Source organism: Nocardiopsis alba (assembly GCF_000710955.1).
GTDB classification, from domain to species: domain Bacteria; phylum Actinomycetota; class Actinomycetes; order Streptosporangiales; family Streptosporangiaceae; genus Nocardiopsis; species Nocardiopsis alba.
Genome location: NZ_BAZE01000004.1, coordinates 172106 through 402791 on the forward strand (window position 1 = coordinate 172106; position 230686 = coordinate 402791).

Annotated in this window: 193 protein-coding genes and 4 tRNA genes (2 of these 197 cut by a window edge); 65 read left to right on the plus strand and 132 right to left on the minus strand. The window is 69.6% G+C overall.

Annotated features, from left to right (window positions below; all coding sequences use genetic code 11):
• From TR33_RS09560 to TR33_RS09655, 20 genes are all read right to left on the minus strand, one after another.
• Positions 1-2384, minus strand: partial view of a lantibiotic dehydratase gene (locus TR33_RS09560; protein WP_017535512.1) — the 5' portion only. It extends 133 nt beyond the left edge of the window; the window shows 2384 of its 2517 coding nt (coding positions 1-2384); its start codon is at positions 2382-2384; the stop codon falls past the left edge of the window.
• Positions 2381-4039: a nitroreductase family protein gene (locus TR33_RS09565; protein WP_017535511.1), complete on the minus strand. Its 1659-nt coding sequence runs from the start codon at positions 4037-4039 to the stop codon at positions 2381-2383. The genes TR33_RS09560 and TR33_RS09565 overlap by 4 nt, the downstream gene beginning before the upstream one ends.
• On the minus strand, positions 4036-5907 hold the full coding sequence (locus TR33_RS09570; protein ID WP_017535510.1) for a TOMM precursor leader peptide-binding protein: 1872 nt from the start codon (positions 5905-5907) through the stop codon (positions 4036-4038). Before TR33_RS09570 ends, TR33_RS09565 begins: the two co-directional genes overlap by 4 nt.
• Positions 5904-7712: an NAD(P)-dependent oxidoreductase gene (locus tag TR33_RS09575; RefSeq protein ID WP_017535509.1), complete on the minus strand. Its 1809-nt coding sequence runs from the start codon at positions 7710-7712 to the stop codon at positions 5904-5906. The genes TR33_RS09570 and TR33_RS09575 overlap by 4 nt, the downstream gene beginning before the upstream one ends.
• A gap of 72 nt (positions 7713-7784) precedes the next feature.
• Entirely contained in the window at positions 7785-7997 is a 213-nt protein-coding gene (locus TR33_RS09580; RefSeq protein WP_014909974.1) for a hypothetical protein, read from the minus strand.
• A 258-nt stretch (positions 7998-8255) separates the two neighbouring features.
• Positions 8256-8471: a hypothetical protein gene (locus TR33_RS09585; RefSeq protein WP_017535508.1), complete on the minus strand. Its 216-nt coding sequence runs from the start codon at positions 8469-8471 to the stop codon at positions 8256-8258.
• 225 nt (positions 8472-8696) lie between these two features.
• Complete coding sequence (locus tag TR33_RS09590) at positions 8697-8912, minus strand: hypothetical protein (RefSeq protein WP_017535507.1); 216 nt, start codon at positions 8910-8912, stop codon at positions 8697-8699.
• 208 nt (positions 8913-9120) lie between these two features.
• Positions 9121-9453 (minus strand): DUF2469 domain-containing protein, encoded by a 333-nt coding sequence (locus TR33_RS09595; protein ID WP_014908883.1) that lies wholly within the window; start codon positions 9451-9453, stop codon positions 9121-9123.
• Between the two features lie 247 nt (positions 9454-9700).
• Positions 9701-10570 (minus strand): signal peptidase I, encoded by an 870-nt coding sequence (lepB, locus tag TR33_RS09600; protein WP_017535506.1) that lies wholly within the window; start codon positions 10568-10570, stop codon positions 9701-9703.
• 71 nt (positions 10571-10641) lie between these two features.
• Positions 10642-11001, minus strand: a complete 360-nt coding sequence (gene rplS, locus TR33_RS09605; protein WP_014908393.1) for a 50S ribosomal protein L19 — start codon at positions 10999-11001, stop codon at positions 10642-10644.
• Positions 11002-11238: 237 nt separating this feature from the next.
• Positions 11239-12030, minus strand: coding sequence for a tRNA (guanosine(37)-N1)-methyltransferase TrmD (gene trmD / locus TR33_RS09610; protein WP_042282767.1), 792 nt, complete (start codon positions 12028-12030; stop codon positions 11239-11241).
• A gap of 15 nt (positions 12031-12045) precedes the next feature.
• Positions 12046-12564 carry a ribosome maturation factor RimM gene (rimM, locus tag TR33_RS09615; protein ID WP_014912623.1) on the minus strand — a complete coding sequence of 173 codons (519 nt, stop codon included), beginning with the start codon at positions 12562-12564 and terminating at the stop codon, positions 12046-12048.
• 125 nt (positions 12565-12689) lie between these two features.
• Positions 12690-12932, minus strand: coding sequence for an RNA-binding protein (locus tag TR33_RS09620; protein ID WP_014910206.1), 243 nt, complete (start codon positions 12930-12932; stop codon positions 12690-12692).
• A gap of 2 nt (positions 12933-12934) precedes the next feature.
• The gene (gene rpsP, locus TR33_RS09625; RefSeq protein ID WP_014912015.1) at positions 12935-13390 is read right to left on the minus strand and encodes a 30S ribosomal protein S16; all 456 of its coding nucleotides are present in this window, start codon (positions 13388-13390) and stop codon (positions 12935-12937) included.
• A gap of 277 nt (positions 13391-13667) precedes the next feature.
• A complete protein-coding gene (gene ffh / locus TR33_RS09630) occupies positions 13668-15257 on the minus strand; it encodes a signal recognition particle protein (RefSeq protein ID WP_014908911.1) in 1590 nt (529 codons plus the stop codon).
• 156 nt (positions 15258-15413) lie between these two features.
• Positions 15414-16661 carry a LolA-like protein gene (locus TR33_RS09635; protein ID WP_042282770.1) on the minus strand — a complete coding sequence of 416 codons (1248 nt, stop codon included), beginning with the start codon at positions 16659-16661 and terminating at the stop codon, positions 15414-15416.
• A gap of 426 nt (positions 16662-17087) precedes the next feature.
• Complete coding sequence (locus TR33_RS09640) at positions 17088-18464, minus strand: ammonium transporter (RefSeq protein ID WP_017535503.1); 1377 nt, start codon at positions 18462-18464, stop codon at positions 17088-17090.
• Positions 18465-18708: 244 nt separating this feature from the next.
• A complete protein-coding gene (gene ftsY / locus TR33_RS09645) occupies positions 18709-19899 on the minus strand; it encodes a signal recognition particle-docking protein FtsY (RefSeq protein ID WP_014911541.1) in 1191 nt (396 codons plus the stop codon).
• Between the two features lie 86 nt (positions 19900-19985).
• Complete coding sequence (locus TR33_RS09650; protein ID WP_014911109.1) at positions 19986-21020, minus strand: FecCD family ABC transporter permease; 1035 nt, start codon at positions 21018-21020, stop codon at positions 19986-19988.
• Positions 21021-21053: 33 nt separating this feature from the next.
• Complete coding sequence (locus TR33_RS09655) at positions 21054-22091, minus strand: ABC transporter substrate-binding protein (RefSeq protein ID WP_378761406.1); 1038 nt, start codon at positions 22089-22091, stop codon at positions 21054-21056.
• Positions 22092-22763: 672 nt separating this feature from the next.
• On the opposite strand from TR33_RS09655, the gene TR33_RS09660 reads away from it, so the two are divergent.
• Positions 22764-25424 (plus strand): S8 family serine peptidase, encoded by a 2661-nt coding sequence (locus TR33_RS09660; RefSeq protein WP_042282774.1) that lies wholly within the window; start codon positions 22764-22766, stop codon positions 25422-25424.
• A 142-nt stretch (positions 25425-25566) separates the two neighbouring features.
• A complete protein-coding gene (locus tag TR33_RS09665; protein WP_042282776.1) occupies positions 25567-25920 on the plus strand; it encodes a ribosomal protein L7/L12 in 354 nt (117 codons plus the stop codon).
• Positions 25921-25927: 7 nt separating this feature from the next.
• Here the strand turns inward: TR33_RS09665 and TR33_RS09670 are convergent, their stop codons facing one another.
• From TR33_RS09670 to recG, 13 genes are all read right to left on the minus strand, one after another.
• The gene (locus TR33_RS09670; protein WP_014908723.1) at positions 25928-26314 is read right to left on the minus strand and encodes a hypothetical protein; all 387 of its coding nucleotides are present in this window, start codon (positions 26312-26314) and stop codon (positions 25928-25930) included.
• Between the two features lie 129 nt (positions 26315-26443).
• Positions 26444-26860, minus strand: coding sequence for a hypothetical protein (locus tag TR33_RS09675; RefSeq protein WP_042282777.1), 417 nt, complete (start codon positions 26858-26860; stop codon positions 26444-26446).
• Positions 26861-26920: 60 nt separating this feature from the next.
• On the minus strand, positions 26921-30469 hold the full coding sequence (gene smc / locus TR33_RS09680; protein ID WP_042282906.1) for a chromosome segregation protein SMC: 3549 nt from the start codon (positions 30467-30469) through the stop codon (positions 26921-26923).
• 427 nt (positions 30470-30896) lie between these two features.
• The gene (locus TR33_RS09685; RefSeq protein ID WP_014910437.1) at positions 30897-31088 is read right to left on the minus strand and encodes a hypothetical protein; all 192 of its coding nucleotides are present in this window, start codon (positions 31086-31088) and stop codon (positions 30897-30899) included.
• A 402-nt stretch (positions 31089-31490) separates the two neighbouring features.
• Complete coding sequence (locus TR33_RS09690; protein ID WP_014913201.1) at positions 31491-31778, minus strand: acylphosphatase; 288 nt, start codon at positions 31776-31778, stop codon at positions 31491-31493.
• 212 nt (positions 31779-31990) lie between these two features.
• Entirely contained in the window at positions 31991-32581 is a 591-nt protein-coding gene (locus tag TR33_RS09695) for a DUF1349 domain-containing protein (protein ID WP_017535497.1), read from the minus strand.
• Entirely contained in the window at positions 32578-33438 is an 861-nt protein-coding gene (gene mutM / locus TR33_RS09700) for a bifunctional DNA-formamidopyrimidine glycosylase/DNA-(apurinic or apyrimidinic site) lyase (RefSeq protein WP_042282779.1), read from the minus strand. The genes TR33_RS09695 and mutM overlap by 4 nt, the downstream gene beginning before the upstream one ends.
• 3 nt (positions 33439-33441) lie before the next feature.
• Complete coding sequence (gene rnc, locus TR33_RS09705) at positions 33442-34245, minus strand: ribonuclease III (RefSeq protein ID WP_014913219.1); 804 nt, start codon at positions 34243-34245, stop codon at positions 33442-33444.
• Between the two features lie 355 nt (positions 34246-34600).
• Positions 34601-34777 (minus strand): 50S ribosomal protein L32, encoded by a 177-nt coding sequence (gene rpmF / locus TR33_RS09710; RefSeq protein ID WP_013151268.1) that lies wholly within the window; start codon positions 34775-34777, stop codon positions 34601-34603.
• Positions 34778-34907: 130 nt separating this feature from the next.
• Positions 34908-35456, minus strand: coding sequence for a YceD family protein (locus tag TR33_RS09715; protein WP_042282783.1), 549 nt, complete (start codon positions 35454-35456; stop codon positions 34908-34910).
• A 309-nt stretch (positions 35457-35765) separates the two neighbouring features.
• Entirely contained in the window at positions 35766-36239 is a 474-nt protein-coding gene (gene coaD, locus TR33_RS09720) for a pantetheine-phosphate adenylyltransferase (protein ID WP_014911546.1), read from the minus strand.
• Positions 36240-36437: 198 nt separating this feature from the next.
• Positions 36438-37004, minus strand: coding sequence for a 16S rRNA (guanine(966)-N(2))-methyltransferase RsmD (gene rsmD, locus TR33_RS09725; RefSeq protein WP_042282908.1), 567 nt, complete (start codon positions 37002-37004; stop codon positions 36438-36440).
• 75 nt (positions 37005-37079) lie between these two features.
• Positions 37080-39299 (minus strand): ATP-dependent DNA helicase RecG, encoded by a 2220-nt coding sequence (gene recG / locus TR33_RS09730; RefSeq protein WP_042282785.1) that lies wholly within the window; start codon positions 39297-39299, stop codon positions 37080-37082.
• A gap of 425 nt (positions 39300-39724) precedes the next feature.
• Here recG and rpmB point away from each other — a divergent pair, with 425 nt between their 5' ends.
• On the plus strand, positions 39725-39910 hold the full coding sequence (rpmB, locus tag TR33_RS25950) for a 50S ribosomal protein L28 (RefSeq protein WP_013151263.1): 186 nt from the start codon (positions 39725-39727) through the stop codon (positions 39908-39910).
• A gap of 108 nt (positions 39911-40018) precedes the next feature.
• On the opposite strand, the gene TR33_RS09735 is transcribed toward rpmB, so the two are convergent.
• Positions 40019-40669 (minus strand): cellulose binding domain-containing protein, encoded by a 651-nt coding sequence (locus tag TR33_RS09735; RefSeq protein WP_014909995.1) that lies wholly within the window; start codon positions 40667-40669, stop codon positions 40019-40021.
• Positions 40670-40846: 177 nt separating this feature from the next.
• Entirely contained in the window at positions 40847-41839 is a 993-nt protein-coding gene (locus TR33_RS09740; RefSeq protein WP_085994778.1) for a thiamine-phosphate kinase, read from the minus strand.
• Between the two features lie 159 nt (positions 41840-41998).
• On the opposite strand from TR33_RS09740, the gene TR33_RS09745 reads away from it, so the two are divergent.
• Both TR33_RS09745 and TR33_RS09750 read left to right on the plus strand, forming a co-directional pair.
• Positions 41999-42232: an Lrp/AsnC family transcriptional regulator gene (locus tag TR33_RS09745; RefSeq protein WP_014911356.1), complete on the plus strand. Its 234-nt coding sequence runs from the start codon at positions 41999-42001 to the stop codon at positions 42230-42232.
• 32 nt (positions 42233-42264) lie between these two features.
• Positions 42265-42723, plus strand: a complete 459-nt coding sequence (locus TR33_RS09750; RefSeq protein WP_014909726.1) for a DUF3515 domain-containing protein — start codon at positions 42265-42267, stop codon at positions 42721-42723.
• An 81-nt stretch (positions 42724-42804) separates the two neighbouring features.
• Here the strand turns inward: TR33_RS09750 and TR33_RS09755 are convergent, their stop codons facing one another.
• The gene (locus tag TR33_RS09755; RefSeq protein WP_017535489.1) at positions 42805-43587 is read right to left on the minus strand and encodes a thioredoxin-like domain-containing protein; all 783 of its coding nucleotides are present in this window, start codon (positions 43585-43587) and stop codon (positions 42805-42807) included.
• A 90-nt stretch (positions 43588-43677) separates the two neighbouring features.
• Between TR33_RS09755 and TR33_RS09760 the strand changes: the two genes are divergently transcribed.
• The 6 genes from TR33_RS09760 (at position 43678) to TR33_RS09785 (ending at position 51789) form a co-directional block, all read left to right on the plus strand.
• Entirely contained in the window at positions 43678-44388 is a 711-nt protein-coding gene (locus TR33_RS09760) for a DUF305 domain-containing protein (protein ID WP_042282787.1), read from the plus strand.
• 266 nt (positions 44389-44654) lie between these two features.
• Positions 44655-46100, plus strand: coding sequence for a cytochrome ubiquinol oxidase subunit I (locus TR33_RS09765; RefSeq protein WP_017535487.1), 1446 nt, complete (start codon positions 44655-44657; stop codon positions 46098-46100).
• Positions 46101-46109: 9 nt separating this feature from the next.
• Complete coding sequence (gene cydB, locus TR33_RS09770; RefSeq protein WP_017535486.1) at positions 46110-47153, plus strand: cytochrome d ubiquinol oxidase subunit II; 1044 nt, start codon at positions 46110-46112, stop codon at positions 47151-47153.
• A gap of 170 nt (positions 47154-47323) precedes the next feature.
• Positions 47324-49051, plus strand: a complete 1728-nt coding sequence (gene cydD, locus TR33_RS09775; protein ID WP_017535485.1) for a thiol reductant ABC exporter subunit CydD — start codon at positions 47324-47326, stop codon at positions 49049-49051.
• Positions 49048-50835: a thiol reductant ABC exporter subunit CydC gene (gene cydC / locus TR33_RS09780; protein WP_042282789.1), complete on the plus strand. Its 1788-nt coding sequence runs from the start codon at positions 49048-49050 to the stop codon at positions 50833-50835. The genes cydD and cydC overlap by 4 nt, the downstream gene beginning before the upstream one ends.
• Before the next feature lie 153 nt (positions 50836-50988).
• Positions 50989-51789 (plus strand): EI24 domain-containing protein, encoded by an 801-nt coding sequence (locus TR33_RS09785; RefSeq protein WP_017535483.1) that lies wholly within the window; start codon positions 50989-50991, stop codon positions 51787-51789.
• A gap of 61 nt (positions 51790-51850) precedes the next feature.
• Here the strand turns inward: TR33_RS09785 and TR33_RS09790 are convergent, their stop codons facing one another.
• From TR33_RS09790 to TR33_RS09805, 4 genes are read right to left on the minus strand one after another with little or no spacing between them, the layout of a single operon-like run.
• The gene (locus tag TR33_RS09790) at positions 51851-52975 is read right to left on the minus strand and encodes a D-alanine--D-alanine ligase family protein (RefSeq protein ID WP_017535482.1); all 1125 of its coding nucleotides are present in this window, start codon (positions 52973-52975) and stop codon (positions 51851-51853) included.
• A gap of 58 nt (positions 52976-53033) precedes the next feature.
• Positions 53034-54254, minus strand: coding sequence for a trans-sulfuration enzyme family protein (locus TR33_RS09795; protein ID WP_042282792.1), 1221 nt, complete (start codon positions 54252-54254; stop codon positions 53034-53036).
• A gap of 11 nt (positions 54255-54265) precedes the next feature.
• Positions 54266-55348, minus strand: coding sequence for an NAD(P)H-dependent glycerol-3-phosphate dehydrogenase (locus tag TR33_RS09800; protein WP_017535480.1), 1083 nt, complete (start codon positions 55346-55348; stop codon positions 54266-54268).
• Entirely contained in the window at positions 55345-56175 is an 831-nt protein-coding gene (locus tag TR33_RS09805; RefSeq protein ID WP_017535479.1) for a lysophospholipid acyltransferase family protein, read from the minus strand. The genes TR33_RS09800 and TR33_RS09805 overlap by 4 nt, the downstream gene beginning before the upstream one ends.
• A 236-nt stretch (positions 56176-56411) precedes the next feature.
• On the opposite strand from TR33_RS09805, the gene cofC reads away from it, so the two are divergent.
• Entirely contained in the window at positions 56412-57059 is a 648-nt protein-coding gene (gene cofC, locus TR33_RS09810; protein ID WP_014911355.1) for a 2-phospho-L-lactate guanylyltransferase, read from the plus strand.
• Between the two features lie 138 nt (positions 57060-57197).
• Here cofC and TR33_RS09815 read toward each other — a convergent pair whose 3' ends face one another.
• The 3 genes from TR33_RS09815 to leuC form a co-directional block, all read right to left on the minus strand.
• Positions 57198-57479, minus strand: a complete 282-nt coding sequence (locus tag TR33_RS09815; RefSeq protein ID WP_014910144.1) for an HU family DNA-binding protein — start codon at positions 57477-57479, stop codon at positions 57198-57200.
• 353 nt (positions 57480-57832) lie between these two features.
• Positions 57833-58435, minus strand: coding sequence for a 3-isopropylmalate dehydratase small subunit (gene leuD, locus TR33_RS09820; protein WP_017535477.1), 603 nt, complete (start codon positions 58433-58435; stop codon positions 57833-57835).
• Positions 58436-58465: 30 nt separating this feature from the next.
• On the minus strand, positions 58466-59872 hold the full coding sequence (leuC, locus tag TR33_RS09825; RefSeq protein ID WP_014909429.1) for a 3-isopropylmalate dehydratase large subunit: 1407 nt from the start codon (positions 59870-59872) through the stop codon (positions 58466-58468).
• A gap of 178 nt (positions 59873-60050) precedes the next feature.
• Here leuC and TR33_RS09830 point away from each other — a divergent pair, with 178 nt between their 5' ends.
• From TR33_RS09830 to TR33_RS09860, 7 genes are all read left to right on the plus strand, one after another.
• The gene (locus tag TR33_RS09830) at positions 60051-60737 is read left to right on the plus strand and encodes an IclR family transcriptional regulator (RefSeq protein ID WP_014909127.1); all 687 of its coding nucleotides are present in this window, start codon (positions 60051-60053) and stop codon (positions 60735-60737) included.
• A 129-nt stretch (positions 60738-60866) separates the two neighbouring features.
• Positions 60867-61718, plus strand: a complete 852-nt coding sequence (locus TR33_RS09835; protein ID WP_042282793.1) for a M24 family metallopeptidase — start codon at positions 60867-60869, stop codon at positions 61716-61718.
• Between the two features lie 68 nt (positions 61719-61786).
• Positions 61787-63520, plus strand: coding sequence for an SDR family oxidoreductase (locus tag TR33_RS09840; protein WP_042282795.1), 1734 nt, complete (start codon positions 61787-61789; stop codon positions 63518-63520).
• Between the two features lie 43 nt (positions 63521-63563).
• Positions 63564-64487: a metal-dependent hydrolase gene (locus TR33_RS09845; protein WP_042282797.1), complete on the plus strand. Its 924-nt coding sequence runs from the start codon at positions 63564-63566 to the stop codon at positions 64485-64487.
• Positions 64484-65572, plus strand: a complete 1089-nt coding sequence (locus TR33_RS09850; RefSeq protein ID WP_042282798.1) for a PDR/VanB family oxidoreductase — start codon at positions 64484-64486, stop codon at positions 65570-65572. The genes TR33_RS09845 and TR33_RS09850 overlap by 4 nt, the downstream gene beginning before the upstream one ends.
• 154 nt (positions 65573-65726) lie before the next feature.
• Positions 65727-66341, plus strand: coding sequence for a TetR/AcrR family transcriptional regulator (locus TR33_RS09855; RefSeq protein WP_042282801.1), 615 nt, complete (start codon positions 65727-65729; stop codon positions 66339-66341).
• A gap of 70 nt (positions 66342-66411) precedes the next feature.
• Entirely contained in the window at positions 66412-67392 is a 981-nt protein-coding gene (locus TR33_RS09860; protein ID WP_042282803.1) for a DUF4073 domain-containing protein, read from the plus strand.
• 106 nt (positions 67393-67498) lie between these two features.
• Here TR33_RS09860 and TR33_RS09865 read toward each other — a convergent pair.
• From TR33_RS09865 to TR33_RS09890, 6 genes are all read right to left on the minus strand, one after another.
• Positions 67499-67574 (minus strand) — tRNA-Glu (locus TR33_RS09865).
• Between the two features lie 103 nt (positions 67575-67677).
• Positions 67678-67750, minus strand: a tRNA-Glu gene (locus TR33_RS09870).
• Between the two features lie 51 nt (positions 67751-67801).
• Positions 67802-67873 (minus strand) — tRNA-Gln (locus TR33_RS09875).
• 133 nt (positions 67874-68006) lie between these two features.
• On the minus strand, positions 68007-69455 hold the full coding sequence (gltX, locus tag TR33_RS09880; RefSeq protein ID WP_081536516.1) for a glutamate--tRNA ligase: 1449 nt from the start codon (positions 69453-69455) through the stop codon (positions 68007-68009).
• Between the two features lie 52 nt (positions 69456-69507).
• Positions 69508-70440, minus strand: a complete 933-nt coding sequence (locus TR33_RS09885) for a GDSL-type esterase/lipase family protein (RefSeq protein ID WP_014910205.1) — start codon at positions 70438-70440, stop codon at positions 69508-69510.
• 90 nt (positions 70441-70530) lie between these two features.
• A complete protein-coding gene (locus TR33_RS09890; RefSeq protein ID WP_042282806.1) occupies positions 70531-71331 on the minus strand; it encodes a fumarylacetoacetate hydrolase family protein in 801 nt (266 codons plus the stop codon).
• Positions 71332-71573: 242 nt separating this feature from the next.
• Here TR33_RS09890 and TR33_RS09895 point away from each other — a divergent pair, with 242 nt between their 5' ends.
• On the plus strand, positions 71574-72344 hold the full coding sequence (locus tag TR33_RS09895) for a DUF3152 domain-containing protein (protein ID WP_014910727.1): 771 nt from the start codon (positions 71574-71576) through the stop codon (positions 72342-72344).
• A gap of 82 nt (positions 72345-72426) precedes the next feature.
• On the opposite strand, the gene TR33_RS09900 is transcribed toward TR33_RS09895, so the two are convergent.
• From TR33_RS09900 to gatB, 16 genes are all read right to left on the minus strand, one after another.
• The gene (locus TR33_RS09900; RefSeq protein ID WP_041561861.1) at positions 72427-73827 is read right to left on the minus strand and encodes an ABC transporter substrate-binding protein; all 1401 of its coding nucleotides are present in this window, start codon (positions 73825-73827) and stop codon (positions 72427-72429) included.
• Positions 73828-73857: 30 nt separating this feature from the next.
• A complete protein-coding gene (locus TR33_RS09905; protein ID WP_014912483.1) occupies positions 73858-74736 on the minus strand; it encodes a carbohydrate ABC transporter permease in 879 nt (292 codons plus the stop codon).
• Positions 74733-75680 (minus strand): carbohydrate ABC transporter permease, encoded by a 948-nt coding sequence (locus tag TR33_RS09910; RefSeq protein ID WP_042282808.1) that lies wholly within the window; start codon positions 75678-75680, stop codon positions 74733-74735. The genes TR33_RS09905 and TR33_RS09910 overlap by 4 nt, the downstream gene beginning before the upstream one ends.
• Positions 75681-76026: 346 nt before the next feature.
• The gene (cimA, locus tag TR33_RS09915) at positions 76027-77637 is read right to left on the minus strand and encodes a citramalate synthase (RefSeq protein ID WP_042282810.1); all 1611 of its coding nucleotides are present in this window, start codon (positions 77635-77637) and stop codon (positions 76027-76029) included.
• 377 nt (positions 77638-78014) lie between these two features.
• Positions 78015-79130, minus strand: a complete 1116-nt coding sequence (locus tag TR33_RS09920) for a branched-chain amino acid aminotransferase (RefSeq protein ID WP_017535466.1) — start codon at positions 79128-79130, stop codon at positions 78015-78017.
• Between the two features lie 215 nt (positions 79131-79345).
• Complete coding sequence (locus tag TR33_RS09925; protein ID WP_017535465.1) at positions 79346-80410, minus strand: 3-isopropylmalate dehydrogenase; 1065 nt, start codon at positions 80408-80410, stop codon at positions 79346-79348.
• Between the two features lie 564 nt (positions 80411-80974).
• Positions 80975-82060: a hypothetical protein gene (locus TR33_RS09930; protein ID WP_041562199.1), complete on the minus strand. Its 1086-nt coding sequence runs from the start codon at positions 82058-82060 to the stop codon at positions 80975-80977.
• Positions 82061-82076: 16 nt separating this feature from the next.
• Positions 82077-83639 carry a glycosyltransferase family A protein gene (locus TR33_RS09935; protein ID WP_042282813.1) on the minus strand — a complete coding sequence of 521 codons (1563 nt, stop codon included), beginning with the start codon at positions 83637-83639 and terminating at the stop codon, positions 82077-82079.
• Entirely contained in the window at positions 83636-85576 is a 1941-nt protein-coding gene (locus TR33_RS09940; RefSeq protein WP_042282815.1) for a glycosyltransferase family 2 protein, read from the minus strand. The genes TR33_RS09935 and TR33_RS09940 overlap by 4 nt, the downstream gene beginning before the upstream one ends.
• Complete coding sequence (locus TR33_RS09945) at positions 85573-85995, minus strand: hypothetical protein (RefSeq protein WP_042282910.1); 423 nt, start codon at positions 85993-85995, stop codon at positions 85573-85575. Before TR33_RS09945 ends, TR33_RS09940 begins: the two co-directional genes overlap by 4 nt.
• A gap of 215 nt (positions 85996-86210) precedes the next feature.
• On the minus strand, positions 86211-87800 hold the full coding sequence (serA, locus tag TR33_RS09950; protein ID WP_042282817.1) for a phosphoglycerate dehydrogenase: 1590 nt from the start codon (positions 87798-87800) through the stop codon (positions 86211-86213).
• Between the two features lie 215 nt (positions 87801-88015).
• Entirely contained in the window at positions 88016-89011 is a 996-nt protein-coding gene (ilvC, locus tag TR33_RS09955) for a ketol-acid reductoisomerase (RefSeq protein ID WP_014913623.1), read from the minus strand.
• Between the two features lie 79 nt (positions 89012-89090).
• Entirely contained in the window at positions 89091-89615 is a 525-nt protein-coding gene (gene ilvN / locus TR33_RS09960) for an acetolactate synthase small subunit (RefSeq protein WP_014910534.1), read from the minus strand.
• A 17-nt stretch (positions 89616-89632) separates the two neighbouring features.
• Positions 89633-91408 carry an acetolactate synthase large subunit gene (locus tag TR33_RS09965; RefSeq protein WP_267880654.1) on the minus strand — a complete coding sequence of 592 codons (1776 nt, stop codon included), beginning with the start codon at positions 91406-91408 and terminating at the stop codon, positions 89633-89635.
• A gap of 472 nt (positions 91409-91880) precedes the next feature.
• Entirely contained in the window at positions 91881-94586 is a 2706-nt protein-coding gene (locus TR33_RS09970) for a GGDEF domain-containing phosphodiesterase (protein ID WP_014912931.1), read from the minus strand.
• Positions 94587-95050: 464 nt separating this feature from the next.
• Positions 95051-96544, minus strand: a complete 1494-nt coding sequence (gene gatB, locus TR33_RS09975) for an Asp-tRNA(Asn)/Glu-tRNA(Gln) amidotransferase subunit GatB (RefSeq protein WP_042282819.1) — start codon at positions 96542-96544, stop codon at positions 95051-95053.
• A 301-nt stretch (positions 96545-96845) separates the two neighbouring features.
• On the opposite strand from gatB, the gene TR33_RS09980 reads away from it, so the two are divergent.
• The 4 genes from TR33_RS09980 (at position 96846) to TR33_RS09995 (ending at position 102169) form a co-directional block, all read left to right on the plus strand.
• Positions 96846-98030, plus strand: a complete 1185-nt coding sequence (locus TR33_RS09980; RefSeq protein ID WP_026125161.1) for a thioester domain-containing protein — start codon at positions 96846-96848, stop codon at positions 98028-98030.
• Between the two features lie 409 nt (positions 98031-98439).
• Entirely contained in the window at positions 98440-99654 is a 1215-nt protein-coding gene (locus TR33_RS09985) for a thioester domain-containing protein (protein WP_042282821.1), read from the plus strand.
• 276 nt (positions 99655-99930) lie between these two features.
• The gene (locus TR33_RS09990) at positions 99931-101148 is read left to right on the plus strand and encodes a thioester domain-containing protein (protein ID WP_042282823.1); all 1218 of its coding nucleotides are present in this window, start codon (positions 99931-99933) and stop codon (positions 101146-101148) included.
• A 199-nt stretch (positions 101149-101347) separates the two neighbouring features.
• Positions 101348-102169: a DNA polymerase subunit beta gene (locus TR33_RS09995; RefSeq protein ID WP_017535775.1), complete on the plus strand. Its 822-nt coding sequence runs from the start codon at positions 101348-101350 to the stop codon at positions 102167-102169.
• A gap of 64 nt (positions 102170-102233) precedes the next feature.
• Here TR33_RS09995 and gatA read toward each other — a convergent pair whose 3' ends face one another.
• Genes gatA through TR33_RS10010 form a run of 3 tightly spaced genes read right to left on the minus strand, consistent with a single transcriptional unit; the run spans position 102234 to position 104456 of the window.
• Complete coding sequence (gene gatA, locus TR33_RS10000; protein WP_017535776.1) at positions 102234-103730, minus strand: Asp-tRNA(Asn)/Glu-tRNA(Gln) amidotransferase subunit GatA; 1497 nt, start codon at positions 103728-103730, stop codon at positions 102234-102236.
• Positions 103731-104030, minus strand: a complete 300-nt coding sequence (gene gatC / locus TR33_RS10005; RefSeq protein ID WP_014911146.1) for an Asp-tRNA(Asn)/Glu-tRNA(Gln) amidotransferase subunit GatC — start codon at positions 104028-104030, stop codon at positions 103731-103733. It abuts the gene before it with no gap.
• A 33-nt stretch (positions 104031-104063) separates the two neighbouring features.
• Positions 104064-104456 (minus strand): response regulator transcription factor, encoded by a 393-nt coding sequence (locus tag TR33_RS10010; protein WP_042282826.1) that lies wholly within the window; start codon positions 104454-104456, stop codon positions 104064-104066.
• Positions 104457-105404: 948 nt separating this feature from the next.
• On the opposite strand from TR33_RS10010, the gene TR33_RS25955 reads away from it, so the two are divergent.
• Positions 105405-105569, plus strand: coding sequence for a hypothetical protein (locus TR33_RS25955; protein WP_017535778.1), 165 nt, complete (start codon positions 105405-105407; stop codon positions 105567-105569).
• 241 nt (positions 105570-105810) lie between these two features.
• Here TR33_RS25955 and TR33_RS10015 read toward each other — a convergent pair whose 3' ends face one another.
• The 6 genes from TR33_RS10015 to mnmA all read right to left on the minus strand — a co-directional run bounded on the left by TR33_RS10015 (position 105811) and on the right by mnmA (position 113805).
• Positions 105811-107865 carry a putative bifunctional diguanylate cyclase/phosphodiesterase gene (locus TR33_RS10015; protein ID WP_017535779.1) on the minus strand — a complete coding sequence of 685 codons (2055 nt, stop codon included), beginning with the start codon at positions 107863-107865 and terminating at the stop codon, positions 105811-105813.
• A 196-nt stretch (positions 107866-108061) separates the two neighbouring features.
• The gene (gene ligA, locus TR33_RS10020; protein ID WP_017535780.1) at positions 108062-110275 is read right to left on the minus strand and encodes an NAD-dependent DNA ligase LigA; all 2214 of its coding nucleotides are present in this window, start codon (positions 110273-110275) and stop codon (positions 108062-108064) included.
• A gap of 66 nt (positions 110276-110341) precedes the next feature.
• Positions 110342-111376 carry a methionine synthase gene (locus tag TR33_RS10025; protein ID WP_017535781.1) on the minus strand — a complete coding sequence of 345 codons (1035 nt, stop codon included), beginning with the start codon at positions 111374-111376 and terminating at the stop codon, positions 110342-110344.
• Between the two features lie 20 nt (positions 111377-111396).
• Positions 111397-112047, minus strand: a complete 651-nt coding sequence (locus tag TR33_RS10030; RefSeq protein WP_017535782.1) for an HAD family hydrolase — start codon at positions 112045-112047, stop codon at positions 111397-111399.
• A 16-nt stretch (positions 112048-112063) separates the two neighbouring features.
• Positions 112064-112594: a DedA family protein gene (locus tag TR33_RS10035; protein ID WP_042282829.1), complete on the minus strand. Its 531-nt coding sequence runs from the start codon at positions 112592-112594 to the stop codon at positions 112064-112066.
• Positions 112595-112704: 110 nt separating this feature from the next.
• Entirely contained in the window at positions 112705-113805 is a 1101-nt protein-coding gene (gene mnmA / locus TR33_RS10040) for a tRNA 2-thiouridine(34) synthase MnmA (protein ID WP_234305807.1), read from the minus strand.
• Positions 113806-113930: 125 nt separating this feature from the next.
• Here mnmA and TR33_RS10045 point away from each other — a divergent pair, with 125 nt between their 5' ends.
• Positions 113931-115118: a DUF695 domain-containing protein gene (locus TR33_RS10045; protein WP_017535784.1), complete on the plus strand. Its 1188-nt coding sequence runs from the start codon at positions 113931-113933 to the stop codon at positions 115116-115118.
• A gap of 206 nt (positions 115119-115324) precedes the next feature.
• On the plus strand, positions 115325-117007 hold the full coding sequence (locus TR33_RS10050) for a hypothetical protein (protein WP_042282831.1): 1683 nt from the start codon (positions 115325-115327) through the stop codon (positions 117005-117007).
• Positions 117008-117031: 24 nt separating this feature from the next.
• Here TR33_RS10050 and TR33_RS10055 read toward each other — a convergent pair whose 3' ends face one another.
• Positions 117032-119155 carry a tetratricopeptide repeat protein gene (locus TR33_RS10055; RefSeq protein ID WP_042282833.1) on the minus strand — a complete coding sequence of 708 codons (2124 nt, stop codon included), beginning with the start codon at positions 119153-119155 and terminating at the stop codon, positions 117032-117034.
• A 445-nt stretch (positions 119156-119600) separates the two neighbouring features.
• Between TR33_RS10055 and TR33_RS10060 the strand changes: the two genes are divergently transcribed.
• Positions 119601-121754 carry a tetratricopeptide repeat protein gene (locus tag TR33_RS10060; RefSeq protein WP_234305808.1) on the plus strand — a complete coding sequence of 718 codons (2154 nt, stop codon included), beginning with the start codon at positions 119601-119603 and terminating at the stop codon, positions 121752-121754.
• 6 nt (positions 121755-121760) lie between these two features.
• Here the strand turns inward: TR33_RS10060 and TR33_RS10065 are convergent, their stop codons facing one another.
• Together TR33_RS10065 and TR33_RS10070 are read right to left on the minus strand one after the other, a co-directional pair.
• The gene (locus TR33_RS10065; RefSeq protein ID WP_042282912.1) at positions 121761-122666 is read right to left on the minus strand and encodes a dihydrodipicolinate synthase family protein; all 906 of its coding nucleotides are present in this window, start codon (positions 122664-122666) and stop codon (positions 121761-121763) included.
• Between the two features lie 55 nt (positions 122667-122721).
• Positions 122722-123501, minus strand: coding sequence for an SDR family NAD(P)-dependent oxidoreductase (locus TR33_RS10070; RefSeq protein ID WP_017535789.1), 780 nt, complete (start codon positions 123499-123501; stop codon positions 122722-122724).
• Positions 123502-123729: 228 nt separating this feature from the next.
• Here TR33_RS10070 and TR33_RS10075 point away from each other — a divergent pair, with 228 nt between their 5' ends.
• Positions 123730-124956, plus strand: a complete 1227-nt coding sequence (locus TR33_RS10075) for a DNA sulfur modification protein DndB (RefSeq protein WP_234305809.1) — start codon at positions 123730-123732, stop codon at positions 124954-124956.
• A gap of 105 nt (positions 124957-125061) precedes the next feature.
• Here the strand turns inward: TR33_RS10075 and TR33_RS10080 are convergent, their stop codons facing one another.
• From TR33_RS10080 to TR33_RS27235, 9 genes are all read right to left on the minus strand, one after another.
• The gene (locus TR33_RS10080; RefSeq protein ID WP_234305810.1) at positions 125062-125895 is read right to left on the minus strand and encodes a toxin-antitoxin system YwqK family antitoxin; all 834 of its coding nucleotides are present in this window, start codon (positions 125893-125895) and stop codon (positions 125062-125064) included.
• Positions 125896-126063: 168 nt separating this feature from the next.
• On the minus strand, positions 126064-127239 hold the full coding sequence (locus tag TR33_RS10085) for a Cmx/CmrA family chloramphenicol efflux MFS transporter (RefSeq protein ID WP_042282914.1): 1176 nt from the start codon (positions 127237-127239) through the stop codon (positions 126064-126066).
• Between the two features lie 479 nt (positions 127240-127718).
• Complete coding sequence (locus TR33_RS10090; protein WP_234305812.1) at positions 127719-128747, minus strand: hypothetical protein; 1029 nt, start codon at positions 128745-128747, stop codon at positions 127719-127721.
• A gap of 179 nt (positions 128748-128926) precedes the next feature.
• Positions 128927-130321, minus strand: a complete 1395-nt coding sequence (locus tag TR33_RS10095) for a type IV secretory system conjugative DNA transfer family protein (protein WP_042282840.1) — start codon at positions 130319-130321, stop codon at positions 128927-128929.
• Between the two features lie 5 nt (positions 130322-130326).
• On the minus strand, positions 130327-131436 hold the full coding sequence (locus tag TR33_RS10100; RefSeq protein WP_042282842.1) for a M48 family metalloprotease: 1110 nt from the start codon (positions 131434-131436) through the stop codon (positions 130327-130329).
• 306 nt (positions 131437-131742) lie between these two features.
• Positions 131743-132255, minus strand: a complete 513-nt coding sequence (locus TR33_RS10105; protein ID WP_042282843.1) for a hypothetical protein — start codon at positions 132253-132255, stop codon at positions 131743-131745.
• On the minus strand, positions 132252-133712 hold the full coding sequence (locus TR33_RS25960; protein ID WP_234305813.1) for a zeta toxin family protein: 1461 nt from the start codon (positions 133710-133712) through the stop codon (positions 132252-132254). Before TR33_RS25960 ends, TR33_RS10105 begins: the two co-directional genes overlap by 4 nt.
• The gene (locus TR33_RS25965; protein WP_081616103.1) at positions 133709-133993 is read right to left on the minus strand and encodes a hypothetical protein; all 285 of its coding nucleotides are present in this window, start codon (positions 133991-133993) and stop codon (positions 133709-133711) included. The genes TR33_RS25960 and TR33_RS25965 overlap by 4 nt, the downstream gene beginning before the upstream one ends.
• 909 nt (positions 133994-134902) lie before the next feature.
• The gene (locus TR33_RS27235) at positions 134903-135103 is read right to left on the minus strand and encodes a hypothetical protein (protein ID WP_042282851.1); all 201 of its coding nucleotides are present in this window, start codon (positions 135101-135103) and stop codon (positions 134903-134905) included.
• 164 nt (positions 135104-135267) lie between these two features.
• On the opposite strand from TR33_RS27235, the gene TR33_RS10130 reads away from it, so the two are divergent.
• The gene (locus TR33_RS10130; RefSeq protein ID WP_199806122.1) at positions 135268-135543 is read left to right on the plus strand and encodes a GntR family transcriptional regulator; all 276 of its coding nucleotides are present in this window, start codon (positions 135268-135270) and stop codon (positions 135541-135543) included.
• A 270-nt stretch (positions 135544-135813) separates the two neighbouring features.
• On the opposite strand, the gene TR33_RS10135 is transcribed toward TR33_RS10130, so the two are convergent.
• Entirely contained in the window at positions 135814-136677 is an 864-nt protein-coding gene (locus TR33_RS10135) for an ion transporter (protein ID WP_042282854.1), read from the minus strand.
• A gap of 481 nt (positions 136678-137158) precedes the next feature.
• On the opposite strand from TR33_RS10135, the gene TR33_RS10140 reads away from it, so the two are divergent.
• Complete coding sequence (locus tag TR33_RS10140) at positions 137159-137710, plus strand: thymidine kinase (RefSeq protein WP_014910724.1); 552 nt, start codon at positions 137159-137161, stop codon at positions 137708-137710.
• A 23-nt stretch (positions 137711-137733) separates the two neighbouring features.
• Here the strand turns inward: TR33_RS10140 and TR33_RS26580 are convergent, their stop codons facing one another.
• From TR33_RS26580 to TR33_RS10165, 6 genes are all read right to left on the minus strand, one after another.
• On the minus strand, positions 137734-138495 hold the full coding sequence (locus tag TR33_RS26580; protein ID WP_234305814.1) for a hypothetical protein: 762 nt from the start codon (positions 138493-138495) through the stop codon (positions 137734-137736).
• 2 nt (positions 138496-138497) lie between these two features.
• Positions 138498-139670 carry a C40 family peptidase gene (locus TR33_RS10145; protein ID WP_017535801.1) on the minus strand — a complete coding sequence of 391 codons (1173 nt, stop codon included), beginning with the start codon at positions 139668-139670 and terminating at the stop codon, positions 138498-138500.
• Between the two features lie 4 nt (positions 139671-139674).
• Positions 139675-140343, minus strand: coding sequence for a hypothetical protein (locus tag TR33_RS10150; RefSeq protein WP_199806123.1), 669 nt, complete (start codon positions 140341-140343; stop codon positions 139675-139677).
• Between the two features lie 35 nt (positions 140344-140378).
• Complete coding sequence (locus TR33_RS26365) at positions 140379-142709, minus strand: TrbL/VirB6 family protein (protein ID WP_042282858.1); 2331 nt, start codon at positions 142707-142709, stop codon at positions 140379-140381.
• Between the two features lie 574 nt (positions 142710-143283).
• Positions 143284-143958, minus strand: coding sequence for an NAD(P)H-dependent oxidoreductase (locus TR33_RS10160; protein WP_042282859.1), 675 nt, complete (start codon positions 143956-143958; stop codon positions 143284-143286).
• A 34-nt stretch (positions 143959-143992) separates the two neighbouring features.
• Positions 143993-144325 (minus strand): ArsR/SmtB family transcription factor, encoded by a 333-nt coding sequence (locus TR33_RS10165; protein ID WP_017535804.1) that lies wholly within the window; start codon positions 144323-144325, stop codon positions 143993-143995.
• 559 nt (positions 144326-144884) lie between these two features.
• On the opposite strand from TR33_RS10165, the gene TR33_RS10170 reads away from it, so the two are divergent.
• From TR33_RS10170 to TR33_RS27410, 3 genes are all read left to right on the plus strand, one after another.
• Complete coding sequence (locus TR33_RS10170) at positions 144885-145460, plus strand: TetR/AcrR family transcriptional regulator (protein ID WP_234305815.1); 576 nt, start codon at positions 144885-144887, stop codon at positions 145458-145460.
• Positions 145461-145559: 99 nt separating this feature from the next.
• Entirely contained in the window at positions 145560-146699 is a 1140-nt protein-coding gene (locus TR33_RS10175) for a hypothetical protein (RefSeq protein ID WP_042282863.1), read from the plus strand.
• Between the two features lie 297 nt (positions 146700-146996).
• On the plus strand, positions 146997-148727 hold the full coding sequence (locus TR33_RS27410) for a serine/threonine-protein kinase (RefSeq protein WP_052358146.1): 1731 nt from the start codon (positions 146997-146999) through the stop codon (positions 148725-148727).
• A gap of 82 nt (positions 148728-148809) precedes the next feature.
• On the opposite strand, the gene TR33_RS10185 is transcribed toward TR33_RS27410, so the two are convergent.
• The 3 genes from TR33_RS10185 to TR33_RS10195 all read right to left on the minus strand — a co-directional run bounded on the left by TR33_RS10185 (position 148810) and on the right by TR33_RS10195 (position 153284).
• Positions 148810-149886, minus strand: coding sequence for a hypothetical protein (locus TR33_RS10185; RefSeq protein WP_042282865.1), 1077 nt, complete (start codon positions 149884-149886; stop codon positions 148810-148812).
• 108 nt (positions 149887-149994) lie between these two features.
• Complete coding sequence (locus TR33_RS10190) at positions 149995-152451, minus strand: ATP-binding protein (RefSeq protein ID WP_014909395.1); 2457 nt, start codon at positions 152449-152451, stop codon at positions 149995-149997.
• A 173-nt stretch (positions 152452-152624) separates the two neighbouring features.
• Positions 152625-153284 (minus strand): HNH endonuclease family protein, encoded by a 660-nt coding sequence (locus TR33_RS10195; RefSeq protein WP_014912833.1) that lies wholly within the window; start codon positions 153282-153284, stop codon positions 152625-152627.
• A 523-nt stretch (positions 153285-153807) separates the two neighbouring features.
• Between TR33_RS10195 and thpD the strand changes: the two genes are divergently transcribed.
• Positions 153808-154713, plus strand: a complete 906-nt coding sequence (thpD, locus tag TR33_RS10200) for an ectoine hydroxylase (RefSeq protein WP_234305816.1) — start codon at positions 153808-153810, stop codon at positions 154711-154713.
• Positions 154714-154938: 225 nt separating this feature from the next.
• Here the strand turns inward: thpD and TR33_RS10205 are convergent, their stop codons facing one another.
• The 3 genes from TR33_RS10205 to TR33_RS10215 form a co-directional block, all read right to left on the minus strand.
• A complete protein-coding gene (locus TR33_RS10205; RefSeq protein WP_042282867.1) occupies positions 154939-158925 on the minus strand; it encodes a conjugal transfer protein in 3987 nt (1328 codons plus the stop codon).
• Between the two features lie 19 nt (positions 158926-158944).
• The gene (locus TR33_RS10210; protein WP_014910103.1) at positions 158945-159274 is read right to left on the minus strand and encodes a hypothetical protein; all 330 of its coding nucleotides are present in this window, start codon (positions 159272-159274) and stop codon (positions 158945-158947) included.
• Positions 159275-159346: 72 nt separating this feature from the next.
• Positions 159347-160315, minus strand: coding sequence for a conjugal transfer protein (locus TR33_RS10215; RefSeq protein WP_042282869.1), 969 nt, complete (start codon positions 160313-160315; stop codon positions 159347-159349).
• 480 nt (positions 160316-160795) lie between these two features.
• Between TR33_RS10215 and TR33_RS10220 the strand changes: the two genes are divergently transcribed.
• Positions 160796-161485, plus strand: coding sequence for a lysoplasmalogenase (locus tag TR33_RS10220; protein ID WP_042282871.1), 690 nt, complete (start codon positions 160796-160798; stop codon positions 161483-161485).
• Between the two features lie 62 nt (positions 161486-161547).
• Here TR33_RS10220 and TR33_RS10225 read toward each other — a convergent pair whose 3' ends face one another.
• On the minus strand, positions 161548-161943 hold the full coding sequence (locus tag TR33_RS10225; RefSeq protein WP_014911631.1) for a RidA family protein: 396 nt from the start codon (positions 161941-161943) through the stop codon (positions 161548-161550).
• Between the two features lie 81 nt (positions 161944-162024).
• Between TR33_RS10225 and TR33_RS10230 the strand changes: the two genes are divergently transcribed.
• The 4 genes from TR33_RS10230 (at position 162025) to TR33_RS10245 (ending at position 165459) form a co-directional block, all read left to right on the plus strand.
• The gene (locus tag TR33_RS10230; protein WP_042282873.1) at positions 162025-162399 is read left to right on the plus strand and encodes a winged helix-turn-helix transcriptional regulator; all 375 of its coding nucleotides are present in this window, start codon (positions 162025-162027) and stop codon (positions 162397-162399) included.
• 290 nt (positions 162400-162689) lie between these two features.
• Positions 162690-163538 (plus strand): DUF8832 domain-containing protein, encoded by an 849-nt coding sequence (locus TR33_RS10235; RefSeq protein ID WP_017535814.1) that lies wholly within the window; start codon positions 162690-162692, stop codon positions 163536-163538.
• A 32-nt stretch (positions 163539-163570) separates the two neighbouring features.
• Positions 163571-164101, plus strand: a complete 531-nt coding sequence (locus TR33_RS10240; RefSeq protein ID WP_017535815.1) for a carboxymuconolactone decarboxylase family protein — start codon at positions 163571-163573, stop codon at positions 164099-164101.
• An 80-nt stretch (positions 164102-164181) separates the two neighbouring features.
• The gene (locus TR33_RS10245; protein WP_042282876.1) at positions 164182-165459 is read left to right on the plus strand and encodes an MFS transporter; all 1278 of its coding nucleotides are present in this window, start codon (positions 164182-164184) and stop codon (positions 165457-165459) included.
• Between the two features lie 92 nt (positions 165460-165551).
• Here the strand turns inward: TR33_RS10245 and TR33_RS10250 are convergent, their stop codons facing one another.
• Complete coding sequence (locus TR33_RS10250) at positions 165552-166058, minus strand: DUF6506 family protein (protein ID WP_017535817.1); 507 nt, start codon at positions 166056-166058, stop codon at positions 165552-165554.
• A 360-nt stretch (positions 166059-166418) separates the two neighbouring features.
• Here TR33_RS10250 and TR33_RS10255 point away from each other — a divergent pair, with 360 nt between their 5' ends.
• A complete protein-coding gene (locus tag TR33_RS10255; RefSeq protein ID WP_017535818.1) occupies positions 166419-167492 on the plus strand; it encodes a hypothetical protein in 1074 nt (357 codons plus the stop codon).
• A 99-nt stretch (positions 167493-167591) separates the two neighbouring features.
• Here the strand turns inward: TR33_RS10255 and TR33_RS10260 are convergent, their stop codons facing one another.
• From TR33_RS10260 to ychF, 3 genes are all read right to left on the minus strand, one after another.
• On the minus strand, positions 167592-168980 hold the full coding sequence (locus TR33_RS10260) for a trimethylamine monooxygenase (protein ID WP_084570237.1): 1389 nt from the start codon (positions 168978-168980) through the stop codon (positions 167592-167594).
• A 406-nt stretch (positions 168981-169386) separates the two neighbouring features.
• Positions 169387-169830 carry a hypothetical protein gene (locus tag TR33_RS10265; protein ID WP_017535820.1) on the minus strand — a complete coding sequence of 148 codons (444 nt, stop codon included), beginning with the start codon at positions 169828-169830 and terminating at the stop codon, positions 169387-169389.
• Between the two features lie 169 nt (positions 169831-169999).
• Positions 170000-171085, minus strand: a complete 1086-nt coding sequence (ychF, locus tag TR33_RS10270) for a redox-regulated ATPase YchF (protein ID WP_042282880.1) — start codon at positions 171083-171085, stop codon at positions 170000-170002.
• A gap of 264 nt (positions 171086-171349) precedes the next feature.
• On the opposite strand from ychF, the gene TR33_RS10275 reads away from it, so the two are divergent.
• The 3 genes from TR33_RS10275 to TR33_RS10285 all read left to right on the plus strand — a co-directional run bounded on the left by TR33_RS10275 (position 171350) and on the right by TR33_RS10285 (position 174578).
• Positions 171350-172321 (plus strand): FkbM family methyltransferase, encoded by a 972-nt coding sequence (locus tag TR33_RS10275; protein ID WP_017535823.1) that lies wholly within the window; start codon positions 171350-171352, stop codon positions 172319-172321.
• Positions 172322-172481: 160 nt separating this feature from the next.
• Positions 172482-173717 carry a DNA recombination protein RmuC gene (locus TR33_RS10280; protein WP_017535824.1) on the plus strand — a complete coding sequence of 412 codons (1236 nt, stop codon included), beginning with the start codon at positions 172482-172484 and terminating at the stop codon, positions 173715-173717.
• A 300-nt stretch (positions 173718-174017) separates the two neighbouring features.
• The gene (locus TR33_RS10285; protein WP_017535825.1) at positions 174018-174578 is read left to right on the plus strand and encodes a DUF6542 domain-containing protein; all 561 of its coding nucleotides are present in this window, start codon (positions 174018-174020) and stop codon (positions 174576-174578) included.
• 19 nt (positions 174579-174597) lie between these two features.
• Here TR33_RS10285 and TR33_RS10290 read toward each other — a convergent pair whose 3' ends face one another.
• The 3 genes from TR33_RS10290 to TR33_RS10300 form a co-directional block, all read right to left on the minus strand.
• Entirely contained in the window at positions 174598-174846 is a 249-nt protein-coding gene (locus TR33_RS10290; RefSeq protein WP_014909480.1) for an exodeoxyribonuclease VII small subunit, read from the minus strand.
• Positions 174847-174848: 2 nt separating this feature from the next.
• Positions 174849-176276 carry an exodeoxyribonuclease VII large subunit gene (gene xseA / locus TR33_RS10295; RefSeq protein ID WP_081616106.1) on the minus strand — a complete coding sequence of 476 codons (1428 nt, stop codon included), beginning with the start codon at positions 176274-176276 and terminating at the stop codon, positions 174849-174851.
• Positions 176277-176536: 260 nt separating this feature from the next.
• On the minus strand, positions 176537-177193 hold the full coding sequence (locus tag TR33_RS10300; protein WP_020379968.1) for a DUF8129 domain-containing protein: 657 nt from the start codon (positions 177191-177193) through the stop codon (positions 176537-176539).
• A gap of 295 nt (positions 177194-177488) precedes the next feature.
• Between TR33_RS10300 and TR33_RS10305 the strand changes: the two genes are divergently transcribed.
• Positions 177489-178460, plus strand: coding sequence for a 4-hydroxy-3-methylbut-2-enyl diphosphate reductase (locus TR33_RS10305; RefSeq protein WP_187294454.1), 972 nt, complete (start codon positions 177489-177491; stop codon positions 178458-178460).
• 72 nt (positions 178461-178532) lie between these two features.
• Here TR33_RS10305 and TR33_RS10310 read toward each other — a convergent pair whose 3' ends face one another.
• Positions 178533-179102 carry a DUF4245 domain-containing protein gene (locus TR33_RS10310; protein ID WP_036568433.1) on the minus strand — a complete coding sequence of 190 codons (570 nt, stop codon included), beginning with the start codon at positions 179100-179102 and terminating at the stop codon, positions 178533-178535.
• A 221-nt stretch (positions 179103-179323) separates the two neighbouring features.
• On the minus strand, positions 179324-179938 hold the full coding sequence (locus TR33_RS10315) for a TetR/AcrR family transcriptional regulator (RefSeq protein WP_014911597.1): 615 nt from the start codon (positions 179936-179938) through the stop codon (positions 179324-179326).
• 171 nt (positions 179939-180109) lie between these two features.
• Here TR33_RS10315 and glpX point away from each other — a divergent pair, with 171 nt between their 5' ends.
• The 7 genes from glpX to TR33_RS10350 all read left to right on the plus strand — a co-directional run bounded on the left by glpX (position 180110) and on the right by TR33_RS10350 (position 189233).
• On the plus strand, positions 180110-181135 hold the full coding sequence (glpX, locus tag TR33_RS10320; RefSeq protein ID WP_014912764.1) for a class II fructose-bisphosphatase: 1026 nt from the start codon (positions 180110-180112) through the stop codon (positions 181133-181135).
• Positions 181136-181605: 470 nt separating this feature from the next.
• Positions 181606-183120 (plus strand): hypothetical protein, encoded by a 1515-nt coding sequence (locus TR33_RS27415; RefSeq protein WP_017535828.1) that lies wholly within the window; start codon positions 181606-181608, stop codon positions 183118-183120.
• 539 nt (positions 183121-183659) lie between these two features.
• On the plus strand, positions 183660-184583 hold the full coding sequence (locus tag TR33_RS10330; RefSeq protein ID WP_017535829.1) for a lytic polysaccharide monooxygenase auxiliary activity family 9 protein: 924 nt from the start codon (positions 183660-183662) through the stop codon (positions 184581-184583).
• 320 nt (positions 184584-184903) lie between these two features.
• On the plus strand, positions 184904-185269 hold the full coding sequence (locus TR33_RS10335; protein ID WP_014912565.1) for an RNHCP domain-containing protein: 366 nt from the start codon (positions 184904-184906) through the stop codon (positions 185267-185269).
• Between the two features lie 2 nt (positions 185270-185271).
• A complete protein-coding gene (locus TR33_RS10340; RefSeq protein ID WP_017535830.1) occupies positions 185272-185703 on the plus strand; it encodes an RNHCP domain-containing protein in 432 nt (143 codons plus the stop codon).
• Positions 185704-185925: 222 nt separating this feature from the next.
• Positions 185926-187314, plus strand: coding sequence for a class II fumarate hydratase (locus TR33_RS10345; protein WP_014913620.1), 1389 nt, complete (start codon positions 185926-185928; stop codon positions 187312-187314).
• Between the two features lie 164 nt (positions 187315-187478).
• The gene (locus TR33_RS10350; protein WP_026125234.1) at positions 187479-189233 is read left to right on the plus strand and encodes a serine/threonine-protein kinase; all 1755 of its coding nucleotides are present in this window, start codon (positions 187479-187481) and stop codon (positions 189231-189233) included.
• Positions 189234-189565: 332 nt separating this feature from the next.
• Here TR33_RS10350 and TR33_RS10355 read toward each other — a convergent pair whose 3' ends face one another.
• Both TR33_RS10355 and TR33_RS10360 read right to left on the minus strand, forming a co-directional pair.
• Complete coding sequence (locus TR33_RS10355) at positions 189566-190252, minus strand: aggregation-promoting factor C-terminal-like domain-containing protein (protein ID WP_014913563.1); 687 nt, start codon at positions 190250-190252, stop codon at positions 189566-189568.
• A gap of 43 nt (positions 190253-190295) precedes the next feature.
• Complete coding sequence (locus TR33_RS10360; protein WP_042282883.1) at positions 190296-191024, minus strand: aggregation-promoting factor C-terminal-like domain-containing protein; 729 nt, start codon at positions 191022-191024, stop codon at positions 190296-190298.
• A gap of 414 nt (positions 191025-191438) precedes the next feature.
• On the opposite strand from TR33_RS10360, the gene TR33_RS10365 reads away from it, so the two are divergent.
• Entirely contained in the window at positions 191439-194672 is a 3234-nt protein-coding gene (locus TR33_RS10365; RefSeq protein WP_042282884.1) for an SCO7613 C-terminal domain-containing membrane protein, read from the plus strand.
• 93 nt (positions 194673-194765) lie between these two features.
• Here the strand turns inward: TR33_RS10365 and TR33_RS10370 are convergent, their stop codons facing one another.
• From TR33_RS10370 to TR33_RS10380, 3 genes are all read right to left on the minus strand, one after another.
• The gene (locus tag TR33_RS10370) at positions 194766-196118 is read right to left on the minus strand and encodes an RNA 5'-3' helicase PhoH2 (RefSeq protein ID WP_014910017.1); all 1353 of its coding nucleotides are present in this window, start codon (positions 196116-196118) and stop codon (positions 194766-194768) included.
• A 306-nt stretch (positions 196119-196424) separates the two neighbouring features.
• Positions 196425-197186 (minus strand): isoprenyl transferase, encoded by a 762-nt coding sequence (locus tag TR33_RS10375; RefSeq protein WP_014910910.1) that lies wholly within the window; start codon positions 197184-197186, stop codon positions 196425-196427.
• Positions 197187-197279: 93 nt separating this feature from the next.
• Positions 197280-197894: an RNA polymerase sigma factor gene (locus TR33_RS10380; protein WP_014908249.1), complete on the minus strand. Its 615-nt coding sequence runs from the start codon at positions 197892-197894 to the stop codon at positions 197280-197282.
• Between the two features lie 311 nt (positions 197895-198205).
• Between TR33_RS10380 and TR33_RS10385 the strand changes: the two genes are divergently transcribed.
• Positions 198206-199570, plus strand: a complete 1365-nt coding sequence (locus tag TR33_RS10385) for a serine/threonine-protein kinase (protein ID WP_017535834.1) — start codon at positions 198206-198208, stop codon at positions 199568-199570.
• A gap of 16 nt (positions 199571-199586) precedes the next feature.
• Here the strand turns inward: TR33_RS10385 and aztD are convergent, their stop codons facing one another.
• The 4 genes from aztD to aztB form a co-directional block, all read right to left on the minus strand.
• Positions 199587-200762, minus strand: a complete 1176-nt coding sequence (gene aztD, locus TR33_RS10390) for a zinc metallochaperone AztD (RefSeq protein WP_017535835.1) — start codon at positions 200760-200762, stop codon at positions 199587-199589.
• A 73-nt stretch (positions 200763-200835) separates the two neighbouring features.
• The gene (aztC, locus tag TR33_RS10395; RefSeq protein WP_017535836.1) at positions 200836-201780 is read right to left on the minus strand and encodes a zinc ABC transporter substrate-binding protein AztC; all 945 of its coding nucleotides are present in this window, start codon (positions 201778-201780) and stop codon (positions 200836-200838) included.
• The gene (locus tag TR33_RS10400; protein WP_017535837.1) at positions 201774-202958 is read right to left on the minus strand and encodes a hypothetical protein; all 1185 of its coding nucleotides are present in this window, start codon (positions 202956-202958) and stop codon (positions 201774-201776) included. The genes aztC and TR33_RS10400 overlap by 7 nt, the downstream gene beginning before the upstream one ends.
• On the minus strand, positions 202955-203839 hold the full coding sequence (gene aztB / locus TR33_RS10405; protein ID WP_014908196.1) for a zinc ABC transporter permease AztB: 885 nt from the start codon (positions 203837-203839) through the stop codon (positions 202955-202957). The genes TR33_RS10400 and aztB overlap by 4 nt, the downstream gene beginning before the upstream one ends.
• Before the next feature lie 73 nt (positions 203840-203912).
• Here aztB and aztA point away from each other — a divergent pair, with 73 nt between their 5' ends.
• Positions 203913-204590 carry a zinc ABC transporter ATP-binding protein AztA gene (gene aztA, locus TR33_RS10410; protein ID WP_051067481.1) on the plus strand — a complete coding sequence of 226 codons (678 nt, stop codon included), beginning with the start codon at positions 203913-203915 and terminating at the stop codon, positions 204588-204590.
• Between the two features lie 52 nt (positions 204591-204642).
• Here the strand turns inward: aztA and TR33_RS10415 are convergent, their stop codons facing one another.
• The 3 genes from TR33_RS10415 to mca form a co-directional block, all read right to left on the minus strand.
• The gene (locus TR33_RS10415; protein ID WP_017535839.1) at positions 204643-206676 is read right to left on the minus strand and encodes a thioredoxin domain-containing protein; all 2034 of its coding nucleotides are present in this window, start codon (positions 206674-206676) and stop codon (positions 204643-204645) included.
• Positions 206677-206789: 113 nt separating this feature from the next.
• Positions 206790-207056, minus strand: a complete 267-nt coding sequence (locus tag TR33_RS10420) for a hypothetical protein (protein ID WP_036568452.1) — start codon at positions 207054-207056, stop codon at positions 206790-206792.
• A 5-nt stretch (positions 207057-207061) separates the two neighbouring features.
• Complete coding sequence (gene mca, locus TR33_RS10425; protein WP_042282887.1) at positions 207062-207940, minus strand: mycothiol conjugate amidase Mca; 879 nt, start codon at positions 207938-207940, stop codon at positions 207062-207064.
• Between the two features lie 158 nt (positions 207941-208098).
• Between mca and TR33_RS10430 the strand changes: the two genes are divergently transcribed.
• The 3 genes from TR33_RS10430 to TR33_RS10440 all read left to right on the plus strand — a co-directional run bounded on the left by TR33_RS10430 (position 208099) and on the right by TR33_RS10440 (position 209915).
• Positions 208099-208515, plus strand: coding sequence for a DUF4307 domain-containing protein (locus TR33_RS10430; protein WP_026125238.1), 417 nt, complete (start codon positions 208099-208101; stop codon positions 208513-208515).
• A 154-nt stretch (positions 208516-208669) separates the two neighbouring features.
• A complete protein-coding gene (gene greA, locus TR33_RS10435; RefSeq protein ID WP_014913051.1) occupies positions 208670-209170 on the plus strand; it encodes a transcription elongation factor GreA in 501 nt (166 codons plus the stop codon).
• Positions 209171-209378: 208 nt separating this feature from the next.
• Complete coding sequence (locus TR33_RS10440; protein WP_017535845.1) at positions 209379-209915, plus strand: RDD family protein; 537 nt, start codon at positions 209379-209381, stop codon at positions 209913-209915.
• A gap of 389 nt (positions 209916-210304) precedes the next feature.
• On the opposite strand, the gene TR33_RS10445 is transcribed toward TR33_RS10440, so the two are convergent.
• Together TR33_RS10445 and TR33_RS10450 are read right to left on the minus strand one after the other, a co-directional pair.
• A complete protein-coding gene (locus tag TR33_RS10445) occupies positions 210305-211642 on the minus strand; it encodes a DUF8814 domain-containing protein (protein ID WP_042282889.1) in 1338 nt (445 codons plus the stop codon).
• Between the two features lie 142 nt (positions 211643-211784).
• Complete coding sequence (locus TR33_RS10450) at positions 211785-212939, minus strand: FIST signal transduction protein (protein WP_042282891.1); 1155 nt, start codon at positions 212937-212939, stop codon at positions 211785-211787.
• A 133-nt stretch (positions 212940-213072) separates the two neighbouring features.
• Between TR33_RS10450 and TR33_RS10455 the strand changes: the two genes are divergently transcribed.
• Positions 213073-214494, plus strand: coding sequence for a sigma 54-interacting transcriptional regulator (locus TR33_RS10455; protein WP_014912276.1), 1422 nt, complete (start codon positions 213073-213075; stop codon positions 214492-214494).
• Positions 214478-215584 carry a vWA domain-containing protein gene (locus tag TR33_RS10460; protein ID WP_159068781.1) on the plus strand — a complete coding sequence of 369 codons (1107 nt, stop codon included), beginning with the start codon at positions 214478-214480 and terminating at the stop codon, positions 215582-215584. The genes TR33_RS10455 and TR33_RS10460 overlap by 17 nt, the downstream gene beginning before the upstream one ends.
• A gap of 1 nt (position 215585) precedes the next feature.
• On the opposite strand, the gene TR33_RS10465 is transcribed toward TR33_RS10460, so the two are convergent.
• The gene (locus TR33_RS10465) at positions 215586-216380 is read right to left on the minus strand and encodes a GntR family transcriptional regulator (RefSeq protein ID WP_017535849.1); all 795 of its coding nucleotides are present in this window, start codon (positions 216378-216380) and stop codon (positions 215586-215588) included.
• A gap of 8 nt (positions 216381-216388) precedes the next feature.
• On the minus strand, positions 216389-217120 hold the full coding sequence (locus TR33_RS10470) for a GntR family transcriptional regulator (RefSeq protein ID WP_017535850.1): 732 nt from the start codon (positions 217118-217120) through the stop codon (positions 216389-216391).
• Between the two features lie 301 nt (positions 217121-217421).
• Between TR33_RS10470 and TR33_RS10475 the strand changes: the two genes are divergently transcribed.
• On the plus strand, positions 217422-217679 hold the full coding sequence (locus TR33_RS10475) for a hypothetical protein (RefSeq protein WP_017535851.1): 258 nt from the start codon (positions 217422-217424) through the stop codon (positions 217677-217679).
• 132 nt (positions 217680-217811) lie between these two features.
• Here TR33_RS10475 and TR33_RS10480 read toward each other — a convergent pair whose 3' ends face one another.
• The 3 genes from TR33_RS10480 to TR33_RS10490 all read right to left on the minus strand — a co-directional run bounded on the left by TR33_RS10480 (position 217812) and on the right by TR33_RS10490 (position 221380).
• Positions 217812-218957: a cystathionine gamma-synthase gene (locus tag TR33_RS10480; RefSeq protein WP_017535852.1), complete on the minus strand. Its 1146-nt coding sequence runs from the start codon at positions 218955-218957 to the stop codon at positions 217812-217814.
• Between the two features lie 144 nt (positions 218958-219101).
• Positions 219102-219830 (minus strand): acyltransferase, encoded by a 729-nt coding sequence (locus TR33_RS10485; protein ID WP_017535853.1) that lies wholly within the window; start codon positions 219828-219830, stop codon positions 219102-219104.
• Between the two features lie 182 nt (positions 219831-220012).
• Positions 220013-221380, minus strand: coding sequence for a cystathionine beta-synthase (locus TR33_RS10490; protein WP_017535854.1), 1368 nt, complete (start codon positions 221378-221380; stop codon positions 220013-220015).
• A 305-nt stretch (positions 221381-221685) separates the two neighbouring features.
• Between TR33_RS10490 and TR33_RS10495 the strand changes: the two genes are divergently transcribed.
• From TR33_RS10495 to TR33_RS10505, 3 genes are all read left to right on the plus strand, one after another.
• Positions 221686-222747 (plus strand): SGNH/GDSL hydrolase family protein, encoded by a 1062-nt coding sequence (locus TR33_RS10495; RefSeq protein WP_199806124.1) that lies wholly within the window; start codon positions 221686-221688, stop codon positions 222745-222747.
• 46 nt (positions 222748-222793) lie between these two features.
• The gene (locus tag TR33_RS10500) at positions 222794-224014 is read left to right on the plus strand and encodes an acetyl-CoA C-acetyltransferase (RefSeq protein WP_017535855.1); all 1221 of its coding nucleotides are present in this window, start codon (positions 222794-222796) and stop codon (positions 224012-224014) included.
• A gap of 247 nt (positions 224015-224261) precedes the next feature.
• Complete coding sequence (locus TR33_RS10505) at positions 224262-224513, plus strand: DUF4287 domain-containing protein (protein WP_014911938.1); 252 nt, start codon at positions 224262-224264, stop codon at positions 224511-224513.
• A gap of 72 nt (positions 224514-224585) precedes the next feature.
• Here the strand turns inward: TR33_RS10505 and TR33_RS10510 are convergent, their stop codons facing one another.
• From TR33_RS10510 to pruA, 3 genes are all read right to left on the minus strand, one after another.
• Positions 224586-225521 (minus strand): Bax inhibitor-1/YccA family membrane protein, encoded by a 936-nt coding sequence (locus TR33_RS10510; RefSeq protein ID WP_042282895.1) that lies wholly within the window; start codon positions 225519-225521, stop codon positions 224586-224588.
• 156 nt (positions 225522-225677) lie between these two features.
• Positions 225678-226604 carry a proline dehydrogenase family protein gene (locus TR33_RS10515; RefSeq protein ID WP_042282897.1) on the minus strand — a complete coding sequence of 309 codons (927 nt, stop codon included), beginning with the start codon at positions 226602-226604 and terminating at the stop codon, positions 225678-225680.
• A 192-nt stretch (positions 226605-226796) separates the two neighbouring features.
• On the minus strand, positions 226797-228422 hold the full coding sequence (pruA, locus tag TR33_RS10520; protein WP_017535858.1) for an L-glutamate gamma-semialdehyde dehydrogenase: 1626 nt from the start codon (positions 228420-228422) through the stop codon (positions 226797-226799).
• A gap of 221 nt (positions 228423-228643) precedes the next feature.
• Between pruA and TR33_RS10525 the strand changes: the two genes are divergently transcribed.
• On the plus strand, positions 228644-230425 hold the full coding sequence (locus TR33_RS10525; protein ID WP_014912592.1) for a PucR family transcriptional regulator: 1782 nt from the start codon (positions 228644-228646) through the stop codon (positions 230423-230425).
• A 219-nt stretch (positions 230426-230644) separates the two neighbouring features.
• Here the strand turns inward: TR33_RS10525 and TR33_RS10530 are convergent.
• A tRNA-Leu gene (locus tag TR33_RS10530) sits at positions 230645-230686 on the minus strand (it continues 32 nt past the right edge of the window).

The following is a 230686-nucleotide window of genomic DNA, read 5'->3' on the forward strand; positions in this document are numbered from 1 at the left end:
CACGAGCACAGGTCCAACGGGCGCGGCTTACGGTCCTTGGCCTTGGCCATGACCTGCTCCTCCGCCGACCCGCCCGGGTCGGCGGCCCGGGCGAAGACCACCTCCGGCAGTCCGAGTTCCTCGGCCCGTTCCCGTACCTCGAAGAACCGGTCGAAATCGTCGCCTCCGGCTCCGTCGAACTCCCGACACGGCACGATCCAGGTCCGACGCTCCAAGAGGACCCGACCCACCCGCAGTCGAGGCAGGATCGAGATCTCGGAGGGCTTCGGGTCCACGTACAGCTCCCTGGACCGTCCGACCAGGGCCCAGGCCTCCGACAGCGGCGTCGTCAGGTCCAACAGGAACCGCAGCGCCGGCGGAAGCCAGCAGCGGGCCATGGTGCCCCGGTGGATCAGCCGTACCGGCCGGTCCTCGACCCGCCACCACAGTGTCGGGAGCCCGCTGTCCGGGTTCACGCGGATCTCGAGGTCGGCGGGGCGCACCCGCCGTTCCGGAGGCAGTGTGGGGACGCAGCCCGGCCACTCCAGCTCGTGTGAGGCCAAGGGGGCCACCCGGTTGAGGGAGGAGCGGAACAGCCCCATCACCTCGACCCGCAGCGGACCCTCCCACGTCTCCTCCCGCGCCGGACGACCCACCCTGCGGCTCACCCGGGCCGCCGAGGCCCCGTGCCCCGGGGCGGCCGCGTTGAAGACCACGGTGCCGTCGGGCAGGGGTTGGAGGAAGAGCGTGGTGGGGTGGTCGTGGGGCAGCCACGGGGGCAGGTCGGAGAGCGACCGGTCGAGGGCCTCGGTGTCGGCGTGGACGGTGTCGCCGTCGTGGTCCTCGGGGAAGAGCACGTCGAGCAGGCCGGCCTGGATTCGACGCAGTTCCTCCACGCGAGGCAGCCCGGTCTCCCCCAGGTGGAAGGGGTTCTCACGCAACTCTCGAAGCTCTCCGCCGCCCCCGCCCGCGGCCATGGTGCCGCCCGGGGAGGCGACCGCCTCGCCCCAGGCCATCCAGGCCTCCACCGGTCCGACCGGGGTGCCCGCGCCGAACCGGCGTTCGATCAGGTCGGCCATGGCCAGCCGGCCCGGAAGGGCGCCGTCGAACACCGCCACCAACCGGCGGACGCGGTGCAGGTCCTCCTCCATCCCCTTCAGGTCCGGCGCCCGGGGCGGGGTGTTCCAGTCCGGAACGGCGTCCTCGTAGCAGAGGTACTTGCCGGGGATCAGTGTCGCGTCCCCGCCCGCCGCCGACAGAGCCCGTTCCGTGGCCGAACGCAGGAGCCCCAGGGACATCCACCGGCCCGTGGGTTCGTCGGCCTTCTCGACGTCGCGCACCGCCTCGGCGAGTCTCCGAACCGGGTCTCCGGCGGGCGACTCCAACCGGTCGGCGATGGCGGACGGACGATCCGAGATCTGGTCGGGCACGTCGAGGTCGGCTTGGAGCACACCGGCCGTGACCAACCGGTCCAGAGACGTCGAGGCCTCCTCCTCGCCCGCTCCGAACTCCCCGGTGAGCAGCTCGACGAGTTCGGTCGGTGCGGCGCCTCGGCCCGCCCTCTCGACGAGACGGAGCACCCAGGGCAGGGCGGGGACCCCGAGGAAGCGACCGTCCGGGTGCACGACGAGGAGCCGTTCTCCGGAGACGGTCAGCGTCGGGTTGGCGCGCAGGATCCTCGGCCCGTGCGCGGCCACCAGCAGACGTTCCAGCCGGGACTCGATCTCGGCGTTGAGTTCCAGATGCCGTGACAACCGGTCCGGCGCGGGGAGCCCGGATCCGAGGGACGACACCTCCGCGCTTTCTCCATCGACGGTCCCGCCGATGAGGCCCGCCGTGGTCAGGGTGGAGAAGGGGCTGGTCTTCAGCGCGGTGCGCAGGACGTACGAGAGGACCCGCCGCCGGGTATTGAGGTGCTCGGCGGCGTCCGGAGGTCCGGCGAGCCACGCCTCCACGTCCGGGAACAGCGCGTCGCTGGCCATCGCCAGGGCTCGTAGGAAGTCCTCGTCCCGCACCAGCGCGGCGAGACGGTGCGAGGCCTCCGTCCTCTCGGTCCGGAACGCCTCCTTCGCCCGCGTCAGGTCGCGTTCCCACCTCTCGTGGTCGGAGCGCAGCCGATCGAGGAGCTCTCGCCCCTCCTCCGTCAGTCGGGCGAGCGCGCCCTCCGACAACGGCAGGGGCGCCCGACCGTTGTGCACCGCCCGACGGCAGGCCAGGAGAGCCCGTCGGACATCACGGTCCTCACAGCCGCCGATCGCCGGATAGAGCAGGTCCGCCGCCCGATCGCCGCGGTCGCGCATCCCGCGCCGCAGCTCCCGAAGGTCGCGGAGGCGGCGCACGGTCTCGGGCAGCCGCCCGACCCGGGCGCTCTCACCGGGCAGCCCCGCGACACGTACCACCGTCATGGTCTCAACCTCGTCGCCAGATGCCAGGGCGCGTTGGGGCGCCCCAGCACCAGTAGGAACACCGGGATCTCCCGTTCACCGTCGAGCCCCAACAAGGAGGCGAACTCCTCGGCGTCGTAGCTGTTGGTGACACGGGCGGACAGTCCATGGGCCGCCGCGGCCAACGAGATCCGCTGCGTGACCACACCGGTCGACAACTGCGTGGCGCGGAACGCTCGTCCGGGGTGGTGCTCCAGCAGCCCTTCCGTGTACGCGGTGACCGCGACCAGCAACGGGGAGGTACGCGCGTTGATCTCCGTCCGCCAGACGTTCATCGCCTGTAGACGGGACCGCAGGTCATCCCTCCCCACCGGCCGCAGCGCCCCGTCCACGAGCCGGTAGTGCCCCCGCGGCAGATCGTCCACGGCGCCGACGAGGGCGTGGACCCCGACCTCGGGCGGCGCGGTCTCGTGCCACAGGTCGTCTCCGAGCGGCCGGACCGCGTCGAGCAGGAGGTCGGAGACGGTCCCCAACGGCAGCGGCTCCGCCGTCGGAAGGAAGACGTCGGGCCCGGAGTCACGACGGACCACGGCCGTGGCCGTGTCCATGGCGCTCTCACCGCGTACGGGCGCCAACGGCACGTCGAACGCGGTCGCCTCCGCGGGCTCCGGCTTCCCCGGCCGGACGCGCGCGTCCGGCCGGACCGGGGCCAGCTCCTCCGGGTCCCGCAGCCACGAGGCGCGTTCGACCGCCAGCATCCGCGCGCTCAGCACCGGGTCGATCCCGGAACCGCCCGCGACCGGGACCACGATCCGCTCCGGCGGCGGTGACGGGACCGGAGCCGGACGGTACCCGGGCTCCTTCGGGGCCTCGAAGGCGTCCCACAGCGGAAGTACCGCCAGGACCGACTCGGAGTCGTCGTCGGGAAGGGCCAGCAGTCGGGCGACCTCCTCGTCGAGGAAACGCGTCCGCATCTGACCGCGCATTCCCAGGGCCGAGGCGACGACCAGCAGGTTGCCGGCGACCAGACCGGCCTCCTGGGCCGCCAGACGGTAGGAGTAGTTCCGGTAGCGAAAGGCCGTCTTCCCGAGTCGCGCGGTGACGACGAGGACGTTCCTCGCGCCGTCGAAGTCCGCGGCGGCGGCCGCCGCCAACTCCTTCGCCCCGACGTCGTCGCGCAGTTCGGAGAGCTCGTGATGGGCCGGATCGTAACGGTGGACCCCCTCGGGGGCGTCCGCCGACCACAAGGCGAGTTCGACCGGGTAGAAGCAGCGCGCGGAGGCCACCGTCCGGTGCCACGGCCACTCCACCTGAGGTCCGGCGTCCATGCGGGAGAAGCCGTACCCGTAGAACAGCAGGGCGCTCAGCCGTTCCGGGTCCGGCCCGCCCGGGGCGCCCGACGCGGGTCGGGTCGCCCCGGAGGGCTCGTATTCGTCGCGCAGCGCGGCCCCGAGCGGCCCCAGTCGGTGACGCGGCCTGGCGGGAAGCGCGTACCTGCGTCGCGGCACGGCCGGGCGGGTGAACAGCGGGGGGCGGTCCGGATCGTCGAGCCCGCCCTGCCCCTCCGCGTGGATCTCCTGCCATCGGTAGTGCACGTCGTACAGGTACTTCCGCACCAGAGCCGCGTCCTCGGCCGCCGACCCGGGTGTCGCCGTGTTCGGGTCGGTATCGGTCATGGGAACGGGTGCGGGTCGGGGTTGACGTCGTCGTAGCCGGCCGCGGCCGCCGCCTTGTAGGCGCGGTCGAGCCCGCGGACCCGCCGGAACCTGTGCCCGAAGGTCATCGGCAGCATCCCCGGCACGATCACCTTCACGCAGGACAGTCCGCCCGCCCTGTGCTCGGGCGTCGTCTGGTCGACGACGATCACTTCGAGCCCGTGCTCCGCCAACAGGTCGACCGTGCTCTGGAGGAGCGCCCTCAGGTCGGTCGGTTCACCCGTGGTCAGCGCCGGGTGCGGTTCGGACAGTCCCCGCTCGGAGCCCTCATAGAGGAAGGCGAGCCGGTCCTGCGCCTCCGGGCGGCCGTACAGCTGGCTGTGGTGCAGCATCGACGTGCACAGCTCGCTGTCCTCGACCATCCGTCGGGCGTACTCCTGTGTCTCCTCGTCCTCGTCCTCGTGCTGGGCGATGATCGGGGCGAGTTCGAGCAGACCCGCGCTCACGGCCGACTCCATGTCGAAGTGGGAGGCGGAGGCGCACAGGAACCGGGCCCGCCCCTCGCGCTCGCCCTCGTCGACGACACCGATCCAGACGCTGGGGATGCCGTGTTCGGTGGTGGTGTCCCAGGCGTGCACGGTGTAGCCGGTCTGCCTCTCGATCCGCTCCAGCAGGAGCGGCATCGTGGAGGTCTTCGCGGTGCTCAGGTCGAGTTTGGCCGGGGATCTGCGCGAGTACCAGGTCATCAGGAACGCGTCCCGTTCGATGACCTCCATCAGCCCGTGCAGGATCGCCTCCGGCATCGAGCCGCCGACCGCGCAGCCGTTCGACACCTCATAGAGGTAGCGGGGCAGGTTCGGGCGCACCAGCCTGGTGCGGTAGTAGGCGTAGGTCTCCGGGACCAGGACCGGGGCGTCCTTGGTGAGGGACCTCGCCCACACCCAGTCGACCTCGGACTCCTCGGTCCACCTCCGGCACGGGAAGCCGGGCTCGTCGTAACGGTGCTCGTCGTGGAGCCCCAGACGCCGCAGGTCGATCGCCTCGGGAAGGTCCGCGAAGGTCCCCTTCACCACGCTGCGGTGCCCGGAGGCGCTCATCCCGCCCCAGCGTTCGACCGCCTCGGCGACCGCGGCGGTCCCCGACTCCCGGTAGGACGGGGTGCGTCCGATGCCCTGTTCGACGTCGGTCGAGTTGCGCAGGCCGAGCGGGGCGGACATGTTCGGGAACACCCCGCGCCCGTACTTGAACAGGGTGCGTACCAGACCCATGTCGCGGTCGACGTAGGTGGGCAGGAACGAGTCGTCGTCGACCAGGGACCTGGTCCGCAGCGAGCCCGGAGAGTGCGCCACGGACTCGGTCGGCCGCAGTGTCTCGGTGTCCTCGGGGTTGTCGTCGGTGAGGGAACCGCACGTCGCGCACATCGGGTCCGGGAGGAGCCGGGCCCGGCGGGCCCCGATACCGATCAGCCGCACCACCATCACCGGCAGCACGTCCTCGGCCGACCGGTCCAGTTCGACCAACTTGACGGCGAGGTCGGCGGCGACGCCGGCGTGCGCGGAGGTCAGCGCCGGCGGCCGCCAGGTCCGGAGAAGATCCGGGTACCGTTCGTCGATCTCCGCCATGGGCTCGGGGAACTCCCGGGCCAGGACCAGCCGCGACTCGAGGCAGTCCGGGCAGCCCGGACGTCCCGGACGGATCACCGGGCCGATGAACAGTCGGTCGCGGCGTGCGAGCACCGGCAGTACCGGCCCGTCGGTCTCGGGGATCTCCGGCAGTTCGCCGGCCTCCCCGACCACCACGGTGTACTCCGGCGGCACGGTCGCGCGCATCGCCTCGGCCAGGATTCCGGCGCCGATCACGGTCGGCCCTTCGAGCTGTGTTCCGGTCACAGTTCCACCACCCTGATCAGGTACGGCGTGGCCGTGCGCAGGATCGGCTCGCCGTCGAGCTCGACGACCCCGAGTCGCGTTCCTCGGGAGGCCAGCAGCTTCACCGCGTCCTCGGTCGTGAGCACGGGTCCGGTCGACGTGTCCGTCGAGCCCTCCGGTTCGGGGACGGTCTCCGGCATCGGGGGCATCGTGATCGGGTCATGGCCGCACTGCGCGACGAGGGTGGCCCGTTCCAGGGCCGTGGCCAGCGCACCCGCCGTGTCGAGGCCGCAGGCACGGGCCAGCGGTTCCTCTCCGGCGACGACCAGCACCGTGGGAAGTTCGGCGTCGAGCCGGAACGCCCGCACCGTCTCCCGCGTGAGCGATTCCAGTCGACGCACCTGCTCGCCGAGCGCCTCGGGGACGCCCTCCAGGTCGATCGTCGGCGCGCTCGACGGCTCGGGGACCGCCCGCTCCGCGGCGAGGTCCAGTACCGCGGCGGTCAGAGCGCTCTCCCGGTCCAGGGCGGCCCCGATCCCGGGGACGCGAGGGGCTTTGATCCCCACCGGTTCGACGTTCGATCCCGTCTCACCGCCGAGGATGTCCAGGGCCGGTCCCCGGGAGGGGTGGGAGGCGGCCAGGCGGCCGAGGGCGGCCAACGTGGCGTCGTGCCGCGCGTCGATGAGGGAGTCGGCGACACCGAGCGCCTGGGAGACCTCACCGTCCCGCGCCAGGCTCGCGACCGCCACGCGCAACGGAAGCTGGGTATGGTGCTCCTCGATCTCCAACAGCGGGCCGGTGAACCGGTCGAACAGGGGGGCCGCGGCCAGGGAGAAGGCCTCGCTCTCGATCGAGGCGGGCCACTCCATCGGATCCGTCTTCGCGACGCGGCCGACCGGCAGCACACGCGAGGTCTCCGACTCCAGGGTCTCCAGGTCGATGCGTTCGAGCTCGTCGGCCACGGGCTCCGGGTAGGCCCCGGTCACCAGGCGGAACGCCGCGAAAAGGGCCGTGTTGGCGGGGACACCCGTGGCGGGGCCGATCATCCAGGCCGAGGGGCCGACCGGCAGGACACCGGTGTCGGTCCAGCGGGCCTTCGCGTCGGCCCAGGTCGACGAACCGCCCGGGTTCGGACCCACCCACGCCACGTCCTCGGAGACGAGGACGGGGAGCAGAGGCGCCGTGCAGGCCTCGGCCACCGTGTCGATCAGCTCCGGATCCTCGGTCAACGCGACCACGAAGTCGGCGGCGGCGACGGCGGAGGAGAGTTCGGAGGCGGGGGTCTCCACCAGTTCTCGCTCGGAGTCCTCCTCACGCAACGCCCGCACGTCGTCGGCCCGGCCGGAGCGGGCCTCGGCGTCGTCGGACGGGTCGACGACCTCGACCCGGCGGCAGCCCAGCTCCCAGGCGGCGCGCGCGGCGGCGTCGGCGAGCGGCGCGCTTCCGACGATCACCAGGCGGGTACCGCGCCAGCGTTCGAAGCGGGCCGGCCCCGAGTCGCAACGGAAGTCGACATAGGCGATCTCCGCCTGGTAGCGCTCCAGCTCCTCGTCGGTCAGACCGTGCGGCCGGTCGTCACCGACGTCGCGCACGAAACCGTTGCTCTCCAGCAACGAGACCAGGTCCCCGACCATCTTCCGGTGGGCCGGCCGCAACCCCGAGGTCAGTTCGTCGAGCGTCGCGGTCCCGTCCAGGCTCGGAGCGAGCCGTTCCACCCAGTCGTAGATCGACCCTCCGCGCAGCGTCACCGACCGCGCGCTGTCGATGATGAAGGCCCCGTCTCGCGTTGGTACGTAGTAGACATCCGGCCGAAGCTTCGGTCGCATCCGAGCCCTCTCCCTCACTCTTGTCAGATGGGCTCCGGAACGTGTCCGCCGCTCCGGAGCCCTCACGCCGGGTCAGCTGCAGCAGCAGCACGGGCAGCAGCTACAGCAGCTGCAGCAACCTCCCCCGCCCGAGGCGCCGATCTCCATCATGGCCAGCGTGGAACCGAGCGACTCGATACCACCGGGCTGGTTGGCGCCGAACCCGAGGACACCCTCGTCGGTGGTGCTGAACTCCTCGACCGGCAGATCTCCGAGACTGTTGGACAGGTGGGTCTCGATCGACATGAGAACCTCTTCCCTCCCACGTGCGTTGCACGTCGGAACCGGGGAAACATGGGTGTCGCCATCATCGCCGGAGTCACTTACACCCCACCTACAGGGCACTTGCACCTTGTGAGCGCCTTCTTCGAATTCCTCCCGACCTCGCGGACAACGTTCCGAGGAGGGGGTCGAAAGACGACGTCGGCGGGCCGACCGGGCTCACACCCGACCGACCCGCCGACCGCACCGCCGAGACCCGCGAGAGGCCTCGAAGGCGCCGTTCTAGCTGCAGCAGCAGCACGGGCAGCAGCTACAGCAGCTACAGCACTCGCCGCCGCCCGAGGCGCCGATCTCCATCATGGCCAGCGTGGAACCGAGCGACTCGATACCACCGGGCTGGTTGACACCGAAGCCGACGACGCCCTCGCTACTGGTGCTGAACTCCTCCACCGGCAGATCTCCGAGACTGCCGGAGAGGGGGCCGGTCTCGATCGACATGAGAACCTCTTCCCTCCCACGTGGACGACACGTGGGGATCGGGGAACATGGGCGTGGCCATCATCGCCGGAGCCGGTTACACACCGCCTACCATCCGGTTGCTCTCCTGGCGGAGCCGGGGGTGACGACCCGAACGCGAACGGTGATCGCGTTTCGGAGGGCGCGGGCGACGACGAACGACGGCGGCCGAGGAGACCCGGCTCCCCTGTCGATCGGATCACCGGGTCAGGAGCAGCAGCAGCACGGGCAGCAGCTGCAGCAGCTGCAGCAGCCACCGCCGCTACCGGAGGCGCCGATCTCCATCATGGCCAGCGTGGAACCGAGCGACTCGATACCACCGGGCTGGTTGGCACCGAAGCCGAGGACACCCTCGTCGGTGGTGCTGAACTCCTCGACCGGCAGATCTCCGAGACTGTTGGACAGGTGGGTCTCGATCGACATGAGAACCTCTTCCCTCCCTCGTGCGAACACGTAGGGGTCGGGGGAATATGGGCGTCGCCATCATCGCCGGATCGACTTACACGGCACCTACACCGTGGTTGCGCGGGAGGAAGACGGGGCCGGAGGACCCCTGCCCAAGGGGAACGCCCCGCGCGGAGGACCGCTCGGGGCGTTCACGACCGGAGGAAGGTCGGTCGCGGATCCGGGTTCACCGACCCGGGGCGGACCCGTCCGTGGGGGGCATCTCCAGATCCGACTTGGTGATCTCCTCGACGTTGACGTCCTTGAACGTCACCACGCGCACGTTGCGGACGAAGCGGGCCGGGCGGTACATGTCCCAGACCCAGGCGTCCTCCATCACGACCTCGAAGTACATCTCGCCGTTCTCGGTGGAACGGGGCTGGAGGTCGACGTGGTTGGTGAGGTAGAAGCGCCTCTCGGTCTCCACCACGTAACCGAAGAGGCCGACCACGTCGCGGTACTCGCGATAGAGCTGAAGCTCCATCTCGGCCTCGTACTTCTCCAGGTCCTCAGAACTCATCTGCGCGCTCGCTTTCGTCAGCACTCTCCGGTCGTGATGTGCCGGTTCCCCTCACGTGGAGACACCGCGATCACCCGACTTGTTCCCGCCGGGGACACGGGCCACTCGTTCGAAGAACGCCGATACGATCCAAGATCCATCATGCGTCACGAAACGCGTCTTCGGGCCCCGACGAGAGGATTTCTCCTCGACGCATCGGACGTCCTCTCCGAACGGAGACCTCGAAGCCTCCCGACGGGGCCGCGGATCACTCGGATTCGAGCTCTTCGAAGGCGGGGGGAACGCTCAGACCTCCGGCCTGGCCGAACGGCCAGATGATGACGAACGCCCGACCCACCACGTGGTCGATCGGAACGGTACCGCCGCCGGGGTTGTTCTGGTTGGAACGGGAGTCGCTGGAGATGGCCCGATGGTCGCCCATCAGCCACAGCTCGCCCTCGCCCACCTCGATCGGCCCGAACTCGGTGTGGCTCTCCACGCTGCCCGGGTAGAGGTAGGACTCCTCGTTCAGGGGCTGCCCGTTGACCAGGATCCGGTTCTGCTCGTCACAGCACTCGACCGTGTCGCCGGGCAGGCCGATGACCCGCTTGATGTACTCCTTGCCGGTGGGCGCGGCGCCCAGCTGCTGCTGCACCCAGGTGAAGGCACCGCTGACCGGGTTGGTGGGCTCGGGCACCTGGACGGTGTTGGGGTCGTCCCACGACCCGTCGCCGTCGAAGACGATGACCTCACCGCGCTCGATGTCGCGGATCTGGTAGACGACCTTGTTGACCAGCACCCGGTCCCCGACGAGCAGCGTGTTCTCCATCGACGTGGAGGGGATGTAGAACGCCTGCATCAGCCAGGTCCTGATCACGAACGCCAACACCAGGGCGATCACGATCAGGATCGGGAGTTCCTTCCAGAAGGACCCCTTCTTGGTACTGCTCTGCGAATCGCTCATCGTGGCGTCCGTCCTCTCCTCCGACTCCTCGCCACCGGCATCGGAGACACCACTGGCTCCCAGGCGCTCATGCGCCTGGGAGCCAGTGTCGGAGCCATGCTCCTCCGGGCCGGACCGGACGGAATCCTCGTCCTGGACCCCGTCCGCGCCGAGGCCCTTCTCGTCTTTGCTCATCGGCCGAAAGCCTATCCTGCCTCCTCGCCGAACGGCGTGGTTCCGGCCGGATACGGCTACGGGAGCGAAGACTACTTGGCGGCGGGCTCGCGACGCTCGCGGATGCGGGCGGCCTTGCCGCGCAGGTCACGCAGGTAGTACAGCTTGGCGCGACGCACGCGACCGCGGGCGGCGACCTCGTACTTCTCGATGGCGGGGGTGTGGATCGGGAAGGTACGCTCCACGCCCACGCCGTAGCTGACCTTGCGGATGGTGAAGGTCTCACGGTTGCCGGCGCCCTGACGGCGGATGACAACACCCTTGAAGACCTGGACACGGGTACGGCTGCCCTCGGTCACGCGGACGTGAACGTTGAGGGTGTCACCCGGGCGGAACTCGGGGACGTCGGTGCGAAGCTGAGCCTTCTCAAGCTCCTGAATGGCGGTGTGCATCTCGCGAATCCTCATCGGTAGCGCGCCGCGTCCTGCCCCCCGGCCGCTCCGGGGAGGGGTTTCACGGGCGGGACCCCTTCGGGTCCGAACAGTGGAACCACCCGGTGACCGACACAGAGGCCGACGTCGTACCGCCGGCATGCGGATGCCTCAGGGTCACCGAGGGGGAACCCACCCAGTCTGCCACATCCGGCGGGACCGCTCGAACGGCCCGCCACGTGCTCTTGCGAACACCGCTCAGCCCTGACGGGCGCCTTCGTTCGGCTCGGAGGAGGGCCGCTCGGCCTCCTCCGCGAGCACCTCGCGGTCACGACGGTCCAGCCCTTCGTCCGGGGTCGCCGCGATCAGGTCGGGACGGTTGCGCGCGGTCTTGCGCAATGCCTGGTCCCGACGCCAGCGATCCACGGCGCCGTGGTTGCCGGACAGCAGCACCGGCGGGACCTCCAGTCCGCGCCAGGCCACGGGCTTGGTGTAGACCGGCCCCTCCACCAGGTGCTCCATGCCCCCGGAGGCGAAGGAGTCCTGCACGTGGGACTCGCGGTTGCCGAGCACCCCGGGCAGCAGCCGGGTGATCGCCTCCACCATGACCAGCGTGGCGGACTCTCCCCCGTTGAGGACGTAGTCGCCGATGCTGATCTCCTCGACCGGCATGCGCTCGGCCGCGTCCGCCGCGACCCGGGAGTCGATCCCCTCGTAGCGACCGCATCCGAAGACCAGGTGTTCCTCACCGGCCAGACGTTCGGCGTCGGCCTGGGTGAAGGGACGGCCGCTGGGGGTGGGGAGGATCAGCCGCGCGGGCCGGTCCGCGACGACCTCGTCGAGCGCCTCGCCCCACGGCTCGGGCTTCATCACCATGCCGGGACCGCCGCCGTACGGGGTGTCGTCGACGGTGTTGTGCCGGTCGTGGGTCCAGGAGCGCAGGTCGTGGACGCGCACGTCGAGCAGGCCCGCCGTACAGGCCTTGCCGATCAGGGACAGGTCCAAGGGGGCGAAGTAGTCGGGGAAGATGCTGATGATGTCGATGCGCACGGCGTACTCGTTCGGTCAGTCGGTGCTCTGGAGGTCGAGCAGTCCGGGCGGCGGGTCCAGGGTGAGGCGTCCCGCGGCGACGTCCACCTCGGGGACCAGCGCGGCGACGAAGGGCACCAGGACCTCGTGTCCGGCCTCGGCGGTGATCACCAGCACGTCCTGGGCGTGGTGGAGGACGTCGTCGATCCGACCCACCGTCTCTCCGTCGGTGGTGACCGCGGTCAGGCCGATGAGCTCGTGGTCGTGGAACTCGTCCGGATCGTCCAGGGGGGCGATGTCCTCGGAGTCCACCAGGAGCGTGGTGCCGCGCAGCGCCTCCGCGGCGTCGCGGTCGGCCATGCCCTTGAAGCGGACGAGCAGCCTGCCGCTGTGCCGCCGGATCGAGGCGATGGTCAGCGGTCCGACGGAGGCCGGGTCGGTGTGGAGGACGGCGCCCTCGGAGAACCGGGCGTCGGGGTCGTCGGTGCGCACGTCGACGGCGACGTCGCCGCGGATACCGTGCGCTCGGCCGATCCGGCCCACCACGAGTCGCATGAATGTCTTCCTTAGATCGTTCCGGCCCCGGGCCGGTCCCGGGGAACGTCGTGCCCGGGCACCGACGGGTGCCCGGGCACGACTGCGGGGCGCCGACCATCCCGGTCGGCGCCCCTAGAGGCGGGTCAGCGCACTTCGTGCAGGTCCAGCAGGTCCACGCGAACGTAGCGACCACCTGCGAGCGAACCGACGACGGTCCGCAGCGCCTTGGCGGTGCGGCCGTTACGGCCGATCACCTTGCCGAGATCGTCCGGGTGGACCCGGACCTCGAGGACCTTGCCCTTGCGGAGCCGCTTGGCTCTCACCTGGACGTCCTCGGAGTTCGCGACGATCCCCTTCACGAGGTGCTCAAGCGCCTCTTCCAGCACGATCAGGCCTCGCCCTCGGACTTCTTCTCGGCCTCGGCGTTCTCAGCGGGCTTGTCGTCCGCCTTCTCCGCCTTCTTCTCGGCCTTCTTGGTCTTCTTCTCCTGGCCGGGGAGCACGAGCTCCTTCAGCGCGGCCTGGAAGGCGGCGTCGGCGGCCTCGGGGTCCTTCGCCTCGGCGACCTGAAGCGGGGCCGGCGCGGCCAGACCCTTGAACTTCTGCCAGTCACCGGTCTTGCGCAGGAGGACCTTCACCGCGTCGGAGGGCTGGGCGCCCACGGACAGCCAGTACTGGACCCGCTCGGAGTCGACCTCGATGAGGCTCGGGTGCTCCTTGGGGTGGTACTTGCCGATCTCCTCGATCGCCTTGCCGTCACGCTTGTTGCGGGCGTCGGCGACGATGACACGGTACTGGGGCGTACGGATCTTGCCCATACGCTTGAGCTTCAGTTTGACAGCCACTGGAGTGGTCTTCTCCCGATTAACGGTGTTAGGCGCCTGACGGCGGACCACGTGGGGTTGTGGAACCCGTCGAGGCATGACGTGGGCGACGGGCTAGTTAGAGGGCTGGACCGCCACCGTTAGTCGACTTCTCATTGTGCCAGACGCCGACGTGTTACTTGGACAGGACACCGGCACGAGTCCCGCCGCGTCCACCGGTCGTCCTCACGAACACGGCCCGCCCCGGGATCCGGGGCGGGCCATGACACTCGTCACCGACCGTTCGGTCGCGTTCGTCCTACTTGTCCTTGCCGAACTTGAAGTTCGACAGGTCCGGCATGTTGGGGCCGCCGAAACCGGGCGGAAGGGTGGGCTGCTGACCGCCGCCCAGGCCCGGAGGGAGCTGCGGGGTCTCCTGGGGCCCCTCCTCCTGACGCCGCCGGCGCTCGGCCTCGCGTTCGGCCTCCTGCTGACGGGCCTTCATCGGGTTGCCGCTGCGCTGCTTGCCCTTCTTGACCTTCTTCGCCTTCTTGGCCTTCTTACCGCCGCCCATGCCCGGCATCCCGGGCATCCCCGGCATGCCGCCGCCGTTCTTCATCTTGCGCATCATCTTCTGCGCCTCGAAGAAACGGGTGACCAGACCGTTGACGTCGCCGACCTGGGTACCGGAACCGTTCGCGATACGCAGTCGACGCGAACCGTTGATCATCTTGGGGTTGGCGCGTTCGGCCGGGGTCATCGACTGGATGATCGCCTGGATGCGGTCCAGGGACTTGTCGTCGATGTTGTCGATCTGGTCGCGCATCTGGCCCATGCCCGGCATCATGCCGAGCAGGTTGCCGATGGGCCCGAGCTTGCGGACCATCATCATCTGCTGGAGGAAGTCGTCCAGCGTGAAGTCCTCGTCCGAGGCCATGGTCGAGGCCATCTTCTCGACCTCGGCCTCGTCGAACGTGCGCTGCGCCTGTTCGATGAGGGTGAGGACGTCGCCCATGTCCAGGATGCGCGAGGCCATCCGGTCCGGGTGGAAGAGGTCGAAGTCCTCGAGCTTCTCGCCGGTGGAGGCGAACATGATCGGGCGACCGGTGAGGTGCCTGATCGACAGGGCCGCGCCGCCTCGGGCGTCGCCGTCGAGCTTGGTGAGCGCCACCGCGTCGTAGCCGACGCCGTCGAGGAAGGCCTGGGCGGTGTTGACCGCGTCCTGACCGATCATCGCGTCGACGACGAAGACGATCTCGTCCGGCCGCACCGCGTCACGGATGTCCGCGGCCTGTCGCATCATCTCGGTGTCCACACCGAGACGACCGGCGGTGTCGATGATGACGACGTTGTGGTTGTTGCGACGGGCGTGCTCGATCGACTCGCGGGCCACCTCGACCGGGTCGCCGACACCGTTGCCCGGCTCGGGGGCGAACACCGGGGTGCCCGCGCGCTCACCGACCACCTGGAGCTGGGTGACCGCGTTGGGCCGCTGGAGGTCGGCGGCGACCAGCAACGGTGTGTTGCGGTCCGCCGAGAGCCACTTGGCCAGCTTGCCGGCCAGGGTCGTCTTACCCGCGCCCTGGAGACCCGCGAGCATGATCACGGTGGGCGGGTTCTTCGCGAACCGGATCTGGCGGGTCTCGCCACCGAGGACCTCGACGAGTTCCTCGTTGACGATCTTGATGACCTGCTGGGCGGGGTTGAGGGCCTTGGAGACCTCCTCACCGCGGGCGCGCTCCTTGATCCGCGCGATGAAGTCGCGGACCACCGGCAGCGCGACGTCCGCCTCCAGCAGCGCGAGACGGATCTCGCGCGCGGTCGCGTTGATGTCCTCCTCGGACAGGCGACCCTTGCCGCGCAGCGAGGAGAAGACCGATGTCAGCCGGTCGGAAAGCGTCTCGAACACGAGTCAGGCCAGTCCTTCGTCTCGGGATTGCTCATCTAGACTACCCGCCCGCTCCTCCCCGGCGTCACCTCCGTCGTCGTCCGCGTCCTCGAACGACGACGCGGGGCGCGCGAGGCCCTCGGCTCCGCACGCCCCGCGTTCCGGGACACCCTGGGATCACTCTCCCCCGTCGGCCCCCTCGGCACCGTCCTCGGTGCCCTCGGTCTGCTCGGTGGTCGCGCCGTCCTCGGCGCCCTCACCGTCCTCGGTGGCCTCCGCGTCACCGGACAGCGTGGCCTCCTTCTGCTCCACCAGGGCGGCGAGCATCTCCTCCTGCTGGGAGGAGGTCAGGCCGCGGGTGGACAGGACCGCGTCGGCGTCGATGTTGTAGTCCTCGGGGTCGGAGCTGGTGACGTTGTAGTCGATGCCGCACGACAGGTCGAGGGTGCCACCGGCCTCCAGGGAACCGGACTCGGAGCACTCCTGGGTACCGAGCTCGTCGTTGCTGAAGGTCACGTCCATCCGGATCAGGACGGTGCCGCTGCTGTTGGACCCGGCGTCGTAGACGGTGCCGGACCAGGTGCAGCTCGGACCCTCGTCACAGTTCAGGCTGCCCGTGTCCGCCTGCCAGGCGGCCTCCACGCGCGCGTCCCGGGAGTTCGTCAGCTCCTCCTCGGCCGCGGTGGTCAGACCGGAGTAGAGCTCCTCGACGGCGGCCTCGTCGGCCTCGGCGAGGTCCAGCCGGACCTGGGGACCGTTCTCGGCGCCCTCGGGGACCAGTTCCTCGATGGCGATGCGCACGAGCCGGTTGGTCTCGGCGTCGACCCAGACCTGGTTGCGCTCGCCCGCCAGATCGATCCGGTAGACGCGGGTGCCGTCGAGGTCCTCCTCCACCGCGTTGTCGTCGTCCAGCTCCATACCGCCGAGGATCTCGGCGAGCGCCGGCGGCGCGAGGGTGCTGGAGGGGTTGATGCCCGCCTGCCCGGTGGTGGCCCGGACCCAGTTGCCCTCGAAGTCGTCGCTGTCGGGGCCGAAGACGTTCCGGTCGAGCCAGAACTCCTCGTCGGCGCGCAGGAACAGCTTGCCGTCGGCGACCGCCACCTCGGCGTTCGCGCCGTTGACCTGGAAGGTCCCCTGTGCCGCGCCGCCGTCGGCGACGGTGAGGGTGGTCTCCTGGACGTCGGCGCCGACACTGCCGGCGATCTGCCCGGTGGCGACCAGGGCCGGGTAGCCGGCGAGGTCCGCCAGGGCCTCCTCCAGCAAGGGGGCCGCGTCGACCGGAGCGGCGGTCTCGGAGGCGGGCTCCTCCGTCTCCTCGCCGTCCCCGAGGGAGCATCCGGCCAGGCCCAGCACGGCGATCGTGCCCATCGCGGCGAAGGCGAACCGTCCGCCTCTTCGCCCCCTGGTGTGAGTAACCGGCGCCATCTTGCCTCCTGCCCCCTACGAACGCGGGGTGCTGATACGAATCGGCGTGAAGTGGGTCGTCGGAGAGGGATCGGCTCCTGACGGCCGCCCTCCGCTCTCCGGTACGGGGTGCGGGTGCGTGTCCCCTCCGGTTCGCACCGGACGGGGAGGGTGGACTCGAGGTCACCCGTCGATGGTCCGCCGCCCTCACGGGGTCGGACCGCCGCACCGCTCCGAAAGGGTACCGAACCGCGACATGGGCCACCGCCGAGAACGCTCGGCGATCATGTGCGCATATCCGACGCCCAGGATGAGAACTGTACTTCCAGCGGAAGAGTGACCTGTCCATCACGCCCGAGGACGCCCGCGCTCCCGCGGACGCCCGATTCCACACCCCGGTGAAAGCGGAAGGGGCCGACGGGTGTCCCCCGCCGGCCCCTTCTCACCTCAGCGCGTCGATGGTCCGGAGGCGTCGACCTCGACGTTGAGATCGCTCCCTCCGCCCCGCGATGAGGCCTTCTCCCCGCCCGGAGGCATCGACGGGGAGAGGGTCCGGTCCTTCGTCGCCTCGAACTCGTCGAAGGAGTAGGCCGACTCGGAGTGCAGCTCGTGGTCGAGGCCGTTGGTCTCGATCTCCTCGGGGAGACGGAACCCGATGATGAGGTCGATCACCTTCGCGATCAGCCAGGTGACGGCGAAGGAGTAGAGGAGGACACCGACGATGGAGACGGCCTGCGCGGCCAGAAGGCCGGGACCCCCGCCGTCGAGGATCCCGCCGCCCTCGCCGCCGGGCACCGCGGAGGAGGCGACCAGCCCCAGGGCGAGGCAACCGACGATGCCGCCCACCAGGTGGATACCGACCACGTCGAGGGCGTCGTCGTATCCGAACCTGAACTTCCAGCCGATCGCGTAGGCGCACAGGGAGCCGGCCAGGGCTCCGACGACGATCGCGCCGACCGGGGTGACGTCGGCCGCGGCCGGGGTGATGGCGACCAGGCCGGAGATCGCGCCGGAGGCCAGACCCAGGGCGCTGATCCTCCCCGAGCGGAGGCGTTCGACCAACATCCAGGCGACCATGGCCGCGGCCGTGGCGACCTGGGTGTTGACCAGGGCCAGTGCGGCCTGCTCGTCGGCCGCGTAGGCGGAACCGCCGTTGAACCCGAACCAGCCGAACCACAGGAGGGCGACGCCCAGCAGGACGAAGGGCATGTTGTGGGGTCGGGTCCCCTCGGAGCCGAAGCCCTTGCGCCGGCCGAGGACGATGACCAGGGCCAGCGCGGCCGCCCCGGCGTTGATGTGGACGGCGGTGCCGCCTGCGAAGTCGATGACCTCGGGCAGCCCCGTGTACTCGTGCAGCGAGGAGATCCAGCCGCCGCCCCAGACCCAGTGGGCGACGGGGAAGTAGACCGCCAGGGCCCAGACCGGAACGAAGAGGAGCCAGGCCCCGAACTTGGCGCGGTCGGCGATGGCCCCACTGATCAGGGCCACGGTGATGACCGCGAACATCAGCTGGAAGCCGGCGTCCACCAGGAGGGGGTATCCGCCCTCCGGGTCGACGCCGGTGACGAGGTCGGCGAGGCCGACGTGGTCGAGTCCGCCGATGAACAGGTCGAGGGCTCCCCTGCCGGGGGCGTAGGTCAGGGAGTGACCGACCAGCACCCACAGGACGCTGACGAGGGCGATGCTGCTGAAGCTCATGAGCATCATGTTGAGGACGCTCTTGGCCCGCGCCATGCCTCCGTAGAAGAAGGCCAGCCCCGGGGTCATGAGCATCACCAGCGCGGCGCTCATCAACAGCCACGCGGTGTTTCCCGTGTCGATCATCTGTCGCCTCCAAAGGACGTCTCGCGAAGGCGGTGTTCGACGAGCGCACCGTCGAGCCCGGTCGTGTCCACCACGGCGACCACTGTCCGACCCCGGTGTTTCCCGACCGAGCCGGCCGTGTTGCGCGAACGTGAAAGAGCCGGGCGTGGTGTTACGAAGACGTGAACGCCCGGACCGCACACGCGAAGACGGCCGGGCGCCCCGTTCGGGGTGCCCGGCCGTCGTGCCCGGTGGCGGCCTCGGCTCAGCCGAGGATGGCGTCCACGAAGACCTCCGGGTCGAAGGGCGCCAGGTCGTCCGGGCCCTCGCCGAGACCGACGAGCTTGACCGGGACGCCCAGCTCCCGCTGGACCTGGACGATGATGCCGCCCTTGGCGGTGCCGTCGAGCTTGGTCAACGCGATGCCGGTGACGTTGACGACCTCGGCGAAGACCCTCGCCTGGCGCAGGCCGTTCTGGCCGGTGGTGGCGTCAAGGACGAGGAGGACCTCGTCGACCTGGGACTTCTTCTCCACCACACGCTTGACCTTGCCGAGCTCGTCCATGAGCCCGGTCTTGGTGTGCAGACGGCCCGCCGTGTCGATGATGACGGTGTCGGCACCGTCCTCCACACCGCGCGCCACGGCGTCGAAGGCCACGCTGGCGGGGTCGGCCCCCTCCTCCTTGCGCACGACCGGAGCGCCCACCCGGGAGCCCCAGGTCTGGAGCTGTTCGCTCGCGGCGGCACGGAAGGTGTCGGCCGCGCCGAGGACCACGCTGTGGCCGTCGCCGACCAGGACGCGGGCGAGCTTGCCGGAGGTCGTGGTCTTGCCGGTGCCGTTGACGCCGACGACCATGATCACGGCGGGACGGTCGCCGAGCGGTCCGGTGCGCACGGCGCGGTCGGTGTCGGATCCGATCTGCGCGAGGAGCTCCTCGCGCAGCAGGGCGCGCACGTCGTCGGTGTCCCGGGTGCCGAGCACCTTGACCCTGGTGCGCAGGTTCTCGACGATCTGGGTGGCCGAGGTGACACCGATGTCCGCGGTGATCAGCGTGTCCTCGATCTCCTCCCAGGCGTCCTCGTCGAGGTTCTTGGCGGAGAGCAGGTTGAGCAGCCCCTGACCGAGGGAGCTCTGGGAACGGGCCAGACGCGCCCGTAGGCGGACCATGCGTCCGGCGGACGGCGGCGGGGTCTCGATCTCGGGTTCGGCCGGTTCGACCGGGGACGCGGGAAGGGGCTCCTCCACGGGAGGGGCCTGGGCCGGAGGCGTGACGACGGTCCCCGGATCCCGTTCCCGGTCCTCCTCCGGCGCGGCCGTCCCGGTCTTCTCGACGACCTCCGGCTTGGCCTCCTCCTTGCCCGGCGTGACCGAGCGTCGGGCCTTGACCAGGAAGAACCCGCCGACCACCAGAAGGGCGACGACGACGATGATGCTTACGAGCAAGGTGTAGTCCATAGCGGGACCAGTCTCCCAGAGTGTTCGACGCCTTCGCATCACACGGTGGTGACGCGCGGGCCGCGATCGGCCTCGTCAGAGCCCGCTCAGGTGCCTCTATGACGTGTGGTGCGCAGGATGAGCACGAAGAAGGGCGCGCCGAGAAAGGCGGTCACCACGCCGATCGGCAGCTCCGCGGGGGCGACCACGGTACGGGCGACGATGTCGACGGTGACCATGAAGGCGGCGCCGATCAGGATGGTGACGGGAAGGATCGCCCGGTAGTTCGACCCCACCAGGCGACGCACGATGTGCGGCACGACGATGCCCACGAACCCGATCAGTCCGCTCACCGAGACCGCCGCCGCGGTGGCCAGAGAGGCCGCCGCGATGACCGCGCCGCGCACGAGGGCCGGGTTGAGGCCGAGGCTGACCGCCTTGTCGTCCCCCAGCGCGAGCATGTCGAGCAGGTAGCCCGAGAGCAGGAGGACGCCCAGTCCCACCAGCGCGTAGGGGAGGATCAGGCGCACGTCGTCCCAGCCGCCGCGGCCCAGACCGCCCAACAGCCAGGCGTAGATGCGCTGAAGCTGATCCACGCCCATCTGTTGGACGAGGGTCTGCGCCGCGGACAGGAAGGAGGAGACCGCCACACCGGAGAGCACCAACGCGGCGGTGCCCCCTCCTCCGGCCGTGGCTCCGAGCAGATAGGCGGAGGCCACGCCCGCGAGGGCGCCGACGAAGGCCGCGACGGGGACGAGCGCTCGAGGGTCACCGAAGAGGTCCTGACCGAACACCATGACCATGGTGGCGCCGAGACCCGCGCCGGCCGCCGCTCCGAGCAGGAACGGATCGGCCAGGGGATTGCGGAAGACGCCCTGGTAGGCGCCTCCCGCGGTGGCCAGGAGGGCACCGACGATCGCTCCCGCCACCACTCGGGGCAGACGCAGCTCCATGAGCAGCGCCTCCTGCCGTTCGGTGAGGGGGGTCTCCACCCCGCCGAACGGCAGGAGGGAGAGCAGGTGACGGAAGACGTCGGCGGCCGTGATGGACGCCGCGCCGGCGGAGATGCCGAAGAGACCGGCCACGAACAGCGCCGCGGCGCCGCCCAGCAACCAGCCGAACGGGATTCCGAACCCCTTCACTCCTCCGCCTCTCGCCCGCCGTTCCGTTCGGTCCTACCGACCGGCGCTCTCCTTGACGGCCTCGCCGACCTCGTCGGCGAAGTCGACGACGCGCGGTCCCCAACGGGAGGAGGTGTCGGGGTCGAGCAGATGGACGGCGTCGTTCTCGACGGCGGCGACGGTGTCGAAGGCCGGGCGGTCGGCGACGGCCTCCACCGCGGCCTCGTCCCCGTAGGAGAGGAAGATCAGGTCCGGGTTCTCCTCGACCACGAACTCCGCGGAGAGCTGCGGGTAGTCGCCGCTCTCCTCGTCCGCGGCCCGATCGGCGATGTTCACCAGACCGAAGGCGGAGTAGACCTGCCCAACGAAGGTGGCGGAGGTCGCGGAGAAGAGGGTGTCGTCGAGCTCCTGGTAGAAGGTGAGCTCGGTGTCGCCCAGCTCGGCGCAGACGGACTCGACGATGCCGTTGAACTCGCTCTCGACCCGGTCGGCCTCGGCGTCGGCCTCCTCGGTGTTACCGGTGACCTCGCCGAGTACGCGGATCTGGGCGTAGACGTCCTCCATGTCGGTGGCGCCGCCCAGTACGAGGGAGGGGATGCCGACCGCGTCGAGCTGGTCCACCGAGTCCACGGCGCTGTCGGCGAGGACGACCAGGTCGGGGTCGTACTCGCTGATGGCCTCGACGCTGGGGGTGAAACCGCTGAGTTCGGTGGTGGGGGCCTCCGGCGGGAAGTCGGAGTACTCGTCGGCGGCCTCGACCAGGTCGCCCGCGCCGATGGCGAAGAGCGTCTCGGTGTTGCTCGGTGAGAGCGAGACGATGCGCTCGGGGGCCTCTTCCAGGGTGACCTCGCCGACGGCGTCGGTGACGGTCACGGGGAAGGTCCCGTCGCCGATGGGGGCGCGGTCGGCGGAGGCCTCGGGGACGCCGCACTCCGCGGACGCGGTGTCGGTCGTGGTCTCCTCCGCGCCCTCGGGCTCGGAGTCGCCGGTGCCGCAGGCGGTCAGGGCGAGCGTGACGCCCAGGAAGGCGGCGGGCAGGGCGAGGCGGGACGCGTGTCTGTGACGGGGACGGTGGTCCCGGTCACCCCACACGGCGGCGAGGGCGGGATGGGACGGGCGGGAGATCCGCACGGTGCTCCTTCGATGGACCGGGGAGGAGCACGGCCCAGGCGGGGACGGCCGGTCCTTCCCACGAGGACTGGAACGTCGGCGTCGAAGAGGCGACCTGGCTCGTCCCCGCCTGGGCGGGGCTTCACAGTTGCGGGACAGCGCCGGGTTGGCGGCCGGATGCGGCCGTGTACCGGACTTCGCTCGTTCGACACCGGTCGTGCCGTTCGGAGCGGCACAACCCCTCTACTGTACTCGGCGGTCGTTCGCGGCGAACATGGCGATCACACCCGCTTTGACCTGCGTGTCCTTCGACCTCGGCCGGGGTTTCCAATGAAACGGTCGTCCTTCCGGCCTACTTTTCGGTCGAGCACGTTCTTATTACTTGTCCAAGAAAGAGCGATCAGTCCGTTTTATTAATAGTTGTTGCAGCAGGGGAAACATAGTCCACTTCGACCCGCCATGTAGCCATATTGAGTCTTAATGAACATTGACACCCCACATCGCACACGGCAATGATCACGTTGCCATGCGCGCCGACCATCCGATTCCCCGGACACCCCTCGGCGTATCCCCCCGTGTGTGCGTCTCCATGCCCGGCGGGCCGCCGTTCCCCCACTGTCCTGAGGCGCGCACGAGAAGGGATGTGTTGACAAGGTGGTACCCCACCGCTCACGCCTGGCCTCCCTCGCCGGGTTGACACTCATGGCCGGACTGGTCGTGGCCACGCCCGCGAGCGCCGACGAGGAGGCCGGGCTCGCCCCCCTGTACCCGGCCCCCACCGCGGAGAACGGCGAACTCGCCCACCAGGTCCAGGACCTGTGGTTCATCGAACTGGAGAGCCCGCCCACCTCCGAGGGCACCTCTGCGGCCCGCGTCGAGAACGAGCACACCGAATTCCGCGCCGAGGCGGAGGAACAAGGACTCGAATACACCGAGCGCCTCTCCTTCGACGAACTGTGGAACGGTCTCTCCGTCGAAATGGACGACACCCAGGTGAGCGCCGCCCGGGAGATCTCCGGTGTGGCCGCCATCCACCCCGTGGTGCGCTACGAGATCCCCGACCTGGACGACAGCGCTCCCGAGATGGACACCGCGCTGGGCATGACCGGCGCCGACATCGTCCAGAGCGAACTCGGCATCACCGGCGAAGGCCTGCGCGTGGCCATCATGGACACCGGGGTCGACTACACTCACCCGGACCTCGGCGGCCCCGGTGAGTTCCCCACCGAGCGCGTGGTGGCCGGCCACGACTTCGTCGGCGACGACTACAACGCCGGGAACCCGAACGCCGACACCCCCGCCCCCGACGACGACCCGCAGGACTGCAACGGCCACGGCACCCACGTCGCCGGCATCGTCGGCGCCGAGGGGAAGGTCACCGGTGTGGCCCCCGACGTCGTCTTCGGCGCCTACAAGGTCTTCGGCTGCACCGGCTCCACCTCCGCCGACATCATGATCGCCGCCATGGAACAGGCTCTGGCCGACGACATGGACGTGCTCAACATGAGCGTCGGCTCGGCGCACTCCTGGCCGCAGTACCCGACCGCCATCGCCTCCGACAACCTCGTCGACGAGGGCATGGTCGTGGTCGCCTCCATCGGCAACGAGGGGGCCAGTGGCCTGTACTCGGCCGGAGCCCCCGGGCTGGGCGCCGACGTCATCGGGGTCGCCGCATACGACAACACCCACATCCGCGCCTCCGCCGCCGAGGTCACCCAGAGCGGTGAGACCGTCGCCTACATGGAGATGGGGGACGCGCCCCTGCCGCCCACCTCGGGCGAGAGCGACGAACTCGTCCACATCGGCCGAGGCTGTCTGGCCGCGGGCGACGAACTCGAAGGCGACCCCGCCGGCAAGACCGCGCTGATGGTGCGGGGCGAATGCACCTTCACCGAGAAGTACGACGCCGCCGTCGACGCCGGCGCCACCGGTGTCGTGGTCTACAACAACCTGCCCGGCATGTTCGCCGGCGGCGGCATCGTCGACCGGGGCGCCTTCTCCATCGGCGTCACCGACGAGATCGGCGCGCACCTCCTCGAACTCCTGGAGGCCGGCGACCCCGTCACCCTCACCTGGACCGGCGAAGAGGCGACCATCCCCAACCCGACCGGCGGCCTCATCAGCAGCTTCAGCTCCTACGGCCTGGCCGCCGACCTGGACCTGAAGCCGGACATCGGCGCCCCGGGCGGTCTGATCAACTCCACCTACCCGATGAACCGGGGCGGGTACGCCACCGTCAGCGGCACCTCGATGTCCGCTCCGCACGTCGCCGGCGGCGTCGCCCTCCTCCTGGAGGCGCGCCCCGACCTGGAGGCGCACCAGGTGCGCGACGTCCTCCAGAACTCGGCCGACCCGAAACGCTGGTGGGGGAACCCCGACCTCGACGCCCTGGACAACGTGCACCGTCAGGGCGCGGGCATGCTCGACGTCCCCGGGGCCGTCCTGGCCACCACATCGCTCTCCCCCGGCAAGCTCGCCCTGGGCGCCACCGAGGGGCCGGTGACCGAGACCGTCACCATCACCAACGACGGCGACGCCGAGACCACCTACGAGATCTCGCACGCGCCCGCCCTGGGCACCCACGGCGACACCTTCGAGCCGCGGTTCAACGACTCCTACGCCGAGGCCTCCTTCGACTCGACCGAGGTCACCGTGGCGGCCGGCGCCTCCGCCTCCGTCGAGGTGACCTTCACCCCGCCGGCCGACGAACTCCACCAGATGATCTACGGCGGCTACGTCGAGGTCACCGAGGTCGACGGTGAGAAGGAGACCTACCGCGTCCCCTACGCCGCCTACAACGGCGACTACCAGGCGATCGAGGCGATGACCCCGATCACCGACGGGGACGGCGTCACCCACGACCTGCCGTGGCTGACCAGGATGACCGACTGCGCGGTCCTCTCCGGGCTGGACTGCTCCGGTGACGGAGGCTCCTACGAGAACCGTGCCGACGGCGAGACCTACACCCTGGGCGTGGTCGACGGTCTGCCCGACGTCCCGTACGTGATCGCGCACTTCGACCACCACGTCACCAAGCTGGAGATGACCGTCGTCGACGAACGCACCGGCCGTCCGGTCCACCCGGACCGCAACGTGGCGGTGTCGGTCGACTACGTCAACCGCAGCGCGAACGGCACGGCCTTCTTCGCCTACCCCTGGGACGGCACCGTGACGGACCGGCATGGTCGCGTGACCGACGTCCGTGACGGCTCCTACCGGCTGGAGGCCCGGGCCCTGAAGGCGCTCGGCGACCCGGAGAACCCGGACCACTGGGAGACCTGGACCTCCCCGGTCATCACCATCGACCGAGGCTGATCCACCCACGCACGACGCGGGGCCGGCCCCCTCTGCGGAGGCCGGCCCCCTTCGTTCGTCGTGGGGGTGGGACGAGGCGGGCGTACACTGCGAGACCTGGACGCGACCACCGTCTCCCCACCTCGAAGGGACACATCGACCCATGGCCGGATTCCTCAGCCGACTCTTCGGCCCCGAACCCGAACCCGTCCGGGCGGAGCTCGACCGCGCAGGGTACGAGGAGGTCCTGGGTCTCCTGCGGAGCGGCCACAAGATCCACGCCATCAAGCGGATCCGAGAGCTCACCGGGCTGGGACTGGCCGAGGCCAAGAACCTCTCCGAGGCCATCGAGGCGGGACGATGGGCGCCCGCCCCCGCGCCGGGACGGAGCCTCGCCGACCGGGTCCGGGAACTGCTGTCCCAGGACCGTGTCGCCGGCTCGGTCGCGCTGGTCGCGAAGGAGACCGGGATGACCGAGGACGAGGCCTCCCGCTTCATCGGCTCCCTCGACCGCTAGGGACCGGCTAGGGCTCGTCGCCCCGGGTGGAGCGCAGACGCGCCGCCCCGTACCCAAGCAGGGCGGTCGAGGGCAGGGCGATCGCCATGGACAGGCCCGCGCGACGGACCTTGCGTTCGGCGCAGGAGGCGTCCACCCATTCCTGCCGGAGCAGCTGTTCGAGATCCTCGCCCCGATCCCGGTGGTCGTCCCACAGGGACGGGCCCACCCACACGATCGGGGTGCAACGCACCCTGCCCTCCTCACCGGGCGGGGGTTGGGCCCCGTACGAGGTACCGAGCAGGACGCACACCGTGAACACACCGGACCCACCGGTGGCCAGGCAGGCACGCACCGCGCCGGGATAGTGGCGCATGCGTCGTCTGGCCCACAGGGCCAGGGGGATGAAGAACACGGCTGCCGTTTCATGAAGGGGATCGGGGCATCCGCAAGGCTAGAGCCCCCCGCCCGTCAGGATCCGCCTCCGAGCGCCCCGCCCTCGGTGAGTTCGGCCACGCGCCCTTCCCCACCGCCCCGCGGCGACCTACGAAGCGGGGCGTTCTGTGGACGCGGTGATGGCCGCGAGCAGGCGCAGACGTGTCAAGGCCACCAGGCAGAGCGTGGCACCGATCGCGCACAAGAGCGCCAGCCCGAGACGGGCGTCGGCCAACGGAGCGCAGGTGGACTCATCGAGAGCGTAAGTGGTCTGAAGCCACAGACTCCGACCGACCACGGGCGGACAGCCGAACCCCTCCGATGACGATGAGACCCCCGTCAGTACCTCCGGCCACGCGACGTCGGTCATCAACAACGCGAACACGGCCGTGTACCCGCCCCAGACCCCGATCCGGAGCAGGAACCGCGGTGGCTCCTTTCCGGACTTGGGCCAGTAGAAGAAGCCCACGAAGAGCATCGCGAAGATGATCAGCGCGAGCAGGTTCCAGACGGCCTCGGTGTCCAACGTCCACCCCTCGTGATACTCCGTTACGGCCCGGGCAGGCTACCGCCCGGCCGTGACGGTCTACGAAGCGGGGCGTTCGAGCTTCTGGCTGATCACCTGGGAGATGCCGTCACCCTGCATCGTCACGCCGTACAGGGCGTCCGCCGCCTCCATCGTGCGCTTCTGGTGGGTGATCACGATGAGCTGGGACGAAGCCCGCAACTCCTCGAAGATCACCAGCAGGCGCTGGAGGTTGGTGTCGTCCAGGGCCGCCTCGACCTCGTCCATGACGTAGAACGGCGAGGGCCGCGCCTTGAAGATCGCCGCGAGGAAGGCCACCGCCGTCAACGAGCGCTCGCCACCGGACAGCAGTGACAGCCGCTTGACCTTCTTGCCCGGGGGCCGGGCCTCGACCTCGATACCGGTGGTCAGCATGTCCTCGGGGGTGGTCAGCACCAGCTTCCCCTCGCCACCGGGGAACAGACGGCCGAAGATCGCCGCGAACTCGCGTTCCACGTCCAGGTAGGCGGAGGAGAAGACCTCCTGCACCCGGGCGTCGACCTCGGCGACGATGTCCATCAGGTCGCGTCGGGTCTTCTTCAGGTCCTCCAACTGGGCGTTGAGGAAGGCGTGCCGTTCCTCCAGAGCGGCGAACTCCTCCAACGCCAGGGGGTTGATCTTGCCCAACTGGTTGAGCTGACGTTCAGCGGTCTTGAGCCGCTTGGCCTGCACCTCGCGCACGTACGGTAGCGGGACCGCGTCCTCGCCCGCGTCCACCGGCGGCGGCACCGGGACGCGGGGGCCGTACTCGGCGATGAGGGTGGGCACGTCCACGCCCAGCTCCTCCAAGGCCTTGGTCTCCAGTTGTTCCAGGCGCAGCCTGCGCTCCGCCCGGGCCATCTCGCCACTGTGCGCGGAACTGGTGAGCTTCTCCAGTTCGACGGAGAGTTCGCGTACTCGGGCGCGCACGGTCTTCAGCTCGCCGTCCCGGGCCTCGCGTTCGGCCTCGGCGGCGGAGCGCTCGGTCTCGGCGGCGGCCAGGGAGAGCGCGATCCGCTCCAAGGCGAGACCGGCGCTCTCCGCGACGGCCCGGGCGACGGTGGCCTGGGCCGCGCGCCGACGACGACGTTCGGCCTCACGCTCCACGGCCCGACGTTCCTCGGCAGCCTGGGCCCGCAGCGCCTCGGCCCGGCCCGCCATCGAACGCGTGCGCTCCTCGGCGGTGCGCACCGCCAGCCGACGTTCCATCTCGGTGGCGCGGGCCTGTTCCGCCAGAGCCGACAGTTCCTCACGGTGGTCGGCGTCGGGAGCCTCCTCCTCGACGGCCGCGGCGATCTCCTCCGCCTCGGCCAGCTCCTCCTCCAACCGCCCCAGCCGCTCGCCATCCTCGCCGCGCGCGGCGGCGGCCTTGACGGCGGCGGCCGCGTAGCGCTCGGACTCGGCCTCCGCCGAGCGGGCCTGACCGGCGAGCTTGCCCAGGCGCTGGGCCGCCTGATTGCGCGCGCGGTCGCTCTGACGGCGTCGGGCGGTGAGCTCCTCGGCGGCGGTGGCGACCTCGGCCCGTTCCCGGCGGGCGGTCTCCAGCTCGGCCGCCACCCGCTTGGCGTTCTCGGTGGCGGCCTCCAGCCGTTCGGCGGCCTCGTCCACCGCGGCCTGGACCTCCAGGAGGCTGGGCGCGGCGGCGGTTCCGCCGTGGACCATCTCGGTGGCGAACACGTCGCCCTCGGGGGTGACGGCTCGTACGCCCGGCAGGGCCTCGACCAGTTCGAGCGCGCTCCGGGTGTCCGGGACCAGGGCCACCCGGTCCAACAGGGCGGCGACGGCGTCGGCCAGGTGCTCGGGGGCCTGGACCGCGTCGGCGGCGTAGCGCACTCCCGAGGGCACCTCAGGCCAGGAGGCACGGTCGAGCGAGGGGACCGCCCGGGCCACCACGATGCCGGCCCGGCCCGCGTCCTCGGACTTGAGGAGTTCCAGGGCGGCCATGGCGCTGTCGTGGTCTCGGACGGCCACGGCTCCGGCGGCCACCCCGAAGGCGGCCGCGACGGCGGTCTCGTGTCCGGAGTCGACCTGGACGAGGGCGGCCAGACCGCCGAGCATGCCGGGCAGCCCCGCTTCCAGGAGCGTGCCGGCACCGTCCTTGTGCGCCAGCCCCAGTTCCAGGGCCTCCTTACGGGCCGCCAGGGCGGCGCGCTCGCCCTCGGCGGCGCGTTCCTCTCCGCGGAGACGGTCGAGTTCGACGTCGGCGGCGGACAGACGTCGTGCGTACAGCTCCTGGGTCTGGTCGAGTTCGGCGTCGCCCTCATCGAGACCGGCGGCCTCCTCGGCGGCCATCTCGTACTCGGTCTGGGCGGTGGTCGCGCGTTCGGCGGCCTGGCGGGCCGACTCCTCCAGCCGGGTGATCTCGGTCTCGTGGGAGGCCACGCGTCCGCGCAGACTCTCCACCCTCGCGGCGAGCCGGACGATGCCCTCTCGGCGTTCGGCGGCGGCCCTCGAGGCCGCCTCCAGGCGCCGCTCCTCACGGCGCAGGGCGTCCTCGGCGGCGGCACGCTCGGTGACACCGGTCTCCAGGATCTCGCGGGCCTCCTCCAGCCCCGCCTGGAGCTCCTCCTCCTGGGCGGCGACCTCCTCGGCCTCCATCTCCAGTTCCTCGGGATCCCGGCGGCGGATGATCTCGCCCTGCACGGCGACGAGGTTCTGGTGCCGTTCGGTGGCCAGGCCGCGTACGGCGTCCAGGCGTTCGGTGAGGCGGGAGAGCGCGTGGTAGGTGTCGCCGGCCCTGGCCAGCGCGGGCGCGGCCGCGGTGGCCTGCGCCTCCAGCTCGGCCTCGCGCCCTTGGGCCTGCTCGAGGGCGGCCTCGGCGGCCCCGCGCCGCTGGAGGACCTCCTTCTCGTCGGCCTCCTCCTTGGCGAGCTGTTCGGTGAGGGTGACGATGTCGTCGGCGAGCAGCCGCAGGCGGGCGTCGCGCAGGTCGGCCTGGATGACGGCGGCCTTACGGGCCAGTTCGGCCTGGCGGCCCAGGGGTTTGAGCTGACGACGCAGCTCGGCGGTCAGGTCGGTGACCCGGTCGAGGTTGCCCTGCATAGCGTTGAGCTTGCGGATCGCCCGCTCTTTGCGCTTGCGGTGCTTGAGGATGCCCGCGGCCTCCTCGATGAGGGCGCGACGCTCTTCGGGACCCGCGTGCAGGACGGTGTCCAACTGGCCCTGACCGACGATGACGTGCATCTCCCGGCCGATGCCGGAGTCGCTGAGCAGGTCCTGGATGTCCAACAGACGGCAGGTATCGCCGTTGATCGCGTACTCGGAGCCGCCGTTGCGGAACATCGTCCGCTTGATGGTGACCTCGGTGTAGTCGATCGGCAGGGCGCCATCGGTGTTGTCGATGGTGAGACTGACCTCGGCGCGGCCCAACGCCTGGCGGGTGGAGGTGCCCGCGAAGATCACGTCCTCCATCTTGCCGCCGCGCAGGGACTTGGCGCCCTGTTCGCCCATCACCCAGGACAGGGCGTCGACGACGTTGGACTTGCCCGAGCCGTTGGGCCCCACCACACAGGTGATGCCGGGCTCGAAACGAAGGGTGGTGGCCGACGCGAACGACTTGAAGCCGCGCAACGTCAGATTCTTCAGGTACACCAGCACCTCCCACGACGGTCACCGTTGTCGCCACGGGTGGTCACCACGAGGCCGACAACAAGGGTGCCACGAAGCGGGGCCCGAAGAGGGAGGTTGGGCACTTCACCCTGGATGAACTGCGCCACCGTCGTCGCGCGAAGGGCGGGTGAACGGGGGACCGATGACAGGGAGAGGATCCGGCGGACACGGAGGGTTGTCCTCAAGTCCGCCGGGTACAACGGTAAAAGAAGCCGCAAAGAAAGGGAAAGGGCGGCGAATGAACGGATGATCGACGGCACCACCGCGGGTGGAGGCCGTTATAAGACCGACCGATGCCGGTCGACGATCCGGCCAGGGACGCCTGTGCTGCGGTAGGCGTCCCCGTCAGTGGATCGGTGCGTCTCGTTCGGACCGTCGATCTCGTGGACGGTGAACGGAGCGACGCGGGTCAGGCGAGCGCGGGCTCGCGGTCGGTCGCACTGGTGGCGACGTCGGTGACGGCCATGCTGAGCTGGTCGTTCTGTGCCTGAAGACGGCTGATCTCGTCCTCGAGGTCGCGTACCCGCTTCTGAAGCCGTCGCATCTCCGAGACCATTCGAGGGTCGGAGCCGCCGACGTGGCCGAACAGAGCCTTCGCCATGATGTGGGTCCTCCACACTGAGTGACCAGTGGTGATGCGCACGTAGGACGTTCCCGTGGCCTACTCGGTCGATCGCCGATCTCACGGGTGGAAGGTGCGCGGTATGCCTTCCAGAGTCTCACCCTGCGCGCCGCTGGTCAAGATTGGATTACAACGGTCCGTAACTTCCACACCCCGCACAGAGATGATCAGGGCATGTGGCCGGGCACGGTCCGAATGTGATCCACCCCGGTTCTACGGGCCCCTCCGACGGAACCGCTCCCCCTCGCCGGCCGCGTACTCGCGTGCCGATCGGAGAACGGGGTCGGGTGGTCGGCCCTCGGGTGGTCCGTGGGCCATCGCGACCTCCCGGTCGCGCCGCTCCACGGCGCTTACTCGAACCGCGTTACCCTTCCAGCATACTCACCGTTCGACGAAACCGTCGAAGGAACCCCCCGCCTCACCCCAACGTTCGACCACGGAATCCACACGACCGGGTGTTCCGTCGCCCTTGAGCCGGTCCAGAAGCCGTTCGCAGGCGCTCTTCGGCCCCTCCGCGACGACCTCGACCCGACCGTCGTCCAGGTTCGTGGCGGCCCCCGTCAGACCCAGTTCGAGCGCGCGAGACCGCGTCCACCAGCGAAAACCCACTCCCTGAACGCGTCCGCGCACCCACGCGTTCATGCGGACCGGACGGTCCTCTTCCCCCATGACCCGGGCACTCCCTTACTTCGTGGGGACACTTTCCTCACTGACACGCCCGATTCTCTCGGCACGCTCCCACGGACCTCATGGACATGGCCCGAGCGCCTTCCGACAGATCGGATGACCGAGTCTCCCACGCCTCCCGGCCGTGACGGGTCGTGGCGGGCTCCGCATCGAAGGCCGGACGGTCATACGCCGCCGGCGTTCTTCGCGCCGTCTCAGTGCAGAGCCGCGTCCGCCGGGGTGGTCCGCCAGGCATGGAAGGGGACGGTGAGCCCCGCACGGGTCGGAGCGCAGATCAGCGGACCGGCGTACGCGACCAGGTCGGGCGCGAAGGGGATGAGCCGGACGAGCCGCGGCGCGCCTCCGTCGACGGAGGCGCGGACGGTGAGCGCGTCCCCGGATCGGCTGACCCGGATCAGGACCCGGCGGTCGAGCCAGTCCGGGACCGGGGCGACCGACCAGTCCGACATGCCATCGGTGACGACCGCCCCGAGTTGGGGCTCGCCGTCCGCGAACTCGACCCCGGCCTTGATCCAGTGGGCCTCGCCGACCTTGATGAACACACCGGCCTGATCGAACTGCTCGGAGAAGGCGGCGGTGAACTCGACCTCGACGGCGCTGTCCCGGGCGAACGGAGAGAGGAGTGCGTGCTCACTCGCGTGGACGAACCCGTAGGAGGTGGTGCGCCAGGCGTCGCTGCCCTCGGCGGCCGTCACGAGCAGCTCCGAGCCGCGTTCCACGGCCGCGACGGGCGGGTGCGTCCAGCGGCCACTCGACCAGGCCAGGACCTTCGTGGACGCGGTCATGAAGGGCGGACCCCTCGGGGCGCCTTCTGGCAGCTCGGGCAGCTGAACGACGAGCGGTTCATGAACGCCTCGCGCACGATGGGGGTCCCACAACGGCCGCACGGCCGGTCACGGCGCCCGTACGCGTTCAGCCCGCGCTCGAAGTAGCCGCTCTCCCCGTTGACGTTGACATAGAGACCGTCGAAGGTGGTGCCGCCCACCTCCAGAGCCTCGGACATCACGTCGGTCACGTGTCCCAGCAATTCCAACGCCGCCGCGGTGTCCAGCCCCCGCGTGGACCGGGCCCAGTGCAGACGCGAACGCCATAGCGCCTCGTCCGCGTAGATGTTGCCCACACCACTGATCAGCGACTGGTCCAACAGGGCGCGCTTGACCTCGGTCCGCTTGGCCTGCAGGGCCCGGACGAACACCTTCGGGACGAACTCCGGATCCAGGGGGTCCAGGGCGATGTGGTCCACCGAGGCGGGCACCTCGACCCGTTCGCCCGGTTCGTCCACCAACAGGTGACCGAAGGTGCGCTGGTCGACGAAGCGCAGCTCGTTGCCGTCGGCCAACGGAAGCCGCACCCGCAGGTGCTTCTCGTCCGGTTTGCCCTGCGGCTGCACCAGCATCTGGCCGCTCATGCCCAGATGGGTCAGGAGCATCTCGCCGCTGTCCAGCACCAACCACATGTACTTGCCGCGGCGACGCACGGCCGTGGGGGTACGCCCCTCCAGACGTCCGGCGAAATCCGCGGGACCGGCCACGTGCCGGCGGATCGAACGCGGGTGCAGCACCTCGACGTCACCGATCCGACGGCCCACCGCGTGGTCGACGAGACCACGACGTACGACCTCGACCTCGGGCAGTTCCGGCATCGCTCAGCCCTGCCCGCCGCCGGAGCGGCCCTTGGAACGGCCGCTCTGCGTCTTGCCGGAGCCCTGGCCCTTCTGGGGCCGGTCTCCGCCCTGCGCGGCGCTCTGCTCGGAGCGGGCGCGGATGGCCTTCCATGCGGACTCGGCGGCCTGCTGCTCGGCCTCCTTCTTACTGCGCCCCTCCCCCAGGCCATAGCTCTCCCCCGCGACCCGGACGGTGGCACGGAAGGTCTTCTGGTGGTCGGGGCCGCTCTCGTCCACGTGGTATTCGGGCACACCGAGCATCTCGGCGGCGGTGAGCTCCTGGAGGGAGGTCTTCCAGTCCAGCCCCGCGCCCAGCCCGGAGGCGGTGGCGATCAGCGGGTCGAAGAGGCGGTGCACGAACTCCGAGGCCACGTCCAGGCCGCGGTCCAGGTAGACCGCGCCGATGATGGCCTCCAGGGTGTCGGCGAGGATCGAGGACTTGTCGCGTCCCCCGGTGCCCTCCTCGCCCCGCCCCAGACGGATGTAGGCGCCGATGCCCAGACCGCGCGCGACGTCGGCGAGCGCGCGCATGTTCACCACGGCGGCGCGCAGCTTGGCCAACTGCCCCTCGGGCAGGTCGGGGTGCTTGCGGAAGAGCGTGTCGGTGACCACCAGGCCGAGCACCGAGTCCCCCAGGAACTCCAGACGCTCGTTGGTCGGCAGCCCGCCCTTCTCGTAGGCGTAGGAGCGGTGGGTCAGGGCACGGAGCAGGATCTTGGGGTCCACCTCGACCCCGATCGCCTCGTGGAACGACCGGGCCTCGGAGACGGAGAGTTGGCTTGCCACGCGAGTTCGCTTCCTGTCGGGCGCGCCGGGCGCGCGCGGAACGGAGCGGCTTCCCCGGACCGACAGGACGCTCGAAAACGAGGTGATCGTCGCGGGAGCCTGCGCTCCCCCGGCGGCCACCACGAACTCGGGAGTCCCGACGGAACCGGAATCACCGGTGTCGAGGTGTTACGGAAGGGTGTCTTCCCCGACTCTGACAGATCACTCTACAAAGCCCGGGCGACGAAAGGACGTTCGGCGCGGTCACACCCTGAACAGCACGGCGGGGCGGCACCCTCATGGGTTCCGCCCCGTCGTGCGTTCGTCGAAGACCGGGATCGGGCGACAGGGCCCGGAGCCGGACAACCCGACGACCTTAAGCCGGGTTCGTGACCTGGCGGTTGTTGTAGGTGCCGCAGGTCGGGCACGCGATGTGGGGCTGCTTCGGGTCACGGCAGCGCGGGCAGTTGACCAGCACCGGGCGCGACGCCTTCCACTGGGAACGGCGGGTCCGGGTGTTGCTCCGCGACATCTTCCGCTTCGGGACGGCCACTTCAATCCTCCTGGGTCACCCCCGCGCGGTCGCGGGAGGTCGCTTATCTGGTCACCCCGCGCGCTGTGGCGGGGAGGGTGTGCTCCGGTCGGTCGGGCCCTGAGGCACCGCGGGCGACCGGTTCACGAGCTCATTTCCGGCCGGGGTCGTCCGCGATGGAGCGGAGCGCCTCCCAGCGCGGGTCGACGCCGTCGCCGTGCCCGTGGTCGGGGCCGGCCTCGGCGAGTTTGACACCACACTCGGAACACAGGCCGGGACAGTCCGGTTCGCACAGGGGCGAGAGCGGGAGCGCGAGCACGACGGCGTCTCGGACCACCGGTTCGAGGTCGAGCAGATCGCCCTCTAGATAGTAGTCCTCATCCTCGTCGTCCGCGTCCTCGTCACCGGCCGAGGCGGTACCGTCCTCGTCGTCGGCGTAGCGGTACAGCTCCTGGAAGCCCGCCTCCAGCTCCTCGGACAGGGGTTCGAGACAGCGAGAGCACTCGGCCGTGAGGCGTCCGGTGACGGTCCCGGTGACCAGGACCCCCTCCATGACGGCCTCCAGTCGCAGGTCGAGCTCGATCTCCTGGCCTTCGGGCACGCTCGCCATCGCCGTCGTGAACGCCTCGGGGATGGTCACGATACGACTGACGGTCCGCATCGACCCCGGCTGGCGACCCAGCTGGCGGGTGTCGACCACGTACGGGTCGCGGGCATCTAGACGAGACAGGGTGATCGCGCTTTCAGGAGAGGTTCCGGGGGCCGGGCACGAGCTCGCCGACGCCGAGGCGTCGGTCGGTCACGGTGGTGCTGACCGGCCTGAGCGCACGCCGAAGACCGGCGACGCCCATGATCGAACCACGATTCTACCTACCATGTCCCGACCACCCAAATCGTGCTGTGCTCGCCTTGGTCCACGGGCGGCTCGACTCGTTCTGTAGAACACTCCCGGCCCCCGAACCGTGCTCGTTCCGGTCCTCCGCTGCGCTTCGGACCGTGCTCGGGCGGTTCAGGCGTACTTCTCGCGAAGGCGCTCCTGGACGTAGGGGGTGACCAGGCTGGAGACGTCGCCCCGGTGCAGGGCCAGCTCTCGGACGAGGCTGGAGGAGAGGAACGAGTACTGCGGGTTCGCGGTCATGAACATGGTCTCGACCCCGGACAGGCGGTAGTTCATCTGGGCGATCTGGAGTTCGTAGTCGAAGTCGCTCACGGACCGCAGGCTGCGCACGATGGTCTCGATGCCGTTCTCACGACAGAAGTCGACGAGGAGCCCGTCGAACTCGCTGACGCTCACGTTGTCGAACTCCGAGGTGCTCTCACGGAGCATGTCGAGCTTCTCGGGGACGGTGAACAGGCCCCGCTTGTTGACGTTGTTGAGTACGGCGGTGACGACCTCGTCGTACTGCTTGGCGGCTCGACCGATGATGTCGATGTGACCGTAGGTCACCGGGTCGAAGGAACCCGGACAGACGGCTCGGCGCACGATGGATCGCCCCTCTCCAGAACTGCTGACGACTCTCACGGTCGTCGGGGTTCCTCACCCGACCCCGATTCGGACAACACTCACATCATGCCCGCAATCACCCAGGGTGGGTTCGAAGAACGTCATCCCCACGACCTTCCATGGATCGTGTGAACCTTCCCGTGCGATAAGCCGGAAAACGTGACGTGTGCCCGCTTTCTACCCGGTTGCCCTCGCGTACCAGAGGATCGCCTCGCCGTACTTCCGGCTGCGATCGAGCTCGATCCCCTTCGGCCAGGCGGGTTCCGGACCGCGTTTGGAACGCTCGACCACGACCACCGTGTCCGTCGTGGTCCAGCCGTGGGAGACCAGGTCCGACAGGATCGAGCCGACCTCCTCGTCGGTGACCGCGTAGGGCGGGTCGGCGACGACCAGGTCGTAGGGGTCATCGGTGTTGTCCCGGGCCAGGACCCGCTCCACCCGATCGGCGACCAGGCGCGCTCCGGGCAGGCGCAGGGCGGCGATGTTGTCGCGGACCACTTGGGCGGCCCTGCGGTCGGCCTCCACCAACAGAGCGTGCGCGGCGCCGCGGGAGAGGGCCTCCAGACCGATCGCCCCCGACCCCGCGTACAGGTCCATCACCCGGACCCCGTCGAGGGAGCCCAGATCGGATTGGACCGAGGAGAACAACGCCTCCCGGGCGCGGTCACTGGTGGGCCTGGTGGTGCGGCCGTCGGGGGCGGTGATCCGTCGGCCACCCGCCGCCCCTGCGATGATGCGGGTCATGGCCACCACGGTAGTGGGGTCTTCGGCCGCCCCTCCCCCGCGCCGCCCGGTGGATCGACGACGCGGGGCGACCGATCAGGTCTTGTCGAGGTACTCGGCCCGTTCCTCGGGGAGCAGGGCCGCCAGCGCCTCCGCCAAGGGCGGATACGCCTTCAGGTCGGGGTCCTCCGCCACGTGGCGGGTGGCCTCCTCCCGGGCCTGGCCGATGAGTTCCTCGTCATAGGCCAGGGTGAGCATCCGCAGGCTGGAGCGGTTCCCGGACTGGGCGTCGCCGAGCACGTCGCCCTCGCGCCGCATCTCCAGGTCGGCGCGGGAGAGCTCGAAGCCGTCCGTGGTGGAGGCCACCGCGGCCAGGCGTTCCCGGGCCGGGGTGCCCTCCTCGGAGTCGGTGACCAGCAGGCACAGCCCCGGAAGCCGACCACGGCCCACCCGTCCGCGGAGCTGGTGGAGCTGGGAGATCCCGAAGCGGTCGGCGTCCATGATCGCCATGACGGTGGCGTTGGGGACGTCCACGCCCACCTCGATGACGGTGGTGGAGACGACGACGTCGGTCTCCCCCGCGTTGAGGCGGCGCATGACCGCGTCCTTGTCGTCGGGCGCCATCCGGCCGTGCAGGGCCTCCAGGCGCACATCGGCCAACGGCCCCTCCTTCAGCCGGGCCAGGACGTCGAGGACGGCCAACGGCGGCCGGGCCCCCTGGACTTCCTCCTCCTTCGGGGCGTCCACCTCGTCTCCGGCCTCTCCCCCGCCGGAGCCGTCGGGTCCGTCGCCGATCCGGGGACAGACCACGAACGCCTGGTGTCCTCGACCGACCTCCTCGCGGATCCGTTCCCAGGCCCGGGCCAGGTAGTGGGGTTTCTCACCGGCGGGGACCACGTGCGTGGACACCGGGGACCGTCCCTGGGGCAGCTGGGTCAGCGCCACCACGTCCAGATCTCCGTAGACGGTCATCGCGACCGTGCGCGGGATGGGTGTGGCGGTCATGACCAGGACGTGGGGTCGACCGTCGGTGGCCTTCTCCCGCAGGGCGTCACGCTGTTCCACCCCGAAGCGGTGCTGTTCGTCGACCACGACCAGGCCCAGATCGGCGAAGGAGACGTGCTCCTGGAGGAGGGCGTGAGTGCCCACCACGATCCCCGCGGCCCCCGACGCTGCGTCCAGCAGGGCCTCCCTGCGGGAGGCGGCGTTCATCGAACCGGTCAGCAGGGCCACGCGTGTGGCGTTCTCCGCTCCGTCGATCTGCCCGGCCCTGGCCAGGTCCCCGAGCATGGCGCCGATCGAGCGGTGGTGCTGCTGGGCGAGGACCTCGGTGGGGGCGAGCATGACGGCCTGGCCACCGGAGTCGACCACCCGCAGCATGGCGCGCAGGGCCACGAGGGTCTTGCCCGCGCCCACGTCCCCTTGGAGGAGGCAGTGCATGGGGTGGGCGGCGTCCAGCCGTTCGGCCAATCGATCGCCGACCTCGCGCTGACCGTCGGTGAGTGTGAAGGGCAGCCGTGCGTCGAAGGCGTCGAGGATGCCGCCCTCCGCTCCCGGTCGGGGTCGGGCGGGCAGGTCCTCGGATTCACGGCGGCGTCGGGCCAGCGCCAGTTGGAGGACGAACGCCTCGTCCCACTTCAACCTGCGCCGGGCCGGGCGCAGTTGATCCATGTCCCGGGGCCGATGGATACGGGTCAGGGCCTCGTGCACGCCCAGAAGTCCCCGGTCCTCGCGCAGCCGGGGCGGGAGCGGGTCGGGTATGTCCACCGCGTAGTCGAGGGCGACCCCGATGGAGCGGGCGATGGTGGCCGAGTCCAGCCCCTTCACCGCGGGGTAGACCGGGATGACCTCGTCGGCGTAGGCGCGGGCGGCCTCCCCTTCCGAGCCGTCCTCGTCGAGCAGGACGTACTCGGGATGGTCGAGCTGTCGGCGTCCCTTGAAGGTCGAGACCCGACCGGAGAACATCGCCAGTCGTCCCGGAACCAGGGCGTTCTGGTGGTAGGAGCCGCGGTTGAAGAAGGTCAGGTGCAGGCGGCCGGTGCCGTCGGTGACGGTGGCCTCCATCATGTCCATGCGGCGGCGTCCCTGCCGGGCCGGAACGGTCTTCCTGCGGGCGTCGAGGACCTTGGCCTGCACGGTGACGTCCTCGCCCTCGCGTAGCAGCGCGAGGTCGGTGAGGTCGCCACGGCGGTCGTAGCGGCGCGGGTAGTAGCGCAGCAGGTCCCCGAGGGTGCGCAGGTCGAGTTTGTCGGCCAGGGCCTTGGCCGTCCTGCCGCCGAGCGGTCCCTTGCGCAGCGGCTCGTCCCAGGTGCTCACTGTCGTCCCCGTCCTGGACTGGTACGTCGATCCAACGCCACGTTAGACCTCCGGTGAGACGCGCCGGTCCCGCCGCACGAAGGCGGATCGGAGCGCCGTCGGCCCCGGATCGATCGGGGTGCTCTCCGGCGAGCCACACGTCCACTGCTCAGGAACGGTATACTCGGCAGAGTTCATCGCGTTTTCGCCATGCCCGTGTGGCTGATCTCGATGCTTCGGTGAGGTGCGCAAGGCTTCGGCCGCACCATGCCCCACCGTTGCGCGAACGGATACCGTCCAGTGGTCCGATTCCACCTTCGGACATGTCCGTCGTGTACTCTTCCGAGGTTGGCGTTCTCGCCGACCTGTCCGCCCGACCTCTCCCGGTCGGATGAACCTTCGCGTGCGGCGACGTGCGCGATCCCGAGCGCTTGAATGGAGTTACCGTGGCTTCCGTCTGCGACGTCTGCGGCAAGGGACCAGGGTTCGGTAACAGTGTTTCCCACTCGCACCGTCGCACCCGCCGCCGCTGGAACCCCAACATCCAGACCGTTCGCACCCGCGTGGGCGGCACGCCCAAGCGTGTGAACGCGTGCACCTCGTGCATCAAGGCCGGCAAGGTGACCCGCTAGGTCTCCCGCCCCTTTTCGAGATTGTGGGAAAGGCCCTCCGACTTCGGTCGGGGGGCCTTTTCCGTGTGCGCGTCCGGTGGCCGGCGCCTCCGGGCCTCTCGGAGCGGTTCAGAGTCGGCACACGTGGCCGTTGAGCGAACAGCGGGTCGGGCTCTGGGCGGAACCGATGGCCTCGAAGGTGAGCGAGACCGAGTCTCCCGGGGCCAATCCGGCGTCGGGTCCGGAGCGGCGGGCCAGGATCCCGTCCTCCATCGGTTCCCAGTCCGCGCCGTCGACGTGGGTGATCTGGACACTGTCGAAGGCCAGGGCCAGTTCCCAGCCGTCGAGGGAGCTCCTGGAGGTGTTGGTGACGATGACGTGTCCGGTGAAACCGAGTTCCGAGGACTCCAGTACCTGGTAGACGACCGTGGTCGGTTCGGTCCCGGCCTGGGTCCGGGGCCCCTCCCGGTCCTGTCGCCCGGCGGGGTCGCTCTCCTCGGGCCCGGGTGAGACCTCGTCGTGGTCGCTCCCGTCGCGGGGCCCGGTCTCCTCGGTCGCGCCGGGGGCCCCGCCGAACTGAAGGTAGATCTGAGTGGTGCTGTAGCCGAAGAGGAGCAGGCCCAGGATCACGCCGGAGACGATGAGGACGTTGAGGAGTCGGGGAGGTTCGACCCGTTTGGGGACCGTGCTCTCGAGGAAGCCGCCGATCCGCCGCAGGGCACCGGCGTTCTCCGGTTCGCTGCGGTGGGCTCCGCGGCGGGGGCCGTACCGCTTAGCCATGCCGCCTCATAGACCGCCTCTCGACGCTGCTCCGTCTTCCTACCTCGACCGTGATCGGAATGGTCCCGGTGGATCGGCCCGGTGCCGCTCGATGGGCCGATCGGCCGCCCTTGGGGCGACGCCGGCCGCGATGGCAAAGCCTAGCGCGATCGGTAAACGGGACAAATCCAAAAGGGATCACCCTCGACGGAAATGATCCCACCCTCCACCGTCCATCACGGTTCCGTCCACGGTGACACGTACGTCACCGCTTCGCGCCCCTTCCGGGAGAGAACGTGTGGCCCCCACCCTGCGCCAGTGATCGGGGAGTTCGACCTCGGAGGGGAAGACCGCGGCCAGCGCGTGATCCTCTCCTCCCGAGAGCATGAGACGGCGGGCGGCGTCCAGAGCCTTCCCTTCGGGGGCACCGAGTACACGGACGGCTTCGAGGAGCGCCGGCTCGGGGGAGAACGCCTCCGATTCCAGGTCGATGGCCACCCCGCTCGAAGCGGCGATGTGCCCCAGGTCCTGGAGGAGCCCGTCGCTGACGTCGAGCATGGCCGTGGCTCCGAGTCGGGCCGCCTCCGGGCCGGCGGTGTAGGGGGGCGAGGGCCTACGGTGCTCGTCCAGGCACTCACCGGGCCCCTCCAGCCCTTGATCGAGCAGGGCCAGTCCGGCGGCGGAGAGCCCCAGATGCCCGGTGTAGGCGACGATCTCTCCCGGTCCCGCGCCGTCCCTCCGCACCGGGGAACGCCCCTCCAGGTCACCCAGCGCGGTGACGGCGATGGTCAGCACGTCCGACCCCACCATGTCCCCGCCGACGACGGCCCCGCCGGCGAGCGCGCACTCGTCCCGGGCGCCGGCGGTGAACTCCTCGGCCCACACCACGGGAAGGTCGGGCGGGGCGGCGAAACCGATGAGCATCCCGGTCGGGCGCGCGCCCATCGCCATGATGTCGGCGTAGTTCTGCGCCACGGCACGGTGTCCGACGTCACGCGCGGTCGACCATTCCCGTTTGAAGTGGCGCCCCTCGACCAGCAGGTCCGTACTGGCGACGGTGCGCCCGTCGGGAGAGGCCACGACGGCGGCATCGTCACCCGGTCCGAGGATTACATCGGCCGTCCTGGGGAATTGGCTCGTCACGCGTGTGATCAGAGCGAACTCACCAAGGCCCTCAATGGTGGTCATCACGCAGATCAGGGTACGGTGACGCTCCGGCACGGTGGTCCGGACCCCGCGATCGGGTACCGAGTCCGGACCCCGCGTTCGTCCTCCGTCGTCCTCTGCTGTGCCCGACCCGGACGGCGTCCGCTCTCGGCTCACACACGGCACAGCGCGAAGGAGTAGAACATGGTGCAGGCGTACATTCTGGTCCAGACCGAGGTCGAGCGGTCCGGAGAGGTCACCGAGCGTATCCGCGGGATCGAAGGGGTCGAGAAGGCGAGTGACGTCACGGGTCCCTACGATGTGATCGTTCAGGCCGAGGCCGAGGACATCGACGCCCTGGGCGCTCTCGTGGTGGCCCGAATCCAGCGGCTCGACGGTATCGCGCGTACTCTGACCTGTCCCATCATCAACATCTGAGTGTCGATCGCGTCGACGGAGCGAGGTTGCTTGTGCTGAAACGGTACTTCGGGGTGGCATGTGTCGTCGCCCTGCTGACGGCGGGCTGTGGCCAGACCGTGCAGATGCAGCCCTTCGAAGCCGAACCGAACACGGCCGAGCCCTGCGCCGCCCTGGTCGCCGACCTTCCCGACACCCTTCTCGGCGCCGACCGCGCCACCCTCCAGCCCGAGTCCGAGGTCATGGCGGCCTGGGGGGACCCGCCCATCGGTCTGCGTTGCGGCGTTCCCCGCCCCTCCGGTCTGGAGATGGACTCGGTCCTCATGGAGGTGGGCGACGTGGCCTGGCTGCCGCAGCCGGAGGACGCCCCCACGGTGTTCACCGCCGTCCAGCGGGAGGCCTACGTGGAGCTGAGCGTCCCGAGCTCCTACGGCGCGCCCGCGGCCGCGCTGTCCGAGGTGAGCGAGCTGATCGCCGAGCATCTGGACGAGCGCGCCGACAGCGGGGTCTGACCCCGGACACGCGCACGGGGGCGGGGAACGACGGATCGTTCCCCGCCCCCGTTCCGTCCGGCGGGTTCGGGGCCGGTATCGCTACTCGTCCTCCGCGGACCCGTCGTCCTCGGTCGCCTCGTCCTCCTTGGCGGCCTCGCCGTCGGTGTCCTCGTTGTCGGGGTCGGAACCCTGGTCGTCGTTCTCCGCGCCTTCGAGGGCCTCGGGGTTCTCGGCCTGTTCGGCGAGCTGGGCCTCGAAGTCGGCCTGGGTCTCCTGGACCGATCCGGAGCAGGCCGCGCCCGGTTCGGGGACGTCGGTACCGCGCTCGTAGAGCTGCACGAAGCGGAGGAGGTTCTCGTCGTCGGGGGCGTCGACGGAGATCTGTCTGCCCCAACTGGAGGCGACGATCGGGGCGTCCATGTCACCCTCGTAGGGGGTCACCAGAAGGTAGTCGCCCGGGTTGTAGAAGCCTTCCAGAGCCGTCACCTTCTCCTCGGGCAGCTCCGGGTCGTAATTGATCCATACGGCGCCGTGTTCCAGGGAGTGGACGCCGAACTCGGGCGTGATCGGGTCGGTGTAGACGCCACAGTTCTGCCAGTAGGGCCAGTGCTGTCCGCCCACCGGAGGGGACTGTTCGTAGTCCACCTTCTCGCCGACGTCCACATGGCTGAAGTCACCGACCTCGTACTCGGCGACGCCTTCGATGTTGCGGCTCTTCAACTCCATGAAGATCGCGGTACCCAGGAGGCCCAGTACAGCGGCCCCCGCTACGCTGGCACCAGCGATCTTGAGGGCTTTGTTACGGCGGTCCTTCTTCCGCTGCGCCTCACGCAGCGCGGCCGCTCGGGCGCGACGCTCCTCCGCCTTCGATTTCTTGGCCACTGAGTCTCCTGGGATACATGTGGTCGAACAGGACTTTACCTATCCTCTACTTTGTCACCAGAGTGGGGCGATTTGACCGGGGTGAATCGAATGGACCGAGTAACCGGATCGGCGTCCGGGGATACCCGCGACGACGACAACGCCGTACACGATGACGAATCGGACCTGCCCGAGGGTTTCTCCCCGAAGCGGGAGTCGCCCGCCGGGCCACGTTCCGTTCCGCTCTGGACGGCCGTGGTCCTCGTGGTTCTGGCGCTGGCCGGCGGTTTTCTGGTGGGACGTCCCTCACACCCGCTGGACACCGGCCCCGACGCCGGCTTCCTGCGGGACATGAGCGCCCACCACGCTCAGGCGGTGGACATGTCGATGATCATCCTCGGCAAGACCGACGATCCCGAGCTGCACACCGTGGCGATGGACATGGCCCGGACCCAGCAGGCCCAGATCGGGATGATGCAGGGATGGCTGGCCGCGTGGGGACTCAACTCCCGGGCGTCGGAGCCTCCGATGACCTGGATGGAGGGCCACGACCACGGCGGCGGTGAGGGCGAGGTGCCCGACACCATGCCGGGCCTGGCCACCAGCGAACAACTCGTCGCCCTCCAGGAGTCGGAGGGCGAGGAGGCCGAGGTGATGTTCCTCGACCTGATGATCGCCCACCACCTGGGCGGGATCGAGATGGCCGAGGCCGAGGTGGACCTGGGCAACGAGGATCTGGTCGTGAACCTCGCCCAGGGCATGGTCGACGCCCAGACCTCCGAGATGGAGAACATGGAACGGATGCTGGAGACGCGCGGCTGACGGATGTGGTCGAGACCACCGACGGTCGATCCCGGTCTCGCCGCTTCTCTCCCCGCACCCCTCCTCACCTGCGACGACGCCTCGCCGACGCAGGACGGACACACGGCGGCGCACCCCCGGACCCCGGGGGCGCGCCGCCGTTCTCGTGCCCTCGACACCGACGCGGAGCCGGGTGAGCCCTGTTTCACAGGGGGGTCCCTCGATTACGACAACTCGTAGCACTACAGTTTGTAGTACTACCGGCAGTCGGTACTTGAGAGGCGTACATGGAAGCTCTAGACCTGGCGCGATGGCAGTTCGGGGTCACCACGATCTACCACTTCCTGTTCGTGCCCCTGACCATCGGACTGTCGTTCATCGTGGCCATCCTCCAGACCTTCTGGTACCGCACGGGACGCCACGAGTACCTTCAGGCCACCCAGTTCTTCGGCAAGTTGTTCCTGATCAACTTCGCCATGGGCGTGGTCACCGGCATCGTGCAGGAGTTCCAGTTCGGCATGAACTGGAGCGAGTACTCCCGCTTCGTCGGCGACGTCTTCGGAGCACCCCTGGCCATGGAGGCCCTGCTCGCCTTCTTCCTGGAGTCCACCTTCATCGGCCTGTGGATCTTCGGCTGGCACCGCCTCCCCCGAGGCGTTCACCTGGCCTGCATCTGGCTGGTCGCGATCGGCACCAACCTGTCGGCCTACTTCATCCTGGCCGCCAACGCCTGGATGCGGAACCCGGTCGGCTACGAGATCAACGAGGAGACCGGCCGCGCCGAGCTCAACGACATCTGGGCCGTGCTCACCAACGACCAGGCCTGGTCCACCTACATCCACACCGTCGGCGCCGCCTTCATCACCGCCGGACTCTTCGTCGTCGCGGTCTGCGCCTTCAAGCTCTGGCGCGACATCAAGCACGGTGACACCGGTGAGACCGGGGTGGCCCCCTCCACGAGCGAACGCGCCCTGTTCCGCGGCGCCATGAAGGTCGGCCTCGTCGTCGTCCTCGTCGCCGGCGCGTTCACCGTCCTCTCCGGAGACAACCAGGCCAAGCTCGCCGCCGAGTTCGAACCCATGAAGCTCGCCGCCGCCGAGGCCCTGTGGGACACCGAGGAGGGCGCGCCCTTCTCCACGTTCGCGGTCGGGGACACCGAGGCCCGCCACAACCCCATCGACGTCACGATCCCCAACGTCCTCAGCTTCCTGGCCACCGGGCACTTCGACGGCGAGGTGCACGGCATGAACGACCTCCAGGAGGCCTACGAGGAGTACTACGGCCCCGGGAACTACATCCCGAACGTGTTCGTCGTCTACTGGTCCTTCCGCCTCATGATGGGGCTGGGCATGTTCGGTGTCGCCGTCGCCGCCGTCGGCCTCCTGCTCATGCGCGGCCGCGAGCGGCTGCCCCGTCACCGGTGGTTCTACTACGCGGCGATGGCCGCCCTCCCCGCGGCGCTGCTGGCCAACATCTTCGGCTGGGTCCTCACCGAGATGGGCCGCCAGCCCTGGACCGTGCACGGTGAACTCCTCACCGCGGAGAGCGTCTCCCCCGGCGTCGACCTCGCCACCGTGGCCACGAGCCTGGCCGTCTTCACCGCCGTGTACGGAGTGCTCTTCGTGGTGGAGGTCGGACTGCTCTGGAAGTACGTCAAGAAGGGCCCCACACACCTCGTCCCCGATCTGAAGGACGACAAGGACGAATCCGCCCTCCCCCACTTCAGCTACTAGGAGCATCGGATGGATCTCGCACTGATCTGGTTCGTGGCCATCGCGGTCCTGTGGACCGGCTACTTCTTCCTGGAGGGGTTCGACTTCGGGGTCGGGGTGCTCCTGCCCTTCACCGGCCGGCGGAACTCCATCGAACGCAGGGTCGCCATCAACTCCATCGGTCCCGTCTGGAGCGCGAACGAGGTGTGGCTGCTCACCGCGGTCGGCGCGACCTTCGCGGCGTTCCCGCCCTGGTACGCGTCGATGCTCAGCGGGTTCTACCTCCCGGTCCTGGCGATCCTCATCGCGCTCATCGCCCGCGGCGTGGCCTTCAAGTACCGCAGCAGCCACGACAGCGACCGCTGGCGCGACGTCTGGGACCGGGCGATCTTCCTCGGCAGCGTGGTGCCCTCCTTCCTGTGGGGGGTGCTCTTCGCCAACCTCGTCCAAGGCGTGGCCATGGACGCCGACCACATCGTCACCGCCGGCCCGCTCGACCTGTTCTCGCCCTACGCGCTGTTGGGCGGGCTCACGACCCTGGCCCTGTTCACCCTGCACGGCGCCGTCTTCCTGGCGCTGAAGACCGACGGTCCGGTCCGGGTGCGCTCCCGTAAGGCCGCGCTGGGCAGCGCCGTGGTGGCGCTGCCCGCGAGCGCCGCGTTCCTGGGGTGGACCCAGAGCGCCCACGGCCAAGGCTGGACCGCCGTCACCGCGGTGGCCGCGGTGGCCGCGCTGGTCCTCGGGGTCCTCTTGACCTGGCAGGGACGCGAGGGATGGTCGTTCACGGCCATGGCGGTGGCCGTGCTCACCCTGACCGTGACGGTGTTCGGCGCGCTGTATCCGAACGTGCTGCCGTCGACCACGGACCCGGCGTACTCGCTCACCATCGAGAACGCCGCCTCGGCCGACTACACCCTCACCGTCATGACCTGGCTGACGCTGGTGGCCCTCCCCGTGATCCTGGGCTACCAGGCCTGGAGCTACTGGGTGTTCCGCAAGCGGGTCACCGGCGAGCAGATCACCGGCGCCACCGTGGACGGAGGGGCCGAGCCGGAACCCGAGAAGGTCGCCTGACCACCGCCGTGACCGGACCGCGTGCCCTCCGCTCCCCCGTATCGCCCCGGGGGGCGGAGGGCACGGCGTTCCGCGCCCCGAAGGGGATACTGGGTGCGGCGTACCCCGTGCCCGACCGAGCCGCCTCCCCCGAGAGACCGGCCCCGACGACCATATGAGGTCCTCCGCGCATGAAACCGCTCGATCCGCGTCTGGTCCGCACCGCGAGCGCGGTCCGCTCCCATCTGGCCGTCACCGTCGTCAGCGGTGTACTGATCACCGGGCTGATCCTCGCCCAGGCCTGGCTGCTGTCCCGTGTCATCACCGGGGTCTGGGCCGGGGACGGGATGGACGTCGTCGGCTGGATGATCGCCGCGGTCGCCGGTGTCGCCGTGGCGCGCGCCCTGCTGTCCTATCTCTCCGAGACCTCGGCCCTGCACAGCGCGGCCCGCACCAAGTCGCAGCTGCGCCGCGAGCTCGTCGCCCACGTGACCGGTCCCGGCCGGGTGTGGGCGGCCGAGGACGACGACGGTGATGGCGGCTCTCCCCAGGCCGGGGAGCTCGCCACCCTCGCCACCCGGGGCCTGGACGCCCTCGACGAGTACTTCTCCCGGTACCTGCCCCAGCTGGTCCTGTCCGCGATCGTGCCCGTGGCGGTGCTGGCCGTGGTGTTCTGGGCGGACTGGATCTCCGGGATCGTCATCCTGGTGACCCTGCCGCTCATCCCGATCTTCATGGCCCTGATCGGGATGCACACCCAGCAGCGCACCGAACGTCAGTGGAGGCTGTTGAGCCGGTTGGGCGGGCACTTCCTCGACGTCGTGGAGGGGCTGCCCACCCTGGCCGTGTTCCGGCGGGCCAAGGCGCAGGCCGCCATCATCCGGCAGGTGGGCGAGGACCACCGCAAGGCCACCATGGGAACCCTGCGGATCGCCTTCCTGTCCGCCTTCGCCCTGGAACTGCTCGCCACTCTCGCGGTGGCGCTGGTCGCGGTCGAGGTGGGCCTGCGCCTGTTGGGCGGCCACATGGACTACCAGACCGCCCTGCTCGTGCTGATCCTGGCCCCCGAGGCCTACCTTCCGCTGCGCGAGGTCGGAGCCCGGTTCCACGCGAGCATGGAGGGCGTCGCCGCCGCCGACCAGGTCTTCACCGAATTGGAGCGCCGACGTGACGGCGGCGGTGACCGCCCCCGACCGGCCCCGACCGGACGCCCCTCACCCGCCGCCTCCGGCGACATCCGCTTCGAGGGGGTGGGGCTGCGCTACCCGGGACGGGACGTGCCCGCCCTGTCCGGGGTGGACCTGACTCTGCGCGCGGGGGAACATCTGTTGCTCACCGGCCCCAGTGGTTCGGGCAAGACCTCCCTGTTGTCCCTGATGCTCCGGCTCGCCGAACCCACGGAGGGACGGATCACCGTCCGCCCTCCGGACGGCGAACCGGTGGCGTTGGACTCCGTGGCCGCCGACGACTGGCGCCTGGGCATCGCCTGGGTGCCCCAGCACCCCTACCTCTTCGACGTGTCGGTGGCCGACAACATCCGTTTGGGCGCTCCCGACGCCGACATGGAACGGGTACGCCGGGCCGCCCGAATGGCCGAGGCCCACGACTTCGTCTCCGCGCTGCCCCAGGGCTACGACACCCTGCTCGGCGAACGCGGTGCGCGTCTGTCCGCCGGACAACGGCAGAGGATCGCTTTGGCCCGCGCCCTGTGCCGCGACGCCCCCTTGGTACTTCTGGACGAACCCACCGCGCATCTGGACCCCGAGAACGCCGCCGCCGTGCGCACGGCCGTGGCCCGCCTGCTGGAGGGGCGCACCGCGGTGATCGTCGCCCACGACACGGGGTGGGCCGAGTCCGTGTCCGGAGCACACCTGCGCACCGCCCATCTGCCGCTGCCGACCGAGGGGATCGTCCGATGACCGGCCCGTCCACCCCCACCGACCCGCTGTTCGTCGACGAACGCGAACGACGCCGGGACCCCCTACGACGGATGATCGCCCTGGCCCGCCCGCGAAGCGCCCGCTTCGCGCTGGGGGTCCTGCTCGGCGCCGCCGCCACCGGCTCCGGGGTGGCCCTGCTGGGAGTGGCCGCGTGGATGTTGGCCACCGCCGCCGACCACCCCTCGATCACCGCTCTGAGCGTGGCCGTCGTCGCCACCCGGGCCCTCGGTGTCTCCAAGGGGGTGAGCCGCTACATGGAGCGGCTGGTCACCCACGACGCCGCCTTCCGCACTCTGGCCGAGGTACGGGTCAGGGTGTACGAGCGCCTGGCCCGCACCGAACCGTTCGGCCGTTTCCGGTCGGGCGACCTGGTCTCCCGCCTGGTCAACGACACCGAGTCCACTCTGGACCTACTGGTGCGCGGGCTCACCCCGCCGCTGGTGGCGGTGGTCACCGGTGGGGCCACCGTGCTCTTCCTGACCGTCGTGTACGTGCCCGGCGGGATGCTGCTGGCCGGGGGCCTGCTGCTCGCCGGGCTCGCGGTCCCGCTGATGGCGGCGGCCCTGAGCCGGGGGCCGGGGCGGCGGGAGGCGCGGGCCCGGGGGACACTGTCCACCACCCTGGTGGACACCCTCCAGGGCGCTCCGGACCTGATCGCCTACGGCGCCATGGACCGCCAGGTCGCGAAGGTCGAGGAGGCCGACGCCGAACTCACCCGGGTGGCCCGGCGCGACGCCGCGACGCTCGGGCTGAGCGCCGGGGCCCATGCCCTGATCACCGGTCTGACGGTGTGGGGCGCCCTGTTCCTGGGGGTGCTCGCGGTCGAGGACGGGAGCATCGACGCCACCGCTCTGGCCGTGCTGGTGCTGACCACGCTCGCCGCCTTCGAGATCGTCGCCCCGCTGCCCGCCGTCGCGGCCAGGCTGGGGGCGATCCGGGAGAGCGGCGCACGGCTCTTCGGTGTCCTGGACACCCCTCCCGCCATCACCGTCGACGAGGAACGCGAACGGGACGGCGGAACGCCGGTCATCGACCCCGGTGCCGAGGCCTCGGTCCGGGTCGAGGGGCTGCGGGTCCGCTACGGCCCCGACGAGCCCTGGGCCCTGGACGGGATCGATCTGGAGATCCCCGCCGGGGCGACCGTGGCCGTGATCGGACCGAGCGGGGCGGGCAAGAGCACGCTCGCCTCGATCCTGCTGCGTTTCCGGGACCCGGACGGCGGCCGGGTGGAGGTCGGCGGAACCGACATCACCGATCGTCCCGCCGACGAGGTGCGCGGGGTCGTCTCCGGCGTGCCCCAGGATCCGCACGTGTTCGCCTCCACCCTCCGGGAGAACCTGCGTCTGGCCCGTCCGGGGGCCGACGACGAGGAGCTGTGGGAGGCCCTGCGCCGGGCCCGGCTGGCCCACGACGTCGAGGCGATGCCCCGGGGGCTGGACACCCGGGTGGGGTCGCACGGCCTGGGGTTGAGCGGGGGGATGCGTCAGCGTCTGGCCCTGGCCCGTGCCGTCCTGGCGGCGCCCCGGGTACTGGTGTTGGACGAGCCGACCGCGCATCTGGACCCGGACACCCGTGACGCGGTGGTGGAGGATCTGTTGTCGGCCGCCCGGGGCTTCTCGACGCTGCTCATCACCCATGACCTCACCGGCCTGGACCGGGTGGACCGGATCTACGTGATCCGCGATGGACGCGTGGTCCAGTCCGGTACCCACGAAGAGCTCCTCGCCGTAGAAGGGTGGTACCGCGCCGTAGGCGTCCGTTGAGGGTGGTGGCGGGCGACGGGCGGGAACAGATCCGTAGGAGTCCGTTGAGGGCGGTGGCGGGCGACGGGCGGGAGGTACCGCGCCGTAAGCGCCCGTCGAGGGCACCGGGGCGGAGATCCTCATGACGGGGTTCGTGTGGGTAGGGTTCTTCCGGTGAACTCCGTACACGAGCTCCTCGCCGGTCTCGGCACACTGCTGCGCGGCTTCGGCCTCCTTCTGCGCAGACCACGCCTGTTCCTGCTCGGGGCCCTTCCCGCGCTCATCACCTCACTGCTGTTCCTCGCGGTGCTGATCACACTGATCGCCAACCTGGGCGGCCTGATCACCTGGGCCACCCCGTTCGCCGATGGTTGGGACACCCCCTGGCAGGGGCTGGTACGCGGCGCCCTGTCCCTGGCGCTCCTGGCCGGGGCGGTCCTGATCATGGTGGTGGCCTTCACCACCGTGACCCTGACCCTCGGCGCGCCGATCTACGACAAGATCGCCGAGATGGTGGAGGAGGACCTCGGCGGTGCGCCCGAGGCCCCCGAGGAATCCCTGGCCGCCTCGGTGGCGCGGGCGATCCGCCAGTCGATCGGCATGGTGCTGGTCTCCCTGACGGTGACGGTGTGCGCCTTCCTCATCGGGCTGGTCCCTCTGGTGGGGTGGCTGATCGGCCCGGTCCTGACCGCGGTGATGGGCGGCTGGCTGTTGGGGATCGAGCTCACCGCGAGCGCCTTCGACCGTCGAGGGCTGCTCCTGGTCCGTGACCGTCGTCGTTTCATGGGGCTCCGGCGGATGCGCGTCCTGGGCTTCGCCATCCCCACGTACTTCCTGCTGGCGATCCCGTTCGTGGCCGTGGTGGTCTTCCCAGCGGCGACCGCAGGCGGCACCATCCTCGCCCGCGAGCTCCTGCCCGCCGAACCGCCGAGGAACACCGGGCTCACCTCCGGTCCGCCCCCACCGGCACCCTAGACACACGTGAGGGGCGGGTCCGACATGGTCGGACCCGCCCCTTCGACGTTCACGGTCGCGTTCAGCGCAGCCCGGGAGAGCGACGCAGCGCGGTGGTGATCATCCGCTCGACCAGGGTCGCGTAGTCCACGCCGGTGGCCTCCCACATCTGCGGGAAGGCCGACGACGGCGTGAAGCCGGGCATCGTGTTGAGCTCGTTGACGAGGACCTCGCCGTCCTCGGTGTAGAAGAAGTCGACCCGGGCCAGGCCCTCGCAACCCATCGCCTCGAAGACGTCGGCGGCCATCGCGCGCAGGCGGGCGGTGGCCTCCTCCGGAATCTCGGCGGGGATGGTCAGACCGCTCGTGGACAGGTACTTGGCCTCGAAGTCGTAGAAGTCGAAGCCCTCGGCCACGTGCACCTCGGCCGGGAAGGAGACGTCAGGGGTCCCTCCGTCCTCGGACTCCAGGACTCCGCATTCGATCTCACGGCCGACGACCTGCGCCTCGACCAGGACCTTCGGGTCGTGCTCGCGGGCGGCCTCGACGGCGGCGACGACCGCGTCGGCGTCACCGGAGTCGCGCACCTTGCTGATGCCCACGCTGCTGCCCGCCCGGGCGGGCTTGACGAACACCGTCGTGCCCAGCTCCGCGATGTCGTCCAGCACCTTCTTGCGCTCGGTCTCCCAGGCGCGGGCGGTGATGGCGACGTAGGGGCTGGTGGGGATGCCGTTGCCGACCAGCATGGCCTTCATGAACACCTTGTCCATAGCGGCGGCGCTGGAGAACACCCCGGCGCCCGCGTAGCGCACGCCCATCATCTCGAACAGCCCCTGGATGGTGCCGTCCTCGCCGAAGGGCCCGTGCAGCAGCGGCAGGACCACGTCCACCTCGGCCAGGCGCTCGGTGCCCCGGCTCGGGCTCACGGTCATGAGCTGTCCGGCGGTGTCGAAGGGCAGCGCCAACTCGAGGCCGTCCTCGGAAACGCTCGGCAGCGCCTTGGTGGCCGGGTCGATGCGCAGGCTCTCGGGGTCGCCCGACGCGAGCACCCAGTTGCCGGTACGGGTGATCCCGACCGGGACGACCTCATAGCGGTCGGGGTCGATGACGGACAGGACGCTGCCCGCGGTGACGCAGGAGATCTCGTGTTCGGAACTACGTCCGCCGAAGACGACGGCGATCCGAATCTTGCGCTGCTCGGACGACATGCTGCCTGACCTTATCTCGCCTAATAGTGAACCGGTACGGGATGAGATGTCCCGGATGTCAATGTCCCTCGTCGAGCGCCGCCAGGGCGTCGTCGATGAGGTCTCGTGGGTCCTCCAGACCGATGGAGAACCGGACGGCGCCCGGAGTGATGCCGGCGTCCGCCAACTCGGCGTCGCTCATGTTCCGATGCGAGGTCGAGGCCACATGGCCGACCAGGGTGTGGGTGCCTCCCAGGGAGGCCGCGATGGTCGCCACCTTCAACCGGTCGGCGAAGGCCATACCGTCCTCCCAGCGCCCGCCGCGCGGGTGCACGGTGACCACCGCGCCGTGACGTCCGGTGTCGAACAGCGCGTCCGCCAGCCCGTGCTGGGGGTGCGAGGCCAGCGAGGGGTGATCGACCCTCTCCACAGCGGGATGCCCCTCCAGGGCGGAGGCGAAGGCCGCGGCGGTCTCGCACTGTCGCGCGACCCGCAACGGCAGGGTCTCCAGCCCCCGGTGCAGCAGGTAGGCCTCGTCCGGGGCCAGGCAGGGACCCAGGTCGATCCGGGCCGCCCGGATCCGGTCGATCAGGACGGGTGAGGCCACGGCCACCCCACCGGTGGTGTCGCTGTGGCCGCCCAGGTACTTGGTGGCCGAGTGCACGACCACGTCGGCGCCGTACTCCAACGGACGACAGACCGCCGGAGAGGCGAACGTGGAGTCCACCACCAGGACGGCGCCCGCCTCACGCGAGATCTCCGCCAGACCGGGAAGGTCGGAGACGGTCATCGTCGGGTTGGACAGCGTCTCGGTGAACACCACGCTCGTCTCGGAGGTCACCGCGGCGCGCACGGCGTCGAGATCGGTGATGTCCACGAAGTCGGTCCGCACTCCGAATCGGCGCATCAGCCGGTCCAGCAGCGAATGGGTGTTGCCGTAGATGGAGCGGGCGGCCACCACGTGCGAACCGGACTCGGTGAGGGAGAGCAGCACGGTGCTGAGCGCCGCCATGCCCGAGGCGAAGGCCTGGCCACGCACCCGGTCCGGGAGTCCCGCGCCCTCCAGCGCGGCGACCGCGTCCGCGAAGGCGTCCACGGTGGGGCTGTCGATGCGCGCGTAGGAGTAGCCGTTCCGCGACCCCGCCAGCACGTCGGCGAACCCCTGTGAGGTGTCGAACGCGTAGGTGGTCGCCCGGTGGACGGGCATCCGCATCGGACGTTCCCGGGGGACGGGGGGCGTGGGCGGGGAGACCGCCCTGGTGTTCTCGCCCTCGACCCCGGAGCCGGGTGTGTGTGACATCGTGCTCGCTCTCAGACCCCGTAGCGCTCCGGCTTGGTGCTGCGCGACATGAACGCCGCGAGCGCCTCGGCGGGGCTCAGGTCGTGGTGCATCATCTTGACGACGGACTCGGTGATCGGCATGTCGACACCGTGGGTCCAACCGAGTTCGAGGATCGACTCGGAGGACTTGACCCCCTCTGCCGTCTGTCTGGTCTCCGCGACGACCTGTTCGAGGGTCTTACCGGCGCCCAGTTTCTCACCGAAGGTCCGGTTCCGCGACAGCGGAGAGGAGCATGTCGCGACCAGATCACCCATCCCCGCCAGTCCGGACAGGGTGTGCTCGTCGGCTCCCAGGGTCACCGCCAGGCGGGTGGTCTCGGCCAGGCCCCGGGTGATGAGCGAGGCCTTGGTGTTGTCTCCGAAGCCCATGCCCTCGGCCACGCCCACGGCCAGACCGATGACGTTCTTCATCGCGCCGCCGATCTCCACCCCGACCAGGTCGGTGCTGGTGTAGGGGCGGAAGTAGGAGGACTTGAAGAGCGACTGGAGGAGCCGTGCCGTGGGTTCGTGGGGGCAGGCCACCACGGCGGTGGCCGGCTGGCGTTCGGCGATCTCCCGGGCCAGGTTGGGGCCGGAGACCACGGCGATGCGCTCTTCGGGGAAGTCGAGGACCTCGCCGACCACCTGACTCATCCGCATGAGGGTGCCGAGTTCGACGCCCTTCATGAGACTGACGACCACCGCGTCCTCGGGGATGTGCCGCTTCCAGTCGGCGAGGTTGGCCCGCAGTGACTGGGAGGGCACCGCCAGCACCACGACCCGGCTGCCGGCGAGGGCCTCGGCCGCGTCGGTGGTGGCCCGCAGTCGCGGGTTGAGCCCGATCCCCGGAAGGTAGTCCGGGTTCTCCGAGGTCGTGTCGATCGCCTCGACGACCGAGGAGCGGCGCCCCCACAGGACCACCTCGGCCACGGGTCCCTCACCGGACCCCCGGGCCAGGTCCGCCGCGTCCGCGACGATGTTGGCGAAGGTCGTTCCCCAGGAGCCGCTGCCCAGGACCGTGACCCGAAGGTCGGCGCCGTCGTCACCCTTGTGGTCGCTCATCTGTTCGGTCATGCCCCCGCGTTGTTCTTCCCGTTATCGCCCTCGACCGGTTCGGTCGCCCCGACCTCGGGTCGCTCGTCCGTCTCCGTCTCGGCCGAGGCGCGTCGGGCCTCCGCCTCCTTCTGACGGGCCTTCTTGAAGTCGAAGGGTTCGGCGGGCGGCTCCTCGCCGCGGATCTCGGCCTGGAGGGCGGTGATGTCGGCCATGATCGCCCGGGTCGCGTCGTCCAACAGGGTGGCCGTGATGGGCCGGTCCAGGTAGGGCGACAGGTCCACGGGCGGCCCCGCCTTGAACTGCACGCGCTTGCGCGGGAACAGCCGGGGCCTCTTCTCACCGTAGGGGAGGATCTCCTGCTCGCCCCAGTGCGCGACCGGGACGACCGGGACCCCGGTGGTCAGGGCCAGGCGGGCCACACCGTTCTTGGCGGTCATGGGCCACAGGTCGGGGTCGCGGGTGCAGGTGCCCTCGGGGTAGAAGATCACCGACGAGCCGTCCTCGGTGAGCGCCTTCTCGGCCGCTCCCAGCGCCTTGACCGCGTCCGCGCTGCCGCGCTTGATCGGGATCTGGCCGGTGCTCCTGGCCACCGAGCGGACCACGGGGATCTTCATGACCCCGTCCTTCATGGTGAAGGTCGGCCAGCGCCGGGCCCCGATGTAGAGGAAGTGGGCGACCGTCAGGGGGTCGGTCACCGACAGGTGGTTGGCGGCGATGATCACCCCGCCCCGCTCCGGAACGTTCTCCGTGCCCTTCCATTCGGGCTTGGTCACGAACCACAGGACGAATCGCACGATGCGGGACACGACCCACTTGACCCATCGCGATTCTCGTTGCTTGGCCACGGGACTCCTCACTTCTCGCTTCCTGGGGGTTCGCCGCCCCGGAAGCACAACCGATTCAGTCTAGGACGTGTCGCACCATGCCGAGGTGTACCGCTCGGACGCTCGATTCGACACACCCAGGGCGCCCGCGCCGCGCCGGATCCCGAGCACCTACCCTCATCACTGTCGTCGCCCATCAACGTCCCGGGGGAACCGTGACCGGCTTTGGAGAGCGGAGCGGGGCTTCGTGTCTCGGGGTGCGCTGGTCCCTGATCGTCCCAGTCAAGCACCTCGGCCTGGCCAAGAGCCGGCTGGCCCGGGCGGCGGGGACGATGCGCGAGGGGCTGGCTCTCGCGATCGCCTGTGACACGGTCTCCGCCGCGCTGTCGTGTCCGACCGTGGACACGTTGTTCGTGGTGACCGACGATCCCCTGGCCGACGCGGAGCTGTCGTCGCTGGGGGCCGTGGTGGTGTCCGGAGAGCCCGGTGGCGGCATGAACCCGGCCCTGGAGCACGGGGAGGCCGCGGCGCGCGCACGGGACCCGCGAACGGGGGTGTGCGCGATGTCCGCCGACCTGCCGGCGCTGCGTCCCGACGAGTTGGGGCTGGTCCTGGCGGCCGCCTCCGAGCACGGGCGATCCTTCCTGGCGGACTCCCCCGGTGTGGGGACCACCCTGTTGGCGGCGACCCCCGGTCATCGGCTCGCTCCGTCCTTCGAGGGCGAGTCCCGGAGCCGGCACCGTGAGGGCGGCGCCCGCGAACTGTCACCGGTCGGGGTGGAGTCCGTGCGCCGGGACGTGGACACCCCCGAGGATCTGACCGAAGCCGCCGCGCTCGGCCTGGGGCCCCGTACACGCCCGCTCTGGGCACGCATGGCGCCCCATGAGGCGGAAGAGGCTCATTGAGCCTTCCGAGCCCTCACGTCCCGCTGCGTCGCTCTGAGCGCCTCTTGGACGCCCTCCCCCGATGCCCCCCGGACAGCACTCCGCCCGGACCCCAGAGGGGCCCGGGCGGAGTGCTGTCCGCTCACATGGGTGAGAGGACTACTTCTTGTCGCCGTTGACCAGGGCCTTGAAGTCAGCGCCGGCGCGGAACTTCGGAACGAAGCTCGCGGGGACGTTGATGGTGGCGCCGGTGGCGGGGTTGCGAGCGGTGCGAGCCGCGCGCTCGGACTTCTCGAAAACGCCGAAGCCCGTGATGGCGACCTTGTCGCCCGACGCCACGGTGGCCTGAATGGTCTCAAGCACAGCGTTGACCGCTTCGGTCGCGGTCTTCTTGTCTCCGAGACGGTCGGAGATCGCGTCGATCAGGTCACGCTTGTTCATAAGGTTCCTCCGGTTCCCCCTTGCTCGCACGAAATTAGGGGAAGCAGCGGCCCTTACACAAATACAAACGCCCGTAGGGAAGGCGTGTCGAGTCCCTCCCGACCTGCGATGTCACGCTCCGCAACGGATGGGACAGAGGGGACGAGCCCGCGGGGCGAGTCCTTTTTGCCCCCTTGTGCGAGCCTCAAAAGCCTACGTATAACCGGATTCCGGGCGCCCGAGCTGTCCGCCTTAAGGACACAAAGACGGTAAGCGAATGCTCACGTCAAGTAAAGGTAAAATTATTCGGGACCGGAGGTGTGCTGCGTCACATCCACCCCCGATCCCGTTCCCGAAGGGCCTTACGGCCACCCTCACGAGAGGATCGTGACCGGCTTCCAGCTCTCTCGGGTGGTCTCGAAAGCGGAGATGTCGTCCGTGTGACGGAGCGTCAGCGCGATGTCGTCCAGACCTTCCAGAAGCCGCCATCGGGTGTAGTCGTCCAAATCGAACGACTCCTTCACGTCCGCCGCCGGAACGCGCACCTCGCGCTCCACCAGGTCCACGGTCACCTCGATCGTCGGGTCGGCCTCCACGGCCGCCCAGATCCGGTCGATGACCTCCTGCTCCAACAGGACGGTCAGCAGTCCGCCCTTGAGGGAGTTACCGCGGAAGATGTCGGCGAAGCGGGACGACAGCACGGCCTTGAAACCGTAGTCCTGTAGCGCCCACACGGCGTGCTCGCGCGAGGAACCGGTGCCGAAGTCGGGCCCGGCCACCAGTACGGACGCGCCCTCGTACTCGGGGCGGTTGAGCACGAAGTCCGGGTCGGACTTACGCCACTCGGCGAACAGGCCGTCCTCGAAGCCGGTGCGGCTCACGCGCTTGAGGTAGACGGCGGGGATGATCTGGTCGGTGTCGACGTTGCTCGCGCGCAGCGGCACGGCCCGACCGGTGTGGACGTCGAACTTCTCCATGAGAGGACTCTCCTGACGAGGTCGGGGACGCTACAGGGCGGCCAGGTCGGACGGGGAGGACAGCGTGCCGCGTACCGCGGTGGCGGCGGCGACCTGCGGCGAGACCAGGTGGGTACGCCCGCCCCGGCCCTGACGGCCCTCGAAGTTGCGGTTGGAGGTGGAGGCGCTGCGCTCGCCCGGCTTGAGCTGGTCGGGGTTCATGCCCAGGCACATGGAGCAGCCCGCCTCGCGCCACTCGGCGCCGGCCTCCTCGAACACCCGACCCAGACCCTCCTCGTTGGCCTGTTCCTTGACCCGCATGGAGCCGGGGACCACCAGCATGCGCACACCGTCGGCGACCTTGCGGCCGCGGATGATCTCGGCGGCGGCCCGCAGGTCCTCGATCCGGCCGTTGGTGCAGGAGCCCAGGAAGACCGTGTCCACCTCGACCTCGCGCATCGGCGTTCCGGCCTTCAGGTCCATGTAGGCCAAGGCCTTCTCGGCGGCGGCGCGCGCCGAGGGGTCCTCGTAGGAGGCGGGGTCGGGGACCGAGGCGTCCAGCGGAACACCCTGGCCCGGGTTGGTGCCCCAGGTGACGAACGGGCTGAGCTCGTCGGCGTCCAGCACGACCTCGGCGTCGAACTCGGCGCCCTCGTCGGTCCGCAGGCTCTTCCAGTGCTCCACGGCGGCGTCGAAGTCGGCGCCCTGGGGCGCGTGCGGGCGGCCCTGGACGTAGTCGAAGGTGGTCTGGTCCGGGGCGATCATCCCGGCGCGGGCGCCCGCCTCGATGGACATGTTGCACACCGTCATGCGGGCCTCCATGGACAGGGCCTCGATGGCCTCGCCCCGGTACTCGATGACGTAGCCCTGGCCGCCGCCGGTGCCGATCTTCGCGATCACGGCGAGGATGATGTCCTTGGCGGAGACACCGGGCTTCAGGCGACCGTTGACCGTGACGGCCATGGTCTTGAAGGGCTGCATCGGCAGGGTCTGGGTGGCCAGGACGTGCTCGACCTGGCTGGTGCCGATACCGAAGGCCAGCGCGCCGAACGCGCCGTGGGTGCTGGTGTGGCTGTCACCGCAGACGACGGTCATGCCGGGCTGGGTCAGACCCAACTGGGGGCCGACCACGTGAACGACGCCCTGCTCGATGTCGCCCATGGGGTACAGGTGCACGCCGAAGTCGGAGCAGTTCTTGCGCAGCGTCTCGACCTGCTTGCGGGAGACCGGGTCCGCGATCGGGGCGAGGAGGTCCATCGTGGGGACGTTGTGGTCCTCGGTGGCGATGGTCAGGTCCGGGCGACGCACGGAACGACCGGCCAGTCGCAGCCCCTCGAAGGCCTGGGGGCTGGTCACCTCGTGGACGAGGTGGAGGTCGATGTAGAGCAGGTCCGGCTCGCCTTCGGCACGTCGGACGACGTGCTCCTCCCACACCTTCTCGGCCATCGTGCGTGCCATGGGCGATCGCCTCTCTCGTGTCTGTAGGGTCTCGGGCCCGTCTCGGTTCTGGCCTCGTGCGGGCCCGGGACCATCGCGCGGATGTACGGGCCGACTTGCATTCCATATTTCGAGACGGCAATATCAAGCCATGGACAACTCTAGCTCATCCAGCGGTGTCGGTGTCCTGGACAAGACGATGTCCGTCCTCGACGCCCTGGAGTCGGGACCGGCCTCGCTGGCCCAGTTGGTCCAGATCACCGGTCTGGCCCGCCCCACCGCCCACCGTCTCGCCGTCGCCCTGGAACGCCACCGCATGGTGACCAGGGACAGCCAGGGACGCTTCGTTCTCGGCCCTCGTCTGGGTGAGCTGTCGATCGCCACCGGCGAGGACCGCCTCCTGGCCGTGGCCGCCCCGGTCCTGGTCCAGTTGCGCGACCTGACCGGCGAGAGCGCCCAGCTCTACCGTCGCCAGGGCGACCTGCGCGTGTGCGTGGCCGCCTCCGAACGCAGCAGCGGTCTGCGCGACACGGTGCCCGTCGGCAGCGAACTCCCCATGAACGCGGGCTCGGCGGCCCAGGTCCTCCTCGCCTGGGAGGACTCCGACCGCATCCGCCGTTCACTGGTGGGCGCCCGCTTCACCGCCGCGGGGCTGGCCCAGGTCCGCCGCCGCCGCTGGGCCCAGAGCGTGGCCGAGCGCGAACAGGGCGTGGCCTCGGTCTCCGCCCCCGTGGCCGGCCCCGGCGGACGGGTGATCGCCGCCGTCTCGGTCTCCGGCCCGATAGAGCGACTGACCCGCTCCCCCGGACGCGTCCACTCCCAGGCGGTGATCTCGGCCGCCGAGAAGATCAGCGAGTCCCTGCACACCTACGAGGGAGGGCACTGACCCCCGCCCCACCCCACCCCTGACGTCGAGGGCGGCACCCGATCGGGTGCCGCCCTCGACGTGTGTCGCGCCCACGGAAGAGCCTCCCCGCCCATGGACAGTTATTGACAGTCTGTCTAACATGACGGAATGTCTCACAAGAACGTGACCGGAGACACAACGACTCCGGACGAACTCGACGCCTTCCGTGAGCTTCAACGACTCGCCTACCGCGCGGCCGAAGACGTGGCCGCGAGCCTCGAACCCGGGGTCACCGAGCGGGAGGCCGCCCGACGGATCCGTGAGCACCTGGAGTCCCACGGTGTCCGGGACTGGTTCCACACCCCCTTCGCCTGGTTCGGCGACCGGACCGCCTTCCGGAACCTCCGCGTACCGCTCCAGTTCTTCCCGACCCGGCGGAGGCTGGAGAAGGGCATGCCCTTCATCCTCGACTGCGCCCCCGTCCGGAACGGATACGTCGCCGACATCGGCTACTCCGGCGTACTCGGCCGAAGCCCCCTGCACGACCGCCTCGTGGACGACCTGGGCGCGCACCGGGACCTGATCGTGGAGCGGGTCCGCGCGGGCGACACCCTCCAGGACGTGTACCGGGCCGTGGACGACCTCATCCGCGCGCAGGGCTACGACAACCGGCACCGGGTCTACCCGGGACGGGTCATCGCCCACCAGGTCGGCCGGGTGCGCTCACGCCTGCCCCGGGCGATCGTCGCCGGGTTCGGCGTCCGCTCCCTCCAGACCCTGTTCGGCGACCTGCTCGTCGAACGTCTCCACCACCGCTCACCGCTGTGGGCCGACGGCGACATCTCGGCCCACCCGGCCACCCCCGGTCTGTGGGCGGTCGAACCGCACATCGGCTTCCGCGACATGGGCGCCAAGTTCGAGGAGATCCTCGTCGTCACCGAGGACGACGCCTTCTGGCTCGACGACGACCTGCCGCACGTACGTCACCGGACCCCCGCGGCCGTCCCCCTGCCCGCCTGACCCCTCACCGTCCTGCCCGACCACGCGCACCCGACCATCGCGGACGCGAGCGAGGAGAACACGACCGCATGAGCACCCGCCCCCACCGCTACGTCTCCACGAGCGACGGCCAACATCTGGCCGTCCACACCCACGGTTCCCCCGATCGCCCCACTCTGGTGCTGGTCCACGGCTATCCGGACAACTCCACCGTCTGGGACGCGCTGATCGACGCGCTGCTCCCCGACTTCCACGTCGTCGCCTACGACGTCCGCGGCGCGGGCCGTTCCACCGCCCCCGACGACCGGTCCGGCTATCTGGTGGACCGGCTCGCCGACGACCTGCGCGCCGTGGTCGACGCCGTCAGCCCCGACCGCCCCGTCCACCTGGTCGCCCACGACTGGGGCTCCATCCAGACCTGGCACGCCGTCACCGAACCGGAGCACGCCCACCGGTTCGCCTCCTTCACCTCGATCTCGGGGCCCGACCTCGACCACGCCGGGCACTGGCTCCGCAAGGCCCCCGACGGCGTCCGCAACGTCCTGCGCCAGATGGTCCGCTCCGGCTACATCGGTTTCTTCTCCCTCCCGGGGCTGCCCGAGGCCGCCTGGCTCAGCGGGATCGGCGGGCTGGCCCTGGCCGGTCTGGAACGCGTCGGCGGCGGACCTCGCGTGCCCGCCCGACGCTCCACCCGCGACCACCTCAACGGACTGGCCCTGTACCGGGTCAACATGCCGCGCCGCTTCGCCCGCCCCGTGGAACGCCGCACCACCGTGCCCGTGCAGGCGCTGGCCCCCACCCACGACGCGTTCATGGTCGAGCAGGTGCAGTCCAACGCCGGTCGCTGGGTGGAGGACTTCCGTTTCCACCGTTTCCAGGGCGGACACTGGTCGCTGCGTTCGAACCCCGCGCCCGTGGCCCGAAGGGTGCGCGCCTTCGTGGAGGAGATCGAGTCCGGGACCTCCCGCCCGAAAACCGACCCCGCCCTTCGACGGACCCGACGGCATGGTGGGGCGTTCGCCGGACAGGTGGCCGTGATCACCGGCGCCGGCAGCGGTATCGGCCGCTGCCTCTCCTTCGAACTGGCCGAACGCGGAGCGCGGATCGTGGCGGTCGACATCGACCGTCCTTCGGCCGAACGCACCGCCGAACTGTGCGCGATGATCACACCGGGCGCCTCGGCCCGTCGTGTGGACGTCACCGACGCCGACGCCGTGCGCGGGCTCGCGGCCTGGGTCGGCGACGAGTACGGGGCGCCCGACCTGGTGGTCAACAACGCCGGCATCGGTGTGGCCGGGCCGTTCCTGGAGGCCACCACCGAGGACATCGAACGCGTGGTCGACGTCAACCTGTGGGGCGTGATCAACGGCTGTCGGGCCTTCGCTCCGATGATGATCGAGGCCGGAGGCGGCGGACGCATCGTCAACACGGCCTCCGCCGCCTCCTACCTGCCCTCGCGCCTGTACGGCGCCTATTCGGCCACCAAGGCGGCCGTCCTGGCGCTCAGCCGTTCCCTGCGCGGAGAGCTGGCGGGGCGCGGGATCACCGTCACCGCGGTCTGCCCCGGCCTGATCGACACCGGGATCATCTCCAACGCGCGCCTCTCCGGCATGGGCGAGACCGGACGCGCCAAGGAACGGCTCAACCGGTTGTACCGCCTGCGCGGTTACACGCCGGAGAGGGCCGCCGCGCGTATCGCCGGGGCCCTCGACTCCGACCCGGAGCTCGTTCCGGTCACCGCCGAGGCCCACGTCGGATTGGCCCTGTCTCGTCTGTCCCCCGCCGCCCTGCGCGGCTACGCCCGCGTGGCTCCCCCGATCTAGCTCTCCTCCCCCGCCTCTCTCCGGCACCACTCGAAGGACCTCCATGAACACCGACCCCGCCCCCGCCACGACCGACGAACCCGACCGGCTCGTCCTGCGCGCCCGCGACGTCCACTTCGACTGGAGCGCGCTGGACCTGCACTGGATCCCCGACGAACCCTTCGCCACCCACGTCATCAACGTGCTGCACCTGTTGCTCCCCGAGGGGGAGCGGTGGTTCGTGGAGGTCTTCAAACAGGCGGTCCCCCACATCACCGATCACGAACTGCGCGAACAGGTGCTCGGCTTCATCGGCCAGGAGGCCGTGCACGCCGAGGCCCACGCCGGTGTCCTCGACCACATGGACGCCCACGGTCTGGATCCCCGCCCCTACGTGGAACAGATCGCCTGGCTGTTCCGGGTGGTGCTCGGCGACCGCGACCTGTCCGGAGCGCGGGAGTTCGCCTGGCTGCGCACCCGGTTGGCGGTCATCGCGGGGATCGAGCACTACACCGCCGTGCTGGGCCAGTGGGTACTGGACGCGAAGAGACTCGACGAGGTCGGCACCGACCCCACCATGCTGGACCTGCTGCGCTGGCACGGGGCCGAGGAGGTCGAGCACCGCTCGGTCGCCTACGACCTGTACATGCACGTGGACGGCGGCTACATCCGTCGCGCCCTGGCCATGGGGGTGGCCGCCTTCGCCCTGGCCTCCCTGTGGGTGCGCGGTGTGCGCTTCCTCATCGTCAACGACCCCTATCTCCGGGGACGGATCGACGGGGTGCGGCCCAAGGCGTCGTGGGCGCTGCGCGACGGCCGTCGGGGGCTCATTCCGCATCTGGGACGCCTGGCCCGGGCGATACCCGAGTATCTGCGACGCCGGTACCATCCCTCGCACCACGGCTCCACCGCGCAGGCCGTCGCCTACCTGGCGGTCTCGCCGGCCGCCAGGGCCGCCGAGGCCGCGGAACGGGAAGCGGCCCGATGAGCGACGACCGAGAACGACGTGTCGGGCACCACGCGGACCCGCGACCACCGACCGACCTGTTCCGGTCGGGGCGGCCCGACCGCTTCATGCTGGGTCTGGCTCGTCTGGCCGCGCGGCTCGAACCTCTCACCGCCCGGCTCGGTCCCGGGCGTCCTCCGCCGAAGCCGACCGGCGACCTGCCCGTACGGGTGGTGAGGACGGAACGCCCCGCCTCGGACGTCGTCGTCCTCACCCTGGCCCCCGTCGCCCCGAGGACCACGCTGCCCGCCTGGCAGCCCGGACACCACGTGGACGTGGTGCTGGACGGCGGAGTGGTGCGTCAGTACTCGCTCAACGGCGACCCCTCCGACCGGTCCCGCTACCGGATCGCGGTGCGTCGTATCGAAGGCGGCCTCGGCTCGGGGCTGGCGCACGGACTGCGCGAAGGCGACGTCATCGGTCTGCGCGGCCCGCGCAACGCCTTCCCCTTCGCCAGGGCCGAACGGTACCTCTTCGTGGCCGGCGGCATCGGTATCACCCCGATCCTGCCGATGGTCGTGGCGGCCCACGCCGCGGGACTCCCCTACCGCCTGGTCTACACGGGCCGGTCCCGAAACGGCATGCCCTTCCTGGACGAACTGCCCTCGGGCCCCGACGTGTTCGTACGTCCCGACGACGAGTACGGGCCTCCGAAGGCCGCAGACCTGACGCGAGGGCACGAACCGGGAACCCCGGTGTACGTCTGCGGCCCGGCCCCGCTCATCGCCGCCGTGGGGGCCCTGGTCCCCACGGGGACACCGCTCTACTCCGAGCGTTTCTCTCCGCCCCCGGTCCTGGACGGCCGCCCCTTCGAGATCCGGCTGGGACGTTCCGGCCCGGTGCTGCCGGTCGAGGCGCACGAGACCGCCCTGGACGTGCTGCTCCGGGTCCGCCCGGACACCCCCTACTCCTGTCGACAGGGGTTCTGCGGAACCTGCCGGGTGGGGCTCATCGAGGGGGACCCCGACCATCGGGATCGGCCGACCGGAGGCGCTCCACGGAACGGCGGGTTCACCCCGTGCGTCTCCCGGGCCGGGGAGGGCGAGCGGATCGTCCTGGACCCGTGAGGCGGCGAGGAGGGTAGTTTCGGACCATCGAATCGGCTTTCTCGGGAGGTGGCGACCGACGGTGGTGTCCCCAGGAACCGACCGTCACCAGGCGCGGGTGACGGGTTCGGCGGCCCCGGTCGGCAGACCGGGGTCCGGACGGCGGCCACGCCGCATGGCGCCACATCAACGTCGCGACGATCTGATCCGGACGGCGCTGCTCGTGTTCGCGCGGCGCCCTCCGGCCGAGGTCACCCCGGAGGAGATCGCCGAGGAGGCCGACGTCTCCCGAGCGCTGGTCTACCGCTACTTCCCCAACATGGCGGAGCTGCGGCGGGCGGCACTGGAGCGGGCGATGACGGAGCTGCTGGAGGAGTTGCGACCTCCGGAGGGGGCGCCCCCGCTGGAGCAGGTCCGAACGGCTCTGCGTTCCTTCATCGACTTCGCCGCCGCCTACGCCCCCTCCTACACCGCCCTGCTGAACGGCGGCTCCACGGTGGCGACCGAGGAGACGGAGGCGGAGATCGACCGGGTCCGTCGAGGGGTGCGCGAGCTCATCCTGGATCGGGCGGGGATCGACGCGCCCTCGCCCCGGCTGCTCCTCGGCCTGCGCTGTTGGGTGTCGATGGTGGAGACCGCCGTCATGCTCTGGCTGCGCGCGCACGACATGACACGGGACGAGCTGGCCGACTGGCTGCTGGACCAGCTGGTGGCGGTGGTGGCCGCCTCCGGAGGCCCCCGAGAGGAGCTGGACCGGCTCGTCGCCCACGTGAGCCGAGTGGTCACGTGAGGTACACCCCGAGGCCACCGGGCCCTTCTACGGTGGCGGTTCGTCCGCCCCCTCACAGAAGGGCCCGCCCATGTCCGGACCTCCCGCCGCCTCCTTCGACCGACGCGGCTTCCTCACGACCCTCACCGGGAGCGCGGCGGCCGCCGCCGGGCTCGCCCTCCTTCCGGCCGGCACCGCCTCGGCCGGGGAGGGGGTCACCACACTGGACGTGCTCTCCGACGTCCAGGGAGATCTGGCCGACCTCTCCCACGTCCTGAACCACCTGGACTCCCTGGGCACCGCCGACGCCCTGGTGGTCAACGGCGATCTGGTCGCCAATGGCCACGTGTCGGAGTACGAGGCCTACCGGGAGGTGCTCGACTCCCACCCCCACCCCGAGCGGGTGATCAGCACGATCGGCAACCACGAGCAGTACAACGACGCCCCCTTCGACACCCAGGTCGACCGTTTCCTGGGGTACACGGACATGGCCGACGTGTACACCGAGACCCTGATCGGCGACGTCCCCCTGCTCACCATCGGCACCACCGAGCCGATCGCCGGAACGAGCGGCCCGTTCGTCACCCTCGGCGCGGAGCAGCTCTCCTGGCTGGACGGCCGCCTGTCCGAGCACTCGCGGAACGGACGGCCGGTGTTCGTGTTCAGCCACCACGTGCTCCCGGACAGCGTCTCGGGTACGACCGGGGACGACTCGGCCCGCTTCTATGACAGAGACTTCGTCGACGAGACGGAACTGCTGGAGGTCCTCGGCTCGCACTCGGGAGTGGTGTTCCTGTCCGGTCACACGCACTGGTCGTTGGAGCGCGACGACTGGGCCACGCGCAAGGTGGTCTCCGGCGGGGATCCGCGCGGTTTCACCGTCGTCAACACGGGCTTCGTCCAGACCCTGTTCGGGCCGGACGGCAGGGGAGGCGAGCGGGCGATCGACGGTTCCGCCGCCCAGGGGCTGCGGATCGAGGTGGCCGCCGACGGAGCGGTGACCGTGCACGCCCGTGATCTGAAGGCGGGGACGGTGATCCGTTCCCTGGAGATCGAGGCTCCGAACGCCTGATCGGCGCTCGGCCGGACGACCGGGCCGTCCGGCCGGGCCGGGGTCTTCCGGGGTTCCGCGCGCCCTTGGAAACACCGAAGGCCCCATCCTGGTGGATGGAGCCTGTTGGTACCCCCGAGCGGATTCGAACCGCCGTTACCGCCTTGAGAGGGCGGCGTCCTAGGCCACTAGACGACGGGGGCCGGACGTGGTTCTCGTGGATGGTCATACCCACTCGAACCGGACACCGATGGCGAGCATCGGTCAGAAAGAAGGCTCTCACCATGTGAGAGCCGCTCTCTCCAGTACCCCCGAGCGGATTCGAACCGCCGTTACCGCCTTGAGAGGGCGGCGTCCTAGGCCACTAGACGACGGGGGCGCACATCGGGTCGCGAGACCCGTGCCGACCACGGAGAACCGTGATCACGCGCTGGCCTACCAGGACTCGAACCTAGACTAACTGAACCAGAATCAGTCGTGCTGCCGATTACACCATAGGCCAGTGCTCTCGAGGGACCCGGTCGCTTTCGCTTCCCTGTCCCCCTCGGCGACGTGTTCAACTCTAGCGGACATTCGGAGTGCTCGCGAACCGGAATCGGGGCGGTCGGACTGTGGGCCCGACCACCCCGCACCGGTCAACCCTCTTGGGCGTCCTTCTCCTCGGCCCGCAGCCTCTCCAGGGCGGCCTCCAGCCGCGCCTGGACGCGCTCGCGGCCCAGAAGCTCCAGGGATTCGAACAACGGAAGGCCCACGGTCCGCCCGGTCACGGCCACCCGCACCGGAGCCTGGGCCTTGCCCAGCTTCAGGCCGAGGGAGGCGCCGGTCTCCTCGGTGGCGGTCTTGAGGGCCTCGGCGGTCCAGGACAGGTCGGGGTCGGCGAAGCGTGCCAGGGAGGCCTCGACCATCTCCTTGCCCACACCCGGCTTCATCGCCTTCTTCCAGCTCTTCTCGTCCTCGACCGGCTCCGACAGGAACAGGAAGTCCACGTTGGGGACGATCTCGCTGAGAACGGCCACCCGGCTCTGCGCGAGGGGGGCGACGGCGGCGAAGACCTCCGGGTCGTAGTCCTCGGGGGCCCAGGGGGTGTTCTCACCGGTGAGCCACGGGGCGCAGCGCTCGATGAAGTCCTCGACGGAGAGCTCACGGATGTACTCGCCGTTGAAGGAACGGAGCTTCTTCTCGTCGAAGAAGGCGCTGGAGCTGTTGACGTCCTGGATGCGGAACAGCGGCATCATCTCCGACCACGGCATGATCTCGCGGTCGTCCCCGGGGGCCCAGCCCAGCAGCATCAGGTAGTTGACCATCGCCTCGGCCAGGTAGCCCTCCTCCTGGTAGGACTCCAGGGCGACCTTGTCCCGACGCTTGGACAGCTTCTTGCGCTGCTCGTTGACGATGACGGGCAGGTGCGCCCACACCGGCGGGGTCAGGTCCAGCGCCTCCCACAGCAGCTGCTGCTTGGGGGTGTTGGACAGGTGCTCCTCGCCGCGGATGACGTGCGTGATACGCATCTCGACGTCGTCGACCACGTTGGCCAGGACGAAGAGCGGGGAGCCGTCGGCCCGCGCGATCACGAAGTCCTCGATCGCGGAGTGGTCGAACTCCACGCGTCCGCGGATCTGGTCGTCGACCACCGTCGGGCCGCCCTCGGGCACCCGGAAGCGCAGCGCCCGGCCCGGGCCCGGCTCCAGGCCGCGGTCACGGCAGAAACCGTCGTAGCCCAGGTTGGGGTTGTCCCGCCGCTCCTGCACCTGCTCACGGGTGCAGTCGCAGTAGTAGGCGCGACCGGAGCGGTACAACTCCTGCGCGGTCTCACGGTGTTTCTCGGCGTAGGCCGACTGGAAGTAGGGGCCCTCGAAGTGCGGGTCGTTCTCGTCGATGCCGATCCAGGACATCGCGCGGATGATGCCCTCGGTCCACTCGGGGCGGTTGCGTGCGGCGTCGGTGTCCTCGATGCGCAGCACCATGCGGCCGTCGGGCCGCTGCTGGGCCAGAGCCCAGTTGAAGAGCGCGGAGCGGGCGCCACCGACGTGGAACATGCCCGTGGGGGACGGGGCGAAGCGGGTACGAATCGGAGTCTCAGTCACGGTCCCCAGGGTATCGGTGGCCCGAGATGACCTGTGGGAAGTCGTCGCCTCCTCAGGGTGCGGCCGTGCCCTCGCCACCGGCCTCCGCCGGAGCGATCGGCAGGGGGCGCGGGTACCCCGGGCCCAGGCCGAACTCACGGGACAGGGCGTCGGCGAACCCCGCCGCGATCTTGATCTCCCCGGAGTCGTCGGGGTGGGTCCCGTCGTAGGTGTCGGTCTCCACGTCCCACTTCTCGGCGCCGGCCAGGTCGAAGGAGACCACCGGGGACTCGGGGGTGGACAGTTCGGCCGAGAGTTCGCGCACCAGTTCGTTGTAGACGTACAGACGCAGGGCGAACCCCTGGTCCTGGTCGGCGATGACGGTGGGCGGGGCCTCGGCGAAGAGGATCCTGATCTTCGGGGAGGCCGACCGGGCACCGGCCACGTAGGCGCGCAGGCGCCCCTCCATCTCCTCGGCGGTGATGGGGTGCAACAGGTCGTTGATGCCGATCATGACGCACAACACGTCCGGTCGGTACACGGCGACGTCCCGGGTGATCGTGGTGGACGCGTCGGCCAGGGTGCGTCCCCAACGGGCGTTGTGGTCCTGGTCGAAGTCGGGGTCCAGGTACTCCACGCCCTCGGGGTCGCCCTCCGGGGCCCCCGGGGTCGGCTCGTTCCCGAACAGCTCCGGCGGAACGATCTGTTCGGGGGTGGCGGGGGCGCTGAAGGGACCCACGAAGTCCAGCCCCTCCACATGCGGTTCCAGGTGGTTCCACAGGTGGTAGCGCCAGGTCCGGTCGCCGTCGGCCCCGTGGGTCATCGAGTCCCCGGCGAGCATCAACCGCACCTGGCCCCTCCCCTCCCAGGGCGCGGCCTCGGTGTCCTCCTCCGAGAGGGACGAGGGGCGATTGATCAGCCAGAGACCGGCCCCCACCACGGCCAGGACCAGGGTGAGGGCCCCGGTCAGGACCAGGGGGCGGATACGGCGACGTCCGGTGGCCAAGTCTCGACCTTCCGTTCGGTCGGGACCGGAGTGCGGCCCCGAGGGGTGGGCCGTACGCGGGCACGAGGCCCGCGCACGGCGTGTTCGGGGTCAGTCCCGGGCGACCACCCGGTTGCTGATGGTGCCCAGCCCCTGGACGGTGACGGACACCTCCTGGCCGATGGAGACGGGTCCGACCCCGGCGGGGGTGCCGGTCAGGACCACATCACCCGGGAGGAGCGTCATGAACGAGCTGACGTAGGAGATGATGCCCGGAATGTCGTGGATGAACTGTGACGTACGCCCGTTCTGGCGCGTCTCGCCGTCCACCGTGGTGGTGACCTCCAGGTCCTGCGCCTCCTCGATGCTCAACCCCGTGGTGATCCACGGGCCGATCGGGCAGAAGGAGTCGAAGCCCTTGGCCCGGGTCCACTGCTTGTCCTTCTTCTGAAGGTCGCGCGCGGTGACGTCGTTGGCCACCGTGTATCCGAAGATCACGTCCTTGACCCGCTCGCGCGGCACCTCCCGGCAGGGCCGGGAGATGACGATGGCCATCTCGCCCTCGAAGTCGACCCTCTCGGAGATCGACGGGTGGAAGATGGGGTCGTTCGGTCCGGAGACCGCCGTGGAGGGCTTGAGGAAGACCACCGGCTCCTCGGTGCTCTCCCCTGTGATCTCCTTCATCTCCGCGACGTGTTCCGCGTAGTTCTTGCCGATGCACACGACCTTGGTCGGCAGCACCGGCGACAACAGCCGCACGTCGGCGAGCGCGGCACGCTCACCGGTGAGTTTGATGTCCCCGAGGAGAGGGTGACCGCTCAGTCGTGCGATGAAGTCCTCTCCGCTGTCCGTGTCCGTCTCGACCAGACCGAAACCGACCTCGTCGCCGGCCGCGAAACGTGCGATACGCACCTGATTCCTCCCAGCAGCCCTCTGCTCTCACTGTCCGTTCGAAGCGTAACGGGGTCGGGAGCACCACCGTGTCCGCAGGTCTGCTCCGCGCGGGCGGGGAACTCTGGCATGCTGGGTTTCGTTGTCCGAAACTCCCGGGAGCAAGCACCCGGAGGCCGCGGTCACGACCATCATCGAGAGGTTCAAGCCCCGTGCCCACTCGCAGTCCCCGCGCCAAGCACCGTAGGCGTCGCAGGTACCCCATGGGTCTGGCTCTCGGCCTGTGTCTGGTCTCGGGGGCCTCCGCCGTGTTGATGGTGAGCGTGCCCCCTCCGGACACCGGCACGGACCACACCGAGGAGACCTCGGCCGAGGGGCCGTTCGGCGACGGGAACCTGGACGAGAGCGCCCGCCCCGCCCCCTCCACCTCCGCCGAGAACGACCCGAGCGCCTCCCCCTCGGACGAGGACCTTCCGGTGCTGTTGCGCTCCGTCGAGAAGGAGGTCGACAGCGCCGACGGCGAGTTCTCGGTGATGAAGGGCGAGAGCGAGGTCATGGGCGAGGGCCCGCTGACCACCTTCGCCGTCGAGTTCGAGAAGGGGCTGCCCGGTAAGAAGGCCGACTTCTCCGACGCGGTCGAGGAGATCCTGGGGGACCCGCGCAGCTGGGGTGAGAGCGGCGCGCGCTCGTTGCAGCGCGTGGACGGCGACGACGCCGACATCCGCGTCCTGCTGGCCGCCCCGGAGACGGTGGACCGTCTGTGCGCCCCCTTGAACACCAACGGGTTCGTCTCGTGCGCCAACGGCAACCGCGCCATCATCAACCAGAACCGCTGGGTCTCGGGCGTGGAGCACTTCGACGATGACCTGGAGACCTACCGGATCTATCTGATCAACCACGAGGTCGGCCACACCCTGGGCCACGGTCACGTGAACTGTCCCGGCGAGGGTGAGATCGCCCCGGTCATGCAGCAGCAGACCCTGGGGCTCCAGGGTTGCGAGGCGAACGGCTGGGTCGACCCCGACGCCGAGTGATCCCTTCGGAACATCGAGGGCGCACCCCCGGCGGGGGTGCGCCCTCTTCGTTCGGGCGGTGGTCGGACCCGCCCCTCACGTGTTACTCGACCGAGGCGTTGTACTCCTCGATGGTGCGCGCCACGCCGTCGGCGGCGGCGGCCATCGCGTCCTCGGCGGAGGTGTCACTGGTCAGGGCGGTCTCCCAGCCCTCCTCCGCGGCGACCCGGGCCTCGGACATGACGCCCATCATGCAGCCGGCCGTGTTCTCGTTGATCTCGGAGTCGGCGAGCTGGCTCGCGGCCACGGAGAACTGCGGGAACTCCTCGGCGCGCTCCTGCGCCTCGGCGCCCTCGTAGCCCTCGGTGTTGACCGCGAGGTAGCCGGTGCCCGCGTGCCAGGTGGACTGGGCCTCGGGGGTGAGCAGGTACTGCACGAACTCCCAGGAGCCGCGGATCTCCTCGGGGCTGTGGCCCACGCCGTTGATCCACAGGGAGGCGCCGCCGATGATGGAGCCGCCCGGGTCACCGGACTCGATCAGCGGGAAGTAGCCGGCGCCGACCTCGAAGTCGGACTGCTCGATGAAGCCGCCCAGGGAGCCGGTGGACTCCAGGGTCATGGCGGCGCGACCGGAGGTGAAGGCGGCCTGGCCGTCGTCGGTGTTACGGCCGATCTGGACGGCGAGGTCGTCCTCGATCATCTGGTCCCACCACTCGACGAGCTCGACGATCTTGGGATCGTCGAAGAGCACCTCGGTGGCGCGGCCGTCACGGCCGTTGGAGTTGTCGCAGTAGGGGGCGGCGGCGCGGGCCATGAACTGCTCGACGAACCAGCCGTACACGGCGGCGCCGAAGCCGTACTGCACGACCGTGCCGTCGTCGTCGGTGACGGTCAGCTTCTCCGCGGCCTCGCGGATCTCGGCGAGGTCCGTGGGCGGGGAGTCCGGGTCGAGGCCGGCCTCCTCGAAGGCGTCCCGGTTGATGTACATCAACGGGGTGGAGTTGTTGAAGGGGAAGGAACGCAGCTCACCGCCGACGGTGAAGTAGTTGAGCAGCGCCTCCTCGATGGGGGCGGTGTCGTAGTCGTCGGCGTCGATGAAGGACTGGGCGGGGACCGTCTGGCCCGAGTCGATCATGAACTGGGTGCCCAGGTCGTAGATCATGATGAGCTCGGCGGTGTCGCCCTGCTGGATGGCGGCGCGGTGTCCGGCCAGGGCCTCGTCGTAGTCCCCCTGGAAGGAACCGGTGACGTGCACGCGGCCCTCGTTCTGGGAGTTGAAGTCCTCGATCAGGCCGTCCAGCACCTGGCCGTTGGTGGCGTCCATGCTGTGCCAGAACTCGATCTCCACCGCTTCGTCGAGGTCGTCCAAGACCTCGGGACCGGGCGCGCTGAGATCGGCGTCGCCGGCCCCGCCGTCCTCACTCGAACAGGCGCTGAGGAACAGGCCCAGGCTCGCGATCAGGGCCGCGGCCTTGATGCCTCTACGGCGGAAGGTGGTTGTCATCTCTCTCGTCTCCACTAAGTACTCCAAGACCTACTTGACCGCGCCCGCGGTGAGTCCTCGGACGATGAAGCGCTGCCCGAAGATCACGAGGACGAGTGTGGGGATGACCGACAGCGCGGCCCCTGCCAGAAGGAGTCCGGGGTTGGCGGCCTCGCCCGTCTTGAGGCTGTTGAGGCCGATCTGGAGGGTCTGCATCTCGGTGCTGCGGGTGATGATCAGCGGCCAGAAGTACATGTTCCAGCTGGTGATGAACACGTACATGCCGACCGCGGTCAGAGCGGGTCTGCTCAGAGGGAGCAGGATGGTCCAGAGGAACCGGAGATGGCCCATGCCGTCCATCCGGGCGGCGTCGTACAGCTCGCGGGGGAACTGCTTGAAGCTCTGCCGCAGGAGGAAGGTGCCGAAGGCGTAGGCCAGGAACGGCATGACCAGTCCGGCGTAGCTGTTGCCCAGGCCCCATCCGGTGATGGTGAGGTAGTTGGGGATGAAGGTCGCCTCGGCGGGGACCATGAGGGTGGACAGGAAGAGCGCGAAGATCACCGCGCTGCCTCGGAAGCGCAGGAACACGAACGCGTACGCGGCCAGGGCCGAGGTGCACAACTGGCTGACGGTGATGATGCCCGCCATGACCAGCGAGTTCCAGTACATGCGCGCCAGGGGGACCGCCTTGAGCGCGCCCTCGATGTTGCCGGTGTCGAAGCCGGTGGGCAACAGTCTGGACGGGAAGGTCGCCAGTTCCCGGGGCTCCATGAACGTTCCCACGAACACGTAGTAGACGGGGAACAGTACGGGGACCAGGAGCAGGGCCAGCATCAGGTACAGCAGGACGCGACCGGCGACGTGCCCGAGGGTGGGTCGGGGCCGCGACACCTTCTCGACGGTGCCCTTGCCCTCTGCGGTGAGCGTCATGAGTAGTGCACCTTCCGTTCGATGACACCGAACTGGACCACGGTGCACACCAGGACCACCAGCAGCAGGACGAGCGCCTGGGCGCTGGCCCGACCGAAGTCGCTGGTTCCGTACGCGAAGGCGTCCTGGAAGATCGAGTAGACGAGGGTGGTCGTGGATCCGACCGGTCCCCCCGCGGTGAGGATGTGGATCTGGCCGAAGCTCTGTAGGGCGTTGATCGTGGAGATGACGATCAGGAAGAAGAGCTGGGGGCCGAGCATCGGGATGGTGACGTCCCAGGCCAGGCGCGGCCCGGTGGCTCCGTCGATGCGGGCCGCCTCGTTGACCTCCTTGGGGATGGAGCCGATGCCGGCGGCGAGCACCAGCACCCCGTAGCCGAGGTTCATCCACACCGTGGTGATGCAGACGGACCACAGGGCCATCTCCTGGGAGGTCAGCCAGGGGACCTGGTCCATTCCCAGCCGGTACAGGATGCCGTTGAGCACGCTGTTGCCGGGGCTGTAGAACACGGAGAAGATCACCGAGGCGCTGGCCACGGAGAAGGCGAACGGCAGCGCGAAGGCGCCGCGCAGGAACCGTTGCCCCTTGATGACGCCCTCCAGGAGGAGGACGATCACGAGAGCTCCGGCGACCCCGGGAACGACCACGCCGACGGTGAAGAGCACCGTGGTCATCAGGGTCTGGCCGAACTGGGGCGTGGCCATCTCGGCGAAGTGGCTCAGGCCGACGAAGCGGCTGGGCCGACCGATGATGTCGTTGCCGTGCATCGACAGGTAGACGGTGCGCCCCAACGGATAGACCAGGAAGAGCGCGAAGACCACCGCGGAGGGAAGCAGGAAGCCCCAGGCGAGCAGGGCGTCCTTCCCTCGGCGGGCTCGTTTGTGCCGGGTACTGGAGGAGTGCGGTGACGCGACGCGACGCTCGGTCACCGGACCGGTGCTCACGCCTTTACCTCCACCCCGGGTTCGGATCTCGGGTGAGGACACGACCCGCAGTCTTCAGGGGAAGGGTGACCTGCGGATCGCGGGAGGGCGAACAGCGCGCCAACTGCGAGGCGCGCGACGGTTATATCCGGCATCTATCACCATTCGTACATATGGAACTTCCTCAAAGTTCGCAGTATCGAGTGGCTCAAGACACACTGGCTATGACCTGCCGGACAGGTCTTTCTTACCCGTAAGTAAGTTTCAAAGCTCTGACCTGCACGGGAAACAGGAGATGTACGGACGGGTGACAGAGAACGTGACACTCCTGTCACCCGCCCGATGCACTTTCCGAACCCCCTCGGGATCAGTCGCGCGGGTAGCCCTGTCGCAACAGCCCGTAGGTGATGGCCTGCTCCAACGCCACCCAGGAGGCGTCCACGACGTTGGGCCCCACGCCCACCGTCGTCCACTCCTCGCCCCCGTCGCTGAACGTGACGAGGATGCGGGTGACCGCGTCGGTGCCCGAGGCGCCCTCCAGGATGCGGACCTTGTAGTCGGTCAGCTCCAGGCCGCCCAGAGCGGTGAAGGCGTGCTCCAGCGAGCTGCGCAGGGCCCGGTCCAACGCGTTGACCGGACCGTTGCCCTCGGCCGTGGCGATGACCCGCTCGCCCTTGACCCGGAGCTTGACGGTCGCCTCGGACAGGCTCTCGTCCTCACCGGCCAACGGGCTGGAACCGGCGGTCGGACGGCGCTCGGTCAGCACCCGCCACGACTCGGTCTCGAAGTAGCGGACCGACCCCCCGAGCTCCTCCCTCAGCAGCAGCTCCAACGAGGCGTCGGCCGCCTCGAAGCTGTACCCGGACAGCTCCAGCCCCTTGATCCGCTCCACCACGCGTCCGGACAGTGCCCGGTCGTCGCCCAGGTCCAGACCCAGCTCTCGGGCTTTGAGCTCCACCGACGCGCGCCCGGCCATGTCGGAGACGAGCATGCGCATACGGTTGCCGACCAGCTCGGGGTCGGTGTGCTGGTACAGGTCCGGGTCGACCTTGATGGCGGAGGCGTGCAGCCCGGCCTTGTGGGCGAAGGCGGAGACCCCCACGTAGGGCCGGTGGGTGTCGGGGGCCAGGTTGACGATCTCCGCGATCGCGGTCGACACCCGGGTCATCTCCCCCAGGCAGCCCTCGGGAAGGATCTCCCGGCCGCGCTTGAGGGCGAGGGCGCCCACCACCGAGAACAGGTCGGCGTTGCCGACCCGCTCGCCGTAGCCGTTGGCGGTGCACTGCACGTGCGTGGCGCCGGCGTCCACGGCGGCCAGGGTGTTGGCGACGGCGCAGCCGGTGTCGTCCTGGGCGTGGATGCCCAGACGGACCCCGGTCGCCTCGCGCACCTCGGTCACCACGCGGGTGATGTCGGCGGGAAGCATGCCGCCGTTGGTGTCGCACAGGACGACCACGTCCGCCCCGGCCTCGGCCGCCGTCCGGACCACGGACAGGGCGTACTCGGGGTGGTGACGGTAGCCGTCGAAGAAGTGCTCACAGTCCACGAACACGCGTTGGCCGTGTTCGCGAAGGTGGGAGACGGTGTCGGCGATCATCGCGAGGTTCTCGTCGAGGGTCGTGCGCAGGGCACGTTCGACGTGTCGGTCGTCACTCTTGGCGACCAGAGTGACGACCGACGCGCCGCTGTCGCGCAGGGCGGCCACCTGTGGGTCGTCGGCGGCCCTCACACCGGCACGGCGGGTCGCGCCGAACGCGGTGAGCAGCGCGTGTTCCAGATCGAGCTCTTGTGAAGCCCTCCGGAAGAACTCGGTGTCCTTGGGGTTGGCCCCCGGCCATCCACCCTCGATGAAGGCCACTCCGAAGTCGTCCAGCAGCTTCGCGATGGCCAGCTTGTCGGAGACCCGGAGGTTGATCCCCTCGCGCTGGGCCCCGTCGCGGAGCGTGGTGTCGAAGACGTGGAAACTGTCGTCCCTCATGGGTGGAACTCCCGAAGTGGTCTGGTTTAAGGCGGTCCCGGCCAACAAAAAAGACCCCTCGTGGACACGAGAGGTCAGCGCGCCGGCAGGGTCCGGATCCTTCCCTGCGCGTTCGCGGGAAGTCGTCAGCCGGCGCGCCCCTGAATAATCACGACCTGGGACGGCATGAGGCCAGTGTGCCACATGGCCACCGAGGAGGTCCTGTTCGGGGGGCAGATGTCTCACTCTACGAGATGAGAATTTCTCACTTCGGACGTATCGGGCGGCTTCCGACCGGCCTGCGCGAGGCCGCCCATCGGCCGGAACCCTCCGCCGACGCCCCGGGGAAACGGCGTGGGCCGCCCGGAGATCCCCCGAGCGGCCCACGCCCCGCCCTCCTAGAAGCGGGTGATCCAGCCGTGCTCGTCCTTGCGCAGACCGGTCTGCAACCCGACCAGCTCCTCGCGCAGACGCATCGTGATCGGCCCGGGAGTGCCGTCGCCGATGGTGAACTCGCCGTCGTCGCTCTTGACGTGGCCGACCGGGGTGACCACCGCGGCGGTGCCGCACGCGAAGACCTCGGTCATCTCGCCGGACTCGGCCGCCTCACGCCACTCCTCGATGGAGAGCGGCTTCTCCTCCGCCGGAATACCCAGGTCGGGGGCGAGGGTGAGCAGTGATTCGCGGGTGATCCCCGGCAGCAGGGTCCCGGTGAGCGGAGGCGTGCGCAGGCGCGCGTTCTCGCCCTCGCCGAACACGAACCACAGGTTCATGCCGCCCATCTCCTCGACCCAACGGTGCTCGCGGGCGTCCAGCCACACGACCTGGTCGCAGCCCTTCTCGACCGCCTGGGACTGGGCCAGGAAGCTCGCGGCGTAGTTGCCCGCGAACTTGGCCGCGCCCGTGCCGCCGGGGGCGGCACGCGTGTAGTCCTTGGACAGCCAGACCGTCACCGGCTTGACGCCGCCGGAGAAGTAGGAGCCCACGGGCGAGGCGATGAGCAGGTAGACGTAGGTACGGGAGGGGTTGTTGACCCCCAGGCCCACGTCCGTGGAGATCATGAACGGACGGAGGTAGAGGCTGAAGTACTCCTTGGACGGGACCCAGTCCCCGTCGTGCTCCAGCAGCAGCTCGATGGACTTGAGGAAGAGCTCTTCGGGGAGGGCCGGCATCGCCATCCGCTCGGCGCTCCGATTGAAGCGCGCCGCGTTGGCCTCCGGCCTGAAGGAGGCCAGCGAACCGTCCGGGTGGCGGTAGGCCTTGAGCCCCTCGAAGATCTCCTGCGCGTAGTGAAGGGCGGAGGTGGCCGGGTCCAGGCTGAGCGGCCCGTACGGCTCCAGGGCCGCGTCGTGCCAGCCCTTGCCCTCTGTGTAACGGATGCTCACCATGTGATCGGTGAACACCTGACCGAACCCGGGGTTCTCCAGCAGTTCCTCACGTTCCCGCGGGGTCTTCCGCCGGTCGGAGAGCCGGATGTCGAACGTCAACCCAGTGGTGGTGGTGTTGTTGTTCATGTTGTCGGTGGTCCTCTCGGATGCAACGGGTCGGCAGCGCCGCCGACCTGGAATCTAGTGTGTCGGAAGAGCGCACCCGGTGCCAGACCAGGCCAAGGCCGCGAAAAGGGCGACGGGCGCGCCGGAGGTTCCAGACGCGCCCGTCGCAAGGGTCGTGAAGTGGTGTTCCCGCCACGGCCGCGCCTGTCGTGAAGGCAGGGCCGAAAGCGGTCGCCTCAGCCCTGCTCGGCTACTCGCGCGGCGAGGTCGTCGCCGATACGGGAGGTGGACCGGACCTCGTCGCTCTGGGCGCGGGTCTTCAGGTCGGCCGAGACCGCCGCCTCGATCCGGCGGGCCGCCTCGGGCACCCCCAGGTGGTCCAGCATGAGCGCGGCCGACAGCACGGTGGCGGTCGGGTCGGCCTTGCCCTGGCCCGCGATGTCGGGCGCCGAGCCGTGGACCGGCTCGAACATGCTGGGGAAGGTGTTGTCCGGGTTGATGTTACCGCTGGCCGCCAGACCGATACCACCGGTGATGGCCGCGCCGATGTCGGTGATGATGTCGCCGAAGAGGTTGTCGGTGACGACCACGTCGAAGCGCCCGGGCCGGTCGACGAAGAACATCGAGGCGGCGTCGACGTGGCAGTAGTCCACGGCGACCTGCGGGTATTCGGCGCCGACCTCCTCGACCGTGCGCTTCCACAGCTCACCGGCGTAGGTCAGGACGTTGTCCTTGTGCACCAGGGTCAGCTGCCGACGCGGACGCTCGGCGGCCTTGGCGAAGGCGTAGCGGACCACGCGCTCGACCCCGAAACGGGTGTTGACGCTGTCCTGGGTGGCGATCTCGTGCGGGGTGCCCTTGCGCAGGACGCCACCGGCGCCGGCGTAGGGACCCTCGGTCCCCTCGCGCACCACCAGCATGTCGATGTCCTCGGGCGAGACACCGGCCAAGGGGCTGTCGACCCCCGGGAAGAGCCGGACCGGACGCAGGTTGACGTAGTGGTCGAAGTCGAAGCGCAGGCGCAGCAGCAGCCCCCGCTCCAGGACACCGCTGGGGACCGAGGGGTCTCCGACGGCGCCCAGGTAGACGGCCTCGTGTTCGCGCAGTTCGGCGGCGACCGGGTCGGGCAGCGTCTCACCGGTGCGATGCCAGAGCCTGGCCCCCAGCTCGTACTCGGTGGTCTCGATGGCCAGGTCGTGCTGGGCGGCGACGACCCCCAGCACCTTGAGGCCCTCGGCGACGACCTCGGGACCGATTCCGTCCCCGGGGATGACGGCCAGTTTCACGGTGCGCGCTGCCATACGGACTGCCTTCGACTCGGAGGCGACCCCACCGGCGATTTCTCACATGGCGAGATCGAATGAACAGTAGGTGAGACAACTGTACCGGCCCCGCGGACCGGCACAGCCCCTTTCCCCCTACTCGCGTCTCAGCAACGGCGATTGAGCGCGTCCTGGAGAGCGCGAGCGATCTCGTCGTCGGTGTCGGGCGTGGACGGGTACTCGATCATGTCGTACATGTGATCCTCCAAGTACGGTGAGCGACGGCCCGAAAGGCACGGAACGGCCGTTCGCGTTCGACGTTGAGGAGCGCCCACCGTTCCCGGGCGGTCGAGGCCGGGCGGCACGGACGGACGCGGGTCGTGGGCGACGACGTCCACGACGACGAAGGAGTCAGGGCCCCACCCGGCGGGATCGTCTGCCGGGACCGCCCGCGCGGGCCCCGGTGGGGGCGGGCGCGACGGCGGACCATGATGCGCGACACGGAGGCCGACACCACCGATCTCCTAGGACGTCAGAATATCGGATGTCCAACTATATGACCAGAGGTTCTCAACATGTGAGACGCCTCTTCGTCTTCGCCGCTCAGAGAGGGCGCCGGCCCAACAGCAACCGGGACCACCGGCCCCCCGTCAGAGCCCACAGCCTCCGCTCCCAGAGCTCGGCCGCGGCCCGCGCCCCGGCCGCCCTCCTCGACGCCTCCTCCATCAGCCTCCGGCGCTCCTCCGCCCTCGGAAGATCGACGTCCTCGGAGAGCTCACCGTCCCGCACCGTGTACGTCCGCACCAGGGCGTCGATACCGCTCTCGGCCACACCCGCCCGACGGGCCCGCGCGAACACCACCGTGCGTTCCCAGCGCCACCCGCCGTCGCCGACCACCAGTCCGTGTCCGCGCTCCGAGCAGATCAGGAACAACCGCTCCAACGCGTCCTCGCGAGGTCGGACACCCACCGGCGGGAACAGACGGAAGGGAACGTCCGGGTCCCTCTCGGGGATCTCCTCCAGGAACCGCACCCTCCCCTCACAGCGGTAGTGCTCCCGGACCAGCCGCGGATCCAGGTCCGGGTCGTCGATCGTGGTGTGCCGCCCCTCCCCCAACCGTCGCCAGTCGCCCACCAGGGTGATCCGAAGGTCGCCGGTCCGGCCCATGAGCAGGGCGTCGACCGTCTCCATCACCCGCTCCGCCGACGCTCCGGCCGTGTCGACGACGACGTCCGCGAACGGGACCCGCCACGTCCGGGTCGGCCGTGCCCTCCGCGAGGGGGCCAAGGGGATCCGGTCCACCGAGGCGAACCCGGTCTCCACGTCCGTCACCGAGCGCCGACCGGGACCCGCGACGAAACGCGCTCCGCGCTGGTACAGGCGGTAGGCGAGCTCCTCGACCGTCTCGTCTCCCCCGTACGGCTCCCCGAGCTCCTCGACCCACGTCCCGGCGAAGGACAGGGAGGCCCCCGGGCACGCCTCCCACGGCCGTTCCGCCCCGTCGACCTCGGCGGGGTCGGCCCCGCCCACCACCACGGTGTTCTCGGGAGGTGGCGCGAGCGCGCTCGTCACCGCCGGTCCCGTCCCGTCCTCTCGGGCCGGAACGAACACCGTCCCCGCCCGCGCCTTCTCCAGCCCCGCGTACGGAACGCGCCCTCCGACCGGAGGGACCACCGTCACCCCGTCCATGGTCACCGTCCCCTCGTCAACCGAGCGCCCTGAGCACACGCCGTCCCGTCCCCGTCCCGGTCAACCACCGGTGGCGGCGTTTCCACCGGTCGGCGCACGACCGCCACGACGCGGCCTCCCGTTCGGTCTCCTCCAGGCGTGTCCGCCATTCCTCCGCCCCCTCCCTCTCCTCGGGCTCCTCCACGTCCTCCTCCGGGTCGAGCAGGGAGGTGCCGTCCATCCAGCGCACACCGGCCACCTCGTCGACCAGCCGGTCGACGTCGGCGTCCCCCTCCGCCAGATGCCGTGCCCGGGCGAAACTCGAAAGGCGCTCCAGCCTGGGACCCTCGGGCCCGCCCCGGGGCATCGCGGCACGGACCAGACCCGCCTTGGTCAGCCGCGCCTGGCGCAGCATCTCGCCCACCGCGTCCGGGGCGAACGCGAACCCCGGGCGCGTCCACAGGACGAACGGCACGTCGAGATCGGGTTCGGGCGGGCTCGTCCGGAACCTCGTCCTCGGATCGCTCTCCAGGTAGGCCCGCAACGCGGGAAGACCGTCCCCGCGCCCCTCCCACGGCCGATCGGCCACCAGGGTGATGCGCAGATCCGTGGTCGTCCCGCCCAGCAGGCGGTCCACGGTGTCCGCCACCAGCGCCGACGGAACGTCGCCGATCTCCATCACCACGTCCACCATCGGCACCTGCCAGCTGCGACCGGTGATCCTCTCCCGATCCGCCGTCAGGGGCAGACGGTTGCCGACGAAGGGGGCCCGATACCGGAAGCCCTCCTCACGCCGCCGCTGCATCTGGGGCAGCCCCAGATGCAGGCTTCCGCTGTCGGGGTCCGGCAGGAAGACCGCCCCCTGTCGCGCGAGCCGATACGCCAGGTGGGTGTCCTCCCCCAACACCAGCTCGGGGTCGGAACCTCCGGAACGGCGGTACAGGTCCCGTCCCATCGAGTTCGTGGCCCCGATGAAGTTCCGGTAGGCCGTGTGCCCCGCCCGACGCAGGCGCCCGGTGCGGCGATAGGACTCGACCAGCCACTCCATCTCCTCGCCGTCGCCGAACAGCCCCTGAGCGGTGCCCTCGCGGACCGCGGCCGCCACCTCCTCCGGCCCCGGACCGCCCGGTCCGTGCTCCACGAACCTCAGGCCACCGATGACCACCACGTAGTCGGCCAGGTGATGCCACCGCATCTGGGATTCCACATGGTCTCGAAAGGCCACCATGTCGGCGTCCAGACGCAGCAGGACCGTCCCGTCCGCCACCGCGATCCCGGAACGGACCGCGTGCCCGGGCCCCCACCCGCCGGGGCCGGAGGGCACGAGGACGGTGTTCTCCGGCCGCAGATCCGGCAACCGCAGGGGCGGATCGCTGCCGTCGTCGACCACCACGACCTGGGTCAGCGACGACGGATAGGTCTGGGCGGTCAGCGACGCCAGGGTCAGGTCCAGCCGTTCCTGTCCGCCGTGCGCCGGGATCACCACGCTCACGTCCAGCCGAGGGGTCCATTCCCCCGACGGCGGGGGTTCGAGAGCCCCGTGATCGTTCAGTCTCAGAAGCGGACGGGGCACCGTCCACGCGCCGACGTCGACCGTCACCGTCCACCTCCGACGAGCTCGTGCTCGCTGGGTTCCAAAAGGGCGCTGGGGCGCCATCCCGGCCACTGCGCCCGCACCGTCCCCTTCAGGAAGTACCCCGAGCCGACCTTCCAGGTGTGCCCGCCGGACCTGCGGCGGAGCACGTAGTTACAGCCGTGGGTGCGATAGAGCCGACCGCCCATGAGCTCCACCCCGGCGAGGAACTGCGTGTCCTCCGAGGTCGGGATGGGGCGGAACCCCCCGGTCTCCTCCCACACCCTGCGGTCCATCATCAGCGTCCCGCCGCCGAGACGACGCGACGCGCGTTCGCTCTTGCCCAAGGGCAGCCGCACCGTCATGTCGAGCTCCTCCAGGTAGACGAACTCGGCGGCGTTGCCCACCACGTCGGCCCCCGAGTACGAGCGCGCCAACACCAGATCGGCCAGATGGTCGGGCCCGTACCAGTCGTCGTCGTCCATCTTGGCGACCAGGTCGCCGCCCGCCCTGAGCACGGCGCGGTTCAGGATCGAGCCCAGCGGAAGCGCGGGATCGGCCTCGTAGGCGATCACCCGTCCGCCCCGTTCCCGATGGTCGGCCACCGCCTCGCCCACCCCCGGCGCGTCGAGGTCGAAACCGTGCATGCCCAGGACCAGTTCCACGTCCACACCGCGCTGCCGGGCCACCTGCCCCAACGCGAACGGCACCATGTGGGGCCTGCGGGTGCACAACACCACCGAGACCGTCGGCTCCGCCGGCAGATCCACCCCGGTGATCTCTCCCAACCGCCGCCAACGGGCCCGGGCGCCGTGGGCCCGCAACGCCGCCCGCCGCAGACGAACGCTGTGCTCCTCCCGGCGCAGCGGGTCCCGCATGTCCTTCAGACAGACCGAGGACATCAGCGCACGAAGGGGTTCTCCCAGGCAGGACGCCCAGCTCGGTCCCGGGTCGCCCAGCAGGGGGACACCCGCCGCCGCGAACGCGGCGACGGCCCTCACCGAGGCCAAGGGGCCGCTGTGACGTCCCCACTCCACCCGGATCGTGCGCAGATCGCGCACGGCCTCGATGTCGGCGTCGGTGACGGTGCCGTCGTCGGGCAGGCGTCGACGCACCCGCCCGTTGACCACCAGGGCCCATCGGCCCTCCCGGGAGACCAGACGTCCCGAACGGCCCTCGGTGTCCTGGACGAACCCCGTGGGGTTGATCATCGTCTCGTCCAGAGGCGGTACGTCGTCGACCTCGAACCCGCCCCGAGGCCGCGGAACCGCGCCGGGACGGCCCAGGGCCCGCCACCTCGAATCCTCCAGGCTCCACCGGCGCAGCCTCGGTGTTACGGGCTCCGCCGGATCGTGTTCGGCCCCGGCCGTACCCACGTCCAGGATCGCGTCCACCTCGTCCATCCCGCCCGCGAGGGCGTCACCGGGACGCCACACGCCCGCGTCCCGCCCCCTCGCCGCCACCAGCGGTCCCGTCGCCGTCCCTCGACGACCGCCCGCCAGCCCGTGTGACAGGGCGGTGACGACCTCCGCCAACGACACGGGACGGGTGAGGAGGAGTTCGACCGACCATCCGGCGTCGGGGACCCTCTTGATCCGGGCGTCCAAGAGCCCGGTCCACCGCCCGGTCCCGGGGACCATGGGAAAGGGCGGCGGTAGGTGTTCCGCCGCCCTGCGCACGATGACGGTGAAGCGGGCGGCGCGCACGGGACCGGCGACCACGGGGACCGCCCGGCGCAGATCCGTGGGCGTCCCCACCACCAGCACGACCTGCTCGAACGGGTGGGGAGGGTCGTCCGGTCCGAAGACCTCGTCGACGCTCCGTCGCCCCAGGTCCACCACCGTGTCCCGACGCCCGAAGCGCACCCGGTCGATCCCCCCTGCCGTCCCCGAGCCCAGATGACAGGCCAGAAGGGGACCGGGATGTCGACGGTGCAGGGCGTCTCGCCACACCTCCGCGATCACAACATCACCCGGGAGCCGTCCCCCGAACGCTCCGTCTCGATCTCGACCACCATCCGGCCGGCGGAGGCTCCGCAGGAGCACGGGGTCGCCTCCCGCTTCAGACGCTCCTCCACCCGCCCCATGAGAACGACCAGCTCGTCCGCCCGGCCGATGAGTTCGGCCCGATTCTCCCCGGCGATCTCGGAGATGTCCCGAACCTGCCGATCGAGCCCGGAGCGCAACCGTCGGACCTGACGATCGGTCCGGCGGAGCAGGAACACGACCAGGAGCGTCGCGGCGAGTACCGCCACGCACGCCGACAACTGCACCGCCGGGACCAGGCCCAGCAGCCCTCGGTGGACAAGGAACCCGACACCGCAACCTCCGAGCGAAAAAGCCCCCGCCGCTGCGACCAGAAGACGCGAACGTGAACGACGCACGACTCCCCCCAACACACGCTGAGACGTCACGACGGCCGCGCCGTCGCATCGATCCCCTTCAGGATCACGCAGGTCAGCGCGTTATCAAGGAAGAGAGGAAGCGGGAGAGCACTGGACATTCACGGAGATTCGTCCCCGGATGTACGAAGGGCCGTGCCCCCGAAGGAGACACGGCCCGAACCGATCCGCACGACGGATCCGGAGCATGGGAGGACTCAGTCCTCCAGGTCGATCTGACGGGCGATCTCGGCGTCGATCTCACCGGAGATCGACGTGAGGATCTCGTCCGGAACGGCGGAGTCGAGGGTCAGCGCGATCAGCGCCTTGCCGCCCTCCTTGTCCCGGATGACCTGCATACCGGCGATGTTGACCTCGGCGTCGCCGAGCAGGGCGCCGACCTTGCCGACGATGCCGGGGCGATCCTCGTAGGAGAGGAACACCATGTGCTCGTCGAGGCCGATCTCCATCGTGTAGTTGTTGATCTCCACCAGCTTCTCGACCTGGCGGGGGCCGGTGAGCGTGCCCGACACCGACACCCGGGTGCCGTCGGCCAGCACGCCGCGCACCGAGATCAGGTTGCGCCAGTCGCTGCTGTCGTCGCTGGTGACGAGGTTCACCTCGACGCCGCGTTCCTTGGCCAGAAGCGGAGCGTTCACGAAGGTCACCGGGTCCTCGACGACGTCGGTGAACACGCCCTTGAGGGCCGCGAGCTCCAGGACCTTGACGTCGTGGGCGGCGATCTCACCGCGCACCTCGACGTCGATACGGGCGGCGAGCGCGCCGGCCAGGGAGGTGAAGACCCGACCGAGCTTCTCGGTGAGCGGCAGACCCGGCTTGATCTCCTCGGCCACGCCGGTGCCCTGGACGTTCACCGCGTCCGGCACGAACTCGCCGGACAGGGCGAGCTTGACCGAACGGGCGACCTGCGTGCCCGCCTTCTCCTGGGCCTCGGTGGTGCTGGCGCCCAGGTGGGGGGCGACGACCACGTTCTCGAACTCGAACAGCGGGCTGTCGGTGTTGGGCTCCTTGGCGAACACGTCGATGCCCGCGCCGGCCACGCGCTCCTCCTTGAGGGCACGGTAGAGGGCGTCCTCGTCGAGGATGCCGCCGCGCGCGGCGTTGATGATCCGCACGGAGGGCTTGACCTTGGACAGCGCCTCGTCGCCGATCAGGCCGAGGGTGTCCTTGTTCTTGGGCAGGTGGATGGTGATGAAGTCGCTGCGCTCGAGCAGGTCGTCCAGCGTGGTCATCTCCACACCGATCTGCGCGGCGCGGGCGGGCTGCACGAACGGGTCGTAGGCGATGACCTTGGTACCGAACGCCAGCAGCCGTTGGGCGACCAGGGCGCCGATCCGGCCGAGGCCGACCACGCCGACGACCTTCTCGTACAGCTCCACACCCGTGTACTTCGAACGCTTCCACTCACCGTGGACGAGGGCGTTGTGGGCGGGGGCGGTGTTGCGCGCGCTGGCGAGCAGCAGGTTGATGGCCTGCTCGGCGGCGCTGATGATGTTGGAGGTGGGGGCGTTGACCACGAGCACGCCCGCCTTGGTGGCGGCGTCGACGTCGACGTTGTCCAGGCCCACACCGGCGCGGGCCACGACCTGGAGGTGGCCGGCGGCCTCGAGGGCCTCGGCGTCCACCTGGGTGGCGCTGCGCACGATCAGGGCGTCGACGTCGGCGATGGCCGGAAGCAGTTGGGACCGGTCCGCTCCGTCAACGTGGCGCACTTCGAAGTCGTCTTCGAGGAGCGCGATTCCTGCGGGCGAGAGCTTTTCCGCGACGAGTACGACGGGTTTGGTCACAACGGTTCCTTTTCGGGTGGATACGACCCGATCGCGCAGGTGGAGGCGCTGCCCGGATCGGGTGTGACGGCCTTTCCAAAGTCTATCGCCGGGGTAGGGAAGCCCGTCGGGCGGATGGGGCGCCCCGTAGGGAAAGATGTCTCACCCTCCCCGGCCATACGCCGTCGGGGAGGGGCGTGTGCCCCTCCCCGACGGCCGTCGTCCCGACAGGCGGGCTAGGCCTTGAGCCAGCTCATCAGCGGACGCAGTTCGGCGCCCACCTTCTCGATCTGCTCGTTCTGCTCGGCCTCGCGGCGCTTGCCGAAGGTGGGCTGACCGGCGTCGAACTCGGCCATGAGCTCCTTGGCGTAGCTGCCGTCCTGGATCTCACCGAGGATCTTGCGCATCTCCTCGCGGGTCTGCTCGGTGATCAGGCGCGGACCGCGGGTGTAGCCGCCGTACTCGGCGTTGTCCGAGATGGACCAGTTCATCTTGGAGATGCCGCCCTCGTACATGAGGTCGACGATCAGCTTGAGCTCGTGCAGGCACTCGAAGTAGGCGATCTCCGGCTGGTAGCCCGCCTCGACGAGGGTCGCGAAACCGGCCTTGACCAGCTCCTCGGTGCCGCCGCACAGAACGGCCTGCTCACCGAAGAGGTCGGTCTCGGTCTCCTCGGTGAAGGTGGTCTTGATGACGCCGGCCTTGGTGCCGCCGATGCCCTTGGCCCAGGACAGGGCCAGGTCCCAGGCCTGTCCGCTGGCGTCCTTCTCGACGGCGACCAGGCAGGGGACGCCGCGACCGGCCTCGTACTGACGACGGACCAGGTGACCGGGGCCCTTGGGGGCGACCATGGCGACGTCGACGCCCTCGGGGGCCTGGATGAGGCCGAAGCGGATGCTGAAGCCGTGCGCGAAGAACAGGGCGTTCCCGGGCTCCAGGTTGGGGGCGATCTCGTTGGTGTAGAGGTCGCGCTGGATGTGGTCCGGGACCAGGATCATGATGACGTCGGCCTCGCGGGTGGCCTCCGCGGGGGTGAGGACCCGCAGGCCCTCCTCCTCGGCCTTGCCGCGGCTCTTGGAGCCCTCGGCCAGACCGATCCGGACGTCCACACCCGAGTCCCGCAGCGACAGCGCGTGCGCGTGGCCCTGGCTGCCGTAACCGATCACGGCGACCTTCTTGCCCTGGATGAGCGCGAGGTCCGCGGCGTCGTCGTAGTACATCTGTGCTGCCACTTGGGGTTACTCCTTGTTTCTACGTTCTTGGGGGCTCGGGGGTGGGGCTGCCCGATGGTGTCGCGAACAGCCTCTCACCTCAGGCGCTGCGTTCGACCGATCGCAGTGAACGGTCGGTGATCGAACGCGGTCCCCGGCCCAGGGCGACCAGCCCTGACTTGACCAGTTCTCGGATCCCGAAGGGTTCCAGGTTCTTGACCAGGGCATCGAGCTTCTCGGGGTCGCCGGTGGCCTCGATGACGACGACGTCCGGGCTGACGTCCACGACGTGCGCGCGGAAGAGCTCGGCCGTCTGAAGCACATGTGTGCGGCTGGACGCGTCGGCCTTGACCTTGATCAGGAGCAGCTCGCGCTGCACCGACGCGGTGGTGTCCATCTCCACGATCTTGACGACGTTGACCAGCTTGTTGAGCTGTTTGGTCACCTGCTCCAAAGGGTGGAGGTCGCAGTTGACCACGATCGTCATCCGGGACAGTCCGGTGTACTCGGTGCTGCTGACACTGAGCGAGTCGATGTTGAAGCCACGACGGGAGAAGAGAGCGGAGGCCCGGGCGAGGATACCGGGGGTGTCCTCCACCAGAACGGAAAGCGTGTGACTGCTCATGGTGGTTCGGCCTTCTCCTAGTCCTGGTGTTCCCAGTCGGGCGCCATGTCGCGCGCGTACTGGATGTTGTCGTTGCTGACGCCGGGGCCGACCATCGGCCAGACCATGGCGTCGTGGTTGACGCTGAAGTCGACGACCACGGGGACGTCGTTGATCGACATCGCCTTCTCGATGGTGGCGTCGATGTCCTCGGGGCGTTCGCAGCGCAGACCGACACACCCGTAGGCCTCGGCGAGACGGACGAAGTCCGGGATGCGGATCCGCTCGTCCAGGGGGGCGGTCTGGAGGTCGGTGTTGGAGTAGCGGCCCTCGTAGTACAGGGTCTGCCACTGGCGGACCATGCCCAGGTTGCCGTTGTTGACGACCGCGACCTTGATGGGGATGCCCTCGACGGCGCAGGTGGCCAACTCCTGGTTGGTCATCTGGAAGCAGCCGTCGCCGTCGACCGACCACACGACCCGGTCGGGGTCGCCGACCTTGGCGCCGAGGGCGGCGGGGACGGAGAAGCCCATGGTGCCGAGTCCGCCGGAGTTGACGAACGAGCCGGGGCGTTCGTAGTCGATGAACTGGGCGGCCCACATCTGGTGCTGGCCGACGCCCGCGACGTAGGTGGCCTCGGGGCCGACGATCTCGCCCAGCCGCCGGATGACGCCCTGCGGGGACAGGGTGCCGTCGTCGGGGACGTCGTAACCCTTGGGGTAGGTGGTGCGGAGCCTGTTCAGCCGGTCCCACCAGGCCTCGTAGTCGCCCTGACGGCCCTTCTCCTGGTCGGCGCGCACGGCCACGACCAGGTCGGCGAGGACCTCGCGGCAGTCGCCGACGATCGGCACGTCGGCGTGACGGTTCTTGGAGATCTCGGCCGGGTCGATGTCGGCGTGGACGATCTTGGCGTCGCGGGCGAAGCTGTCGAGGCGGCCGGTGACGCGGTCGTCGAAGCGGGCGCCGAGGGCGACGATCAGGTCGGCCCGCTGGAGCGCGCCGACCGCAGAGACGTCGCCGTGCATGCCGGGCATGCCCACGAACTGCGGGTGCGAGTCGGGGAAGACTCCGCGGGCCATCAGGGTGGTGACGACGGGGACGCCGGTGATCTCGGCGAGGACGCGCAGTTCGGCCGAGGCCCGGGCGCGCAGGACGCCGCCGCCGACGTAGAGGACCGGGCGCTTGGCCTCGGCGATCATGCGGGCCGCCTCACGGACCTGCTTGCCGTGGGGCTTGGTGACCGGACGGTATCCGGGCAGTTCGAGTCGCTCGGGCCAGACGAAGTCGGTGGAGTTCTGGAGAGCGTCCTTGGAGATGTCGACCAGGACCGGCCCGGGGCGCCCGCTGGAGGCGATGTGGAAGGCCTCGGCGATGGTCCGGGGGATCTCACGAACGTCCTTGACCAGGAAGTTGTGCTTGGTGATCGGCATCGTGATGCCGCAGATGTCGGCTTCCTGGAAGGCGTCGGTGCCGATCTTGGGAGCGGCGACCTGGCCGGTGATGGCGACCATGGGGACCGAGTCCATGTGGGCGTCGGCCAGCGGGGTGACGAGGTTGGTGGCGCCGGGCCCGCTGGTGGCCATGCACACCCCGGGGCGCCCGGTGGCGTAGGCGTAGCCTTCGGCCGCGTGGCCCGCGCCCTGCTCGTGGCGCATGAGGATGTGGCGCACCGTCGCCGAGTCGTAGAGGGGGTCGTACGCGGGGAGGATGCTGCCGCCGGGAATCCCGAAGACGGTGTCAACGCCGACGTGCTCCAGCGACCTGATCAGCGATTGGGCGCCGGTCATCTGCTCGGTCATCTCAAGATCCTTCAGCGAGGCCCAGAGCGGCACAGGGGCTCTGGTGGTGGTGGTTCCGGTTTCTCGACCTGGTGCGGCAATAAAAAAACCCCCACCGCCGGGTGGCGGTCGAGGGTGGCGCGCAGCAGAAGTAGCTCAGTGGGCTGCGCGCCGACCAAGTACGAGAATCAGGGAGTTGCTCTGCACGTTCACAACATTGGCCGAAGTGCCGGTCGCACGTCAACCAGAACTACAGATTATCTCAAATAGTGAGACACAAATATCAGCATTCAATCCGAGTCGCACTCGATAGACCCCATCTGACCTGCGCAAATAAGGATCAGGCGGGCGTCTCATGTAATGGAGAACACGCGACAGGGGTTCGAGGGCGCCTTCGTTAGGCGCACTTAACATGATGTTCCCGAACTGCCCAGATAAAGGAACTTCGGGGGCCAACGCCCCCTTCATCCCGAAACGGGAGCGGACCGCCCGAAGAGACGCCGCCCCCTCACAGGTCCGGGCCGGCCTCTCCCCCGGCGAGGGAGTCAACGCCCTCGGCCGGCATCGGGCGGGCCACCAGGAAGCCCTGGCCGTGGTCGCAACCCATCGCCCGAAGCTGCTCCAACTGTTCCGGGCGTTCGATGCCCTCGGCCACCACCTGGACCCCCAGATCCCGGCCGAGCTGGATGATCGTGTGCGTGAGCAGCGTGACCGTGTCGTCGCGCCCCAGGTCGGCGATGAAGGACGGGTCGATCTTGATCGAGTCCACGCTCAACTCGCGCAGATGGGCCAGGGAGGCGTACCCCATGCCGTAGTCGTCGATGGCCAGGCGCACGCCCAGTTCCCGCAGCTCGCCCAGGCGGGCGACCGCGTCCCCCTCGTCCTCCAAGAGGACCTCCTCGTCCACCTCCAGGGTCAGGACCTCCGCGGACAGCCCCGTCTCCGCGAGCACCCCTTCGACGGTCCGGACGAAGCGGGGTGAGAGCACCTGCTTGACGGACAGGTTCACCGAGAGGCCGATGTCCCAGTCCGAGACCCGCCACACGGCGACCTTCTCGCAGGCCTCCCGCAGGATCCACTCCCCCAGCGGCACGATCAGACCCGATTCCTCGGCCGCACCGATGAAGGCGTCCGGGCCCACGACCTCTCCGTCGCGGTTCCAGCGGACCAGGGCCTCCACCGCCGTCACCTGGGAGGTGCCCAGATCCACGATCGGCTGATACTCCAGGAAGAACTCGCCGTCCGCGAGCGCCCGGCGCAACCGGATCTGCAACTCCAACCGCGCCACGACCATCTCGTGCATGTGCGCGGCGTAGACCTCCACGTGCCCGGTCCCGCGCTCCTTGGCCCTGGTCATCGCCACGTCGGCGTTGCGCAGCAGCTCTCCGCTGTCCGTGGTCGGCTCGGCGAAGGCCACCCCGATGCTCGCGGTCAGCACCATGTCGCGGTCGGCCACCTGGAAGGGCTCGGAGGCGATCACACGCCCCAGGCGCTCGGCCAGATCGACCACCCGCTGGGCCTCCGGCACGTCCTCGACCAGGACCGCGAACTCGTCGCCGCCCCAGCGGGCCAGGGTGGCGTTGGACTCCAGCTCTCCGCGCAGGCGGCGCGCGGCCTGCCCGAGCATGTGGTCGCCGCGCACGTGTCCGGCCGAGTCGTTGACGGCGGTGAACCCGTCCAGGTCCAGGAAGATCAGCGCGATGTCGCCGGTGTTCTCGTCGTTGATCGCCCGGTGCGCCAGCACGTCGCTGGCCCGCTCCTCCAGGTAGGCACGGTTGGGCAGACCGGTGACCCCGTCGTGGAAGGTCAGGTGCTCGACCTGGTCCTGGAGCGCCACCTGGGCGCTGATGTCCCGGGTGGTCACCAGGAGACGGTCGGGCTCGCCCGGCTGTTCGTAGAGGGAGACCGTGGACTCGGTGTGCCGCCAGGTGCCGTCGGCGGCCCGCACGCGCAGGCGCAGGTGCACCCCCTGGTTCGACCGCTCCTCGAACAGGTCGGTGACGGCCTTGATCCGGGAGAGGTCCTCGGGGTGGATGAGTGTGGTGACCGGGGCCGCCAGCACGTCGTCCAGCCGATAGCCGAAGGCCTCGGCCGTCCCCGGACTGACGTAGAACACGCCGCCGTCGCGGTCCAGGACCAGGATGACGTCGCCGCTGTTGCGGGCCAGTTCGTTGAAGTGCCCCTCGCGGTTGCGGACCATGCGGGTGAGCGTGGAGTTCTCCTCCAACATCCCCAGCACGCGCACCACCAGCACCAGCACGGCGGTGCCCGCCGCCAGCGGCAGCGCCGGTGCCACGCCCGGCAGGCTCAGGCCTCCCACCGTGAGCACGATCGTGGCCAGCAGGACCGCTCCCAGGGCGGCGATCTCGGGGGCGAAACGGTAAAGCCCCCGCCCGGTGATCCGGCGCGGTTCGGCGCCCGGTCGGTGCTCCACCAGCCACGGCAGGGCGCCCAGCAGGGCGAAGCCCAGGAAGCGCACCGGCTGTTCGACGCCGCCCGCCACGGGCGGTCCGGTCAGTCGGGTGACCGCGCCGATGAGGTCGGAGGAGGCGATGACCACGAGCGCCCCGATCGCCACCAGCACCGCGCGCCGCGTGCTGTGCGGCGACATGAACACGAGCGGGATGAGCAGGCACAGCACCACGATGTCGGCCACCGGGTACACCAGGGCGAAGCCGAGCAGTCCGGCGCCCTCGCCCAGTTCCTTGTACAGGGGCGAGAACAGCAGGACCCATACGACGGAGAAGACCGCCGCCGCGCACACGTAGCTGTCGGTGATGTGGCGCATGGCCGTACGCAGACCACCCGGCCATGGGGCGAATCGGGTGAAACCGATCACGAAGAGTGGCAGGGCCGCCAAGGCGAAGAGATCACCCAGAGTGATCGAGAAGACCGACCCGGCGCTGAAGGTCCGGGTGATGGCGTGAGTAAGAGCACCCGCGCACCAGGCCAGCGCGGCCAGTCCGAGAAAGCGCAGCGCGGCCGGACCGTCCGCCCCGTCCACATGGGCCTCCCGGTCCGCGCCGGTCCTGGCCCATCGTTTGGAGGCGTACAGCAGAGAGCCGCCGGCGACTCCGGCCACCAACGCGTTCGGCCACTGCCCCAGCTCGGCGGCCAGGGTGGACTCTCCCGCCGGGATCAGCGTTCCCAGGAGATAGAGGAGGAAGAGCGCGCCCAGCCCGAACAACGACAGGCGACGTGCCTGGAGGCCCATCACCGACCTCCCCGTGAGCGCGGCGCGGCGCGGCCGGCCCGTGGCCGACGCTCCGCTCTCTCCTCGGACATGGAGCACCCACCTCGTGATCACTCGACTCGGGGCGCGGCGTTCGCTCACGCCGTGGGCTGGCGCCCGGCATGCGGCGGGACGGGGGCGAGCGATGGAGGGGAGAGCCCCGGGGACCGCACGCACCTCCCGTGCGTGGACACCCTACGCAACCAAGGTCACACGGCGATTGAGGCCCGGCTGAGAGATGACGACGGAGCGACTACGCTCGGTCATCTCCTTTTCGGGTTTCGCCGCGCCGTGTCCGGATATGGGAACGGCGCCGTGGAGCCCCCTCCGGGTGTGTCCCCGAACGACCTCTCGGGCGTGTCCGGGGACGACGTACCGCTCTCCACGGCGCCGAACCACTCTCTGGGACGATCCGTGTGAACGGCGGATCGACCCCGTCCGGGGTCTCACCCCGTCAGTTTGGCCAGGATCAGCTCACGTGCGCGGCCCGCGTCGGCCTGCCCCCGCGTGGCCTTCATGACCGCGCCCACCAGGGCTCCGGCCGCGGCCACCTTGCCGCCGCGCACCTTCTCCGCGACGTCGGGGTTGGCGGCGATGGCCTCGTCGACGGCGGCGCCGAGGGCACCGTCGTCGCTGACGACCTTGAGGCCGCGGGACTCCACGACGGCGTCGGGCTCCCCCTCGCCTGCCAGAACACCCTCGACGACCTGGCGTGCCAGCTTATTGGTGAGCGTCCCCTCGGCCACCAGGACGATGATCCGGGCCACCTGGGCGGGGGTGATGGGCAGGGCGCCCAGCTCCGTCTCCTGCTCGGTGGCGCGCCGGGACAGCTCGTTCAGCCACAGCTTGCGGGCCTCGGCGGAGGGTGCTCCGGCGACCACGGTCGCCTCGACCAGGTCGATCGCGTCGGCGTTGATCAGGTCGCGCAGCTCGGTGTCGCTCAGGTTCCACTCGGACTTGACCCGGGCGCGCTTGGCTGCGGGCAGCTCGGGCAGGGTGGCGCGCAGCTCCTCCACCCACTCGGCGGAGGGCGCGACCGGGACCAGGTCGGGGTCCGGGAAGTAACGGTAGTCCTGCGCCTCCTCCTTGGAGCGGCCCGAGGTGCTGCGACCGAGGTGCTCCTGGAAGTGACGGGTCTCCTGGACGACGCGACCGCCCGCGTCGAGGACGCCGGCCTGGCGCTCGATCTCCGAGAGCACGGCCCGCTCGACCGAACGCAGCGAGTTGACGTTCTTGGTCTCGCTCCGGGTGCCCCACTCGGCGGCGCCGATCTCGTTGATGGACACGTTCACGTCGCAGCGCATGGAGCCCTCCTCCATGCGCACGTCGGAGATGCCCAGGGAGCGCGCGAGGTCGCGCAGCTCGGCGGCGTAGGCGCGGGCGACCAGCGGGGCGAGCTCACCCGTCCCGGTGATCGGCTTGGTCACGATCTCCAGCAGGGGGATCCCGGCGCGGTTGTAGTCCACGTTGGAGTGGCTGGCGCCGTGGATCCGGCCGGTCGAACCGCCCACGTGGGAGGACTTGCCGGTGTCCTCCTCCATGTGCACGCGCTCGATCTCGATCCGGAACTCGCGGGGGCCGTCCGGGGTGTCGACGGTGACGTCGAGGTGACCGTCCACACAGATCGGCTCGTCGTACTGCGAGATCTGGTAGTTCTTCGGCATGTCCGGGTAGAAGTAGTTCTTCCGGGCGAAACGGCCCCAGGGGGCGATGGAGCAGTTGAGCGCCAGCCCCAGACGGATCGCGCTCTCCACGGCCTTCTCGTTCACCACCGGCAGAGAGCCGGGGAAGGCGAGACAGACCGGACACACCTGCGTATTGGGCTCGGCGCCGAACGCGGTGGGGCAGGAGCAGAACATCTTGGAGGCGGTACCCAGTTCGATGTGGGTCTCCAGACCGAGTACGGGCTCGTACCTGGTCAGCGCCTGCTCAAAGGCCACCGGGGTGGTGCCGCCATCGTCTGTGGCAGGGCTAGGAGTTACCGCGTGGGCCATCGCCGCAAACCCGTTTCCGTAGAGGACATACCTTCCAGGTCAGCCTACCGACGCTCGGAGGTCGACTGTCCCCGCACCCGAACACGGAAGGCCCTACGGATGTCACGGCCAGTGCACGATTGAGCCGCTGTAGAGGAGATCTACCGTCACCCAGGGTGCCGGACCATTAGTCTGGATGGTCCAGGAACACGATTTCGCCGGTCGAGGCCTCGACACCTCGACCGCCTTCGTACAGGAGCGCCTGAGCATGTCCGACATCCTGCGTCGGTGCGCCGCGCTGCTTTCCGCATCCGCTCTGATCGGTGCCCTCACCACCGCTCCGGCCCTCGCCGAGGACTTCTCCCGCGTGGACCGTGATCCGGTCATGGGTTCGCCGGTCGTGCTCGAGGACGGCCGGGAGGCGGAGACGGCGCTGTTCAGCCTGCGCGTCGCCGACGAGGACTCCGTGCGCGCCTATCCGATGCTCTTGGACGAGGAGGTGCGTCCCCGCACCGCCTACGTCGAGTCCGAGTGGACCGACACCCCCCACTGGACCGGGACGTCCGCCGCCCCGAACCCGGCCGACCGCGCGAACTGGATCGTGAGCAACTCCTACCCGAACGAGCCCCTCCCCTCCCTGGCCCTGGCCTCCGGTCTGCCCTTCGTGGAGGGGCCGGACGCGATAGCGGCGACGCAGGCGGCCCTCTGGAACGTCCTGGACGGCACGGAGCTCGACGAGGAGAGCAACTCCCAGACCGTCCTGCGCCTCTACGACCACCTGGTCGAGGGCAGTCGGTCGGCGGAGACCGGGGCGACCGCCCGCTCCCTGGAGGTCACCCCGAACCAACTGGAGGCGGTCGCCCCCGAAGAGCCGCTGGGCCCGTTGACGGTCTCCGTGGCCGGAGGCGGTTCGGTCCAGGCGTCGCTGCGCGGCGCCCCGGCCTCCTGGTTGGTGGACGCCGACGGGCGCGAGATCTCCACCGTCGAGGACGGCGAGGATCTCTATCTGGCGGTGGACCCGTCGGTTCCCGCCGGAGTGGCCACCCTGCACCTGCGCGGCAGCGACGTCCCCTTGGAGGAGGGGCGACTGTTCACCGGACGCGAGGGTGTCCGCACCCAGCCCCTCATCACCGCCGAGCCGGGCGTGGCGACCAGCGCCACCAGCGCCACCCTCACCTGGAACGGCGAGGAGCCCCCTGAGAGCGAGGTGGAGGACGAAGAGGAGGCCGCGCCGCCCGTGGTGGACGAGTCGGAGATCCCTCCGCCCGAAGAGGACACGGCCACCGAGCCGCCCGAGGCGTCACCGACCGCCACGGACGGTGATGACCGAAACCAGGAGAAGAGCGGCCTCGCGATCACCGGAACCTGGCTGTCCGGCCTCCTGGTGATCGCCGGCGCTCTGGTGGTGTCCGGGCTGCTCATTCTGGTCCTCGGCCGGAAACGGCGCGACTGAGCCATCGGAACGACGGCGAAACGGGGAACGGCGTTCCATAACACTCACCCATAATGCGGATTTCCCGTGTTCTGTTTTATTCGGAACCGGAACACATCACATTTTCGCGAATCCGGTTGGAAGCGTTGGGGCGGCTCGCTAGTATCGGGCGGGCGGTCGACCATCCATGGCGCACGCGGCCCGCTCCCGCGTCTCGAGACCCTCGGTGAAGGGCACGTCCCTCCCGTGGAACCCACAACCCCCTGTCCCCGATCGTGGTGTCCTCCCATGTCGCCTTTTCGACGACACCCTTTTCCACGCCTTCATCACCAGGGCTCGCGTCGACGTCGTCCGCTTCCGCTCCCCACAGCTTTCAGATGGGAAGGGCGGATATCCATCCGGTCACCCCTAGAAGACACCGGGACACAACTTGAGCAACTTCTCCCTCCCCCGCAGCGCCGGACGCGTGGGTCTGGCGGCCTCCGCCGCGGCCCTGCTCGCCTTCGGCCTGGCCGGCCCGGCCGCAGCCGACGAGGTCGAGACCTACGAGGGCTCCGTCGAGGGCCGGTACGTCGGTGACGCCGAGAACGGCCCCACCGTCCGCATGGCCGGCGGATCGGCCCCGGCCAGCCTCTTCAACCTGGAGCTGACCGACGGCACCCTGCTCACCACCTACTGCATCGACTTCCGCACCAACATCGTCTCCGGCGCCGAGTACGTCGAGGACGACTGGGCGAACTACCCCGGTCTCGGCTCCTTCGCCGAGGCCGGCAAGGTGCACTGGATCCTCCAGAACTCCTACCCCACCGTCGGGGCCGAGGAGCTCGGTGAGAAGGCCGGCGTCGAAGGTCTGAGCACCGCCGACGCCCTGGCCGGCACCCAGGCCGCCATCTGGCGCTTCAGCAACGACATGGACCTCGGCTCGGGTAACGACGCGGCCGTCGAGGCGGTCTACGAGTACCTGGTCGAAGCGGCCGAGGACCAGCCCCAGGAGCCGGGCCCCGCTCTGAGCATCGAGCCGGGCTCCGCCGAGGGCACGGCGGGCGAGATCGTCGGCGAGTTCCTCGTGAAGACGACCGCCACCGAGGTCGAGCTGAACCTGACCGCACCCGAGGGCGTCGAACTGGTCGACGTCGAGACGGGCGAGGTCGTCACCTCGGTCGACGACGGCGACACGGTCGGCTTCTCCGTCCCCGAGGACGCCGAGGCCGGCGAGGCCTCCTTCTCCCTGGAGGGCACCTCCTACGTCGAGCAGGGTCGCCTGTTCAAGGGCAAGGACGAGAACACGCCCACCCAGACGCTGATCACCGCCGAGGGCGGGGACGTTCCGGTCTCCGCGTCGGCCTCGGCGTCCTGGGAGGTCAAGCCGGACGATGAGGACGGCGAGGAGACCCCCTCCCCCAGTCCGTCCCCCTCTCCGAGCCCCAGCCCCAGCCCGAGCCCCTCGCCGTCCGAGGAGCCGACGACGCCGGGTGACGACAAGCCCACCCCGCCCGCCGAGGACGACAAGCCCACCCTCCCCGTGACCGGTGGCGCGCTCGCCGGCCTCGTCGCAGCGGGCGTCGCGGCCCTCGCCGCCGGCGGAGGCGCCCTCTACCTGAGCCGCAAGCGCAAGGCTCCGACCGGTGAGGGCACGGACGTCTAGAACGTCCCCGTTCCGGCCCAGGGCCCGCCCCGCGATCGACCGCGGGGCGGGCCCTTCGTCATGGAACCCACAGGTCAAGGGCGATCGGCCCCCGCCGGCTTGGAAGCGGACCGACAGATCGCTAATATCGGACAGGAACAAACGATCCGCTGTGCCCTCGGGCCCTTCAACGAGCGCCGATCCCCTTGTTCGGCCGCCCCTCGGGCCCGCCTCCCTCCCCGCTGTCGTAACGCCCCTCGGGGGCACGTGGCACAGCACCTCACGACAGGACACAACGTGAAGCTCTCCCCCTCCCCCCGCGCCTTCGCCCGCGCGGGCCTGGCCACCTCCGCCGCCGCTCTGCTGGCGTTCGGGATGGCCGCCCCGGCCGCCATGGCCGACGAGATCTACGAAGGCTCCGTGCGCGCCCAGTACGTGAGCAACCACCAGTCCGGCTCCTCCGTGCAGATGGACGGCCAGTCCATCAGCACCAGCCTGTTCACCCTCCGTCTGGAGGGTGGCGACGAGCTCATCGCCTACTGCATCGACATCAAGACGAGCATCCGGAGCCAGGCCTGGTACCGGGAAGGCTCCTGGAACAACTACGACGGTCAGGGCGAGTTCGCCGAGCCGGGCAAGATCCACTGGCTCCTCCAGAACGGCTACCCGGAGAAGAGCGCCCAGGAGCTGGCCGACGCCTCCGACGCCAACTCCGCCCGGGTGACCGAGGCCGAGGCCCTGGCCGCCACCCAGGCCGCCATCTGGCACTTCAGCAACGGCGCGAACCTGACCCGCGGCCCCGGCAACGTCCAGGCCATCTACGACCACCTCATCGAGGCCGCCGAGGACCTGCCCCAGGAGCCGGCCGCCGCTCTGAGCATCGACCCGAGCAGCGCCACCGGCACCGCCGGTGAGACCGTCGGCGAGTTCGAGATCTCCACCGAGGCCACCGAGATCCCGATCGACCTGACCGCCCCCGAGGGCGTCGAACTGGTCGACGTCGAGACCGGCGAGGCCGTCACCACCGTCAGCGGTGGCGACACGGTCGGCTTCTCCGTCCCCGAGGGCGCCGAGGCCGGCGAGGCCTCCTTCTCCCTGGAGACCGGTTCCACCGTCCGTCAGGGCCGTCTGTTCAAGGGCGAGGACGCGGACAACCCCACCCAGACCCTGATCACCGCCAAGAGCGACGAGGTCACGGTCTCCGCCTCCGCCTCGGCCTCCTGGGAGGCCTCGACCGGTGGTGACGACGGCGAGGGCGAGGAGACCCCGTCCCCGACCCCGACCCCGTCGCCGAGCGAGGAGCCCACCGAGACCCCCGCTCCGACCCCGTCGCCGAGCGAGGAGCCCACCAAGCCGGGTGACGACAAGCCCACCCCGCCCGCCGAGGACGACAAGCCCACCCTCCCCGTGACCGGTGGCGCGCTCGCCGGCCTCGTCGCCGCCGGCGTGGCCGCCCTCGCCGCCGGCGGAGGCGCCCTCTACCTGAGCCGCAAGCGCAAGGCCACCGAGGTCTAGGACCGGCTCCGGAAGAAGTACGGGGCCCGCCCCACCGTGGTGTTCCACGGCGGGGCGGGCCCCTTCTCGTTCCCGGGTGCGCCGCCGTTCGTCCGCTCAAGGGAAAAGGCGTGCGGGAGCCCACCGGTTCTGGGAACCTGAGGCCGGTCCGCTCGGCGCGGACCCCTCGTCCACGAATCGCGACCCCGGAGCCGCCTCCATGCCCCGACCCGCCATCGCCCTGGACCGGCGTATCGCCCGCCTCCGTGAGATCGCCGAGGCCGAACCCCGACTGGAGGGCGTCCTCCTCTACGGTTCATGGACCCAGGGGGAGGCGGACGCGCACTCCGACATCGAGGCCTACCTGTACGTCGCCGACGAACACGCCGCATCCTTCGACGGCACGGAGTTCGTCTCCCGACTGGCCCCGCTCGAACTGGCCTACACCAACCTGTTCGGCATCCTGGCCGTGATCTTCGACGACCTCATGCGCGGCGAGTTCCACATCGAGGCGGCCGGTTCCGCCATCCCCGAGATCGCCTCGTGGAAGGGCATGATCCACCTCCCCTCCCCCGAGACCGCCGTGCTCTTGGACCGCACCGGTCGGCTCACCGAGGCCGTGCGTCCACTGGTCGAACCGGTCGTTCCGGACCCCGCGCCCACCGCGGAACGGCTCATCGGGGAGCTCGCGAACTGGACGCTCATGACCGGCCAGGTCCTGGCCCGGGGCGAGTACGCCCGGGCCCACGCCGGCCTGGCCGTCATGGTCGCCCCGCACCAGCTCAAACTGGCCCGCCTCCTGCACGGCTCCACCGACCACTGGCTCACCCCCAGCCGTGCGTTGGAGGCCGACCTGCCCGGCGACGTCGTCGAACGGTACGGCCGGACCACCGGTACCACCGATCCCGAAGAGGTGCGGCGAACGGTGCGCGAGAGTTGGACGTGGAGTCGCGAACTCGCACGGGAGGCCGCGGACCGTTGGGGGATCTCGATCCCCGAGGGGCCGCACGAGCGGATCACGGGGTTCCTCGACCGCCTCTGAGCGCCGGAACGACGAACGCCCCGCCCCGGAGGTTCCGGGGCGGGGCGTCGTTCGTACGCGGTCTCTAGGAGACGGCGTAGGGGCTGCGGGCGATGAGCGAGCCGTCCCGTTCGGTCAGGGCCCGCTCGACGGCGGCCGCCACCCGGTAGGTGCGGTCGTCGGCCAGCGGCGGCGCCATGATCTGGAAGCCGACCGGCAGGTCGTCCTCCGGGGCCAGGCCGCACGGCACCGACAGCGAGGCGTTCCCGGCCAGGTTGGACGGGATCGTGCACAGGTCGGCCAGGTACATGGCCATCGGGTCCTCGGAGCGCTCACCGATCGGGAAGGCGGTGGTCGGCGTGGTCGGCGAGACCAGCACGTCCACGTTCTCGAAGGCGGCGTCGAAGTCGCGCTTGATCAGCGTACGAACCTGCTGGGCGCTGCCGTAGTAGGCGTCGTAGTAGCCGCTGGACAGCGCGTAGGTGCCGAGCATGATCCGACGCTTGACCTCGGGGCCGAAGCCCTGGGCGCGGGTCAGGGACATGACCTCTTCGGCGCTGCGCGTGCCGTCGTCGCCCACCCGCAGGCCGTACCGCATGGCGTCGAAGCGGGCCAGGTTGGAGGAGCACTCGCTGGGCGCGATGAGGTAGTAGGCCGACAGGGCGGCGTCGAAGCTGGGGCAGGACACCTCGACGACCTTGGCGCCCAGGGACTCCAGCAGCTCCACCGTCTCGCGGAAGCGCTGCCGGACACCGGGCTGGAAGCCGTCGCTGTCCAACTCCTTGACGACGCCGACGCGCAGCCCCTCGACGTCGCCCATCCGCGCGGCGTCGACCACCGGCGGCACGGGGGCGTCGATGGAGGTGGAGTCACGCGGGTCGTGGCCGGAGAAGGCCTCGTGGAGCAGGGCGGCGTCGAGCACGTTGCGCGCGAACGGGCCGGGGGTGTCCAGGGAAGAGGCGAAGGCGATCATCCCGTAGCGGGAGGAGCCGCCGTAGGTGGGCTTTCCGCCGACCAGGCCGCACACGGCGGCGGGCTGACGGATGGAGCCGCCCGTGTCGGTACCGGTGGCCAGCGGCGCCTCGAAGGCGGCCACGGCCGCGGAGGAACCGCCGGAGGAGCCGCCGGGGATGCGGGCGGTGTCCCAGGGGTTGCGGGTGATCTGGTAGGCGGAGTTCTCCGTGGAGGAGCCCATCGCGAACTCGTCCATGTTGGTCTTGCCGAGGATGACCAGACCGGCCTCGCGCAGCCGTTCGGTGACGGTGGCGTCGTAGGGCGGTCGCCAGCCCTCCAGGATCTTGGAGGCGGCGGTGGTCGGCATGTCCTTGGTGGTGAACACGTCCTTGTGCGCGACCGGCACACCGGCGAGGGGGCCGAGCTCGGCGCCGGAGGAACGTCGGGCGTCGACCTCGCGGGCCTGGGCCAGGGCGGTCTCCCTGCGCACGTGCAGGAACGCGTTGATGTCTCCGTCGACCGACTCGATACGGTCGAGGTAGGCGGTGGTCGCCTCTTCCGAGGAGACCTCGCCCGCCTTGATGGCCGCGCCGAGTTCGGCGGCGCTGAGACCGATGACGTCGCTCATCTACTCTTCCTCCCCCAGGATCCGCGGCACCCGGAAGCGCTGGTCCTCCACCGCGGGGGCGCCGGCCAGGGCTTGTTCGGGGGTGAGGCCGGGCTTGGCCTCGTCGGGGCGGTAGACGTTGGTCAGCGGCAGGGCGTGCGAGCTCGGCGGGATGTCGCCCTGGGCGACCTCCTGCACCTTGGCCACGGCGGTGAGGATGTCACCGAGCTGGGCGGCGAGCGTGTCGAGCTCGCTCTCGTCGAGTGCCAGCCGCGACAACCGGGCGAGGTGCGCGACCTCATCACGGGTGATGGCGGTCATCAGATGAGAACCGTTTCTTCGGCGGACGGGTGATCAGCACAATCCTATGGCGCCCCGGCCATGACGCGGTCCCGTTCCCCGACCCGACGGTTCAGGACAGGACGTCGGCCCCCGTCCCTCTCCCGGGGGAGGAGGACTCACGGCTCCGTTCCGGTAGGCCCGGACCACCGGCTGGACCCGGTCGCGCAGGCGGAGTCCGGTGAGGGCGCTGGACACGTGCGACTTGACGGTCGTCTCCGAAAGCCCGAGCGTGCCGGCGATCTCGGCGTTGCCGGCGCCGGTCGTGACGTGTTCGACGACGTCGCGCTCGCGGGCGGTGAAGCCCGCGTCCCCCCCCGTTCCGGGACCGCCCGCCCCCACACGGGGGACCACTCCGTAACGGACGAACTCGCCCACGAGGGTTCCGATCACCGCGGGGTCGAGCACCGTGTCAGAGCGACCACGACGACGTCGGGGGCGAGCCGTTCGGCGTGCGGTCGGACACCTCGCAGGTCCAGGGCGGGCTCCCCGGGATCATGCCACAGGCGGGAATTCATTCCCGTCGACCATGGACCACCTTGATTCTATCGAAATCATCCATGCCCACCAGAGGAACGAAAAAGGAGAGCCCGCCCCATCATTCACCCAGAGAGCCGATCAGATCACCAATAAAATGAGCGAATGATATGAAACAGGCTTGGGTTGGCGAGAACCACGCAACCCACCCTTCTCGACCTCACCGAAAACCCCCGATCTCACCTTTCTCACCCTCCCCAGGTGACGGGAGAGCGTGGACCCCGTAGACCGCCGACGTCGTACGCATACACACCCGCTCCGGTGGAACGGCCGGCCTCAGGCCCGGGAACTCCTCGAACAGCGTTTTGAGGCCGATCCTCAACTCGGACCGGGCCGGCCGATGCCCCAGACAGTGATACGGGCCCGCACCGAAGGCGAGATGCGTCGACGTGATCCGCGAGCCAGGTGAGCGCTCCGGCGAGCACGCGCTCCGAGTCGGACGAGATCGTGGCGTCGGGCCCGGTGCCGCCCATCGCCGCCCCCGTTCTCGAGAGAATGGCGCGTTCTCACGCCCTTGCCCCAGATCGAACATAAATCAACTCTCGATCGATCATCTCATCCCCGAGAACCGAATATCACGACCTTCTTCGGTGCGCTTCTCCACATCCGAAAGAAGCATTCATCCACCTTGAGGAGGGGCTCTTCCCCTTCCCCGCCACGAGATCCGGAAGAGCCCGCCGACGCGATTTCCGAGAATCGCCCTCGGAGCGACGATCGACCGCCCCCTTCGGGGCTAGGGTGAGAACACGCCGACACGTTACGCGTTCGGCAAACGGACGCTGCCCTTCACCGAGGGGGCCGCCGTGCTGTCCTGGCCGCGTGGGAACGGAACCGTTCACCGTCTCGCGGGCCAAGGCCCCCGCGCCCCATAGGGCGCTCTTGGAACTTCGCCGGGACCCGGGGCTCGACGAGCCCGTGCACACCGGCACCGACAACCCCATGATCTACTTCCGCATGCCCGAGAATCGCCCCGTCTCCACCTGAGCCGCAGCGGTCGCCCCTCGCAGTCCGTCGTAGTGGCCGTCCAGAGCCGTCGACCCTCGATGCGTCCCGGCCTCCACCACCGGAAACCCACAGGACACAAGGGACCCTTGGCTTCTCCAGCGAAAGGAGGAGACCGGGGTCCGATCGACCCTCTCGCATTTCGGCCGAACACTCTCCGAAAACGGCCTTCTCCACCTCTCCGGACCGCCATGATCGCCCCTCGGCCGGTGGCCGGAAACGGTCAGGCGCGGGGGTGAGCGGGGGCGCCGGTGCCGTGGGCGGCCAGCCACGGCGGCACGTCCCGAGGAGCGAGGGGTTCGGAGAAGTGATGCCCCTGGGCGGCGTGACAGCCGCTCTCGGCGGCGGCACGGGCCATCTCCGCGTTCCGCACCCCCTCGGCGGTGGCGCGCATGCCCAGCTCGCGGACGAGCGCGATCGCCGCCCGTACGACGGTGCGTCCACCGGAGGCCTCGTCGGACAGGCGCGCGGTCAGGGAGTCGTGGATCTTCACCTCGTCCAAGGGCAGCCCCGCCAGTTGGGCCAGGGTGAAATGGCCGGTGCCGAAGTCGTCCAGGGTCAGTCCCACCCCCAGGGCCCGCAGCCGCGCGGCCGCCTCCGCCGCTGCGTCGGTCTCGGCGTCGGCGATGAGGGTCCGTTCGCTGATCTCCAGGACGAGCCGGTCGGCGGGCACCCCGTGCTCGCGCAGGGCGGCGGCGACCGTGTCGGGCAGGTCCGGGTCGAGGAGTTCGCGCACCCCCAGGTTGACCGAGACCGGCAGGGTGAGCCCCTCCTCCCGCCAGAGGGAGAGACGGGCCAGGGTGATGTCCAGGACCTGGACGGTGAAGGCCCGGAAGAGGTTGGAGTGCTCGATCACCGGCATGAACTCGTCGGGGGTGAGCAGGCCGCGGACGGGATGCCGCCACCTGGCCAGGGCCTCCAGCCCGATGGGGCGTCCGTCCGCGAGGGCGACCTTGGGCTGGTAGCGCATCTCCAGGGCCCCGTCGGCCAGCCCGCGGCGCAGTTCGCTGTACATGCTCAGCCGGGCCGTGGAGTTCCGGTCCTTGCCGGGATCGTAGCTCTCCACCCCGGTGCGACCGGACTTGGCGACGTACATGGCGACGTCGGCGCGCTGCATCAGGAGCGGGAAGTCGGGGGCGTCGTCGGGATAGAGGGCGATTCCGGTGCTGACCTGGAGGTCGAAGTCCATGCCGTCGAGGCGGACGGGTTCGGCCAGGGCGCCGCGCAGACGCAGGGCCACCTCGCGGGCGGAGTCGTTGTCGCGCACCTGGGGCAGCAGGATCGCGAACTCGTCGCCGCCGAGGCGGGCCACGAGGTCGTTGGGGCGCACGCTGTGGGTGAGCCGGCGGGCGAGGGTCACCAGGAGCCGGTCTCCGGTGGGGTGGCCGAGGGTGTCGTTGACCTCCTTGAACCGGTCCAGGTCGAGGAGGAGGAGACCGACCCGGGAGCCCTGTTGGCGGGCCCGGAGGATCTCCCGGTGGGCGCGGACGGTGAGGAGTTTGCGGTTGGCCAGGCCGGTGAGTTCGTCGTGGTTGGCCTGGTGGTCGCGTTTGACCAGGAGCAGGACACAGGCGTAGAGCGCTCCGAGGGGGAAGGCGAACAGCGGAACGTACAGCACCGAGTGGGTCATCGCGATGACGATGAGCGGCGACAGGCTGATCAGGACGGCGTTCACGTAGATCTGCTGACGCAGTCCCTTGAACATGACCTGGCGGAGCGGGACCCGCTCGTGCATGGCCACGGCGCACAGCACGAGGGTGCGGTTGACCACGAAGGATGCGGCGCCGGCCAGGGCGATGGCGATGAGCTCGGCTCCGGCGGGGGCCGCGGGGACGATGACGATCTCGGGCAGGACCAGGCGCAGGACGGCGTCGGCCACGCCGAGGGTCAGGACGTACTGCGCGGCGTTGAAGGCGGTGCGATGGGGCGCGTGCCGTCGGACCACCCCCGAGACGGTGGTGGCGACGCATTGGAGGAGGGCGGCGACGGGCAGCCCGTAGAAGATGACGAGCGCGAAGGTGAAGGGCAGGGAGGTGGGAACCCCGTTGCCGGGGGCCTGACCGGGCATGGCGATGGGGGTGAGCTCCCCGAGGACGATCATGCACAGCAGGACCCAGATCAGCGGCTCCTGCCCCAGGAGGAAGAGCTGATCGAGTCCGAGTTCGAAGGTGGAGGCACCGAAGAGGAGCGCCCCGGCGAAGGTGGTGCCCGCCATGTAGAGCCAGAGCGGGGTTCCGACACGGGGACCGATGTCCCGGGTACCGATGGGATCCTTCATCCGCGTCCTCGTGACTGATGACCGTAATCCGGGATACATCCATGTCCGTAACCCGGGTGTTGACGCCCAGCTTACGGGGTTTCGTCACCAACCGTCGCACTACATGAACTATCAGTTAATCATTTTGTTAGCCGGGACGCTCAGACGGAAGCGGGCGGGGCCTTCCCCCGCCCGCTCCGGCGTGTCGTCGCTCGGCCTACTCCGCCTCGGTCTCCTCGGGCGGGTTGATCCGCAGTTTCTCCGCGGCCTCGGGCCCCTGTTCCAGCAAAACCCGGAATCCGGCCTCGTCCAGGACCGGAACACCCAGCTTCACGGCCTTGTCGTACTTGGATCCCGGGGCGTCGCCCACGACCACGAACGCGGTCTTCTTGGAGACCGACGCGGTCGCCCGGCCGCCCTCCTCGGCGACGGCCTCCTTGGCCCCGTCACGGGTGAACCCCTCGAGGGAGCCGGTGACCACCACCGTCACCCCTTCCAGCAGGCGCGATCCCGGCTCATGACCCTCGTCCTCCATGCGCACCCCGGCCGCCGCCCACTTGCGGACGATCTCGGCGTGCCAGTCCACCTCGAACCACTCACGGACCGAACGGGCGATGGTGGGGCCGATCCCGTCGACCGCCGCCAGCTCCTCCTCGGTGGCCTCTCGGATGGCGTCCATGGAACGGAAGTGCCGCGCCAGGTCCTCGGCGGCACGCGGGCCCACGTGCCGAATGGACAGGGAGACCAGCACCCGCCACAGCGGTTTGCTCTTGGCCTCCTCCAACTGCTCGAACAGCTTCTCGACCGTCTTCTTCGGCTCGCCCTTCATGTTGGCGAAGAAGGAGACGACCTTGGGCTCACCGGTCTTGGGGTCGGTCTTGGGCTCGGTGGTGTCCGGGTCCAGGACGTGGGTGCGGATCGGCAGGAGCTGTTCGACGGTGAGGTCGAACAGGTCGCCCTCGTCCCTCAGCGCGGGCTCGGACGGTTCGAGGGGCTGGGTGAGCGCGGTGGCGGCCACGTAGCCGAGCGCCTCGATGTCGAGGGCCTTGCGTCCGGCGATGAAGGCGACGCGTTCGCGCAGCTGACCGGGGCAGGAACGGGCGTTGGGACAGCGCAGGTCGACGTCGCCCTCCTTCTGCTGCCCGAGCGGGGTGCCGCACTCGGGGCAGGTCTCGGGCATGACGAACTCGCGTTCGTTCCCGTCGCGCCGCTCGACCACCGGACCGACGATCTCGGGGATGACGTCGCCGGCCTTGCGCAGTACGACGACGTCGCCGATCAGCACGCCCTTGCGGGCCACCTCCTGGGCGTTGTGCAGGGTGGCGAACTCGACCTCGGAGCCGGCGACCACGACCGGTTCCATCACCCCGTAGGGGGTGACACGACCGGTCCGCCCCACACCCACCTTGATGTCGATCAGCCGGGTGGTGACCTCCTCCGGCGGGTACTTGTAGGCGATCGCCCAGCGGGGCGCCCGGCTGGTGGAGCCCAGGCGCCGTTGAAGGGCGATGTCGTCCACCTTGATCACGATGCCGTCGATCTCGTAGGCGGGATCGTGCCGGTGCTCCTGGTAGTGGGAGACGTAGTCGCGGACCTCGTCCATGGTGGCGACCACCTTGTAGCGGTCGCTCAGCGGCAGCCCCCACTCCCCCAGCAGCCGGTAGGCCTGCGACTGGCTGGTGAAGACCGTGGCGCCGGCGTCCTCGGCGGCCGGCGTGTAGGCGCCGACCCCGTGCACGATCATCGACAGCGGTCGGGTCGCGGTGACCCTCGGGTCCTTCTGACGCAGTGAGCCGGCGGCGGCGTTGCGCGGGTTGGCGAACGGCGCGTGGCTGCCGTCGGCGGCGATCCTCCGGTTGAGCTCCTCGAAGTCCTCGACCGGCAGGAAGACCTCGCCGCGCACCTCCAGCAGTTCGGGGGCCGGGCGCACGCTCTCGTCGAGCCGCTCGGGGATGACCCCGATCGTGCGGACGTTGAGGGTGATGTCCTCGCCGACCCGGCCATCGCCACGCGTGGCGGCACGGATCAGACGCCCCCGCTCGTAGACCAGGTCCACGGCGAGCCCGTCGATCTTGAGCTCGCACAGGTAACCGTCGACCGGGACCTCCGCCGAGGCGCGGTCGGCCCACGCGTTCAGTTCGTCGAAGTCGAAGGCGTTGCCCAGGCTCTCCATCCGCACGAGGTGCTCGACCTCGGCGAAGTCGACGCTGATGGGCGCCCCGACCTTCTGGGTGGGCGAATCCTGGGTGACGAGGATCGGATGACGTTCCTCGATCTCCCGCAGTTCGAGCATGAGTCGGTCGTACTCGGCGTCGGAGATGATCGGGGCGCCCAGGTAGTACCGGTAGCTGTGATCGTCCAGGTCACGACACAGCTCGGCGTGGCGGGCACGGACCTCGTCGGGGACCTCGATGTTGTCGGGCGCGCTCACAGAAGCCTTTCTTGATCGTCCTCGTGGGGGCCGGGTCGGGGGGAGTGAGGGGGAGACGAAGGGGGACTATTTCCGAGGCTCGTCCCGGAGGACCCGGGCCCCGTCCCGGACGGCCTTGAGCGCCGTTCGGGCGTAGCGCGGCGAGGCACCCGCCAGGCCACAGGTCGGCGTGGTGACCACCGCACGGGACAGCAGGTCGGGGGCGACCCCGAGCCGATTCCAGAGTTCGCGTACGGGGTCGACGTTAGTCGCCGGGTCCGACATTCCGGCGCCGTCGACGGACGGGACGACGCCGAGCATGAGACCGGTCCCGGCCTCCACCGCGGTGCCGATCGCCTCGTCGTGGGACCGGTCCAGCAGATGGGCGTCGAGCCCCAGAGCATGGGCCCCACTGCGACGGATCAGGTCGATCGGGACCGAGGGGGCGCAGCAGTGCGCGACCGGGACCGCCCCGGCCTCGACGATCGCGGAGAACAGGGTCCGCAGCACCGTCTCGACCCGGACCCGGTCCACCGCGGGCAGGACCCCGTAGCCGCTGGCGGTGGGGAGGGAACCGATGAGGACGGCCGGGAGGGAGGGTTCGTCGACCTGCACGATCGGTCTGGCCCCCGGGACGCGCCCGCGCACGTCGGCGATGTGGGAGAGGACCCCCTCCAGGTGCGATTCGGCCAGGTCGCGCTCGGCGCCGGGGTCGGAGACCAGACGTTGGCCGTTGCGCAGTTCCACCGAGGCGGCCATGGTCCACGGCCCGGCCACCTGGAGCTTGAGCGGCCCCTCGTAGGCGTGCGCGTGTTCGGTGAGGGCGTCCAGGTCGTAGGAGAGGAAGCTCCCGGCCCGGGCGAGGTCGCGTCCGGGAGAGTCGACCACACGCCAGCCGGTGGGCTGGACCTCGATCGGAAGGTCGACCAGAAGCCCCCCGGTACGTCCGATCATGTCCGCGCCGGCGCCTCGTCCGGGCAGCTCGGGCAGGTGCGGCAGGTCGGGGAGTTCACCGAGGACGGTGCGCACGGCCTCGTCGGGGTCCTCGCCGGGCCAGGACCCGACACCGGTGGAGGACGCCGCGGGCCAGGGATAGGGGTGCTGTTGACTCACGTTGCCCAAGGTTAGAGCAACCGGGCCGCTCAGCGGAGGCCGAACACCGGCCCGTCGAAGGTGCTCTCCAGGACGCAGGAGGTGAGGTCGTCGATGACGGCGACGGCGCCCAGGCCCTCGAGTTCGGCCCGGTCGTGGGAGGTGGCCACGGCCAGCACGGTGGCCCCGGAGGCCACTCCGGCCCGGATACCGGCGGGCGCGTCCTCGACCACCAGGCAGCGTTCGGGGGCGTGGCCCAACCGTTCCGCCGCCTTCAGGTAGCCCTGGGGATCCGGTTTGCCGACGCTCACGTCCTCGGCGGCCACCAGGACCTCGGGGATGGGCAGGCCCGCGTGGGAGAGGCGCTCTCGCATGAGCAGTCGGGTGCCGGAGGTGACGGCGGCCCAACGTTCGGCGGGCAACGCGCCGAGGAGGTCGACGGTGGCGGGCAGCGCCGTCACTCCGGCCACGTCGCCGAGTTCGAGCTCCTCCAACGCGTCCGCGGCCGCCTCGACCTCCTCAGCGGGCAGGAACAGGGCGATGGTGTCCTCGGAACGGCGCCCATGGGAGACCTCCAGGATCGCCTCGGGGTCCACTCCGTAGCTCTCGGCCCACAGCCGCCAGGTCCGCTCCACCACGGGGGTGGAGTCCACGAGGGTGCCGTCGATGTCGAACAGGACCGCGTCCACACTGATGCGCATGGCCCCACGGTAACCGTCAGGAGGCCTCGACCCGGTCGCCGGCGTCCTCGTTCTCCTCGGACCGGACCCCGTCGTCCTTCCCTCGGCGCAGTCGGGAACGCAGGACCAGCGCGGTGACCAGCAGCGCGGCGAGGACGATCACGCCGAGCGCGGTCCAGGGAGAGTTCAGGAAGAGCACCAGCCAGGTGCCGACCAGCCCGGAGATGACCGTGCCCCACAGGCCGGCCCAGGCCAGCCCGCCGATGAAGACGGCGGTGAAGTAGATGGGGAAGCGCATGCGCACCGCGCCCGCGGCGAGGTTGATGGCCGTCTGCATCCCGACGGTGAAGAAACCGAGCGTGACCACGGGCGCGCCGTAGCGGTCGATCCGTCTCTTGGCGGCGTCGAGTCTGGGGCCGAGCCGCCGGCCGAGCCGACTGCGGGAGACCCCCGCTCCGAGACCGCGTCCGATCCAGTAGGTGGCGGGGGCCCGCAGCAGGATCACGACGAGCAGGGTCGCGTAGACCACCCAGAAGGGCTGCCCCTCCAGGAAAGAGAACTGCGGCATGGACCCGACCCCTTCACGCTCGACGCTCTCAACTTTGCATTGCCTTACCTAACTTCGGCAAGGGGCGAGAGCCCGAAACCCGGGTTATCTGTCCTACATTGCCCCTTTTGCTACTGGACCTGCGTTTCCGTGTCCTCGGTTCGAGAGGTGGCGGAGATGGTCGCCGACCCCAGGACCGCGTCACCGTCGTAGACCACCACGGCCTGACCCGTGGCCACGCCCTTGGCGGGCTCGGCCAGCCGGACCACCAGTTCCGGGCCCTCCTCCGTCTCCCGCTGGAAGACCGTGGCCGGGTACACCTCGCCGTGCGCCCTCAACTGGACGTGACACTCGGTCGGCTCGGTCAACGGGGCGCCACCGCTCCAGACCGGGCGACGACCCACGATCCCGTCCACACGGAGCGAGGCGCGCGGACCCACCGTCACCGTGTTGTTCACCGGCTCGATGGAGAGCACGTAGCGCGGGTCGGGAGCGCCGCCCAGGCCCAGGCCCTTGCGCTGACCGATGGTGAAGGCGTGCGATCCCTTGTGGGTGCCCACCACGTTGCCGTCCTCGTCCTGGATCGGACCGGGACGCTCCCCCAGCCGACGGTTGAGGAAGCCGGCGGTGTCGCCGTCGGCGATGAAGCAGATGTCGTGGCTGTCCGGCTTGTCGGCGACCGAGAGCCCGCGGCGCTCGGCCTCGGCCCGCACCTCGTCCTTGGTGCAGTCGCCCAGCGGGAACATCGCGTGCTTCAACTGCTCGGCGTCGAGGACGCCCAGCACGTACGACTGGTCCTTGCCCTCGTCGACACTGCGCACCAGGCGACCGTCGATCTTGCGGACGTGGTGTCCGGTCGCCACGGCGTCGAAGCCCAGGGCGACGGCCCGGTCGAGCACCGCCTCGAACTTGATCTTCTCGTTACAGCGCAGGCACGGGTTGGGGGTGTTGCCCGCCTCGTACTCGGAGACGAAGTCCTGGACCACCTCGCGGTCGAACTCCTCCGACATGTCCCACACATAGAACGGGATGCCGATGACGTCCGCGGCGCGGCGGGCGTCGTGGGAGTCCTCGACCGTACAGCAGCCTCGGGCGCCGGTCCGGTAGGACTGTGGGTTCTTGGAAAGGGCCAGGTGGACGCCGGTGACGTCGTACCCCGCCTCGGCCACGCGGGCCGCGGCTACCGCGGAGTCGACCCCGCCGGACATGGCGGCCAGTACACGCAAAGTCATAGTGCAGTCCAGGGTATGCGCCCGGAGACGGACCGGACACGGATCGGTGGAGCGAGGGACGTGTTCGAGGACTCGCCGTCGCGCGCGCGGCGAGGGTACTCGTCCGGTTCTGCGAAAATCGACACATGGCTCTGTTCCGTCGTCGCCGCTCCAACGACTCCACCGATTCCGCCGTCACGGCCACCACCGCCGCCGTGACCGCCTTCTGGGACGCCTGGCCGTCGGTGCGCACCGCGCTGGCCGAGGCCGTGGACTCGGACACCCCCGCGCCCACCGAGGTGGCCGAACGGGTCACCGCCCTGGTCAGGGCGATCCACCCCGACCTGGACTGGGAGATCGGGCGGGCCCCGGAACCCCAGGGAGGACTGGACGAGCTGGACATGTCCCCCGACATCGACCCGGCCGAACTCCTGGAGCAGCTCGCCGCCCTGGACGACCCGTCCAGGATCACCGACGCCCCCTCCTACGCGATGACCCTGCGCCCGGGAACCTCGGAGGAGGCCCGGGTCCAGTCCGAACGCTGGTCCCGTTCCGCCCCCGATGACGACCGGTGGCGGTTCCGCCCGGTCCGCCCGGCCGATCACGACCGGCTGACCTCCACCGTTCGCTGGGACGACCACGAGCTCGACCTCTCGCACGCCTCGGTCTCCATGCGGGTCGACCAGGCCGGCGGCCGGATCGACGTGGGCGTGTACCACCCGGACAACATGTTCCTGTCCGAGGAGACCCGCCGGGCCGTGGCCGAGCACGTCACCCTGTTGGCGCTGGGCGAGGACGAGATGGTCCGATGGGTGGGGAAGGTGTCCCCGCTGGACGAGCGCCCCTTGGACCCGCTTCCGCCCACCTCCATGCCCTCCGTCGCCAAACAGATGCGCGACCTGCTCGGCGGCACCGACGGTTGGGTGACGCTGCACGGACGGATCCCGCTCCAGGGCGCGGTGGAGATCATGCTCCGGCACCCGGTGACCCGCCGTGACCTGCCCGCCCTGTCGCTGTTCGTCCAGGTGCTGGTCCCCTACACGAACGCGGACTCCGACCGCCTGCCCGAGGAGGGGTCCGTCGAGGCGCTCGCCGGCCTGGAGGCGCGGCTGAACGAGATCCTCGGCGACAACGGCGCCATGTTCATGCGCCAGTCCGGGGGCGGGCAGCGGATGTACGTCTACTACCTGGACCCGGACTCCGGGGTGCTGCCCGAGTTCGAGACCGCACTGATGGACTGGCCGGAGGGCAAGGTGCAGCTGCGCACCCGACTGGACCCCAAGTGGTCCCAGTTCGACCTCGCCCGCCGTCCCTACGTCCGCAAGCTCGGCTGAGGCCCCTCCACCACGCTCTCTCCGCCGCCGCCCGGTCCCGTTCCGGTCGGCGGCGGATCCCGTTCGTCCCCGCGAAAGGGTCGCCGGGGACCGCACGCCGTACCCTCGCCCTCGTGCTCCCGTCGTCCCGCGGGCCCACCCGCGGCCACTACCCTGAGGCGTCACGGATCCGAACGCGAGAGGTCCCCGGACACGAGGCATGACCTATGACACCCCCCGGTAGCGCCGCTCGCTACGAGCGCGCCAACACGGGACCCGACGCCGAGCGTTGGCGGACCTGGAAGGGCCCGGTCGTCCTGGCCCTGGCCCGGACCTTCACCTCGGCGGCCCGGGTCCTGGAGGCGCTGGCGGTCTTCCGCGGGGACCTCCGGGTGCTGGTGGTGTTCTCCTTCGACGGCACCTCGGCCTTCAATGCCGGCACCGAGGAACTCCTGGAGGGCCTGGAGACGGCCCTGATCCCGTGGGAGCGACGTCTGGAGGTCCACCCCCACCTGGTGCTCACCGCCACCGAGAACGCGGACATGGCGGACTTCGCGTGCCCGATCGTGGTCCTGCCGCACGGCATCGGCTTCCAGAAGTACGTCCCGGACCATCGCACGAGTCGAGTGCGCCTGTCCGGGGTGCCACGACCGGAGTTCCACGAGGCCGGGAACCTCCACCTCGTGCTCTCGCACCCGGCCCAGCTCGAACAGCTCCGGGCCGCCCGGATCCCCCTCGTCGACCGGGCCCACGTGGTCGGGGACCCGGCTCGCGACCGCCTCATCGACGACCTGCGGCTACGGGACCGGTACCGGGCCGACCTGAAGGTGGAACCGGACCAGAGGCTGGTGGTGCTCACCTCCACATGGGGGCCGGAGGGGCTCATCGGAAGCCGCCCCGAGCTGCCCGGCGCCCTCGTCGGCTCCCTCCCCCACGACGACTATCGGGTCGCGGCGATCCTGCATCCGAACATCTGGTTCGCGCACAGCCCCTGGCAGGTCCGGCACATGCTCGCCGACGCCCTGGACGCGGGGCTGCTGCTCATGCCGCCCGACCGTGGTTGGGGGGCGGCCCTGGTCGCGGCCGACTGCGTGATCGGCGACCACGGCAGCGTCACGCTCTATGGAGCCGCGTTGGACCATCCCGTCCTGGTGGCCGCCCGAGGCTCCGAATCGGTTCCGGGAACGGCCGCGTCGGCGCTGTTCGAAACCGCGCCCCGATTGGAGACGGGCGACCTGAGAGAACAGGTGGAGCGGGTGGTCGAGGGGCATCTTCCAGGCCGCAACAGCGCCGCCACCGAGCTGGCGTTCGCCCACCCGGGGGAAGGGGGGTGGCGACTCACGGCGCTCCTGTACCGACTGCTGGATATGGAACCTCACCGTTCCAGAGGTGACGACGGCACTCGGCGCGCCCTGCCCCCTCCCGTCCCCGACGAGGCCTCGGCCACCGCCCTCGCCTTCGACGTGCACGGTCTGCTCGACGGGGCCGAACTGTCCCTGGAACGTTTTCCCAGCGCCACCCGCCGAACGCCCTCCCCGCCCGCGGGGGCCGTCCGGCACCTGTCCGTCTACGAGACGGAGCCCCGGCACGCCCTGGTCCACTCGGCCTCCGTCGTGTGCCGTGTACCCGGTGAACACGTCGGTCCGGCGCACTGGCCCGAGCGGGCCCTGGAGCGGTATCCGGGCGCCTACGCCGTGGCCCAGGGCACGGGCGAGGGGACCGAGGTCCTGTTCCGCGGCGGCGACCGTCTCCTGGTCCGCTTCGACTCCGATGTGGCCCCGACTCTGAGCGCCGCCGTCCCCTACACCCTGCTACGCGCGGGACGTGAGCCGATCGGCCACCACAAGGTACGGGTGGGGCCGCACCGTCGGGCCTGCTCGGTGGAACCGCTCACCCGAACCGACTCGTAGTCCGGGAGGCGCCCCCGAACGAGATCAGCCCGAAGGCGGTCCCGATCGGGCGATCCGCTCGGCCACGGAGACGGCCCTGGGGCTCTCCAGTCCCCGGTAGAGCCGCTCGGCCTCGACCAACCGGGCGCGTGCCTCGCCCGGGGCCCCGATCTCCTCGTAGAGATCGGCGAGCAGAACGTACGCCTCGGCCCGGTAGTAGTGCTGATCCCCGGCCCCGAGGTCCTCGATGGCCAGGTTCAACGCGGTGATCGCCTCTCGATGCCGTCCGGCCGCGGCATGGGCCTCCCCGAGCCACACCCGACCCCGGGCGCTCATCCGACCATCGGACTCCGAGAGCGCCTCGAACCGTGCCAGGGCGGACTCGATGTCCGTGATCGCCTCCTCCGCCCGACCGGCCCGAACCCCGGCCTGGCCTCGGAAGAGCAGACCGAGGGCCTCACCCCGCTCCGAGCCGGGCAGATCGGAGGCCCGGTTGGCCTCGATACACCGGTCATAGGCGGCGATGGCCGCCTCGGGGTCGGTCTCCGCCAGGTAGCGGCCCCGGAACTCCCACACCGAGGCCCGAAGCATGAGGTCGTCCATCCCCTCGACGAGTTCGGCCGCGCGATCGAGCCGCGCCCCGGCCTCCGCGTGCCTCCCGAGATCGGTCAGAGGGCGCGATCCGAGAGAGAGGAGCCTGGCCTCGGCCGCGGTGTCCCCCACCATCCGGGCCGAGTCGGCGCCGACCACGGCGGTGGTCGCCCAGTCGTGTACGAAACGGTGGTCCAGGTAGAGGGCCGGCGCGAGTTCGGCGAACCGGTGGGCGTGAACGTGCAGCCCCTGCTCGGCACTGCCCAGTACCACCGAGAGCAGTGTCGGGCGTTCACGCAGGAGCCAGGCCTTGGCCGATCCGGTGTCACCGTCGAAGGGATCCTCGGCGCCGGTCAGGATCGACCCCAGATCGAGGGTTCTGAGCCGCTCGCCCCGGGCCGCGAGCTCCGCGAACCCGAGCCGGACCAGGTAGGCGTCGAGCATGGCGGTCAGACGGACACGACGAGGGCCGGCACCGTCCTCCTCGGCCCGGTCACGGGCGTGGCCTCGGATGAGCTCGTGCCGAAAACGCAGCGTGTGCGTGTCCATCTCCACGAGATCGGCGGCGAGGATCTCCTTCCACCGGCCCTCGTCTCCGAGGAGCGGCATCAGCGCCCGGTCCAGATGCGGACCCGGCCAGTCGCCCAGAGTGCGGTACACGGCCGCCGCCTCCGGCGATAGGGCTCCGTAGGAGGTCTCGAAGATCACGCCGAGGCTCCGACGCAACTCCTCGGCGCTGTCGGGGGCCGACGGGGCACGTTTCATGTCCTCGGCCAGGGTCGTGGCCGATCCGAGGCCCATACGGAACAACCGGCCACCGACGAGGGCGATGGCCAGGGGGAGACCGGCGCACACCTCCAACAGCCGTTCGATCGCCTCGGGGTCCTCGGACTCCAGCGATCGGTCGGCTCGACTCTCCAGGAGGGCTCGCGCATGCTCCGCGTCCAGCGGCACCAGGCTGCGCGGGTGGGCTCCCCTCGGGTCCCCCAGGAGTTCGTCGAGGTCGGGGACGTCGCCGTCGACCAGGACCAGGCTCCCGTTCCCCTCGGGCACCAGCGCCCGTACCTGGGCCGGTTCCCACGCACCCTCGACCACCACCAACAGGCACGGGCGACGTCGGGTGAGGCTCCGGTACTCCTTGGCCCTCTCGGCAGGGGAGGACGGGATCGCCTTCTCCTCCATCCCCAGCGCCCTCAGGAATCCGGTGATCGCGGTGTCGGGGTCCTCATAGAGGCCACGGCGGTACTCGAAGCCGAGTTGGCCACCGCTGAAGTAGTCCTGGTGGATCTCGGCGATCTTGCGGATGAAGGTGGTCTTGCCGATACCGCGCGGCCCCTCACAGAGGACCACCCGTGGCGAGGAATCGGAGCTCAAGGTCGACCTGATCCACTCCAGCTGGTCATGCCGGTTCACGAAGTCGTGGGGCGGCCGCTCGACCTGGAGGGGTCGATGGTCCCCCTGCAGAACGTTGGTGACGTTGACATCGCGGCCGACGGCACCGGCCTGGATCGCGGTCCCGCCGACGTCACCGCCGATGGTGCTGCGCACCTGACGGGGTTCGGGGGTGTCGTCGTTCATACCTCTCCCGAGGGGGTCGGAGCAGGGCGCCGTATCGCACGGATCACCCTATCGATCGAAGCCCTTCTCGGGGTCCGACGGGATCGAGGGCGGCGGTGGATCTCCGGGTCTCCGCGCTCGTCGCACCCGACCGACGCCCCGTCGTGGCCGAGTGCGGCCGGCGTCCCTCGTCCGATTCCCATAGGCACCTCAGAACTCTCTGGCACCGTTCGCCACATGGCACCCTCCCCTCACATCACGAATCGGACTCTGTGTCGTACCCCGCTCACCGTCGGTACACATCGATGACCTGGGACAGCGGGATCCGTGTGATTGATTCCCCGCCCCAAGGGGAAGTGGATCGTCCGAAACCCCCTTCATGGCGGGGGTTCCCGACCAGGTGTCGGGGCATACGACTCATAGGCGTCACCTGCACGGGACGCGGCTCCCTCGGACCCCGGGAAGGGTGTGGCCGTTGAACGCCAGCCCCCACGACAACGATGACACCGGTGGTCTCCCCACCGACCGAAACCCGACGAACTGGCCGATCAGGGCCGGTGCCGTCCCTCTCCCACGACGCTCCACCCACTTCCAGGAGAGGGAGATCGGCCCCGTCCTCGACGAGGCCCTCTCCGGGTTCGGTCACCCCGCCGACCATCAGGTGCTCACCGGCCCGCCCGGCGTCGGCAAGACCCGACTGGCCGCCCAGCACGCCCGTGCCCTCCTCGGCGAACGGGGCGGGAACCTGCTGGTCTGGGCCGACGCCTCCGACCGGGAGGGCGTGGTCTTCGCCTACGCCCACGCCGCCAGACGGCTCCTCTCCCACTGCCCCGAGGATCCAGAGCTGGCGGCCGGTCGCTTCCTCGACCGGCTGCGCGAGCCCTCCTCCGGTTCGGGACGGCGGTGGCTGGTGGTGTGGGACGACCTGACCGACCCCTCACGGGTCGAGGACCTGTGGCCGCCCTCCGGCCGAGAGGAGGGACGGACGATCGTCACCACCCGTCTACCGGCCCGGCTCCTGCCCTCCCGAGGGCGACGCCCGGTGGAGGTGGACGTGTACACCGAGGCCGAGGCCGCCGGATTCCTCCGCACGGCCCTGACCGAATCGAGGATCGCGCACACCGCCGACGAGGCCGCCGCCCTCGCGACGAGACTCGACCGTCTGCCCCTCGCCCTGAGCCAGGCCGTGGCGTACATGGCCGACCGGGGCACCACCTGCGCCGATTACCTGGCACTGTTGAGAGAGCACCCCGGAAGCACGGGCCCCTGGGAGTTGGCCCTCGAACGGGCCGACGCCCACCGGCCGGCCGGGATCGCCCGTCCACTCCTTGGACTGCTCTGTCTGCTGAGCCCCTCCGCGACCCCCGAGCAGGTCCTCGTCTCCCGTCCCTTCCGCGAACACCTGGGGCGCCGCGTCTCGCCCCCGCGTCGACCGGCCGAACACGAGATCCGACTGGCACTGGCCTCGCTGGAACGCCTCCACCTCATCGACCGGGGCACCCCTCTGGTGATCGGCACCCACCACCTCTCCCGCCGCGCGGCCCACGAACACCCGCTCACCCGCCCCGACCGGGAGGGCACCCGCGCCGTCGCCGACGCCCTGCTGTCGGTGTCCTCGGACGGCGCACCCGGATCGGTGTCGGACCAGCGGGTGAGATCGAGCGTCCGGGCCCTGCTCGCCTGCCCCGAACGGCGAGCGTGGCTGTGGGAGGGAGACCCCCACCCCCTGCTCTTCCGTTCCGCGGGCCTCCCACGGACGGATCGGGAGGAGCGGGCCCTCCCCTACCGTGACGTGTTCCTGGAATCGCTCTCCCGCGACCTCCCCGAACGTGTCGAGGACCCCGAACGGGTCCGTCGAGGTCTGGAGAAGGCCCGTCGGCGCCACACGATCGCGTCCGGACCCGACGGGGTCGCGACCCTGCGACTCCGGCACGCCCTCGCCTACCTGCGGTCCTGGGCCGGAGACCCGGGCGGAGCGATCCCCCTCTACCGGGACCTCCTGATCGACCTGGACCGGCGGCTGGGCCCGGACCGACCGGAGACCCTGAGCGCCCGGGGCAACCTGGCGGTGTGCCGTGCCGAGTCCGGCGACCTGACCACGGCCGTCGAGGAGGCCAGGGCCCTGCTCACCGACCAGCGACGCCACCTGGGCCCGGACCACCCGAACACGCTCACCACCCTGCACAACCTCGCGCACTGGCGGGGAGAGGCCGGAGACCCGCGAGGCGCGGTCACCGAGTTCGACCGTCTCGTGGAGCTCCGGGCCGAGGTGATGGGCGTCGACCACCCGACGACCCTGGCCTGCCGGCACGAACTGGCCTGCCGGCGTGCCCTCGCCGGAGACTCCGAGGGCGCCGCACGCGATCTGGCCGAGGTCGCGCGCGACCGGCGCCGGGTGCTGGGGCCGGGCCACCCCGACACCCTGGCCACGTTCCGCAGGCTGGACCGGCTGCGTCGGGAGATCGGCGTCCTGGCCGAGGAGACCCCGAACGGGGGCCCGGACTCCCCCGACAGCGGCGCCCGGAACGAAGACGAGACCGGAGGAAACGGAGGCGGCCACGAGCTCGACCCCAACGACGAGCCCACCGGCCCCCACTTCCTCGGCCGTTTCCGGAAGTGACCCCCGTCAGAGGCCCTCCGCCAAGTGGAGGTCGTCGACCACACGGGCCACCCTGGCGCGCTGAGCGTCGTCCAGCCCCAGGATCGGTCTCGGCAGACTCGAACGACGCGCGAACCCCAGATGTTCGGCCACGGCCGCGATGACGCGTTGGCTTCCGCCCGGTTCCGCGAACAGCTCCCAGAGCGGCGCGAGCCGCTCGGACTCCGCCCGCGCCGCCTCCGGGTCTCCGTCGCGCACGGCACGGGTGACGCGCAGCGCCACCTCGGGCAGGGTGCCGCCGACGACCGAGTACCAGGCCTCACATCCGGCGATCAGCCCCTCCGCGGCGAAGGCGTCGCCCGAGACACCGATCGTCACGTGCTCGGGGAGCACGGCCCGGATCCGCTCGACGTGCGCGCGGGCCTCCGCCGGCCCGGCGGGGACCCCCGGGATCTTGATCGACGCGATCCCCGGCAACCCGGCGATCCGCGCGTACAACTCGGTGGTGAACGTGAAGTGCGTGGTGCGCGGGTTGTCGTAGACGATCACCGGGACCGAACTGTTCCTCGTGACGTCGTCGAAGAGCCCGTACACGTCGTCGTCGGTCAACGCCTGATAGGTCAACGGCGCCACCAACAGGCCCGACGCCCCGGCCCGCTGGGCGTCCTCGACGTGCGCGAGCACGTGGGAGGTGCGCAACGCGCCCACGCCGACGACCACCGGCACGTCCCCGGCGTTCTCCACCGCCAGACGGGCGGCCCGGGCCCGTTCCTCCCGATCCAGGTAGGCGTAGGAACCGGTCGATCCGAGCGCGGTGATCGAGTCGACGCCGGCGGCCGCGAGCCGTCGGATCCCGGCGGTGAAGGCGTCCTCGTCGATCCGGTCATCGGCCAACGGGGTGAGCGGAAAGGCACTGAGTCCGGTGAATCTCATGGTCACGAGCCTAGAACGCACCGGCCTGACGCCCTTCCTCGGCCCGTGCTCGATCTCAGTGCACGGAGAAACCGCCGTCGACGAAGAGCGTCTGCCCGGTGACGTAGCCGGAGGCCCCGCTCGCCAGGAACACCGCGGCCCCGGCGAAGTCCTCCGCCAGACCGTTGCGGCCCACCATGGTCCGCTCCGCCAGCTCCCGCACCTTGGCCGGATCCGAGGAGAGCCTCTCGTTGAGCGGGGTCATCACGAAGCCGGGCACCAGCGTGTTGCAGGTGACCCCGTACGGCGACCAGGCCTCGGCCTGGGAGCGGGCCAACGCCTCCAACGCCCCCTTGGAGACCCCGTAGGCGCCACTGTTCACGAACGCCCGGTGCGCCTGCTGAGAGCTCACGTGGACGATCCGACCGAACCCCCGCTCGGCCATCCCCGGCCCGAATCGCCGCCCCAACAGATAGGGCGCCTCCAGGTTCACCGACATCGTCGCGTCCCAGACGTCCTCGTCCAGTTCGCCCATCGGCGGCCGCAGGTTGATCCCCGCGCTGTTGACGAGGATGTCCGGCTCCCCGAAGGCCTCCACCGCCCGTTCGGCCGCGGCGCGCACCCCGTCCCGATCACCCAGGTCGGCGCTCACCCAGGCCGCCCGCAGCCCCTCGGCCGTCATCTCCTCGACCGCGGCGACCAGGCCCGCCTCGCCGCGCGCCACGAGCACCACGCCCGCCCCCGCCCGGGCGAGGGACTCGGCGATGGCGCGACCGATCCCGGAACTCCCACCGGTCACCACGGCGACCCGGCCTTCCAAGGAGAACAGGGCGGAGAGATGGCTGTCGACGTTCATGGCCGAACCCTAACCGGCCCGCCCCACAGCCAAAGCACCGCCCTCCGCTCCCTCACCGGATCCCCCGAGAACGAGGGGCATCACGGCCGTCGTCCCGGTGAGAAGCGGCCACCACGCTCTTCACACGTTCTCCCCCGGCCTCTTCTCCTCTCCTATCCTGGTGCAAGGAAGGAACACGGTTCCACCGGTCCTTCCCTCCCCCTATGAGCCGAGAGGTGAACCCCCTTCATGACCCTGACCATGCCGACCGAGTTCGTTGAAGGGATCCAACTCACTGTGATCCCGTTCCGCTCTGACGCGGCCATCGGCACCCTGGGGCTTCCGACCCTTCTTCAGTTGGTTCCCTCCCCCAAGAAAGAAGAGGACAAGCGGGCCATGAAGCACGCGTCCGGTCCTCAGCGAAGGCACGCTGAAGTCCGGGCTCTTGTTCAGCGCATGCTGAAGTCTTCACAAAAGGGGCGAAATGTAGATTCCTACGCCTCTTACATCGCTTCTGGGTTGAACGGAACTCACGGAGCAGGCTGGTCCACCCCGCCCGTCACTCTCTGGCTGGAAGGTACGCCCGGTGCCATCAGTGATGAACTGATCCCACGCAGCGGAATCCGAACCATCACCGTGACTCCGGGCTCCCCGGTGGTGGCCATCGATGGCGAGACCCAGGTGACCGCCTGGCATGAGCTTTACGACGCCCCTGAGCGTTTCGGTGTCACCACAGATCAACTCAACAGAGTTCGACTCCCCTTCGAGCTGTACTTCGGGCTCGAGGTCACCGATGCACGTCAGATCTTCTACGACCGCAACGTCGAAGGGGTCCCGGTGGCCAAGAACCTCGCCATGTCCATGGATCAGCGTGATATCGGCACCAAGATCGCTCGAAAGATCGCCGAGAGCGTCAAAGTGGAGCACGAAGGACGGATCGTGCCCTTCGCCGATCTGGTCCAGGCCAAGAAGCGGCAGCTGACCAAGGGCGATCCTCAGGTCGTCACGCTTTCCGCTCTCCGGGTATTGGTGATCACCGCTCTCTACGGACGCCAAGGAATCGGTCTCTCCTCCAGCACGGTGCACGAGGATCATCTTCCCCGAGGTTTCGACCTTCACTTGGTCGAGCACGAGTTGACCGCTCTCCTTTCTCAACTGGTCAGCGATCTCTACCCGCACTTCCGGTCGCGTAGCGCCATCTCCGCCCCCGCAGTCCTGGCCGGCCTGGGGGTCGCCGTCCACCAGACGACCAGCTGGAGTACCGGCCATGAACGTATCGGCTTCCAGGAACTCCAAAGGCTGATCGCTCCCATCCGATGGGAGCGCGAAGCCCGCTACTGGCACGGCATCGCCGCCAGTGCCAACGTCTCGGGGGTTCTCAACTTCGCCGGTGGCGCTAAGGATGCCGGTGGCCGTGTCGCCGATGCGATCCTTCACCCCGAAAGCGACTACGGGCGCCGCATTCGCGGGTTCTAGACCGAACTCCTGAAATCCGTCCCCCATCACCCATCATCCCGGGGAGGTCCCGCTCCTCCCCGGCCCGCTGCGGGGTCCCTCGCCCTCACCGCGGTGACGGGCACCTCACAACCAGGGGGCCGCCCTCCGCTCCCCTGTCACCGGATCCTCCATCCGCACGACCGGCTCGTACCTCTCCTGCTCGACGATGTCGCCGCTTTCGTCCAACTCCCGGCGGATGATCCTGTTCCCCAGCGCGTCGTGGACGACCTCTCGTAGCAGGCGTCCCCGTTCGTCCCATCGATGCCACGGCCCCACCGGCCCGTAGAGACCGCCTCCCGGCTCCGGCCCTGCCCGACCCCGAACACGCCCGCGCACGCCCTGCACGATGAGCCCGCCCGATGGAGACCAGACTCGGAAAGGGCCGAACTCGTGGCCTTCGATGAAGGTGTGTGCGCGACATCCTCCGTCCGCATCGGCCAAGACCGCCGTTCCCGTATAGGGATCCCCCGTGTACGTCACCCGGTCGCCGAAGACGAGATCCGTCAGCCGCACGGCCTCCACATGACCTCGGGCACCGGGCTCGTCCGGGTGAGGGGGGACCCGTGGCGACGAGATCGGGGCCTCCTCGCCATCCCGGCTCGACCGTCTCTCCAGGTGCACCAGGCGGCCGGAGGCGTCCCATCTTCTCGTCAGCGTGTCCGTGATCTCCTCGATCAGGTTCCCGTCCTCGTCCCATTCGTGTGAGGGGCCTCGGTCGAGTCCGCCGTAGTAGTTCCCGTATTCGATGAGTCCGCCACTGTCGAGTCGGTAGAAGCAGGGGCCGTCGTTCCGGCCGACCACCACCGTTCGAACGAAGGTGAGCTTCGGTCCGTCCCTCTCCAGGAGAACCCCGGTGAAGCCTCCGCTCTCCGTCATGGCATCCGACGCGTCCGGGTCTCCGAGGACTTCGGCGTCCACCGTACGAAGGTGATCGGCGGCCAGGACCCCCACGGGCTCGGGTCCGGCGCCGTCGAAAGACCTTCCGGCGCCGGGTTCCTCGAGATGGCCTGGGGCAGAGGGCGAGTTCATGCGTTCTCCCTATCAGGACCGGCCCGCGCAGGACAGGTGAGCTCGCACCGGAGCCCCTCAGCGAGAGACCGTGCTCCCCGCCCCCGCTCCGCGCCTCGACGCCGCCGCGCACCACCAGAGCAGGACGGCCGCCGTGGCCGAGAGCGCCCCGGCGAACAGCGGCCCCCTCTCCCCCAGGGCTTCGATGGAGAACCCGCCGACGATCGGGCCGAGGACCGCGCCGAGGTTGAGGGCCACCGTGGCGAAGGAGCCTCCCATGGTCGGCGCCTCGCGCGCGGTGACCATGATCCGCGAGATCAACGTGCTGCCCAGGGCGAAGGACAGCGCCCCTTGAACGAAGAGCAGCGCCCAGAACAGCGGCGCCATGTCGAGTGTCAGCGCCATCAGCGCCCAACCGAGCACGAGGAGAGGGCCGGTCCACACGATCAGCCGGTACCAGGAGCCGTCCCCCAGACGGCCCGCAGCCGTCACCCCGACGAAGGCGCCCGCACCGAACACCGCCGGCACCGCGGGCAGGACGTTCTCGGCGACACCCGCCGGCCCGGAGGCGATCACCAGGAGATAGGTGAAGACGCAGAAGGTGGCTCCGTTGACGAGCACTCCGAGAGCGAGGTTCACCTGGAGCGGGCGGCGCGCGAGGACACGTAGTTCACGACCGAGCGGGACCGGCTTCCTCTCCGCGCTCGAGGAACCCTTCGGAGCGGCGACGGCCACCCCGCACAGGGCGATCAGGGAGACGGCGGCGATGGCCCAGAGGGAGGCCCGCCAGCCGAGCAGGGAACCGATGAGGGAACCGACCGGAACCCCCGCGACAAGGGCCAGCGTGGTCCCGCCCAGGATCACCGAGAGCGCTCGGGCCCGGCGTTCCGCGGGGACCAGGTCGGCCACGGTGGAGAGGGTCACCGCGAGGAACCCCGCGTTGGCCAGGGCCGCCAGGACACGGGTCGCGAACAGGACGTCGAAGTCGCGGGTGAGCGCGCCCACCACGTGGGCGAGGACGAACAGCGCCAGGAAACCGGCGAGGGTCCGGCGTGGGGGAAGTCCACGACCGAGCGCGGCCATCAACGGCGCGCCGATGACCATCCCGATCGCGAAGGCCGAGGTCAACAGGCCGGCGCGGGCCGAGGAGACATCGAAGTCCGCGGAGATCCCGAGAAGGAGTCCGGCCAGGACGAATTCCGAGGTCCCCTGCGCGAAGACCGCGACGGCGAGAAGGTAGAGCAGAGCGGGCATGAGCATCCATCCGAAGTTCGTGAAGGTCACGGGGTGTGCGCTCACACGACCGGCACTTCGGACACGGGGGATCGCCGAGGAAGGCCTCGCCACTCGGGGCCGAGGCTCCAGGGAGACGCCGAACGGAACGGGCCTCGTTCGCCACGGTCGCTCGGCCGGGATCCAGGGGTGTCTCGGGCTACCGGCGGTGTGCCGACAGCCCCGGCTTGGACGCTTCGGGAAGACTCACGTGGGGCACGTTAACGGACGCTCCCCTGCCCGGGGAAACGAATTTCCGAGGGTGGAACACCCGTCGACCGCACCACACGCGTGTGAGAGGCGGCCCGCGACCGTACCTCTGGTCTCATGGGGCCCGAGAACCCCGACCACCCGCCCCCGCGGCACGACCATGCCGTCCGGCCGCTGTTCCGAGCCAGAGTGAACTTCCAGCCCTTCCACCGGACCGGTCAAGGGTGCGGCGAACCCGCGGTTCCGGATCCTCACGGTCTCCAGGTCGGTGCGCCGTCCTCCCCCGACTCCACGTATCCGCCGACCACGATCTCCACCGTGTCCGTCCGTTCGGGCTCCTGGCTGTAGGCGTAGGTCACCGACGCCTCTCCCGGCACAGTGGTCGTGACGACGGCTCTGGGCCGACCGTTGTCGTCATCCGAGGCCGTCGGCTCGAACTCGAGTTCGGGCATACGCTCGAGTTCCCACACCGCGTCACCACGCAGGGGGAAGTAGTGGCCCGGGTCGTGCCCTATGACGCATCCGACCGGCCGAAGGACCGTGCCCTCCTCCACACAGGTTTCGATATGTCGTCGGATCTGCTCCGTGGCCTCGTCGGTGACCTCCTCCTTCAGTTCTCTCACTTCCAGAGAGAGCGTCGTCTCCCCGCCCGGACGTACGGCCACCGTCTCCGTGGCCGGTTCGAACATCGGGTGCTCGTAGGTGACCTGGTAGACGCCGATCAACGCGTCCGCGCTGTTGGACGTCAAGGCCATCCGGTCATCCCGAGGTTCGAACGTCGTACCGCCGATGGTCAGCGTTCCGAGCGCGGGGTGAGGGAGGGCGATACTCCCCAGCAGGTGGGGTATGGTCGCCGGGCTGTCCAGCTCCCAGTCCCGGATCCACCCCGAGTTCCTCTGTCTGGTCCGCACTGCGACGGTCCAGAGGTCACCGAACTTCATAGCGGTCACACGCAGCCCCGGAGGCCTTCGGCCGTCCACGGCGTGAGACAGGGCGTCCTTCTCCGTCAGGTCGGGACCCTCCTCGCGCGGTTCTCCCAGCACGATGCCCGGGAGTTCCCATCCCTCCTCGATGGTTTCGGCCGAGAGCAGGCCTGGCGGCCGTTCGGGAGCGAGTCCGGAGAACTCCTCCGCTCGATGCGCCTCGATCTCCACCATCTCCAGGATCGTTTCCATGTCCCCTCTGCGTAGTGCTTCCGCGAGGTCCTCGACCGGTCCACGAGGGTCGGTCGCCATCCCGGTGGGGATCCTCCACACCGCCATCGCCGTGAGCAGAGCCATGACGACCCCCAAGGCGATGAGCGGCCGCCGGCATCTCCACCAGGGGCGCCGAACGAGGGGCAACCTGGCCCCGCATTCGACACAGAACAGCGATTGCCTGCGAGCCGCTCCGGCTCCGCACTCCGAGCACAGCCGTTTCCCTCCAGGACCTTGGACCGTCATCCGACGCGGCGTCCCCCTCACCCCCACTCCTCTGTACCGTGTTCAGGGGTGTAACCGCTGACCTTCCGGTATCCGTCGATCAGTCCGGCCGGCCGGGTCTCCACGTGGAGAGGCGGTTCGGATCGCCACCACAGCCAGGCGTTGTGCGGCGGCATCCGTTGGATCGCCTCGATCGGAAGCACCGGACGGTAGGTGACATTGGTCGAATAGCTCTGTCCGGCCTCGGGTCGGATGACCGCTCGACGATCCATCGGCATGGGGTCCGAAGATCCTCCGTGCATCGTGACCTCGATCCGACGTTGCTCACCGCTCCACGCCGAGACGTTGCGCAGATCGGCTTCGTTGGACATCCCGCCGTAGATGATCTTGGCTGTGGTGGCGGTGAGGATCGCCTGCTGTTCGTCGGTTCCGTAACGTCCACGCAGTTGGGCCAGGGATTGGGCCGCCCACAAGGTGATGATCCCTCGGCCTCCGCCTTCGGAGACCAGGGCCGGCAGACTCGGAAGCGGCGCGATGTTGGCGACCTCGTCCAAGGCCAACAGCAGCGGCCTGCGCAATCGTCCTCCCTGGAAGGCGGCGATCTCGGCCGCTCGCTGCGCGATGGAGTCGACCAGGCCGACGATCATCGGGGCGACCACGGACTGGTAGTGGCTCGGCCCGACGATGAAGAGCGACGAGTCGGTGGCCAGGAAATGGTCGATGTCCAGATCCACTGCGGAGCAGGATTCCAGCACGCGGGGTTCGGCGGTGGCTTCCAGACAATTACGCGCCACCGAGTAGAACGATCCCCGTTCCCTCTCCCCCAGGAGCCGTGTCGACTCCAGATCCTCGGCCCAGCCGACGGCCGAGGTCGAGTGTTCTCTCAAGATCTGCGCGGGCCTGCGCGTCTCTTGAGCGGACAGCCAACGACGCACTTCACTCATGGGGGCTTCGGCCAGGGCCGCGGCGTGGAACAGTCCTCGAAGGATGAGCGCCGCTCCGCTCTGCCAGTGTTCGCCGTCCTTGAGTCCGCCGACCGCGCCGGTCATGCCTTGTACCCGGCGGAAGCACACGGTCGGGTCGGCGCATCCGGCCAGCGGCGACCACCTCATGGTCTCGCCCATCCCCTCACTGTCGAAAGGGTCGTAGACGTACACCCTCCCTTGAGGGGCCGCGATATGGCGGCGCCGATCTCCACAGAAACGCAGGATGTCGCCTCGGGTGGTCGTGCTGACCACCGGGCCGGACCAGTGCAGAAGCGTGGGGATGATGACGCCGGAGGTCTTGCCGTACCGAGGCGGCCCGATGAGACCCACCGAGTCCTCGGGGGCCGACCACACCCGTTTGTATCCGTCCGCGGGGTCCAATCCCAGGTATACGCGGTTTCTGAGGTCGAGCCGGGTCGGCGGCAAAGGGGCGAAGAGCTCGGTCATGGGTATCAGTCCTTGAGGATCCGGGAGGCGGGTGGACCGTGGTCGACGTCGGTGGAGCCACCTTCGAGCGTCGGCGTCCTACCGGGTTCCTCCAGGAGTTCCAGACGCAGCTCCGTGGCGGGGTGGGTCGCGAGGATGCTCTGGTCCCACCCATTGCGCGCTCCGTCGAAGTTCTTGCCCAGGATGGTGAGCGCCGTGTACAGCCCGGGGCCGTAGCCGGCTTCACGCGCCTCCGCGTCGGCCCGGAGTTCGCTTCTTCGCCAGTAGCGGGAGTTGAGGGGCATGATGAGAAACCGGATGGTGAAGATGACGCTCCACAGCAGCACTCTGACCAGTGCGAGCAGGACGGTCCAGTACACGGCCGAGGCCTGCCATCGATGGGCGAGTTCGTAGAGGAGATAGAGCGGCCAGGCGATACCCCGGTTCCAGGCGAGGCCGAGCGCGTCACCGTGCTTGTAGTGCGCCACTTCGTGAGCGATGACCCCGGAGATCGCCTCGGTGTCGTAGCGGAGGGCCTCGAGCAGCCCTCTGTTCACGATGATGTGATGGATCCCCGCGTAGGCGTTGGGTTCGCGATCGTCGTCCATCAGGAGTCGAGGGCGTCGGTCCAATCCCATCCTGGCCGCGGCCCTGGCGATGATCGGTTCGAGGAACTCCGCCTCTCTTCTACTGGGGCGGCGCGCTCCCGTGACACGCAAGCGGCCCGCCTCCACCACCCTGCAATAGAGGACGTAGACGGAGGCGATGGAAAGGCCGGAGACGATCTGCCCGAGGGTCGCACCCAGAGGGAGGAGGGGGTCCTGCGACCACATCAAGGAGTAAGGCAGTAGTACGCCGAATTCGAGCATCTTGAGCCCACCTTTGAAGACGCCGATCAAACCCCCCACCATCCCTCCCGCGGGGAAGGAGACGTTGGGCATCAGATCCGACATGCTCACCGGCATGGGCAGGACCAGAGAGAAGACCATGTCGAACCGGCTGACCACCCCGGGTCCGGCGATGGTCCCGGAGACCAGACCGCCGATGCCTCCGAAGATCGCTCCGAGAGCGATGAGGAGTACAACGAACGGGATGTTGAACCAGGTCGCGATGAGAGCCGCCCCGTTCCCGATCACGTTGTCGAGCAGGCCGGACGTTCCTCGTCGTGGCGGTCGCTGTGGTCTCGGGGCATGGCCGGCCCGCGAAGCCCGGCTCTGGGGCTCGTCGTCCGGGGGTGGCTCGGTCCCGATGCTCGGAGCGGAGTCATCGAGGGGAGCGGACCATTCCTTGTCGCCCATCGTCGGCCGAGGGGTCGACCTGATCCGGCCGCTCGGAGGTAGAGCGGGGGCCGCGTCGCAGGCGGGGCAGCGAGCGTGGTCCGCTGAGGACCGCGCTCCACATTGATCGCAGTACATGGGGGGATCTCGTCGCGTACGGGAGGGTCAGGGGCGGGGGTGCGGAGCTCGTTGGGAGAGGTGTCGGTGCGCTTGGGCCGGGTCCACGAGAGGGACCGGGATTCGATCGGGATCGTGTCGAACACCGGTGCAGTGGTTCAGTTCCCGCGCGAGCGCGTGTTCCAGGTTCGGCAGGTCCTGTTGCCACCAGGCGATGGACAGGTGGGGGGTCTCGGGGTTGTGCCGGTAGGCGTATTCCCAGCTGCGCCGTACATCCAACAGCATCTGAACAGCGGCGGGGTGACGGTACCAGCAGGGGTGGAGCACGGAGACGACGCGGGGGTGATGAACGAGTACTCGGCTCATCCAGTCCTGGAGTCGTTCGAGGTGTTCTCGAGCGACATCGGGGGGCATCTCCGCCCACACACAGGGGGTATCGGCGTTCCGCCCGGAGACAGTGGCGCCGGAGGCTTTCGCCATGAGGGCGAGGAGCTCGTCGGCGAGTTCCGCCACCTGCTGCTCGATCCTGGCGATCCTGGCCTCATAGGGATCGACGGTCATAGGCCGAGTCCCGGATCCTCACGGCCCAGGTCTCGGACCGGTCCTCTTCTCCTATCGGGCACCTTCCGTTCCCGGGCGGACTGAGCCTCTCGCGCTTCGCGAATCCGCTGGAGTTTGAGGTCGATGATGTCGGAGGGAGAAGGTCCCTCGGCCGGGGAGGCCGCCGCGGTTCCCTTCTCGGAGGTGGAGGAGGCGGTCAGGCTCGGCTCCGGTTCGCTCCGGCCGCTCGAACCGGTGGAATCCCGGACCGATCGCCGATCGCCATCGGTGGAGTCGGCGGACTCCGAGCCCGCACGCTGTCCGGCGACGGTGGGAACCGGGCTGCTCGCGGACCCCTGCGAGAGTTCCCGAGCGCTCGAACGGCCCCGTGGTTCAGAAGCCTGCGGGTCCTTCCGTATCGCGGAGATCGTGTTATCCCGCCCTAGAACGCTCTTCTCGTTCTCCTCCGGGGAGGGAGGCTGCGGAGCCTTCTCACGGTGAAGGGCACGGTCATGGTCTCTGGCTTCACGCAGGGCTTCGGGGATGGAGGTCTCCGAGATCTCGGGCCCCTCTTTGCCCCGGCTCTCCTCAAGATGGCGACCATGCCGCCTCTTCGCCTCCTCCACGGTCTCTCGGACGCGATTATGCACGGGCTCGGCATCTTTTTCAGGACCTAAGCGGTTCGGGTCCTCGAGATAGGAGACCCTGGATTCGAAGCGTTCGGTCTCCTCTGCCGTCGGCTGCCGATCTCGCTCCGCCTTGATGGTGTCGCGGGCACCCAACGGGTCACGCATTCGACCATCGGAACCACGATGGTTCTCATAGAGGATCCGCCCATCACGGTTGGTGACGTATATGGAGTCGACCAGCCCACGGGACTCCAGGTCATGCGCTACTTCGGGAATGTTCCGGTAGAAGTCATCATGCCACCTCCTGCCGACCCAGCGTCCGTAGCCCCTCTCATCTCGCGATGTCTGGTATCTATCGGCGATCCCGAGGAGACTATTGGACTCATGCGACGCCACGAAGGCGACACTGGTGTGATACCCCTCATCGGAGAAGCCTCTCACCCAGGACTCCGCCCATTCCTTTCTTCCCAGCGGATGACTGGCGACGACATCATACTTTGGACTCCCGGCCCTCAAGTGGTCCATGCATCGACGATGCATGTTCGCTGGAAGCATCTGCCCAGCAAGGTCATACCCTTCAAAGCGACTACTTCGCGCTATCTCCTTGAAAAAAGGATGAAATTTAGAGTTATCATCACCATCATAAGAGGCGGTCGATGATCGACCCAAACCATCAACAAGATCATCCTGAGTTGTACTCTTCCCAACCCCAGGCTGTCCCCCTAAAATGATCGCCCTAGGACGATCATAGGCCCCACGATCAGGCCTCTCCAACGGGGTTATATCATCAATCCTTCTTTGAACAGCAATCTCTTTTTCATCTTGACCGATAGTCCAATCGAAGCTCACAGACCATACTCCCGATCAAGGCGATCAGCGATCTTCGGATACTCCTCAAGAATCCGATCTTTCTCATCTTCAGAAAGCAAATGAACTCTCTTTTTTACATCCATGTAGTATTTTCGAAGAGCACCGAACTCCTCTCGCTCATCAGAGCCAGGCTCAGCCCTGGCCTCCAAAAGTTGATAGGCAAGCCACACGCTTTCTATGGCCCCCATCAACCTTTCTTTACGTTCGATCCTGGAGATGTTCTCCCAGTACTTACGAGCTCGCTCTTCGTCTTCCGCCATGAGTCCCCTCCTCGGGTCGGGCGTTCGTACCGTTCCTATCTTGGCCACCGCACCGACAACAGAGGCGGTGGAAGGGTGGCCGGGAGTGGCCATTACCGGGTGAAGAGGGCCGGCATGATCTACGGAACCTCGACTCACTCAGGAGAGGCCGACATCTTCGAAGCCGACAGAGGAGCGAGCGTTACCGAGTTCGTGCTCCTCTTGACGGGGAGACACCGGAGCCCGGATTGTCGGTTCTCGAGAACTCGCGCTCATCGCAGGCGAGGGCCCGGCACGAAAAATCCCACCCCTCTTCTGGGATAAGTCTTCAAGGCAGCCCATAGACACGCTCAGGGTGGCGCCGCCTACGCGACACCACCCCCGACCGTGTTCGGTTCACCGTGACGAGGCAGGTACGAACGACCGCTGTGGTGCCCTCCCGATCGGGACCTCCGTTCTTCCTACGAGGACAGCCCCTCCCCCGCCTTCCGGCATCGTCTGCTCGGTGGTGCCGCCCTTATTCGCGGAGCCAGGGTTCGGGCAAGGGTGAGCGTTCGGTGAGGGCATCGTTCAGGCGGCGCCAGCACCGTTCGACCTCGGCCAGGGTCTTCCAGGCCTGTGCCGCGCCAGGTCCCCTCCGGAGCGCTTCACCCATGGACTCGTAGCAGTTGGTCGCATAGTCGTACGCGATCCCCCTGCGGAACACCGGAGGCGCACCCCGATCACATCCGAAAACCCGCCAGGCTCGAGGCGGAGGCGCTCCGGCCCTCATCCGGCGATCGAGTTCGGAGAAGAGCCCGTCCACCCGCCTCAGTTCGTGGACAGCCCGCGTCGCACGGCCGGGAGAGGAAAGAAGTCGCGAGATCTCGGCGACCAGGACGTCGGAACGTCCGAGTTCGGGAACCATGACGTGGTCGAGACCATGGTGGCTCATCCGCAGTACGCCTTTCCGGTCGCACCGATCAGGTCCAGGGGAGGCCGGAGCCTCCTCACGTAGGGCCGCACCCGGTGAGAACGGCGTCGAACCTCCGAGATGAGCTGGTGGGCGTAACCGTAGGAGTCCGCGTGCAACCCGCGCGAGGGTCGCGAAAGCCGCACGAGCACGGCGAAGAGTGCCAGTAGGATCTGCATGTCGTCCTGCCTTCGTTCAGGTCGGCCATGGCCCCGGGGCGTGCTGCTACACGTCGCCGGGGTTCTCTCTTTCCTTGACCGTGATCATACCTTGACAGTGCCATGGACTGCCATGGACTGATCCAGATTAATCACGTTGCCCACGCAATGCCACCGTCGGACGCATGGGTGAAGTGAGCATTCCTTCCGGTTACAGCGCCGACAGTGAACTCGACCACGAGGGGCCCGACCCGGTCTGGCTGCAGCTGGCGGCCATCCTTCTCTCGCGGATCAAAAGAGGTGACTACCCGGAGAACCGTCCGATCCCCAGCATCGCCGGCCTGGTCCAAGAGTTCGGGATCGCTCGAGGCACGGTCCAGAAGACGACCGCCTTCCTCGAAGATCGCGGCCATGTGCGCATCGTTCCCGGTAAGGGTGTATTCGTCCTGCCGAGAGATTGAAAGAGACCCCAGAGCGCCGAAGGCGCCTTGGGGTCTCTTTCTCTTCGATCCGATATCACTCGAATACGGGACTCATCCACAGCAAGGGGACGATGAATTATCCCATTCGCCCCCGTGCGTGCAAGCGGAGCGAAGAAAAACCTCGAAATGATCTCCGAATCCCTCGCGGGAGCCGTCACCGCTCCTACATAATCCTTACCGAGGGTGGGGACGGCCCGCCGGAGTCTTTCTACTCGCCTTCGGCGGGCCTACTCCTCCGCCTTCCGAGGCCTATGTCTCCGCCGGGGTATCCGGACGATCGGGACCGTTCGGCTCATCTGGGCCGGAGCCTCCCTGGACGGACGTGGTCGCGAGCTCCTCGGAGCCGCCCGTCCGTTCCTGCCTCAACAGCCCTTCGAGCCGCTCGACCTGGGAGCCGAGCTCGGCGATCCGCTTCAGGACCTCCTTGTGCTGGATCAGCTCCAGCTCCTGGTCCTCCTCCCAGCGACCGGCGTTGAACTCCTGCTCCATCGACGTGACGATCACACCGATCACCAGGTTCAGCAGAACGAACGCGGTGAGCACGATGTAGAGGACGAAGAAGATCCACGCGTAGGGGTGCTGCTCCAGGACCGCATCCGAAACGTCCGGCCAGTCCTCCGTGGTGATGAGCTGGAACATCGTGTACAGCGTGGTCCCGAGGTTGCCGAAGTACTCCGGGACCGTCTCGGCGAACAGTTGGTGGGCGAGGATCGCCGAGGCGTAGATGAAGATCAGCAGCAGGCCGATCACCGTGCTCATGCCGGGCACGGCCTTGAACAGCGCGCCGATGATCTGCCGCATCTGAGGCACGGCGGTGATCATGCGGAAGACCCGCAGAACCCGGAGGATCCGCAGTACCGAGAACGGCCCCGTCGCCGGGACCAGCGAGATCACGACCACGATGAAGTCGAACCAGTTCCAGTAGTCCTTCCAGAACCTGCCCCGCCAGGCGTAGAGCTTGAGCGCCATCTCGACCACGAACAGACCGATCGTGATCCGCTCGATCCCGAGGAGATACGGAAGGGCGGAACCTCCGTAGGTAGACCAGCCCAATATCACGGCATTGACCAGAATCACCATGAACATGACATTGGAGAACCAGCGGCTCTCCACTATTTGAGTGATCTGATCACGCCTCAACGTCACATTCCCCTCGACATAGGCACCTTGAATAAGGACAAGGAGCGTACAAATATATCGAAGCGCCTGTTATCACACAGAAGCGCCTCTCCCCCTTCGCGACGCGCCTCTCCTCCGGCGGACGGGGAGAACCCCTCATGCCGGCTGGTGACGCCACCAGACGAAGGTACGCCCGCCCGGACACCCGATGACCACAAGAGGGTGAACAGCGCCCCGAACCCCGAGCGGCCTCCATCGAGCACGGGATTTCGGCCCGGCACCATTCACCGCCCTCACCAAGTCCGAACCTCGACCTCCGCGACGCCTGAGGAAGACGAGGCCCTGGCCTCACCCCTTCACCGAAGGCGTACCGGAGCCGATGCGGTACGAGGCCCTCGCCGCTGATATGTTCACTGCTGGCCTCGGCGGCTTCCCGAGTGGCCCCCTGACCAGCGCCCGCGACCGAGGAAGAGACATGGCGGAGCTGAAGTACTTCACCGGATCGATGAACTCGGGCAAGAGCACGATGGCCCTACAGGAACACCACTCCCGCGGCGGCGAAGGCGTGCTGTACACGAAACAGGACCGCGCGGGCTCGGGGATCATCTCCTCCCGCCTGGGGCTCAAGTCCCCCGCGGTCGAGGTCGGCGACGCACTCGACCTGTACGACGACGTGGCCGAACGCAAGGCCCCCTACGTCATCTGCGACGAGGCCCAGTTCCTCTCGTACAAACAGGTGGGCCAGTTGGCGGGCGTCGTCGACGGCATGGGCATCGACGTCTACTGCTACGGGATTCTGACCGACTTCCAGGGGCAACTGTTCCCCGGCTCCAAACGCCTGGTGGAACTCGCCGACAGGATAGAGGTCCTACCGGTCTACGCCCGCTGCTGGTGCGGCAATCGCGCCACCCACAACGCACGTGTGGTGGACGGGGTGATGGTGTACGAGGGCGAGCAGGTGCACATCGGGGGCAACGAGTCGTACACGACCCTGTGCAGGCACCACTTCATGGCAGGCGTCGCCTAGCCGAAGGCCGTCACTTCCTCCCGTCATTCGTCCGCGCCGGGTATCCAGATACCGAATTCAACCTCGGAAACCCTGACCAGTTTTTCGGCTTCCTTCTCCATTGGGAGCTCTGGAATTTCCCCGGAACCTTCTATTCTAATCTCATAGACAGCACTCCTGGTCTGCAACAATAGAACATACCCGGTGACACCAGGAGAAATCTCTCCATGGACAAAATAGGACCGGTCAGCAAATCTAGAATCCCCCTGCCCCTCAACACCAATAAAATCAGAATCAAGCGACTCGACAGCACGATCGTAATCCGAACTCGCAACGTCGACCCGATTCGAATCTCCAGAAGAGATCACCGCATCATAGGAGTAGTCGAGTCTCCAGGGCTCGGTTGCGTCGTATTCAGATCTCAACTCCCAAACGCAGCTATCACTCACCCTCCTGTCTCCATCGACAACTCGATCTTCGTAGTTATCTTCCCCACCCTCTACAGGAAAAAGGGATACCTGGGCCGCTGCGGGAAGGTTGCGTGAACAAAGGTCCAGGTCCCCTGGTTCGATCGACTCCTGAGGGGCACCGGTCATAGCGACTGGAGGGGGCGTGGAAGAATTCCCTTGAACACCCGAGGAAACCGTCGAGACCAGGGTGCTGAGAAGTCCCACGATCACACCGAAGACCCCGAAGGCCGCGAGGGTTCCGCAGCCGAAGACCGCGAGGGCGGCCTTCCAGCCGTGCAGCCCTCTCTTCGCCGGCTTCTCGCGCTTCGTCTCTTCTCTGGTCGTCGTCTCCGACACGGTCACGCCTGCGCTTCCAGCTGGGCCTTCACTTCGGGATGTTCGAGCGGTCGGGTGAAACCGACGATGGCCGCCCGGTTCGGGTCATCGTACTCGCGCACCGCGATGGGACCGCAGTTGGTGCACCAGGCCTCGACCATCAATCCATCTCCGACGACCATCCCCATATGGCCCGGCCCCGGAGGCTCTCCGGCGCGGGTCACGTCGAAGAAGACCAGGTCGCCCGGTTGTTCCTCGCCCATCGGAATCTCCGGCCCGAAGGACCATTGATCCTGGGAGACCCGGGGAACCGTCACCCCGATGCTCTCGTAGGCCTTCATGGTCAGTCCCGAACAGTCATAACCGTCCGGCCCGGTCCCGCCCCAGATATACGGCTTTCCTCGCTGGTCGAGGGCCCAGTCGACCACGGCCTGCGTCAATTCGTCGGGGGCTCGGCCGATGGGCGCGCCCTCTTCGTCCAATTGGCAGACGACCGCCGTTCTGATGGAGTCCGTGGTGTCGAAGTCGCCGTCCGAATACCGTTCGGCCCATTCCAGGACGTCGTCCACGTACCACCAGGCACGGTTGTATCCGAAGATCGCCTGACGAACATCGTCCTCGATCCCATGGGAGATCAGATAGTCGGCCGCCGCCGGAATGGCGTCCGCGGGATCGTACACGTTGACGATCCCGTCCCCGTTGCCGTCCACGCCGTATCCTTGATCGGGGCGGTCCTCCACGTCCTGGATCGGCTCACCGCCCCAGCTGTTCCCCGCGGCGGATCCGTCCAGCGAGCCGAACTGCATAGGCCCCGCCGCACCCCAGTCGTTGTGGCCCTCGGTGATACCGGGGCCGTCCCAACGCCCGTGGTGCGATTCGACCTGGCCGATCCCCGCCAGGATGTTCCAGGGGATCCCTCGGTCCTCCCCCGCCTCCCGGTAGAGCTCCAGGTAGTTCTCCGGGATAGAGTCCATGGCGTACTCGCTCGTCCCCGGTTGCTCGGCGTCGGCGTTGGGGGAACAGACCACCCCGCTCGACATCAGAGCGCCGAGTCGACCGGCCTGGTCTCCGATGACCGGGATGAAGATCAGCGCTACAAGAACGACGAACGCCATGGCCACGGCCAGTAGGCAGCCGATCCGGCCGGTCCAGGAACCGCTCGTCTCCGCGGCGGGGGGTGTCCGCTGCCAGATCAAGGTGTCACTCCTCCCCGAACTGTCCGACGTCGGCGGGCTGGAAGTCGAAGACCGCCCAGGAGCCGCCGTCCTTGATCACGGTGACGGCGAACTCGCCCAGGTCCTCGTCGAACTCGGCGTCTCCGGTCTCGGTGATGGACTGGGCCGTGACCACGAAGGTGATCGACCCTGCACCGAAGGTCCGGACCTCCTCGACCTCGGCCAGGCCCTGGGCGACCGCCTCCTTACCGCTCATCTCCTCCCAGAAGGCCCCGGCCCTCTCGGAGTCGGACAGAACCTCGGCGTACTCCTTCGTGGCCAGCTCCTCCATCGAGGAGTAGTAGTCCTCTGGAGGCCGGGAGTAGTCGATGGTCCCGTAGGCCTCGGTGAAGGCCTGCGCGGTCGCCCCGGCGGCCTGGAACTCCGCTTCGCTGAACGGGAACCAGGAGAGGACGTCCATGTCCTCGGCCTCGGTGGTGGTGATCGGCTCGGGAGGGACCGTGGCCAGTCCCCGAGGGCCGGAGGGCGCCCCGGTCGTCTCCTCGAGAGGGGCCGTCTCTCGAGGAGGGGCCGCGGCGTCGTCCTCGTCTCCACCGAAGCCGCCGAGGCTGACGTAGATCCCGAACCCGGCCAGGGCCGCGATCAGCCCGATCACGACCATTCGTTGTGTGCGTTCGGGGAGAGGGTTGGGCATGACGGTCTCGGTCGCCTCGTCGTCTACTCGGTCGCTCAGTCGTCGTTCAACCAGAACGGGACGTCGCGTTTACGGTCTCGGGTCGAGTTTCCACCCTCGCCCCAGAACGGGGTGATGGGGGCGTTGTCCCGGCGCTTGTCCGAACCGCTCAGCCAGCCTCCCTCACGGTCCCCTCGACCGCCGGGCGGAGGGGCCGTCGGGCGGGTCTGGCGCTGCGGGGCGGGGCGCTCCCGCCGCTCCCTCGGGGAGCCCCAGCGAGAACCCTGACCACCGATGTTGCCACGAGGCGGGGTGTTCTCACGGCCACCGAAGATGCCGCGTCCGGTACTGGGCTCGGGGCGATCGGCGCCGGCCGCCCGAGAGTTACCGGCGGCACCGCCGAAACCGCCGTTGGAGGAGCCTCCGCTCTCGTTCCGGGTGGAACCCGTGCTCCGTCCGGTGGTCCCGAAGACCGAGGCCCAGCCGCTGTCCCCGGTACCCGTGTAACCACCCGCGGGGCGAGGCGGGATGGCTCCGTTCGAGCCGCCCCCTGCGCCGCCCGAGAGGCTGGGCGCCTGGTCCGTGGTGCGGGAGGTCCCGTTGGGGCGCCCTCCGGAGGCGGTGGAGGTCGTCGTGGCACCGCGACGGTTGACGTTGAGCGGGGGCGCCGTCTCGTTGTCGCGGACCCGGCCGTACCCCCCGGATCCGCCGGTGCCTCGTGCCCGAACCGGCTCGCCGACCTCGCCCTGGGACTCCTCGGGCGTGGTCGCCCCTCCGGTCGGGGTGGTTCCGTTCGCCGGCACACCGGCGGCCGCTCCGGCGATCATCCCACCGCGACGACGGCCCCAGTTCTGCGCCTTGAGGTAGGCGACCGGAGGAAGGACCGCCGCGCTCTTACCCAGGGCCTGGCTCTGGGCGGCGTCACTGACGATCCGCGAGGTGAAGCTGTTCGCGTTGACCGAGGAGAAGAGGTAGGCGAAGGTCTTGCGGTAGATGAAGAGCGCCAGGGTGAACAGGGCCAGCAGGATCATCTGCAGCCCCCACCCGATCGGTGTCGACATGACGATGCCGTAGCTCATGACCAACAGGGCGATCAGCAGCACCACGAAGATCTGTTTGAGCAGGAAGCCCACCATCAGTTCCACCCAACGCAGCAGGACCATGCGCCCATAGCCCGGGTGGATCCCGATGAGCAGGAAGATCGGGGAGAGCATGAAGAGCAGCATGAAGCCGATCTTCAAGACGATGAGGGCGACCGAACCCGCCAGGATCAGACCGCCAGCGAAAATGGACGCGAAGAGAGCGAGCGTCGCCACCCCGATCCGACTTCCCGAGTCCTCTCCTGAGAAAAGAGGGTAGACACTCGGATACGAGGTCTCCACACTTGAGGCGATCTCCTCATATTCTGCTTGCTTATCCGAAATAAGAGTTCCCGCATCGAGCTCACCATCGGCGATCTGCTGCTGCTCTATTCTGCTGATTCCCTGAGCAGCGATCAGATCTTCCGCATGGTGCATCGCAGCATTCTCCGCGAGCTCCCCATTACCGAACTGCCCCGCGACCCACGGTTGGCAGACCAGGCTCGACCACATCATGTCCGCGTTGCGACGCACCTGGAAGTCGGCCTCCGACTCCCAGTCCGCGCGTTCGGGTGGTTCGGCCCCGGCCGGGCAGACCCCCGACCCTCCTCCGTAGGGGACCTGTCCGACCGCGCTGGTCACCAGCTGGGTCCCCGAGTTCACGAGGGTGCTGCCCAGCCCCATGACCTGGGCGGGGTTGATGAGGATCCACATGCCCAGCGCGGTGGCCGCGACCATCCACACGCTGGACTCGATGGTGAGCGTCATCCGCTTGCGGATGAGCCCGTACCAGCCGAGCCAGATGGCGCCCAGGATGACGATGGTGGGGATCAGTGGCCGCCAGACGCCTTCTCGGAGGGCGACCACGACGTTCTCGACCGTCTCGGTGAAGCTGGCCAGCAACCCGTCGGAGGTGGCGGCCTGGTAGACGGTGATGGTGGACTGGTTGATGGTCTTGGACAGGTCCCAGGCGGAGTTGGCGATCGTCGCCTGGGCACCGTTGGCCATCCCGTCCACACAGGATTCGGTGATCATGTGCCATTGGGTGCCGGCCGTGCCGTACTGGCCGTACATGCTGGCGTCGGGGGGAAGCCCGTCGGGTGAGCCCTCGATGGCGGACTGGGACTGGGGAGGCACCAGGAGCCCGTCGGAGCCGCTTCCCGCGGATTCGGGGAGGGGCGCCGGCTGCCCCGGGCACAGAGGGTTGGCGGTGGCCCCGCTCAGCGGCAGCAGGATGAAGCCGCTCAGCATCAGGAACGTCATCAGGAGGCGTCGCCATCCCCGCCGGTGGACGTGCTGATGCGTCATCTGCTGAGCTCCTGCGTCGTGTGTTCGTCCGGGGTGATGGCAGACCACGAGGCCTCACGCCGCACACGCCGGCACGCCTCCAGGCGCACGACCGCACGGCCACAAGGCCCCCGCATGTCTTTACCCCATCCTCTATGGTGCTCCATCACCGGGCTCGTGGATGGGTTCAACTCGATGAGATTTCCGATTCGTACCCTCACGGGGGACAGACGCACAGGTACGAATGCGACCTTTCATGATGTTTCCCCAGGTAGAGACCTTGAAAGGACATCCGGAACTCCCAAAAACCGCGAGGCCACAATTTGCTGACCAGACGGGGACTATGAGGGGCGTCACACCACCTTTCGTAGTGAAAAGTGGACACAAGGCCACCAATCGGACTGGAACCCGGTTCCTTTCACGGCTTCCGAGACGGCCGCAGCCCAGATTGCCGCCCGCCCGAAACACGCCGCCCCGTAGGCGAAGGAGGCTTTCGCACCAGGGGGAGCCATGACCCCTCGAGCCCCGAGGGGCCGCTCCGCTCACGCCCCCGCCCAGAACACCCCGGGGAGGCGAGGGCGCCGACCCCTTCGACTCAGGGACGGATCGGGGCCGTCGCGGCCTCGGCGACCGCCGTTGCGACCCTCTTCAGGGCGACGCGACGCTCCTCGTCGGTCATCCGGGTCGGCTTGTGGGTGACCACCGGATCGAGGACCTCGTAGCCGACGAACTCGAGCATGCCGCGATGGATGTGGAACAGGAAGTCGTCCATCGGGCCGAAGGCACCGCCCGGTTCGAAGGCCTCGGCGGAGCCTCCGGTCGTGAGCAGCAGCATCGCGCGCCTTCCGGCGAGGGCGGCGTCTTCGAAGAACCCGTGTTCGCCGCCGAAGACCCCGCCCATCACGAAGTCCCGGTCCACCCAGCCCTTGAGGACGGCGGGCATCGAGAACCACCACATCGGGAACGACAGGACGAGCAGGTCGGCGGCGAGCAGGCGTTGGAGGTGGGCTTCGACCTCGCGGTCGAGGGCGCCCTCCCGGACCGCGCGCATCTGTTCGGCCTGCGGTTTGAAACGGTCCTCGGTGGACTCGAACTGTTCACGGTGGAGGACCGGAGCCCATCCTTCGGCGTAGAGGTCGAGCACGTCGACGTGGTGGCCCGCGTCCTTCAGGGTGCGCGCCGCGGTGGTCATCTGGGCGGTACTGAAGGAGTGCGGCTCGGGGTGCGCGTGGACGATGAGGGCCGTGGGGACGTCGCTGAAGGTCGACATGATCGGATCATATCGACATATTGCGATGCGTCAATCAGATATCGGTTCCGATGGCCCGCGCCACCTGGGCCAGCCGCTCATCGTCACGCCGGTAGTGCGTCCACTTGCCCACCCGGGTGGGGTGGACGAGGCCGGCCCGCTCCAAGGTGCTCATGTAGCTGGAGACGGTCGACTGGGCCAGCCCCGACTTCTCCTGGATGTGCGTGACGCACACTCCCACCGACAGGCGATCCGCGATCGGTTCGTACTCGCCGAAGTGCTCCTCCGGGTCCTTCAGCCATCGCATGATCCGCAGACGCGCCGGGTTGCCGAGGGCCTTGAACACCTCGATCAGGTCGTTCGACTCCGGATCCACCGCCACGGACATACGCCACCTTTCCCACCGGCCGATTCGACGCACCACGATATCCGGACGCCCGAACCCCGGCTGTGGTGTTCGGATGCCCGTCATCGCGTGAGGTGTCGTGGGAAGGCCCTGGGAGGCCGTCAGGGGGTGGTGGAGGTGAGGGAGACGCGGTCGAACCGCTCACCCGGTGGCGAGGGCGCGAAGGCCCCCGTACGGTTCCTCGCGCCCTCGTCCGGATGTCCGCCGACGTCTCCATGCGCCCCGGGACGGCCACCCGGCCCGGCCGTCCTGGAGGAACCGGACGACGCGCGTCCGTTCACGTTCCCCCTCCGAACCGGTGGACCGTCCCTGAGTACACATGAGAACGTCCGTTCTCACACCGCGAGACTATGCCGCGGGCACGGAGCTTTTCAAGTGGAGTACGCGAGACCCGCCACGGTCTCCGCCGCCCACTTCGGCTCCCTCTGCACCTCTCGGACAGTCGGAGGGCGGATCGCGAACCCGGCCACCCGGCCGCCCGGTCGCCGAGGACTACGATGAAGAACGGACATTCTCCTGGATGGGCGAGAAGATGCCGGATATGGACACCGTCACGGACGACCGCGCTCAGGTGCTGGACGCCGCCGACACCCTGTTCTACGACCATGGGATCCAGGCGGTGGGCATGGACCGTATACGGGACGCCGCCCGGGTTCCGCTCAAACGGCTCTACAGGGTCTTCCCGTCCAAGGCCGAACTGGTCGAGGCCTACCTGCGCAGACGGGACGTCCGGGCCCGCGAGGCCTTACGCGCCCACACCGACCGGTACGCCGTCCCCGAGGAACGTGTCCTGGCGGTCTTCGACTGGCTGCACGGTTGGTACTCCATGCCCGACTTCCGAGGCTGTCCCTTCAGCAACGCCTTCGGGGAGCTGGGCCGTGACTCCGAGCCGGTCGCCCGGGCCGTACGCGACCATATGAACGCCGTTCGAGACCACCTGTACACGCTGGCGGCGGAGACCACGTCCCCCGACCCGGATTCTCTGGCCCGTCAACTGCACAACCTGGTCGCCGGGGCGACGATGCTGGCGGCGATCCACGGTACGCCCGAGTCCGCCCTCCACGCCCGGGAGAGCGCCCGGGTCCTCTTGGACGCGCAGCCCACGCGTTCCGGCTGATCTCCCGGCCCTCGCGGCCCGAGAGAACCGGAGCCTTCCGTGCCGTCATCGGACGGAGAGCACCGATCCCACGTCTCTCCCTCGGAGGTGTCCGCGAGCATGTCCCCGTCGTCCCCCCGATCCCCCGGTCCCGCCACGAAGAGCCGCTCCGTCTCGTTCCTCGATACCTCTCCGTTCACGGCGACGGCGATCCTGGCGTTCCTTCTCCCACCGATCGTCGTGGTCGCCTCGTTCCCCCTGTTCCTCGTCTCCCTCTTCGTCGGGGTGTTCGTCTTCCAGGTCGACTCCCACGCCTCGACCGCGGTCTTCACCGTTCTGGCCGGCGTCGGTCTGGTGGGTTTCGCCTTCCCGCTCCACCGGTTCCTGCGGCGGGCGGGCCTGCCACGGCCCTGGACCCTCGTCTGCCTGCTGTACCTGGCGATGGCGCTGCCCGCGATCCAGCTCCCCTTGTCGACGTTCCTCTTCGGCGCGGGGGCGTTCCCGGGCGCCATCGGCCCGGAGGCGGACGGCGTCCCGTGGATCATCGGCGCCTACCTGCACCTGGCCGTGCTGTGCGCGGCCCTGTTCCTGTTCGAGCGCCGTCGACGTTCCCGTGATGGGCTCCCCTCCGGGGCCGGCCCCGTCACCGACGAGGACGTACGGCGTACCGACCGCCGGGTGATCCTTCGAACCTCGGCGGCGCTGGCGGCGACCTTTCTGATCACCGGGGCCGTCACCGCCGGGATCGCCGAGCGGAGCACCGCCGAACAGGTGGCCGAGGACGCGGCGGAGCTCGGTGCTCACACCCGCCCACTCGTCGTCCTGGACGACCCCGGCTGGAGGCCGTGGCATGTGCGTTCCCACGACGATCCGGAGGAACTCCGTATCGCCTACATGAACGACGATCGGGAGGTCGTAGAGGTCCACACCATGCCCTTCGAGACGGTCGAGGACGGGTTCGTCGAGGAGAGGTCGGTCGAGGTTCCGGGGCTCTCCGGGCACGGGGCCCGGGCCGCCTTCGACGTTCTCCCCGGCTTCGTTCCGGAAGGCGACTCCCTGTTCGTCGAGCTCCCCGAGACCGGCCGCGTCGTGGCCCTGTATCCGGGCGTCGACGGCCGGCACGGCCTTCTTCAGGGGACGGCCCGTTTCGACGTGACCGGAGAGGAGCTGCTGGAGCTGGTCGGGCACCTGCGTCTCCTCGACCCGGGGGACACCGAGGCGGTGCACGAGCTCGCCCTCCAGGCACGTACGGCGCGGTGACCCCGGACGGTTCCGACCCGCTCGGCGACCTCTCCGGCACCCTGAGGGCACCGGCGTTCCACGAGCTCGTGAACGCCGTCTCCAAGCGCCCGAAACACCGGCACGGAGGTCTGACCACTATCGGTCACCTGCGGTAAAGCCCCGAGGCAGGGCGACCTCCCCCGGTTTACAGTGGTGTTCCGGTTCCGACCGATCCACGAAACGGCGGTCCCCTCTCCCGCGCGTGGTGGTGCGCGTTCACTCCCGCGAAGGCAGTCCCGCGCGCCGGCCCGCACCGCCAGAAGGGAGGCCGTTCGGATGCCCCCGCCCGAACACACGACGGTCGGCCGCTACGAGCTTCGTGAACGGCTGGGCGTAGGCGGAATGGGCACGGTGTGGCGTGCCTGGGACCCCGCCCTCCAACGGGACGTCGCGGTCAAGGAGGTCCTGCTCCCCGACGGCATGAGCGAGGAGGACCGGATCGAGGCGCACGCCCGCACCATGCGCGAGGCCCGGGCGACCGCCCGGATCAGCCATACCGCGGTGGTCACCGTCCACGACGTGCTCGAGCACGAGTCGAGCCCGTGGATCGTGATGGAGCTGCTCAGCGGTTCCTCGTCTCAACAGCACATCGACGCCCACGGGACGATGCGGGTGGAACGGGTCGAGAAGGCGGCGCGGGCGTTGTTGGGCGGTCTGCACGCCGCCCACGCGGCGGGCGTGACGCACCGTGACGTCAAACCCGCCAACATCATGCTCACCGAGGACGAGCGGACGGTGCTGACCGACTTCGGCATCGCCAACGTCGACGGGAGCGCCGCGCTCACGCGGACGGGGGTGTACATCGGTTCGCCCGAGTACATGGCCCCGGAGCGGTTCGAGGGGGAACGGGCCCTGCCTGCCTCGGACCTGTGGAGCCTGGGCGTGACGCTGTACTCGCTGTTGGAGGGGCGTTCCCCGTTCAAACGGGACAGCATCACGGGCATGATCAGCGCGGTGTTGACGTCACCGGTACCGCCTCGTCTGTCCCGGAACGAGGCGGCGGGCTCCCCTCGGAGCGCGGCCCTGCGGACGCTGATCGAGGCTCTGTTGACCCGGGACGCGGCGGCCCGGCCCACCCCGTCGGCCGCTCTGGAGCTGTTGGATCGCGTACGTCCGGAGACCCTGGAGAACGTGCCGATCCGTAGGGGCGCGCCGCCGGGTGGTGCGCCCTACGGGGGCGTGACGGCCCGGGGCCCGGGGCCGCGCGGGGTTCCGGTGCCGCGCCCTCCGGCGGGCGGGGTTCCGACACGGCACGTCCCGCTTCCTGGCACGCCGCCTCGAGGCGTCCCGGTGGAGGGGGTCCCCGCGCCGCGCCGTCCCGTCTCCGGCACTCCCCCGGGCGGGGTCCCCGCGGGCGGGGGACCTACGTCCCCGCCACGTCCCGCCCCTCCGCCCACCGGGGCGGTGACACCCGGCCGAGGTACGCCCGTCCCCGGTGGAAGCGGGCGGTCTTCCGGAGCCCCCGGCCCCGCACCCCGTCGTCCCACTCCCCCGCCGGGGACCCCCGTACCTCGCCCCTCCCCTCCGAGGGCCTCTCCCGGTGGTGTTCCTGTCGAAGGGCCCGCGTCGAAGGTCGTGAGTATGCCGACGGAGGCCGCCCGGGGGTTCCTCGACGGTGTCGGTTACAGCGTCTCCCCTTCCGAGGGTCGGTCGAAGGGGGAGAGATCAGCCTCCTCGCTCGCCGTCACGGTGATGTGGGGGATCAACGCCGTGGCGTTCTCGGTCCTCGCCGTCCTGGGTCCCTCGCTCGGTGCCGGAACCGGATGGGCCGGTGCCGTGCTCGCGGCCTCGGCCGGACTGTCGTCGGCCGGTGCCGCGATCGGGCCGGCCGTTCGCCACCGGGCCGCGTTCCCGGTGGGGCTGCTCGCTCTGCTCCTGAGCGGCGCGGCTCTGGGATGGGGCGTGTTCACCGGGGAGGGCGTCTGGCCCCTGGTGGCGCACGCGCTCTTGACGGCGCACGCCCTGGCCGCCTGCGGGCTCCTCTTCTTCTCGCGGAGGCCGCGCTAGGACGAAGTCCTCGACCGCCCGCCCGCGCCCTCCGCTCCCGCCCGTGGGAGACCATCGACGCCGCCCGAGCCCGGAGGAAAGGTCACACCACGGCGGGCTCGACCCGGTCGAGCCCCGTGGCCGCGGCGTGAACCCGGGCCACGCTCTCGTCACGGATCCGTCTGGCCGCTTCGGCCGTGTCCGACAGCTCGACGACCTCCGACGATTCGGCCCGGAGCAGCGACGCCTCCGCCCGCAGCTCCGCGTATTCGGTGAGCGCCCCCACGGCCTCCTCGCACTGTTCCCACTCCAGATGAGCGGCGACCGCCTCCTCCACCAGCCGCCCATAGGCGACGATCCGCGCGACCCGGGCCCGGATATGGCCCTCGATGGCGTCCAGATGCTCGCGTTGAGGGCGCAACGCCTCTCTGACCCGCTCCGAGGTGGCCCGTTGCCATCGCAGAAGGTGGTCGCGGCGCAGCTCTCTCCGACGGGCGAGGAGGGAGGCGATCCGCCATTCCTGGTCGCGCAGGACCACCAGGCCGCGGGCGGTGTCCAGGGGGTCCTCTCCGCCGAACTCCGCCCGGGCATCGGCCACGAGGTCGAGGGTCCGCTGGACCTCGACCAGCGCGTCGTGGTCGACCGGGTCGATGTCCTCGGGGAACAGGACCCGGCCTCGAAGGTCGATCGTGCCCCGTCTCCCCTCCTCGCCGACGAGGACGTCCACGGAGACCGTCCCGACCAGGAGCGCGAGGAGCGCCGCGGGGGCCGCGACCAGGAGCTCCGGGTCCACCGACCCGAACAGCCACAGGGGCGTGATCGCCAAGGCCCCGAGACCGGCCAGGCCACAGATCCATCGGGCCCCGCGTGTCAGATCGGGGTGAAGGATCGGGGTGAGGGCGTACGCGGCCAGAAGGAGCACGATCCCCGGGCGGCCCCCGGCCACGACCAGGACGGTGGTCAGGATGCCCACCAGCCAGGACATGCGCTCCCATGCCTCGCGCAGACGTCGAAGCCGGTCGTGGACCTCCCCCGTTCGGGCGGGGTCGTCGTCCTCGGCTGTGGTCCCGCGGTGGAAGCGGTGCGGTGCGATGGCCGCCGCCCGGAGCAGGTCCTCGCGGACGTCCTCGGGCAGGGCTGGGTCGACGACGGTACGCGGCCGGATGACGTCCTCACTCATGGGGATCCCTTGTGAGTGGTGGGGGTCTGTCGGACGGTGTCCCGAACGCCGAGGCGCGTTCGGGACACGAAGGTCGGTACCCCTCTAGATCCCCATCAGCTGCGCGCGCTACTCCCCACGGCCGTTAGTGGACACCATCTCGGCGGGCCGCTCCCGGGTGGGGTTGGTGTCCAGCCAGCGCAGCAGAGATTCGGAGACCAGGTCGACGCCGATCCTGCCGGTGCGGCCGTCCAGGTCCCGGAAGAGGCATTCGCCGTTGCCGAGGTTGCGCAGGACCGCCATGTGGTCCTCGTTCGGTTCCACGCCGAGCAGGTCCATCACGCTGCCCACCTCGTGCGCCTCGCTGGAGCGGAAGGCGAACACCGAGGACAGACAGTTGGTGACCTGCTCGTTGAGCATGTCACCCGCGTTCTGGGAGACGAGGATGAGCGCGGTGTTGCGGGAACGGCCCATGCGGGAGACCTCGGGGACGAGCTTGGCCCCCTCGGGCGTGGAGGTGACCGCCCAGGCCTCATCGAGGAAGATCGCCTTGGGCAGGCGACGGTCCAGACCGTTCATGAGGCGGCGGGCGAACTGGGAGACCAGGTAGAGCAGGGCCACGGACAGGCGCTGTTCGTAGGAGTAGTCGTCGCGGTCGACCCCGGAATCGGGCAGGGTGAGCCCGCCGAGGGTGAAGACGGTGGTCCATCCCTCGGTATCGATGCGTGCCTCGCCCTGGGGGTCGAAGCACAGGGAGGCCAGACGCATCTCCGCCATCGATCCGAGCACCGCGCCGAGGTTGCGCGAGGCGGCGTCGTCGGAGGCGGTGAGGTGGTCGACGACCTTGGCCAGGGAGGGCCGGGGTTGGTTGGCGACGGTGGCCACGGCCTGGATCATCGCGGACTCGCGCTCCTCGCTCATGCGGGGCAGGAGCAGACGCAGGGTCTCGGTGGCCATGGTCTTCTTGGCCGCCAGGTCGTCGCCGAACGCGAAGGGGTCCAGTAGTCCGGGCTGGGCCGAGCCCAGCGACATCACGCGCGCCTTGCGGCCCCGGTGCTTGAGCAGTTCGACGAGGGACTCGGCGTCGCCCTTGGGGTCGATGGCGGCGACGGTGACCCCGCGCAGGGCGAGCTGATAGATCATCAGCAGCGCCAGGGTCGTCTTGCCGCCGCCGGGCTCACCGGTGATGGCGATGGCGGTGGGGCGGTTGCGCGCGGCGGCCACCATGGGGTCGAAGTGGACGATGGAGCGCGCCCGTCCGACGGTCTCACCGACGTAGGGGCCCACCCAGCCACCGCCCTGCCGGTCGGTGCGGTCGCCGACCTCGACGGTGGCGGTGGGCATGCCGCCCGCGATGGTGCGCAGCGGCTGACGTTGCGCGTAGGCGTTGAGCCGGATCTTGTCGCCGGGCAGCGACTCGTTGAACAGGGAGAGCTGGTCGCCGGTCGAGTTGATGACGTCGATGCCGATGTCGCGGTAGTGCTCCATGACCGCCTCGACCTGCTGGACGAGGAGGCGTTCGGTGGGCGCGGAGACCATGAGCCGGTGCCAGCCGTAGACGAACGGCAGGCGTTCCTTGGTGATGCCGTGTTCCAGCATGCGGGCGGCGTCGATCTGCTCGGCGAGGGCGATGGGCGCCTCCACTCCGGCCTCGCGGATGTGGGCGTCCATGTCCCGCGCGTGCGCGAGTTTGCGCCCCACGTCCTTGGAGGCCTTCGCGGGCGGGATGAGCTTCATGCGCAGGGAGAGCTCGACCGGGAAGGGCAGCGCGTCGGCGTGGTGCAGCCACGGTTCCCCGTCGGGGAAGGGCATCAGGTCGGGGAATCGGGCGAAGGAGAGGAAGGAGACGTGGGTGGAGCCGGAGGGTTGTTCGAGTCTGAGCATGGAACGCCCGTTGTGGACCACACCGTCGACGAGCGCCTCGATCTCTCCCCGCCCCCAGGTGCGGCGGCCGGCGGCCGAGGGGCGGATCTCCTCGGAGGTGCCGGTGACGGAGTGTCGGACGAGCCAGGCGATCTCATCGGAGGTGGCGTGGCGGGCGTGCAGGGAGCTGGCGGCCAGGGCCCTGCCCAGACGTTCGGACTGGTCGGTCCAGCGGGCGAGCTCCTTGTCGTCGACCGCGTCGTCGTTGATGCCGAGGACCTGTTCGGTGCGCTGGTAGGCGCCGAAGATCTGGGAGAACAGACCGAGGCCGCCACCGGCGTTGCGCATGCCCAGCCGCACCCCGAGGTAGACCTCCTTGGTCCAGAAGTCCTTGGCCCATACGTGCCGGTACATCTCGTCGAGGTAGTCGTACCAGCCGGGGCCGGAGTCGGCGGTGGCGTCCAGTTCGGTGGCCCACTGGGCGGCCGGATAGGTGCGGTGGGCGACCCTCAGGTGCACCTCGGCGTCGTTCATCCGGATGGCGGCGAGGGCGATCGTGATGTTGGTGGCGAGCGCCTGCCGTTCCTCGGGCGTGGTGAACTCGTAGGAGACGGTGGGCAGTCGGAAGTAGGCCCAGGCCTCGGTGTCGCTGAAGAGCACACGGTCGTCGAAGTAGCGGACCGCGAGGCGGGTCGCCCCACGGGTCCCCCTGGTGCCGGTCATCTCGTGTCGCCTTGCCCTTCTGGTCGCGTCGCGGCTGAGCGTGCCAGTCCATAGTGGAGCATGCGGCCCGAGGCGCAGAAGCAAACGGGGTTACGGCACGCCGGAAACCCGATCGTGGTGGGTCCGGGTGGGCACGCGACATCCGGACGCGCGCCCACCCGTCCCCTCCCTCGTCAGCAGGCGGTGTCGAGGGTGCCGTTCAGGGAGGATTTCTCCGTGGAGGTGATGGTGAGGTCGTAGCGGTGCTTCACGTCGATCCAGGACTTCACGTAGTCACAGTGGACGGAGGTGTTGGTCGGCATCCATTCCGAGGGGTCCTTGTCCCCCTTGGCGCCGTTGCTGGACGGGGTGGCCAGCCACAGCTGGGAGGACTCCACGTCGTTGGCGAAGTCGGCGCGTTCGGAGGTGGACCAGTCGGCGGCCCCGGTTTTCCAGGCCTCGCTCAACGGGACCAGGTGGTCGACGCTGATGTCGCCGGGAACGTCCTCGACCCACTCGTCGTCGAAGGCGCTCCACCAGCTTCCGGAGGTGGGCTGGCACCTGGAGTCGGTGACCACGTCGTGGCCGTCACGCTGGAGCACCACCTGTCGAGCGGTGCAGGGGCTCTCCACCACGTTCCAGTGGGGGAAGAGGCTTCGGTCGTAACCGTCCTGGGGGCCCTTGGGGGCGACGGTGAGGGAGTCCAGCTGGGTCCTGGCCTCGGACTCCGAGGGGATGTTCGGGGGCAGGGTGTGGTCGGCGGCGGCGGGGGCGGACCATCCGATGACCACGGCCATCGCGGCGGCCGAGACCGCGGCGATGCCGCGCGAGAGCGCACGGGGGAGGGTGGACACGTTATCTCTCCTCTTGAGCGGGTCGAGGAAAAGTGGACGCACCTACTGTGCGGTAATCGAGCCCTCGACACCAGACCCCGTCAGGAGAATTCCGCGTGAAATACACGGAGCGGGTGGGGCTGGAGCGCAAAACGGGAGCTCGTCGGTTTGAACCATGCAGCACACCAGATTCGTGTGAAACAGGTCACACAGAAACCGGGGGGTCGGACGTCTCGGGGGAAGGGCGGACGGTGACAACCGGACGACCTGGGATGATGACCCCGGGTCAGCGGATTCGTCACCCTGGGCGATTCGACGCAGGTAAGCCCTGGGGCGACCTCACCAACCTCGTGCAAACCCGAGAACAACGGTCCTTGGATTTACGTTTTCCGCCCATATAGTATGTCAGTAATACCCCGAGACCCCTCCGGTAAACAAACGGGCGATCGAGCCTCGAATATGCCCTCCCGTCGGATTTGTTAGGTTCACCTGTCGTAGGAAAGAACCCGATTCGAGAGGAGCGACCCTCAACGAGGGGAACGGCATGACTCTGCAAATGGATCTTCCGACCGCGGACGAGTACCCGACCCGTAAGGCCCCGGAGCCCGCGCTGCTCTACCGCCAGGACCCCACGGTCTGGAGCGGTGACGCGAAGGGCCCCTTCACCGCCGAGGAACTGAGCGACTATGGTCGCCGCGGCTACACACAGGTCGCGTCGATGGTCGACGCTCAGGAGGTCGAGCGGTACCGGGCCGAACTCAAACGCCTCAGTGACGACCGCGCGCTCCGCAAGGACGAGCGGGTCGTCGTGGAACCCACCTCCGACGAGGTCCGTTCCGTCTTCGAGGTGCACAAGATCAGCGAGGTCTTCTCCGACCTCGTCAACGATCCCCGACTGGTCGACCGTGCCCGTCAGATCCTCGGATCCGACGTGTACGTGCACCAGAGTCGGGTGAACTACAAGCCCGGTTTCGGCGGAGGCTCGTTCTACTGGCACTCCGACTTCGAGACCTGGCACGCCGAGGACGGCATGCCGCGCATGCGCGCGGTCAGCTTCTCGGTGGCCCTGACCGACAACTACACCCACAACGGCGCTCTGATGATCATGCCGGGCTCGCACAAGACGTTCGTCTCGTGCGTCGGCGAGACTCCGGAGGACCACTACCGGTCCTCGCTCAAGAGCCAACACGTGGGCACCCCGGACCAGGCGTCGCTGGCCCTGCTGGCCGAACGGCACGGCATCGACGTCCTCACCGGTTCGGCCGGCGACGTGACCGTCTTCGACTCCAACTGCATGCACGGATCCGGGGGCAACATCACGCCCTTCCCGCGATCCAACGTGTTCATCGTGTACAACAGCGTGGAGAACGCCTGCGACAAACCCTTCAGCGCGAGCTCGGCTCGCCCCGGGTTCCTCGCGTCCTCCGACACCACTCCGGCCGGTCGTTAGCATCCGGCCACAGGCACTCGTAGGGCCCCGGACGCGCGAACGTGGGAGAGACGTCCCGCGCGTACCGAAGCGGCCGCCCGGCCCCGGCACGGACACCACGGGTTCGACGCCTCGAACGGGCCGGCCACGAACGCCTCGGGGCGTGTGAGAGCTCCACACGCCCCTTCCGAGAACCACCGAGGGCCCGCCCCGATCCGGGGCGGGCCCTCGGGCCGTGTACCGACCTCAGTGCCGAGGCGTCGAGATCAGCGAGTTGACCAGGACCCCGCCCAGGGCCCCATGGGCCCTCTTGGTCGCGGGGCGCAACGCGCCCACGTCGATCTTCGTGTACGAGGACCCCAGGTGGTCGTCCCACGGAATGCGCACGATCGCGCGGCAGCGGCCTCGGGCCACCCGCTCGGCGGCGTCGACGTCCCGCAGGCTGCGCTTGCTCACCCCGTTGACCACGAGCACCGAGTTGGCGCGGAGCGCGGAGTATCCGTTACCGTCCAACCACTCGAAGGTCATGGACACGGCGCGCTCGGCGTCGGCGCTGGCCGGCGCGACCAGCACCAGGCCGTCCGCGACCGGCAGGGCCCGCGCCACACCGGTGGCGGCCGGGTCCAGCAGCGTCAGACCGTAGAAACCGCCGAGCAGTTCGGCGAGCTGACCGTAGTCGCGGTCGTCCAGGGTCTGGACGTAGGGATCGTCGAGGGTCTGGACGACCTCCAGCCCGGTCACGGCGCGCCCCGCGTAGGAACGCATCCGCTCGTACTCGTCGATCCCGTCGGCGTTGGCCAGCAGGGCCGTGAGCGTCTCCGGAGCCTGGGCCCCGACCCGCCGGGACAGTCCGTTGGGGCCCGGGTTGACGTCGACCGCGACCACCCTGTCGTCGCGGTGCGCCGCGAGGGTGTGGCCGAGCATCAGCGCGGTCACCGACTGTCCGGCGCCACCGGTGCATCCGAGGACCACCAGGGCCCGGGGTCGGTCGAGGGGTGCGCGGAGCCGTTCGATGTCGCCCTCGGGCAGGTCCGAGCGCATCGGCGCCGCGCCGCCGGTGACGACCCTCGCCAACCGGCGCCATCCCCGGGTGGCCCCGGAGTCGCCCGCGGCCTCGGCGGCGGGTTCGGCCGGTTCGGGGTCGACCCGGCGCGCGGTGCCGCCTCCGGGGGTGTCCCCCAGGCCATCGTGTTCTCCGGTGCCGTGGTCGAGCTCCAGCTCCTGGGAGGGGGACTCCTCCCGATCGGCCGTCTCCTCGCGCGCCTCCCTCGTCTCCTGTGCGGTGCGGGGCGCGGGCGGCTCGGGCTCCTCTCCGGGCACGGTCTGTCCGAAGAGTCGGCCGATCCTGCGGGCGTTCTGGGCGACCTTGTGGAAGACCCCGTCGTGGGGATCGTGCGGGCCGAAGGACTCCCGGTCCTCCGAGGTGTCCGAGGGGTCGGGCTCCGTGCGCCGGCCGTCCTCCTCGACGGTCTCCTTCGTGATCCCCGGTTCGGAGGCGATGGCCGGCTCGGCGGCTCCGTCGGCCCGACGGCGGGCGCGCAGGGCGGCCTCCTCGGCCTCGGCCAGTTCGTCCTCGGTCGGGCGGAGGGCGGCGGCCGCGTTCTCCTTCGAACGGAGACCTTCGACCTTCCGAGGCCTCTCGGGGGCGGGTCGTTCGACGCGCTCCCGGTTCGTTCCCTCGACCGCGGCGCTGCGCTCCGTGGAGTCGGCCGCGTCCACGGTCCCGGTCGCGCCGGCCCGGACCCGGGGTTCCGGTTCCCGTCGCACCTCCACGAAGCTGACCAGCTCACCCGTACCGTGATCCAGCTGGGTCGCGGGCTTGGCCGTCTCCTCGCCCCCCTTCGTCGGTGTCCCGGTGGAAGGGGCGGTCCGCGGTTCCACGTCCGTCCGGGGTTCGGGGTCCTTCTCCAGGACCGTCTCCGGCTCCGGGGCGGGTTCGGGCGCCTCGGTGGCGACGGCCTCGACGGCCTCGGGGGCCGGTTCGGGCTTCGGGGCGGGGACGGGGGCGTCCGTCCTCTCCGGTCGACCGTTCTCCCCTTCGGTCCCCCGCTCTCTCGTCTCCGGTTCCGGAGCGGGCTCGGGTTTCGGCTCGGGCTCCCGTCGCACCTCCACGAAGCTGACCAGCTCACCCGTACCGTGATCCAGCTGGGTCGCGGGCTTGGTCTCCTCCTCGGGGTCCTCCGTCCGAGGCTCGTCGGCGGACGCCTCCCGCTCGCCGCTCTCCTCCCGCAGTTCCTCCGCCGGGATGACGGGGTTGTCGCGGTCTCCGACCTTCGGCTGGTCGGGGTGACGGCGCTTGCCGTCGTCGAACCACTCCGCGTCGTCGGTCGGTTCGTTCTCCCGCTCGTGCGCGGGAACGACGTCGGCGAACTTGGGGCGGGGCGGCGCCGGGGTGTCGGCCTGGATCAGGTGGCGATCGAGCACGGACATGTGCTCGTCCCACTCGGAGTCGTGTCCGGTCCGCCCCTCACCCTCCGGTTCCCGTCCCGTTCCGCTCCTGTCGGCGGTCTCGGTCCGGGCCTCGCCGAGGCCGTCGGTGGCGTGCGAGGCCTGCGGTCCGGCCGCGGTCCGGCCGATCCGTCCGGCTTCCGCGGGGGTAGGCTCCTCCCGCTCCGGGGTGGTGGACGCCGGTGGAAGCCATGGAGCCGGGGAGACGTCGCGGGCCGCTGAGGGCCTGCCCGTGGCCTCGGCGTAGCGCGCGGCGTAGTCGGACAGGTCGGGGTAGCCGCCCGCTTCGGAAGAGGAGTCGCTCGACGCGCCCTCCCGATCGGCGCCGTCCGGGTCGAGGGACCAGGGGGCGGCGTGCGGCCGCCCCTTCGGCCCGGCGGGCCCGTCCACGGGGTCGGTGTCCTCGGTGGCGGGCAGGGCCGTACCCCGCGCGCGTATCGGGGGTTCGGCGGGACGGACCCGTTCGCGGACCGGTTCCCGTTCGACCGTGTCGGCCACCCGTGTGTCGTCGGTGACGTCGACCGGACCGGTCTCGCGCTCCCGGCGGTCGGCCAGGTCCTTGGCGACCCGGATGCCCTGGGCGCGTCCGCGCAGACGACGGGCGGCGGTCGACTCCGAACGGCTCTCGGTCGGCTCGGGCGCGGCCATGATCTCTTCGGCGCGACGCCGGTCCTCGGAACGCTCGGCGGCCGATCGGACCGCCGAGGCGAGTTCATCGGTGCTCATGGCGCCGGTGTCGGATTCGGCGTAGGCGCTCTTGGAGGACAGACCGATCGGTGTCTCACCGGAGGAGGCGCGCAGTCGGGCGAGCCACTCGTCGCGGTCGCGTCGTTCGTCCTCCTCGGTGGCGTGGACGGGCTCGTCGAAGACATCTCCCTCGATGTTCGAGCCCTCCCCACCGACACGATCCCGAGCGTCGTCCTCGGGTTTCTCCCGGGCCTCGCCGTCACCACCGCCACCGGTGTTCAGGGCGAAGCCGAAGTAGTTGAGTACGCGGCGGCCGACCCCGGGACGGGCGCCGTCGTCGCTTTCGCGGGCCTCTACGGCGGCCATCGCGGCGTGGGTGTCCCCGAGGCCCTCCGTGGTCTCCCGCGTACCCTCAGTGTCCTCCTTGGCCGGCGCTCCGGCGGTGACCGGAACCCGCGTGTCGGGGGCCTCGACCGTCTTCTCCGGTTCGGTGAGCCGGTCGCCGGGGTCGGGGAGCGGCTCGACCTCCCTCGCGGCGGGCTCGGGGGCGGCCACCCCGCGCAGCGGCGGCGCCGCCTCCCCGACGGCGCGCGGATCGCGTTCGACCTCGCTCGGGGCGGTGGATTCGATGGAGGCCTCTTCGGAGACCTCGATCTCCTCCGTCTCGGCGGCCTCTTGGTCGCGGCGTGCGCCCCGGGGCAGGGGAAGCGGCCCGGCGGCGGGGTCGCGGTGCCACACACGCACCGCCACACGCACCTCCGAGGGCTCGTACTCCGGGGCGAGCCTGGTGTACACGCGCGCCTCGGTGAGGAAACGCGCCTGTGAGATGAGCAGCTCCGTGAGGCGCTTGCCCTCGATCACCGGCCGGGTCGCCAGCACGGTGATCACCCCCGGTGGCACGACCCACAGCACCAGGTGCCAGCCGTTGCCGAACTCGAAGGGGGCGTTGACGATGCTCAGCAGCACCACCCAGAGCGCGAAGACCCCCAGCGCGACACCGAAGGTGCCGACCGGGAGCGGCATGGGCAGCCGGAAATCGTAGAGCTTGTAGAGCCTCTTCTCGATACGCCAGATGTTGGTGTACGTGGGCAGATCCACGGTCTCCGGCCTCCCTCGCCTATTCCGTCGGTACGCCCATCGCTCGGGCGAGCGCCACCGCGATGACCTCGATGATGCCGGGGACGTAGAAGACGATCCCGATGAAGATCGCCAGGATCAGGAACTGCGCGAACCGTGTGATCTCCCTGGTGAACAGGAAGAAGATCGCGACGATGGACACGATGACGAGGAAGAGCGGCCCGAAGAAGCCTCGCAGGAAGTCCGCGAGTCCACCGGTGTCGGGGGCGTTCTCCGTCGTTCCCGGGGTGGCGTCGGCCGCCAGGTGGAGGAGGTCCGTGCCACCGATGGCCGTCATGGCGTCGGCGGTCGAGGACAACAGGGGGAGCATGTCAGGCGCCTCCCTCCGGTGTCGTTTCTGGTGTGCGCATGGTTCTTCTCGTCTCCTTGCCTACAGGCCTCGTCACCCGCCGAACGAGTGCGGGGCTCCCTGGATGTCACGCACGTACCACTCACTGCCCGAGTCGACGACCGTGACCAGGTAGTTCTGCTGCACCATCTGTCCCGCGTTCCCGCCGTCTCCGGCCGCGTCGCCGGAGGGGAGGGACCAGAGCACGGTGGCGGCCACCTGTCGTACGTCATCATCCCCGGTCGAGGACTGGGATGGCACCGCGATATCGGACAGTTCGTGAAATTCCAGGGTGTTCGCCGGAAGTGGGGTGATCGAGACCCCCGGTTCCACGTAGCGGTCCAGGTGTCCGGCCTCCTCCGCGTAGACCTCGAAGAAGCCTGAGAGGGTGTCCCTCAACTGTTCGGCGGCCTGGGAGTCGGTGTCGTAGGAGACGCCCTCCGGCAGGCTCGCCTGCGCCGGGGCGGCGAGCAGCGCGGGAGGACCGGAGAGCACCAGGGCGTCGCCATCGCTGTAGACGGGCACCTGGAGGCTCATGGGTTCGCCGTTGACGTCGGCTCGGACCACGACGAGGGCGTTGTGGTCGTCGAGGACGTCGACGGCGACGACGGTGAGGTTCTCCCCGGTGAGACCGTCGGCCGGCACGTTGAGGGAGCCGACCTCGCCCTCGGGCACGAAGGAGACCAGCGCCGACTGCCGGGCCTCGAGGTCGGAGGTGTCGAGGTAGGTGTCGGCGAAACGCAGCGCGAACGCGGCCGCGGGGGCTTCGGGGAACGCGGGGGCCTCGGTCGTCTCGGTGTCGGCGGACGAGGAGGAGGGGAGGGAGAAACCATTGCGGATGGGGAACCAGATGCCGTTGAAGATGACGACGATGATGAACGCCCAGAGGAGGACGCGCCCCACGCCGACCCACCAGCGCCCGCCCGCGCCCGCTTTGGGCCTGCGGGGACGCGGAGCGTCGAGATCGTGGTCGTCGTCGGCCCGGTCACGCACCGCGGTGTCGCGCCGCGACGTCTTGACCATCCCCGCCTCCTGCACATAGTGACGCGCCGGCGCTTTCGCCGGCGCCCGTACATCATCGCGCCGTCACCGACGCTTCCGCCATGCCTTGTCTACCCCATCCCTATAGTGAGGCATTGTGAGGGTTGGGAGTGGCCAGGGCGAGTCGGTGTTTCACCACCAAGGCCACATTGCACCACCGAAGGAAGCACACAAAAAGGTCAGAGCATGGCAATACACCACCGAACCTGCTCTAGTGATGTGCGCTTCAGTGCATTTCCGACCAGACCGTAAAGGGATTAGTCACCTTCTGGAGAGCCAGATCTGTCCCCACCGGCCGGAAAACCACCGTCCGGATGTCACCAAGGGCCCTTCCGGAACACCGACCTCCCTCGACCCGACCGGGCGGGATACGGAGAACCCGGGCGACCCCACGCCTCCATGGCACGTCCGATCGGACGAACGCCCAGGCCAGAACGGGGGACCGCTGTCTATGATGTCCGGATGATCCCTGATCGGCCCCTTCCCCGGGCACTGCTCGCGCTGTTCGCCCTCATCTGCCTCGTCCACCTGTGGATCCAGGTGTTCGGCCCCGAGAGCTGGTCACGTCCCACCCAGGTCGCCCTCATGCCCGCCCTGGCCCTCGTCCTGGTCGCCGCCGCCGGTCGCCCGCTCGGCCGCCTGCTCGGACTCACGGTGGTCGCCCTGGTCTTCTCCTGGCTCGGAGACACCGCCCCGGGCCTCGCCTCCGGCGACACCGCGTTCCTGTTGATGGTGGGTTTCTTCCTCATCGCGCAGGTCGTGTACGTGGTGGCCTTCTGGAGGTACCGGGCCGAGAGCGTCCTGTACCGACGGCGTCTCCTCCTCGTCCCCTACGTGGGTTACGTGGCGGCGCTCGTCTGGATCTGCGCGCCGAACACCGGCCCCCTGCTCGTCCCTGTGCTGCTCTACGGACTGCTCTTGGGCCTGATGGCGATCCTGTCCACCGGGCTGGGACCGTGGGTGGCCGCCGGCGGGGCCCTCTTCCTGATCTCGGACTCGCTGATCGCCCTGAACGCCTTCGCCCCCGGCCTGGACCTGCCCCAGCGCGACCTCCTGGTGATGAGCACCTACATCGCCGCCCAGACGCTCATCGTCCTGGGGCTGCTCCGGCTCGAACGCGCCCCGGAGCCCCGGGTCACATCGAACGTCTGAGCGTGCTCGCCCGGCCCACCTCCCCTCCGGCCGTTCCGGGCCCGGAGGGGAGGTGGGCCGGGTCACTCCAGGACGGCGGTGGCCTCCACTTCGACGAGGATCTCGGGACGGTACAGGCCCTCGACCCCGATGAGCGAGGCGGGCGGCAGCGGGCGGGGCAGCCCGATCTCCTCGGCGACGCGTTCGATGCCCGCCATGAGCTCCTCGACCCTCTCGTCGTTCCGGTTCGTGACGTAGAACGTGAGGCGCACGACGTCGGAGAAGCCGGCGCCCGCGCCCGCCAGTCCGGTCGCGGTCTCCCGCAGGGCCGAGGCGACCTGCCCGGCGAAGTCCTCGCGCTCTCCCTCGCGCGCGACCTGACCGGCCACGTGCACGTGACGGGTCCCGGTCGCGACGGCGACGTGGTGGTAGGGCGTCTCCCCCATCATGCCTTCGGGGGTGAACAGTGCCACGGCCATGTGCTTCTCCTTCTCGCTTCGATGTCCAGGTATACGATTGATACCTGCTATCCAAAGGACACTTCAACGAGACCAGGTACCGTGCGCGAAACCTCCTCCACCCCTCCCGAACACGTCGAGATCGCCAGGCCCCATCGCGAGCTGCTCGACCAGGTCCTCGACAAATGGTCGCTCCAGGTACTGAACGAGCTCTGCGAACGCCCCTCGCGCTTCAACGAACTGCGCCGTGCGATCCCCGAGGTGACCCAGAAGTCCCTGACCGCGACCCTCCGCCGCCTGGAGCGCAACGGGATCGTCGAGCGCACCGTGACGAGCACACGGCCGGTGGCGGTCGAGTACGACATCACCCCGCTCGGCAAAACGCTCCGAGAGCCGATCGACGCGCTCCTCGACTGGGCCCACGAGAACATGGCGGACATCGAACGGGCGCGCGCCCGGTTCGACGAGGAGGGGTGAACCCGCCCTCCGTCCCGCCCGGGTGACCGGCGGATCCACCGGAGCGGGTACCCCCCACCCCTATCCGACGGAAACCCCGCCGAGACACCCGCACCCCGAGCGCCACCCCACCGCAGGACGACCCTTCACTCGCGCCGACCCGCGCGTTTCCGACCACTCCCACCGCCGCCACCCCGGATCCCCGACAGCGGGGATCACCTCTTGCAAATATACCCCCCAGGGGTATATGTTCATGGGCATCGCCCCGAGAACGGGACGGCACCGACAGGACCAGAGCATCGGGAGTCACCATGCGGAACCACACCGGCCACGACACGACCGCCCACACGCACCACGCCGACCACGGCGACCACTCGACCCACGCCGCCCCCGGCGGCCTCTCCGTCTCGGAGAACGGCCACACCCTCGAGTTCGACTCCACGATTTTCGACGCCGGCACCCGGACGGTCACCTTCCGGGTGATCGGCCCCGACGGGCGGCCGGTGACCGAGTACGTCCCCGAGCACGAGAAGGAACTGCACCTCATCGCCGTCCGCCGCGACACCTCCGGGTTCCAGCATGTGCACCCGGTGATGGACGAGAAGGGCACCTGGAGCGTCGAGGTCGCCCTGGAACCCGGCGACTGGAGATTCTTCGCCGACGTCCACCCCGCCGGTCACGACGGGACCATGACCCTGGGGATCGACGTCTCCGTCGCCGGACACTACGAGCCTCGTCCGCTCCCCGCGATCGATCGGGTCGCCCGGATCGGCGACCACACCGTCACCCTCGACGGCGAACTCGTCGCAGGGCAGGCCCGCGAGCTGACGCTCACCGTCGCCCGCGACGGTGAACCCGTCACCGACCTCCAGCCCTACCTCGCCGCCTATGGACACCTGGTGGCGCTGCGCGTCGGCGACCTGGGCTACCTCCACGTCCACCCCGAAGGCGCCCCCGGCGACGGCGTCACCGCGCCGGGCCCGGAGATCACCTTCATGGCGGTCGCCCCGTCCGACGGCGTCTACCGCCTCTACCTGGACTTCCTGCACGACGGGGTCGTCCGCACCACCGAGTTCACGGTCCGGACCACCGCGACCGTTCCCGGGCCGGACGCCGCGCACTCCCACGAGGGGCACCACGACGCCCACGCCCACCACTGAGCCGACGTCCCGACATCCGAAGGGCCACGATCATGACCCGCCTGAACCGACTCACACCCGAGACGGCGGTCGGCGCCTCACGCGACCTCCTGACCGACCTGGTCTCCCGTCATGGCCGCGTCGGAGACATGGTCTCCACCATGGCGCACTCGCCGGCCGTTCTCGGCGGCTACCTCCAGCTCGGCCGCGCCATGCGACGGGCCCGGCTCGACCGCCGGATCTCCGAACGGATCTCGATCGCCGTCCAGACCCACCAGGGCTGCGCCCTCTGCCTCGACGCCCACATCGACGCCGCCCGCTCCCTGGGGCTGGACGAGGAAGAGATCGAGCGCGCCCGGGCCGGCACCTCGGCCGACCCCGCGATCGCCGCGATCATCGCCCTCGCCCTCCAGGTCCACCGCGAACCGTCCTCCATCACCGACGAACGGATCGTCGAGTTGAGGGAGCACGGCTACAGCGACCGGGAGATCGCCGACGTCGTCGGTGTCGTCTCCCTGAACGTCCTCACCGGCGCCTTCAACCTGCTCGCCGGCCTCTCACCGGCCACCACCGACGGTGTGTAGCCGTACTCCGGCCCCGTGTCGAGGGGCGCGGCCCCGCCCGCGAGACCGCGCCCCTCCACGTCGGCCTGGAAGGAAACGTCATGCGTCTGTTCACCATTCGCGACTATCGCTACCTGTTCAGCGCCCAGGTGATCGCCCTGTTCGGCACCGGGCTGACGACGGTCGCCCTCGGACTGCTCGCCTACGAGCTCGCCGGCCCGCGCGCCGGTGCCGTCCTCGGCACCGCACTGACCATCAAGATGGTCATGTACGTGGTCATCGCGCCCTTCGCGGCCGCGTACGCCGACCGGCTCCCCAGAAGAGGGTTCCTGGTCCTCCTCGATCTCCTGCGCGCCGGGGTGGTCCTGGCGTTGCCGTTCGTCACCGAGATCTGGCACATCTACGTTCTGATCGCCCTGCTGCAGGCCTCGTCGGCGGCGTTCACCCCGACGTTCCAGGCGGTCATCCCCGACATCGTCACCGACAAGGCCGCCTACACGCGGGCCCTGTCCGCCTCGCAGGTCGCCTACACCATGGAGAGTCTGCTCAGCCCGGTCCTGGCCGCGGTCGCCCTGCTCTTCATGGGCTTCGACCTGCTGTTCGTCGGCACCTCCGTCGGGTTCGCCGTCTCCGCTCTGCTCGTCCTGGCGACCCGCATCCCGAACGCCCGCCCCAGCGCCCACAGCGGGGTCCGGGAGAAGCTGGTCGCGGGGATCGGGACCTTCGTCCGAACCCCGAGGCTGCGCGGCGTCATGGCGCTCAACATGGTGGTCGCGGCGGCCGGTTCGATCGTCGTCGTCAACACCGTCAACCACGTACGTGACCGGCTCGGCGGTTCCCAGTCGGACGTCGCCTGGATGTTGGCCGTCTCCGGTCTCGGAACGCTGCTGGCCGCCCTCGTCCTGCCCCGCCTCCTCGACCGGATCGCCGAACGCACCGTCATGGTGACCGGCGCCGGGGTCCTCGTGGCCGGAACACTCGGCGCCCTGGTCCTCGTCGCCGTACCCGCGGCCGGATGGGCCGGCACCGCGATCGTCTGGGGCGTGATCGGCGTCGGGACGGCCCTGGTCGTCACCCCGACCGGCAAGGTCCTGCGGGCGTCCGTCCCGCCGAACCGGATACCCGAGGTCTTCGCCGCCCAGTTCTCTCTGTCGCACCTGGCCTGGCTGGTCACCTACCCCGTCGCCGGCCGGCTCGGAACCGCGGTCGGGCTCGCCCCCGCCTGGACCGTCCTCGCCGCCCTGGCCGTCACCGGAGCCGTCGGAGCGCTCCTGCTGTGGCCGCGCCACGACGCGGACGTGCCCGTGGAAGAGGTGGAGCCCGCCGAGTCCGTGTCTCCGTCGGGGACCGTCGGCCGAAGGTACGGACCCGCGGCCTGACGGTACGGAGAACACCTAAGACGAGAGGGGCGGACCGCGATGAGCGGACCGCCCCTCCGAACCGTCTCCGGACCGGTGCCGGAACGGACGGGTCAGTCGATGAAGCCGACCGGCAGGGCACCGTCCACGGCGTCGCGAACGTCGGCGGCCGCCGAGGCGCCGAGGCCCCCGTAGAGCTCCACGATCCCCACTCCGTGCTCCCGGGCCTCCCTGACCCGTTCGATCAGTGCCTCCCGGTCGGCGACCCCGGCGACCACGACCCCCTCGTGCCGGGCCAGGGGTGTGGAGACCGTCGACCCGTACAGGAACAGCGCTCCCCCGGCCTCCCCGGCCTCGAAGGAGGCCTTGTAGGCGGCCACCTGTTCGAGTGATTCGAATCCGTACCGGTTCACCCTCACCTCCACACCGCCACCGATCACCTCGATGACCCGCGCGGCGTCGTCGACGCCGACACCGCCGCAGAGCTCGACACGATCGGCGTCGCGTGCGGCGTTCGCCGCCCTCTTCACCAGGTCGGCGAGTTCGACCCCCTCGATGATCACGTCACCGTCGTCGACGATGACACCCGGCTCTCCTTCGAACAGAACATGTGTCGTCATGTCCGACCGAACATCCCCGGTGCCGGCGGGATTCCTCGGAGATCCGGTGCGGGAATAACCTTCGGCCCCTCACCGGACCGTCCCACGGGATCGATGGCCACAATCGGCCGCCACCGCGCGGACTCGTTCCGGCTCGGACGCTTATCCGCACGCTATGATCGCGACGACGGGTGAGGATGAACCCCTGATTCCCCATGCCTTCGGCCTCGAATACGCACGATGAGCCGACCGCCTCCCCTCTCATGAATCAGCGGAACCGGACACCCCATGTCGACAGGGTGAAACACACACGCCGTGCCACCTGTCGAGACATACCCCCGTTTCAGCACGGAAAGGAAGCGCGCCCGAGCGCGCCCCCGCATGAAGACCAGTAAGAGGATTCTCGCCCCCATAAGCCTGATCTCCGTCGCGGGGATCGTTCTGACCGGATGTTCCTCCGGCCCGGACGGTGTATACGATTTCACCCGGTCCGAATATCTCGAACCCGCCCCCTCGGTCGGAATCGACATCCCCGACGGGCTTCGTGAGGCCGCCGGGGCCGACGCCGAGGGACTGCTGGTCTCCTCCGCCATCGCCGGCTCCCGCGAACTGGAGGGATCGCAGTACTGCGCCATCGACATCGGGATCTCCTACACCGACGACAAGGCCTTCGAAACGCTCACGGCGCCCGTTTACGGCGAGGACGAGGCGGCCGCGGAGGTTCGAGAGGACATTCGATATCTGTCGAGTGCCGTAGCGCCGGAGGCGACCGAGGACCTCGACACGATCAAGGAGGACTTCCTCGAGAACACCCGGGAAGGGCTGCAGTACGAGATCGACTCCTCGCGCGATGAGGACGTCCGTGAGATGAGCATCGAGGAATACCTCGAGAGCGAGGAATACGACAGCCGAGTGGAGGAGTACTCCCTCGACGGGGTGGACTTCCCCCGTTCCGTCGAAGAGTTGGCGGCCACGGCCGTCTGGGCCCATTACCACTCGTGGATGGAATACGCCGGTCTCGATCTGCCGGACCCCGTCCCGGAGGCCCCGGCCACCACCGAAGCGGCCCTCCAAGAGGCCGTCGCGGGATTCGAGGAGTATCGAGCCGAAAAGGTGGAGGAATCCGCCCAGGTGCCCGAATGGGAGAACCTCGCCGGACCGCTCGGCTTCGATTCGCCGTATTCGATGGAGGACTTCGACGAGGCCGACCTCGAGGAGGGTTCCTACTTCTCCGATGACCTGGAGACCGTGACCGTGGTGAGCGACTGCGCCAAGTCCTCCACCGACGAGGACTCCCTCATCCCCTTCCACTTCCCCATCGAGACCGAGGACGGGATCGATACCTTCGCCTCCGTCGATCTCACCGTGATGAGGAACGGCGACGTCTCCGTCGCCGACAGTGAGGTGGACGGCTACGTGGTCGACGCCAACGGCGACTGGATCACGGCGGGTTGAGGCCACGCGGTCCGCGGGTGAACCCGTCGAGGGGACCGTGGAGAGGGCGGGCCGGGGCGACCCCGGCCCGCCCTCTCCATGCTCACGGGCTCCGGTGGGCTAGACGGCCGCGCTCGGGGCGTTCCGCGGGCTCTCCCCGGGCTTCTCGGAGAGGTAGCGCTCGAGCGAGTCGTCGAGCTCCTGGATCCACGGGGTGTGGTGCTCGGCCGAGAGGGTCCCCGTCATCACCGAGCGGTACACGCGGTCGCGGTAGCCCATGATGTCGGCCTTCTTGTCCCGCTTCCAGGCGAGGAAGATCTCCACGACCCGGTCGAGGTCGAATTCGGGGTAGTCGGTCTGCTCCAGCAGGTCGCGCACGTAGTCGGCCTGGAAACGGATCTCGTCGGCGTCCGAGGCGATCTTCTCGAAGCGGGCCCGCCATTCGGCGATGGACGCCGCGCGCTCCCGCTCGTCGGGCAGGTCGGCGCGGCCCATGATGAGGTCGCGCACGTACCAGGCCTGCGTGTCGAACATGTTGAAGGTGAACCACTGGTCCTGCGCGCCCAGGTAGGCCAGGCGCGGGTTGCGCTGCCACACGACGCCGCGGTACAGCCCCTCGGGGTAGACGTTGTTCGGCGAGGACAGCGCGAGATCGCCGGGGAGGAACGGGTACTTGTGGAGGTACCCGGTGCACAGGATGACGGCGTCGACGCGCTTCGAGGTGCCGTCGACGAAGTGGACCGTGTCGCGCTCGAAGCGTTCGACGAGGGGGCGTTCCTCGAAGCCCTCGGGCCAGTCATAGCCCATCGGCGCGGAGCGGTAGCTCGCCGTCACCGAGCGCGCGCCCATCTTGTACGCCTGGCTGCCGATGTCCTCGGCCGAGTAGCTCGAACCGATGACGAGCACGTCGCGGTCCTTGAGCGCCTCCGCGCCGCGGAAGTCGTGCGCGTGCGTCACCTGCCCCTCGAAGGTCTCGATACCGGGAAGGTCGGGGACGTTGGGGAAGGAGAAGTGGCCGGTGGCCACGACCACCCGACCGAACTCCTCGGTCGTCGTCTCTCCGGTGGGTAGGTCTTCGACCGTGAGCGTGAAGATCTCTCGCGCGGCGTCGTACTCGACCCAGCGCACGATGGTCCGGAACCTGATGAACTCGCGCACGTCGGCCTTCTTCAGGCGGCCCGCGATGTAGTCCCACAGCACCGGGCGCGGCGGGTAGGAGGAGATCGGTCGGGCGAAGTGCTCGTCGAAGGAGTAGTCCGCGAACTCCAGCGCCTCCTTCGGGCCGTTCGACCACAGGTTGCGGTACATGCTGGAGTGCACGGGCTCTCCGAACTCGTCGAGCCCGGTGCGCCAGGTGTAGTTCCACTGGCCGCCCCAGTCCGCCTGCTTCTCGAAGCAGACGATCTCGGGGATCTCCGCCCCCGCGCGGGCCGCGGCCTCGAAGGCCCGCAACTGTGCCATGCCCGAGGGGCCGGCACCGATGATCGCTACTCGTTCTCCGTTCGCCACTTACGGGTCCTCCATATTCGTCATGTATCGAATGCGTCCACCATCGAGACGGCACAGGGCCCGTACGGTCACCGCGAGCGGAACGGCTCGATCGGTCCGGAGAGGCGAACGTCCTTCGACGGTGGGCGGGGGAGACGGCCGAGGCGCACCTCGGCGACGACGGAGCGTCGGCCCTACCGTTGTTCTGGGGCGGTCCGGGGCGAGTCGGGGGTCGACGCCTCCGGGGACCGCACGGTCTCTTCACGGACCTGTGGTCGAGACAGTGGTGACTTTAGAGTACAAAAGCCCAAAAAACGCCACGAAGCCGGGCATGGGTTCATCGGATGTATCCCGATGCGGCAGGAGGGGACGCGAAGCGTGACCATGGGCGGCCTTCTCACGGATCACGGAAGGCGCGCGCCACCGCTCACTCCTCGAACCGCCACTTGAGCAGCAGGTTCCCGGGACGTGGAGGGTGGACCGGCCCGGACTCGCCCCCCAGGCGGACACCGTCGAGGTTGTAGCCTCGGCGCACCACGTCATCGTGGACCTCGGCCAGGAAGACCCGCGGGCCCGGCTCCCGAAAGGCGTACACCTGCCACCGGCTTCCGGGGACGAACCTGTCGATCCAGGAATCGTGGACGAGATCCGCGAGCCCCGCCGTGTGCCGCTCCCCCGCCGGGTCGACGTACTCCACCATGACGATCTCGGTCTCGTCGGAGGTGTGGATCGACGTCACCGTCCCCGTCCTCGGACTCCGGTCCAGAGCGGGCAGAGGGGCGAAGGTGACCCGGGTCAGGCCGATGAGGGTGGTCGCCGTCGCCACGAGGACGACTCCGAGCAGGACGCAGAGAACGACCTCCCAGCCCATCGCCCCGCCTCTCTTCGAACACCCCGGTTCGGGTGGGCGACAGCCTCCCACGCCCCCGATCCCCGTTCAAGCCCCGGACGCGCCCCATAGGCACGACCCCTGACACGACGACGGGAGGGTGGGGAACGCGCCCACGCGCGCTCCCCACCCTCCCGTGGCGAAGAAGAGGTCAGACGTTGAAGCGGAACTCCACCACGTCGCCGTCGGCCATCACGTACTCCTTGCCCTCCATGCGGACCTTGCCCGCGGCACGGGCGGCCTGCATGTCACCGGCCTCGACGAGGTCGTCGAAGGAGACGACCTCGGCCTTGATGAAGCCGCGCTCGAAGTCGGTGTGGATGACACCGGCCGCCTCCGGGGCGGTGGCGCCCTGCTTGATCGTCCAGGCCCGGGCCTCCTTGGGGCCCGCGGTCAGGTAGGTCTGCAAGCCGAGGGTGGCGAAGCCGACCCGCGCCAGCTGGGCCAGACCGGACTCGCTCTGACCGAGCGACTCCAGCAGCTCCTGGGCCTCGTCGTCCTCCAGCTCGGCCAGCTCCGCCTCGATCTTGGCGTCGAGGAAGATCGCCTCGGCCGGGGCGACCAGGTCCTGGAGCTTGGTGCGCAGGGCCTCGTCGGCGAGCTCGTCGCTGTCGAGGTTGAAGACGTAGATGAACGGCTTGACGGTGAGCAGGCTCAGCTCGCGCAGCCGGGCCACGTCCACGCCCTCGGCCTGGGAGAGCGAGGTGCCCTCGTTGAGAACCTCCTGCGCGGCCCTGGCCGCGGCGAGGAGCTCCTGGGCGTCCTTGTCCTTGGCGTTGCGCTTGGCGTCCTTCTCCAGGCGCGGAACGGCCTTCTCCAGGGTCTGGAGGTCGGCGAGGATCAGCTCGGTGTTGATCGTCTCAATGTCCCGGGAGGGCTCGACGTCGCCGTCGACGTGGGTGACGTCGGCGTCCTCGAAGGCCCGGATCACCTGGCAGATGGCGTCGCTCTCGCGGATGTTGGCGAGGAACTTGTTCCCCAGCCCCTCACCCGTGGAGGCGCCGCGCACGATGCCCGCGATGTCGACGAAGTCGACCGTCGCCGGAAGGATCTTCGCGGAGCCGAAGATCTCGGCCAGCTTCCCGAGCCGGGCATCGGGCACACCCACGACTCCGACATTGGGCTCGATGGTCGCGAACGGGTAGTTCGCGGCCAGAGCGTCGTTCTTGGTCAGCGCGTTGAAGAGGGTGGACTTGCCAACGTTGGGCAGGCCGACGATCCCGATAGACAGACTCACAAGCCCAGAGTCTATGCGGCCCGAGAGGGTGGGCGAGTCCTCGGCGACCGAAAGGCGGATCCTGCCATCGGGCCCGTTTCCCCAGGTCGATCCCTGAAACACGGTGCGTGAACACCATTACACAGAGTAGGTTCGACCAGTGACGCCGGTCACCCCGGGCGGGAGCGCGCGAAAGACCCGCACCAGGGGTGCACATCGGATGACCTGGCTCTTTTCCGGTCGCCGCCACCACGGCACCGTTCCTTTCCGTGGGGAGAAGACACTATGGTCCACAACCAGTTGCGCGCCCTTGTGCGCCGGTACCCGATCGTCCGTTTCGCCACCCGACGGATCCGTGTCCATCTGCCCAGAAGGCTCGGCGGCCTGGACCCCGCCCGGGTCCCTCCCCGATACCGCCGCTTCACGCTCTCCCTGCCCCGCCCGGAGGAAGAGCGACGGCGCCCTGGCCCGGACCGCCTCGCTCTGCACATGCCCGGTGACCTGACGGTGCCCCGGAGTCTCTCCGAGACCGGACTGGCCGGTCACGAACCCGACAGCGTCGCGAGCTTCATGGCCCTGCTCGACCACACCCGCCCCGGGGCGGTCCTCGACGTCGGCTCCGGCATCGGTGTGTACTCGATCCTCGCGGCCGCCCGTTCCCGCCGCCCCGTCTTCGCCTTCGAACCGACCCCCGAACTCGCCTCCGCCGCGAGGTCGGTCTCCGCCTCGGGGAACCTCGGCTTCACCGTGGTCGACCTGGCCCTGAGCAACCACAACGGGACCGCGCGACTGTCCCGGGCCCCGCACAACGACACGTGCAACCGGATAGTGCACAGCTCGCGTCCGGCTCTGTCCCGTCCGACCGTGCGGACCGCCACCCTGTCGCGGTGGAACGAGACGGCGGCGGTCTTCCCCACGGTGATCAAGATCGACACCGCCGGGAGCGAGCCGGACGTGGTGGCCGGGGGCCTGGAGGTGCTGCGCCGGTACCGTCCCTGGCTGCTGGTGAAGGTCCGGCCCGGCCGAGGGATCGAGGAGAGGTTGATGGCGCTCCTGGATCCCCTGGAGTATCTGTGGTTCCCGGTGACGGGGGATCCCCCCTTCCAGGCACGCGGGGAGATCTCCGGGCGGGCCTCCCCCGCCTCGGGGAGGATGTGGATGTTCACCCCGGAGGAGCCGCCCGAGGAACTGTGGTCCTCGGTGAAATCCTGGCGTGAGGCCCTGCGGTCCTGCGACGCGACCCCTACCGCCCCCTGAGCCGCTCTCCACCCTCTCTTCCTCCGCCTCCGCTCCGCGCGTGACCGACCGGATCCCACCGGCCCCGCAATCGCGACGTCGACGGGGTTCGGGACGCGGACGCGCCCTCGATCCCGCGAGAGGCCCCGCGGGGACCCGAACTGAGAGAACATGGGTCACCATGGACGGCCTCGTACTCGTACTCATGCTTCTCATCGGTCTGGCGATCGGTATCGCGGTGGGGTGGACCCTGGCCCGCGGGCGCGACGCCCAGGCCCGTGCCGACGCCCGGGCCGCGGAGGAACGCGCCGCCTACATGGAGGAACAGCTCGCCGACCGGTTCCGCGCCCTGTCCTCCCAGGTACTGGACCAGACCAACCGGAGCTTCCTCGACCTGGCCGAGGGGCGTCTGCGCGCGGTGGGCGCCGAGGCCGGGGGCGATCTGGACGAACGGCGTCGTGCCGTGGAGCGCATGGTCGAACCGTTGACGGAGACCCTGAACCGGGTCGAGCTCCGTCTGCGGGAGGCCGACGCCGGGCGCGCCGCCGCGCACGCCGAACTGGCCAAACAGGTGGAGCTCGTCCGTGAGGGCTCGGACCGATTGCGCGACCAGACCAGCTCCCTCGTGACGGCGCTGCGGCGTCCCGAGGCTCGGGGGCGATGGGGCGAGCTCCAGTTGCGTCGGGTCGCGGAGCTGGCGGGGATGGACGCGCACTGCGACTTCCAGGAGCAGGCGGTGGCCGGGGCGCACCGGCCGGACATGGTGGTGCGGTTGGCCGGTGGCAAGAACATCGTCGTCGACTCCAAGGTCCCGCTGGCCGCCTACCTCGACGCGGTGGAGGCCGGAGAGGGGCCGGCGGCCGAGGAGCGGCTGCGGGCCCACGCCAAGCATCTGCGCACCCACGTGGACCAGCTCGCCGCCAAGTCCTACTGGGCCTCCTTCACCCCGGCCCCGGAGTTCGTGGTGCTTTTCATCCCCGGTGAGGCCTTCCTCGCTCCGGCCTTGGAGCGCGACGCGGACCTCCTGGAATACGCGATGGGTCGTCGGGTGCACATCGCGACGCCGACGACGTTGATCTCCCTGTTGCGGACGGCCCAGTACGCCTGGCAGCAGGAGGCCCTGAGCGAGAACGCGCGCGAGGTCTTCGACCTGGGCAAACAGCTGCACTCCCGCCTGTCGACGCTGGGCGGTCACGTCGAAGGTCTGGGTCGGGCGCTGACCAGGACGGTGACCGCCTACAACCAGACGGTGGGTTCCCTGGAGAGTCGGGTCCTGGTGACCGCCCGCAGGTTCGGCGAGTTGGGGCTCGTCGACGCGGATCTGGATCGCCTGTCGGGTCTGGAGGACCGTCCCCGCACGGTGGCCGCCCCGGAACTCAGCGAGTCCACACCGAAATTCGCGGAGTCGGACATGTAGGGAGTGGATATATCGAATATGACCAAGTCAGACGGTATTCGGCGTGGAAGTAACGTCCCCGACGACCCGACCTGAAATGAAGTCGGCGGACTTCTCCGGGGAGAGTGACGAAACGCCCAAGGCCGCGAAACCGACCCGAACCAGGTGGGACGATCTCGGCGTCCAAGGGAGGGAAGGCGCGTTGACCCCGGAAGGGGCAAGTGGCCGAAATGGCGACACGTTCCCAGGAAAGACACCCGGAACTTCACAAGAAGTGACACACTAAACACTGTGAGTAACAAACTTGGGAGGCGCACGACCATGCCCCCACGCAGGACGGACGGCCCGGATCCCGGGCAGGCCCCGTACTTCGTGCGGCCCGAGGGTCGCGGCCGGAACGTGTCGAACCCGGCCGCCCCCCGAGGCCGGACCACCACGGCCCGGGCCGGCTCACCCTCGGCCCCTCGACCCCGCCGTACCCGACCGCCCCGCCTGACCGTACGCGGCGGGGTGCTGCTGATCGTCCTGTTCAGTTTCGCGGGCACGATGATCGCCAACCTGACGTCGACCCCGGCCGCGCCCGGTATCGCCTTCACGGTCGCCTGCCTGGCCACCGCCGCCATGGTCCGCCCCGGCGACCTGTTGTCCCTGTCGGTCAGCCCGCCGATCGCCTACTTCGTCGCCGTGGTCGCCGCCGAGAGCGTCCTGGCCGCGGGCAACGACGGCTTCGGACGCATGCTCGTCCTCGGTCTGGCCACCCGGCTCGCCGAGGTCGCCCCCTGGCTGTTCCTGGGAACCGCCCTGGTCCTGGTCATCGCGGTGTTCCGCGGGCTGCCCGGCAATCTCCGCACCCTCGGCGACGAACTCAACGGCCGCAAGTGAGCCGAACGGTCTCGGCCGTTCAGAAGGGCGCGTCGGCCTCCGAAGCCCCTTCCCCGTCACCCCGACGCTCGTCCACGGCCGCCGCCAGTCTGGCCCGGGCCCCCTCCAGCCAGCGCTCGCAGGTGCGCGCCAGCTCCTCGCCGCGCTCCCACAGCGCCAGCGACTCCTGGAGCGTGAGGCCTCCCGACTCCAGCTTGCGGACGACGTTGTTCAGCTCCTCCCGGCTCTCCTCGTAACTCGGTTCCGGGGCCACCTTCTCCTCGGCCATCTCTACTCCCCCTCGGTGATGTTCTCGGTCGTCGTATCGTCGTCGGCCCCGGTCCCGCCGGCCTCAGGCTCCGCCGCCTTCTTGGACGCGGCGGTCTTCTTCGACGCCGCCGCCCTCTTGGACGGGGAGGCCTTCTTCGAGGCCGTCCTCCCCGATCCGCTCTTCGTCGCCCGCCCGGAGGTCCGGGGCTCGCGGGTCTCCGGTTCCTCCTCGGTGGGGCCGTCGAGCGCGTCCACCGAGTCGACGGTGGCGGTCAGGCCGTCCTCGGCGAAGCGCAGGCGCAGGCTCTCCCCCACCGCGGGTTCGGTCGCCGAACGGACCACCGACCCGTCCTCCCTCTGCACGATCGCGTAACCGCGCGCCAAGGTGGTGGCCGGGGACAGGGCGTGCAGGCGGGCCTCGGTGTGCCTCAGCTCGTCGGAGGCCCGGTCCAACGAGATCGTCAGGGAGCGCCGGGCCCGGTCACGTGCCTCAAGGACCTGGTCCATGAGCCGCTCGGTCTCCCGGACCGGATCGGCGAGCACGGGGCGCGAGCGGATTCCGGACAGCCACGTGAACTCCCGGTCCAGGCCGCCCTTGATCACCCGCCGGCCTCGATCGCGCAGTTGGCGGATGATCTCCAGCTGTTCGCCGACGTCGGGCACGACCTTCTTCGCGGCGTCGGTCGGGGTGGAGGCCCGAACGTCGGCGACGTGGTCGAGCAACGGGGTGTCCTGTTCGTGCCCGATGGCGCTCACCACGGGGGTGGCGGCCTCGGCCACGGCCCGCACGAGCGCCTCGTCGGAGAAGGGCAGCAGGTCCTCCATCGAGCCGCCGCCCCGGGCGATGACGATGACGTCGACCTCGGGGTGGGCGTCCAGTTCGCGCAGGGCGTCGATGACCTCTCGGGTGGCCCGGTCCCCCTGGACCGCGACGGGCCGTACCTCGAAACGCACGGCGGGCCAGCGGCGACGACCGTTCTCCAGCACGTCGCGTTCGGCGGCGGAGTCACGACCGCAGACCAGGCCGACGGTGTTGGGCAGGAAGGGCACGGGGCGTTTGCGCTCGGGCGCGAACAGTCCCTCGGCGGTGAGGGTACGGCGCAACTGCTCCAGACGTGCCAGCAGCTCACCGATCCCGACGTGTCGGATCTCCCGGGCACGCAGTGAGAAGGTGCCCTTGAGCTGGTAGAAGTCGGGTTTGGCGTGGACGACGACCCGGTCTCCGGGGCCCGGGGGCGTCCCTTGTCGTCGAAGGACCGAGGTCTCGCAGAGGACCCGGACCGAGGCGTTGGCGATCGGATCGCGCAGGGTCAGGTAGCTCATCCGCCCGCGCGAGTTGAGCTCGGCGATCTGCCCTTCGACCCAGATGGCCCCCAGCCGGTCGATCCAACCACCGACCGCTTGGAGCACGGCCCTCACCGGCTGCGGCGCCTCAGCGGAACTCTCCATACCCATGGCCCAGAGCCTAGGCCAGAGTGAGGACGGTTCAGCGGAGCGCCGTACTCCGACCGGTCGACCTTCCGGGGCCGTCGGCCGTTCCGACCTCCGTCACCGACCCGTTCGGGCTCGCCGTTCCCCCACCGGGCGTCGTGCGGTGGGCTTCGGCCTCCACCGCACGACGCCCTCTCCGGCCACGCGCGGTCGGCGCGCTCCCCGCCCATGGGCGCGCTCGAGCGGGGCGAACATGAGGAAGGGCATGGACCGGAACGCTACTTCTCCTCGTTCTGGAGCTTGGTGATCCGGTTGTCGTACATCTTGATGAACTCGGGGCGGCCCTGGTGGGCGACCTCATAGGCGCGCAGATCGCGGACCTGCTCGATGGTGAGCTTGCGCAGGCGGGCCCTGATCGAGGGGAGCGTGAGCTCGTCGTAGGTGGGGACGGCCAGGTCCTCGGCGGCCGGGGCGGCCTCCTTGCGGACCTTCTCCAGGACCTCGTCGTCGGCGACGGTGGTGTGCGCCTCGGCGGCGGCGAGCTCCTCGGCGAGCTCACGTCCGTCTTCGGGGAGATCGGCGGTGGCCGGGGCGGCGGGCTCGTCCTTGGGCTCCTCCACCAGCGTGGCGGTCTCGGCCTCGGCGGTCTCCTCGGACGTGACCGGGGCGACGGGCTCCTCGACCGGCTTCTCCGCGACGGGGGCGGGGGTCTTCTCGACCGACTCCTCGGCGGGGGCCTTCTCCTCGGCCTTCTTCTCGGCGAGGGCCGGGGGCTTCTCCTCGGACACGGAGGGGGTGTCGACGACCTCCGGAGCCGTCTCCGTGACGGGGGTCTCGTCCTTCTTCTCCGGTTCGGCCTCGACGACCGTCTCCTTACGCCCGAAGATCCCCTTGACCAGGGACATCAGCTTCGTGGTGATAGTCGGATTCGACATAGGGCGGGGGCTCCTGAAGATCTCGGCGGGTGGGCGGGCGGCGCGGCCGGCAAACCGGGCGAGGCCGAGCCGAGGGCGAACCGCCTCATAACAGATGCGATGGTGAACCAGGATAGATGAGGGGGGAACGGCACGAGCGGCGGGCATGTGAACGATTTCGCCACTTCGCGGGCCGACCGGGTACGTTCCGTTGTGACGACGTCACCTTCCCGTGCCCTCCCCGAGAGGCGGGCCCGGATCGATGCCCTACGCCACACCCGGGTCCACGACCCATGATCGCACCTAGGATGTGTTCATGACTGCGATGACGACTGCCACGAACCAACGCCGTGTGCTACTCGCCAACCCCAGGGGTTACTGCGCCGGTGTCGACCGAGCGGTCATCACCGTCGAGAAGGCCCTGGAACAGTACGGCGCCCCCATCTACGTGCGCAAGCAGATCGTGCACAACACGCACGTCGTGCGCACGCTGGAGGAGCGCGGCGCGATCTTCGTCGAGGAGACCGAGGAGGTGCCCGAGGGCGCCATCGTGGTCTTCTCCGCTCACGGCGTCTCCCCCGCCGTCCACGAGCAGGCGGAGAAGCGCAGGTTGAAGACCATCGACGCCACCTGTCCGCTGGTCACCAAGGTCCACAAGGAGGCGAAGCGCTTCGCCTCCGAGGACCGCGACATCATCCTCATCGGCCACATCGGCCACGAGGAGGTCGAGGGCACCAGCGGTGAGGCCCCCGAGCACATCCAGATCGTGGAGAGCCCGGAGGAGGTCGACAAGGTCGAGGTCCGCGACCCGAACAACGTCTCCTGGCTGTCCCAGACCACCTTGTCGGTGGACGAGACCAACCAGACCGTGGACGCGCTCCGTGAGCGTTTCCCGAACCTGCTCGACCCGCCCAGCGACGACATCTGCTACGCCACCTCCAACCGCCAGGACGCCGTCAAGGCCATGGCCCCGGAGTGCGAGCTGGTGATCGTGGTGGGGTCCGACAACTCGTCGAACTCCGTCCGTCTGGTGGAGGTGGCCCTGGACGCCGGCGCCGACGCGTCCTACCTGATCGACAACGCCGGCCTCATGGACGAGGCCTGGCTCGAAGGCGTCACCACCGTCGGTGTCACCAGCGGCGCCTCGGTCCCCGACATCCTGGTCCGCGAGCTGCTCGACAAGCTCGCCGGTCACGGGTACGGCACCGTCACCCCGGTGACGACCGCCGACGAGACCCTGACCTTCTCGCTGCCCAAGGAGCTGCGTCGCGACCTGCGCGCCGAGTGATCCGCACACGTGAAAGGGGCCCCGCCGACCGGGAACGGTCGGCGGGGCCCCTTTCACGTGTGCGGAGGCGGTTCAGGCGTCGTCCTCGGACTCGTCGGCCCCGGAGTCCTCGTCCTCGGGAACGGGGAAGCTCTCCAGGTGTTCGGCGAGGATCGCGAACTCGTCCACGGAGGTGCTGCCGGAGATCACCAGGGTCCGCTCGTCGTCGCTCAGGACGAGGGCGCCCCAGTCGTCGGAGTCCAGGTGCTCCCATTCCTGATCACCGACCATGACGGTGCCCACCGGCTCGGCGTCCTTGGCCCGGCTCTCGACCACCGTGTCGCGGTCGGCGTCGCTCTGGGTCAGCATCGCGTGGCTGTCCCGGGGGGTGGCGAACCCGATGCTCCACTCGACGGGGCCCGTCGTGTCCAGCGTGGAACTGGTGGGGATCCACCCTTCCGGAAGCTCGTCGGAGGGCGCCGTCACCGGATAGTCGGCCGCCTGTCGCAGCACTTCGATGTCCGGGCGGTAGTCCACGGTGGGGATGTTCTCACCCGAGCGCGCGGAGACCACGAACGACATGACCAGCAGGATGCCGACCACGACCCCGAGGGAGATGGCGTAGTTCTTGAAAGTGGCGTTGGCCCGGCTGTACTCACTCATGACATGACCAGCTTGCCGCAGGTCCGGGGCCACTTCGACCCGGGGTCGGGTTAGTCGGCGTTCGCCGAGGCCCCGATCGTGTCCCGATCCGTGTCCGTTCGCCCGGTGAACGGGCGGTGGCGGGGCGGGGACGACCTCGTGAGCTCTTCGGTGTGACACCTCTCCCACCGGCCGCGCCCGCCGGGCGGAGGATCCCGGCGGGTCGGGGGAGCCGTCGTCGCTCAGTCGCCGTCGGGGCGCCGTCGCGATTCCAGAAGGCTCAGCAGTCCGGTGATGTCGTCGGCGAGCTCGTGGGCGTCCTGGTCGTCGCGGCGCACCACCTCGGCGACGGCCAGCAGCATCGAACCGCTGACCACGATCAGGAGCGCCTCGTCGACCGGTTCGTCCGCCTTGCGGAAGAGCGCCACGTTGCGGTCGGTCCACTGGGTGAGCCGGTCCCGCAACTGGTGGTCGAACCCGGGAGGCCCGTCTCCACTGAAGAAGAGGCGGGCGGTGTCCCGTTCCTCGATGCATCCGAGCAGATAGGCGTGGGCCGCGATGTTCATCAGCCGTGTGGGATCGCTCTCACCCCGGGCCCTGGCGTCCTTGACCGCCTGGTGGGTGCGTTCCTGCTGGCGTTGCTGGAACTCCTCGTACAGGGCGAGGTAGAGATCCGCCTTACCCGTGAAGTGGTGGTAGAGACTGCCCACGCTGGCCCCGGCGAGCGAGACGACCTCGCTCACCCCGGCCTTCGCGAACCCCACCGTACGGAACACTTGGGCCGCCGCCCGCAGCAGGGCACTGCGGGTGGCCGCACCACGCGGGGACACCCGCGCGGGCTTGTCCGTCTTGTCCACTGTCACGCCCTCACTCCTGTCCGAGTTCCCGCCAGCGTAGACCGTCCCGCCCCGTCCGGAGCCGATCGTCCTCGTTCCGACGCGGCCCACCCGTGACGACCGCAGGTCACTTGGGGTGACTACCCTAAGACGTGAACCCCACCCTGTTCCCTGACGGAAGGTGTCACGTCCATGTCGCAGTCCAGTAGCCCGTCCGCGCAGCAGTCGGCGCCCGACCGTAACCTCGCGCTGGAACTGGTCCGCGTCACCGAGACCGCCGCGCTCGCCGCGGCCCGCTGGGTCGGCAAGGGCGACAAGATCGGCGCGGACGGCGCCGCGGTGCGCGGTATGCGCCACATGATCAGCACCGTGTCGATGAACGGCACCGTGGTGATCGGCGAGGGCGAGAAGGACAACGCCCCCATGCTCTACAACGGCGAGCTCGTCGGTGACGGCGGCGGCCACGACTGGGACGTCGCGGTCGACCCGATCGACGGCACCACCCTGACCGCCATGGGCATGCCCAACGCCATCGCCGTCATCGCGATGAGCCCGCGCAACACCATGTTCGACCCGTCCGCGGTGTTCTACATGGAGAAGCTGGCCACCGGCCCCGAGGCCGCCGACGTGGTGGACATCGCCGCTCCGGTCGCCGACAACATCCAGGCCGTGGCCCGCGCCAAGGGCAAGTCGCCCCAGGACGTCACGGTCGTCATCCTGGACCGGCCCCGCCACAAGCAGCTCGTGCAGGACGTGCGGGACGCGGGCGCCCGGATCAAGTTCATCAGCGACGGCGACGTGGCCGGAGCGATCATGGCGGCCCGGCCCAACACCGGTGTGGACCTGATGCTGGGCATCGGCGGCACGCCCGAGGGCATCATCACGGCCTGTGCGATGAAGTGTCTGGGCGGCGTCATCCAGGGTCGCCTGTGGCCCAAGGACGACGAGGAGCGCCGCAAGGCCATCGAGGCCGGTCACGACCTGGACCGTGTGCTCTACACCGACGACCTGGTCTCCTCGGACGACGTGTTCTTCGCGGCGACGGGCATCACGGAGGGCGAGCTGGTGGGCGGTGTCCGCTACGAGTCCACCGGGGTCATCACCGACTCCCTGGTCATGCGGGGCCGCAGCGGCACCGTGCGCCAGGTCCGCAGCGAGCACCGTCTGAGCAAGCTGTCCGCCTACAGCGGGGTCGACCTCACCTCCGCTCCGGAGTAGGACCCGCCTCTCCCGCGCGTCCGGCCACCGGTGTCCGTAGCCCCTCGACCAGGGGCCACGGACGTACCGGTGGCCTCTTCGTTCTCAGGCCTCCTACGGCTCACATGTCGGATTCGGAACCTCTCGTGCCCCGCCGGCGTCACACAGGTCACCGGCCGAGCCGCCGGCCGTCTGTCTCGAACACCCGCGTCGGAGGTCCGATGTCCTACCCTGATCCCCCGCAGCAGCCCCAGTGGCAGCCGCCGCAGCAACCCGGGCAGGCGTACCCTCCGCCTCAGGGCCCCGCCGGAGGGGCCCCGCAGCACCCCGGGTTCGCCGCTCCCCAGGGGCCCGGTCCCTACGCCGGTGGCCCGGGTACGCCCATGGGGCCGGGCGGTCCCGGCGCCCCCATGGGTCCCGGTGGCCCGGGTGCCCCCATGGGTCCCGGTGGCCCGGGTGCCCCCATGGGTCCCGGTGGTCCCGGGGCTCCGATGGGTCCCGGTCAGCCTCCCTACGGCGGTCACTTCCAGGGAGCACCGGTTCCGCCCCCCGAAGGCGGTGGTCGTCGTCGCAAGTGGCTGATCCCCACGGCGGCGGGCGTGGCCGTGGTCCTGATGGGCGGCACCGTCTGGGCCGCCATGTCCCTGGCCGACTTCAAGGGCCCCCAGCCCGAGTCGGTCCTTCCGGGGAACTCGGCCGCGTTCGCCAAGGTCGACCTCGACATCAACGGCTCCCAGGCCGTCGACCTGCTGCGCTTCGTCGACAAGCTCCCGGACGAGATCTCCGACGAGATCGGTGAGTTCGACGAGGACGACACCGAGAGCCCCTTCGCCGAGCTGTTCTCCGACACCTACGACCTGGATCAGGCCTCGGTCGAGGAGTGGATCGGTCGGAAGGCGGGTGTGGCGGCCTGGAACACCGATGACACGAACGCCGGGGACTCCGACGGGATGGCCTTCGCCATCGCTCTGGGGGTGGAGGACACCGGCGCGGCCGACGCGCAGTTCAACGAGCTTCGGGAGAGCCACGACGTCCATCACCGCCTGGTCGACGACTTCGTGGTCTTCACCGACTCCGAGGCCGCGCTCGCCGACTACGACGAGCAGATGTCGATCAACGGCGACCTGGAGAGCGACGAGACCTTCAAGGGTGACGTGGACACCACCCCCAAGGGCAGCATCGCCCTGGCCTGGGCCGACCTGGGCGCCATGCCGGACAGCGCGGACCTCGGCAACGAGCTGGCCCCCGAGCTCGGCTCCGACGCCTCGGTGAGCGGCCGGATGACGGCCTCCTTCCGTGTCGACAACGACTACCTCGAAGCCCGGATGGACGTGCTCGGGCTGGAGGTCGAGGGCGCCGACACCGATTGGCTGGCCGTCGGCTCCGGTGGAAGCCTGGAGGCGATGAGCGGTCTGCCCGGCGGCTCCGTCATGGCCTTCGGTGGCAGCGGGCTGGACGAGATGTTGAGCCTGGCCTGGGAGAACGACGAGTTCCCCGGTCTGGACGGGGACGAGCTCCGGGAGATGGAGTCGGACATGGCCTCCGTCGGGGCTCCGCTGCCGGACGGGTTCACCAGCCTGCTCGGCACCTCCTCGGCCTTCGGCGTGGCCGACCTCGACATGAACTCCCTGATCGGTTCGTACGGTTCCTCGGAGCCCTCGTTCATCTTCCGGGCCGTGGGCGCCGACGAGGACGTCTGGAACGAGCTCCTCGGCGACGTCTCCAGCCCGTACTCGACCGCCCCGACCGTGGGGTCCGACGGTGACGCGGTGACGCTCAGCAACGGGAGCATCGGCGGGGGCACCCTGGCCGAGGACCAGGTCTTCCAGCAGACGATGGCCGGTATGGACGACGCCGTGATCGCGGGCTTCGTGGACCTGCGACAGCTCACGAGCGGCCAGGTCTCGGCCCCCGATCAGTGGGGGGCCGTGGGCATGGGGATGACCGTCGCCGACGGTGGCGAGCACATCATGGTCGAACTGCGGTGGGCGCCCAGCGGGGGCTGACCGGCGTAAGGGTTCGCACGGCGGCGCGGAAGGGGGCCCCCTTCCGCGCCGCCGTCGTCGTGGGGGCCGTCCGGTGGGCGGCCCCTCGTCCTTTTCGAAGCGCGCGGGACCGCTCCGCCCTCGTTCGTCCTTTTCCATGAAAATCGCCCTCGCGCATGACAAAGGAACGAGGCTTCACGACAAAAGGCGATAACGCTTTCCGGGAGCCTCGGAGCATAAAGCGGACACGGAGGGTGAAGACGTTTTCTCATGGATCGGTCCTGTTCGGCAGGGTGATCCACCATCAACCGAAAACAAACCTTACTGTTGCCTGGATCACTCGTCAACCCCGCAGGCCACGGCCTTTTATTCCAGGAAACCTTCCCTTTCACCAACATCTCTGTAATAGTCACCACCCATACCTTTCGGGCGGGCTGGAACCCCCGTGGGCCCCGTGCCACCGGGCTGCCCGAAAGGTCGTCCCTCCAGCCCGGACGACCGCGCGGGTTCGCGACCCGCGCGGTGCCCCCGCTTGTCCATGACTTGAGGAGAACCCCCTGATGAGGTTCGGACGACTCGCACGCTCCGCCGCCGTCCTGGCCGCCGTTCCGGTGGCCGTCACCGGTCTGGCCGTCACCCCGGCCGCCGCCCACGGCACCCTCGGCGACCCGATCAGCCGGATCGCCGCCTGCTACGCCGAAGGCCCCGAGACCCCGCAGTCCGAGATGTGCGTCCGGCTCGTCGAGGAGAACGGCACCCAGCCTCTCTACGACTGGCACGAGGTCAACCTCGCCAACGCCGACGGACGCCACCGGGAGATCATCCCCGACGGCCAGCTGTGCAGCGCGGGCCGGGACAAGTACTCGGCCCTGGACAACCCCGGCGACTGGGCGAGCACCGCCGTCACCCCGTTGCCCTCCGGAGCCGACTACACCTTCGAGTACACCGCCGCCGTCCCCCACGCCGGCTACATCGAGTACTACGTGACCACCGACGACTGGGACCCGAGCACCCCGCTCACCTGGGACGAGCTGGAGCCGGAGCCCTTCGCGATCGACGACCAGCCGGTCGCCGAGAACGGCACCTACACGATGACCGCCCGCCTGCCCGAGAAGAGCGGTGAGCACCTGATCTACACGATCTGGCAGCGCACCGACAGCCCCGAGGCGTTCTACACCTGCTCCGACGTCACCTTCGGAGGCACGAACGCCACCGTGATGCCGGCGGCGCAGACCGAGGCCTTCGACGTGGACCTCACGGCCTACGAGGACCTCGACCACGACCACGCCGCGACCACCGCCGACTCCGAGGACGCGGGGACCGCCGACACGGCCTCCGACGGACACGGCGCCCACGCCGCCGGTGAGGAGGCCCTCGCCTCCACCGGTACCGCCGTCACCGCCCTGTTCGCCACCGCCATCGCGCTGATGGCCGCGGGGGCCGGCGCGCTGCACCTGTCCCGTAGGCGTCGAGGCCTCGTCTGATCCGAGGCGCTCCCTCGGTGTCGGTCGATCCCGACACCCTCGCGGCCCCGTTCACGGACTCGTTCCGGAACGGGGCCGCGCTCCGTCCCCCGGAAAACCCGTTGCCCCGGTCTCCGCTCCCCGGCTACCGTCGAACGGTCGGACCACGAACATCAGGACAGGTGGGTATGCCCCGGAACGCGCCGAGCGCGCCTCATGACAACACGGTCCTCCGCCCGTCCCGGACCCTCCGGATCGGCTGAACGGAGCACCGTCCTCCGTCGAGTCCCGCTCGGCGCTCTTGCTGATGAACCTCTCATCCTTCGGCAAGGAGTCTCCGGGTGTCCAACACCGACCCCACCTTCGGCATCGCCGACACGTCCACCTTCACCTGTCTACGCTGTGGCACCTCCGTCTCCGTCCTCTCCCCGGACGGGGCGGAACGCGACCACTGCCCGAGCTGTCTGACCGGCCGCCACGTCCACGAACGGCGCTCGGGCGGACGCTCCGACTGCGGTGGCCCCATGGGGCCGATCGCCGTCGTCTCCGATCACGATCGTTGGCGGCTCGTCCATCGTTGTGCCCACTGTGACGGGCTCTCCGAAGGGGACGTCGCCTCCGACGACAACCGTCTCGTACTCATGCGCATCGCCGTACGGCCACTGGCGGAACCGCCGTTCCCGCTCGAACTCCTCGGGGAGGTGTGAGCGTGGGCCGACGTTCCGACCGGGGAGGAAGGCGCCCTCAGCGTCCCAAGACCTCCCTGCGTTCTCACGGGGATCGGGGCCGTCGTCACGGACCGACCGCGGAGTCCTTCCGCTGTCTGGAGTGCCGACTCGACGTGTCCACACGCGCGCCGGGGACCGCGCATCGCAACCACTGTCCGAACTGTCTGACCAGCCGTCATGTGGACGGCCGGCTCCCCGGGGATCGGTCGGCCGGTTGCGGTGGCCGTATGACGGCCGTGGGGATGACGGCGCGCTCGGACGGCGAGTGGATGCTGGTCCATCGCTGCGTCTCGTGCGGTGGGCTCGGCACCAACCGGGTCGCCGGGGACGACAACGTCCGGGCCCTGGTCCGGTTGGCGGTGCGACCGCTGTCCGATCCGGCTCTGACCCGGTCTCTTCTGACGCGTCTGTGAGATCTCGCGGGCCCGCTCCTCGGGGCGGGCCCGCCCGTCCGCCGAGAGCGCGCGAGCGGGCGGGGATCGCGGCCGTTCGTCGAGGTCCCACGTCCGGGGGGAGGGACGCGCTCACACGCCGACATGACGTGCGCAACACCGTGAAGGCCGGGTGAGGTGCGATGTGCTCTCGTGCGTCTGGCAGGCTTTAGTCACAGGTTTTCCCAGGAGAGTTGGGTTGCAATGAGTGAGTTCCGTATCGAGCACGATTCGATGGGTGAGGTCAAGGTCCCGGCGTCGGCCAAGTGGCGGGCCCAGACCCAGCGTGCCGTCGAGAACTTCCCGATCTCGGGCCAGGGGCTGGAGAACGCCCACATCGCCGCCCTCGGCCAGATCAAGGCCGCCGCGGCCAAGGTCAACGCCGAACTCGGCGTGATCTCCGACGAGCTCGGCGAGGCCGTGCGCGAGGCCGCCCTCGAGGTGGCCGAAGGCAAGTGGAACGACGAGTTCCCGATCGACGTCTTCCAGACCGGTTCGGGCACCTCCAGCAACATGAACACCAACGAGGTCGTGGCCACGGTCGCCAAGGAGCGCACCGGCCTGGACGTTCACCCGAACGACCACGTCAACGCCTCCCAGTCGTCCAACGACGTGTTCCCGTCCTCCATCCACATCGCCGCCACCTCGGCCGTGCAGAACGAGCTGATCCCGGCGCTGCGGCACCTGGAGGGGGAACTCACCCGCAAGTCGGTCGAGTTCGCCTCCATCGTCAAGAGCGGCCGCACGCACCTGATGGACGCCACCCCGGTCACCCTGGGTCAGGAGTTCGCCGGGTTCGCCGCCCAGGTCCGCTACGGTGTCGAGCGTCTCGAGGCCGTCCTGCCGCGCGTGGCCGAGCTGCCCCTCGGCGGTACCGCCGTCGGCACCGGCATCAACACCCCTGAGGGCTTCTCCGCCCGGGTCATCGCCGAGATCGCCGCCAACACCGGCCTGCCGCTGACCGAGGCCCGCGACCACTTCGAGGCGCAGGGCGCCCGCGACGGTCTGGTCGAGCTCTCCGGTCAGCTCCGGACCATCGCCGTCGGCTTCTGCAAGATCGCCAACGACATCCGCTGGATGGGCTCGGGCCCGACCACCGGCCTGTCCGAGATCTTCCTGCCCGACCTACAGCCGGGCTCCTCGATCATGCCGGGCAAGGTCAACCCGGTGCTGTGCGAGGCCATGCTCCAGGTCTCCTCCCAGGTCGTCGGCAACGACGCCGCGGTGGCCTTCGGCGGTGCCTCGGGCAACTTCGAGCTCAACGTCCAGCTGCCGATGATCGCCCGCAACGTGCTGGAGTCGATCCGTCTGCTGGCCAACGTCTCGACGGTCTTCGCCGACCGCTGTGTGTCGGGGATCGTGGCCAACGAGGAGCAGTGCCGCGTCTACGCGGAGTCCTCCCCGTCCATCGTCACCCCGCTCAACCGCTACATCGGCTACGAGGAGGCCGCCAAGGTCGCCAAGCAGTCGCTGGCCGAGAAGAAGACCATCCGCGAGGTGGTCGTCGAGCGTGGTTACATCGAGGACGGCAAGCTCACCGAGGAGCAGCTCGACGCCGCCCTCGACGTCCTGAAGATGACCAACTCCCGGTAGGTCGTCCACGGACTCCTCTTGGGGCGCCCCGCGCACGCGGGGTGCCCCCTGCTGTGTACCGGTTCGGTTCCGTCCTCTTGTCCGCGGGAACCTTTCGCCGGTCGGGCACATCGGACATCCTTGCCAGAACACCCAGCACAGAGCCCGCTTCGAGAGGGCGACAGATGTCGAGTTACAGCGAACGCCCCATCGCCGACCGTTACGTGCTCCGCCGAGAGCTCGGACGCGGTGGCATGGGCATTGTCTGGGAGGCGCACGACACCGCCCTTGACCGCGTCGTGGCGATCAAACAGGTGCTCCTCCCCGGCCACTTCACCGACGCCGAGCGCGACGACGCGCACGCTCGTGTGCGTCGAGAGGCCCGCTCCGCGGCGCGGGTCTCCCACCCCACGGTCATCACCATCCACGACGTCTTCGACTACGAGAACAACCCCTGGGTCGTGATGGAGCTCGTGGAGGGCGGTTCCCTCCAGGACCTGTTGGCCCGAGAGGGCACGCTCCCCCCGGAACGGGTCGCCGACATCGCCGAGTCCCTGTTGAAGGCGGTGCGAGCGGCGAACAACGCGGGCGTCCTGCACCGTGACATCAAGCCCGGCAACATCATGATGTCCTCCGATGGCAGGGTCATCCTCACCGACTTCGGCATCGCCACGATCGAGGGCGGGCCGAGCATCACGCGGACCGGCGCCCTGATCGGTTCCCCCGAGTACATGCCCCCCGAGCGCCTGGAGGGCGGACCGGCCGAACACCGGGGCGACCTGTGGAGCATCGGTGTGACCCTGTACTCGGCGGTGGAGGGATCGTCCCCCTTCCACCGGGACTCCATCACGGCGGCGATCGCCGCGGTGATCTCCGCCCCGCTGCCCCCGATGACGAGGGCCGGATGGCTGGAGCCGGTGATCTCGGGTCTGCTGGAACGCGACCCCGACCGCAGACTCACCGTGGAGCGGGCACTGGAGCTGCTCGAGCGGTGCCGTGCCGGTGGCGGGTCCAGTGGGCCGACCGGCGCCATGGCGGCCGGGGGTTTCGGTCATGTCGAATCCCCCACGCCCCATCCCTCTCTCCATGCCCCCAGCGGCGGCCACCCCGGTGGCGCCGGGTACTACGCCCAGGGCCCCTACCCCGGAGCCGGCGGCGCGGGTCACATGGGCGGCCCTCCACCGGTCGGCCACCGTTCCGCGGGCCACCCCTCCGGTCCGGTCCCGAGGCGTCGCTCCTCCAAGGGTCCGTTGATCGCCCTGCTCTCCATCGCCGCCGCGGCCCTGCTGATGGTGATGGGTCTCGGTGTCATCGGAGTGCTCGTCGGGGGCGAAGAGGCCGGTGGCGACCTCTCCGCGGAGGACACCATCGCGCCCCGGGAGCGTGACGGCGGTGGTGAGCAGGACGCGCCCATCGAGATCGAGGGGACCCCGCCCCAGTACGACGACGACGATCTCCAGCCCTACACCTCCGACTGGTTCTCGATCTCCTACCCCGGCGGGTGGACGGTCACCAACGAGGCGATCGACGAGCCCTTCGCGACCTTCGTCGCCCCGGGCATGGAGCACCAGATCACGGTGGAGGGCTGGGAGGAGACGGAGTTCACCGGGACCGGCGCCGAATTCCTGGACCAGAGCCGCGCCGGCACCGACATCGACGGTGAACAGACCCGGGACTACGAGGTCCTCGACACCGAGGACTTCGACCGGGAGGACTTCTCCGACGGCCTGGCCGGGCTGGACGTGGCCTACGTCGAGGCCGACCTGGTGAACGACACCTGGAACGATCCCGAACGCCGTTTCTGGGCCTACGCGGCCGTCGAGGAGCGTGGAGACCACCGGATGTTCTACCTCGTCACGGTCAACGTGCCGCGTTCCGAGGAGGGGGACTTCGACAACATCCCCGAGGACATCATCGAGACCTTCTCCCCGGTCCGCTGACCTTCCCTCGAACGGGGAACGGCCCCGTGCGGAGTGATTCCGCACGGGGCCGTTCGTGTTCGGTCCTCCTACGAGGATCCGGGGGTCGTGACCGGTACTAGGGAGTGTTTTCTGGGTGCTTTCGTTCGGCATCGGCGGAGCCGATCCGTGGCGAGCGGCAGCCGGGCGATCTCTCGCCAGACGACGAGCGAAGGTGCCCCTACTGTGCCCTGCTACGCAGGCTCCGCAGGATCGCACAGCGGGGGCCCGCCCGGGTTTGGCTGTCCGAGTGATGTCGGCGCCGCGAGAGGAAGCCCGGCCACGCGAGCGCGGAATGATCCAAAAAACACGACCTAGTACCAGCCGACGGACTGGGAGTGGGCCCAGGCGTCACAGGGGGTGCCGTAGCGCCCCTTGATGTAGTCGATGCCCCAGGCGATCTGCGTGGCGGGGTTGGTCTGCCAGTCGGAGCCGTGCGTGGCCATCTTGCTGCCGGGAAGCGACTGCGGGATGCCGTAGGCACCGGAGCTCGGGTTCTGGGCCGAGGGGTTCCAGTTGCTCTCCTTCTCCCACAGCGGCTCGAGGCAGCCGGAGAACTGGTCCTCGCCCCAACCCTGATCGAGCACCATCTGCAACGCGATGCCCTTGGGGTCGCCGCTGGGCGGGGGCGTGGTGGACCCCCCGTCCTCGTCGGACTCCTCCTCTTCCTCCTCCTCTTCCTCCTGGATCGAGCTTCCGGTGGCGGAGGTGCTGAGCACCCCTCCACCTCGAGCCGAGTCACGCTGTTCCTGGGCCTGGGCGCGCAGGTCCGCGAGCTCGTCCTCGCTCAACTCCTCGGAGGCGAAGAAATCTTCGTCACCGTCTCGGATCTCCGTGTCGGTGGCGGGTTCCTCGGACGTGGGGACGGTGGCCGCGTTGGTGGCGGCGTCCGGGTCCAGACCGTCGTCCGCGAAGGCGGAGACGGCGAACGTCGCGCCGGCGACCAGGGTCGCCGCACCGACCACTGCGGTACTGCGCAGCGACATACGGTTGAGTAGCACGTTTGCCTTTCCCAAAAGGGGGTTTAGGGCAGGGAAAAACCTATTAATACCAGCCGACGGACTGCGAGTGTGACCAAGCACCGCAAGGGGTCCCATAACGCCCCTTGATGTAGTCGATGCCCCAGGCGATCTGCGTGGCCGGATTGGTCTGCCAATCAGAGCCGTGGGAGGCCATCTTGCTGCCGGGAAGCGACTGCGGGATGCCGTAGGCACCGGAGCTCGGGTTCTGGGCCGAGGCGTTCCAGTTGCTCTCCTTCTCCCACAGCGGTTCCAGGCATCCGTAGAACTGGTCGGAGTCCCACCCCTGGTCGAGCACCATCTGCAACGCGATCTCCTTCGCGGAGCCGGAGGGGACCGAACCGCCCGAGGAGGAACCGGAGGGAGCCGACGAGGCGGTGGAGGGGCTCTCGGCGGGCTCGGGATCCGGTTCCGGGTCGGGCTCGGGTTCCGGCTCGGCGATCCCGCTCCCCGTGCCGCTTCCCGACGACGCCGCGGCCGCGACCGCCGCGCCGGAGCGCTCCCTGGCCTCCTCACGTCGGTCCTCGCGGTCCCGCTCGTCCTGTGGAGAGGGGCTCGCGAAGAAGTCGTCCGAGAGGTCCACCGCCTCGGGGCTCTGGAGGTCCGGGAGGGCCGCCGTGGAGGCCGCCCTCTCCGGGTCGAGGCCGTCGTCGTCGGTCTGCGCGAAGGCGGAGACCGTGAACATGCCGCCCGCGACCAGCGCGGCGGCACCGACGGCGCTCATCCGGCGCCAGGAGATGCGGTTGAGTAGCAAGATCGCCCTTTCACGTTGACACACGCGTGTCCCGCTCGGGGGAGTTCGCGTGGTGTGGGTCGCCGCGTCGGACCGCGTGGCCCTCGACGACCTGCCGTGGAGGGGACGGTTTCGACCGTTCGACCGACCACGGGGTGGGGCACCCACACGGGAGGGGGTTGCTCGGTGCAGCGCATTCAGCCTGCACCATCGTCACGGTAAAGTAACGCCGTTTTTACCGTGTCCTGAATCACATTACGGAATGTACGGTTATTTCACCGCTCTGACCTGCGAAGAGGCACGAAGGGTCAAGGGGTGATCATGTCCGGACAGGTCTGTGTCACGTCTCTCCCCCGGAGTGATCCCGGGCCGCGTCCGCCGTCTGAGTACCCGTACGGATGTGCCCGCACGGGCGGGACGCCCAGGATGAACCGTATGAACGCCGAAGGAACCCCGTGGCCGCCCGGGGCGGGTCCCCAGTGTCCCGACTGCCGTATCGCCCTCGCGCCCTCGGCCCACGCCTGCCCGCACTGCGCGCTCTCCCTCGTAGGGCCCACGGCGCAGCGTCTGTGGTGGATCGACGCGGAACTGGTCTCGCTGGACCGACGCCGAGGCACCCTCCTCGCCGAACGCCCCCGTGTCCTGGAGCGACTGCGCCGGGAATCGTCCGTCGGAGCCGAGGCGGCACGCTCCTCGGAGCGGCCCCTTCCGTCCGAGGCCCCCGCCATGGGGCTCTCCCCCGTCCCGCAGGGGCCACCGCCGATGCCCGGAGGCGCCCCGTCCGGCGGTCGCGTCCGCGACTCGGCCCAGAACGTCATCCTCGGGCTCGGAGCCCTCCTCATCGGTGTCGCGGCGCTCGTCTTCGTCGTCTGGAACTGGAGCACGATGGGGACCGGGGCCCGGGCCACCGTGCTCGGAGCCATCACCCTGGCCTTCGCCCTCCCCGCCCCGCCGCTGTACCGGCGCGGCCTGCGCTCCACCGCCGAGACCTTCGGCATCGTGGCCGCCGGCCTGCTCTGCCTGGACGCGTTGGCCCTGTGGTTCCACACCGACGGCCTCATCAACACCGCCGGTTACACGGCCGCCGCCCTCGCGGTGATCGGCTCGCTCCTGGCGCTCTACCGACGGCTCGTCCCCCTTCGCTCCCCGTCGGTGCTGATCGCCCTGTTCGCCCAGCCGATCCCGCTCCTCCTGGTGCTGGCCCTGCCCGTCGACACCTCCTCGTCCCCGGCCTGGATCCTCGCCTCGATCTCCGCCACCGCGCTCGCCGACACCGTCGTGCTGCGCCTCCTCGGTCCCGCACACCCGGGGGCACCGCTCCGCACTCTGCGCGCGGCCGCCATCGCGATGTGGACGCTCACCCTTCTCATGGTCGTCCCGACTCTGGCCCTGCTCACCTTCGAACGGTTCGACCCCTGGCACGGGTGGGGCCTCGTGGCGGCCCTGCTCCCGGCCGGGGCGGCCGTCCTTCTCCTGGCCCGACCGAGAACGGAGCCCGCCTCCCCCCTCTCCTGGCACCTACCTGCGGGCCTGGCCACTCTGACCCTGGTCCCCCTCGCCGCGGGACCGCCGATCCTTCCGGCCCTGCCCCGAACGATCTCCTCCCCCGGAGGCCTGTCCCTCTCCGACATGGCCGAGCCCGCCGTCGTACTCTCCTTCGGAGACCGGGCGGTCGACCTCCTGCCCCCGGCGAGCCTGCCCCACCTGATCGCGATCCCGGTGGCCGCGCTCCTGGCCCTGGGCGTGCTGTGGAGCACGCACCGACGGGCCCTGCCCGTCCTCGCCGTACTCCTGGCCCCCGTGACCCTCCTGCCCCTCCCCCTGTTGGCGGGGGCCTCCCAGTCCGTGGTCGCGGTGGGGGCGGCGGTGCTCGGCGGTGGACTGATGCTGCTGTCCGCCGTACTGCCCGGCCGGTCCGGCCTCGTCGCGCCGATTACCGGCGCCCTGACCCTGGTGGCGGGCCTCGTCTGGGCCCTGCCCGAGGGGTACACGACCCTCACCGTCCTGGTGATCGTCGCCCTCACCGCGATGATCTGCGCCCTCGGAGCGCGTCGATACGCCGGACGCCGCCCCCACTCGGTGCCCTCTCTGCTTCTGGGAACCGCCCTGACCTGGGGTACGGCCCTGGTCATGGGCCTCGTCCACCTGATCGGGATCCGGATCGAGGCCGGCCGGGCTCCGGACCAGTGGTGGCTTCTGGGGGCCGTACTCGTCCTTCTCTCCGCGACCGTCCTCGTCCTCGCCGGAGCCCCGCTCCGCGCCGCCCCCTCCTCGAAGGCCGAGGGGTCCGGGCGACGCGACGTGTTCGAAGTCGTCGGGCTGGCCCTGCTGACGTCGCTCCCCCTGGTGGTCGGGCCGCCCGGCGCCCCCGTCGTGGCCTTCCTCTCCCGCTCCTTCCCGCTCTACGGGGCACCGGTCGAGGCCCTGACCCGCCCGGCCCACGAGTTCGTGGGGCTCCCCGACTCCACGGCGGCGGGTCCGGCCGTGGCCCTCGGAGCGTTGATCTCCGGCGCGGTGGCCCTGCTCGTGGTCGCGCTGGTGTACCGGAGGCCGCTGCTCCGGGCCGCCGCGCTGCTCGCCCCGGGTGTCCTCGTCCCGTTGCCCTTCGCTCTGGGGCTGCCCTTCGTGGTCGCCCTGGTGTGGACCCTGCTGGTCGGATCGGTGTCGATGATCTGCGCCGGGCCGATCCGCCGGGTCGGGGTAGCCCTGGTGCCGTGGACCGCCGGCGCCTTCACCCTGCTGCTCGCGACGAGTTGGGCCCTGTCGGAGCGTTACTCCACCGTGGGGGTTCTGTTGGTGGTCGCGGTCACCGCCTCCGTGTCCGCCGCACTCGCCCGTACCCGGGCGATCGCCGTCGCCTCCACCGCCACGGCGACCTTCGCCACCGGGGCCTTCGCCTTCGGCCTACTCCTGACCTTGGACGTATCGGTCGAATACGCGGCCTTCGGTCCGCTCCTGGTGGTCGCCGCCTTCGTCGCCGCGGCCCCGCGCCTGGCCTCCCCTCTCTTGGAGTCGACCGAGATCCCCGCCGCCGTGTGGGCGGCGCTCGCCCTCGGCACGGCCCTCGTCTTCGGCACCCGCCCCGAGGTGATGGCGACCTCCCTGGCGGTGGTCGGCGTGCTGGCCCTGGCCCGCGCCCTCCACCCCGACCGCCGATGGACGGCCGCGGTCGGCGGGATCCTGATGCTCTGCGCGCTGTGGACCGTGCTGTACGCCTGGGACGTCTCCGTTCCCGAGGCGTACACGGTCCCTCCGGCGCTCGCCTTCGTGGCCATCGGCCACGAATGGTCGCGCCGCGCCGAGAGGCCCGTGTCGAGCCTCCTGACCCACGGCGGCGGGCTCGTCCTGCTCCTTTTGCCCACGGTGCTGTCGGCTCTCGACGGCGATGGGATGGAATGGCGGGTGCCCGCGGCCCTGGCCGTCGGCCTGGCCATGGCCCTGTGGGGCATGCGCGCCCGGCTGCTCGCTCCCCTGCTGATCGGAGCGACCGGGGTGTTCCTCGTCTCGCTGCGCGCCTTCGGCCCTCCGCTGTGGGATCTGACCCGGGCGATGCCCAACTGGGTGCCGATCGCCGTGATCGGTCTACTACTGCTCTTCGTCGGAGCACGTTACGAGGCCGGGCTGAACCGGCTGCGCCGGGCCGGGCACTACCTCGGACGCCTCCGCTGACAAGGGGCGTGGCCCCTCCACCGGCGGGGTGGAGGGGCCACGTACGTCGTCGGGGTCGGGGACCGGTCGTTCAGGGGACCTCGGGGACGAGGGTCAGTTCTCCAGCATCTCGGTGACCAGGGCGGCGATCGGAGAACGCTCGGACCTGGTCAGGGTGACGTGCGCGAACAGAGGGTGGCCCTTGAGCTTCTCGATGACCGCGACCACACCGTCGTGCCTGCCCACACGCAGGTTGTCGCGCTGGGCGATGTCGTGGGTGAGCACCACCCGGGAGTTCTCGCCCAGCCGGGAGAGCACCGTCAACAGGACCCCGCGCTCCAGCGACTGGGCCTCGTCCACGATCACGAACGCGTCGTGCAGCGAACGACCTCGGATGTGCGTGAGCGGAAGGACCTCCAACATCCCCCGGTCCACGATCTCCTCGATGACGTCCTCACTGGTCACGGCCGACAGGGTGTCGTGCACCGCCTGACCCCAGGGCGTCATCTTGTCGTTCTCGCTCCCGGGCAGGTAGCCCAGTTCCTGACCGCCCACGGCGTACAGCGGGCGGAACACCATCACCTTGCGGTGGCGGCCACGCTCCAGCACGGCGTCCAGGCCGGCGCACAGGGCCAGGGCGGACTTGCCCGTACCGGCGCGACCGCCCAGGGAGACGATGCCGACGTCGGGGTCGGCGAGCAGATCCAGGGCGATCCGCTGCTCGGCGCTGCGTCCCTTGAGACCGAAGACGTCACGGTCGCCCCGCACCACCTTCACCGACTTGTCCGCCTGGACCCGACCCAGGGCGCGCCCCTGGTCGGAGACGAGCACCAGCCCGGTGTGGCAGGGCAGCTCCTTGGCCTCCTCGATCTCGCTCTCACCGTCGGAGAACAACTCCTGGATGTCGGCGGCGGGCACGTCCAGCTCGGCCATACCGGTCCAGCCGTGCTCGATGGCGAGCTCGGCCCGATACTCGTCGGCCACCAGACCGATCGACGAGGCCTTGATCCGCATCGGCAGATCCTTGCTGACCAGGACGACGGAGTCCTCCTCCGTCCGCTCCTCCCGAAGGTTGCGGGCCACCGTCAGGATCCGGGTGTCGTTGTCGCCGAGCCGGAAGCCCGCCGGAAGGATCGCCGGATCGCTGTGGTTGAGCTCCACCCGGAGCGTGCCGCCCTGGTCGTTCACCGGTACGGCGACGTCCAGACGGCCGTGGACCACCCGGAGATCGTCCAGGAGTCGCAGCGCGCCGCGGGCGAAATACCCGAGTTCCGGGTGGTGACGCTTGCTCTCCAGTTCGGTGATCACCACCACGGGGATGACGACCTCATGCTCGGCGAAGCGGGTCATGGCCAACGGGTCGGCGAGCAGGACACTGGTGTCGAGCACATAGACGCGCGTCCCCTCGGTCGTCTCGGGGACGGCCGGGGGCTGGGTGTCACGGCGATCGGTCGAGGAACTAGCCACTCGTTCTCCCCTTGGGCACCACGAGGGTGCCCTGCTGTCACGGGATCATGGAGGACCGGGACCCGCCCCATGAGGGCCGGGTCCGGCCCTCCTCGTCGATGTTCCGCAGTACAGCCGGAGATCAATGAGATGGGGCCTCCCGAACGGGTGGACGAACACCACCCGCTTTCATCGACGCTACGCGCCCGAGAGCCCGTTTTCCAGATCCCGAACCGGCCCCCCGGTGAACTTCGTGTGACGGGCCCGTCGTCGACGGACACGACGATCCCCACGAGCGAGGGTCGGAGAGAGAAAGGGAGTCGGAGCTCAGGAGCCGAAGCGCCGATTGCGCGCGCCGTAGGAGCGCAGTGCACGCAGGAAGTCCACCCTGCGGAACGCGGGCCAGAAGACCTCGCAGAAGTAGAACTCCGAGTGCACGCTCTGCCACAGCATGAAACCCGAGAGACGCTGTTCACCCGAGGTGCGGATGAGCAGGTCCGGATCGGGCTGTCCGCGCGTGTAGAGATGCCGAGCGATGTCCTCGATGTCCAGGCGCTCCGCCAGCTCCTGGATATCGGTGCCCTTGGCCGCCTCCTCTTGGAGGAGAGACCGAACCGCGTCAGCGATCTCACGTCTACCCCCATACCCGACGGCGACGTTGACAACCAGGCCGGGGTTGCCGGATGTGGCCTCTTCCGCCTCTTTCAAGGCGCGGGCGGTCGAATCGGGCAGGACGTCCAGAGCGCCGACAGGTCGCGTGTTCCACCCCTCGTCTCGCAACCGGGCGATGGTCTGCTCGATGATGCGGACGAGCGGGCCGAGTTCGGCCTCGTCACGGGTCAGGTTGTCCGTGGACAGCATCCACAGAGTGACCACCTGCACACCGACCTCGTCGCACCACCGCAGCAGTTCGAAGATCTTGTTCGCACCGGCCTGATGCCCCTGCTCGGCGCCCGGAAGACCACTGCTCTTGGCCCAGCGCCGATTGCCGTCCATGGCGACACCGACGTGCCTGGGAATCTCCTGGCTGGTCAGACTGCGTTCCAGACGCCGTTCGTACAGCCAGTACAGGGGGTCACGGAGCCCCATTGGCGAAACCTCTCAGAGCTGGATCAAAGGACGGCGCACTCCAGTGACGGATGTGCCGACGGGGATGGGTCCAGAGTAGTTCGCCTGGAAGGTCTACGTCACGGCCAGCGATTTACGCACGTGCTTGCGCCCCTGATGGATCCGGGACTTGACCGTGCCCAAGGCCAGATCCAGTTCGGAGGCGATCTCGTTGTAGTCCATCTGGCACAGGTCGCGCAGGACCAGGGGGGCCACCAGGTTGGGGCGGTCCTTCTCCAACTGTTCCAGGGCCTCCAGCAGGTCGATCCGGGAGCCCGCGATGACACTGGTGGTCCGAGGGTCGCGCTGGTGCGGCATGCGCTCGGCCTCGGTCGGGAACTCGGCGGAGCGACGCTTCATGGAGCGGTAGGTCTGCCGCGCGGAGTTGGACACCACCGTGTACAGCCACGTGGTGAACAGCGAGTCGCCCTTGAAGCTGTCGATCTTGCGGGCCACCCGCAGCAACGCGTCCTGGCAGGCCTCCTCGGCGTCCTGACGGTAGGGAAGGAACCGGGCGCAGCGACGCAGCACCTCGGGCTGGATGCGACGCAGCAGGTCGTCCAGGGCGGCGGCGTCGCCGTCCCTGGCCCGTCGCGCGAGCTCTTCCAGCTCCTCGTCGACGTTGCTCGCCACCCTGCGTCGGGGTGCGGCGGGGGTCTCCTCGTGGTCCGAATGATCACTACTGCGCATGGTTCGTCTCTTCCTGGCTTACGACAGACGTCCGGCCGTCCACGCGGGCGCGTCTCGCTCCCACGTTCGAGAGGGTCACACGTCGGTTGGACGTCTACGAACCCCGCTCGGATCCGTCACTACGCATGACACCGCCCACTCCGTTGCCACGGAACGGCCGTATCCGAAAGGGGGGTCTTCCAGTCTCCATGCCCCGAAGGCGTCGGCGCTACCCGGGAAGGGGATCATATCCGCGGAAGCCAACGCCAAGGCCCAGATGGTGTATTAGTGGGCAACGAACGCGTATCAACCCCCAACAGACCGAGGCGGAAATGAGCCAACCCGAGGCTTTCGGACGCTACCGCGTCATGCGACGCCTGGGTTCCGGTTCGTTCGCCACCGTCTGGCTCGCCCAGGACGACCTGCTGAACTATCCGGTGGCCATCAAGGTACTCGCCGAGAACTGGGCGCACCAGATGGACATCCAGCACCGGTTCCTGGAGGAGGCGCGCATCCTCCGACAGACCGATTCCACCTGGCTGGTGGCGGTCCACGACGTCGATGTGCTGCCCGACGGCCGCCCCTACATGGTGATGACCTACGCCGACCAAGGCAGTGTCGCCGACCTCATCCACCGCGGTCAACTACCCCTGGACGAGGCACTGCGCCTTCTGACCGAGATCGGCCAGGGGATCACCGTCCTGCACAACCACGGCACCATCCACCGGGACATCAAACCCTCCAACGTCCTCCTACAGTCCTCTCCCGTGGGCCAACGCGTGCTCGTCGCCGACCTGGGCTTCGCCAAGTCCATCGACGAGGCCTCCGGGTTCACCGCCGCCGCGGGCACACCCGGCTACATGTCCCCCGAGCAGAGCATGCCCGGTGGTGACCTGGACGTTCGCTCCGATGTGTACTCGCTGGGCGCCGTCGCCTACGAACTCATCACGGGGAGACCTCCCTCACGCCCCCCTGTGCGGATCGCACCTGGCCGCATCCGGCCAGGTCTTCCTCCGGCGCTCGACGAACTGATCCTCTCCGCCCTGTCCGTGGACCGGGAGAGCCGCCCCGCCGACGCCAAGACCTTCACCGACCGGGTCAGGGCGATCCGTATGTCCAGCGATCTACCGCAGGACATCCCCTGGTGGCAGCGCTACCGCATGCCCTGGCCGAGGGCCGGGGCCCTCACCGCCGTCTGCGGCCTGCTCGCGCTCGGGCTCACCACCTCGCTCGGCGTGCCCGGGGTCTCCCTGTCCACGGTCCGCTACGCCGACCAGGAACTCCGTGTGGACGTGCCCACGGCATGGGCGCGCGAGTTCCACACCGACCAGGAGGCCCGCCCCGCGGCCGCCGAGGCCGGAGCGGGCCCCGGGCTCCTCGTGGCCACCGGTGCCGACGAATGGCACAACACCGACGTCCCCTCCTACGGGGTGTACGCCACCGTGGTCCCCGGCGCCCCCGACCTGCGCAACGTCGCCGACACCGACCCCTGTCCGAAGCCGCCCGAGGAACGCATGGTCGACACCCCCCATTGGGAGGGCGGCCTCTGGGAGTGGCCCGACTGCAACGGCGGCGCCTTCACCGCCGCCGCCGTCCACCCGCCGGGCACCCCCAGGACCGTGTACCTGGAGATCCGCCAACCCGACTATCGGCCCGACCTCGTCGACGAGATCATCGCCGGCGTACGGCTCCGGTAGGAGGGCTCGCTCTGGATCAAGGTGCGACCCCGCTCAGTTCGTTGGGCTCCTCGTCCAGGGTGACCGAGGCGGTGACCTCGCCGGTGGGCAGGTCCACGGCGTGGATCGCACGGGTGGCGGGATCGCTCACGTAGGCGGTGTCACCGCGGACGAACAGGGCCGGTCGGGGCTCCTGCCATTCCAGGGGCTCCTCCCAGGGGTCGATCAGTTCGACGCTCTCGGTGATCTCGCCCTTCTCCGGGTCGATGACGTGCAGCGCGCCGTCGGTGCCCAGGACCAGCGCCTCCCCCTCCGGGCCCCGCCCAAGGGAGCGGAACGTGTAGCTGGAGGGCAGGTCGACCAGGCTCAGCTCGGCGCTCTCGGTGTCGATCAGGGCGACCCGCTCGGGGCGTTCGAGTTCGGCGTCGGGGTCGGTCTTGTAGTCGCCCAGGATGACGGTGGAGTGATCGGATCCGGCCTGGTTGCCGATACGCCCGTAGTCGTCGGGGGCCTCGACCTTGGTGAAGGCGCCGTCCCGATAGATCAGGGCCCCGTCCTCACAGCCGATGGCGACGACCCCACCGCGCGCCGCGCTCTCCCCGTGCACCCCGGGGCAGTCCTCGCTGCGGGCGATCTCCTCGCGGTCGGCGTCCAGGACGATCGCGCCGACCCGCTCCTCCTCGTTCCCGAGGGTCACCAGAAGCCCTCCGTCCTCCAATTCGACGGCCACCCCGTGGTGCGCCTCCTCCGTCGTGTACACCTCGACGTCCTCGGGGTGTCCCGCCCCGAGCGCGTCGGTGTCGAAGGCGGTGACCTCACCGGTTCCGTCGGCGAACAGCACCGTCCGGCCCGCGTGACGGACGACGTGTCCGGGGGCGTCCGCCTCGAAGAGGACGTCGGTCGTCTCGGCCACCGCGGCGTCCAAGAGCCGGAACCCCTCGGAGGTGGAGACGAACACGTGCCGGTCGTCCCCGGCCGGGTTGATCCGGTTGAAGCCCTCCAGTTCGATGTCCTCGACCACGTCGAGGGTCCTGCCGTCCAGGACGTACAGACCACCGTCGTAGGTGGTGACGAGGGGGTCGGTGACGGTGGCCTCGGCGGCCGCCTCCGGGTCCGCGTCGCCGCCCTCGCCGGTACCGCAGGCGGTCAGGAGGAGTCCTGCGGCCAGGAGGGTGGGCAGGGCCGCTTCGCGGCCGTATCTTCTCGCTCGCATGGTGATCGGCTCTCTTCTCGTTTCGTGTTCCGTACAGGGGGGTGCGTGACGTGGTTCAAGCCCGGGACCGGGCTCACCCGCCACGGAGTCCGTCGGTGATGGCCTCGGTGTTGGCGCGCATCATCTCCAGGTAGGTGGCGGCCCCCTCTCCCTCGGCGCTGAGGGACTCGGAGTGGAGGGGGATCACCTCGATGTCCACACCGGCCTCCTCCGCCATGACGGTGACCAGGCGGTCGGGCTGGGAGGAATCGGAGAAGACCGCCGAGACGCCCGCCTCGGCGACGGCGTCGGACAGGTCCTTGAGGTCGGCGGAGCTGGGCGAGGCCAGCGTGGTGCCGCCGGGGACGACCGCCCCGATGACCTCGAAGTCGTAGCGGTCGGCGAGGTAGCCGAAGACGTGATGGTCGGTGACGAGTCGGCGGCTCTCGGCAGGCAGGGATCCGAACTCGTCGGACATCCACCCGTCGAGCTCCTCGATCTCCGCCGCGTAGGACTCGGCCCCGGCGCGCACCGCCTCGGCGTCGACACCGTCGACCTCCGCGACCACGTGTTCGGTGATCAGATCGACCGCCGTGAGCATTCGGACCGGGTCGGTCCAGAAGTGCGGGTCGGGCGACCCCTCGTCCGCATCGGAGGTGTAGGGGAGCGGATCGACCTCCGCCGCGACCTCCAGGGTCGGCACCCCGGCCTCCTCCGCCGCGGCGACGTTGCGCGCGATCCCCTCCTCCAGGCCGAGCCCGTTGTGGACGACCAGGTCGGCGTTCTCCAGGATCGCCGCCTCCCGGGCGGAGATCCCGAAGGAGTGCGGGTCGGCGCCGGGCTTCATCAGCACGGTGATCTCGGCCTCGTCGTCGACGATCTCCCGGGTGACGTCGCCGAGGATGTTGGTGGTCACCACGATCCCCGTACCGTCGTCGTCTCCGGTGCACGAGGTGAGGGCGAGGACCAGTCCCAGGGCGGCCGCGGCCGAGAACGCGCGCCCACGTGGCGCGAAGGACGTGTTCACGGGGCTCACCATCCCGTCTCGACCATGAGGTCCGGGGTGACGCCCGGATCGAGGGAGCGGGCCACGCGCAGGTCGTCGCCGTGGTCGATCTCGTGGACGAGGCCGGCGTGCGCGTCGTTGACGTAGGCGCGACCGGCGTCGACCTGGAGGGCGGGCGGGTGGGCCGTGTCCACCTCGTCCAAGAGGTGGACGGAGGCGTCCTCCTCCCCCGTCTCCGGGTCCACTGAGCGCAGGGTCCCGTCCCCTTCCAGGACCAGGACGGGGGCGCCCTCCCCGATCGCCACCGCGTCCACCACGTCGTGGGCCTCGAACGCCCGCCATTCGGCCGCGGCCAGGTCGAGGACCCAGAGGTCCCCTTCGGTGGAGACGGTCGCCAGGACCGCGGAGCCGGGACGGTGGCGCAGCGCTTCGGACCGGCCCTCCTCCGGGTGGGCGAGCGTCTCGGCGATCGGGGCCCCGTCCTCCTCGGTGATGTGGAGGGTGCCCTCCTCACAACCGACCACGAGGCCCCTGCGGGTGACGGCCGCGCCGTTCGGATCGACGCAGGTCGACTCCGATTCCTCCAAGGGGGAGCCGTCACGCTCGTGGACGCGCACGGAGCCGTCCTCGATCACGATCAGCCGTCCGGCGTAGGGCAGGACCACGGCGTTCCCGGTCAGGTCGGGGACGATCTCCTCGACCGTGCCCTCCTCCAGCCCGGAGCGGTCCAACAGCGAGGAGGCGCCGTCCGGGCCGGCCAGCGAGGTCAGCGCGGTGTCGGTGATCACCAGAGGGGAGGCGGGGGCGTCCACCGAGCCGACGGGGCCGCTCTCGGTCCGGTAGTAGTGCTTGTGGTCGCCGTGGTCCACGGTCCACACACCACTGTCGAGGATGTCGAGGGTCTCCCGTCCGGAGGCGTGGAGGTAGGCGAAGCGGCCGTCCCCCGATATCCCGTCGACCCCCGACGTCCCTTCGAAAGCGGTCGTCTCCTCGGTGATCAGGTCCAGAAGGCCGACCTCTCCGGTCTCCGTGTCGGCGACGACGAGGCGGTAGTGGGGTTCGGAGAGCTCTTCGGCCCCTTCGATGTGGCCATGGGGTGTCTCCTCGGTCTCGTCGACGTCCGTTCCGGGGTCCGGGCCGGAGCATCCGGCCAGGAGCAGGGCGCACAGCCCGACGGCCCCCGCGATCGTGGTGGTCCTGTCCTGTCTCAAGGGGTCACCGACCTCTCTTCACTTCGGTGGGCGGGTTCGGGGGGTCGAAAGGTTCTCCGGGGTACGGCCCGTCGCCGGAGCGCCGCGGTGGAGGCCGAGGCGAAGAAGAGGAGCACCGCCGTCGCGGTGATGGTCGCCCCGGCCGCGGTCTCCCAATGCCAGGAGACGAGCAGGCCGAGGACGGTGGCGGTGGCGCCGAAGGCCGTGGCGCCGAGCATGATCGTCGGCACGCTCCGCGCCCAGTACAGGGCCGCCGCGGGCGGGGCGATGAGGAGTCCGAACACCAGCAGGGTGCCGACGACGTGGAAGGAGGCGACCACGGCGAGGGTGACCAGACCGAGCAGGACGGCGTGCGCGACCCGTGGGGCCAGGCCCAGGGTGTGCGCCTTACGCGGGTCGAAGGCCAGAGCCAGGAAGGCCCGGTGGCCGAGTGTCGCGACCACGAGTGCCACGGCCAGTGAGAGTCCCAGGTGGAGCAGGTCCCGTTCCCGGACGGCCAGGACGTCTCCGAAGAGGAAGGCGGTGAGGTCGACGGCGAAGGACGCCGAGTGGGAGACCAGGATCACCCCCACGGAGAGCATCCCCACGAACAGCAGACCGATGCTCGTGTCCTGGGAGAGACGGCGGGAACGCCCCAGTGCCGTGATCCCCGCGGCCATGGCGCCCGCCGCCAGCGCGGCCCCCAGGAACAGGCTCTGTCCGAGGAGGGAGGCCAGGGCCACTCCGGGCAGCATGCCGTGGGACATCGCGTCCCCGAGGAACGCCATGCCCCGCAGGACCACCCAGGTGCCCGCGATGGCGCAGATCGCCGAGACCAGGACCCCGGCCCACAGCGCGCGCTGGACGAAGACGACCCCGAAGGGCTCGATCAGTGCTTCCATGATGCGACACACTACAACGAAAACCATTATCGTTTCCAAGTAGGGTCGAAAAAGGACGAAAGGGGTGGTCGATGTGATGCTGAACGATCTGCGCGCGGGATACGGGGAGGGGGACGTCCTCAGAGGGATCGACGCCGAGATCCCGGAGGGGGCCGTCACCGCGCTGGTGGGGTCCAACGGCTCCGGAAAGTCCACCCTGCTCGGCGTCCTTGCCGGAACGCTCTCCCCCAGGACGGGCACCGTGACCCCGCGCCGGAGGGTCCGTCCCGCCTTCGTGGTGCAGCGCGGAGCCGCCCCCGACTCCCTGCCCCTGACCGTGCGCGCCACAGTGGCCATGGGTCGCTGGGCGCATCGTGGGTTCTGGCGTCCCCTGAACCGTCACGACCGCGCCGTGATCGACCGCTGCCTGGAACGGACCGGCATCGCCGACCTCGCCGGACGCAGACTGGGAGAACTGTCCGGCGGTCAACGCCGAAGGGCCCTGCTCGCCCAAGGGCTGGCCCAGGAGACGGACCTGCTGCTACTCGACGAGCCCTCGACGGGGCTGGACCACGAGGCGGGAGAACGGATGCGCGCGACCATCGCCGAGGTCGCCGCCGAGGGCGTGACCGTCGTCCACGCCACACACGACCCCGAGGAGATCCGGGCCGCGGACCATCGTCTGGTCCTGGACCGGGGCAGGGTCGCGAGCCCCTCGGCCGCGGAGGAGCTCCTCGATCGGTTCACCCTCGCCCCCACCGACCGAGGGTGAGAAGGCCGCTGCCGGCCGCCCCTTCCTGGAGCGACCGGCAGCGGAACGGGGATCAACCGATGAGCTGTCGGACCAGCTCCTCGGAGGTGGTGACCGGGAGCTTGCAGGTGAAGCCCTCGCACACGTAGGCGGTGGCCCGGCCGTCGATCGGCACCCGGTGCTCCAACAGTGGCACGCCACCGCTGTCCCTGCCGTCACCCTGGGACAGGACCGTGCCCAGCGGGGCCCAGCGCAGAACGGTGCGCACCAGCTCCTCGGTCTCCCGAGAGCCCGGTTCGCCGACCACCGCGACGGCGCGCGGACCGGTGAGCAACGCCTCACCCGTGGCCAGCCCCCATCCCGCGAAACGAGGCGCCTTCTCGGCCAGCAGGGGGACCACCGACAGCGCCCCCTCGGCCGCGGCCCGATGCCGTTCGCTTCCCGTGAGCGCGGCGTAGGACAGCAACGCGGACGCGGCGGCGAAGCGACCGGAGGGGGTGGCGTTGTCCGTCGGATCCTGAGGTCGGCTGAAGAGCCTCTCGGCGTCGTCGGCCGTGTCGTAGAACCCGCCCTCGCCGTCGCCGAAGCGCTCCAGCACCGTGTCCAGCAGACCACCGGCCTCGCGCACGTAACGGGCCTCGCCGGTGACACCGTGGAGTGCGATCAGCCCCTCGGCCAGATCCGCGTAGTCCTCCAGGACGCCGGCGCTCGGCCCAGGACGGCCGTCACGCGAGGTCCGCACCAGACGCCCGTAACGCAGATGCACGTCGAGGACCAGATCCGCGGCGTCACGGGCCGCGTTGATCCACCCCGGGCGGCCCAGCAGGGCACCCGCCTCGGCCAGGGCCGCGATCGCCAGCCCGTTCCAGGCGGCGACCACCTTGTCGTCCCGGGCGGGCGGCACCCGCTCGGCCCGCGCGGCCGACAGGGCGGCCCGCACCCGGTCGTAGCGCTCGACGTCGTCGGGGTCGACCCGCAGCTGGAGCACCGAGGCTCCCCGTTCGAAGGTCCCCTCCTCGGTCACCCCGAACAGCGCGGCCGCCCAGGCCCCGTCCTCGTCCCCCAGGACCTCGCGCAGTTCGGCCGGCGTCCACACGTAGTAGACGCCCTCCTCCCCCTCACTGTCGGCGTCCAGGGCCGAGGCGAACCCGCCCTCGGGGGTGCGCAGGTCGCGCAGCATCCAGTCGGCCGTCTCCTGGGCCGCCCGCAACAGCAGGGCGCGTTCCGTGTCGGCGGCCGGATCCGTCCCCGAAGGTCGTCGGCTCAACCGTACGTAGGCGCGCAGGAGAAGGGCGTTGTCGTAGAGCATCTTCTCGAAGTGGGGGACCACCCAACCCCGGTCCACCGAGTAGCGCGCGAACCCCCCGCCGATCTGGTCGTAGATCCCTCCCCGCGCCATGGCCACCGCCGTCCCGCCCGCCATGAGCGCCGCCGGCGTGGGCTCGTCGGCGGTCTGGAAGGGGAAGGTCCGCTCGTGCTGCGCGGTGAGGAACGACAGCAGCATCGACGGCGGGAACTTCGGTTCGTCGCCGAACCCGCTGTTGGCGGTGTCGTAGTCGCGGATCAGCCCCTGGACCGCCAGGTCCAGGTCGGCCGCGGTCGGCGGCGGAGAGGCGGCCAGTCGGCGGGGGGCGCCGAGCGCCTCCACCACCCGCCTGCCCTGGTCGAGGAGGTCCGCGCGCTTGTCACGCCACGCGGCGGCCACGCCTTCGAGCAGGCGCCGGAAGTGATCCCTGGGAAAGTAGGTACCGCAGTAGAAGGGCGCGCCGTCGGGCGAGGCGAACACGGTCATGGGCCAGCCGCCCTGACCGGTCATCGCCTGGGTCGCCTCCATGTAGACGGCGTCGACGTCGGGGCGTTCCTCACGGTCGACCTTCACGTTGACGAACAGGGAGTTCATCAGGCTCGCGGTGGCCGGATCCTCGAAGGATTCGTGGGCCATGACGTGGCACCAGTGGCAGGCCGCGTAGCCGACCGAGATCAGGACGGGCACGTCGCGGCGGCGGGCCTCGGCGAAGGCCTCCTCACCCCAGGGCCACCACTCCACCGGATTGTCGGCGTGCTGCAACAGGTACGGACTGGTCGCGTCGCTCAGACGATTGGGCATACACCCACTCTGCCAGGTCGCCCCGCGAGGAGGCCCGGACGATCCGCGCCCGAAAGCGGGTCACACCGTGAAGAGGGAGACGCCCCCGCGGGTGCGCGGCGGGGGCGTCCACCTCACTTCTCGGTGTCCTTCTGCTTCTCCACGGCCGCCGCCCGCGAGGCCGACGCGGAGGCGGACTCGGAGGAGGTGCGGATCGCTTCGTCGCTGCTCTGCTCACCGCGCACGACCAGCAGTTTGCCGGTCATGCTGCGCATCAGGAAGTAGAGGGCGACGCCGATCGCGAAGACGGCGAGGAAACCGAGGACACCGGGCGTGACGGTGTCCTTGTCCAGCGCGAAGCTATTGGCGAGCACCGGAGCGGACACGAGAAGGGTGTTCATGGAACTCATACTCTCACTGCCTCGCGGACACCTGCGAAGAGGTCCTTCTCAGGGACCTCCGTGTCCACGAGGGAACGGACGAGGTGGTAGTCCTCGGTCGGCCAGGCCTCGGCGACGATCTCGTTGGGGACCGCGAACCAGAAGCCGTTCGGGTCGATCTGGGTGGCGTGCGCCCGAAGCGCGTCGTTGGCGACCTCGAAGTACTCGCTGCAGTGGACACGGGTGGTGATCTCCCACCGGCGACGCTCCATGTCCTTCACACGGGCGGCCCACTCCTCGAACGGGTTCTCCATCCCGTGCGCGGCCAGGGTCTGGGCGAGGGCATCGAAGCGCTCGGGCGGGAAGCCCACGAAGTAGTACAGCTTGAGCGGCTGCCAGGGCTCCCCCGCCTCGGGGTAGGCCTCGGGCTCGGGAGCGGCGTCGAAGGCGTGCATCGACGCCTTGTGGGTCATGATGTGGTCGGGGTGCGGGTAGCCGCCGTTCTCGTCGTAGGTGAGGATCACGTGCGGACGGAAGCGACGGATCGCCGCGACCAGCGGGGCCGCGGCCTCCTCCACCGGAAGGGTCGCGAAGCACCCTTCGGGCAGGGGCGGCAGCGGGTCGCCCTCCGGCAGGCCGGAGTCGACGAACCCGGCGAACTCCTGCTCGATGCCGAGGATCTCGCGGGCACGGTCCATCTCCTGGCGACGCACCTCCGCGATGTTCTCTCGGATCTCGGGGCGCTCCATCGCGGGGTTGAGGATGTCACCGCGTTCACCACCGGTCATGGTGACGACCAGCACTTCGGCGCCCTCTTGGACGTAGCGCGCCATCGTGGCGGCACCCTTGCTGGACTCGTCATCGGGATGGGCATGAACGGCCATAAGCCGCAGGCGCTCGGACAACGAAGGCTTCTCCTTGGCTCTGTCGACGACCACTGGGCACAGGCGTCCGCCACCACCCCGGATGTCACGGCGTGGACGACTCACGTGCGGGCCGCGTAGGGGGGCTGTCAGGTCGGGGATATCTTAGACAACACCATTCCCTTGCTCGGAGATTCCCAATGGCAGCGACCCCGGAAGATGACGCCGTGAACAGTGCAGATCCAGCTCCGGCACTACGCAAACACCACGGCAACGGGCCTCTCTTCTTCATCGTCGGCACCATCTTCGCGGTCGCGGTCACCATCGGCTGGGGTATGTCCGTGATGAACTACAGCGGGCTGAGCGGAGACGTCTTCCACCAGGTGGTCACGGTGTCCGCGCCCTCCTCCTCCGAGGCACGGATCTCCTTCGAGGTGAACAGCCGCGGCGGCGCCGAATGCCTGCTCCGGGCCCTGGACGCCCAGATGGTCGAGGTCGGTACCGCGAGGGTCGAGGTCGAGGGCGGGAACCGGATGGTCCAGACGGACGTTGAAACGGTTCGACAGGCGGCCACGGTAGAAGTGGCCTCATGCAGGGAACAAGGTTCGCAAGACTGATCGACCGAACGGCCCCTCGCCTCTGATCGACGACCGGGGGTGGGGTCCGGACCCCCGAGAACACGACACCGAGCGCGATCGCGCTCGGTGATATTCTCGTAAGTTCAGCTCTGGCCGCCTGGTGGCCTTTGCTACGAGTACACAAGGAGTTCCCGTGACCCAGACCCGCGATGACAACGTCACCTGGCTCACCCAGGAGGCGTATGACCGGCTCAAGGGAGAGCTGGACCACCTGTCGGGGAGTGGGCGCATCGAGATCGCGGAAAAGATCGAGGCCGCCCGGGAAGAAGGCGACCTCAAGGAGAACGGCGGCTACCACGCCGCCAAGGAGGAACAGGGCAAGATGGAGGCCCGCATCCTCCAGCTCACCGAGATCCTGCGCACCGCGCGGGTCGGCGAAGCGCCCCACACCGAGGGCGTGGTCGGCCCCGGCATGACCATCACCGTCAAGTTCGACGGGGATGACGAGGAGGTCACCTTCCTGCTCGCCTCCCGTGAGGAGAGCGGCTCCCCCATCGACGTGTACTCCCCCAAGTCCCCCCTCGGCTCCGCCATCAACGGCAAGCGCGTGGGCGAGAGCGTCAGCTACACCCTGCCCAACGGCAAGAGCCTCGGCGTGGACATCATCGACGCGGTCCCTTACAGCGGCATGTGAGACCACGACCGAACGAGGTCCGATCATGCGCGGAGGGGCGGCACCGGCCGCCCCTCCGCGCATGTGTCGTGCTCGCTCCACCACGGCTCTGGGTACTCTGCGGAGGCGTCCCCCGATCGCTGAGACCCCTCCGAACCGAGAGAGCGGCAGCCGTATGTCTTCTCCCCACTGGCACCCGCACGGCCCCCACCAGGGTGGACCTCACCCTTTGAACGGGGGGCGGGCCCCCGAGGGCCCCTCGTACCCCGCGGTCCCTCGAGGGGAGCCCGGACGCCCTGGGAACGCCCCGACCCCCGCGGGTTTCGGACTACGTCTGACGGCCCGGCTGATCGACTACCTCTTGGCCGCCTTCACCGCGCTCCTCTTCTTCATGCTGATGGCCGGCCTCGTGGCGGTGCTGACCGGGAACCCGGACGGCACCGACGGCGAGGTCAACGTCTGGATCTTCCTCTTCTTCTTCGGCTGGGGCGTGCTGCTGTTCTTCTACGACTGGCTCTATCTGGTCACCTGGGGGCGCACGCTCGGCAAGATGATCGTGGGCATCAAGGTGATCGACGCCGGAGGCGGCGACCGCCTCGGGCAGAAGCAGGCGGTCGTCCGTTCCTCCCTGTTCTGTCTCCCCCAGACCCTCCCCTGCCTCGGCAACATCGTCTCCCTCGGCCTGGCCATGGGCATGCTCAGCGATGACCGTGCGCGGGCCGTGCACGACCGCGCCGCCGGCACCCTCGTCGTCAAGACCCGCTAGCGCGCCCCCGACCAGGGGGTGTGACCGGTTCGCGGTCTCCTACCCTGGCCACGGGGGGTTGCCCGTTCGGGCGCCGGCGGGGTTCTGGAGGTGCCGCAGGTGGGGTCGCGAGGAACGAGTGACCACACCGAAGGTGCCGAAGGTTCCCGCCTCCCCTGGCGCCCGAACACGCGCCGAAGCGCCGGCGGAGGCGCAAAGCAAACACTCTCGGCCCCCGACCCCCAGCAGGGTGTAACCCGCGCCCACCCTCCTACCTCGACCCCCTGTGGTGGCCGGTAGGCGGTCTCCTACCCCGACCCCCTGAAGTAACGTCCACCCGCCCTCCCACCCCACCATGGGATCGCCCGAACACGGCCCGAAGCGAAGCGGAGGGCCAAAGCGAACACAGATCAAGGCTTGCCGGGAAGGCAGTACGGGGCCTCGGATCCCCCTTGGGCGAAGGCCGCGGGGATGTAGTGGCCCTCACCGATCCGGTACCAGACGTCGCTGACGCCGTTGGGGCCGGTGGCGGGGTCGCCGATGACCTGGCAGGCCACGTCGACGTTGGCCTTGTGCGCGGCCAGGCCGATCGTGTCGTAGTGGGTTCCCGGTCCGGTGCGCACGATCACCGGGTCGCTCTGGGTGGCGGTGGTGACCTCCGCGCGGTCGCGGTATTCGGCGGTCCACAGGTAGTCGACCTCCACCCAGCCGTTGGTGGGCAGTTGGAGGCCTTCGTTGAAGGCTCCGTCGGCGAGGTCGATGCCGGCGGGGTTCTGTACGCGGCGGCCGAAGCCGTCCAGGCCGTCGTTGTGCCCCTCGGTGTAGGCGGCCTGGGCCTGGGGGCGACCGCGGTCGAGGTCGCGCCAGGACTCGCGATCGTCGTTCCAGTGGTCGTCGGTGATGTTCCAGGGGCCCACGTCCCAGACCGGCAGGTAGGCGCAGCGCGGGTCGTGGTTCTCGGTGTCCCCCTCGGCCTTGGGGCCCAGTGCTCCGGTGCTGCACACTCTGACCGTGTATTCGCCGCCGCCTCGGGTGGAGAGCCCTCGGCGCGAGGGCAGGGCGACGAAGTGGTCGTCGGGGCGCACCGTGTGGCCGTTGGCGGTGGTCTCGCCCACGAGTCCGATCCTGGTGGCGAAGAGCCGGGCGGAGAACGGTCGGGGCACGTCGTCGCCCTTGGCGGCCTCGCCCGTGCCTCCGTCCGCGCTCTCGGAGCCCTTCGGGGTCTCGTCGGTGGTCGCCACGGAGGACTCCACCGGGCGCACGCGCACCTCGTCGACGGAGGCGCCGCCCTTCTCGGCCTTCGAGGACACCTCGACCCGCACCTGGACCTCGTCGACGGCCTCGGGCAGGACGACACGGCCGCCCCCGTCGCGGGTCTGCTGCCATTCGGTCCACATGCCGTCGGTCCGGTGGCCCCTCGCCTCGGTGAGGACCTCCTCGGCCTCGCCCGTGGTGCGGACGGACACGTCGACGGTGTCGGTCGGTTCGGGCAGTTCCTGTTCGGGGAAGGTCGCGAGGCCGGTGCGTCTCTTCGTGGTGTCCAGGCGTGGTGAGGCCCCCAGGTCCTCGACCGTGTCCAGGCGCAGCGCCCCCGACGCCAGGGTCAGTCCGATCCGGTCCGCGGAGGAGAGGTCCTGTTCGAGCCAGGACGCCTCGGCGGCGGCCGTTCCCGGGGTGACCATGGGGGCCAACAGGGCGAACGCCCCGAGAGCCAACAGAGGTGTGGTGGTGCGCCGGTTCTGCGCCATCGTTCCTTCTCTCGCCAAACACTCAAAGTGATGAAAACAGTCACTCTTAGTAATCACCTGAAAGTGGGCGCACTCAAGGAACCCAAGGCGGGGTGTTGGTGATACGGCGGTAAAAGTCCGACTCGGAAGGGTCCGTGCCCGGTCAGGGGGCGAAGGCCAGGAGGCAGGCGGTGAAGCCCTGCACGTGGTTCGCGCCCGAGACGGGTCCGATCTCGCCCGCCGCGAAGAAGCCCGCGACCGGGGCGGCCCCGAGCGTGCGCCGGACGGAGAGGACGTCGTGGTCGGCCCGGGGGAACAGGGAGGCGCCCCGTCCGTCGCCGGAGAAGAGCAGTCCGGCACCGACCGCGTGCTGGGCCCCGAACTCCGTGAGCCTGCGCGCGAGGTCCTCGTCGGCGGTGTCCGCGTCGTGGACCTGGAAGCGGACCGTCTGTCCGACCTCCACCATGTCGCCGATGGTGAGCGCGCCCAGTTCCTCGTCGGCGCTCACCAGGCTGCGGATGAGGAAGTCGCCCTGCTCGTGGTGGTCGGCGTACTCGTCGACCGCGATGCCCAGGTGCAGCCCCTGCTCGGCCAGTTCGCGGTCCTCGTCGGAGAGCCGCTCCACCAGGCTCTCCAGTCTCTCGTAGGCGTTGACGCCGGCCAGTTCCAACACGAGGTTGCCCTCGGCCTTGGTGACGGTCATGTCGGGTCCGATCGGGCGGCAGCCCTGACTGACCACGGTGCCCAGGACACCGTCCCCGCCGACCAGGACGCCCACGGCGCCGTTGAGGGCCACCTCTCCCTCGCAGAAGAGGCGGACCGAACCCTCGCCCCGCAGGCCGTCGGCCATACCGCCGACCAGCGGCAGCCCTCCCAGGGCCGCGGTGGTCTCTCGTACGAACGCCTGGGTGGGGAACTCGTAGGGGTTGGTGAGCAGGATGCCCACCCGGTCGTTCGGACTCGGTTCGCGCATGCCGACCACGGCGAGGTGGTCCCCCTCGACCATGGTGTCCAGCCAGAACGGGGTGAGCTCCACCCCGGGGAGACGGCCGCACCATACGCTGACGGCGCCCTGGCCCTCGACCCCTCGGCCCCCACCGATCACACCGGTGGCGCTGCACCCCAGGGTGACCGCTCCCCCGGACAGTTCCATGACCCGGGTGCCCGCGAGCGTGACCTCCTCCGGGTCCTCACCGCTGACGAAGAAGCACACGAGGTCGGCGGGCCCGTCCACCTGCTCCAGGGCCTGGAGTACGGCGCGCTCGGCCGCGTTCACGAGGTCGGCCCCCGTCGTCAGAGCATCGCCGAACCTTGCCACACCGCCACCCCGCCTTCACCGACCGCGCGGCCGGCTCTGGAGACCTTGTCGTCCCATTCTTCCATCCCTGCTTCAGACAGGGACTTTCCTTCAGCCGCCCCCTCAAACCCCCGACGGGCCTACACTGCTTGCCGTGACCCACCCCCCGTCCCCTCCGAGCGGGCTCCCGAGCACACGTGGCGCCCTGCGAGAGTCCGGCCATGTCCATCGTTCCACCTCGGCCGAGATCCGGGAGAACCTCTTGGCCCGGATGGGCGCGGGCCTGCCCCGCTTTCCGGGGATCCACGGGTTCGACCGCACCGTCCTGCCCGCGTTGGAGCGCGCGTTGCTCGCCGAGCACGACGTGGTGCTGCTGGGCGAACGCGGCCAGGGCAAGAGCCGCCTGATCCGTACCCTGGCGGGATTGTTGGACGAGTGGTCGCCCTCGGTGGCCGGATGCCCGATCAACGACCATCCCTACGCCCCTGTCTGTCCGGTGTGCGTACGTCGGCTATCGGAGGAGGGGGACCGGCTCCCCGTCCGCTGGCGGGGTCGGGACGAACGGTACGGAGAGAAACTCGCCACGCCCGACACCGGCACCGCCGAGCTGGTCGGCGACGTGGATCCGGGTCGATTGGCCGAGGGGCGTTCACTGGGCGATCCGGAGACGATCCACTACGGCCTGCTGCCGCGCGCCAACCGGGGCGTCCTCTGCGTCAACGAACTCCCCGACCTGCCGCCCCGGGCCCAGGTGGCGCTGTTCGACGTGTTGGAGGAGCGCGACCTCCAGATCCGCGGATACAGTCTGCGGCTGCCGCTGGACCTGGTGCTGGTGGCCAGCGCCAACCCCGAGGACTACACCGGTCGGGGCCGGATCCTCACCCCGCTCAAGGACCGTTTCGGTTCTCAGGTGCGTACCCATTACCCGCCCGACCTGGAGCACGAACTGACCCTGCTCGGGCAGGAGGCGCGGCTGCCGGAGGGCACGGTGGTGCCCTCGCATCTGTTGGAGACGGTGGCCCGTTTCGCCCGGCTGGTCCGGGACTCCGCTCGGGTGGATCGACGATCGGGGGTCTCGGTGCGTCTGACCGTGGCCGCCGCCGAGACCATGGCCGCGTCGGCCCTGCGCAGGGCGGCTCTGACCGGCGAGGACGCTCCGGTGGCCCGGGTCTGTGATCTGGCCGGCGTGGTGGAACCTCTGTTGGGCAAGGTCGAGTTCGAGATCGGCTCCCAGGGGCGCGAGTTCGACGTCCTGGAGACCCTTCTGCGCAGGGCCGTGGCCGAGACCTTCCGGTCGCGCCTGGGCGAGGCCGACCTGGACCCCCTCGGCGACCGTTTCTCCGGCGGGGGCACGGTGGAGAGCGGGGACCTGGTGGGCGCGGCCGAACTGCTGCGCAGGGTGGGGACGGTACCCGGACTGTCCGGGTTGATCGAGCGGGCGGCGCCCGAGGAGGAGGACGGCCCGCCCACACCGGGGCTGGCCGCCTCCGTTCTGGAGTTCGCGTTGGAGGGCCTGTACCTGGAGCGCCGGTTGTCCAAGGACACCTCGGCCGACGGGGGTGTCTACCGTCTCTGAGCGGTACGGGCCGACACGGCGGGGCGGGGCTCCCGGGGCCGGAGGGACGTGGTCCCGTTACCGGTCCTACTCGGGCGGGCCCGACCCCCTGGCCGACGAGGACCGCTCCGCCGCCGGGGGTTCGACGCGGGAGGAGGCGTCGACCGATCGCGGCCCCTCGGTCCCGTCCGAGGGGTACGCGGCCGTTCCACCGGGCCGCGGGGAGGGCGGCCCCGCCGTCCCCCTGTGGCCCGGGGCCCGGTCCGGACGCGAACCGACCTCGGCCGAACTGCGCCGACTCGGTGAGGAGGCTCTTCGGGAGATCGAGGCGGCCGCCGGGCCGGCCCCCGGTTCCCGTCCCGGCGTCTTCGGGGCCGGGGGTGAGCCGACCGGGGCGAGCCTGCCCCGCGACGAACTCGACCGTCCTCTGGACCCGGTCGCGAGCGTGCGCGAGGCGGTCCTGCGCCGTGCCGCGGGCGGCGTGGCCGAGGGCCGGGCCGCGCTGCTCTCCGAGGATCTGCGGTACGCCGAGACCGGACCGGAGCGTTCGGCGTCGGTGTTCCTGCTGGTCGACCTGTCCCCCTCCATGGCGATCCGGGGATTGCACGAGGCCGCCGCGCGGACCGCCCTGGCCCTGCACGCCCTGGTCCGGACCCGGCACCCCGAGGACCGGGTGACGGTGATCGGCTTCGGGGAGCGCGCGCGGGAGATGGGCCCGGTCGACCTGGTCGCGCACGAGGGACCTCGAACACCCGGCACCAATCTGCACCACGCCCTGCGGCTGGCCCGTACCGGGTCGCGGACGTGCCGGGGCGCCCGCCGGGCGGTCATGGTGATCACCGACGGGGAGCCCACGGCCCATCTGGACGAGGAGGGCCGGCCCCGCTTCTCCTGGCCGCCCTCTCCTCGAACAGCGGAGGTCACCGGCGCCGAACTGGACGCGACGCTGGCCGAGGGCGCCGAGGCGACGTTCTTCCTCATGGCCGACGACGAGCGCCTGCGCGCCTTCCGAGGCTCGTTGACGGAGCGACGGGGCGTACGGGTCGTGGACGCGACCCCGGAGACGTTGGGCCCCTCGGTGATCGGCCGTTATCCGCGCGGGTCCTTCTGAGTCAACGTTCGAAGACGTTGACGTCCGGGTCCGGCAGCCACGAGCTTTCGGGGACCTCGCCGCCCGCGTAGAGGAGCTGATGGCGATCGGCCGGCATGAGCGTCACGGTGAAGCGCAGGGGGCGCTCCCCTTGGTAGACCACCCGTTCCTGGAGAAGCAGAGGGATACCCGGCCCCATGCGGAAGGTCTCGGCCTCGCTCGTGGAGGGCATCCGGGCTCCCACGATGTCGCGGTTCCACTCCTCGTGGAAGCCGAGTTCGCGCAGGGCCGCCCCGACCCCCTCGTTCAGGTGCTCCGGGGACATCAGCACGGTGCCTCCGGCGATCCCGAAGGGCAGGTAGGTGATCTGGGACTGCCACAGGGCCCCGTCGACGTAGCGGTTCGAGGAGCGGATCACGACCAGTCCGCTCCCGGGCTTCTCGCCCAGACGTCGGGCCACCTTGGCCCGCATGGTGTCCAGGCTGACCTTGACCCTCTCGTCGACGTCGAGGTGACCGGCCTTCCGGAGGTGGGCGCGGTAACCGCTCTCGAAACGTTCGGAGTCCTCCCCCGAGAGGGGGGTGGCCAGGTGGATGATCGGCCGGGGGTCGGCGGCGAAGGCACCGCGGCCGGCGACGATGGAGATACGTCCCTCGTCCTGGAGGAGGCGCATCCCCAGACGGGCGGTGGCCCGGGAGACGCCCAGCTCCTCGGCGAGCTCCTCCTCCCCCGGCAGTCGTTGGCCCGGTTCGAAGTCGCCCCTGGCCAGGGCCTCGCGGAGATGATCGGCGACAAGGGTCTTCTTCGACATGCTCATACGCTGTGTCAATCCCGGTGGTAGGCCTTGAGATCGCCGTGCTCGAACTGGTAGCGGATGCTGTGCCCGGCGTACACAGTGTGCACCAGGCGGATGGGCCGCTCCGTCGAATAGTCGGTCCGGTGGACGGTCAGGACGGGGACGCCGGGCGGCAACTCCAGTTCGTCGACCTCCTGGGGAGTGGGCATCCTGGTGGCCAGCTCGTCCACGTAGCCCACCTGCCGGTGTCCGTGCTCCATGAGGACCTCCAGGGCGCTCTCCACGTCCTCAGGCAGCATGAGCGGGGTGTTCTCGACCAGGTCCATCGGATAGAACGCGGAGCTGATCGATCCGGAACGGCCGCCGGAGAACCGGTGCATGCGTCGTACGACGGTCATGGTGCCCTCGGGGACGCGCAGACGGGAGGCGACGGCGGTGTCGGCGCTGAGGAGTTGGAGCTCCTCCAGGGTCAGGCCGCTCATGTTCGACTCGTTGAGCCCACCGGGCCCGCCCTTGCCCCGGGTGGCGTAGAAGGTCTCCGGTACGACGTCCTGGACGTAGTGTCCACGCCCCGGCCTGCTCACGATGAGCCCCTGGTTGCGGAGCATTCCCAGGGCCAGGCGGACGGTGTTGCGCGAGGCCTCGAAGCGCTCCTCCAGCTGCTTCTCCGAGGGGAGTTGGCCGCCGGGGGGAAGGCTTCCGCCCTGGATCTCCCTGCGCAGGGTTCGAGCGATCTGTCGATATCGGCTTTCGGCCCGCATAAGTCCGCCCCCTCGAGGGTATAAGACCAACACCTCAGCTTGTACCAACAAGCTGAGCGGTATTACCAACAGAACAGGTCCATCGGGTTCGATCGAGCCCATCCTATAGAGGAACGCCACTCTCGGTACACGCCGAGTTCACCCCCGACGACCCGGTTCCGACCCCACCGGGCACCGCCACCACAGAGGCCTCTCACACCCCACTGGAACAGGGAAAAGATGAGAACCGCTGCCACGTCTCCCTCACGCACGAGGGGGCCGTACAGGAGCTGACCCCACCCCTTCCCCAAAGGAGAACACCGTGGAGACCACGTTCATCGTTCTGATCCTCGTCGGCATCGTCCTGCTCGGCCTGTCGGCCGGCTTCCTCCTGGCCATCTCCATCGGGATCCGCCGCCAGGACCGTCGAGGCGGTTACCGCTCCCTGCGCGACGAGGAGCTCGACAGCACCCTGGGCAACACCGGGCGCTACATCTGTGGCCTGCGCTTCCGCGAGCGACGCCCCGCCGCGGCCCCCTTCACGGCCCCCTCGGAGGACCGCGCTCCGACCGCGGCCTGAGCACCGGACCACCCCGCCCGAGACCACGCCCACCCCGCCGGGACCACGCGGGGGACGAACCCCGAGGACGCCGCGCCGGGCCCGGCCGAAAAGCCGGGGCACCCGCGCGGCAGCGCCGCGCGGGCCCACGACTCAGCCCTCCAGGGCCTGCTCCAGGTCGGCGACCAGGTCGTCACCGGATTCGATGCCCACCGAGATCCGCACCAGGTCCGCCGGGACCTCCAGCGCCGAACCCGCCGTCGAGGCGTGTGTCATCCGGCCCGGGTGCTCGATGAGCGACTCGACCCCGCCCAGGGACTCGCCCAGGGTGAAGACCTTCGTCCGCTCGCACAGCTCCAGCGCAGCCTTCTCACCGTCGCGCAGCTCGAAGGAGACCATCCCGCCGAAGGCGCGCATCTGCCGCTCGGCGATCTTGTGGCCCGGGTGGGAGTCCAGCCCCGGGTAGTACACGCGCCGTACCGCCGGGTGCCCTTCGAGCGCGGCCACGACCCGCTCGGCGTTCTCGCTGTGCCGGTCCATCCGCACGCCCAGGGTCTTGACCCCGCGCAACGTCAGCCAGGCGTCGAAGGGGCCCGCGACCGCGCCCATGGTGTTCTGGTGGAAGGCCAGCCGCTCCCCCAGTTCGGCGTCGGCGACGATCAGCGCCCCGCCGACCACGTCGGAGTGGCCGCCGACGTACTTGGTGGTGGAGTGCACGACCACGTCGGCGCCCAGGGTGAGGGGCTGCTGTAGGTAGGGCGAGGCGAACGTGTTGTCGACGACGTGGAGGGCGCCGCCGTCGTGCGCGATCCGCGCGACCGTCTCGATGTCGGTGATGCCCAGGAGCGGGTTGGTGGGCGTCTCGGTCCACACGACCTTGGTCTCGGGACGCATCGCCGCGCGCACCGCCTCGACGTCGGTCTGGTCGACCGCGTCCCAGGAGACGCCCCAGCGCTCGACCACCTTGGAGATGAGGCGGAAGGTACCCCCGTAGGCGTCACCGGGGATGATGATGTGGTCGCCCGGGGAGAGCACCGTGCGCAGCAGGGTGTCCTCGGCCGCCATGCCGGAGGCGAAGGCCAGCCCGCGCGCGCCGGACTCAAGCGCGGCCAGGCACTCCTCCAGGGCGGTGCGCGTGGGGTTGGCGGTGCGGGAGTACTCGTACCCCTGGCGCAGTCCGCCCACGCCGTCCTGGGCGTAGGTACTCGTCTGGTAGATCGGCACGACCACGGCTCCGGTACCGGCGTCCGGTTCCTGGCCCGCGTGGATGGCCCGTGTTTCAAACCCGTCGAACTTCATGGGGCCACCCTAGTACCCGGATACCCCTCCAGACCCCCTGTCAACAGGGAGATCTCACGCCTCACACGCCCCATCGCGACCATACGACTCCGACGGTCGGACATTCCGGACGGAACCTTCTTCGCCCGGCCCGCGAGCGGCTTCTCAGGTCGGCGGGAAACGGGTGGCCGATCCCGGTTCCGGGGGCTCGACCGGAGCCTCGGGAGGCAGACCGGTGACCGGGGTGGGGACCCGGGTGGGGGTCCCCGACTCGCGCAGCGGCGGATCCCAGCCGAGCTCGGGGTCGTGGCGGCGCACGACCCGACCGGGGATCCCGGCGATGACGGCGTGATCGGGGTAGGTGCCGGGCCGCACCACGGTTCCGGCGGCCACCACCGAGTTCCTCCCGAGGTGGACACCGGGCAGGATCACGGAGTTGGCGCCGAGCCAGCTTCCCGCGCCGATGCTCACCGGAGCGTCCACCGGCCACTGGAGGCCGACGGGGATCTCGGTGTTGGAGTAGGAGTGGTTCTGGTCGGTGATGTAGACGTAGGGGCCGGTGTAGACGTGGTCGCCGATGTCGATCGACTTGTGGGCGACGACGTGCGAACCGCGGCCGATCGCGCATCCGGAGCCGATCCGGACCACGGTCCCCTCACCGAGGTCGTAGTCGGGGCCCATCCCGGCGGCCAGGGTGATGTCACCGCCCAGGACGGTGTGCACCCCGATCTCGATCCAGGGTTCGCCGTACAGCGTGGCCACGGGGAAGGCGATCGCCGAACCGGTACCGAAGCGGGCGAACCGCCGGGCCGCCTTCGACTCGGCCCGGATCGCGCCGTGGTTCCGTGCGTACGACCAGACGGAGCGGATGATCCAGGACAAGAGCCGAGACACGCGCGCACCTACTTATTACCGATCGGTAATTCCGACTCGAACATTAGCAGTGTCCGAGTATGCGGCACTATGTCGGGCAGGCGAACACCGGGTCCCGAACGACGCTCGGTATGACGCGCGAACGTTCGAGAGACCGTCGCACGCGCCGGGGCGGACGCTCGCGCGACCGCCCCGGCGACCGGTCAACCGGACAGGTGGGCCAGCAGGTCCTGACGGGTGAGAATGCCCACGGGCTTACCGTCGCGCAGCACCACAAGGGCCCCCGAGGTGCGCAGCAGGCGGACACAGTCGCTCACCGGCGTACCGGTGCCGACGGTCGCCAGCGGCCGACCCATGTGCGTCTCCACCAGGTCGTCCAGCTCGGCCCGACCGTCGAAGAGGGCGTCCAGCAGATCGCGCTCGGCGATGGAGCCCACGACCTCGGCCGCCATGACCGGCGGCTCCTCCTTCATGACCGGCAGCTGGGAGACGCCGTACTCGCGCATGATCGCCACGGCGGTCCCGACCGTCTCGTCCGGGTGGCTGTGCACGAAGTCGGGCATCTCGCCCTCCTTGCCGCCCAGCACCTGGCCCGCCGTGGCCTCCTCGGTCTCGGCGGACAGGAAGCCGTAGTCGGCCATCCACTCGTCGTTGAAGATCTTGCCCAGGTAGCCGCGGCCACCGTCCGGCAGCAGCACCACGATGACGTCGTCGGGGCCGGCCGTCTCGGCCACACGCAGGGCCGCCTCGACCGCCAGACCGCAGGAGCCGCCGACCAGCAGCCCCTCCTCCTTGGCCAGACGACGGGTCATCAGGAACGAGTCCTTGTCGCTGACCGCCACGATCTCGTCGCAGATCGCCGTGTCATAGGTGCCCGGCCAGATATCCTCGCCCACACCCTCGACCAGGTACGGACGGCCGGTGCCGCCCGAGTAGACCGAACCCTCCGGGTCCGCGCCCACGATCTGCACCCGGCCCTCGGAGGCCTCCTTGAGGTAGCGACCGGTACCGCTGATGGTGCCGCCGGTACCGATACCCGCGACGAAGTGCGTGATGCGCCCCTCGGTCTGGTCCCAGATCTCCGGACCGGTGGAGTGGTAGTGCGATTCCGGGTTGTTCTCGTTCTCGTACTGGTTGGGCTTCCAAGCGCCGGGGATCTCCCGGGCGAGCCGGTCGGAGACCGAGTAGTAGGACTCGGGGTGCTCGGGGGCGACCGTGGTCGGGCAGACCACGACCTCGGCGCCATAGGCGCGCAGCACCGACAGCTTGTCCGGCCCGACCTTGTCGGGGCAGACGAAGACGCAGCGGTAGCCCTTCTCCTGGGCCACCAGCGCAAGGCCGATACCGGTGTTCCCGGAGGTGGGCTCGACGATGGTCCCGCCCGGCTGGAGCTCACCGCTCTTCTCGGCGGCCTCGACCATCCGCAACGCGATACGGTCCTTCACCGAACCGCCCGGGTTGAAGTACTCGACCTTCGCCAGGATCGTCGGGGCCAGCCCCTCGGTGACCTTTCGCAGGCGGACCAACGGGGTGTCCCCGACCAGGTCGATGAGTGAGTCGTGTACCCGCAACTTCGCTCCTTAGCGTCATGGCGACCGGGTCTTCGGCCCGCCGGTCTCGTGTGTCCCCGGTGACGTCCGAGGCGGGTGGGCCGGATTCCGGTTCCCACATCCTGAACTCTAAGCCGTTTGGGCCGCGGACGCTCCGCCCGTTCGGCCCGGTACGGAGTACCTCGCCGAGCCGCGTCGGTCCGCTGACCCCGAGGATCGGATTGTGTACCGCCGAGGTACGTGACCACCGGGTTCCCCACCGGTAACGTCGAATCGTAACCGGCCCGCACGCGGCCGGAGACGGGTCCGACGCTTCAGGGGTGCCGATGCTCAGAGCCGCACGAGCGCGACGCATCGCCGCCGCCACCGCGTTCGGCGGTGGCGGACTCACCCTCGTGGGCGGTGGAACCGTCGCCCTGCTCTACCTCCAGGCCCGGCTGGCCGCGAACGCCATCGGCACCACCCGATGGAACCGGCCCCGGGCCGACGGCCTGTACGGGACCGGTGAGGGGCCGCCGCTGCGGCTGCTCATGATCGGCGACTCCACCGCCGCCGGGTTCGCCGTGACCAGGTCCCGGGAGACGCCCGGCGCCCTGCTCGCCGCGGGGATCTCCGCCGCCTCCGACCGTCCGGTGCTGCTGCGCTGCCCCGCCACCCCGGGCGCCACCTCGGCCGACCTGGCCGGACAGGTGGAACGGGCCGGGCCCCACCACCACGACGTGGCCGTGGTGTTCATCGGTGCCAACGACGTGATCAGGCGTGTACGTCCCAACGACGCCGTCGCCGCGCTGCGCGAGGTCACCCGTGGTCTGGTCGCCGCGGGCACCCCGGTGGTGGTGGCGACCTGTCCGGACCTGGGCACGGTACGGCCCATCGGCTGGCCACTGCGCTCGGTGGCCCGACGGGCCTCCCGCCAACTGGCCGCCGCCCAGACCATCGCGGTCACCGAGGCGGGCGGCCGTACGGTCTCCCTGAGCGACCTGCTCGCCGACGACTTCCGTTCCGATCCGCTCGCCATGTTCGGCCCCGACCGCTTCCACCCCTCGGCCCGCGGATACGCGCAGGCCTCGTTCGCCGTCCTGCCGTCCGCCTGCGCCGCTCTGGGCCTGCTCCCCGAACTCGACGAGGAGGAGACCACCCGCGGTGTCCTGCCCGTCGACCGGGCCGCCGTGATGGCCGCCGAGACACCGGGCACGGAGGTCACCCGGGCCGGCGATCGGACCGTGGACCGACGTCACGGAAAGCGCCCCGCGTTCGTCCGCGGCCCCTTCCGGCTCATGCCGTCGTCACGCGCCGTGCCCGCCGAACCCCGCGAGGAGACGGACGACGAGAACGTCGGCGCGCCCAGAGCGACCCCGGGTGGCGCGGAGGAGCCCCGTCCGGGTTAACTGGTCGGTAACAAGTTGTGCCGTGACCCGAACAAGGACGAGGAACATGCCCGAAGCAGTCATCGTCGCCACCGCGCGTTCCCCCATCGGCCGAGCCTTCAAGGGCTCCCTGAAGGACATCCGCCCGGACGACCTGACCACCCAGATCGTCGGCGCGGCCTTGGCCAAGGTGCCCGAACTGAACCCCGAGAGCATCGACGACCTCATGCTCGGCTGCGGCCTGCCCGGCGGCGACCAGGGCTTCAACATGGCCCGCGTCGTGGCCGTCCAGCTCGGCCTGGACACCGTCCCGGGCACCACCATCACCCGGTACTGCTCCTCCTCGCTCCAGACCACCCGCATGGCCTACCACGCCATCAAGGCCGGTGAGGGCGACGTGTTCATCTCCGCCGGCGTGGAGACCGTCAGCCGCTTCGTCAACGGCAGCAGCGACAACCCGCAGAACGAGAACCCGCTCTTCGCCGACGCCAAGGCGCGTACCGAGAGGCGCAAGGAGGGCGGCCAGGGCACCTGGACCGACCCCCGCGAGAACGGCGACCTGCCCGACGCCTACATCGAGATGGGCCAGACCGCGGAGAACGTCGCCGAGCTCACCGGTGTCTCCCGCGAGCGCCAGGACGAGTTCGCCGTCCGCTCGCAGAACCTCGCCGAGAAGTCGCTCGACAACGGCTTCTGGGAGCGCGAGATCACCCCGGTGACCCTCCCCGACGGCACCGTGGTCTCCACCGACGACGGCATCCGTCGCGGCACCACCTACGAGAAGGTCTCCCAGCTCAAGCCGGTGTTCCGTCCCGACGGCACCGTCACGGCCGGCAACGCCTGCCCGCTCAACGACGGCGCCTCCGCGCTGGTCATCATGAGCGACACCAAGGCCAAGCAGCTCGGCATCACCCCGCTGGCCCGCGTCGTCTCCACCGGTGTGACCGGCCTGAGCCCCGAGATCATGGGCCTGGGCCCGGTCGAGGCCTCCAAGCAGGCCTTGGCCCGCGCCAACATGGCCATCGGTGACATCGACCTCGTCGAGATCAACGAGGCCTTCGCCGCCCAGGTACTGCCCTCCGCCGACCGACTGGGCATCGACATCGACGCGCAGCTGAACGTCAACGGCGGCGCCATCGCCATCGGCCACCCGTTCGGCAGCACCGGCGCCCGCATCACCGGCACCCTGCTCAACGGCCTGCGCACCCACGACAAGACCTTCGGTCTGGAGACCATGTGCGTCGGCGGCGGCCAGGGCATGGCCGCCGTCTTCGAGCGTCTCTCCTGACCTCGTAGCGCCTTGGAGGGCCTTGGACCCCGTGTCCGGGGCCCTTCGTGTTCCCGTCGTCCGTCGTGAGGGTGCCGGAACACGTGCCGGACCGCTCCCCCTCCCTCCGGTTCGGACGAAGGACCGACGAAGGTGAACGTTCCCGCTCGGGAAGGGTAAAAGCCGGCCTCCGGGACTTGTCCACTCGGTGTCCGTGGGGCATGGTCGCAGGTGAGTGCCACACGCCCAACGCACAGCGGAGGTGCCTATGTCGGTAGCCCACTCGCCGGAGATCCACGCAAAGCTCATCGAACGCATCCCGGTCGTGACCGGCCGGGGACTCCACGAGTGGTTCGACTCACTCGACCAGGGGCCGGGCCTCCTGCGCAAGGCGGACCGGACCTACTGGCTCGCCGACGAGTACGGCCTCACCCACGGATACGCACGCGCGATCGTCACCGAGTACGACCGTCGCCGCCGCGATCGGTCGATCCCGGCCCCGCGCCGCTCCGCGACCTGACCCGACACACGTGAAGGGGCCGCCCCCGGATACTCCGGAGGCGGCCCCTTCACACGTGCGAGGACGCTCGCGTCAGTCCGCGAACATCGTCTTGATGATCCAGAGCAGACGCAGGATCTCGATGTAGAGCCAGACCAGGGAGACGGTCAGACCGAAGGCGAACTGCCAGGCGAACTTGCCCGGAACGCCCGCGTTGACGCCCTCCTCGATACCGCGGAACTCCACGGCCAGGGTCAGGGCGGCCAGGACGACGAACACGACGCCGACGCCCAGACCCAGCCAGGTGGGCTCGCGCAGACCGAGGCCGCCCGCCATGAAGAAGCTGAGCACGAAGTTGATCAGCATCAGGGCCGCGGCGCCGATGACCGCGTAGGTGACGGCCTTCATGAAGCCGTCGGTGACCTTGATGATGCGGAACTTGTACAGGGCCAGCATCACGGCGAAGACCGCGACCGTACCGATGACGGCCTGGGTGACCAGTGTCGCGCCCTCACCGGGGGTACCGGTGGCCATCTCCAGCTGAGTGGCGAGCAGAGCCGAGAGGCCACCGACGAACAGACCCTCCAGAGCCGCGTAGATCAGGATCGCGACCGGGTTGGTGATCTGCTTGAACGAGATGACCAGGCCCAGGACGAGCCCGCCGAGCGCGCCCAGGACCATCAGGCCGAGGCTGAGCCCCGGGCTGAACGGGTCGAAGAGGAAGTAGTTGAGAACGCCGAAGAGAGCGACCACGCCCAGGGTCATACCGGTGCGCACGACGACGTCGTCGATCGTCATCGGCTGGTCGCCGGCCGCCTGCTGCGGGTAGGTCTGCTGGGGATAGCCCTGCTCGGGGTAGCCCTGCTGGGGGTATCCGGGCTGGCCGTAACCCTGCTGCGGGTACGGCTGTCCGTACCCCGGCTGCCCATAGCCCTGCGGACCGTGACCGGGCTGACCGTAGCCCTGCCGGGCCCCGGACTGTTGTTGGAGCGCTCGCTTGAGGACGGGGTTGGAACTCCGCATCCGCATGTCTAGTAATGGCCTTTCACGCGTGGATTGCTGCCCACAAGTTAACGTACGGGTCGGACAGCGGGTTCCGACGTCGAGGTCACCGTTGAGACACGGGAACGAGAGCGCCCGCCGCACCATCGAGGGTACGGCGGGCGCTCGGGGCTCGTGCCCCCGCTAGCCGCGGGTGACCAGGGAACGGGCCAGGAACAGCACGTTCGCCGGACGCTCGGCCAGACGACGCATGTAGTAGCCGTACCACTCGTCGCCGTAGGGAACGTAGACGCGCATGCGCTTGCCCTCGGCGGCCAGACGCACCTGCTCGTTGTCCCGGATGCCGTACAGCATCTGGTACTCGTAGTCGTCCGCGCCCCGACCGTTGGCGGCGGCCAGCTCACCGGCGATGGCGACCATGCGCGGGTCGTGCGAGGCCACCATCGGGTAGCCCTCGCCCTCCATGAGGACACGCAGCGCGCGCACGTAGGCCTTGTCCACCTCGTGCTTGTCCCGGAAGGCCACGGACTCGGGCTCGTCGTAGGCGCCCTTGCACAGCCGGACCCGGGAACCGGCGCCGCTCAGGTCGCGGCAGTCGGCCTCGGTACGGCGCAGGTAGGCCTGGAGCACCGCGCCCACGAACGGGAAGTCCTCGCGCAGCTCGCGCAGGATGCCCAGCGTGGAATCGGTGGTGGTGTGGTCCTCCATGTCGAGAGTGACCGTGGTGCCGATCGCCTTGGCGGCCTCGGCGATGGCGCGCGCGTTCTCCAGGGCGATCTTCTCGCCGTCACGGTTCAGGAACTGACCGACGGCGGAGAGCTTGACGGAGACCTCGGCACGGTCGCCCAGACCGGCCTCGCCCAGAGCGGCGAGCAGGTCCTGGTAGGCGGTCACCGTGGCGGTGGCCTGGGACATGTCCGTGGTGTCCTCGCCCAGGAAGTCCAGGGTGACGTACCGGTCACGGGCCAGGTCGCGGACGGCCGGCAGGGCCTCCTCCTGGGTGGCACCGGCGACGAACCTGGTGACCATGGCCCGGGTCATGGGAGTGCGCTCGACGACCTTGCGGCAGGTCGTGGACCTGGCCGCGAGCAGCAGGGGCTTGCGAAGCATGGAGACCTCGAAGAAGACGTGCGCGAGCCGGTGGCTGGCGCGGGCGAAGCACGACCGGTCGGTGTGCCGACGGCGGCGTTGGGTTCCTCGGGGGGTGGAGGGGCCGGGACACGACTCCGAACGTGGGGGTCGTGTCCCGGCCCGAGGGGACGCGCCCCTTCCGGGGAAGGGGAAGAGTGCGCGTCCCGTGTGTCACCCCTGGTGGGGGTAGGAGGAGACCGTCGGCGCGACGAACGTCTCCTTGATGGCGCGCGGGCTGGACCAGCGGGACAGGTTCTGGGCCGAACCCGCCTTGTCGTTGGTACCGGAGGCGCGACCGCCGCCGAAGGGCTGCTGACCGACGATGGAGCCGGTCGGGCGGTCGTTGATGTAGAAGTTGCCGGCGGTGAAGCGCAGGGCCTCGGTCGCCTTGGCCACGGCGGCGCGGTCGGTGGCCAGGACGGCACCGGTCAGGGCGTAGGCCGAACCCTCGTCGACGACCTTGAGGATCTCGTCGTAGCGGTCGTCCTCGTAGACGTGGACGGCGACGATCGGACCGAAGTACTCGGTGCGGAAGACGTCGTTGCCCGGGTCGGTGCCCTCGATGATGGTCGGGCGCACGAAGTAGCCGACGGAGTCGTCGGCGGTGCCACCGGCGATGATCTCCAGGGTCGGGTCGGACTTGGCGTCCTCCAGGACCTTGGCGAGCTTGTCGAAGGAGCGGCGGTCGATGACGGCGCCGACGAAGTTCGACAGGTCGGTGACGTCGCCCATGGTGAGGGCCTCGGTCTCGGCGACCAGGGCGTCACGGGTCTTCTCCCACACGGAGCGGGCGACGAAGACGCGGGAGGCGGCCGAGCACTTCTGACCCTGGTACTCGAAGGCGCCGCGGACGATGGCGGTGCGCAGGACCTCGGGGTCGGCGGAGGAGTGGGCGACGATGAAGTCCTTGCCACCGGTCTCGCCCACGATGCGCGGGTAGGAGCGGTAGTTGGAGATGTTCTCGCCGACGCTCTTCCACAGGTGCTGGAAGGTCTTGGTGGAACCGGTGAAGTGGACACCGGCCAGGTCCGGGTCGTTGAGGGCGACGTCGGAGACCGCGAGGCCGTCACCGGTGACCATGTTGATGACGCCCGGGGGCATGCCGGCCTCCTCCAGGAGGCGCATGGTCAGCTCGGCGGCGAACTGCTGCGTGGGGGACGGCTTCCACACGACCACGTTGCCCATCAGGGCCGGGGCGGTGGGCAGGTTGCCCGCGATGGCGGTGAAGTTGAAGGGGGTGATCGCGTAGACGAACCCCTCCAGCGGACGCTGCTCCATGCGGTTCCAGACGCCCTTGACGCTCAGCGGCTGCTGCTGGATCAGCTCGCGGGCGTAGGAGACGTTGAAGCGCCAGAAGTCGATCAGCTCACAGGCCGCGTCGATCTCCGCCTGCTGCACGGTCTTGGACTGGCCGAGCATGGTGGCGGCGTTGATGGTGGCGCGCCAGGGGCCGGAGAGCAGCTCGGCGGCGCGCAGGATGATCGCGGCGCGGTCGTCGAAGGACATGGCGCGCCAGGCGGGGGCGGCGGCCTTCGCGGCGGCGATGGCGTCGCGGGCGTCCTCGTGGGTGGCGTTGCGCATCGTGCCCAGGACGGCCGCGTGGTTGTGCGGCTGAACGGCGTCGATCGGCTCACCGCCGCCCATACGGCTCTCGCCGTTGATGCGCATCGGCAGGTCGATGCTCTCGCGGCCGAGCTCCTCGAGCTTGGCGACGAGCTCGGCGCGCTCGGCGCTCCCGGGCGCGTAAGAGAGAACGGGTTCGTTCACCGGCAGCGGGACGTTGGTCACGGCGTCCATGGGCACCTCCCTGGAAAGAATGTCCCTGAACGAGCAGGGTTGGGCTGTTTCAACGGTCTCAGAATGTGAAAGCCCCCACGTTGTGGACCGGGCCACTCTTTGCCGGCCTTATTTGTTCACCAGGACAAACCGAGGCACTCACGTGGCCTGCGCATCCTCCACCCCACCCTCACCACTCCAGTAGTGTCATCCCTCGGAGGCGACTGTTGAGGAACGACATCATGCCTGGTCATCCAGGAGAGGATGAGGAGACGGACACGGGGCTGCCGCTACGACGGCTGCTCCTGTCCCTGGGCGACCCCATCGTGGACGTGGCCGCGGCCCCCGCCGGCCTGGATGTTCAGGTGGACAACGTCGTCATCCTCGACCCCGAGGACCGCGTCGAGGCCCGGGAGGGCGACCTGGTCCTGTTGATCGGGGTCCGCGGCGGTCAGGCCCGACGCATCGTCCGCACCCTGGCCGAGCAGGGCGCGACGGCGGTCGCGGTCAAGACCAGCGCCCACCCCCAGCCGGAGGAGGTCCTGCCCCCGCCGAGCGACCATCGGAGCGGCCGTTCCCAGCGCGCCACCGACGAACTGCGCGCTCTGCGCACCGAGGCGCAGGAGAGCGGGATCGCCCTGCTGGCGGTCCGCCCCGAGGTGCGATGGGAGCAGCTCCAGTCGGTGTGCCGGAGCATCGTGGACGACGCCCGACCGACCTCGTCCGAGGATCTGGGCGAGGCCAGCGGCGATCTGTTCTCCATGGCGCAGACGATCGCCCGGCTCACCGGCGGTCTGGTGAGCATCGAGGACTCCGCCAGCCGGGTGCTGGCCTACTCCAGCGGCGCCGAGGTGGACGAGCTCCGCCGCCTGTCGGTCCTGGGCCGGCAGGGCCCCGAGTCCTATCTGGCGCTGCTCCGCGAGTGGGGGGTGTTCGCGAAGCTGCGCGCGGGCGAGGAGGTCGTACGGATCGACGAACACCCCGAGCTGGGCATCCGTCGCCGACTGGCCGTGGGCATCCACGCGGGACGCCGCCCCTTGGGCTCGATCTGGGTGCAGGAGGGCGAACGCCCCCTGTCCGAGCACGCGGAGGAGGCCCTGCTGGGCGCCGCCCGCACCACGGCGTTGCAGATGATCCGGCAGCGCAACCAGACCAACGCGGGCCTGAGACTGCGCGAGGATCTGCTGTCCAGCCTGTTGGAGGGCCGGATCGACGCCGCCGCTCTGGCCGACACCGTGGAGGTGCACACCGACCGGGCCGCACTGGTGGTGGCCTTCTCCCTCCGGCACGGTTCGGGCGGGGGCGAGGACCCCGAGGGAGGGCCGATCGAGGAGCGTCCGGACCGTCCCGAACGGGAGCTGCGCCGTCGCCAGCTGATCGACCTGGTGTCGGTGCACACCGCCGCCTACCGGCGTAGTTCCCTGGTCACCGAGTTGAGCGGTCGGGTGTACGTTCTGCTTCCCGACCTGCCCCGGGGGCCGAGCAGGGAGGCTCCGCGTTCCGTGGAGCACTCGGTGCTGGCCCTGACCCGCAAGACGGTGACGGCGGCCAGATCCGCGCTGGGGTTGCACGTACGGGCGGCGGTGGGTTCTCCGGTGGAACGGCTGGGCGACGTGCCCGAGTCCCGGGCCGAGGCCGACCGGGTGTTGGACGCGATGGGCCGCGACCTGGACCGGGGCACCGACTGGGAGGTGGCGACCATCTCGGATGTGCGCTCCCGTGTCCTGATCAGCGAGACCCTCGCCCATCTGCGCACCGATCCGTCGCTACGTGATCCGAGGGTGAGCCGGCTGATCGAGCACGACCGGGGCGGCGGCGCCGACCTGGTGCACTCTCTGCTGGCCTATCTGGAGGCCTTCGGGGACGCTCGCGCGGCGGCGGAGCGGCTGCACATCCACCCCAACACGCTGCGCTACCGGGTGCGCCGGGCGATCGCGGTCAGCGGGATCGACCTGTCCGATCCGGGGGAGCGCCTGTTCACCCAGCTCCAACTCCTGATGGAGCAGCAGTCCCATGGGGTGTGACCGGCACGCGGTCTCCTACCTCGCCACGGGGGGTCGGTGCACGCGGTCTCCTACACCGGCCACGGGGGGTGGCCCGTTCGGGCGCCGGGAGTGTTCTGCAAGACGAGTCGAGCCGCCCGCGAGGAACGAGCCAGGCGTGGAACGAGGATGAAGAACGCTCCCTCCCCTGGCGCCCGAACACGCGCCGAAGCGCCAGCGGAAACGCAGAGCAACACAAAGTACCCCCGGTCGGACTCGAACCGACACTTGTGACCCTTTTAG

Excerpts from the sequence above, each read along its gene's own strand:
- aztD (WP_017535835.1), bottom strand. The coding sequence starts at position 200,762 with ATGCGAGCGAGAAGATACGGCCGCGAAGCGGCCCTGCCCACCCTCCTG.
- TR33_RS10305 (WP_187294454.1), top strand. The coding sequence starts at position 177,489 with ATGACTGCGATGACGACTGCCACGAACCAACGCCGTGTGCTACTCGCC.
- TR33_RS26365 (WP_042282858.1), bottom strand. The coding sequence starts at position 142,709 with ATGACGCATCAGCACGTCCACCGGCGGGGATGGCGACGCCTCCTGATG.
- ilvN (WP_014910534.1), bottom strand. The coding sequence starts at position 89,615 with ATGAGCAGTCACACGCTTTCCGTTCTGGTGGAGGACACCCCCGGTATC.
- TR33_RS10365 (WP_042282884.1), top strand. The coding sequence starts at position 191,439 with ATGAACGCCGAAGGAACCCCGTGGCCGCCCGGGGCGGGTCCCCAGTGT.
- mnmA (WP_234305807.1), bottom strand. The coding sequence starts at position 113,805 with ATGACTTTGCGTGTACTGGCCGCCATGTCCGGCGGGGTCGACTCCGCG.
- TR33_RS09580 (WP_014909974.1), bottom strand. The coding sequence starts at position 7,997 with ATGTCGATCGAGACCCACCTGTCCAACAGTCTCGGAGATCTGCCGGTC.
- cydC (WP_042282789.1), top strand. The coding sequence starts at position 49,048 with ATGACCGGCCCGTCCACCCCCACCGACCCGCTGTTCGTCGACGAACGC.
- TR33_RS10465 (WP_017535849.1), bottom strand. The coding sequence starts at position 216,380 with ATGAGCATGTCGAAGAAGACCCTTGTCGCCGATCATCTCCGCGAGGCC.
- TR33_RS10310 (WP_036568433.1), bottom strand. The coding sequence starts at position 179,102 with ATGAGTGAGTACAGCCGGGCCAACGCCACTTTCAAGAACTACGCCATC.
- TR33_RS10220 (WP_042282871.1), top strand. The coding sequence starts at position 160,796 with ATGATCCCTGATCGGCCCCTTCCCCGGGCACTGCTCGCGCTGTTCGCC.
- TR33_RS10430 (WP_026125238.1), top strand. The coding sequence starts at position 208,099 with ATGGCAGCGACCCCGGAAGATGACGCCGTGAACAGTGCAGATCCAGCT.
- cydD (WP_017535485.1), top strand. The coding sequence starts at position 47,324 with ATGAAACCGCTCGATCCGCGTCTGGTCCGCACCGCGAGCGCGGTCCGC.
- TR33_RS09585 (WP_017535508.1), bottom strand. The coding sequence starts at position 8,471 with ATGTCGATCGAGACCGGCCCCCTCTCCGGCAGTCTCGGAGATCTGCCG.
- TR33_RS10500 (WP_017535855.1), top strand. The coding sequence starts at position 222,794 with ATGCCCGAAGCAGTCATCGTCGCCACCGCGCGTTCCCCCATCGGCCGA.
- xseA (WP_081616106.1), bottom strand. The coding sequence starts at position 176,276 with ATGGAGAGTTCCGCTGAGGCGCCGCAGCCGGTGAGGGCCGTGCTCCAA.
- TR33_RS10510 (WP_042282895.1), bottom strand. The coding sequence starts at position 225,521 with ATGCGGATGCGGAGTTCCAACCCCGTCCTCAAGCGAGCGCTCCAACAA.
- TR33_RS10375 (WP_014910910.1), bottom strand. The coding sequence starts at position 197,186 with ATGGGGCTCCGTGACCCCCTGTACTGGCTGTACGAACGGCGTCTGGAA.
- TR33_RS10130 (WP_199806122.1), top strand. The coding sequence starts at position 135,268 with ATGGGTGAAGTGAGCATTCCTTCCGGTTACAGCGCCGACAGTGAACTC.
- mutM (WP_042282779.1), bottom strand. The coding sequence starts at position 33,438 with ATGCCGGAACTGCCCGAGGTCGAGGTCGTACGTCGTGGTCTCGTCGAC.
- TR33_RS10285 (WP_017535825.1), top strand. The coding sequence starts at position 174,018 with ATGCCCCCACGCAGGACGGACGGCCCGGATCCCGGGCAGGCCCCGTAC.
- TR33_RS27235 (WP_042282851.1), bottom strand. The coding sequence starts at position 135,103 with ATGCAGATCCTACTGGCACTCTTCGCCGTGCTCGTGCGGCTTTCGCGA.
- TR33_RS09765 (WP_017535487.1), top strand. The coding sequence starts at position 44,655 with ATGGAAGCTCTAGACCTGGCGCGATGGCAGTTCGGGGTCACCACGATC.
- TR33_RS09980 (WP_026125161.1), top strand. The coding sequence starts at position 96,846 with ATGTCCGACATCCTGCGTCGGTGCGCCGCGCTGCTTTCCGCATCCGCT.
- TR33_RS09840 (WP_042282795.1), top strand. The coding sequence starts at position 61,787 with ATGAGCACCCGCCCCCACCGCTACGTCTCCACGAGCGACGGCCAACAT.
- TR33_RS10035 (WP_042282829.1), bottom strand. The coding sequence starts at position 112,594 with ATGCCGCAGTTCTCTTTCCTGGAGGGGCAGCCCTTCTGGGTGGTCTAC.
- pruA (WP_017535858.1), bottom strand. The coding sequence starts at position 228,422 with ATGGACGCCGTGACCAACGTCCCGCTGCCGGTGAACGAACCCGTTCTC.
- TR33_RS09970 (WP_014912931.1), bottom strand. The coding sequence starts at position 94,586 with ATGGGCCTCCAGGCACGTCGCCTGTCGTTGTTCGGGCTGGGCGCGCTC.
- TR33_RS09695 (WP_017535497.1), bottom strand. The coding sequence starts at position 32,581 with ATGACCGCGTCCACGAAGGTCCTGGCCTGGTCGAGTGGCCGCTGGACG.
- TR33_RS09575 (WP_017535509.1), bottom strand. The coding sequence starts at position 7,712 with ATGCGACCGAAGCTTCGGCCGGATGTCTACTACGTACCAACGCGAGAC.
- ftsY (WP_014911541.1), bottom strand. The coding sequence starts at position 19,899 with ATGGACTACACCTTGCTCGTAAGCATCATCGTCGTCGTCGCCCTTCTG.
- lepB (WP_017535506.1), bottom strand. The coding sequence starts at position 10,570 with ATGAGCAAAGACGAGAAGGGCCTCGGCGCGGACGGGGTCCAGGACGAG.
- TR33_RS10075 (WP_234305809.1), top strand. The coding sequence starts at position 123,730 with ATGACCCTGACCATGCCGACCGAGTTCGTTGAAGGGATCCAACTCACT.
- TR33_RS10165 (WP_017535804.1), bottom strand. The coding sequence starts at position 144,325 with ATGTCCGTGGCGGTGGATCCGGAGTCGAACGACCTGATCGAGGTGTTC.
- TR33_RS09800 (WP_017535480.1), bottom strand. The coding sequence starts at position 55,348 with ATGACCGAACAGATGAGCGACCACAAGGGTGACGACGGCGCCGACCTT.
- TR33_RS10255 (WP_017535818.1), top strand. The coding sequence starts at position 166,419 with ATGAAGACCAGTAAGAGGATTCTCGCCCCCATAAGCCTGATCTCCGTC.
- TR33_RS10275 (WP_017535823.1), top strand. The coding sequence starts at position 171,350 with ATGGTCCACAACCAGTTGCGCGCCCTTGTGCGCCGGTACCCGATCGTC.
- TR33_RS10235 (WP_017535814.1), top strand. The coding sequence starts at position 162,690 with ATGCGGAACCACACCGGCCACGACACGACCGCCCACACGCACCACGCC.
- TR33_RS09690 (WP_014913201.1), bottom strand. The coding sequence starts at position 31,778 with ATGGGGGAAGAGGACCGTCCGGTCCGCATGAACGCGTGGGTGCGCGGA.
- TR33_RS09905 (WP_014912483.1), bottom strand. The coding sequence starts at position 74,736 with ATGACGCTCACCGCAGAGGGCAAGGGCACCGTCGAGAAGGTGTCGCGG.
- cimA (WP_042282810.1), bottom strand. The coding sequence starts at position 77,637 with ATGAGGGACGACAGTTTCCACGTCTTCGACACCACGCTCCGCGACGGG.
- gatA (WP_017535776.1), bottom strand. The coding sequence starts at position 103,730 with ATGAGCGACGTCATCGGTCTCAGCGCCGCCGAACTCGGCGCGGCCATC.
- TR33_RS09640 (WP_017535503.1), bottom strand. The coding sequence starts at position 18,464 with ATGATCGACACGGGAAACACCGCGTGGCTGTTGATGAGCGCCGCGCTG.
- TR33_RS10280 (WP_017535824.1), top strand. The coding sequence starts at position 172,482 with ATGGACGGCCTCGTACTCGTACTCATGCTTCTCATCGGTCTGGCGATC.
- TR33_RS09850 (WP_042282798.1), top strand. The coding sequence starts at position 64,484 with ATGAGCGACGACCGAGAACGACGTGTCGGGCACCACGCGGACCCGCGA.
- TR33_RS10420 (WP_036568452.1), bottom strand. The coding sequence starts at position 207,056 with ATGAACACCCTTCTCGTGTCCGCTCCGGTGCTCGCCAATAGCTTCGCG.
- TR33_RS09930 (WP_041562199.1), bottom strand. The coding sequence starts at position 82,060 with ATGGACGGGGTGACGGTGGTCCCTCCGGTCGGAGGGCGCGTTCCGTAC.
- TR33_RS09595 (WP_014908883.1), bottom strand. The coding sequence starts at position 9,453 with ATGAGTTCTGAGGACCTGGAGAAGTACGAGGCCGAGATGGAGCTTCAG.
- aztC (WP_017535836.1), bottom strand. The coding sequence starts at position 201,780 with ATGGTGAGCCCCGTGAACACGTCCTTCGCGCCACGTGGGCGCGCGTTC.
- TR33_RS10240 (WP_017535815.1), top strand. The coding sequence starts at position 163,571 with ATGACCCGCCTGAACCGACTCACACCCGAGACGGCGGTCGGCGCCTCA.
- TR33_RS10250 (WP_017535817.1), bottom strand. The coding sequence starts at position 166,058 with ATGACGACACATGTTCTGTTCGAAGGAGAGCCGGGTGTCATCGTCGAC.
- TR33_RS10055 (WP_042282833.1), bottom strand. The coding sequence starts at position 119,155 with ATGAACGACGACACCCCCGAACCCCGTCAGGTGCGCAGCACCATCGGC.
- TR33_RS25965 (WP_081616103.1), bottom strand. The coding sequence starts at position 133,993 with ATGGCGGAAGACGAAGAGCGAGCTCGTAAGTACTGGGAGAACATCTCC.
- TR33_RS10150 (WP_199806123.1), bottom strand. The coding sequence starts at position 140,343 with ATGCCCAACCCTCTCCCCGAACGCACACAACGAATGGTCGTGATCGGG.
- TR33_RS09635 (WP_042282770.1), bottom strand. The coding sequence starts at position 16,661 with ATGGCGCCGGTTACTCACACCAGGGGGCGAAGAGGCGGACGGTTCGCC.
- thpD (WP_234305816.1), top strand. The coding sequence starts at position 153,808 with ATGACTCTGCAAATGGATCTTCCGACCGCGGACGAGTACCCGACCCGT.
- TR33_RS10175 (WP_042282863.1), top strand. The coding sequence starts at position 145,560 with ATGTCCCCGTCGTCCCCCCGATCCCCCGGTCCCGCCACGAAGAGCCGC.
- TR33_RS10480 (WP_017535852.1), bottom strand. The coding sequence starts at position 218,957 with ATGAAGTTCGACGGGTTTGAAACACGGGCCATCCACGCGGGCCAGGAA.
- TR33_RS09590 (WP_017535507.1), bottom strand. The coding sequence starts at position 8,912 with ATGTCGATCGAGACCCACCTGTCCAACAGTCTCGGAGATCTGCCGGTC.
- leuD (WP_017535477.1), bottom strand. The coding sequence starts at position 58,435 with ATGGAGAAGTTCGACGTCCACACCGGTCGGGCCGTGCCGCTGCGCGCG.
- TR33_RS09760 (WP_042282787.1), top strand. The coding sequence starts at position 43,678 with ATGGACCGAGTAACCGGATCGGCGTCCGGGGATACCCGCGACGACGAC.
- TR33_RS10495 (WP_199806124.1), top strand. The coding sequence starts at position 221,686 with ATGCTCAGAGCCGCACGAGCGCGACGCATCGCCGCCGCCACCGCGTTC.
- TR33_RS10350 (WP_026125234.1), top strand. The coding sequence starts at position 187,479 with ATGTCGAGTTACAGCGAACGCCCCATCGCCGACCGTTACGTGCTCCGC.
- TR33_RS27410 (WP_052358146.1), top strand. The coding sequence starts at position 146,997 with ATGCCCCCGCCCGAACACACGACGGTCGGCCGCTACGAGCTTCGTGAA.
- TR33_RS10445 (WP_042282889.1), bottom strand. The coding sequence starts at position 211,642 with ATGGCGCAGAACCGGCGCACCACCACACCTCTGTTGGCTCTCGGGGCG.
- TR33_RS09795 (WP_042282792.1), bottom strand. The coding sequence starts at position 54,254 with ATGTCACACACACCCGGCTCCGGGGTCGAGGGCGAGAACACCAGGGCG.
- TR33_RS10245 (WP_042282876.1), top strand. The coding sequence starts at position 164,182 with ATGCGTCTGTTCACCATTCGCGACTATCGCTACCTGTTCAGCGCCCAG.
- rimM (WP_014912623.1), bottom strand. The coding sequence starts at position 12,564 with ATGCGACTCGTGGTGGGCCGGATCGGCCGAGCGCACGGTATCCGCGGC.
- TR33_RS09895 (WP_014910727.1), top strand. The coding sequence starts at position 71,574 with ATGGGTCTGGCTCTCGGCCTGTGTCTGGTCTCGGGGGCCTCCGCCGTG.
- TR33_RS10330 (WP_017535829.1), top strand. The coding sequence starts at position 183,660 with ATGAGGTTCGGACGACTCGCACGCTCCGCCGCCGTCCTGGCCGCCGTT.
- TR33_RS10015 (WP_017535779.1), bottom strand. The coding sequence starts at position 107,865 with ATGAAGGATCCCATCGGTACCCGGGACATCGGTCCCCGTGTCGGAACC.
- TR33_RS10160 (WP_042282859.1), bottom strand. The coding sequence starts at position 143,958 with ATGTCGACCTTCAGCGACGTCCCCACGGCCCTCATCGTCCACGCGCAC.
- TR33_RS10215 (WP_042282869.1), bottom strand. The coding sequence starts at position 160,315 with ATGGTCAAGACGTCGCGGCGCGACACCGCGGTGCGTGACCGGGCCGAC.
- TR33_RS09860 (WP_042282803.1), top strand. The coding sequence starts at position 66,412 with ATGTCCGGACCTCCCGCCGCCTCCTTCGACCGACGCGGCTTCCTCACG.
- TR33_RS10505 (WP_014911938.1), top strand. The coding sequence starts at position 224,262 with ATGTCGGTAGCCCACTCGCCGGAGATCCACGCAAAGCTCATCGAACGC.
- cydB (WP_017535486.1), top strand. The coding sequence starts at position 46,110 with ATGGATCTCGCACTGATCTGGTTCGTGGCCATCGCGGTCCTGTGGACC.
- leuC (WP_014909429.1), bottom strand. The coding sequence starts at position 59,872 with ATGGCACGCACGATGGCCGAGAAGGTGTGGGAGGAGCACGTCGTCCGA.
- TR33_RS09735 (WP_014909995.1), bottom strand. The coding sequence starts at position 40,669 with ATGGCTAAGCGGTACGGCCCCCGCCGCGGAGCCCACCGCAGCGAACCG.
- TR33_RS09665 (WP_042282776.1), top strand. The coding sequence starts at position 25,567 with ATGGCCGGATTCCTCAGCCGACTCTTCGGCCCCGAACCCGAACCCGTC.
- TR33_RS10345 (WP_014913620.1), top strand. The coding sequence starts at position 185,926 with ATGAGTGAGTTCCGTATCGAGCACGATTCGATGGGTGAGGTCAAGGTC.
- TR33_RS10105 (WP_042282843.1), bottom strand. The coding sequence starts at position 132,255 with ATGACCGTCGATCCCTATGAGGCCAGGATCGCCAGGATCGAGCAGCAG.
- TR33_RS10385 (WP_017535834.1), top strand. The coding sequence starts at position 198,206 with ATGAGCCAACCCGAGGCTTTCGGACGCTACCGCGTCATGCGACGCCTG.
- TR33_RS10300 (WP_020379968.1), bottom strand. The coding sequence starts at position 177,193 with ATGTCGAATCCGACTATCACCACGAAGCTGATGTCCCTGGTCAAGGGG.
- TR33_RS10065 (WP_042282912.1), bottom strand. The coding sequence starts at position 122,666 with ATGAGATTCACCGGACTCAGTGCCTTTCCGCTCACCCCGTTGGCCGAT.
- TR33_RS10210 (WP_014910103.1), bottom strand. The coding sequence starts at position 159,274 with ATGCTCCCCCTGTTGTCCTCGACCGCCGACGCCATGACGGCCATCGGT.
- TR33_RS09745 (WP_014911356.1), top strand. The coding sequence starts at position 41,999 with ATGGTGCAGGCGTACATTCTGGTCCAGACCGAGGTCGAGCGGTCCGGA.
- TR33_RS10085 (WP_042282914.1), bottom strand. The coding sequence starts at position 127,239 with ATGCCCGCTCTGCTCTACCTTCTCGCCGTCGCGGTCTTCGCGCAGGGG.
- glpX (WP_014912764.1), top strand. The coding sequence starts at position 180,110 with ATGTCGCAGTCCAGTAGCCCGTCCGCGCAGCAGTCGGCGCCCGACCGT.
- TR33_RS10515 (WP_042282897.1), bottom strand. The coding sequence starts at position 226,604 with ATGCTTCGCAAGCCCCTGCTGCTCGCGGCCAGGTCCACGACCTGCCGC.
- TR33_RS09920 (WP_017535466.1), bottom strand. The coding sequence starts at position 79,130 with ATGAACAACAACACCACCACCACTGGGTTGACGTTCGACATCCGGCTC.
- TR33_RS10090 (WP_234305812.1), bottom strand. The coding sequence starts at position 128,747 with ATGGCTCTGCTCACGGCGATGGCGGTGTGGAGGATCCCCACCGGGATG.
- TR33_RS10190 (WP_014909395.1), bottom strand. The coding sequence starts at position 152,451 with ATGACCGGCACCAGGGGGACCCGTGGGGCGACCCGCCTCGCGGTCCGC.
- TR33_RS09845 (WP_042282797.1), top strand. The coding sequence starts at position 63,564 with ATGAACACCGACCCCGCCCCCGCCACGACCGACGAACCCGACCGGCTC.
- TR33_RS09855 (WP_042282801.1), top strand. The coding sequence starts at position 65,727 with ATGGCGCCACATCAACGTCGCGACGATCTGATCCGGACGGCGCTGCTC.
- TR33_RS09815 (WP_014910144.1), bottom strand. The coding sequence starts at position 57,479 with ATGAACAAGCGTGACCTGATCGACGCGATCTCCGACCGTCTCGGAGAC.
- TR33_RS09925 (WP_017535465.1), bottom strand. The coding sequence starts at position 80,410 with ATGGCAGCGCGCACCGTGAAACTGGCCGTCATCCCCGGGGACGGAATC.
- TR33_RS10290 (WP_014909480.1), bottom strand. The coding sequence starts at position 174,846 with ATGGCCGAGGAGAAGGTGGCCCCGGAACCGAGTTACGAGGAGAGCCGG.
- TR33_RS10525 (WP_014912592.1), top strand. The coding sequence starts at position 228,644 with ATGCCTGGTCATCCAGGAGAGGATGAGGAGACGGACACGGGGCTGCCG.
- TR33_RS10030 (WP_017535782.1), bottom strand. The coding sequence starts at position 112,047 with ATGCGCATCAGTGTGGACGCGGTCCTGTTCGACATCGACGGCACCCTC.
- TR33_RS10185 (WP_042282865.1), bottom strand. The coding sequence starts at position 149,886 with ATGAGTGAGGACGTCATCCGGCCGCGTACCGTCGTCGACCCAGCCCTG.
- TR33_RS10470 (WP_017535850.1), bottom strand. The coding sequence starts at position 217,120 with ATGCGGGCCGAAAGCCGATATCGACAGATCGCTCGAACCCTGCGCAGG.
- TR33_RS10170 (WP_234305815.1), top strand. The coding sequence starts at position 144,885 with ATGGACACCGTCACGGACGACCGCGCTCAGGTGCTGGACGCCGCCGAC.
- TR33_RS09830 (WP_014909127.1), top strand. The coding sequence starts at position 60,051 with ATGTCCGTCCTCGACGCCCTGGAGTCGGGACCGGCCTCGCTGGCCCAG.
- TR33_RS10095 (WP_042282840.1), bottom strand. The coding sequence starts at position 130,321 with ATGACCGAGCTCTTCGCCCCTTTGCCGCCGACCCGGCTCGACCTCAGA.
- TR33_RS10045 (WP_017535784.1), top strand. The coding sequence starts at position 113,931 with ATGGCTCTGTTCCGTCGTCGCCGCTCCAACGACTCCACCGATTCCGCC.
- TR33_RS09900 (WP_041561861.1), bottom strand. The coding sequence starts at position 73,827 with ATGACAACCACCTTCCGCCGTAGAGGCATCAAGGCCGCGGCCCTGATC.
- TR33_RS09995 (WP_017535775.1), top strand. The coding sequence starts at position 101,348 with ATGCCCCGACCCGCCATCGCCCTGGACCGGCGTATCGCCCGCCTCCGT.
- TR33_RS10225 (WP_014911631.1), bottom strand. The coding sequence starts at position 161,943 with ATGGCCGTGGCACTGTTCACCCCCGAAGGCATGATGGGGGAGACGCCC.
- rsmD (WP_042282908.1), bottom strand. The coding sequence starts at position 37,004 with ATGACCCGCATCATCGCAGGGGCGGCGGGTGGCCGACGGATCACCGCC.
- TR33_RS09790 (WP_017535482.1), bottom strand. The coding sequence starts at position 52,975 with ATGTCGTCCGAGCAGCGCAAGATTCGGATCGCCGTCGTCTTCGGCGGA.
- TR33_RS10265 (WP_017535820.1), bottom strand. The coding sequence starts at position 169,830 with ATGGGCTGGGAGGTCGTTCTCTGCGTCCTGCTCGGAGTCGTCCTCGTG.
- TR33_RS27415 (WP_017535828.1), top strand. The coding sequence starts at position 181,606 with ATGGGTCCCGGTCAGCCTCCCTACGGCGGTCACTTCCAGGGAGCACCG.
- aztB (WP_014908196.1), bottom strand. The coding sequence starts at position 203,839 with ATGGAAGCACTGATCGAGCCCTTCGGGGTCGTCTTCGTCCAGCGCGCG.
- gatC (WP_014911146.1), bottom strand. The coding sequence starts at position 104,030 with ATGACCGCCATCACCCGTGATGAGGTCGCGCACCTCGCCCGGTTGTCG.
- TR33_RS10050 (WP_042282831.1), top strand. The coding sequence starts at position 115,325 with ATGACACCCCCCGGTAGCGCCGCTCGCTACGAGCGCGCCAACACGGGA.
- TR33_RS09685 (WP_014910437.1), bottom strand. The coding sequence starts at position 31,088 with ATGGCGAAGGCTCTGTTCGGCCACGTCGGCGGCTCCGACCCTCGAATG.
- TR33_RS10140 (WP_014910724.1), top strand. The coding sequence starts at position 137,159 with ATGGCGGAGCTGAAGTACTTCACCGGATCGATGAACTCGGGCAAGAGC.
- TR33_RS09835 (WP_042282793.1), top strand. The coding sequence starts at position 60,867 with ATGTCTCACAAGAACGTGACCGGAGACACAACGACTCCGGACGAACTC.
- TR33_RS10415 (WP_017535839.1), bottom strand. The coding sequence starts at position 206,676 with ATGCCCAATCGTCTGAGCGACGCGACCAGTCCGTACCTGTTGCAGCAC.
- TR33_RS09565 (WP_017535511.1), bottom strand. The coding sequence starts at position 4,039 with ATGACCGATACCGACCCGAACACGGCGACACCCGGGTCGGCGGCCGAG.
- TR33_RS10380 (WP_014908249.1), bottom strand. The coding sequence starts at position 197,894 with ATGCGCAGTAGTGATCATTCGGACCACGAGGAGACCCCCGCCGCACCC.
- rplS (WP_014908393.1), bottom strand. The coding sequence starts at position 11,001 with ATGCACACCGCCATTCAGGAGCTTGAGAAGGCTCAGCTTCGCACCGAC.
- TR33_RS10070 (WP_017535789.1), bottom strand. The coding sequence starts at position 123,501 with ATGAACGTCGACAGCCATCTCTCCGCCCTGTTCTCCTTGGAAGGCCGG.